This window comes from Pseudacidovorax sp., from assembly GCF_017991995.1.
Lineage (GTDB): Bacteria > Pseudomonadota > Gammaproteobacteria > Burkholderiales > Burkholderiaceae_C > Xenophilus.
This window is the reverse complement of sequence record NZ_JAGOPN010000005.1, coordinates 165,312-326,948: the sequence shown is the minus strand read 5'-3', so window position 1 is coordinate 326,948 and position 161,637 is coordinate 165,312. Positions and strand designations below refer to the sequence as shown.

The 161,637-nt window shown below is 69.5% G+C and carries 143 protein-coding genes and 3 tRNA genes (1 of these 146 cut by a window edge); 81 read left to right on the top strand and 65 right to left on the bottom strand.

Features of this window, described 5'->3' with window-relative positions; genetic code table 11:
• Nucleotides 1-155: 155 nt before the first annotated feature.
• Genes KBC94_RS09600 through KBC94_RS09580 form a run of 5 tightly spaced genes read right to left on the bottom strand, consistent with a single transcriptional unit; the run spans nucleotide 156 to nucleotide 5,994 of the window.
• The gene (locus KBC94_RS09600; protein ID WP_294369190.1) at nucleotides 156-2,534 is read right to left on the bottom strand and encodes an ATPase, T2SS/T4P/T4SS family; all 2,379 of its coding nucleotides are present in this window, start codon (nucleotides 2,532-2,534) and stop codon (nucleotides 156-158) included.
• A 7-nt stretch (nucleotides 2,535-2,541) separates the two neighbouring features.
• Nucleotides 2,542-3,354, bottom strand: a complete 813-nt coding sequence (locus KBC94_RS09595; protein WP_234192733.1) for a PPK2 family polyphosphate kinase — start codon at nucleotides 3,352-3,354, stop codon at nucleotides 2,542-2,544.
• 24 nt (nucleotides 3,355-3,378) lie between these two features.
• Entirely contained in the window at nucleotides 3,379-3,810 is a 432-nt protein-coding gene (locus tag KBC94_RS09590) for an RNA-binding S4 domain-containing protein (RefSeq protein WP_114803393.1), read from the bottom strand.
• 53 nt (nucleotides 3,811-3,863) lie between these two features.
• Complete coding sequence (locus tag KBC94_RS09585) at nucleotides 3,864-5,282, bottom strand: sensor histidine kinase (RefSeq protein ID WP_294369182.1); 1,419 nt, start codon at nucleotides 5,280-5,282, stop codon at nucleotides 3,864-3,866.
• Between the two features lie 28 nt (nucleotides 5,283-5,310).
• Nucleotides 5,311-5,994, bottom strand: a complete 684-nt coding sequence (locus tag KBC94_RS09580) for a response regulator transcription factor (RefSeq protein WP_294369179.1) — start codon at nucleotides 5,992-5,994, stop codon at nucleotides 5,311-5,313.
• Nucleotides 5,995-6,106: 112 nt separating this feature from the next.
• Between KBC94_RS09580 and KBC94_RS09575 the strand changes: the two genes are divergently transcribed.
• From KBC94_RS09575 to KBC94_RS09565, 3 genes are all read left to right on the top strand, one after another.
• The gene (locus tag KBC94_RS09575) at nucleotides 6,107-7,066 is read left to right on the top strand and encodes a tripartite tricarboxylate transporter substrate-binding protein (RefSeq protein ID WP_294369177.1); all 960 of its coding nucleotides are present in this window, start codon (nucleotides 6,107-6,109) and stop codon (nucleotides 7,064-7,066) included.
• 70 nt (nucleotides 7,067-7,136) lie between these two features.
• The gene (locus KBC94_RS09570; RefSeq protein ID WP_294369175.1) at nucleotides 7,137-7,679 is read left to right on the top strand and encodes a tripartite tricarboxylate transporter TctB family protein; all 543 of its coding nucleotides are present in this window, start codon (nucleotides 7,137-7,139) and stop codon (nucleotides 7,677-7,679) included.
• A 2-nt stretch (nucleotides 7,680-7,681) separates the two neighbouring features.
• Nucleotides 7,682-9,196: a tripartite tricarboxylate transporter permease gene (locus KBC94_RS09565; RefSeq protein ID WP_294369171.1), complete on the top strand. Its 1,515-nt coding sequence runs from the start codon at nucleotides 7,682-7,684 to the stop codon at nucleotides 9,194-9,196.
• 76 nt (nucleotides 9,197-9,272) lie between these two features.
• On the opposite strand, the gene KBC94_RS09560 is transcribed toward KBC94_RS09565, so the two are convergent.
• Nucleotides 9,273-9,503 (bottom strand): hypothetical protein, encoded by a 231-nt coding sequence (locus KBC94_RS09560; RefSeq protein ID WP_294369169.1) that lies wholly within the window; start codon nucleotides 9,501-9,503, stop codon nucleotides 9,273-9,275.
• 289 nt (nucleotides 9,504-9,792) lie between these two features.
• Here KBC94_RS09560 and clpS point away from each other — a divergent pair, with 289 nt between their 5' ends.
• The 6 genes from clpS (at nucleotide 9,793) to KBC94_RS09530 (ending at nucleotide 17,942) form a co-directional block, all read left to right on the top strand.
• Nucleotides 9,793-10,149 (top strand): ATP-dependent Clp protease adapter ClpS, encoded by a 357-nt coding sequence (clpS, locus tag KBC94_RS09555; RefSeq protein WP_081682112.1) that lies wholly within the window; start codon nucleotides 9,793-9,795, stop codon nucleotides 10,147-10,149.
• A 60-nt stretch (nucleotides 10,150-10,209) separates the two neighbouring features.
• Nucleotides 10,210-12,531 (top strand): ATP-dependent Clp protease ATP-binding subunit ClpA, encoded by a 2,322-nt coding sequence (gene clpA, locus KBC94_RS09550; RefSeq protein ID WP_017762185.1) that lies wholly within the window; start codon nucleotides 10,210-10,212, stop codon nucleotides 12,529-12,531.
• Nucleotides 12,532-12,655: 124 nt separating this feature from the next.
• Nucleotides 12,656-14,107, top strand: coding sequence for a cardiolipin synthase (cls, locus tag KBC94_RS09545; RefSeq protein WP_294369164.1), 1,452 nt, complete (start codon nucleotides 12,656-12,658; stop codon nucleotides 14,105-14,107).
• A gap of 43 nt (nucleotides 14,108-14,150) precedes the next feature.
• A complete protein-coding gene (gene sbcB, locus KBC94_RS09540) occupies nucleotides 14,151-15,596 on the top strand; it encodes an exodeoxyribonuclease I (protein ID WP_294369163.1) in 1,446 nt (481 codons plus the stop codon).
• 130 nt (nucleotides 15,597-15,726) lie between these two features.
• Nucleotides 15,727-16,779, top strand: a complete 1,053-nt coding sequence (locus KBC94_RS09535) for a GGDEF domain-containing protein (protein WP_294369161.1) — start codon at nucleotides 15,727-15,729, stop codon at nucleotides 16,777-16,779.
• 53 nt (nucleotides 16,780-16,832) lie between these two features.
• Complete coding sequence (locus KBC94_RS09530; RefSeq protein ID WP_294369158.1) at nucleotides 16,833-17,942, top strand: diguanylate cyclase; 1,110 nt, start codon at nucleotides 16,833-16,835, stop codon at nucleotides 17,940-17,942.
• 99 nt (nucleotides 17,943-18,041) lie between these two features.
• On the opposite strand, the gene KBC94_RS09525 is transcribed toward KBC94_RS09530, so the two are convergent.
• Genes KBC94_RS09525 through KBC94_RS09510 form a run of 4 tightly spaced genes read right to left on the bottom strand, consistent with a single transcriptional unit; the run spans nucleotide 18,042 to nucleotide 20,631 of the window.
• Entirely contained in the window at nucleotides 18,042-18,875 is an 834-nt protein-coding gene (locus KBC94_RS09525; RefSeq protein ID WP_294369155.1) for an alpha/beta hydrolase, read from the bottom strand.
• Nucleotides 18,872-19,732: a sterol desaturase family protein gene (locus KBC94_RS09520; RefSeq protein WP_294369153.1), complete on the bottom strand. Its 861-nt coding sequence runs from the start codon at nucleotides 19,730-19,732 to the stop codon at nucleotides 18,872-18,874. Before KBC94_RS09520 ends, KBC94_RS09525 begins: the two co-directional genes overlap by 4 nt.
• Nucleotides 19,733-19,748: 16 nt before the next feature.
• Nucleotides 19,749-20,060 (bottom strand): EF-hand domain-containing protein, encoded by a 312-nt coding sequence (locus tag KBC94_RS09515; RefSeq protein WP_294369151.1) that lies wholly within the window; start codon nucleotides 20,058-20,060, stop codon nucleotides 19,749-19,751.
• Between the two features lie 25 nt (nucleotides 20,061-20,085).
• A complete protein-coding gene (locus KBC94_RS09510; RefSeq protein WP_294369148.1) occupies nucleotides 20,086-20,631 on the bottom strand; it encodes a hypothetical protein in 546 nt (181 codons plus the stop codon).
• A gap of 250 nt (nucleotides 20,632-20,881) precedes the next feature.
• Between KBC94_RS09510 and ompR the strand changes: the two genes are divergently transcribed.
• Both ompR and KBC94_RS09500 read left to right on the top strand, forming a co-directional pair.
• A complete protein-coding gene (ompR, locus tag KBC94_RS09505; protein WP_294369145.1) occupies nucleotides 20,882-21,610 on the top strand; it encodes a two-component system response regulator OmpR in 729 nt (242 codons plus the stop codon).
• On the top strand, nucleotides 21,607-22,974 hold the full coding sequence (locus KBC94_RS09500; protein WP_294369143.1) for an ATP-binding protein: 1,368 nt from the start codon (nucleotides 21,607-21,609) through the stop codon (nucleotides 22,972-22,974). The genes ompR and KBC94_RS09500 overlap by 4 nt, the downstream gene beginning before the upstream one ends.
• A gap of 67 nt (nucleotides 22,975-23,041) precedes the next feature.
• Here KBC94_RS09500 and pbpC read toward each other — a convergent pair whose 3' ends face one another.
• The 7 genes from pbpC to KBC94_RS09465 all read right to left on the bottom strand — a co-directional run bounded on the left by pbpC (nucleotide 23,042) and on the right by KBC94_RS09465 (nucleotide 30,670).
• Nucleotides 23,042-25,255, bottom strand: coding sequence for a penicillin-binding protein 1C (gene pbpC / locus KBC94_RS09495; RefSeq protein ID WP_294369141.1), 2,214 nt, complete (start codon nucleotides 25,253-25,255; stop codon nucleotides 23,042-23,044).
• A complete protein-coding gene (locus tag KBC94_RS09490) occupies nucleotides 25,252-25,647 on the bottom strand; it encodes a type II toxin-antitoxin system VapC family toxin (protein WP_294369220.1) in 396 nt (131 codons plus the stop codon). The genes pbpC and KBC94_RS09490 overlap by 4 nt, the downstream gene beginning before the upstream one ends.
• 16 nt (nucleotides 25,648-25,663) lie before the next feature.
• On the bottom strand, nucleotides 25,664-25,909 hold the full coding sequence (vapB, locus tag KBC94_RS09485; protein WP_294369139.1) for a type II toxin-antitoxin system VapB family antitoxin: 246 nt from the start codon (nucleotides 25,907-25,909) through the stop codon (nucleotides 25,664-25,666).
• Nucleotides 25,910-25,969: 60 nt separating this feature from the next.
• Complete coding sequence (locus KBC94_RS09480; RefSeq protein WP_294369137.1) at nucleotides 25,970-27,424, bottom strand: amidase; 1,455 nt, start codon at nucleotides 27,422-27,424, stop codon at nucleotides 25,970-25,972.
• Between the two features lie 71 nt (nucleotides 27,425-27,495).
• Nucleotides 27,496-28,245: an aspartate/glutamate racemase family protein gene (locus KBC94_RS09475; RefSeq protein ID WP_294369135.1), complete on the bottom strand. Its 750-nt coding sequence runs from the start codon at nucleotides 28,243-28,245 to the stop codon at nucleotides 27,496-27,498.
• Complete coding sequence (locus KBC94_RS09470) at nucleotides 28,242-29,165, bottom strand: polysaccharide deacetylase family protein (protein WP_294369134.1); 924 nt, start codon at nucleotides 29,163-29,165, stop codon at nucleotides 28,242-28,244. The genes KBC94_RS09475 and KBC94_RS09470 overlap by 4 nt, the downstream gene beginning before the upstream one ends.
• Complete coding sequence (locus tag KBC94_RS09465; protein WP_294369132.1) at nucleotides 29,162-30,670, bottom strand: amidohydrolase family protein; 1,509 nt, start codon at nucleotides 30,668-30,670, stop codon at nucleotides 29,162-29,164. The genes KBC94_RS09470 and KBC94_RS09465 overlap by 4 nt, the downstream gene beginning before the upstream one ends.
• Nucleotides 30,671-30,739: 69 nt before the next feature.
• Here KBC94_RS09465 and KBC94_RS09460 point away from each other — a divergent pair, with 69 nt between their 5' ends.
• The gene (locus KBC94_RS09460; RefSeq protein WP_294369130.1) at nucleotides 30,740-31,216 is read left to right on the top strand and encodes a nucleoside deaminase; all 477 of its coding nucleotides are present in this window, start codon (nucleotides 30,740-30,742) and stop codon (nucleotides 31,214-31,216) included.
• 59 nt (nucleotides 31,217-31,275) lie between these two features.
• Here KBC94_RS09460 and KBC94_RS09455 read toward each other — a convergent pair whose 3' ends face one another.
• From KBC94_RS09455 to KBC94_RS09445, 3 genes are read right to left on the bottom strand one after another with little or no spacing between them, the layout of a single operon-like run.
• A complete protein-coding gene (locus KBC94_RS09455; RefSeq protein ID WP_294369127.1) occupies nucleotides 31,276-32,151 on the bottom strand; it encodes an ABC transporter permease in 876 nt (291 codons plus the stop codon).
• On the bottom strand, nucleotides 32,144-33,001 hold the full coding sequence (locus tag KBC94_RS09450; RefSeq protein ID WP_294369125.1) for an ABC transporter permease: 858 nt from the start codon (nucleotides 32,999-33,001) through the stop codon (nucleotides 32,144-32,146). Before KBC94_RS09450 ends, KBC94_RS09455 begins: the two co-directional genes overlap by 8 nt.
• Nucleotides 33,002-33,006: 5 nt before the next feature.
• Nucleotides 33,007-34,098: an ABC transporter ATP-binding protein gene (locus tag KBC94_RS09445; RefSeq protein ID WP_294369123.1), complete on the bottom strand. Its 1,092-nt coding sequence runs from the start codon at nucleotides 34,096-34,098 to the stop codon at nucleotides 33,007-33,009.
• A gap of 279 nt (nucleotides 34,099-34,377) precedes the next feature.
• Between KBC94_RS09445 and KBC94_RS09440 the strand changes: the two genes are divergently transcribed.
• The 3 genes from KBC94_RS09440 to KBC94_RS09430 all read left to right on the top strand — a co-directional run bounded on the left by KBC94_RS09440 (nucleotide 34,378) and on the right by KBC94_RS09430 (nucleotide 37,003).
• Nucleotides 34,378-35,433 (top strand): ABC transporter substrate-binding protein, encoded by a 1,056-nt coding sequence (locus KBC94_RS09440; protein WP_294369120.1) that lies wholly within the window; start codon nucleotides 34,378-34,380, stop codon nucleotides 35,431-35,433.
• 74 nt (nucleotides 35,434-35,507) lie between these two features.
• Nucleotides 35,508-36,209: an aspartate/glutamate racemase family protein gene (locus tag KBC94_RS09435; RefSeq protein ID WP_294369218.1), complete on the top strand. Its 702-nt coding sequence runs from the start codon at nucleotides 35,508-35,510 to the stop codon at nucleotides 36,207-36,209.
• A 71-nt stretch (nucleotides 36,210-36,280) separates the two neighbouring features.
• Nucleotides 36,281-37,003: a GntR family transcriptional regulator gene (locus KBC94_RS09430; protein ID WP_114803412.1), complete on the top strand. Its 723-nt coding sequence runs from the start codon at nucleotides 36,281-36,283 to the stop codon at nucleotides 37,001-37,003.
• A 305-nt stretch (nucleotides 37,004-37,308) separates the two neighbouring features.
• On the opposite strand, the gene KBC94_RS09425 is transcribed toward KBC94_RS09430, so the two are convergent.
• The 4 genes from KBC94_RS09425 to KBC94_RS09410 form a co-directional block, all read right to left on the bottom strand.
• Nucleotides 37,309-38,181 carry a TIGR00730 family Rossman fold protein gene (locus tag KBC94_RS09425; protein WP_114803413.1) on the bottom strand — a complete coding sequence of 291 codons (873 nt, stop codon included), beginning with the start codon at nucleotides 38,179-38,181 and terminating at the stop codon, nucleotides 37,309-37,311.
• Nucleotides 38,182-38,305: 124 nt separating this feature from the next.
• The gene (gene efp / locus KBC94_RS09420) at nucleotides 38,306-38,860 is read right to left on the bottom strand and encodes an elongation factor P (protein WP_043117915.1); all 555 of its coding nucleotides are present in this window, start codon (nucleotides 38,858-38,860) and stop codon (nucleotides 38,306-38,308) included.
• A gap of 166 nt (nucleotides 38,861-39,026) precedes the next feature.
• Nucleotides 39,027-40,103, bottom strand: a complete 1,077-nt coding sequence (gene earP, locus KBC94_RS09415; RefSeq protein ID WP_294369106.1) for an elongation factor P maturation arginine rhamnosyltransferase EarP — start codon at nucleotides 40,101-40,103, stop codon at nucleotides 39,027-39,029.
• Nucleotides 40,100-40,993, bottom strand: coding sequence for a LysR family transcriptional regulator (locus KBC94_RS09410; protein WP_294369103.1), 894 nt, complete (start codon nucleotides 40,991-40,993; stop codon nucleotides 40,100-40,102). The genes earP and KBC94_RS09410 overlap by 4 nt, the downstream gene beginning before the upstream one ends.
• A gap of 130 nt (nucleotides 40,994-41,123) precedes the next feature.
• Here KBC94_RS09410 and KBC94_RS09405 point away from each other — a divergent pair, with 130 nt between their 5' ends.
• The 4 genes from KBC94_RS09405 to KBC94_RS09390 are packed head-to-tail and all read left to right on the top strand — an operon-like array spanning nucleotide 41,124 to nucleotide 45,406.
• A complete protein-coding gene (locus KBC94_RS09405; protein WP_294369098.1) occupies nucleotides 41,124-42,347 on the top strand; it encodes a CaiB/BaiF CoA-transferase family protein in 1,224 nt (407 codons plus the stop codon).
• Nucleotides 42,344-43,327, top strand: coding sequence for a hydroxymethylglutaryl-CoA lyase (locus KBC94_RS09400; RefSeq protein WP_294369094.1), 984 nt, complete (start codon nucleotides 42,344-42,346; stop codon nucleotides 43,325-43,327). Before KBC94_RS09405 ends, KBC94_RS09400 begins: the two co-directional genes overlap by 4 nt.
• A gap of 37 nt (nucleotides 43,328-43,364) precedes the next feature.
• Nucleotides 43,365-44,366, top strand: a complete 1,002-nt coding sequence (locus KBC94_RS09395; RefSeq protein ID WP_294369091.1) for a tripartite tricarboxylate transporter substrate binding protein — start codon at nucleotides 43,365-43,367, stop codon at nucleotides 44,364-44,366.
• Between the two features lie 56 nt (nucleotides 44,367-44,422).
• Complete coding sequence (locus tag KBC94_RS09390) at nucleotides 44,423-45,406, top strand: tripartite tricarboxylate transporter substrate binding protein (RefSeq protein WP_294369089.1); 984 nt, start codon at nucleotides 44,423-44,425, stop codon at nucleotides 45,404-45,406.
• Between the two features lie 115 nt (nucleotides 45,407-45,521).
• Here KBC94_RS09390 and KBC94_RS09385 read toward each other — a convergent pair whose 3' ends face one another.
• Nucleotides 45,522-47,504, bottom strand: coding sequence for a gamma-glutamyltransferase family protein (locus KBC94_RS09385; RefSeq protein ID WP_294369087.1), 1,983 nt, complete (start codon nucleotides 47,502-47,504; stop codon nucleotides 45,522-45,524).
• A gap of 102 nt (nucleotides 47,505-47,606) precedes the next feature.
• Here KBC94_RS09385 and uvrC point away from each other — a divergent pair, with 102 nt between their 5' ends.
• The 6 genes from uvrC to KBC94_RS09355 all read left to right on the top strand — a co-directional run bounded on the left by uvrC (nucleotide 47,607) and on the right by KBC94_RS09355 (nucleotide 53,250).
• Nucleotides 47,607-49,616 carry an excinuclease ABC subunit UvrC gene (gene uvrC, locus KBC94_RS09380; RefSeq protein WP_294369084.1) on the top strand — a complete coding sequence of 670 codons (2,010 nt, stop codon included), beginning with the start codon at nucleotides 47,607-47,609 and terminating at the stop codon, nucleotides 49,614-49,616.
• Between the two features lie 74 nt (nucleotides 49,617-49,690).
• The gene (pgsA, locus tag KBC94_RS09375; RefSeq protein WP_017757575.1) at nucleotides 49,691-50,266 is read left to right on the top strand and encodes a CDP-diacylglycerol--glycerol-3-phosphate 3-phosphatidyltransferase; all 576 of its coding nucleotides are present in this window, start codon (nucleotides 49,691-49,693) and stop codon (nucleotides 50,264-50,266) included.
• A 219-nt stretch (nucleotides 50,267-50,485) separates the two neighbouring features.
• Entirely contained in the window at nucleotides 50,486-50,758 is a 273-nt protein-coding gene (locus tag KBC94_RS09370; protein WP_017757574.1) for an HU family DNA-binding protein, read from the top strand.
• Nucleotides 50,759-50,771: 13 nt separating this feature from the next.
• Nucleotides 50,772-50,847 (top strand) — tRNA-Val (locus KBC94_RS09365).
• A gap of 351 nt (nucleotides 50,848-51,198) precedes the next feature.
• Nucleotides 51,199-53,127, top strand: coding sequence for a SurA N-terminal domain-containing protein (locus KBC94_RS09360; protein ID WP_294369077.1), 1,929 nt, complete (start codon nucleotides 51,199-51,201; stop codon nucleotides 53,125-53,127).
• 47 nt (nucleotides 53,128-53,174) lie between these two features.
• A tRNA-His gene (locus tag KBC94_RS09355) sits at nucleotides 53,175-53,250 on the top strand.
• A 704-nt stretch (nucleotides 53,251-53,954) separates the two neighbouring features.
• Here KBC94_RS09355 and KBC94_RS09350 read toward each other — a convergent pair.
• Nucleotides 53,955-54,590 (bottom strand): recombinase family protein, encoded by a 636-nt coding sequence (locus tag KBC94_RS09350; RefSeq protein ID WP_294369073.1) that lies wholly within the window; start codon nucleotides 54,588-54,590, stop codon nucleotides 53,955-53,957.
• Nucleotides 54,591-54,860: 270 nt separating this feature from the next.
• On the opposite strand from KBC94_RS09350, the gene KBC94_RS09345 reads away from it, so the two are divergent.
• The 8 genes from KBC94_RS09345 to KBC94_RS09310 all read left to right on the top strand — a co-directional run bounded on the left by KBC94_RS09345 (nucleotide 54,861) and on the right by KBC94_RS09310 (nucleotide 62,788).
• Nucleotides 54,861-55,550, top strand: coding sequence for a hypothetical protein (locus tag KBC94_RS09345; RefSeq protein ID WP_294369071.1), 690 nt, complete (start codon nucleotides 54,861-54,863; stop codon nucleotides 55,548-55,550).
• Between the two features lie 92 nt (nucleotides 55,551-55,642).
• Entirely contained in the window at nucleotides 55,643-56,239 is a 597-nt protein-coding gene (locus tag KBC94_RS09340) for a hypothetical protein (RefSeq protein ID WP_294369068.1), read from the top strand.
• Nucleotides 56,240-56,438: 199 nt separating this feature from the next.
• Complete coding sequence (locus KBC94_RS09335; RefSeq protein WP_294369065.1) at nucleotides 56,439-58,478, top strand: hypothetical protein; 2,040 nt, start codon at nucleotides 56,439-56,441, stop codon at nucleotides 58,476-58,478.
• A gap of 188 nt (nucleotides 58,479-58,666) precedes the next feature.
• Complete coding sequence (locus KBC94_RS09330; RefSeq protein WP_294369062.1) at nucleotides 58,667-59,194, top strand: hypothetical protein; 528 nt, start codon at nucleotides 58,667-58,669, stop codon at nucleotides 59,192-59,194.
• Complete coding sequence (locus KBC94_RS09325; RefSeq protein ID WP_294369060.1) at nucleotides 59,191-60,444, top strand: type II secretion system F family protein; 1,254 nt, start codon at nucleotides 59,191-59,193, stop codon at nucleotides 60,442-60,444. The genes KBC94_RS09330 and KBC94_RS09325 overlap by 4 nt, the downstream gene beginning before the upstream one ends.
• A complete protein-coding gene (locus tag KBC94_RS09320) occupies nucleotides 60,441-60,830 on the top strand; it encodes a hypothetical protein (RefSeq protein WP_294369058.1) in 390 nt (129 codons plus the stop codon). Before KBC94_RS09325 ends, KBC94_RS09320 begins: the two co-directional genes overlap by 4 nt.
• Complete coding sequence (locus KBC94_RS09315) at nucleotides 60,821-61,036, top strand: hypothetical protein (RefSeq protein ID WP_294369054.1); 216 nt, start codon at nucleotides 60,821-60,823, stop codon at nucleotides 61,034-61,036. Before KBC94_RS09320 ends, KBC94_RS09315 begins: the two co-directional genes overlap by 10 nt.
• Nucleotides 61,037-61,075: 39 nt before the next feature.
• Nucleotides 61,076-62,788 carry an ion transporter gene (locus KBC94_RS09310; RefSeq protein ID WP_294369051.1) on the top strand — a complete coding sequence of 571 codons (1,713 nt, stop codon included), beginning with the start codon at nucleotides 61,076-61,078 and terminating at the stop codon, nucleotides 62,786-62,788.
• A 28-nt stretch (nucleotides 62,789-62,816) separates the two neighbouring features.
• Here KBC94_RS09310 and KBC94_RS09305 read toward each other — a convergent pair whose 3' ends face one another.
• Nucleotides 62,817-63,206 carry a hypothetical protein gene (locus KBC94_RS09305; RefSeq protein ID WP_294369048.1) on the bottom strand — a complete coding sequence of 130 codons (390 nt, stop codon included), beginning with the start codon at nucleotides 63,204-63,206 and terminating at the stop codon, nucleotides 62,817-62,819.
• Between the two features lie 304 nt (nucleotides 63,207-63,510).
• Nucleotides 63,511-64,245 (bottom strand): DNA/RNA non-specific endonuclease, encoded by a 735-nt coding sequence (locus KBC94_RS09300; RefSeq protein WP_294369045.1) that lies wholly within the window; start codon nucleotides 64,243-64,245, stop codon nucleotides 63,511-63,513.
• 695 nt (nucleotides 64,246-64,940) lie between these two features.
• Between KBC94_RS09300 and KBC94_RS09295 the strand changes: the two genes are divergently transcribed.
• The 10 genes from KBC94_RS09295 to KBC94_RS09250 all read left to right on the top strand — a co-directional run bounded on the left by KBC94_RS09295 (nucleotide 64,941) and on the right by KBC94_RS09250 (nucleotide 76,057).
• Nucleotides 64,941-65,144, top strand: coding sequence for a hypothetical protein (locus KBC94_RS09295; protein ID WP_294369043.1), 204 nt, complete (start codon nucleotides 64,941-64,943; stop codon nucleotides 65,142-65,144).
• A 333-nt stretch (nucleotides 65,145-65,477) separates the two neighbouring features.
• On the top strand, nucleotides 65,478-66,512 hold the full coding sequence (locus tag KBC94_RS09290; protein ID WP_294369041.1) for a LysR family transcriptional regulator: 1,035 nt from the start codon (nucleotides 65,478-65,480) through the stop codon (nucleotides 66,510-66,512).
• Nucleotides 66,513-66,525: 13 nt separating this feature from the next.
• Complete coding sequence (locus KBC94_RS09285; RefSeq protein WP_294369038.1) at nucleotides 66,526-68,034, top strand: NAD(P)/FAD-dependent oxidoreductase; 1,509 nt, start codon at nucleotides 66,526-66,528, stop codon at nucleotides 68,032-68,034.
• Nucleotides 68,031-69,005 carry an ABC transporter permease gene (locus KBC94_RS09280; RefSeq protein WP_294369034.1) on the top strand — a complete coding sequence of 325 codons (975 nt, stop codon included), beginning with the start codon at nucleotides 68,031-68,033 and terminating at the stop codon, nucleotides 69,003-69,005. Before KBC94_RS09285 ends, KBC94_RS09280 begins: the two co-directional genes overlap by 4 nt.
• Complete coding sequence (locus tag KBC94_RS09275) at nucleotides 69,002-69,925, top strand: ABC transporter permease (RefSeq protein WP_294369030.1); 924 nt, start codon at nucleotides 69,002-69,004, stop codon at nucleotides 69,923-69,925. The genes KBC94_RS09280 and KBC94_RS09275 overlap by 4 nt, the downstream gene beginning before the upstream one ends.
• Nucleotides 69,922-70,914: an ABC transporter ATP-binding protein gene (locus KBC94_RS09270; RefSeq protein ID WP_294369028.1), complete on the top strand. Its 993-nt coding sequence runs from the start codon at nucleotides 69,922-69,924 to the stop codon at nucleotides 70,912-70,914. The genes KBC94_RS09275 and KBC94_RS09270 overlap by 4 nt, the downstream gene beginning before the upstream one ends.
• Complete coding sequence (locus KBC94_RS09265) at nucleotides 70,911-71,954, top strand: oligopeptide/dipeptide ABC transporter ATP-binding protein (RefSeq protein ID WP_294369025.1); 1,044 nt, start codon at nucleotides 70,911-70,913, stop codon at nucleotides 71,952-71,954. Before KBC94_RS09270 ends, KBC94_RS09265 begins: the two co-directional genes overlap by 4 nt.
• Nucleotides 71,955-71,993: 39 nt before the next feature.
• Nucleotides 71,994-73,568, top strand: a complete 1,575-nt coding sequence (locus KBC94_RS09260; RefSeq protein ID WP_294369023.1) for an ABC transporter substrate-binding protein — start codon at nucleotides 71,994-71,996, stop codon at nucleotides 73,566-73,568.
• A gap of 3 nt (nucleotides 73,569-73,571) precedes the next feature.
• Entirely contained in the window at nucleotides 73,572-74,882 is a 1,311-nt protein-coding gene (locus KBC94_RS09255; RefSeq protein ID WP_294369021.1) for an acyl-CoA thioester hydrolase/BAAT C-terminal domain-containing protein, read from the top strand.
• Entirely contained in the window at nucleotides 74,879-76,057 is a 1,179-nt protein-coding gene (locus KBC94_RS09250) for a peroxidase-related enzyme (RefSeq protein ID WP_294369019.1), read from the top strand. Before KBC94_RS09255 ends, KBC94_RS09250 begins: the two co-directional genes overlap by 4 nt.
• Nucleotides 76,058-76,073: 16 nt before the next feature.
• Here KBC94_RS09250 and KBC94_RS09245 read toward each other — a convergent pair whose 3' ends face one another.
• The 8 genes from KBC94_RS09245 to KBC94_RS09210 all read right to left on the bottom strand — a co-directional run bounded on the left by KBC94_RS09245 (nucleotide 76,074) and on the right by KBC94_RS09210 (nucleotide 83,451).
• Nucleotides 76,074-77,357, bottom strand: a complete 1,284-nt coding sequence (locus KBC94_RS09245) for an MSMEG_0569 family flavin-dependent oxidoreductase (RefSeq protein ID WP_294369016.1) — start codon at nucleotides 77,355-77,357, stop codon at nucleotides 76,074-76,076.
• 39 nt (nucleotides 77,358-77,396) lie between these two features.
• On the bottom strand, nucleotides 77,397-77,690 hold the full coding sequence (locus tag KBC94_RS09240) for an MSMEG_0570 family nitrogen starvation response protein (protein ID WP_294369014.1): 294 nt from the start codon (nucleotides 77,688-77,690) through the stop codon (nucleotides 77,397-77,399).
• A complete protein-coding gene (locus tag KBC94_RS09235; protein ID WP_294369012.1) occupies nucleotides 77,678-78,928 on the bottom strand; it encodes an MSMEG_0565 family glycosyltransferase in 1,251 nt (416 codons plus the stop codon). Before KBC94_RS09235 ends, KBC94_RS09240 begins: the two co-directional genes overlap by 13 nt.
• The gene (locus KBC94_RS09230) at nucleotides 78,921-80,039 is read right to left on the bottom strand and encodes a sll0787 family AIR synthase-like protein (protein WP_294369216.1); all 1,119 of its coding nucleotides are present in this window, start codon (nucleotides 80,037-80,039) and stop codon (nucleotides 78,921-78,923) included. Before KBC94_RS09230 ends, KBC94_RS09235 begins: the two co-directional genes overlap by 8 nt.
• Nucleotides 80,040-80,158: 119 nt before the next feature.
• Entirely contained in the window at nucleotides 80,159-80,701 is a 543-nt protein-coding gene (locus KBC94_RS09225; protein ID WP_294369214.1) for an MSMEG_0567/Sll0786 family nitrogen starvation N-acetyltransferase, read from the bottom strand.
• A 133-nt stretch (nucleotides 80,702-80,834) separates the two neighbouring features.
• Nucleotides 80,835-81,932, bottom strand: a complete 1,098-nt coding sequence (locus KBC94_RS09220; protein WP_294369010.1) for an MSMEG_0568 family radical SAM protein — start codon at nucleotides 81,930-81,932, stop codon at nucleotides 80,835-80,837.
• A 20-nt stretch (nucleotides 81,933-81,952) separates the two neighbouring features.
• Nucleotides 81,953-82,948 carry a Nit6803 family nitrilase gene (locus KBC94_RS09215; RefSeq protein ID WP_294369008.1) on the bottom strand — a complete coding sequence of 332 codons (996 nt, stop codon included), beginning with the start codon at nucleotides 82,946-82,948 and terminating at the stop codon, nucleotides 81,953-81,955.
• A gap of 20 nt (nucleotides 82,949-82,968) precedes the next feature.
• On the bottom strand, nucleotides 82,969-83,451 hold the full coding sequence (locus tag KBC94_RS09210; protein ID WP_017761953.1) for an MSMEG_0572/Sll0783 family nitrogen starvation response protein: 483 nt from the start codon (nucleotides 83,449-83,451) through the stop codon (nucleotides 82,969-82,971).
• 356 nt (nucleotides 83,452-83,807) lie between these two features.
• Here KBC94_RS09210 and KBC94_RS09205 point away from each other — a divergent pair, with 356 nt between their 5' ends.
• Nucleotides 83,808-85,199, top strand: a complete 1,392-nt coding sequence (locus KBC94_RS09205) for a PLP-dependent aminotransferase family protein (protein ID WP_294369003.1) — start codon at nucleotides 83,808-83,810, stop codon at nucleotides 85,197-85,199.
• Nucleotides 85,200-85,212: 13 nt separating this feature from the next.
• On the opposite strand, the gene KBC94_RS09200 is transcribed toward KBC94_RS09205, so the two are convergent.
• A complete protein-coding gene (locus KBC94_RS09200) occupies nucleotides 85,213-85,446 on the bottom strand; it encodes a hypothetical protein (RefSeq protein ID WP_294369000.1) in 234 nt (77 codons plus the stop codon).
• Nucleotides 85,447-85,645: 199 nt separating this feature from the next.
• Nucleotides 85,646-85,730: transfer RNA gene (locus tag KBC94_RS09195), tRNA-Leu, on the bottom strand.
• A 94-nt stretch (nucleotides 85,731-85,824) separates the two neighbouring features.
• Between KBC94_RS09195 and cysM the strand changes: the two genes are divergently transcribed.
• The 3 genes from cysM to KBC94_RS09180 are packed head-to-tail and all read left to right on the top strand — an operon-like array spanning nucleotide 85,825 to nucleotide 87,600.
• Nucleotides 85,825-86,727: a cysteine synthase CysM gene (gene cysM, locus KBC94_RS09190; protein ID WP_294369212.1), complete on the top strand. Its 903-nt coding sequence runs from the start codon at nucleotides 85,825-85,827 to the stop codon at nucleotides 86,725-86,727.
• Between the two features lie 58 nt (nucleotides 86,728-86,785).
• Entirely contained in the window at nucleotides 86,786-87,340 is a 555-nt protein-coding gene (locus KBC94_RS09185) for an NUDIX domain-containing protein (protein ID WP_076510984.1), read from the top strand.
• A 32-nt stretch (nucleotides 87,341-87,372) separates the two neighbouring features.
• A complete protein-coding gene (locus KBC94_RS09180; RefSeq protein WP_076511107.1) occupies nucleotides 87,373-87,600 on the top strand; it encodes a sulfurtransferase TusA family protein in 228 nt (75 codons plus the stop codon).
• A 72-nt stretch (nucleotides 87,601-87,672) separates the two neighbouring features.
• Here the strand turns inward: KBC94_RS09180 and galU are convergent, their stop codons facing one another.
• Nucleotides 87,673-88,560 (bottom strand): UTP--glucose-1-phosphate uridylyltransferase GalU, encoded by an 888-nt coding sequence (gene galU / locus KBC94_RS09175; protein ID WP_294368993.1) that lies wholly within the window; start codon nucleotides 88,558-88,560, stop codon nucleotides 87,673-87,675.
• Nucleotides 88,561-88,626: 66 nt separating this feature from the next.
• Nucleotides 88,627-91,512 carry a valine--tRNA ligase gene (locus KBC94_RS09170; RefSeq protein ID WP_294368990.1) on the bottom strand — a complete coding sequence of 962 codons (2,886 nt, stop codon included), beginning with the start codon at nucleotides 91,510-91,512 and terminating at the stop codon, nucleotides 88,627-88,629.
• A 117-nt stretch (nucleotides 91,513-91,629) separates the two neighbouring features.
• Between KBC94_RS09170 and yaaA the strand changes: the two genes are divergently transcribed.
• The 6 genes from yaaA (at nucleotide 91,630) to KBC94_RS09140 (ending at nucleotide 96,264) form a co-directional block, all read left to right on the top strand.
• Nucleotides 91,630-92,409: a peroxide stress protein YaaA gene (gene yaaA / locus KBC94_RS09165; RefSeq protein WP_294368988.1), complete on the top strand. Its 780-nt coding sequence runs from the start codon at nucleotides 91,630-91,632 to the stop codon at nucleotides 92,407-92,409.
• A 45-nt stretch (nucleotides 92,410-92,454) separates the two neighbouring features.
• On the top strand, nucleotides 92,455-93,285 hold the full coding sequence (locus KBC94_RS09160) for a 2OG-Fe(II) oxygenase (protein ID WP_294368987.1): 831 nt from the start codon (nucleotides 92,455-92,457) through the stop codon (nucleotides 93,283-93,285).
• 16 nt (nucleotides 93,286-93,301) lie between these two features.
• Nucleotides 93,302-94,219, top strand: a complete 918-nt coding sequence (locus KBC94_RS09155) for an alpha/beta hydrolase (RefSeq protein WP_294368984.1) — start codon at nucleotides 93,302-93,304, stop codon at nucleotides 94,217-94,219.
• Nucleotides 94,216-95,073 carry an NADPH-dependent 7-cyano-7-deazaguanine reductase QueF gene (queF, locus tag KBC94_RS09150; protein WP_294368982.1) on the top strand — a complete coding sequence of 286 codons (858 nt, stop codon included), beginning with the start codon at nucleotides 94,216-94,218 and terminating at the stop codon, nucleotides 95,071-95,073. Before KBC94_RS09155 ends, queF begins: the two co-directional genes overlap by 4 nt.
• A gap of 154 nt (nucleotides 95,074-95,227) precedes the next feature.
• Entirely contained in the window at nucleotides 95,228-95,584 is a 357-nt protein-coding gene (locus tag KBC94_RS09145; protein ID WP_294369207.1) for a response regulator, read from the top strand.
• Complete coding sequence (locus KBC94_RS09140) at nucleotides 95,581-96,264, top strand: hypothetical protein (RefSeq protein ID WP_294368976.1); 684 nt, start codon at nucleotides 95,581-95,583, stop codon at nucleotides 96,262-96,264. Before KBC94_RS09145 ends, KBC94_RS09140 begins: the two co-directional genes overlap by 4 nt.
• Here the strand turns inward: KBC94_RS09140 and KBC94_RS09135 are convergent.
• The 3 genes from KBC94_RS09135 to KBC94_RS09125 form a co-directional block, all read right to left on the bottom strand.
• Complete coding sequence (locus KBC94_RS09135) at nucleotides 96,218-97,291, bottom strand: DNA topoisomerase IB (protein ID WP_294369205.1); 1,074 nt, start codon at nucleotides 97,289-97,291, stop codon at nucleotides 96,218-96,220. The two genes, KBC94_RS09140 and KBC94_RS09135, sit on opposite strands and share 47 nt — an antisense overlap.
• A gap of 198 nt (nucleotides 97,292-97,489) precedes the next feature.
• On the bottom strand, nucleotides 97,490-98,689 hold the full coding sequence (gene dinB, locus KBC94_RS09130) for a DNA polymerase IV (protein ID WP_294369202.1): 1,200 nt from the start codon (nucleotides 98,687-98,689) through the stop codon (nucleotides 97,490-97,492).
• Between the two features lie 207 nt (nucleotides 98,690-98,896).
• Nucleotides 98,897-99,781, bottom strand: coding sequence for a LysR substrate-binding domain-containing protein (locus KBC94_RS09125; protein ID WP_294368975.1), 885 nt, complete (start codon nucleotides 99,779-99,781; stop codon nucleotides 98,897-98,899).
• Between the two features lie 160 nt (nucleotides 99,782-99,941).
• Between KBC94_RS09125 and KBC94_RS09120 the strand changes: the two genes are divergently transcribed.
• From KBC94_RS09120 to KBC94_RS09095, 6 genes are all read left to right on the top strand, one after another.
• Nucleotides 99,942-100,691 carry an SDR family NAD(P)-dependent oxidoreductase gene (locus tag KBC94_RS09120; protein WP_294368972.1) on the top strand — a complete coding sequence of 250 codons (750 nt, stop codon included), beginning with the start codon at nucleotides 99,942-99,944 and terminating at the stop codon, nucleotides 100,689-100,691.
• Nucleotides 100,692-100,737: 46 nt separating this feature from the next.
• Nucleotides 100,738-101,769, top strand: a complete 1,032-nt coding sequence (locus KBC94_RS09115) for a TRAP transporter substrate-binding protein (RefSeq protein ID WP_294368968.1) — start codon at nucleotides 100,738-100,740, stop codon at nucleotides 101,767-101,769.
• The gene (locus tag KBC94_RS09110; RefSeq protein ID WP_294368967.1) at nucleotides 101,766-103,631 is read left to right on the top strand and encodes a TRAP transporter large permease subunit; all 1,866 of its coding nucleotides are present in this window, start codon (nucleotides 101,766-101,768) and stop codon (nucleotides 103,629-103,631) included. The genes KBC94_RS09115 and KBC94_RS09110 overlap by 4 nt, the downstream gene beginning before the upstream one ends.
• A gap of 37 nt (nucleotides 103,632-103,668) precedes the next feature.
• Nucleotides 103,669-104,526, top strand: coding sequence for a transketolase (locus tag KBC94_RS09105; RefSeq protein ID WP_294368965.1), 858 nt, complete (start codon nucleotides 103,669-103,671; stop codon nucleotides 104,524-104,526).
• Nucleotides 104,523-105,533 carry a transketolase C-terminal domain-containing protein gene (locus KBC94_RS09100; protein WP_294368963.1) on the top strand — a complete coding sequence of 337 codons (1,011 nt, stop codon included), beginning with the start codon at nucleotides 104,523-104,525 and terminating at the stop codon, nucleotides 105,531-105,533. The genes KBC94_RS09105 and KBC94_RS09100 overlap by 4 nt, the downstream gene beginning before the upstream one ends.
• Nucleotides 105,534-105,754: 221 nt before the next feature.
• Entirely contained in the window at nucleotides 105,755-106,489 is a 735-nt protein-coding gene (locus KBC94_RS09095; protein ID WP_294368958.1) for an SDR family NAD(P)-dependent oxidoreductase, read from the top strand.
• Here KBC94_RS09095 and KBC94_RS09090 read toward each other — a convergent pair.
• Entirely contained in the window at nucleotides 106,471-107,418 is a 948-nt protein-coding gene (locus tag KBC94_RS09090; protein WP_294368956.1) for a LysR family transcriptional regulator, read from the bottom strand. The genes KBC94_RS09095 and KBC94_RS09090 overlap by 19 nt on opposite strands.
• Before the next feature lie 105 nt (nucleotides 107,419-107,523).
• On the opposite strand from KBC94_RS09090, the gene KBC94_RS09085 reads away from it, so the two are divergent.
• From KBC94_RS09085 to KBC94_RS09075, 3 genes are read left to right on the top strand one after another with little or no spacing between them, the layout of a single operon-like run.
• Nucleotides 107,524-108,129, top strand: coding sequence for an FMN-dependent NADH-azoreductase (locus tag KBC94_RS09085; RefSeq protein ID WP_294368954.1), 606 nt, complete (start codon nucleotides 107,524-107,526; stop codon nucleotides 108,127-108,129).
• Between the two features lie 50 nt (nucleotides 108,130-108,179).
• Nucleotides 108,180-109,058: a pirin family protein gene (locus KBC94_RS09080; RefSeq protein WP_294368952.1), complete on the top strand. Its 879-nt coding sequence runs from the start codon at nucleotides 108,180-108,182 to the stop codon at nucleotides 109,056-109,058.
• Nucleotides 109,059-109,070: 12 nt separating this feature from the next.
• Nucleotides 109,071-109,370 (top strand): 4Fe-4S dicluster domain-containing protein, encoded by a 300-nt coding sequence (locus KBC94_RS09075; protein ID WP_294368948.1) that lies wholly within the window; start codon nucleotides 109,071-109,073, stop codon nucleotides 109,368-109,370.
• Between the two features lie 70 nt (nucleotides 109,371-109,440).
• Here the strand turns inward: KBC94_RS09075 and KBC94_RS09070 are convergent, their stop codons facing one another.
• Nucleotides 109,441-110,445, bottom strand: coding sequence for an AraC family transcriptional regulator (locus tag KBC94_RS09070; protein WP_294368946.1), 1,005 nt, complete (start codon nucleotides 110,443-110,445; stop codon nucleotides 109,441-109,443).
• 280 nt (nucleotides 110,446-110,725) lie between these two features.
• Here KBC94_RS09070 and KBC94_RS09065 point away from each other — a divergent pair, with 280 nt between their 5' ends.
• Nucleotides 110,726-114,013: an autotransporter domain-containing protein gene (locus KBC94_RS09065; RefSeq protein WP_294368944.1), complete on the top strand. Its 3,288-nt coding sequence runs from the start codon at nucleotides 110,726-110,728 to the stop codon at nucleotides 114,011-114,013.
• A gap of 41 nt (nucleotides 114,014-114,054) precedes the next feature.
• Here the strand turns inward: KBC94_RS09065 and KBC94_RS09060 are convergent, their stop codons facing one another.
• The 3 genes from KBC94_RS09060 to KBC94_RS09050 are packed head-to-tail and all read right to left on the bottom strand — an operon-like array spanning nucleotide 114,055 to nucleotide 119,872.
• Nucleotides 114,055-115,512, bottom strand: coding sequence for an efflux transporter outer membrane subunit (locus KBC94_RS09060; RefSeq protein ID WP_294368939.1), 1,458 nt, complete (start codon nucleotides 115,510-115,512; stop codon nucleotides 114,055-114,057).
• Nucleotide 115,513: 1 nt separating this feature from the next.
• Nucleotides 115,514-118,675 carry an efflux RND transporter permease subunit gene (locus KBC94_RS09055; RefSeq protein ID WP_294368937.1) on the bottom strand — a complete coding sequence of 1,054 codons (3,162 nt, stop codon included), beginning with the start codon at nucleotides 118,673-118,675 and terminating at the stop codon, nucleotides 115,514-115,516.
• A 15-nt stretch (nucleotides 118,676-118,690) separates the two neighbouring features.
• Nucleotides 118,691-119,872, bottom strand: a complete 1,182-nt coding sequence (locus tag KBC94_RS09050; protein ID WP_294368935.1) for an efflux RND transporter periplasmic adaptor subunit — start codon at nucleotides 119,870-119,872, stop codon at nucleotides 118,691-118,693.
• A 175-nt stretch (nucleotides 119,873-120,047) separates the two neighbouring features.
• Here KBC94_RS09050 and KBC94_RS09045 point away from each other — a divergent pair, with 175 nt between their 5' ends.
• Entirely contained in the window at nucleotides 120,048-120,728 is a 681-nt protein-coding gene (locus tag KBC94_RS09045; protein ID WP_294368931.1) for a TetR/AcrR family transcriptional regulator, read from the top strand.
• A 30-nt stretch (nucleotides 120,729-120,758) separates the two neighbouring features.
• On the opposite strand, the gene KBC94_RS09040 is transcribed toward KBC94_RS09045, so the two are convergent.
• Nucleotides 120,759-121,832, bottom strand: coding sequence for a tripartite tricarboxylate transporter substrate binding protein (locus KBC94_RS09040; RefSeq protein ID WP_294368929.1), 1,074 nt, complete (start codon nucleotides 121,830-121,832; stop codon nucleotides 120,759-120,761).
• Entirely contained in the window at nucleotides 121,829-122,803 is a 975-nt protein-coding gene (locus tag KBC94_RS09035) for a LysR substrate-binding domain-containing protein (protein ID WP_294368927.1), read from the bottom strand. Before KBC94_RS09035 ends, KBC94_RS09040 begins: the two co-directional genes overlap by 4 nt.
• A gap of 129 nt (nucleotides 122,804-122,932) precedes the next feature.
• On the opposite strand from KBC94_RS09035, the gene KBC94_RS09030 reads away from it, so the two are divergent.
• The 3 genes from KBC94_RS09030 to KBC94_RS09020 are packed head-to-tail and all read left to right on the top strand — an operon-like array spanning nucleotide 122,933 to nucleotide 128,106.
• Complete coding sequence (locus KBC94_RS09030; RefSeq protein WP_294368924.1) at nucleotides 122,933-125,671, top strand: tannase/feruloyl esterase family alpha/beta hydrolase; 2,739 nt, start codon at nucleotides 122,933-122,935, stop codon at nucleotides 125,669-125,671.
• On the top strand, nucleotides 125,671-127,065 hold the full coding sequence (locus tag KBC94_RS09025) for a hypothetical protein (RefSeq protein WP_294368921.1): 1,395 nt from the start codon (nucleotides 125,671-125,673) through the stop codon (nucleotides 127,063-127,065). The genes KBC94_RS09030 and KBC94_RS09025 overlap by 1 nt, the downstream gene beginning before the upstream one ends.
• Before the next feature lie 57 nt (nucleotides 127,066-127,122).
• A complete protein-coding gene (locus tag KBC94_RS09020; protein WP_294368918.1) occupies nucleotides 127,123-128,106 on the top strand; it encodes a tripartite tricarboxylate transporter substrate-binding protein in 984 nt (327 codons plus the stop codon).
• A gap of 79 nt (nucleotides 128,107-128,185) precedes the next feature.
• Here KBC94_RS09020 and KBC94_RS09015 read toward each other — a convergent pair whose 3' ends face one another.
• Nucleotides 128,186-129,526: an MFS family transporter gene (locus KBC94_RS09015; protein WP_294368916.1), complete on the bottom strand. Its 1,341-nt coding sequence runs from the start codon at nucleotides 129,524-129,526 to the stop codon at nucleotides 128,186-128,188.
• Between the two features lie 365 nt (nucleotides 129,527-129,891).
• On the opposite strand from KBC94_RS09015, the gene KBC94_RS09010 reads away from it, so the two are divergent.
• The 3 genes from KBC94_RS09010 to KBC94_RS09000 all read left to right on the top strand — a co-directional run bounded on the left by KBC94_RS09010 (nucleotide 129,892) and on the right by KBC94_RS09000 (nucleotide 135,021).
• Nucleotides 129,892-131,616 (top strand): ABC transporter permease subunit, encoded by a 1,725-nt coding sequence (locus KBC94_RS09010; RefSeq protein ID WP_294368915.1) that lies wholly within the window; start codon nucleotides 129,892-129,894, stop codon nucleotides 131,614-131,616.
• A 142-nt stretch (nucleotides 131,617-131,758) separates the two neighbouring features.
• Complete coding sequence (locus KBC94_RS09005) at nucleotides 131,759-133,075, top strand: nitrate/sulfonate/bicarbonate ABC transporter ATP-binding protein (protein WP_294368913.1); 1,317 nt, start codon at nucleotides 131,759-131,761, stop codon at nucleotides 133,073-133,075.
• A 179-nt stretch (nucleotides 133,076-133,254) separates the two neighbouring features.
• Nucleotides 133,255-135,021, top strand: coding sequence for an Ig-like domain-containing protein (locus tag KBC94_RS09000; protein WP_294368912.1), 1,767 nt, complete (start codon nucleotides 133,255-133,257; stop codon nucleotides 135,019-135,021).
• Nucleotides 135,022-135,028: 7 nt separating this feature from the next.
• Here the strand turns inward: KBC94_RS09000 and KBC94_RS28860 are convergent, their stop codons facing one another.
• Entirely contained in the window at nucleotides 135,029-135,103 is a 75-nt protein-coding gene (locus KBC94_RS28860) for a hypothetical protein (RefSeq protein ID WP_366934671.1), read from the bottom strand.
• Between the two features lie 77 nt (nucleotides 135,104-135,180).
• Between KBC94_RS28860 and KBC94_RS08995 the strand changes: the two genes are divergently transcribed.
• Nucleotides 135,181-135,714, top strand: a complete 534-nt coding sequence (locus KBC94_RS08995; protein ID WP_294368909.1) for a DinB family protein — start codon at nucleotides 135,181-135,183, stop codon at nucleotides 135,712-135,714.
• A 30-nt stretch (nucleotides 135,715-135,744) separates the two neighbouring features.
• On the opposite strand, the gene KBC94_RS08990 is transcribed toward KBC94_RS08995, so the two are convergent.
• The 4 genes from KBC94_RS08990 to KBC94_RS08975 all read right to left on the bottom strand — a co-directional run bounded on the left by KBC94_RS08990 (nucleotide 135,745) and on the right by KBC94_RS08975 (nucleotide 141,169).
• Nucleotides 135,745-136,122 (bottom strand): hypothetical protein, encoded by a 378-nt coding sequence (locus tag KBC94_RS08990; RefSeq protein ID WP_294368907.1) that lies wholly within the window; start codon nucleotides 136,120-136,122, stop codon nucleotides 135,745-135,747.
• Between the two features lie 37 nt (nucleotides 136,123-136,159).
• On the bottom strand, nucleotides 136,160-136,654 hold the full coding sequence (locus KBC94_RS08985) for a hypothetical protein (protein WP_294368903.1): 495 nt from the start codon (nucleotides 136,652-136,654) through the stop codon (nucleotides 136,160-136,162).
• 133 nt (nucleotides 136,655-136,787) lie between these two features.
• Nucleotides 136,788-139,931, bottom strand: coding sequence for an efflux RND transporter permease subunit (locus tag KBC94_RS08980; protein WP_294368901.1), 3,144 nt, complete (start codon nucleotides 139,929-139,931; stop codon nucleotides 136,788-136,790).
• On the bottom strand, nucleotides 139,928-141,169 hold the full coding sequence (locus KBC94_RS08975; protein ID WP_294368899.1) for an efflux RND transporter periplasmic adaptor subunit: 1,242 nt from the start codon (nucleotides 141,167-141,169) through the stop codon (nucleotides 139,928-139,930). Before KBC94_RS08975 ends, KBC94_RS08980 begins: the two co-directional genes overlap by 4 nt.
• Nucleotides 141,170-141,378: 209 nt before the next feature.
• Between KBC94_RS08975 and KBC94_RS08970 the strand changes: the two genes are divergently transcribed.
• On the top strand, nucleotides 141,379-142,488 hold the full coding sequence (locus KBC94_RS08970) for a PA0069 family radical SAM protein (protein WP_294368897.1): 1,110 nt from the start codon (nucleotides 141,379-141,381) through the stop codon (nucleotides 142,486-142,488).
• 24 nt (nucleotides 142,489-142,512) lie between these two features.
• Here KBC94_RS08970 and KBC94_RS08965 read toward each other — a convergent pair whose 3' ends face one another.
• Nucleotides 142,513-142,962 carry a TfoX/Sxy family protein gene (locus KBC94_RS08965; protein ID WP_294368893.1) on the bottom strand — a complete coding sequence of 150 codons (450 nt, stop codon included), beginning with the start codon at nucleotides 142,960-142,962 and terminating at the stop codon, nucleotides 142,513-142,515.
• Entirely contained in the window at nucleotides 142,959-143,549 is a 591-nt protein-coding gene (locus KBC94_RS08960; RefSeq protein WP_294368891.1) for a DM13 domain-containing protein, read from the bottom strand. Before KBC94_RS08960 ends, KBC94_RS08965 begins: the two co-directional genes overlap by 4 nt.
• Before the next feature lie 194 nt (nucleotides 143,550-143,743).
• Between KBC94_RS08960 and KBC94_RS08955 the strand changes: the two genes are divergently transcribed.
• Nucleotides 143,744-144,145, top strand: coding sequence for a PaaI family thioesterase (locus KBC94_RS08955; protein WP_294368888.1), 402 nt, complete (start codon nucleotides 143,744-143,746; stop codon nucleotides 144,143-144,145).
• Between the two features lie 111 nt (nucleotides 144,146-144,256).
• The gene (gene aroQ / locus KBC94_RS08950; protein ID WP_294368886.1) at nucleotides 144,257-144,706 is read left to right on the top strand and encodes a type II 3-dehydroquinate dehydratase; all 450 of its coding nucleotides are present in this window, start codon (nucleotides 144,257-144,259) and stop codon (nucleotides 144,704-144,706) included.
• 49 nt (nucleotides 144,707-144,755) lie between these two features.
• On the opposite strand, the gene KBC94_RS08945 is transcribed toward aroQ, so the two are convergent.
• From KBC94_RS08945 to KBC94_RS08925, 5 genes are all read right to left on the bottom strand, one after another.
• A complete protein-coding gene (locus KBC94_RS08945; protein ID WP_294368883.1) occupies nucleotides 144,756-146,030 on the bottom strand; it encodes a multidrug effflux MFS transporter in 1,275 nt (424 codons plus the stop codon).
• 143 nt (nucleotides 146,031-146,173) lie between these two features.
• On the bottom strand, nucleotides 146,174-148,576 hold the full coding sequence (gene rpoD, locus KBC94_RS08940) for an RNA polymerase sigma factor RpoD (RefSeq protein ID WP_294368881.1): 2,403 nt from the start codon (nucleotides 148,574-148,576) through the stop codon (nucleotides 146,174-146,176).
• Between the two features lie 345 nt (nucleotides 148,577-148,921).
• Nucleotides 148,922-150,838 (bottom strand): DNA primase, encoded by a 1,917-nt coding sequence (dnaG, locus tag KBC94_RS08935; protein ID WP_294368880.1) that lies wholly within the window; start codon nucleotides 150,836-150,838, stop codon nucleotides 148,922-148,924.
• Nucleotides 150,839-150,939: 101 nt separating this feature from the next.
• Nucleotides 150,940-151,698 (bottom strand): 3-hydroxyacyl-CoA dehydrogenase, encoded by a 759-nt coding sequence (locus tag KBC94_RS08930; RefSeq protein ID WP_234192601.1) that lies wholly within the window; start codon nucleotides 151,696-151,698, stop codon nucleotides 150,940-150,942.
• Between the two features lie 134 nt (nucleotides 151,699-151,832).
• Nucleotides 151,833-152,390, bottom strand: coding sequence for a phasin family protein (locus KBC94_RS08925; RefSeq protein WP_017760046.1), 558 nt, complete (start codon nucleotides 152,388-152,390; stop codon nucleotides 151,833-151,835).
• A gap of 162 nt (nucleotides 152,391-152,552) precedes the next feature.
• On the opposite strand from KBC94_RS08925, the gene KBC94_RS08920 reads away from it, so the two are divergent.
• Entirely contained in the window at nucleotides 152,553-152,990 is a 438-nt protein-coding gene (locus KBC94_RS08920; RefSeq protein WP_294368876.1) for a thioesterase family protein, read from the top strand.
• A gap of 107 nt (nucleotides 152,991-153,097) precedes the next feature.
• On the opposite strand, the gene KBC94_RS08915 is transcribed toward KBC94_RS08920, so the two are convergent.
• Together KBC94_RS08915 and KBC94_RS08910 are read right to left on the bottom strand one after the other, a co-directional pair.
• Nucleotides 153,098-153,508 carry a hypothetical protein gene (locus KBC94_RS08915; RefSeq protein ID WP_294368873.1) on the bottom strand — a complete coding sequence of 137 codons (411 nt, stop codon included), beginning with the start codon at nucleotides 153,506-153,508 and terminating at the stop codon, nucleotides 153,098-153,100.
• Between the two features lie 68 nt (nucleotides 153,509-153,576).
• The gene (locus KBC94_RS08910; protein WP_294368870.1) at nucleotides 153,577-153,810 is read right to left on the bottom strand and encodes a CsbD family protein; all 234 of its coding nucleotides are present in this window, start codon (nucleotides 153,808-153,810) and stop codon (nucleotides 153,577-153,579) included.
• Between the two features lie 211 nt (nucleotides 153,811-154,021).
• Between KBC94_RS08910 and pncB the strand changes: the two genes are divergently transcribed.
• The 6 genes from pncB to KBC94_RS08880 all read left to right on the top strand — a co-directional run.
• Nucleotides 154,022-155,239 (top strand): nicotinate phosphoribosyltransferase, encoded by a 1,218-nt coding sequence (gene pncB, locus KBC94_RS08905; RefSeq protein WP_294368867.1) that lies wholly within the window; start codon nucleotides 154,022-154,024, stop codon nucleotides 155,237-155,239.
• A gap of 53 nt (nucleotides 155,240-155,292) precedes the next feature.
• Nucleotides 155,293-156,675, top strand: coding sequence for a sodium:proton antiporter (locus KBC94_RS08900; RefSeq protein WP_294368865.1), 1,383 nt, complete (start codon nucleotides 155,293-155,295; stop codon nucleotides 156,673-156,675).
• Between the two features lie 62 nt (nucleotides 156,676-156,737).
• Complete coding sequence (locus KBC94_RS08895; RefSeq protein WP_294368864.1) at nucleotides 156,738-157,733, top strand: D-glycerate dehydrogenase; 996 nt, start codon at nucleotides 156,738-156,740, stop codon at nucleotides 157,731-157,733.
• Nucleotides 157,734-157,741: 8 nt separating this feature from the next.
• Nucleotides 157,742-159,115, top strand: a complete 1,374-nt coding sequence (rmuC, locus tag KBC94_RS08890) for a DNA recombination protein RmuC (RefSeq protein WP_294368861.1) — start codon at nucleotides 157,742-157,744, stop codon at nucleotides 159,113-159,115.
• Entirely contained in the window at nucleotides 159,112-160,293 is a 1,182-nt protein-coding gene (locus KBC94_RS08885) for an MFS transporter (protein ID WP_294368859.1), read from the top strand. The genes rmuC and KBC94_RS08885 overlap by 4 nt, the downstream gene beginning before the upstream one ends.
• Before the next feature lie 148 nt (nucleotides 160,294-160,441).
• Nucleotides 160,442-161,637: the 5' portion of an amidohydrolase family protein gene (locus KBC94_RS08880; RefSeq protein WP_294368855.1), read on the top strand. Its footprint extends 154 nt past the window's final position; 1,196 of the gene's 1,350 nt are visible here — the first part of the coding sequence; its start codon is at nucleotides 160,442-160,444; its stop codon lies off the right edge, out of view.

Here is a 161,637-nt window from a genome sequence, read left to right as displayed (position 1 = left end):
AACCGAGAGTCCATCAACTCGCCGTCGATATCTTGATCCGAATCGCCGTGGTCTCCCAGCCGTGGGAGCGCAGATGCGCCAGCAGCATCGGCACCATCTGCCGCAGTTTCGCCGCCACCGCACTGCCGACCTGCGCCCTTGGCGGCGGCCTCGACTCAGCTGTTGCTGGTCGCCCTGACTTCCTCGATGGTCGTTTGTCCCGAAAGCACTTTCTCGATGCCGTCCTGGCGAAGGGTGCGCATGTCCTGTCGCACGGCCGTGGCAAGCAGCGCCTCCACGCGAGCACCGCCCTGGATCAGCTCCCGCAGTTCGCGAGAGATCACCATCAATTCATGCAGCCCCACGCGGCCCTTGAAGCCGGTCTTCTCGCAAACCGGACAGCCGGGACTGTGGTGGAACTGGAGTTGGCCCTCGATGCCGTAGCGAGTGCGCCAGCGGGCAAGCAAGGCCTCGCGATCCTCCACGTCTTGCGCAGCGCCATAGGCGTGGAGGTAATCGTGAACCAGTTCGTCGATTTCCGCGGGGGAAGCAGGCCTGCTGGTTCGACAGGATGGGCAGAGGCGCCGGACCAGACGCTGCGCCAGCACGGCCAACAGCGAATCGGCAAAGTTGAAGGGATCCATGCCCATGTCGAGCAGACGCGTCACCGTCTCCGGGGCGCTGTTGGTGTGCAGGGTGGACAGCACCAAGTGCCCCGTGAGCGAGGCCTCGATCGATACCCGGGCCGTTTCTTCGTCGCGGATTTCCCCGACCATGATCACGTCGGGATCTGCTCGAAGAAAGGCGCGCAGCGCCCGTGCAAAAGTCCAATCGATGCGTGCGTTCACCTGCACTTGGCGAAGACCCGTCTGGGTGATTTCGATCGGGTCCTCGGCCGTCCAGATCTTGCGCTCGGGCGTGTTGATGTGGCTGAGCGCCGAGTGCAGCGTTGTGGTCTTGCCCGAGCCTGTCGGACCCACGCACAGCACCATGCCGTAAGGACGTTCGATGGCCGCGCGAAGACGCTGGTAGTTGCCGTCGGTCAGCCCCAGCTTGTCGAGCGGCAGTGGCTTGGCCGAAGCCAGGATCCGCATCACCACGTCTTCGAGGCCATTGTTGGTCGGGATCGTCGCGACACGCAGTTCGAGCCGGTGCTTGGGCGAAAAGCGCGCGAAGTTGATCTTGCCGTCCTGCGGCTTGCGTCGCTCGCTGATGTCCAGGTCGGCCATGATCTTGATGCGGGCGATCACGGCATTGCGGTAGTTGTGCGGCAACTCCAGGTAGGTCCGCAGAAGACCGTCCTTGCGGAAGCGGATGCGGATCTTCTCCTTGCCGGGATAGCTCTCGACGTGGATGTCGGACACCCCGCCGGTGAAGGCCTCCAGGATCATGCGGTTGATCATCCGCACGAGCGAGTTGTCGGACTGCTCGATCGGCCGGTCATCGTCCGATTCGAGGCCCGTCTGGTTCTCCTTTTCCAGCGATTCCAGCAGGCTGCTGGTGTCGGTGGTCTCGAACTCCATCGCCTGTGCCTGGGAGGGCGTCGGCTTCGCCTCCGAGGCCGCGCCGATCTTGTCGTAGGCGGCGAACACGCAGGCCTCGAAGTCCTCGCATTGGCCGAGCACCGGCGCGATCTTCATCTGGGCGATGAACTCCGCCTCGTCCAAGGCGCCGTGTCGGTTGGCGGGGTCGTCCATCGCCACGACCAGACGGCCATCCGCGACGATCAGTGGGAGCAGTTGCAGGCGCCGCGCCACGGCGTGGCTCAGGCGGGTCAGCGCATCGGGCTCGGACTCGAAGGCCTGAAGATCCACAACCGGATACCCCATCTTGCGGGTGAGCGCGACCTTGAGGTCGGCGGCCGACACGGCTCCCATCCGCACCAGGAGTTCGCCCAGCGGCAGGCCGTTGTCCATCTGCCGCTGCGCCGCGAGGGCTTCGTTGAGCTGCTCCTCGTTGATCATGCCCAGCGATATGAGCGCCTCCCCGATACGCACGATCGGGGCGCTGGCCTGGCGCTGCAGCGCCTGAAGCAGTTCACTGCGCCGGGTGGCCACCTGGGACAGCGTGCCGCCCGCAGCGGCGGCGTCCGTCTCGATGCGCTCATAGGCGGCATGGGGCACGAAGAGCCGCCGGACGCGGCCTTCCTCGTCGCCCGGGAAAAGGAACACACCGAATGGCGTCTGCACATGGCCGGCGCTGCGACCGCCCAGTTCGCCGCCATCGCCTTTCCACACGATGCGGTAATCGGCCCACTCGACCGGGGTGTCGTCCAGAGGACGCAGCGGATCCAGCAGCAGCAGTGACCGGAACTGGTCGAAGCGCAGTGGCACAGGCGCACGTGTGCGCAGCAGATGGATGTGGACCAGCTGCGCGGAGGGCGAGAACAGGTTCATCACCCCTTCGCCGTGGCGGCCTGCCAGATTGCTGATCTCGCAGCGGACGGTGCTGGTGTTGGGAACGCGGAAATGGCCTTGGGGCGGCAGAGGCCACGCGAAGGTGTCGGGCGCGACGGCGTCGGCAGTAGGGGAGACGGGGAGAGCGGGATTCGACATGACCGAGTCACTGGACCTTCAAGCCGGCATAGGCCGGGTTGGCAGGCGCAAGGCTGATTTTCATGTCCCGCAGCACCTTGATGAGCAGCCGGGCAATCATCAGATTGCGATGGTTCTTGTGGTTGGCGGGCACGATGTACCAGGGGGCGTGCGCGGTGGAGGTGGCGGCGATCGCGTGTTCGTAGGCCTGCTGGTAGGCGTCCCACTTCTGGCGTGCGGCCAGGTCGCCCATGCTGAATTTCCAGTGCTTGCTCGGATCGTCCAGTCGGGCCTGGAGGCGTTTGCGCTGCTCCTCCTTGTCGATGTGCAGCATGCACTTGACCAGGACGGTGCCGGTCTCGGCCAGCAGTCGCTCGAAGTCATTGATCTGGGCATAGCGCCGGCGCAATTCGGCCTTGCCGATCCAGCCCTCGACCCAGGGGACGAGCACGTCTTCGTAGTGGCTGCGGTTCCACACGGCGATTTCGCCGGCCCGTGGCACGACCGCATGGCAGCGCCACAGGAAGTCGCGCGCGCGTTCCTCATCCGTGGGTGCCTTGAAGGCGGCGACGCGAACGCCCAGTGGAGAGGTGCGCGAGAACACCCAGCGGATGGTGCCGTCCTTTCCGCTCGTGTCCGTGCCCTGCAGCACCAGCAGCAGCTTGCGCCGCCCTTCCGCATGAAGCAGGTTCTGCCAGTGGTCGAGTTCGTCGGCGAGCAGCTCCAGCGACTCGCGCTGGTGATGTTCCTCGGCTGGCAGGAAGGGCGTTTCTCCAGGATCGATGTCGGCCAGACGGAAGGGGGCGTCGGGCTTGACGCGATAGTGCTTGAGCCGGGTCATCCGCCGAGCCTAACGCATGACCTGTCAGCGCCCCGCGCCGTCGTCGTCGACCGAGGCGCTCCAGCGATCCCCCCAGCCCACCTCGCGGGCGGTGTCGAGGTGGCGCCGGTCCCGTTTGGTGGGGCGGCCCTGCACGATCGCATGGGCGGGCTCGCGGGCCAGGCGTCGCTCTTCCCGTGCGGCCGACAGAGCGGCGATGCTTTCTGCTGTTTCTTCGTAGAGCAACTGCGCCACCGGCGCCGGCCCGCGTTGCATCGACAGTCCCCGCACCCGCACCGTGCGCGTGTCCGGCCCCTGGCGCAGCTGCACGAGGTCGCCCGCCCGAACTTCGCGCGCCGGCTTGACCACATCGCCGTTGACCTGCACGCGGTGGCGGTCGACCTCTTCTGCGGCGAGCGAACGGGTCTTGTAGAAGCGAGCGGCCCACAGCCACTTGTCAATGCGCATGCGCTCCATGAATGTCGGAAGAATGAGAGGAGTTTCAAGCAAACAGCGCCTGGCTGGTGCTGTCAATCGGACGTGGCCGGATTCGCGGTGGGCAGCCGCACCCGCGCATCCAGCCCGACGACGCGGCCGTCCGCATCCAGGCGATTGTCCAGGTGGATGCTCCCGCCCAGAGTGAGCACGATCTCGCGGCAGATGGCCAGGCCGAGCCCCGAGCCGCGTGCCGTGTCGCCGGCCGCGAAGGGGGCGAAGAGCCGCTGCCGGAGTTCGGGCGCAATGCCGGGCCCCGCATCGCGCACGCACAGGTTGACAGCGCCCATGCCATCTGGAGAGACCTGCACGGTGAGCATGCCGCCGAGAGGGCTGTGGCGGATCGCGTTGTGGAGCAAGTTGCGGCTGAGTTCGAGCAGCATCCAGGCATGGGCGTCAACCTTGGCCGGGACCACGTCCAGCTCGAAGTCCAGGGCCTTGTCCGCGATCAGCGGCGAGACGTCCAGCGCCACCTGCCGCACCATCTCGGCCAGGTTCAGTTGCTGCAGTTCCGGCCGTTGGCGCAACTGCTCGATCTTGGCCAGGGCGAGCATCTGGTTGGCCAGCTGGGTGGCACGGTCGACGGTGGCATCGATTTCGCGCAGCGCCTGCGCCGCGGGCACGTCGCCCCGGCGCGCGGATTGCACCTGGGCCTTGAGCACGGCCAGCGGCGTGCGCAGCTGGTGGGCGGCATCGCGCACGAAGCGCTTCTGGTGATCGAGCAGGCCGCGCAGACGCGCCATCACCGCCGTGGTGGCATCCACCAGCGGACGCAGCTCGCGGGGCGCATCGGGTGCGTCGATGGGCGAGAGGTCGTCGGGCGCCCGCTCGGCGATGGCCTCGCCCAACCGCCGCACGGGGCGCGTGGCCTGCTGGACGACAAAGACGGTCACGCTGGCCACCACCGCAACCAGCAGCAGCTGCCGCCACAGCATGTCCACGAGCAGGCGGCGCGCCAGCGCCTCGCGCAGCTCCAGCGTCTCTGCCACCTGGACGACGGCCATGCCCAGGCCGCGTGCACTGGCCACCGGCTGCAGCAGCACGGCCATGCGCACCGGCTGGCCGCGGAATTCCGAGTCGTAGAAGTCCACGAGGGCGGCATAGGGCGGCTTGGCCGGGAGCGTGCCGCGCCAGAGAGGCAGCTCGGCGAAGCCCGAGATCATCTCGCCGTGGGTCGTGGAGACGCGGTAGTACATGCGGCTCTGCGCATCGGCCTCGAAGGCCTCGAGTGCCGAGTAGGGCACGGTGGAGCGCAACGAGGCCAGTTCGTCGTAGCCCTCGACGTCGAGCTGTTCGCCGATGGTCTTGGCCGAGGCGAGCAGCGTGCGGTCGTAGGCCGTGGTTGCCGCCGCCAGCGCCTGCCGGTAGACGCTCACGCTGTTGATGAGGATGAACAGCACGACCGGCGCCAGCAGGCCCAGCAGCAGCCGGAAACGCAACGAGCGCGACCTCATGCGGGTGGCGCAGGGCGGTCAAGCACCATCAGCGGGTCTGCTCTTCGCGCAGCAGGTAGCCCAGCCCGCGCAGGGTCATGAGCGTGCAGCCCGTGCCCGCGAGCTTCTTGCGCAGCCGGTACGCCACCACTTCGATGGCCTCGTACTGCACCTGGGTCTCGCCGGGAAAGACCAGTTCGAACAGCCGCTCCTTGGTCACCGCATTGCCCGGGCGGGCGGCCAGTGCGCGCAGCAAGGCGGCTTCGCGGGGGGTGAGTTCCAGGGCCTCGCCACGCAGGTAGAAGGCGCCGCTGGCCGGCTCCAGGCGCAGTGCGCCGATCTCCACCGGCGCGGCGGCGACGGCCGGATCGGCGGGCGAGCGCCGCCGCAAGGCGCGCAGGCGCGCTTCCAGCTCATCGAGGTCGAAAGGCTTGGGCAGGTAATCGTCGGCGCCGGCGTTCAGGCCCAGGATGCGGTCACCCACGGTGCCGCGGGCGGTGAGCATTAGCACGGGGGTGCGCAGGCCGCTGGCCCGTGCACGGGTGAGCACTTCCAGGCCATCCATGCCGGGCAGGCTGAGGTCCAGCGCCACCACGTCGGGCTCGATCGCCTGCCATTGGGCGAGCGCCTCGGCACCATCGTCGCAGACGCGGACATCGATCTGCCGGCGCCCCAGCGTGCGTTGCAGGGTGGACTGCATGGAGGGATCGTCTTCGACCAGCAGCAGCTTCATGAGGCTCCGGAGGCTCGGTGTTTACCCCGAGTGGCGCGACAGCCAACTGACAGCGGGGCCGCGCATCATAAGCCGCACCAAAACATCCATCGGAAGCAAGAAGGAGACCCCCATGCGCAGAGACGAGTTCCTCAAATCCCTGGCGGCACTGGCCGCCGTGGGCGCCTTGCCGCTGTCCGCCCAGGCGGCCACCAACATCAAGATGATGATCCCCGCCAATCCGGGCGGCGGCTGGGACACCACAGGCCGCGCTTTGGGCAAGGCCATGATCGACGCCAAGGCGGCCGACACGGTAAGCTACGACAACAAGGGCGGCGCCGCCGGCGCGCTGGGCCTGGCCCAGTTCGTCAACGGCTCCAAGGGCGATGGCAACGCGCTCATGGTGATGGGCGCCGTGATGCTGGGCGGCATCATCACCGGCAAGCCGCCGGTCAACCTGTCGCAGGCCACGCCCATCGCCCGCATCACCAGCGAATACAACGTGTTCGTGCTGCCGGCCAACTCGCCCTTCAAGACCATGGCCGACGTCGTCGCCCAGCTCAAGAAGGACCCGGGCAGCGTCAAGTGGGGCGGCGGCTCGCGCGGCTCCACCGAGCACATCGCCGCGGCCATGATCGCGCAGAAGGTGGGTGTCGATCCGTCCAAGATCAACTACGTCGCCTTCCGTGGGGGCGGTGAGGCCACGGCGGCCATCCTCGGCGGCAACGTGACCATCGGCGGCAGTGGCTACAGCGAGTTCGCGCCCTACATCGCCGACGGCAAGATGAAGCCGATCGCCGTCACCTCGGCGCAGCGGCTGCAGAGCGTCAACGTGCCCACGCTCAAGGAGTTGGGCATCGACGTCGAGATCGGCAACTGGCGCGGCGTGTACGGCGCGCCCGGCATCTCCGAAGAGCAGCGCAAGGCGCTGACCGAGCGCGTGCTGACGGCCGTCAAGAGCGCCTCGTGGGCCGAAGCCCTCAAGAAGAACGACTGGACGCCTGCCGTGCTCACCGGCCCGGCCTTCGACAAGTTCGTGGACGACGAATTCGCCAGCCTGCGCGCCATCATGACGCGCTCCGGCATGGTCTGAACGCACTTCCTCAGCGCCCCGCGCCGCCGCACTGCTCTCGGTGCCGCGGCGCGGCCGCATGGAGACCCGCATGACTGCTTCTTCCCCTTCCTCGCCGGGCGCGCCAGTGCGCGCCAACATGATGCAGACCCTGGTGGGCCTGGGCGTCGTGTTCGTCGGCCTGGCCATGGCCTTCGGCGCCATCGGCATTTCTTCCGAAGCCGGCTACGGCGGCGTCGGTCCCAACTTCCTGCCCTGGCTGGTCTCCGTCGGCCTGACCATCTGCGGCGCCTGGATCACCTGGGAAGCGCGCACCGGCGGCTTCCGGGCGATGGACGAGGCCGACGGTCCGGCCGAGCCGGCCAACTGGCCCGGCTTTGTCTGGCTGTCGGCCGGTCTTCTGCTCAACGCCGCGCTGATCGAGCACCTGGGCTTCATCCTCAGCTGCGGCCTGTGCTACCTGCTCGCGGTGCAGGGCCTGCGCCGCGCCAGCGGCCAGCCGGCGGCTGGCAAGCCGCGCACCTGGGCCATCGATCTGGTCACCGGGCTCGTCATCGCGGCACCCGTGTACTGGATGTTCACGCAATTCCTGGCGATCAACCTGCCGGGCCTCACCACCACGGGCTGGATCTGACCATGGACATCTTTGGCGCCCTGCTGCAGGGCTTCGCGCAGGCCATCACGGTCAGCAATCTGTTGTGGTGCCTGGTGGGCTGCGCCCTGGGCACGGCCGTGGGCGTTCTGCCCGGTATCGGCCCTGCCGTGGCGGTGGCCATGCTGCTGCCCATCACCGGCAAAGTCGACGTGACGGCCTCGATGATCTTCTTCGCCGGCATCTACTACGGCGCGATGTACGGCGGCTCGACCACGTCGATCCTGCTGAACACGCCGGGCGAGACGGCCAGCATGGTCACCGCCATGGAGGGCAACAAGATGGCCAAGAGCGGCCGTGCCGGCGCGGCACTGGCCACCTCCGCCATCGGCTCTTTCGTCGCCGGCACCATCGCCACCATCGTGGTCACGCTGTTCGCGCCCTATGTGGCCGAGTTCGCCGTCAAGCTCGGTCCCCCCGAGTACTTCATGCTGATGCTGCTGGCCTTCACCACGGTGAGCGCTGTGCTGGGCAAGAGCACGCTTCGGGGCATGACGGCGTTGCTGATCGGCCTGGCGGTCGGCTGCATCGGGCTGGATCAGATCTCGGGCCAGGGCCGCTACACCGGCGGCATCCCCGAGCTGCTGGATGGCATCGAGATCGTGCTGGTGGCCGTGGGCCTGTTCGCGGTGGCCGAGGTCATCTACGCCGTGCTGTACGAAGGCCGGGTGGTCGAGACGCAGAACACCATGAGCCGGGTGCACATGAGCGCGCGCGACTGGAAGCGCTCGATCCCCGCCTGGCTGCGCGGCACCGCCATCGGCGCGCCCTTCGGCTGCATCCCGGCCGGCGGCACCGAGATCCCGACCTTCCTGAGCTATGCCGCCGAGAAGAAGCTGACCAAGAATCCCGAGGACAAGGCCGAGTTCGGCACCACCGGCGCCATCGAAGGCGTGGCCGGCCCGGAGGCCGCCAACAACGCCACGGTGACGGCGGCACTGATCCCGCTGCTCACGCTGGGCATCCCCACGTCGAACACCACGGCCATCCTGCTGGGCGCCTTCCAGAACTACGGCATCCAGCCCGGGCCCCAGCTGTTCTCGACCTCGGCCGCCCTGGTGTGGGCGCTGATCGCCTCGCTCTACATTGGCAACATCATGCTGCTGGTGCTGAACCTGCCGATGGTGGGCCTGTGGGTGAAGCTGCTGAAGATCCCGAAGCCGCAGCTCTATGCCGGCATCCTGATCTTCGCGACCGTGGGTGCCTACGGCATGCGTCAGAGTTCCTTCGACCTGGTTCTGCTCTATGCCATCGGCGTGATCGGCGTGCTGATGCGCCGTTTCGACTTCCCGACGGCCCCGGTGGTGGTCGGCATGATCCTGGGCCCGCTGGCCGAGGCCCAACTGCGCAACGCCATGTCGATCGGCGAGGGCAGTGCGGTGATCTTCCTGCAACGGCCCATGTCGGTGGCGCTGATCATGGTCGTGCTGGCCGTGCTGGTGCTGCCGCGCCTGGCCAAGCGGCTGTCGGCCCGCAAGCTGCGGATGCAGACGGCCTGACACGCCGGCCCCGGCATCCTGGGCCCGCCACCGGGATCGGTGGCGGGCTTTTTTGTGGGCGCCCGCTCAAGGGCGGTCACGACAGCGGATCCACCTCCACCCACCCCTCGATGCCTTCCAGCGTGCACACCTTCTGCGTGTCCAGGCGCACCCCTTCGTAGCGGTGCCAGAACACCGGACGGCCGTGGAGGGTGTGCGTGACGAGCAAGGCGCCATCCGGTGAGTTCTCGATGCGAAAGCCGTCGAAAGGCAGGCGCTGGTCGGTCACCAGAGCGTCGGCCCAGGGAAGGATGGCGTGTGAGGTCATGGCGGGCTCCAGTGGCGCGTGTCGAGGCTTTGGCGGTGGCTTGCGTCATTCCGGTTCGGCGCCTCCGTTGGTTGGGGCGCCGGCCCATTGTTGGGCGGCACGTGGTGGTCTGCCCGGGCCGCGCCGGGAAGCCGGGAGGCGCGCCCCGGCATCACGTTTTCTCCCGGATCGCCTGCTTGGCGGTCCGCAAGCAGGGCGCGGCGGCACCTTTTTTGCGAGCAGGCCCCCTGCGGCGCGCTTGAATTCCGCCCCCACGCCACGAGTTTCAGTGCTCTATAGAATGAATTTCATGGCCACGAAAAATCCCTCGGCACCCCCTCCGGCGCCGGTTCGCCCCCAGAGGGACGACGGTGGCTCCGTGGTGGCAGAGCGGCGTCCGCAGCGGACGGCGCCCCCCCGGATGTACCAGGTCGTCATGCTCAACGACGACTACACCCCGATGGAATTCGTGGTGGTCGTCCTGCAGGAGTTCTTCAACAAGGACCGCGAGACGGCCACCCAGATCATGCTGAAGATTCATCTCGACGGCCGGGGCGTGTGCGGGGTCTACCCGCGCGATGTCGCGGCCACCAAGGTCAATCAAGTGATGGAAGCCGCCGTCCAGGCGGGCCACCCGCTCCAGTGCGTCAGTGAACCGGTTGAATAAACCGCGATCCGACCCATCTGAAGTCTTCAGAAGTATTCACAGCAAGGCAAAGGAAATCACATGATTGCCCAGGAACTGGAAGTCAGCCTGCACATGGCCTTCGTCGAGGCCAGGCAGCAACGCCATGAGTTCATCACCGTCGAGCACCTGCTGCTCGCCTTGCTGGACAACCCGAGCGCCGCCGAAGTGCTGCGAGCCTGCTCGGCCAACATCGACGACCTTCGTTCGTCGCTGACCAATTTCATCAAGGACAACACGCCCCAGGTCGCCGGCACCGACGATGTGGACACCCAGCCCACGCTGGGCTTCCAGCGCGTGATCCAGCGCGCCATCATGCACGTGCAGTCCACGGGCAATGGCAAGAAGGAAGTGACCGGCGCCAACGTGCTGGTCGCCATCTTCGGCGAGAAGGATTCGCACGCCGTCTACTACCTGCACCAGCAGGGCGTGACGCGGCTGGACGTCGTCAACTTCATCGCCCACGGCATCAAGAAGAGCGACCCGCCCGAGCAGCCCAAGAGTGGTGGCGAAGCGCCTTCCAGCGAAGGCGAAGAGGGCGGCGCCGAGAAGAACGAGAAGGCCTCGCCGCTGGAGCAGTTCACCGTCAACCTCAACGCCCAGGCCAAGGACGGCAAGATCGATCCGCTGATCGGCCGCGAATACGAGGTCGAGCGCGTCATCCAGATCCTGTGCCGCCGGCGCAAGAACAACCCGCTGCTGGTGGGCGAGGCGGGCGTGGGCAAGACGGCCATCGCCGAGGGCCTGGCCTGGCGCATCACGCAAGGTGATGTGCCCGAGATCCTGGCCGACTCGCAGGTCTATTCGCTCGACATGGGCGCGCTGCTGGCCGGTACCAAGTACCGCGGCGATTTCGAGCAGCGCCTGAAGGGCGTGCTCAAGTCGCTGAAGGAAAAGCCCAACGCGGTGCTGTTCATCGACGAGATCCACACGCTGATCGGCGCGGGCGCCGCCTCGGGCGGCACGCTGGACGCGTCCAACCTGCTCAAGCCGGCGCTGTCCAGCGGCCAGCTCAAGTGCATCGGCGCGACCACCTTCACCGAGTACCGCGGCATCTTCGAGAAGGACGCGGCCCTGTCCCGGCGTTTCCAGAAGGTGGACGTGGTCGAGCCGACCGTGGCCGAGACGGTGGAGATCCTCAAGGGCCTCAAGAGCCGCTTCGAGGAGCACCACAGCGTCAAGTACGCCACCGCGGCCCTGCAGGCAGCGGCGGAGCTGTCGGCCAAGTACATCAACGACCGGCACCTGCCCGACAAGGCCATCGACGTGATCGACGAGGCCGGCGCGGCCCAGCGCATCCTGGCGGCCAGCAAGCGCAAGAAGACCATCGGCAAGGCCGAGGTCGAGGAGATCGTCGCCAAGATCGCCCGGATTCCCCCGGCGAACGTCAGCAACGACGACCGCAGCAAGCTGCAGACCATCGAGCGCGACCTCAAGAGCGTGGTGTTCGGCCAGGACAAGGCGCTGGAGGTGCTCGCTTCCGCCGTCAAGATGTCCCGCTCGGGCCTGGGCAAGGGCGACAAGCCCATCGGCTCCTTCCTGTTCAGCGGCCCCACCGGCGTCGGCAAGACCGAGGCGGCCAAGCAACTGGCCTACATCCTGGGCATCGAGCTGATCCGCTTCGACATGTCGGAGTACATGGAGCGCCATGCGGTGTCGCGCCTGATCGGTGCGCCTCCGGGCTACGTGGGCTTCGACCAGGGCGGCCTGCTGACCGAAGCCGTCACCAAGAAGCCGCATGCGGTGCTGCTGCTCGACGAGATCGAGAAGGCGCATCCGGACATCTTCAACGTGCTGCTGCAGGTGATGGACCATGGCACGCTGACGGACAACAACGGACGCAAGGCCGACTTCCGCAACATCATCATCATCATGACGACGAACGCGGGCGCCGAGACCATGAACAAGGCCACCATCGGGTTCACCAACCCGCGGCAGGCCGGCGACGAGATGGCCGACATCAAACGCCTGTTCACGCCCGAGTTCCGCAACCGCCTGGACGCCATCGTCAACTTCAAGCCGCTGGACGAGCAGATCATCCTGCGCGTGGTCGACAAGTTCCTGCTCCAGCTGGAGACGCAACTGGCCGAGAAGAAGGTCGAAGTCTCCTTCAGCGACAAGCTGCGCAAGCACCTGGCCAAGAAGGGCTTCGATCCGCTCATGGGCGCCCGCCCGATGCAGCGCCTGATCCAGGACACCATCCGCCGGGCGCTGGCCGACGAACTGCTGTTCGGCCGCCTGACCGACGGTGGTCGCCTCGAGGTCGACCTCGACGACAAGGACGAGGTGCAGCTGGACATCACGCCGCTGCCCAAGAAGGAAGGCAAGTCCAAGCCCGAGGCCGAGGAAGCCGCCGCCGGCTGATCGACCACGCCAGCAAGGCGTCCGCCCCCACGGGCGGTGCCACACAAGGCCGGTAGCATCGCGCTCCCGGCCTTTTTTCTTGGCCGCTTCCCGCTGCATGGCCGGGAGCGTGCCGAGCCCCTGGATGACCCTGCCCGAGTTCCACCTCAGTCCCGCCTGGACCACCGGCCTGTCGCTCGCCTGGAGCGCCTACATCGCCGTGCTCTCGGTGTGGATCGTGATGCAGAAGCGCGCACCGGTTTCCACGATGAGCTGGATCCTGTCGCTGGCGCTGCTGCCCTACCTGGGCTTCTTCGTCTATTACTTCCTGGGGCCGCAGCGGCTGGCCAAGCAGCGGCTCAAGCGCTTGCGCAGCCGGGTGATGGCGCAGGCGCCCGCCGACATGGCGCTGCTGCGCGAAGCGGCCGAGGACGCGCCGCCCGCGCTGCACCAGCTGGCCACGCTCGGCCTGGCCGCCTGCGGCTTGCCGGTGTCCAGCGCCCGTTCGGTGCAATTGCTCTCGGGCGGCGCGGCGACGTTCGACGCCATCTTCGAAACCATCCGCGGCGCGCAGGACCACGTCCACCTCGAGTACTACATCTTCGAGCCCGACCGCATCGGCACCGCGCTGCGCGACCTGCTGATCGAGCGGGCCCGCGCCGGCGTGCAGGTGCGCCTGCTGATCGACGCGCTGGGCGCCAAGCGGGTGGGGCGGCGCTTCCTGGCGCCGCTGCGCGAGGCGGGCGCTCAGGTCGTGTTCTTCCACGACACGCGCATCGGCCGCCGCCTGCGGCCGGTGACCAACTACCGCACCCACCGCAAGATCGTGGTCTGCGATGGGGTCGTGGGCTTCACCGGCGGCGTGAACATCACGGACGAGGAAGACCGGCGCACCCGCCCCGACGCCTACCACGACGTCCATCTGCGCATCGAGGGCAGCGCCGTGCGCTGGCTGCAGACCACCTTCCTGGAGGACTGGGTCTATGCCACCGGCGAGCCCTTGCACGGCATCGGCAGCCTGATGGCGCGGCTCATGCCGCCCGTGGAGGCCGGCCCGGTGGCGGTGCAGATCGTCACCAGCGGCCCCGACACGCCCTTGGAGGCCATCCACCGCATGCATGTGGAGGCCATCCACGCCGCCACCGAGCGGGCCTGGCTCACCACGCCGTATTTCGTGCCGAGCGAGCCGGCGCTGATGGCGTTGACCAACGCGGCCCTGCGCGGCGTGGACGTGCGGGTGCTGGTGCCGCGGCGCAGCGATTCGCTGGTGGTGAGCGCGGCCGCCCGCTCCTACTACGACGAGCTGCTGGCCGCCGGCGTGAAGGTGTGGGAGTACAAGGCCCGCATGCTGCATTCCAAGACGCTGGTGGTGGACGACCACTGCGCCATGATCGGCACGGCCAACTTCGACAACCGCAGCTTCCTGCTCAACTTCGAGGTGATGGCAGTGGTCTATGGCCCCGCGCTGGCCGGGCCGCTCGTGGCGCAGTTCGAGACCGACCTGCAGAGTGCCTCGCCCGTGCGCACGCACCGCCACCGCAGCTTCTGGCTGCGGCTGGGCGAGGCCGTCGCGCGGCTCTTCTCGCCCTTGCTGTGAACCTGCTGGCCGACAATGGCCGGCTGCTTTCCGACCCCGACCCATGGCCGACGCTTCCCACACCTTCCTCTGGCACGACTACGAAACCTTCGGCGCCAACCCGCGCCGCGACCGGCCTTCGCAATTCGCGGCCGTGCGCACCGACGCCGAGCTCAATGAGGTGGGCGAGCCGATCATGCTGTACTGCCAGCCGGCGCCCGACTTCCTGCCCAGCCCCACGGCCTGCCTGCTGACCGGCATCACGCCCCAGCACTGCCTGGCCGAAGGCGTGCCCGAGCACGAATTCGCCGCCCGGATCGAGGCGGCCTTCTCCCAGCCACGCACCATCGGCGTGGGCTACAACACCATCCGCTTCGACGACGAGGTCACGCGTTTCATGTTCTGGCGCAACCTGATCGACCCGTATGCCCGCGAATGGCAGAACGAATGCGGCCGCTGGGACCTGTTGGACGTGGTGCGTCTGACCTACGCCCTGCGCCCCGAGGGCATCGAATGGCCGAAGCATCCCGACGGCAAGCCCAGCTTCAAGCTGGAGGACCTGACCCGCGCCAACGGCCTGGTGCATGAGGCGGCGCACGATGCGCTGTCGGACGTGCGCGCCACCATCGCCATGGCCCGGTTGATCCGCCAGAAGCAGCCGCGCCTCTTCGACTTCGCGCTCGCGCTGCGACGCAAGGAGCGTGTGGCGCAGGAGCTGGGCCTGCCGGCCTCGCCGCAGACGGCGCGGCCCTTCGTGCATGTCTCCGGCATGTTCGGCACCGAGCGCGGCTGTCTGGCCCTGATGTGGCCGCTGGCCAGCCATCCCACCAACCGCAACGAACTGCTGGCCTGGGACCTGTCGCACGACCCGGCCGAACTGGCCGATCTGGACCTGGAGACGATGCGGCTGCGCCTGTTCACCCGCAGCGCCGATCTTCCCGAGGGCGTGGCGCGGCTGCCCATCAAGTCGATCCACCTCAACAAGTCGCCCATGGTGGTGGGCAATCCCAAGATGGTGGAGATGGCCGCCGGCCGCTGGGGCATCGACCTGGCGCAGGCCGAGCGCCATGCCGTCACCGCCGCCGGCCTGCCTGATCTGAGCGAGCGCTGGCGCGAGCTCTTCGATCGGCCTCGCGGCCCGGCGCTGGATGTGGATGAAGACCTGTATGGCGGCTTCATCGGCCCGGCCGACCGCCGGCGCCTCAACCAGTTGCGCGCGCTGCCGCCCCAGGAGTTGGCCCTGGCGCGCGCTGGTTTCGACGATGCGCGGCTGGCCGAGCTCGTGCTGCGCTACCGGGCGCGCAACTTCCCGGCCACGTTGAGCCTGGAAGAAGCCGCCCAGTGGGAGGCGCTGCGCACCGCGCGCCTGGTGGAGGGCGAGGACGGCTGGTTGAACGTGGACCGCTATTTCGCTGAGATCGACGCGCTTGCCGAGAACGCCGACGAGCGTGCAGAGGCGCTGCTGGGCGAGCTCTACGACTACGCCGAGGCGGTTGTTCCCCAAGGATGAAACACCCTGGGGAAGCTGGCTGACACAGCGCGCCCCCGTTCCTGTCTAACTTGCGTCCGGCCATGCTGGAAACAAAGTTTTGACAATCAATGGTTCACATTCCCGGGGGGAGCGCTCGCTGGCGCACGCCTTGGCTGCACGCAGCCAGACCGGCGCGGCCGCGCAAAAGGCGCGCCGCCTGGACGACGACGTGGTGCTGCATCTGCGCAAGCCGGCCCGCGTGCTGGCCTGTGCCGCCGCTTTCGCCTGGCTCGTGTCGCTCTGGGTCTCCTGGCCTGTGCTGTCCGCCTTTGCGCTGCCCCTGTTCTGCTGGACCTTCGTGCAGGCGGTGGGGCTGGCGCTGTGCATGGGCGCGCGCGACGCCGCCGGACATGACAGTGGCGTGGGCCTGATGACCGTGGCGATGGCCGCCGGCTGCCGCTTCCAGCTCGACGTGCTGGGCGGCGGCGAACTCTGGGTGCTTCCGCTGTGCCTGATGCTGTCGCTGGTGCTGGGCCTGGTGCAGGTCCGCCTGCGCAGCTATGTGCTGTGCAGCCTGACGGTCTGGCTGGTGCTGCTGCCGGGCGCGGCCTTCGCCCCGTGGCCCGCGGGCCAGGCACTGCGTGGGGTACTGGTGGTGGGCGGCTTCACGTTGGCGCTGCTGCTCCACCGGGGCGTGGCGCTGGCGCGGCGCCGGCGCGTGGCGGCCGCCGCCTCGCTGGCCGTCCTGGCCTACCAGGACGCCCTGACCGGCGTGGCCAATCGCCGCGGGTTCCTGGAGGTGGCCATGGAGAAGCTACAGGCGTCCGGGCCGCAGGGCCTCATCGCGCTCGACGTGGACGACTTCAAGCGCATCAACGACCGCCATGGCCACGAGGTGGGTGACCGACTCCTGCATGCCGTGGGCCGGCTGCTGCAACGCCTGCCCGGCGAGGCGCTCGCGGGCCGCACCGGCGGCGAGGAGTTCTGCGTGCTGGTGCCCGCGGCCTCGCCAGCGGCGCTGCTGGCCTTTGCCGGCGGTGTGCTGGAGGCGGCGCGGCGCGTGTCGGCCCAGGGGGTGGGTCTCACGCTGAGCGCCGGCGCGGCGCTTGTGCAGCCCGGCGAGGCCCTCGAGCAGGCCATGCGCCGTGCCGACACGGCCCTGGGCGATGCCAAGCGGACGGGCAAGAACCGCGTGGTTCTGGCGCCCGAGGCGGCGGGGTGATGCCGCTGCGGATGCTGCTGTACCGGCGGGCGCGCCGCCTCTGGCGTTGGTTGGTGCCTTCGGTTCCCGCCGCGCAGGCCCAGGCGCTGCGGCGCGCGCTGCGCCAGGAGGTGCGTTCGCTCGCCCTGGCCTGCGAGGCGACGGGCGTGCTGATCTGGCTGATGACGCTGATGGTCTCCGTGCCGGGGGGCGGCGCGCATCTGTCCGCCGAGCTCCTCTGCACCGCCGCGGCGGGCCTGGGCATGCTGCTGTCGCTGCGGCCCCGGCCGGCCTGGCTGCTGAGCCTGGGTGGGCTGATGGTCACGGTGTCGTTGGCCATCGCCTTCCGGTTGAACCTGGAAGGCAGTGCGGCCCAGGCCTTCTGGACGCTGCCGCTGCTGATGCTCTTCGGCATGTGCCTGGCGCTGTGCCATGTGCGACTGCGCGACTTCCTGGCCGGCATCGGGGCGGTGGGCCTGGTCTTCGTCGATGGCGCACTGATGCGCAGCGTCGCGCCGGCCCAGCGGCCGGTGCTGGCCTTCTTCGCGGCGGGCGCTCTGGCGCTGTGCCTGCTGGCCCACCTGGCGTTGTCGCGCGAGCGGCGCAGCGGCCATGTGCTGCAACTGCGGCTGGCGGCGCTGGCCTATGAGGACGCGCTCACCGGCCTGCCCAACCGGCGCGCCTTCCTCGAGCGGACCCAGGCGGCGCTGGCCGCCATGCCGGCGGGCGCGTTCAACGTCGTGCTGCTGGACGTGGACGACTTCAAGCGCATCAACGAGCGCCTGGGCCACGAGGGTGGCGACCGGGCATTGCGCGCGGTGGCGCAGGCGCTGCGTCGCGCCAGTGCGCCGCACCTGTGCGCCCGCCTGGGTGGCGAGGAGTTCTGCATCTGGATCGAGGACGCCTCGGCATCGCCGGCCGACGTGGCAGCGGCCTGCGTGTCGGCAGTGCATCACTTGCGCGTGGGCGGGCTGCGCCTGTCGGTGAGCGCCGGCGTGGCCACCGTCGAGCCGGATGTGCCCTTGCACCGCGCATTGGCCCTGGCCGACGAGGCGCTCTACCAGGCCAAGGCGCGGGGCAAGGACACGCTGGCGGTGGCGCCGCCTTCCGGCCGGATGCCGTTGATCCCTGCCGCGCCCGAACGGCGGACCTGGCGGCCCTGGCGCGCCATGCGGCGCCCCTGAACGGCGCCGCAGCCACCGGGATAGGGCAGCGCAGCCGCTTCAGCCCCCGGCCCGGTGCCTCTCCTGCCGACTCCGCGCCGGCGCCGGTCAACGGTGGCCTCAGCGCACCGGCGCGGCCAACCCGTCGATGAACCGGTCGACCGCCTGCGTGTAGCCGCCCGGCGTTCCGAGCTGCGCATTGATCTCGCCGTGCGACAGCGGCTGGGGCAGCACAGTGGCCTGGCCACCTCCTGTGCGCACCAGGGAGGCGAACCGGGCGCTCTGGCCGCACGAGTCGTCGCGACGTTCGCTGGCGCACACCAGCAGCATCGGCAGGCTGCCAGGGGCCAGACGTGCCGTGGGCGACACGGCGCGCCAGAGGGCCGGGTCGGCGCCGAAGGCCCGGTCGTAGAAGCGCAGATGCCGGCGTTGCATCAGCCCTTCGGTGTCCAGGGCCGCACTGTCGAGCACCACCGTGCCGCGCCAGCGGCGGGCGCCCTGCGCGGTTGCGAGTGATGGGTCGGCGCTCAGCAGCGCCACGAGGTGGGCACCGGCCGAGTGGCCCATCAGCACCAGCCGGTCCGCGTCCGCGTGCCAGCCCGGCGCCAGCCGCTGCACTTCGGCGAGCGCACGGGCCACGTCATGGGCCTGTGCGCGCACATCTACCTGCGGCACCAGCCGGTAGCCCACCGAGACGAAGACGAAGCCGCGCTCGCGCACCCAGTGGGCCACCTTGGCGTCCACCACGTTCGGCGCATCGGGCCGGCCGAACATCCAGGCACCGCCATGCACCATCACCAGGATCGGGGCACCCTGCGGCTGCGCGGGCAGGTAGACGTCCAGCCGCTGGGCGGGATCGGGGCCGTAGGCCAGCTGCCGGTCGGGGGCGGCATGGGCCAGGGCGGCGGTCAGCAGCAGGGCGAAGGCGGGCAGCCAGTGTCGGATCGGGGTCATGGCTGGGCTCCAGGCGCGCCGAAGAGGATGCGCAGCCGCCGCTTCAGGCCGCGGGCCTGGCGCAGGTCCTGCGCCAGCCGCGCCCATTCGTGGAAGGCGATGCGCAGCGGATTGTGGGTGTGCAGCGGCGTGGTCAGGCCGTAGCGGGGCGGCAGGTCTGCGCGCAGGTCGACGAAGGTGCCGAACAGCCGGTCGAAGACGATCAGCACGCCGCCGTAGTTGCAGTCCAGGTATTCCGGGTTGGAGGCGTGGTGCACCTTGTGATGGGTGGGCGTGTTCAGCACCCATTCCAGCGGCCCCAGGCGCGGCAGCCAGGGCGCGTGCAGCCAGAACTGGTAGAGCAGGTTGGCGGCCAGCGTCCCCATCACCGCCGTGGGCGAGAAGCCCAGCCACACCAGCGGGGTGAAGAACAGCGCCGTGCCGGTGAGCTTGCCCGTCCATCCCAGGCGCAGCGCCGTAGCCAGCGTCAACTCGTTGGGCGAATGGTGCACCGCATGCGTGGCCCAGAACCAGCGCACGCGATGGGCGGCGCGGTGATAGGCGTAGTAGCACAGCTCCTGCCCCAGGAAGAGCAGCGCAAAGGCCGTGGGGGTTGAGAGCGGCAGCGTGGTCAGCCGGTGCGTCCAGGCCAGCGCCAGCAGCGGCGCGGCGATGGACAGGCCCAGCGCATCCACGGCCCGGCGGCCTGCCGTGTCGGCCAGCGACGCCGCGTAGGCCCGCCAGTCGTAGGGCTGGCGGCGCACGAAGGTCTGTACCAGCCCTTCGGCCGTGGCCGCGACGAGCACCAGGCCCAGCAGGGCCAGCAGCCAGGGCAGGGCCTCCGGGCCCAGGGCGTGGCGAAGTAGGTCGGACTGCATGGTGCGTGCGACGGCTTCAGGGGGCGCCCGCGCCGCGCTTGCCGCGCTGGCTGGCCAGGTGGGCCTCGATCTGCGCGAGGGTGATGCTGCCGGCATGCGTGCGGTCGATGGCGTCGAAGGCGCGGTAGACGCGCGGCATGCCGGCCTTGGCCTCGTCGCGGCTCAGGCGTCCGTCGCCGTTGGTGTCGGCGGCGGTGAAGCGCTGCGTCAACTCGCTGCGCAGGGCTTCTCGGCGCGAGGCGTCGGGCAGCGCGCTCTGGGCGTGTGCGGCGCCCACGACCAGGCAGGCCAGGGCGGTGGCGAGGCGGCGGGAATTCTGAGGGGTCATGGGATCTCCTTCGGCGTGGCCGGCCTCAGCGGCAGGCGATGGTGGCACCGCTGGCGTCGAAGCAGGTGGCGCTGTGCGTGAGCCCGGTGCTGCTGCTGTACTGGGTGCTGCGCTGCACGCTGTTGCCGGTGGTGGCCTGGGTGGCGCTGCTGCTGCGGCTGGCCTCCACGGTGCCGTCGGCGCTGCAGGTGGCATTGCCGGTGGACTGCAGGCTGCCTCGGGCGTTGCTGGCCGACAGCGTGCCCTGATGCTGGGCGGAGCCGTCGGCATGCACCTGCGTCCTGCCAGCCCGCTGGGCCAGGCCGCCGGCGGGCCCATGCAGGCGGCTGGCGCTGCCGGCCACCACGTTGCCCTGGCCATCGGTCGCCACGCCGCGTGCAGCGCCGAAGCGGCCGCCCTCCGGCCCCTGGCGGCCCGCGAGCCGGGTGGCCGTGGTGCCGCCCGCGGCGTTGGGCCGCACGACGCGGCGGCCCTCGGCATGGGCCGCGGGGACCGCCGCCAGCAGGCTGGATGCGACCAGCAGGGCCGCGAGCGTCGGGGTGTGCGGCCGATGGGGCCGGACGGTGTTCATGGCAGGCATCCTTTCGGTGAGTGGATGCCGCCACTGTCGGGCCAGGTTGTCACGCACTCGTCACGGCGCAGCCCCCGCTCATGACCAGCCATGACGGGCGTCCAGGCCTGTCATCGTTTGTCATGATTTCGGGGGGCCGCCGGGACGCCAGCGCTGTCTACGATGCCGCCATGTCCCTGTTGCCGTGCCCGCTGCTTCCTGCCCTGCCGCCGTCCCGCGTCGCGGCGCGCCCTGCGCCGGTCGCCGTCTCATGACCGAGCCGCTTGCCCGCATCCTGGTGGCCGACGACGAGGCCGACCTGCGTGCGCTGCTGCAGCGCTACCTGGGCGACCAGGGCTACGCCGTGCGCACCGTCGAAGGCGCGGCCGCCCTGGACCGCCTGCTCGCGCGCGAGCGCTTCGACGTGCTGGTGCTCGACGTCATGATGCCGGGCGAGGACGGCCTGTCCGTCTGCCGCCGCCTGCGTGCGCAGGGCGAGACCATCCCCATCCTGATGCTCACGGCGCGGGGTGATCCGGTCGACCGCATCGTCGGCCTGGAGATGGGCGCCGACGACTACCTGCCCAAGCCCTTCAACCCGCGCGAACTGCTGGCCCGCATCCAGGCCATGGTGCGGCGCCAGCGCATGCTGGGCGCGCACACCGGCCCGGCACCCGACGAGGGCGAGTTGCGCTTCGGGGCCGACTTCGTGCTCGACCTCGGCCGCCGCCGCCTCAGCCGCGCGGGCCAGGATCTGCCGATGACCACGGGCGAGTTCACGCTGCTGGCCGCCTTCTGCCACCACCCGGGACGCCCGCTCGGCCGCGACCGCCTCATCGAGCTGGCGCGCGGCCGCGAGCACGAGGCCACCGACCGCAGCATCGACGTGCAGGTGATGCGGCTGCGCAAGCTGATCGAGGCCGACCCGGCGCAGCCGCGCTTCATCCAGACCGTGTGGGGCGTGGGCTACGTCTTCGTGCCGGATGGGGAGGCCCGATGAGCGCTCGCACCGCGGGCGACACCGAGGCAGGCGCGGTCGATGCCCGGGCCGCCATCGCGCGCTGGCCGCGCAGCCTGCTCGGGCGCCATGCCTTGCTGATCGTGCTGCTGATCCTGATCGGCCAGATCGGCAGCGCGCTGCTTCTGCGCGAGATGGTGCTCAAGCCGCGGCTCGCCCAGGCGGCCGATGGCGTGGCCACCAACCTGCTGGCCGTGCGCGCCGGGCTGGCCAGCCTGCCGCCCGCCCAGCGCGCGTCGTTCGTGACGGCCTTCAACCGCCGTCCGGATGGCGGAAACGTGGCCAGCGACGCGGACGCGTCCCCGCGGCTCACGGCCCTGGAACGGCGCTTCATCCGCCGGGTGTCGCAGCGCTTGGGCGAGGCCGGCATGCAGGCCCTGTGGCGCCGCGCAGGCGACGGTGGCCTGGCCCTGCGGGTGGCGCTGGACGGCGATGCCCACTGGCTGGTGCTGCCCGGCGTGCTGCCCGCGCGGGAGTTCACCGGGGCCTGGCTGGCCGTGAGCGCGGGCAGCGGCCTGCTGGCGCTGGCGGGTGCGCTGTGGCTGCAGCGTCGGCTCGATCGGCCGCTGTCCCGTCTGGTGCAGGCAGCGGGCAGCCTGGGCGCCGGCCGCAGGCCGCCGCCGCTGCCGGAGGACGGGCCCAGCGAGATCGCCACCGTCAGCCGCAGCTTCAACCGCATGGCCGACAGCCTGGCCCGCCAGGAGCGCGAGCGGGCGCTGATGCTGGCGGGCATCTCCCATGACCTGCGCACGCCCCTGACCAAGCTGCGCCTGGCCGTGGAGATCGTCGGCGACGCAGCCGACCCCGCCACCCGTGCCAGCATGGTGCGCAGCGTGGAGGAGATGGACGGCATCGTGGGCCAGTTCCTCGACTACGCGCGCGCCGCCGACGAGCCCGGCCTGCGCGAGCCGGTGGACCTGAATGCCCTGTGCGCCCGCGTGTGCGCCGACTTCGCCGACCACGGACAGCCCGTGCAATGGCAGCCGGCCCGTTCCCTGCCGGCCGTCAGCGGCCGGCCGGCTGCCCTGCGGCGCATGCTGGCGAATCTGCTGGAGAACGCCCATCGGCACGGCGCACCGCCGGTGCTGCTGCGCACCTGCGCGCAAGGCGGCCGGGTGTGGCTGGATGTGATCGACCATGGGCCGGGCATCGACCCCGCCCAGGCCGACTGGCTGCGCCAGCCTTTCCACCGTGCGGGCGATGCGCGCGCCGGTGGCTCGGGCGCCGGTCTGGGCCTGGCGATCGTGGAGCGCATCGCGGGCGAGCACGGCGGCGAGCTGGCGCTGCTGCCGGCAGAGCGCGGCGGGTTGTGTGCACGCGTGATGCTGCCGCGTGCCGAGCCCTGACGGCGGCGACTCCGGCGCCAGACACCGCGGCTCGCGACGGGACGCCCGCCGATGCGGCGGCCCTGCCTCAGCGACGCGGCGGCGGTCCCACCACGCCCGCACCGCGGACCTCGATGCGGATGCTGTCCAGCACCTGGCCGCGCGCATCGGCCAACTCCAGCCGGTGGCGGCCGGGCCAGGGCAGCCAGTCGGCCGCCGTGCCGCGCGCCAGCGTGCGGCCATCCAGCCGCCACTGCACGTCGTTCGGCGCGCCGTCGGCGACCAGGCGCACGCGCTGGTGGCGCGGCGGGATGTCCGGGTCCAGCGCGAGGATGGTGCCGTCGGCCGGGGCCGTGATGCGCGCTGTGCGGCCGTTCGCGCTGTCGCCCGCAGTGGCGCGGATGGCCGAGGGCGTGAACAGCGCCTGCTGGGTGCCGGCCAGGAACCATTCGCTGCGGGCGGCTTCGAGCGGCGTACCGCGCTCACTGCCGTCCGCGGCGGCGTAGCGCACGGCCTGCTGCACCACGCCCGGCGGCGGCGCGGGCGCGCGGCTGGGTTCGCGCTGGTGCAGCTGGCGCATCAGCTCGGCCCAGACCGGCGCCGCGCCGCTGGTGCCGCTCACGTCCCACATCGGCGAGCCGTCGGCATTGCCCACCCACACGCCCACGGTGTAGCGCTGCGACCAGCCGATGGCCCAGTTGTCGCGCATGTCCTTGCTGGTGCCGGTCTTTACCGCCGTCCAGAAGCGGGTGGCCAGCAGGCTGTCGGGGCCGAAGGTGCGTACGCGCGCGTTCGGGTCCGACAGGATGTCGCCCACGATGAAGGCGGCGCCGGCATCGAGCACCGGCCTGGGCGGCTCGGCCGCGGCCTCGGGCAGCAGGCGCGTGGGCGTGTAGCGCCCGCCGTTGGCCAGCATGCGGTAGGCATTGGTCAGGGCCAGCAGGTTGACCTCGGCGCTGCCCAGGGCCAGGCTGTAGCCGTAGTAGTCGCCGCTCTCGCGCAGGGCGAGGCCGGCGGCCTGCAGGCGGCGCGCGAAGGCATCGGGCGAGACCATCACCAGCGTGCGCACCGCTGGCACGTTGAGCGAGGCCGCCAACGCGGTGCGGGCCGAGACCAGGCCCTTGAAATGCCGGTCGTAGTTCTGCGGGATGTACAGACCGCCCGGCGTGGCGATCTGCGCGGGCGAATCCTCCAGCAGCGAGGCGGCCGTGAGGCGGCGCTCGGCAATCGCCTGCGCATAGAGCAGCGGCTTGAGTGTGGAGCCCGGCTGGCGCGGCGCCAGCACGGCATCGACCTCGGCCGCGCGGCTGTGCGCGCCCGAGGAGCCGACCCAGGCGAGCACGGCACCGCTGGCGTTGTCCAGCACCACGGCGGCGCCGTCCTGCACGTTGCGGCCGCGCAGTTCGCGCATCTGGCGGTCCAGCGCTTCCACGGCAGCGCGTTGCAGGGGGGCGCGAAGCGTGGTGCGCAGCGTGGGCGCATCGCCGCTGCGCTGGCGCAGCGCCTGGCGGGCGAAGTGCGGCGCGATGCCTTCGCTGGCATCGAAGGCGCGGCGCTGCAAGGCGGCCTGGGTGAAGAAGGCCAGGGATTCGCAGTCCGGCGCTGGCGCCGGCTGCATGGCGCGCAGTACTTCGCAGGCGCGGCGCGCCACCTGCGCGGCCGAGGCGTTGGGCGCGCGCACCAGGGCCGCGGCGATGGCGCCTTCGCGCGAGTCCAGGCCATGCGGGGCCTTGGCGAAGAGCGTGCGCGAGAGGGCGTCGATGCCCACCAGCTCGCCGCGGAAGGGCACAAGGTTGAGGTAGGCCTCCAGGATCTGGTCCTTGCGCCATTCACGCTCCAGCTGGGCGGCGCCGAAGACCTGCTCCACCTTCTGGCCCAGGCTGCGGCCGCTGGCGCCGCGGCGCAGGTCCTCGTCGAGCAGGCCGGCCAGCTGCATGGTCAGCGTGGAGGCGCCGCGGGTGCGCGTGTTCCAGAGGTTGCCCCAGGCGGCGGCCGAGACGGCACGCCAGTCGACGCCGCTGTGTTCGTAGAAGCGCTGGTCCTCGCTGTAGATCAGCGCATGGCGCAGCGCGGGCGAGATGTCCGCCAGGCTGATCCACTGGCCGCGCCGCACGCTGGCATCGGTGCGCACCCGCTGCACCAGCGCGCCGCCCTGGTCCAGCACCTGCACGTCGGAGGGCCGGAAGTCGCGGCGGACGTCGTCGAAGCGGGGCAGGGCGAGGGCGGCGGCGGGCAGCAAGGTCAGCACGAGCACCAGAAGGCCTGTGCGACGTCGGGCACTGCCTGGCTTCACCGACTTCATGGCGCAAGGGTCCAGTTCTCGACCGCCAGGCCCGGATAGCCCATGAAGTCGGCCTCGTTGTTGGTCACCAGCGTCAGGCCCAGGCTGCGCGCATGGGCGGCGATCAGGCGGTCCAGCGCGTTGCGTCGGCGCTCCGGCACGGCTGCGCGCAGTTCGCCGTAGGACGCCGCGGCACGTTCCTCGAAGGGCAGCACGGGAATGCGTTCGGCCAGCAGGCCCAGCACTCGCTCGTCATGGGTGCGCAGGGCCGGCTGCATCTCCAGGCCCGCGCGCAGTTCGGCGAAGGTGATGGCGGACATGACCACGTCGCCCACCCGCTGGGTCCGCATGCGCCGCAGCACCTCGACGGGCTGGCCTTTGATGAGGTAGATGCAGATGTTGGTGTCGAGCATGTAGCGCACGGGCCGCTCACCCCTTCCCGCCCCACGGCCGGTCCTGCTCGGGGGCTTCTTCTCGGCCCCCCGCCATGTAGCCGGGGCTGAACTGGGCCAGCACGTCGCCCAGGTCCGCCAGGGTGGCCTGCTGGACAGGGCGCAGCATCAGGGCATCGCCCACGCGCTCGATCTCCACCTCCTGCACGTCGTCGGCAAAGGCCAACTCGCGCGGAATGCGAACAGCCAGCGAATTGCCGCTCTTGAAGATGCGCGTCTGCATGGCCCGCCTCCGGATGGTTGATGTATATACAGTATATACATCGCACGAGACCGCAAGACTTCAGTCGGTCGTCGTCTCCACCACCGCGGCGAAGCCCAGCACCCGCGCATCCTCGTAGCGTGGCGCCACCACCTGCAGGCCGACCGGCAGGTCGCGGACGGTGCCGGCGGGGACGGAGCAGGCCGGCACGCCGCAGTAGTTGAAGAGTGGCGTGAAGGCCGCATGGCCGCGCGGGCCGGCGGGCTGGCCGCCGATGACGGGTGGGCCCAGCTGTTCCAGCGGCCAGGCGGTGACCGGGGCGGTGGGGCACAGCAGCAGGTCGTAGTGCTCGAAGAAGCCCGCCAGCGCGTGCGCGATGCGCTCGCGCAGGCGCAGGGCGCGTGCGACATCGGCGGGCGCGATGCGGGCACCGGTCTCGATCTGCCCGCCCAGCACCGGATCGATGCGGGACGGGTCGGCGGCCCACGGCTCGCCGTAGAGCGCATGCAGGCCCGCATGCTGAAGGGCGATCAGCGGGTACTCGCGCGCCTCGGGCGGCCAGGGTGGATCGGCATCGGCGATCTGCCAGCCGGCGGCGCACAGGGCGTCGATGCGTGCCTGCAGTTGGGCCAGCACGTCCTCGTCGATGGCGAAGTCGCAGCCCAGGCGCGGGCTCCAGGCGATGCGCAGACCACGGGGCGGCGGCTCGGGTGTCGGCTGCGTGAGGCCACTCGGGATCGGCACGCCCGCCGGATCGCCTGCGTCATAGGCCGCGAGCAGGTCGAAGGCCCAGGCGCAGTCGGCCACGCCACGCGCCAGCACGCCGATGACCGACAGGCCGTAGTTCGGCTCGGCAAAGCCCCACGGATGCGGGATGAGCCCGGGACTGGGCTTGAGCCCCACCAGCCCGCAGTGCGCGGCCGGCCGGCGCGTGGAGCCGCCGGCATCGGTGGCCAGCGCGAGCAGGCCCAAACCGCTGGCCAGCGCCGACACGGCGCCGCCGGAGGAACCGCCGGGCGTCAGCGCCGGATCGAGCGGATGGCGCGTCGCGCCGTAGAGCAGGTTGCTGGTCACGCCCTTGCAGGCGAACTCGGAGCAGTTGGTGATGCCCAGCACCACGCCGCCCAGCGCACGCAGTCGGGCCACGGCCCAGGCATCGCGCGGGGCCACGAAATCCTTGAAGAGCAGCGAGCCCTGGGCGATGCGGTAGCCCTCGACCCAGAGGTTGTCCTTGACGGTGAAGGGCACGCCGGCCAGCGGCAGCGGCTCGCCCGCGGCCAGGCGCCGGTCCACCGCCTCGGCCTCGGCGAGAACGCGCGCCGGATCGAACTGGACGATGGCGTTGAGGGCGGGGTTGAGCGCCTCGACGCGGGCGATGAAATGGCGGGCGACGTCGGTGGCCGTCAGTTCGCGGCGTGCGACGCGGGCGGCCAGTTCGCGGGCGTCCATGTCGTGCAGCGGCGGGATCGACGCGGGTGCGCCCTCCTGCCCTTCGACGGGCTCAGGGCGAACGGAGGAGGCGGCGAGGCGGTTCACGTCCGTTGGACGACCTTGTGCTTCGACGGAGCCTGCGGCAGGCGCGCCTTGCGCAGTGGCAGGGCCGGCGCTCATGCCGCTGTGCCCCGGAAGCTCGCCGCCAGCGCCGGCGTCACGCCCGTCACGTCCCGCCCGCGCAGCGGCGCCAGGCTGCCGGCACGGGCGGCGGGCAGCGCCAGGTCCACGCGGGCCTGGGCCAGGGCGACGGCGCAGGCCACGCCGTCGAGCAGCGGCACGCTGGCGCGCGGCTGCAGCACCGGCGCCATCGAGGCCATGGCCGCGCCGGCCAGCAGCACGGCCTCGGCGCCGTCGCGCTGCACCAGCTGTTCGATGCCGGCGAGCACGGCCTCCTGCACGCGCAGCGGCGCCTCGAAGGTCTGCTGCGGTGTCACCTCCAGCGTCTCGATGCCGGCCAGGCGCGCGGCCATGCTGTGCTGCTCGACCAGCTCGCGGTACAGCGGCGCCATGCGCGCGCCATAGGTCAGCACGCCGATGCGGCCGGCCAGCGTGGCGCCCATCAGCAGGCCGGCCTCGGTCATGCCGAAGACGGGCACATCGAAGAGCTCGCGGCAGGCCCACAGCGCGCTGTCGAGCGAGACGCCAAGCACGATGGCATCCACCTCGGCCGCATGCTGCGCGGCCAGCTCCAGCACCTCTTGCTGGGCCAGCGCGTTCTCGGCGCGTGACGCAATGATGGCCGGGCCCTGCCGGCCGGTGACGGCCAGCAGTTCGGTGCCCGGACGGGCCGCCGTGCGCGCGGCCGCCAGCACCGCGTCGGTCACGGCCTGGGTGCGGTTGGGGTTGATCAGCAGCAGCTTCATGCAGCGTCCTTTGCAGCGGGCGGCGGCACCTCGGCCAGCCAGTGGCGGGCGATCTGCTCGCGCGTGGCGAGCCACACGCCCGAGGCGCCGCGGATGTGATCGACGAGTGTCTTCAGGCCGCCGATGCGCCCCGGCCGGCCGATGATGCGGGTGTGCAGGCCGATGGACATCATGCGCGGTGCCTCGCGCGATTCGGCCCGCAGCCATTCGAAGGCATCGATGGCGTAGCGCGCGAAGTCCTCGCCGGCCACGAAGGCATGGCTGTCGAAGAAGCGCATGTCGTTGGTGTCGAAGGCATAGGGCAGCACCAGGTGCGGCCGGCCGGCCACCTCACGGTAGTAGGGCAGGTCGTCGTTGTAGGCGTCGCTGTCGTAGAGAAAGCCGCCGTGCTCGACCAGCAGCCGGCGCGTGTTCACCGAGGGCGAGGACTTGGTGTGCCAGCCCACCGGCGCACGGCCCGTGAGGCAGGTGACGGTCGCCACCGTGCGGGCGATGCGCGCGCGCTCCTCGTCCTCGGCCAGGTGGGCATGCGATTCCCAGCGCCAGCCGTGGCAGCACAGCTCGAAGCCGCGGCGCATGGCGTCCTCGGCGATCCAGGGTGTGGCCTCCAGCGCGCGGCCGCAGCAGTTGAGCGTGAGCGGCACGCCCGCCTCGGCCAGCAGCCGCACGATGCGCCGGTAGCCCACGCGGCTGCCGTATTCGAAGTGGCTTTCCATGCACAGGTCGGGCACGCCGCGGATCTCGTTGTTGACCTCGTGGCAGCCTTCGTTGCGTTCGTCGCCCGCCGACAGCGCGAACTCCGCGCCTTCCTCGATGTTGAGCACGAAGGAGACGGCCAGCCCGGCGCCGCCGGGCCAGCGCATGGCGGGCGCGTCGTCACCGTAGCCGGCGAAGTCGCGGGGAGGCAGTGAAGGGCTCATGGCAGGCGTGCAGCAAAGGTGTCGGGCGCGATGGGCGTGGCCAGCCCCTCGCGGTGGATGCGTTCCATGGCCGCCAGCACTGGTGCCATGTCGGCTTCGGCGCGGGCGTACTGCGGCATCAACTCGGCGAATTCGTGCTGGATCTCGGCCAGCAGCGCGGCTTCGTCCACGCGCACCAGCCGGCCGTCTTGGATGGCGATCTCGCCATCGACCATCGAGAAGTCCAGCCCCGCGCCGCGTTCGGCATAGACGAGCTGGCGCACCGGGTCGCTCATCGGCGTGAAGGTGACGGTGTCGGTGCGATAGGCGACCAGGTCGGCCATGGCGCCCACGCGCAGGCTGCCCAACTGGTCGCCGAAGCCCAGGGCGCGTGCGCCCGCCACGGTGCCGGCATGCAGCGCTTCCTGCGCGCTGAGCCAGCGGGCATGGTCGTCACCGCGGATCTTGGAGAGCGCCGCGGCGCTGCCCAGCACGTTGAGCATGTTCACGGTGACGGTGGAGCAGGAGCCGTCCGAGCCCAGGCTCACGTTCACGCCCGCGTCGAGCAGCTCGCGCACCGGCTGGATGCCCGAGCCCAGCAGCAGGTTGCTCCAGGGGTTGTGCTGGGCCGTGGCGCCGGTGCGGGCCAGCGCCTCGATCTCGCGCGGGTTGAGCCACACGGCATGGATCAGGCTGGTGGCCGGCTTGAGGAAGCCGATGCGGTCCAGGTACTCGACCATGGGGCAACCGTAGAACAGCTGGCCGGTGACCACCTGAAGCCGCGTCTCCTGCACATGGGTGATGACCGGCAGTGCCAGCTCGTCGGCCAGGGCGCGCACCTGCATCAGGAAGGGCTCGGTGCAGCGCTGCGGTGCCGACGCCGAGACCAGCACACCGACGCGCCGGCTGTGCGGATGGCGGCTCGCGGCCAGTTCGCGCACCAGGGCCAGGCAGTCCTGCGGATCGGGGCGCCGGCCGGCGCGCATCTCCTCGGCCAGCGCGGGCGGCATGTGCTGCGCCAGGAAGGGAAAGTTGTCGACGATGGGCTTGTCCATCATCGCGAAGCCCACCAGCGCGCGGATGCCGGCATCGTCGTAGGCCTGCAGGCAGGCCTCGATGCGGGGGCGGTCGATGGCGGCGCCCAGGGCCATGTCGTCCACCAGCGTGGTGCAGCCGGTGCGCAGCGACTCGATGGCGCCGATCATGGTGCGCAGGTAGGCCTGGCGCGGCGTGAGCGGCACCGGCATGCGCGTGCGCACCAGGTGCATCCAGAGTTCCAGCGGCAGGTTCTCGGTGCGGCCGCGCTGGAAGTGCTCGTGCGAATGCTGGTGGCCGTTGACCAGGCCGGGGGCCAGCAGGTGCCGCGACAGGTCGACCACGCGGTCGGCACCGCCCAGCGTGCCGGCTGGCTCGATGGCGGCGATGCGGCCGTCCTCGACCAGCACATCCAGCGGGCGCGGTTCATGCTGGTGCTGCTCGCCCAGCAAGGCCTGGGCGCCGCGCAGCAGGGTTCGCTTCTTGCTCATGCGTGCGTGTCTCCATCAAGGGAAAGGGGAGTAATGAAAATGCCTGCAGTCACCATGCCGAGTTCGCCAATGACCCAGGAAGCAGCCGATGTCCACTGGATGCGCGCCGCCCTGGCGGAGGCGCTGGACGCCCATGCCCGGGGCGACTGGCCGACCGGTGCCGTGCTGATCAAGCAGGGGCGCGTGCTGGCCTATGGGCAGAACCGGCAGAACACGCGCGGCGATCCCACGGCGCATGCCGAGACCGATGCGCTGCAGTCGGCCTTCCGCGCGCACGGCCCGCAGGCGGCCCAGGGCGCCACGCTGTACTGCACGATGGAGCCGTGCCCCATGTGCGCGGGTGCGCTGCGCATCGCCGGCGTGCAGACGCTGGTGCTGGCGCTGCGCCATGCGCGACTGCGGCGCGTGGACCTGGGCGACTACAGCATCGAGCGCTTCTGCCATCTCACCGACTACCCGCTGGAACTGCGCGACGGCGTGCTGGAAGACGACTACCTCGCCCTGCGCCTGCGCTGGGGCGGCGACCGGGTGGCGCCGGCACCCTGATCGACGCGGCGCTCCACGCGCCGATGGGATGGGGGTCCCGCTTCGCGCATGAGCGCCGCTCATCGCATGTGCCGCGAGATGCCGGCCACGCGCTCCATCACCACCATCAGCACGATGGTCGCGGCGATCAGCACGCCCGACACCGCCGCGGCGCGCACATCCAGGCTCGATTCGATGATGTGCCACATGCGGATCGGCAGCACCTCGCTGCGGGCGTCCGACAGGAAGAGCGACACGGCCACGTTGTCGAAGGAATACATGAAGCCGATGAAGGCGCCCGCCGCCACGCCGGGTGCGATCAGCGGCAGCGTCACGGTGCGGAAGGCGAACACGCCCGAGGCGCCGAGCGAATGCGCGCTCTCCAGCAGCGCGCCGTCCAGTTGTGCCAGGCTGGCCGTGGTGGTGCGCAGGATGTAGGGCGCTGTGATGGCCACATGGCCCAGCACCAGCGTCGTGAACGACAGCCCCGTGCCGGCGAGGTTGAACAGCATCAACAGCGACAGGCCGATGGCCAGTGCCGGCAGCATCAGCGGCGACAGGAATAGCGCCTCGGCCGCGCGTGCCCAGGCCTCGCGTCGGCGGGCGAGCGCCAGCGCCGCCGCCACCGCCAGCACGATGGAGATGGCCGTCGCCGTGGCCGCCAGCTCCAGCGACAGCACGAAGGCCTCGATCAGCTCGGGCGACTGGTCCCACAGCGCCTCGTACCAGCGCGTGGAATACCCGGGCGGCGGGAACTTGAGCGAATAGCCGCTGGTGAAGGAGGTGATGACCACGATCACCGTGGGCGCCAGCAGCAGCACCGCCGCCATCAGCCCCAGCAGCCCGAACACCAGCTTGAAGGACAGGCGCTCGGCCCGGCCGCGCGGGTCGGCCTTGGCCGTGGGCGCCGTCGGAGTGACGGGCACCGGCGTGCCGGAAACGAAAGCCTCAGCCATGGACGAACCCCTTGCTGCGCCGGCCCAGCGCGTTGATGGCGGCCACCACCCCCAGCACGCACACCAGCAGCAGCATGGCCACGGCAGCGGCAAACGGGTAGTTGTTGGCCTGGATGGCCTGCTGGTACATGTAGAAGGGCATGAACATCTGCTGCCCGCCGCCCACCAGCGTCTGCGTGACGAAGGCGCTCACGCTGCTGGCAAAGACCAGCAGGCTGCCCGCCAGCAGGCCCGGCATGGCCAGCGGCAGCGTCACCTGCCAGAAGGTGCGCCAATGGCCCGCGCCCAGGGCCAGCGAGGCCTGGCGCAGGTTGCCGTCGATGTTGGCCAGCGCGGTGATCAGCGGCAGCACCATCAGCGGCAGCTCGATCTGCGCCAGCGCCACGGTCACGGCGCCGGGCGTGTAGAGCAGCTTGAGCGGGGCGGCGATCAGCCCCAGGTCCAGCAGCACCGTGTTGACGATGCCCTGGCGCCCCAGGATCACCACCCAGGCGAAGGTGCGCACGACCGAGCTGGTGAGCAGCGGCAGCAGCACCAGCAGCAGGAGCACGCCTTGCCAGCGCGGTGGCGCCTGGGTGTAGAGGTAGGCCAGCGGAAAGCCCACCACGGCCGCCAGCAGCGTGACCTTGAGGCCCAGCCACAGCGTGCTGCCCAGGATGCCCAGGTTGAAGCCGTCGCCGAGGAACTTGATGTACTGGCCGACGCCGAACTGCGTCATGGCCGTGTCGTTGTGCAGGCTCACCCAGGCCAGCAGCAGCATGGGCGCCAGCACGAAGACGGCGAAGAACAGGCCCAGCGGCAGGCCCAGGGCCAGCGGCGGCGTGAGGCGGGGATTGGCAGCGGCAGCCATGGCGATCACCCCGCGAAGACGCTGGCGGGCGAACCCTGGCGCAGCCGCAGGCCCACGGCCTGGCCGGCCTCGAAACGCGGCTGCTCGGCCGTGCGCGGCTGCGTCACCTTGGCGGTGGTGCCGCCGGGCAGGCGCAGCTCGTAGACCAGCGAGGGGCCGAGCGGCAACACCATCTCCACCGTGGCGGGCAGGGCGTCGGCGGCCGGTGCGCCCAGGGCCAGGTGTTCGGGCCGGGCGGCCAGCACCACGGCGCCCACGCGGGAGCAGGGCTGCGCTTCGGCCAGCGGCAGCCGGCCGCCGCCCTCGCAGTCGACTGCGAAGCCGGCCTCGCCCTCGCGGGCCAGCCGGCCGGGCAGCAGGTTGGCGGTGCCGATGAAGGTGGCGACGAAGAGCGAGGCGGGCCGGTCGTAGATGGCCTCGGGCGTGTCGAACTGCTCGACACGGCCGGCATGCATGACGGCGATGCGGTCGGCCATGGACATGGCTTCTTCCTGGTCGTGGGTGACGAGGATGGTGGTGATGCCCAGCTCGCGCTGGATGCGGCGGATCTCGATCTGCATGTCCAGCCGCAGGTTCTTGTCCAGCGCGGCGAAGGGCTCGTCCAGCAGCAGCACGCGCGGCTGCACGGCCAGCGTGCGGGCCAGGGCCACGCGTTGCTGCTGGCCGCCCGAGAGTTCGCGCGGATGGCGCTGGGCGAAGGCGCTCATCTGCACCATCGCCAGCATGCGCTCGGCGGTGGCGCGGGCCTCTGCCGCGGCCACGCCGCGGGCACGCAGGCCGTAGGCCACGTTGGCCAGCACCGTCATGTGCGGGAAGAGGGCGTAGTTCTGGAACACGATGCCCGCGCCGCGTTCGTTGGTGGGCAGTGCGTCGACCACCTCGCCGCCGATGCGCACCTGGCCGCCGCTCTGGCGCATCAGGCCGGCCACGATGCGCAGCAGCGTGGTCTTGCCGCAGCCGCTGGGGCCCAGCAGCGCCACCAGCTCGCCGGGGCGGATCTGCAGCGAGACCGATTCGACCGCCACCGAGCCCGCATAGCGGTGATGGATCTGGTCCAGCTCGACGGCGGTGGCTGCGGCGGCGGGAGAAGAAGGCATGCGCATGGGTCCTGGTTTCGCGGGAAGGGCCGCGGCTGTCTTCTTCAAGATCCATGCCAATGACCGAGGCACAAAACCCCGATGAATTGGATACAAAACCAATATTGACTGTGCACGAAATGGTGCGCGGCTGACCAAGTTGGCGCAGGCCGCCGCCCGAAATGGGGACGCCGGTATTGGATACGGCGTCTTCCGATGGCGTCGGTCCGTGGCACGGAGCTTGCGCAGGCCAGTCGCATCCGGCCGAGGTGGCCGGCTCCGACTGAAAGGAAAAGATCCATGAGCCTGCATCTGTCCCGCCGCCGTCTTCTGCAGGGTGCCGCCGGCGCCGGCGCCGTCCAACTCGCCGGCCATGCCGGCCTGGCCCTGGCGCAGGGCAAGTCGATCTCGGCCACCACCTATCCCGGCGCCTGGGAGTCGGCGCACCGCGGCATCCTGCTGCCGGCCTTCACCAAGGCCACCGGCGCCTCGGTGAGCCTGGTGCCCTCGCTGGCGGTGGACACCGTCTCCAAGATCGCCGCCTCCAAGGCCAACCCGCCCTACGACGTCATCATCCTGGACGAGGGCCCGTACCTCGCCGCGCTGTCGCAGGACATCTTCGAGAAGATCCCCACCGACAAGATGCCCTACCTCAATGACGTGCCGGCCAAGCTGGTCGATCCGCGCGGCCTGGGTGTCTTCGTGTCGGGCCAGATCATCGGCATCGCCTACAACACCGAGAAGATCAAGACGCCGCCGAAGTCCTGGAACGACCTGCTCAAGCCCGAGTTCAAGGGCCGCGTCGGCTTGGCCGGCATGGGCTCCACGCTGATGTCGGCCTGGATGGTCGAGATGGCGCGTCTCAACGGCGGCAGCGAGGAGAACATGGAGCCCGCCTTCCAGTTCGTGAAGAAGCTGCTGCCCAACGTGAGCGCGGTGGCCAGCAACCCGGGCTCGCTGGCCACGTTGTTCCAGCAGGGCCAGATCGACATCTCGGTGCACTACAACAACAACGTGGGCGACCTGCAGGCCAAGGGCGTGCCGGTGGCGCTGGCCAAGCCGGACACGGGCTGGATCCACATCAAGAGCGTGATGCACATCGTCAAGAACACCAAGAACCCCGACCTGGCCGCCGCCTACATCAATGCCGCGCTCAGCCCCGAGGTGCAGACGAAGATGGCGGCCGAGCCCTACTTCGTGGCGCCCGTGAGCACCAAGGCCCAGTTCAGCCCCGGCCTGCAGGCCTACGCCAAGAACATGGCCGAGATCGAGCAGATGAACGGCGTCGACTGGGCCAAGCTCAACCCGCGCCGCGGCGAGTACATCGACCGCTTCAACCGCGAAATCAAGGTCTGAGCACGGTGAGCGACATCGCTTCGTTCACACCGCCCGCGGCGCCCGGGGCCGCGCCCCGGCGTGTGCTGTTGGGCATGCTCACGCCCTCGTCCAATACCGCGCTGGAGCCCATCACCTCGGCCATGGTGGCCGGCCTGCCCGAGGTGTCGGCGCATTTCGCGCGCTTCCGCGTCACCGAGATCTCGCTCTCCGACCAGGCCCTGGGCCAGTTCGACGAGACGCCGATCCTGGAGGCGGCGCGCCTACTGGCCGACGCGCGGGTGGACGTGATCGCCTGGAACGGCACCTCGTCCGGCTGGCTGGGCTTCGAGCGCGACGAGGCGCTGTGCGCGCGCATCACGGCCGAGACGGGCATTCCTGCCTGCACCTCGGTGCTGGCGCTGAACGAGGCCATGCGCCTGGCCGGACGCACGCGCTTCGGTCTGCTCTCGCCCTACCTGGCGGATGTGCAGCAGCGCATCGTGGCCAACTACGGCGCGAGCGGCTTCGACTGCGTGGCCGAGCAGCACCTGGGGCTGTCGGTCAACTTTGCCTTCTCCGAGGTCACGCCGGACCAGATCGAGGCCATGGCCCGCGCCGCCCTCGCCAGCGGCGACGTGCAATGCCTGACGACCTTCTGCACCAACCTCCGCGCCGCGCACCTGGTGCCGCAGCTGGAGGCGGCGCTGGGCGTGCCGGTCTACGACACCGTGGCCACGGCCGTGTGGAAGTCGCTGCGCATCGCGGGTGTGGACACGCGCCGCCTGACAGGCTGGGGCAGCCTGTTCGCGTTGTGAAGTGCGCCTGTAACGGTGTGCGCCTTGGTGCGCGCCCTTGCCTACACTCGCCGAACGCCCGAACCGACGCCATGCCCATCCCCACGCCCCGCCAGGTCCTGAAGGCCACCGGCAAGTCGGCCTCCAAGGCCGACATCTACCAGCGCATCTACGACGCCATCGTGGAGCACCGCCTCATGCCGGGCACCAAGCTGTCGGAGGAGCGTGTGGCCGAGCTGTTCTCGGTCAGCCGCACGCAGGTGCGTGGCGTGTTGCAGCGTCTGGCGGTGGAGCAGCTGGTGACGCTGATCCCCAACCGCGGCGCCTTCGTCACCACGCCCAGCGTGGACGAGGCGCACGACGTGCTGGAGGTGCGCCGAACGCTGGAGCCGGCCATCGTGCGCCGGGTGATGGACCGGATCGTTGCCGGCAAGGCGCCGCAGGCCATTAAGCAACTGCGGGCGCTGGTCAAGCGCGAGCAGCAGGCCCATGACAACGGCGACCGGCGCTCGGCGGTGCGGCTGTCGGGCGAGTTCCACGTGCTGCTGGCCGAGCTGTCGGGCAGCAGCCTGCTGACGCGGATGATGCGCGAGCTGACGCCGCTCACCTGCCTGGCCATCCTGACCTTCGAGGCGCCCACGGGCGCGGCCTGTCCCAACGACGAGCACACGCTGCTGATCGACGCCATCGAGGCGGGCCGCAGCGACGAGGCCCTGGCGCTGATGGCCGAGCACCTGCACCACATCGAGAAGTCGCTCAACCTGCATCAGGAGGAGGAGCCGGAGATCGACTTGGCGGAGGCGCTGCTGGGTTGAGCTCGTCGGGCAGGCGCTACATTGACCCTTCTCGACGCGGGCGCGTGCGGCGCGCATGTTCTGGCCGGCACGAGTGGTCCGGCCGCTGACCCGGCAGAGGACGCCGGCATGCGCGCTCCCGGTGCACGCTCGCGCTGACCGGCTTGCTGCACGAGACGGGTGCTCGCCTTCCACCGACGCGCCTGGGGCACTGCACGGCGCCGCGAATGGCACCTTCGCACGCATACCGGCATCCTCTGCCTCGACGTTGCGCCCGAGCGCTCCACCCTTGCCCTGGTGGGTGTGCGGCGGGCAGCGCTCCTATTTCATAACTCGTAGAAGCGCTTGATCTCGGTCCACGCGTCTTCCGGCGTGTCGACATAGCGGAACAGGTCGATGTCTTCCGGCGAGATCACGCCTTCGTCCACCAGGAACTCGAAGTCGATCAGCCGCCGCCAGTATTCGGAGCCGAACAGCACGATGGGCACCGGCTTGGCCTTGCGGGTCTGCACCAGCGTGACCACTTCGAACAGCTCGTCCAGCGTGCCGAAGCCGCCGGGAAAGGCCACCAGCGCCTTCGCCCGCATCATGAAGTGCATCTTGCGGATGGCGAAGTAGTGGAACTTGAAGCTCAGCGCGGGCGTGACGTAGACGTTGGCCGCTTCTTCCATCGGCAGCGCGATCGCCAGGCCCACCGACAGGCCGCCGCCCTCGTAGGCGCCGCGGTTGGCCGCCTGCATGATGCCGGGGCCGCCACCGGTGCAGACGAAGAGCTTGTCCTCGGGTTCCTTGTCGTTGCTGTAGTGCGCGACCAGCTTGCCGAAGGCGCGTGCCTGCTCGTAGTAGTGGCTGCCGCGGGCCAGGCGCTTCCAGCGCGCGGCGGCCTTCTCGTCGCCGGCGGCCTCGGCCTGGGCGATGAGGGCCGTCATCTCCTCCTCGCTGCGGAAGCGCGCGCTGCCGAAGACGACCACCGTGTTCTCGATGCCGTGGGCACGCATCTCGATGTCGGGCTTCATCAGCTCGAGCTGCATGCGCAGGCCGCGGGTTTCGCGGCGCAGCAGGAATTCGGGGTCGGCGAAGGCGAGGCGGGAGGGGTCCGGGTCCAGCGGCAGGCCGCGGTCGGAATGGGCCTGGAGCGTGGCCCAGGCGTCGGCCAGGCGCTTGTTGTGAAGGTCGTGCGTGCTGTCTTTGGGGCTCATTCGGCGCTGTGGAAAGTGGCCAGGGGATTCTGCTCGCTGCAATCCTCGGGCCAGCGGCCAAAGAAAAAGGCCCCGGATGGGGCCTCGTGCTGCAGGAGCGATGCGGAGTCTGCTCTCGGCAGACTCAGACGCGCTTGCGGTATTCGCCGGTGCGGGTGTCGATTTCGATCTTGTCGCCCTGGTTCACGAACAGGGGCACGGCCACTTCGAAGCCGGTCGACAGCTTGGCGGGCTTGAGCACCTTGCCGGAGGTGTCGCCCTTGACGGCGGGCTCGGTCCAGGTGATTTCACGCTCGACGCTGGTGGGCAGTTCGACCGAGATGGCCTTGCCTTCGTAGAACACCACTTCGACCGGCATGCCGTCTTCGAGGTAGTTGAGGGCGTCGCCCATGTTCTCGGCTTCGACTTCGTACTGGTTGTATTCGCTGTCCATGCAGACGTACATGGGGTCGGCGAAGTAGGAGTACGTGCACTCCTTCTTGTCCAGGACGATCTGGTCGATCTTGTCGTCGGCCTTGAAGACCACTTCGGTGTTGAAGTTGGCGATCAGGCTCTTCATCTTCATGCGCACGGTGGCGCTGTTGCGGCCACCACGGCTGTATTCGGTCTTGAGGACGACCATCGGGTCCTTGCCGTGCATGATGACGTTGCCGGCGCGGATTTCTTGAGCGATTTTCATAGGTGCTGGAGTTGAGGCCGCTCGGCGTGCCCCGGACCGTCACTGCCGCCCCAGAGGGTGGTCGTGGCGGCGGCAAAAGCAGGTTCCCGCGGCGGGTTGGCGGCTCCGTGGGGGCGCACCGGCTGGTGCACGCGCCGCGGCGGAGATTTCCGCAAAGCCCACGATTTTAGCTTTTTTGGGCAATGAAACGGACGAGCCGGGTCAGCAAATCGTCCTGGGCGAGCAGCCGCGCGCGCGCCGCCTGCACCATGCGGGTCGCGTCGGCCAGCAGCGCGTCGTCCAGAGCCGGCAATGCCTGCGCGCCCGGCCGGTCGTTCCAGCCGGCGTGGAAGGCACGGACCGGGGCGGGCGCGTCCAGCGCATCGAGCCAGGCGCCCAGCTTGTCGTGGTGCACGCCATCGTCCTGCGGGTAGATGTGCCAGACCATCGGCTTGCCGGCCCACAGGGCGCGCACCAGCGAATCCTCGCCGCGCACGGCGTTGAAGTCGGCGGCCCACAGCAGGTGGTCGAAGTCGGGCTGGGGCAGGTGCGGCAGCCAGTCGATGTGCAGAGCGCCCCGGTCTGCGGGCAACTGCGGCAGCACCGCGCGCACGGCCTCGGCCGTTCGGCCGGCCGCCACCAGCACCCGCGTCGGACGGGCGCCCCCGCACAGGCCCGCCAGCCAGTCGGCCAGCGCTGGCGGCTCGTAGCAGAACAGGCTGGCGATGCGCTCGCCCTGCCAGCCGACGCCTTGCGCCGCCAGCCAGGCGCCGCGGTCGAAGGCGGCCTGGCGCTGCGCCAGATCGGCTTCGCGCAGCAGCCCGCCCGTGCGATCCGTGAAGCCGGGATAGAAGAAATGCTTGGTGCAGCCGCGGCCCGGGCCGCTCATCACCGGTGAGGGCAGACCGTGCAGGCCTTCGACGAAGTCCTCGGCCGACAGGTATTCGAGGTTGAGCCAGATGCCGCCGGGCCGCGCGGCGAAGCGGGCGACGAGTTCGGGCGCGGGATCGCAGCCGAAGGCCTCGATCAGCACATCCGGATCCGGGCCGGCGGCCGCAGCGTCGCGTACGGCGGCGGGGTCGGACCAGTCGATCACCTGCACGCCCGGCTGGCCCTGCGGCGCCATCCAGGCGAGCGCGTTGGCGTCGTCCACCCACAGGCGCACCGGCTCGCCGCGCTCGACGGCGATCTGCCGGGCGAGCCGCCAGGTCACGCCCAGGTCGCCGTGGTTGTCGATCACGCGGCAGAAGATGTCCCAGTTCATGCCTGTGCCTCCGCGCGCAGGTGGTCGACCAGCAGTTGCGCCACGCTGGACAGGCCTTCGTCCGCCCGCACGCACAGCGCCAGCCGGCGTCGTGCCCAGGGCTCGGTGAGACCCACGATGCGCAGCGGCAACGCGCCGCGGAAGAGGGCGGCACTGCCGCGCGGCAGCACGCCCACGCCCAGCCCGGCAGCCACCATCTGGCACAGCGCGTCGTAGCTGCTGACCTGCATGCGCAGCCGCAGCGCCCGTCCGCGCTCGGCGGCGGCCCGGGTGAGCTGCTGGTTGATCGCGCTGCCTGGATGCATGCCGACGACGTCGTGGTCCAGCAGGGCACCGATGTCCACCTGGCGGCGCCGCGCCAGCGCATGGCCCTGCGGCACGACCAGCACGAGTTCATCCTCGCGGTAGGGCAGCAGGCGCACGGCATCGCCGTAGTCGCCGTCGTTCAGGATACCCAGGTCGGCCGCGTTCTCGGCCACGCTACGGGCCACGGCGCTGCTGATCTGCTCCTGCAGCCGCACGTCCACCTGCGGATGCCGAGCCAGGAAGGTCTGCAGCTCGCGCGGCAGAAACTGGGTGATGGCCGAGATGTTGGCCACCACCCGCACCTGGCCGCGCGTGCCGCGGCCGTAGTCGCGCATCTGCTGGGCGATGCCTTCCATCTCGTTGATCAGCCCGCGCGCCAGGTCGCGCAGCGCGAAGGCGGCCGGCGTGGGCGCCATGCCCTTGTTGCTGCGGGCGAACAGGGGCACGCGCAGCACGTCTTCCAGCTCGGCCAGGCGGCGGCTCACGGCCGAAGGCGCGATGTGGTGCTGCGCGCCGGCGGCGGCGATGGTGCCGTGCTCCATCACGGCCACGAACACGCGCAGGGAGACGGGGTCGAGGTTCATGGGAGGGGGCGATGCTACCTGCCATGCCGGATTGCGATGGTGGCCTCGCGCACCGGCGCTTTGCGGGCGGATGTCCAGCCGCCATGATCCGCACCCGATCGGCCCGCCGGGCCTTGCCAGGAGACATCACGTGGACAGCGGCCCTCCATCCCTCTCCCTCATCGGCGGCGACGCGCTGCAGGGCGTCCGCATCGTCGAGATGGGCCAGCTCATCGCCGGGCCCTTCTGCGGCAAGACGTTGGGCGAATTCGGCGCAGAGGTCATCAAGATCGAACCGCCGGTCACCGGTGACCCGCTACGCAACTGGCGGCTGCTGCAGAAGGGCACCTCGGTGTGGTGGCAGGTGCAGTCGCGCAACAAGCGTTCGGTGGCGCTCGACCTGCGCGCGCCCGAGGGCCAGGAGGTGGCGCGGCGCCTGATTGCCGAGGCCGACGTGCTGATCGAGAACTTCCGCCCCGGCATGCTGGAGGAATGGGGCCTCGACCCCGAGTCGCTGCAGGCCGCCAACCCGGGACTGATCGTGCTGCGCATCTCCGGCTTCGGGCAGACCGGGCCTTACCGCGACCAGCCGGGCTTCGGCGTGATCGGCGAGGCCATGGGCGGCCTGCGCCACCTGACGGGCGAGCCGGGCCGAGTGCCCGTGCGAGTCGGCGTCTCGCTGGGCGACACGCTGGCGGCGCTGCATGGCGCCATCGGCGTGCTGGCGGCGCTCTACCACCGGCAGGCCCATGGCGGACGCGGGCAGGTGATCGACGTCGCGCTGCACGAGGCGGTCTACAACGTGATGGAAAGCCTGATCCCCGAATACAGCGCCTTCGGCGTGGTGCGCGAGGCCGCCGGCAGCGCACTGCCGGGCATCGCGCCCAGCAATGCCTATCCGTGCACCGACGGCTGGGTGCTGGTGGCCGGCAATGGCGACAGCATCTTCAAGCGGCTGATGCAGGCCATCGGCCGCCCGGACTTGGCCGCCGCGCCCGACCTCGCCAACAACGCCGGCCGCGTGGCCCGCGTGCAGGAGATCGACGCGGCCATCGCGCACTGGACCACGGGCCGCACGGTGCACGAGGTGCAGCAAAGCCTGGCCGCCGCCCGCGTGCCGGCCGGCAAGGTCTACACCGCCCGCGACATTGCCGAAGATCCGCACTACCGCGCCCGCGACATGCTGCTGACCCAGCAGACGCGCGATGGCGACACGCTCACGGTGCCGGGCATCGTGCCCAAGCTTTCGGCCACGCCGGGCCGCGTGCGCAGCAGCGCGCCGCGCCTGGGTGATGACACCGACGCCGTGCTGGCCGAGGTGGGCCTGAGCGCCAGCCAGATCGCACAACTGCGCGAGAAGGGAATCATCCAATGACGGCCGTGCGCAGTGCCTGGCAGGGCGCCGGCCGCCGCATCCACATGCAGGAAGTCGGCCCCCGCGACGGCCTGCAGATGGAAGCCGCTTTCGTGCCCACCGCGGACAAGGTCGCGCTGGTGAACCAGCTGTCGGCCGCGGGGCTGGACAAGATCGAGGTCAGCGCCTTCGTCTCGCCGGCGGCGGTGCCGGCGTTGCGCGACGCCGAGGTGGTGCTGCGCGAGATCGAGCGCCACCCCGGCGTCGTCTATGCCGCGCTGGTGCCCAATGTGCGCGGCGCCGAGCGCGCCATCGAGTCGAAAGTGGACGAACTCAACCTGGTGATGTCCGCCAGCGAAACCCACAACCTGGCCAACCTGCGCATGACGCGGGCGCAGTCCTTCCGCGCGCTGGCCGAGGTGGTGGCGCTGGGCCATTCGGCGCGGGTGGCGGCGAACGTGTCGCTGTCCTGCGTGTTCGGCTGCCCCATGGAGGGCGAGGTGGCGGTCGACGAGGTGTTCGACCTCATCGAGCGTTTCGACCAGTTGGGCGTGCACGGCCTCACGCTGTGCGACACCACGGGGATGGCCCATCCGGCGCAGGTGGTGCGCGTGGTGGCGATGGCGCGGCTCCGCTGGCCCCGCCAGACCTTCACGCTGCACTTCCACAACACACGCGGCATGGGCCTGGCCAATGTGCTGGCCGCCATCGACGCCGGCGCAGACCGCTTCGATGCCTCCATCGGCGGTCTCGGCGGTTGCCCCTATGCGCCGGGTGCCACCGGCAATGTCTGCACCGAGGAGATCGTGCACGCGCTGCAGTGCATGGACTTCCATGTGCCCGTGGATCTTGCGATGGTGATGCACGCTGCAGCCCGCCTGCCCGCCCTGGTCGGCCACGAGGTGCCCAGCCAGCTGCTCAAGGCCGGCCCCCGGCTGCAGTTGCATCCGCCGCCGGCCGATTTCGCGGCCGTGCGCGAGCGCGCCCTTGCCCGCACCTGACGACCTGCCCGACCCTGACGACAACGGAGACAAGACCATGACGACGACCACCTTCCCCGCCATCGCCCGCCGCCGCATCGCGGCCGGCATCGGCACCGCGCTGCTCTGCGGCGCTGCCGTCCCGGCCGCCTGGGCCGAGGACGCCTACCCCAGCAAGCCCATCACGGTGGTCGTGCCCCAGGCCGCGGGTGGCGCCAACGACGTCATTGCCCGGGTGGTGGCGCAGCGCCTGTCCCAGCAGCTGGGCCAGACTGTGCTGGTGGACAACAGGCCCGGCGCAGGTGGCACCGTGGCCACGGCAGCGACGGCCCGTGCCAAGCGCGACGGCTACACGCTGCTGCTCACGGCCGACAGCGCGCAGGTGACGAGCCCGGCGCTCTACCGCAACCCGGGTTTCGATCCGGTCAAGGACTTCGAGCCCATCGCGCCCATTGCCACCGCCGGCTATGTGCTGGTGGCCAACCCATCCTTTCCGGGCCAGAACATGGCCGACCTGATCCGGCTGGCCAAGGCGCAGCCGGGCGCGTATTCGTACGCGTCGGCCGGCAACGGCACGCTCAACCACCTGATCGGCGAGATGGTGCAGAAGGCCGCAGGCATCAAGCTGCAGCATGTGCCCTACAAGGGCTCGGCGGCGGCCGCGACCGACGTGGTCGGCGGGCAGGTTCCGCTGTCGGTGCAGAGCCTGCCCTCGGTCATCGCCTTCATCAAGTCGGGCAAGCTCAAGGTGCTGGGCGTGGTCAACCCGCAGCGCATCAAGGCGCTGCCCGATTCGCCCACCATCGGCGAGACGCTGCCGGGCTTCGGCCAGGCACCGTGGTACGCGCTTTTCGCGCCGGCCGGCACGCCCGTGCCCATCGTCACCCGGCTGCAGGCCGAGGTGAACAAGGCACTGGAAAGCCCGGACGTGCTGGAGAAACTGGCCAGCGTGGGCTGCGAGCCTTTCAAGGGCAGCTCGGCCCAACTGGCCGCGCTGGTGCAGTCGGACCTGCGCAAGTGGGCGCAGATCGTGAAGGACACGGGCGCGACGGTGGATTGACGCCGCGGCCGGGCGTTCCGGCCGCCCAGTAGCCAATCAAGAACATGGAGACACGCATGCACCTTACCCGCCAGCGCTTCCTGGCTGCCGCTGCAGCCGCCTGCCTGCTGCCCTTGCCGCTCGCCAGTCTGGCGCAGGGCGCCTATCCGTCGCGGCCGATCTCGCTCGTGGTGCCCACCGCCACTGGTGGCACCACCGACCTGTCGGCACGCATGCTGGCGCAGCCGCTGGGCGTGGCGCTGGGCCAGTCGCTGGTGGTGGAGAACAAGGGCGGCGGCAACGGCGCCATTGCCGCCGCCTTCGTCAAGCGTGCGGAGCCGGACGGCTACACGCTGCTGATGCAGTACTCCGGCTACCACGTCATCACGCCGGCGGTGAGCAAGACGCCCCTTCCCTGGGCGCAGAAGGACCTGCGGCCGGTGGCCAACGTGCTCTCCGCGCCGCAGATCATCGTGGTGCGGGCCGACCTGCCCGTGAAGACGATGGCCGACTTGGTGGCCTACGCCAAAGCGCATCCGGGCAAGCTGAACTACGCCTCGTCGGGCAACGGCTCGTTGCAGCACGTGACCGGCGCCATGCTGGAGCAGCAGGCCGGCGTGCAGATGGTGCACGTGCCCTACAAGGGCACCGGCCCGGCCCTGCAGGACCTGCTTGGCGGGCAGGTGGACCTGACTTTCGGCACCGCGCCGCCCTTCATGCCGCACATCCAGGCCGGCAAGCTGCGTGTGCTCGCCGTGACCGGCGCCAGCCGCCTGCCCAGCCTGCCGGACGTGCCCAGCACCGCGGAAGCGGGCTTTCCGAAGCTGGATGCCAGCTCATGGTTTGCGGTCTTCGCACCCGCGGCCACGCCGGATGCGGTGGTGCAGAAGCTCGCGGGCGAGATCGGGCGGGTGGTGAACACGCCCGCCTTCAGAAAGCTGGCGCAGGACCAGGGCGCGACGGCGGACTTCCAGGATCCGGCGCAACTGGCCGCGCGGGTGACGGCCGACCTCGCGCGCTGGTCGCAACTGGCGAAGACGGCGCGTATCGAGGTGGACTGAAGCCGAGGGAAGCGCGCAATCGCCGCTGAAGGAAAAAAGGGCGGTGCCATCGGCACCGCCCTTTGTTCTGGGGAGAGGCCCGGCTAGCGCCGGCGCCTCGTGCGCATCCCGCGCATCATGGCGTGAAGGTGTCGCCGAGCACGATGCCTTCGCGGCGGGGGTCTGCGCCGCCGCTGAGCACCGTCTTGCCGTTCACCTGCGTGCGGACCACCGTGCTGATGCCGCTGGACTGGGCGCTGACCGAGACCGTGTGACCCAGGGTGCGCAGGCCGGTCACCAGCGGATCGTTGGCACCGTTGCTGGTGGCGTCGATGTTGGGATGCTCGCCGCCCACGTTGGTGGTGGCGGAATTGGATGCGCCGAAGTCCACCATCGACGTGGCCTGCTGCGCGTCCAGCTTCCAGTCCAGGGCGCCGACCAGCGTCTTGACCACGTACTGGATGATCGTGCCGCCGCCGGGCGAGCCGGTGGCCATCACGAAGTCGCCGGGCGCACTGCCGTTGAACACCATGGTCGGGGCCATCGTGCTGCGCGGGCGCTTGCCCGGTGCGACGCGGTTGGCCACGGGCAGGCCGTTGCTGTCGGTGGGCGAGGCCGAGAAGTCGGTCAACTGGTTGTTCAGCAGGATGCCGCGCGCCATGTGGTACGAGCCCATGGACGACTCCACCGTGGTCGTCATCGTGACCACGTTGCCTTCCTTGTCGACGATGGTCAGGTGCGTGGTGCCGTTCTCGGGCGTCTTGTCGATACCCAGTGGCACGGGGCCCAGGTCGCCGGCCTGCGCCGTGCCCATGCTCTTGGTGAAGTCGATCAGGTTGGCGCGGGTGCGCATGTAGGTCTTGTTGAGCAGCGTGTCCGGGCTGTTGCCGGGCAGGGGCACGAAGTCGGTGTCGGCCACGTACTTGTCGCGGTCGGCATAGGCCAGGCGTTCGGCTTCGGAGACCAGGTGCACGCCCATCACGGTCGGCTTGCCGCCTTCAATGTCGACGGCGGTGGGCGCATGCAGCGCCATGTTGAAGTTCTCGAGGATGCCCAGCGTGGACAGCACGCCGATGCCACCGGAGGAGGGCGGCGACATGCTGCAGATGTAGTAGGTGCGGTAGGTCACGCACACCGGGTCGCGGCGCTTGGGGCGGTAGTTCTTCAGGTCGTCCAGCGTGGTCAGACCCGGGGTGATCACGGAGCCATCGATGCCGGCGGTGATGCCGATCTTGGCGACGATGTCCTGGGCGATCGGGCCGGTGTACATGGCATCGGCACCCTGCGAGGCCATGGCCTTGAGCACGCCGGCATAGGCCGGATTGGTCAGCGTGGCGCCCAGGGGCTTCGGATTGCCGGAGGCGTCGAGAAAGTAGGCGGCTGCCTCGTCGTCGCGCTTGAGGTTGGAGGCCGAACCCGCGATGGCTGCGGCCATGCGTCCACCGATCTTGAAGCCGTTGGTGGCGAGGTTGGTGCCTTCGCCGAACAGGTCCTTCCACGCGAGCTTGCCGTGGTCGCCATGCGCGAGTTCGAGCATCCGCATCACGCCGGGGGTGCCGATGGAACGGCCGCTGGCGCGGGCACTGGGCTTGGGCGTGGTCTTGTCGGCGTCGCTGATGTAGCGCAGGTAGTCGGCCGTGGCTGCGGCCGGGGCCGTCTCGCGGCCGTCATAGGCTTCGACCTTCTTGGTCTTGGCGTCGAAGTGCAGCAGGAAGGCCCCGCCGGCGAGGCTGCTCGACTGCGGCTCCACCAGGCCGAGCACGGCCTGCACGGCCACGGCCGCGTCGACCGCGCTGCCGCCTGCCTTGAGGATGTCGCAGCCGGCCTTGGTGGCCAGCGGGTGGTTGGCGACCACCATGTAGGTCTTGGCATAGATGACCTTCTTGCCCGGCACATAGCCGGACGCCGGCTCCGGCGCGGCCGGGTCGCCCTGCAGGCCCGAGCCGACCACCACCGGCGAACCGCTGGCTGCGGTCTGGCAGCTGGAGTCGTGCGCCTGGGGCGCAGAAAGGCCCCCTTTTCGTTGCAAGGTCGTCTCTCCGCAGGCGGCGGCACAGAGGGCAAGCGTTGCGGCGACCGACGCGGCAAATGCTCGACGGTGGGTTGGATCGACTTTCATGCAGGCTGACCTGTCTCGTTGGTGGGTCAGAAGGATCATGCCCGGTCCGGGGGCGCGATGGCACGCGCCCGCAGGGTGAGGTGCCGGGCCACAATGGTGCCCATGTCCGAGGTGCATTCCGAACAACTATTGGCCGAGGTGGCCGCGCTTCCTTCACTGCCGGGGGTCTATCGCTACTTCGACGCCGCCGGCGCCGTGCTGTACGTGGGCAAGGCGCGCAATCTCAAGCGCCGCGTCTCCAGCTACTTCCAGAAGAACCATGGTGGCACGCGCATCGGCCACATGGTCGGAAAGATCTCTCGCATGGAGACGACGGTGGTGCGCTCCGAGGCCGAGGCGCTGCTGCTCGAGAACAACCTGATCAAGACGCTCAAGCCGCGCTACAACATCCTGTTCCGCGACGACAAGAGCTACCCCTACCTCAAGATCACCGGCGTGCGCGATCGCGATGGCAGCGACGGGCTGACACCGGCCAGCATCCCGCGCCTGGCCTATTACCGTGGCGCGACCGACCGGCGACACCGCTACTACGGCCCGTACCCCAGCGCCTGGGCGGTGAAGGAGTCGATCCAGCTGCTGCAGAAGGTGTTCAAGCTGCGCACCTGCGAGGACACGGTCTACGGCAACCGTACCCGGCCCTGTCTGCTCTATCAGATCAAGCGCTGCAGCGGTCCGTGCGTTGGGCATGTGGCGCCGGCCGACTACGCGCATGACGTGGCCAACGCTGAAGCCTTCCTGCGCGGCGAGACGCAGCAGGTGCTGGCTGAACTGGAGGGCCGCATGATGCAGCACGCCGAGCGGCTGGAGTTCGAACAGGCAGCGGAGCTTCGCAACCGCATGTCGGCCCTGTCGCGCGTGCTGCACCAGCAGTCGGTGGAGATCGTGGACGACAAGGACGTCGACATCCTGGCCGTGAAGGTGCAGGGCGGCAAGGCTTGCGTCAACCTGGCCATGGTGCGCGGCGGCCGGCATCTGGGCGACCGGGCCTATTTCCCCGCGCATGTGGAAGATGCCTCGCTGCTGCAACAGGACGTCGCCGCCGACGACGACGGCGGACCGGCCGAAGGCGTGGACGAAGATGCGCAGGTGCCTTCGGTCGAGCGTCAGGTGCTCGAAGCCTTCATCGCCCAGCACTACATCGAGGCGCCGGCGCCCGCCACGCTGGTGCTGGGCGAGGTGGTCGGGCGCGAGCTGATCGAGGCCATCGCGCAGCAGTCCAGTCAGCGTGTCACGGCCGTCTTCCAGCCCCGGTCGCAGCGGCGCCTGTGGCTGGAGATGGCGCAGAAGAATGCCGACATCCAGCTCGCCCGCCTGCTCGCCGAAGAGGGCTCGCAGCAGGCCCGCACGCGCGCATTGGTCGATGCGCTGGAGCTGGCGCCGGACGACCTGACCCAGTTCCGCATCGAGTGCTTCGACATCTCGCACACGGCGGGCGAGGCGACGCAGGCCTCGTGCGTGGTCTTCGAAGCCCATGCGATGCAGAACCGCGAGTACCGCCGCTACAACATCGAGGGCATCACCCCCGGCGACGACTATGCCGCCATGCGCCAGGTGCTGATGCGGCGCTACGGCAAGATCGCCGAGGCCATGGCTGCCGAGGCCCAGGCGCCTGCGCCGGGCGATGGCGGCGGCGCGGATGCACCGCCCGGCACGGCGGGTGCGCGCATGCCCGACCTGGTCCTGGTCGATGGCGGCAAGGGCCAGGTGTCGATGGCCCGCGAGGTCTTCGTCGAGCTGGGCCTGCCGCTGTCTCTGATCGTCGGCGTGGAGAAGGGCGAAGGCCGCAAGGTGGGCCTCGAGGAACTGGTCTTTGCCGATGGGCGCGAGAAGGTGTACCTGGGACGGGATTCGGCGGCCCTGATGCTCATCGCCCAGATCCGCGACGAGGCGCACCGCTTCGCCATCACCGGCATGCGCGCCAAGCGCGCCAAGGTGCGTGTGGGTGGCAGCCAGTTGGAGGACATCCCGGGCGTGGGCCCGAAGCGGCGGGCCCGGTTGCTGCAGCGCTTCGGCGGCATCCGCGGCGTGGCGGCGGCCAGCGTGGAGGACCTTGCCTCCGTCGACGGCATTGCGCGTGACCTGGCTGAGGAGATCTATCGCGCGCTTCACTGATCCCCGCGCGCACGCGGCCTTATGACTGCATCGGCAGCGTCAAGCGGGTGGTGACCTCATGCCACAATCTCCCGATGTTCTGGACCCTGCCCACCATCATGACCTGGACGCGCATCGTCGCGATTCCCCTGATCGTGGGCGTCTTCTACCTGCCATTGCCCGAAGGCATGCGCAACCTCATCGCCACGGTGATGTTCATCGTCTTCGCAGCCACCGACTGGCTCGACGGCTTCCTCGCACGGCGCCTCAACCAGACCTCGGCCTTCGGCGCCTTTCTCGATCCGGTCGCCGACAAGTTCCTGGTGTGCGCTTCGCTGCTGGTGCTGGTGCACCTCAACCGGGCCGATGTGTTCGTGGCCCTGATCATCATCGGGCGCGAGATCGCCATCTCTGCATTGCGTGAATGGATGGCCCAACTGGGCGCTGGCAAGAGCGTGGCCGTGCACATGATCGGCAAGGTCAAGACCACCGTGCAGATGGTCGCCATTCCCTTCCTGCTCTACCAGGGCATGCTGTTCGGAACCATCGACACGGGCCTGTGGGGACGTTGGCTGATCTGGGCCGCCGCGGTGCTCACCGTGTGGTCGATGGTGTACTACCTGCGCAAGGCGATCCCCGAGATCCGCGCGCGCACCGAGGCCCGTGGCTGAACTACTTTGTGAAGTTGTTGTGCAATCTGTTTGCAGATGATGGCAGCGCGGCCACGGCTTATTGACACTCCTTGACCGCATGGTTGTAATCGGCCGCTCGGCCGCCAGGGCCGATGTCCTCGGAACCGCCTCCCTCCCTGTTCGACGACCACGGCGCATGCCCCCGGAGGGTCTGCTCGCGCTTCCGATTGCTGATCAACCTTCCGCCAAGAGGCCCTTGTGAACAAGACCGAACTGATCGAACACATCGCCAAGAACGCCGACATCTCCAAGGCTGCGGCCACGCGGGCGCTGGAGTCGACGCTGGGTGCGATCCGCACCACGCTGAAGAAGGGCGGCTCGGTGTCGCTGGTCGGCTTCGGCACGTTCGCGGTGGGCAAGCGGGCGGCGCGCACGGGGCGCAATCCGCGGACCGGAACTGCGATTAAGATCAAGGCCGCGAAGGTTCCCAAGTTCCGTCCCGGCAAGGCGCTCAAGGACGCACTGAACTGAATCGAACCATCGGGGGTGCTTAGCTCAGTTGGTAGAGCGGCGCCCTTACAAGGCGTAGGTCGGGGGTTCGAGCCCCTCAGCACCCACCACCCCGATTGATGCGAAGGCCCGGAGCGATCCGGGCCTTTTGCATTGTTAACGCGAAACCGCACTCCCGCTTGGGTTTGCGTGGCACCTCGTCTTCGTGCGGCCTCGTCGCATTGGCGTTTGTCGGCGGCAATGCGCGCAGGCGCCGCAGCTAGAATCCGCCCGCCGGTTCGACCAGCCGGCGTCAGGGCAGGTGCTGCAAGCAGTCGTACAACAACATCTCTTGCCAGCCAAGGTCAGGGATCGTCCCCGAGCATTCACCCCCTCCGTGACCGGTGGCGGACGTCATGTTCGCCTTTGTTTCTCGTCGTCTCCGCGGGCGCTGTGGCGTCCGATCCTAGAGGTGTGCAGGCATGTTTGATTTCTTCCGCAAGTACAACAAGATCGTGATGATCGTCCTGTTCTTGCTGATCATTCCCTCGTTCGTGTTGTTCGGCGTGCAGAACTACACCAACAACGGCGACCGTGGCGACGTGGTCGCCTCCGTCGATGGGCAGTCGATCACTCGTACCGAATGGGAGCAGCAGCATCGCAACGAGACCGACCGGTTGCGCCAGCAGATGCCCAGCCTCGACGCTTCGGTCTTCGATTCCGACGCTGCGCGCTATGCCACGCTGGAACGCATGGTCCGCAATCGTGTGCTCACGGCGGCGGCCCTCAAGACCCACATGACCGTGTCCGACGGCCGCCTCACCCGTGTCTTCACCGAGGATCCTGGGCTTGCCAGCTTCCGCGACGACAAGGGCAACTTCGACCGCCAGCGTTTCATCATGGCCACGGGTCGCACGCCCGAACAATTCGAGGCTGCGGTGCGCGCGGATCTCTCCACGCAGCAACTGCTCGGCGGCGTGACCGGCTCGGCCGCGCCGAACCCTGCGCTGCTCGACGTGCTGAGCAATGCGCTGCGCGAGCGCCGCGAGGTGCAGGTGGCACGTTTCGGGCCCGCCGACTTCGCCGGCAAGGTGTCCGTGTCCGATGCCGACCTGGAGTCCTATTACAAGAGCCACACGAGTCGCTACCAACTGCCCGAGCAGGCGGATGTCGAGTACATCGTGCTGAACATGGATGCCGTCAAGAAGACCATCGCTGTGCCCGAGGCCGACCTCAAGGCCTACTACGACCAGAACAAGGATCGCTTCGGCACCAAGGAAGAACGCAAGGCCTCGCACATCCTGATCGCCGCGGGCAAGGATGCACCGGCCGCCGAACGCGCCAAGGCCAAGGCCCGCGCGGAGGAACTGCTGGCCGAGGTCCGCAAGACGCCGGCTAGCTTCGGTGACCTGGCCAAGAAGAACTCGCAGGATCCGGTGTCTGCCGCGCAAGGCGGTGCACTCGACTTCGTGACCCGCGGTGCGATGGTCAAGCCTTTCGAGGATGCGATGTTCGCGCTCAAGAAGGGCGAGATCAGCAATGTGGTCGAAACCGAATACGGCTACCACATCATTCGCCTGGACGACATCAAGCCGGCCGTGGTGCCGCCCTTCGAGCAGGTGCGTGCCCGTATCGAGGACGAGATTCGCGGCCAGCAGGCCTCGCAGGCCTTTGCCAAGCAGGCCGAGGTCCTGTCCGACTTGGTCTACCAGCAGGCCGACAGCCTGCAGCCCGCGGCGGATGCGCTCAAGCTGCAGATCCAGAAGGCACAGGGTGTGGGTCGCACGCCCGTGCCTGGCGCGCAGGGTCCCCTGGGCAACCGCAACTTCATCAATGCACTGTTCGCGGCGGACACCCTGGAGCGCAAGCACAACACCGAGGCCATCGACCTGGGCGGCAACCAGCTCGCAGTCGGTCGCGTGACGCGCCACGTTCCGGCGCGCACGCAGACCTTCGACGAAGTGAAGGCGCGTGTACGCCAGGAACTGGTCGCCGAGCGCGCGGCAGCGGCCGCCAAGACCGAGGGTGAGGCCAAGCTCAAGGCCTGGGAGGGAGCTGCGGCCGGTGCCGTGCCTGCCGGTCTGGGCCAGCCCATCGCCGTGTCACGCAACGACAACGCCAGCTCGCAGCCGTCGGCTGTGGTCGAGGCGGCCCTGCGTGCCGATCCCGCCAAGCTGCCCGCGTGGGTCGGCGTGGATCTCGGTGCCGAAGGGTATGCCGTGGTGCGCGTCAACAAGACGCTGCCGCCGGCCGAGGTGCCCGCGGACCAGCGTCAGCAAGAGCGGACGCAGCTTTCGCAAGCCATGGCGGGCGCGGAGGCCGAGGCCTACTATGCGATGCTCAAGGACCGCTTCAAGGCCACGATCAAGGTGCCGCATCCCTCCGGCGCTCCTTCAGTGGTCGTGAACTGATTTTCGTGAGAGTCGGGATTTTTCCGCTATACTCCGAAGTTCTCTCGGTGGCTGTAGCTCAGTTGGTAGAGTCCCAGATTGTGATTCTGGTCGTCGTGGGTTCGAGTCCCATCAGCCACCCCATCGAATACGTATAGAACACGGGCACTTAGGTGCCCGTTTCTGTTTTCGGTCAGCATTCCCTGCGCACGGAGGCGTTGCGTTGGATTGCAAGCCGCTCCCCTCCTCATCTCGCGCACCACACGCCGTTTATGCCGTGGCATGGGGCGGTTCCAGCTTCCAGATCAGTGAGCTATGCCGGCGGGTTCGCCTTGCGCGCAATGCGCATCCTTGACGAGCTATTTGAAGCGCTGTCATCCCTCGGGCCAAAGACGTCTTGTCACCAAGCAGTCCAGCGCAATCATTAACTTATTTGATTTAGATCAAGTACAGAACGCGGGCCGTCGGCTACCGGCCCCGTATTACGCTCGACTGAAATTGCCGGTGCTCAAAGAATGCGCCGTCTAATGGGTCGGCGCATTTGCAACGGCAGAGCGTCGGCAGTTACCGATGACTTTCGAGCGCACTGACGTGGCGTGCGCTGTGGCCGTACGCGCAGACTCGGCGAGGTCCAACGTCCGTCATTTGCGGCGTTTTGCCCGGTTCGCACGCGAATCACGCCTGTATCGTCCACGGACCTTCCGGGGCGCGTGGACGGCCATCTTCGAGATGCTCCAATGCCGCAGACCATTGTTCTGCCGTCAAGGCGTACCCCTTCGCCGCATATGACCGGCGCCGGTGGGTAAGTGGTGGATGCTTGGCCTTTACCCCGGTCCCCGGGGACCGCTTCAGCAGTCCGGATAGTCGGGGGGAGGGGGCGCCGGAGTGAGCAGCGGCAGTTCCCCCTTCTTGGCGGCCCCAAGGTCGTCGAAGGATTCCAGGGAGCGCATGTAGCGCCGCAGCGTGCGGATGTGAACGCCGAACCTTTCTGCGAGGGCACCCAAGGGTTCCCGTCCCAGGTAGAGCGTCAGCTCGTCAAGCTGCTCGGCTGTGAGGGCGCGGGGACGCCCGACGTGCCGTCCCAGCCCGCGCGCGGCTTCCATTCCGGCCTTGGTGCGCTCGCTGATGAGCGAGCGCTCGAACTCCGCCAGTGCGCCCATCAGATGAAAGATGAGCACGCCCCCCGCAGTGCCGGTGTCAATGCTCTCGGACAAAGAGGCGAATTGAATCTTTCGTCGCCCGAGGGAGGCGACCACCTGGACCAGCCCGTTGACCGAGCGTCCCAGTCGATCCAGCTTCCAGACGACCAGGGTGTCGCCGGGTTTCAAGCGCCGTAGCGCTCTCGCAAGCCCAGGGCGGTCGAACACCGCGCCGGACACGCCTTGGTCCGTGTAGAGAACATCACAGCCCGCGCGCTCCAGCGCCCGAAGCTGAAGCTCAACACTTTGTTCATCGGTTGAAACGCGTGCGTAGCCAACTTTCATGATCCGGGTGAGGGGTGCGCACCCACCTTTGGGGCATGGGCGCGTCACTTGCCTGAGAAGTAGTTAACGAGTTGGGAGTCTAGGGATTGACAAAAGGGTACCCTTTTGTTTGCTTCATTTACAGCCCCTAAAAGAAAAGAGACAAAGAGTAAGAGACGTCACTGAGGGATGATTCTTAAGTATTAGGGCGTAACGGTACCCTTTTGTCCATCACGACGAATACGTACGCCGATACGGGGCGTCCGCCGCGCCCGGCGCATGGGGGCTGGCATGACGCCCGAGGTCGACCTGCCCCAACGGCTGAAGCCCGGCCGGTTCGACCGTTTCGGCCTTGATCGGCTGGAGCGGGAACTGCGCGAGATGCTCAACACCATCTGCGCTTACCGTGACGCGATCGGCGACTACGGCCTGGTTGGCGGCCGCGCCGACGCCTCGGCGAATGACGCAGCACATCCCCCCCAACGCAACGACGACATCCTCGTCCCCTCGCGCGACCTGCCGCCGCCGTCGGCGTTGCCCGAGCACGCGACCGAGGGCCCTCTGGGCGATACCGGTTGGGTGCTGCTCGGCGATGGGTGGCTGCTTCGCGCCCCGGACGGCTACCGCCTTCGCCTGAACATCTGCGAGCGCGCACTGCTGCTCGCTCTGGCGAACGCCAACGATCACGCGATCTCCTTCGACGCGTTTTTCCAGCTCATGGGCACGACCCGCGCGGTGTATGGGCAGAAGCCGCTTGCCGTCACCAGCAAGCGAATGATCCTCATGCGGCTCATGAAGAAGCTCGCGTGCTCCACCTCACCGGGCCCGCTGATGTCCGTGTACGGCTGGGGCTACCGCCTGCGTGCAAAGGACGAGTTGCTGCCTCAGCCCGAGCCGAGCAACCCGATCCTGGGCCGAGCGCCCTTGCGACAGCCCCATCGCGAGCGCCTTATGGCGGGCGACGGCTCCGCCGCCCGTTGAACGACGTTTGTCGTGTTCCTTCGCTGCGAACGCTCGCGTCTCCCATTTCCCCCCCCCCCGATCCCCCTTCCATTTCCGCGAGGAGAAACCTCATGAAACACCGTCTGACTGCCGCCTTTGTGTTGACGCTTGCGCTTGCCGGGACCGGCTGGGCGCAGTTGGCGCCCTCGGCCCAAGGGGCTGCGCCGGCCCCAGCGGCGCAGGAACAAAAGGCTGTCACTGTCGCGCTGACGCAACAAAAGGTCGTCAAGGACGAGAAGGGTCGCGACAAGCTGGTCGAGGCCGAAACGGTCAAGCCCAACGACGTGCTGGAGTACCGCGCGGTCTACAAGAACGTGAGTACGCGGCCGGTCAAGCAACTGGCCGCCACCATCCCGCTGCCCGAGGGGCTGGAATACCTGCCCACCTCGGCCCAGCCACGCAAGGGCGTGCAGTTCGCACCCGCCTCGGGCGCCTACGCCGCCGAGCCGCTCATGCGCAAGCTGCCCAATGGCCGTAGCGAGCCGCTGGCCTACAGCGACTACCGCAGCGTGCGCTGGTCCATCGACGAGCTCGCGCCGGGCGCCGAAGTCACGGTCGTTGCCCGCGCCAAGGTCGAAGCGGTCGAGCCGCCTGCGGCCACCGCCTCGGCGACCGCAGCCCCCAAACCCGCCGCCACGTCCCCCGCGGCCACCCCCGCCAAACCTTGATGCGTCCGGGGCGACCGACCGGGCGGACCCGGCGTCGTCACCCCTGTCGCGCCCCCAGTGCTGATCGGCAGACGCCCGTGGCCGTCCTGGCTGCTGGCGCCTGCTGATCTCACGGCCATGCACGAGTTCGGGCCCCGGGCTCGGCAGGGCAGCCCTTCGTCATTCCGACTTGCAAGTCAGCTCAGAGAGGAGAAATCACGTGAAATACAACAATCCACGAACCCCGGGGGCCTTCGGGCGCCCGGCGGCGTGGGGCAGCGCGCTGGCGCTGGCAGCCGTCTTCCTGATGGGAAGTTCGTCCGCTCTCGCAGCCGCCCCCGCCGCCAACTCGTCCATATCGAACCAGGCCTCGGCCTCGTACCTGGACACCAACGGCAATGCCCAGGTGGCCGCCTCCAACGTCGTGGTGACGACGGTGCAGCAGGTGGGCTCCTTCACCCTGGACGCCAAGGCGACCACGGGCGGACCGCTGGACATCGTCAACACCAAGAGCGGCGCGGCCGGTGCGGTCATCTACGCCCCGCACGTGCTGATCAACACCGGCAATGGCGCGGACAGCTTCAACATCTCGGTGGCCGGCTCGACCAAGTTCAACAAGGTCGAGATCTACAGCGACACCAACTCCGACGGCCTGCCCGACAGCGCGACGCCGCTGTGCTCGGGCACGACGGGCTGTACCGTTTCGACGGCACAGACGGTCGCAGGCAGCAACGGCAAGCTCAGCTTCGTCGTGGCCTACTCCATTCCGGCGACCGCCACCGGCAGCGGTGCCTATGACGTCGGCGACGTCACGGTCACGCCGATCACGGCCAGCACCTCCATGTACGCGACCTCGAACCAGAGCGTCAGCGTGCAGGACACCGTCTCGTTGACCACGACGGCGGCATTCAACGTGTCCAATGCCATCGGTCAGCCCGGCAGCGGGATCAACCCGCCCTCCGGCGCCTGGCCCACAGCCATCAACAACGGCAAGCGCTCCTCGTCCACATCGTGCGCGACGACCTGGAGCAGCACGCTCGCGTCGTCGGCCACGGGCCCGAGCGCTTTGCCGACCGTCTCCAACGCGAGCGTTCCGGCCGGCTCCTGGACCAAGTTCGACCTGTGGCTGACCAACAACGACAGCGCGGCCAACAGCTATGCGCTGTCGGCCAGCAGCACCACCGGCTTCCCCGGAACCCTGCCCTCGGGCTGGACGGTGAAGTTCGCCGCGGGTGCTGTTCCTGCCGACCAATGTAAGGATGCAACTGCCATCACCAGCACCGCTTCGGTCGCCGTTGGCGGCAACACCGAGGTCACAGCCTGCGTCTACGTGCCCGTCACGCAAGTGAAGGTCACCCAGGCCGTGTACTTCCAGGCCAAGGCGAACTCGGCTGCCTCCGATGGTTCCACGCCCGTGGACATCATCTACGACCAGGTGATCGTGACGTCCGCTGCCGACACCTTCGGCGCCTCGCTCACGCCCAACGGCGAGGGCCAAGTCGCTCCGGGCGGCTCGGTGGTCTATGCCCACCTGGTGCAGGCCACTGGTACGGCGACCTGCAAAGCTGGCGGCAAGGTCAGCGTCACTCTGGACCCGGCGGACGTGACTGCCGGCTGGACCTATGCGGTCTACATCGATACGAACGGCAACGGCCAACTGGACGCCGCCGACACGCTGGTCACCAGCGCCACGACGCTGCCGGACGTGGTACCTGGCACGCCGCAGTACCTGCTGGTCAAGGTGTTTGCACCCGGTGGTGCCGTTGCCGGCGCGACCGACATCGCCACCGTGAAGGTCGACTTCAGCGCAACCACCACCCCTGGCTGCGGCGCACCGACGGCAACTGACACGTCCAAGGTAGTGACTGGCCAGGTTCGTCTGTACGCCAGCCAGGCCAAGAACCCGAACGCCACCTGCGACAAGGCCGGCATCAACACCGCCCTGAACAGCCTGACCGCCAACGCGATCTCGGCCAAGCCCGGCGAGTGCATCGTCTATCAGCTCAAGGCGGTCAATGAAGGCACCTCGGTGCTGACCAACCTGAACCTGACGGACGTCGTGCCCGCGTACACGACGCTCACGACGGTGCAGCCGGACACGACCTGTGCGTCCACCAGCATCGCACCGCAGTTCACCAGCCCCACGGGCTGGACCTCGGCGACCACCTCGGTCACCTGCGGCAACGGCACCACGGCCACCACCGTGAACCCCGGCGGCACGGCGACGCTGACCTTCCAGGTTCAGATCAACAACCAGTAAGCAAGCCTGAGCGCGAACAGCTGCTGCCCGCCTGCCCTGCCGTGAAGCAGGGCAGGGCAGGGCGGCAGCCCGCCTCCAACGAAGGCTAAGCCGCCGGCCCGTCCGGCCGGCTTAGCCCTTCTCTGCGTGCTTTGGCAGCTCTGCCAGAGCCCGCAGAAAAGAAGCAAAACGCCCACCAGAACAAGACCGTGACCACCTCTCGCATGCCCAACGCCAGGATCCAGGACTGCCAGGCCCGTCCCGACAGCCATGCCCGACCCGACCGGCCCCGCCCTGGCTCGCCACGCCTTGCCGCGCTGGCGCTGATGTGGCTGCTGGCCCTCGGGGCCGGCCTGCTGTCGCTGGCACCCGGGTCCGCGCACGCAGCACAGCCCGCCGGCGGCACCGTGCTGCGGGTGATCGCCACGGCCACCTACATCCCCACAGGCCTCACGCAGACCGAGACCGTCTCCTCCAACCTGCTCACCGTGAGCGTCGCCTCGGTCGAATCGCTCACGCTCACGCAGGACCAGGCGCTCACCATGCCGGTGTACGAGATCCTGTCGATCAACGACGAGCTGGCCGACCTGATCGCCAGCGATGCGCGCCGGGCCGAGCTGCGCAAGGCGGCCGAGCGCAACGGCTTCCGCGACATCGAGTTCTGTGCCAGGCGCCGCGTTGCCGACGGCATGACGACGAGCGACGAGATCGTGCGATCCCTGGGAGTTGGACCTTGACCTGGTATTTCTATCGCGTGGTGGACGCGGCTGGCGCCGTGCGCTCGGGCACGCGCGCCTTCGAGCTGGGCGACCCGCAGTCGGTGCGCGAGGCCCTGGAGCAGGAGTACGAAGACGGCGCCGTCCTGTCGGTGCGGCAGATCCCGGCCGTGCTGGTGCAGTCGGTGCGCTCGGCCGGCAGCCTGTTCGGCAAGAAGCTCAAGGACCAGGACCTGGTGGTTCTGCTTCGCGACCTCGCCGTGCTGGCCAAGGCGGGCGTGCCGATCATCGATGCCGTGCGCACGCTCGCCGAAGACGCCGAATCCGTCGGGCCCGCCTGCGCGGCCGTGGCGTCGCGGATGCTCGCCGACCTGCGTGCCGGCGCCACGCTGGGCGAGGCCTTCGACCGCCAGCCCAGCGTGTTTCCGGAGCCGGTGCGCAACCTGATCCGCCTGGGCGATGCGACCGGCGCGATGGACCGCATGCTGCACGAGGCCGCCGATCACGTCGAGCGTCTGACGGCGCTGAAGGCCGACTCCAAGCAGGCGCTGATCTACCCGGCCTTCGTGTTCACAGCCATCTTCGGCGCGGCGGGCTTCTGGCTCTATTACGTGGTGCCCAACCTGGCGTCGCTGTTCAAGCAGTTCAGCATCAAGCTGCCGGCGCTCACGGTGGCGGTGATCGGTACTTCCGAATGGGTGTCGTCCAACGGCCTGCTGGTGTTGCTGGGCCTGGTGGCGGCGGTGGCGCTGGTGATGTTTGCCTGGTACACGAGCCACAAGTTCCGCCTGCAGGTCTACCGGGCGCTTCATGTGCTGCCGGTGGCCAAGCGGCTGATGTCGGCCGCCGGCATGGCCTTCTTCGCCGAGTACTTCTCGCTGCTGCTGAGGGCGGGGGTGGACATCGTGCGCAGCCTGACCGTGCTGGAGAACATCACGGGCGACCTGTACTACCGCGAAAAGCTCACGCTCGTGCGCATGTATGTGGAGCGTGGCGAGCGCGTGTCTGCCGCCATGCGGCGCGTGGGCGGGTTTCCGCCGCTGATGCTGCGGGTGATCGCGGTGGGCGAGGACTCGGGCACGCTGGACGACCAACTGCAGTACCTGGCCGGCGAGTACCGCACGCGCCTGGGCCGCGTGGTGGCCACGCTCTCGGAGATTCTCAAGCCGGTGGTGATCTTCATCGCGGGCGGACTGATGGCGGTGTTCGTGGTGGCGCTGGTGCTGCCGGTGTATGACCTGATCGGGCAGGCAATGGCGGTGCGGCGATGAACCGGGTGCTTCTTTCAGGGCCCCGCGCGGGCGCGCGCCGCCGGCCGACGGCAGGCCGGTGGCGACAGTCGGGCTTTTCGCTGCTGGCGGCCGCGGCGCTGGCGGCGCTGCTGGGCCTGCTGGCCTTCGTGGTGTACAGCCGATGGCAGGTGAACCAACTGGCCGCGGATCGGCTTGCGCAGGACCAGTTGCTCGACAAGGCCGATGCGGTCACCCGCGGCTTTGCAGCGCTGCGGGGCCGGCTGCCTTGCCCGGCCGCCACCTATGGCGGCCCGGAGCAGTGCGACGGGACCTTGGCCAAGGGCTGGTTCCCGGCCGAAGCGGCCACGCTGTTCGCCCCCACCGATGTGGCCGAGCGGCTCAAGGGGCTGCCCCGTTGCAGGTGATCGAGCGATGCCAGCACGGAGCGCACGCCACCTTCGGCCAGATCGTTGTCGGCCGGCGGGTGCCGCCCGCGTCCGACGCCGCAGCCGGCCACGGCACTGCGGCCGGACTGGCGCCGGGTGACGCCCTGACCCATCCCCTGGCGCTGCGGCTGCAGGTCTGCGACAGCGCCGGCTATGCGCTCGACGTGGCGGATCTGGCGCTCTGAGCGTCACTCAACGCGCGACGCCCCGCACGCTCTCCATCCATGTCCGCCATGCCCTCCATGACCGACGAGCCCAAGACGCCCGAGCCGCGTTCCTACCGCCATGCGGGCCGAGGCCCGGTGCCCGCCATCGTGGGCGACCGGGCGCGGCAGGAGGCCTCTGCCCTGAACCCGCGCCAGCGGTTGCGCCGGCTCCTGTGGGCCTGGCTGCTGGACCCGGGCAATGCCCGCAACCATCAGCGCCGCTTCGACCGCGCCATCGCATGGCTCATCGGCGCCAACCTGCTGGTGACCGTGTTCGAAGCGACGGCGGGCGTGCCGGATGCGGCCCGGCGCTGGCTGCACCTGTTCGACGCGATCTCGGTGGCGGTGTTCGCGATCGAGTACGCCCTGCGGCTCTACACGGCGCCGGAGGATCCCGCCTTCGCCGGGGCGGCGCGTCCGCGGCTGGCCTTCATGCGCAACCCCTATGCGGTCCTGGACCTCGTCGCCATCCTGCCCAGCGTGCTGCATGCCGTGGTGCCCATCGACCTGCGTGTCCTGCGGGTCTTCCGGCTCTTGCGCATCCTCAAGCTCTTCCGCTTCCTGGTGCCGGCCGTCCAGGAGTTCCGGCAGTTGAACGCGGGGCGCAGCCTGCGGCAGAAGGCCCACGCCCTGGTGTTTGCCAGCCCCTATGGCGGCCGGTTGCACAGCGCCTTCGATTTCGTCATCGCCGGCTGCGTGCTCGTCTCGGTGGTGGCGGTCATCCTGGAGTCCGTCCAGTGGGTCCATGACCGATTCCACCTCGAACTGGTGGCGGTGGACATCGCGGTGGTGGCGATCTTCACGCTCGAGTTCTGCCTGCGGCTGTATGCCTGCGTCGAGGAGGAAGGCCACGAAGGGCCGCTGCTCGGCCGGCTGCGGCAGGCACGCAGCCCGGGCATGCTGGTCGACCTGCTGGCGATCCTGCCCTTCTTTGCGGAAGCCTTCCTCAACTACGTGCTGGACCTGCGCTTCCTGCGCATCTTCCGGCTGCTGCGCCTGCTGAAGCTGACGCGCTACACCGACGCCACGCGCACGCTGGCCAAGGTGATCGGGCGGGAATGGCCGGTGATGGCGGCGGCGGCCTTCATCATGGTGCTGCTCGTCGTGCTGACGGCGAGCCTGGGCTATGTGTTCGAGCACGACGCGCAGCCCGACAAGTTCGAGAACATTCCGCAGTCCATCTACTGGGCGGTGATCACGCTGGCGTCGGTGGGCTACGGCGACATCACGCCGGTCACGCCAGCGGGCCGTGCCGTGACCATCGTGCTGGCCCTGATCGGCATCGGCATCTTCGCGATCCCGGCGGCGCTGCTGTCGTCGGCCTTCTCCGACCAGCTGCACAAGGAGCGCGATGCCCTGCGCCAGGAACTCTTCGAGATGCTGGGCGACGGCGTGCTTTCGGAGGAGGAGGCGGAAATCCTCAACCGCGAGGCCAAGCGGCTGCACCTGTCGGCCGAAGACGTGGAGGTGCTGATGCAGGAGGCCCGGCGCGCCCGGGAGATGGCCGCCGACCTGTCCAAGCTGCCGCTGCACATCATCGCGGCCGACCCGGCGCATGCGATCGAGCATTTCAAGTCGCTCGTGTGCGACATCCGAAAGCTCGGCCTCATGGCCGACCACGCGCGGTTCGCCGCCCTGGCACGGGCCGATGGCCGGCTCACCGAGGCCGAATGGCGGGCCTGGGCGTGCATCTGCGGCACGCCCGCCGACGGCGGCGGCCCGGCCGCGTAGCCGGCCGGACCACGGCCCGCTCAGGCTCTCAGGCCAGCAGCCCCCGCAGGTAGTCCTTCTCCATGTCCGACAGGCGGGACAGGAGGAAGGGATAGTTGTCCTGGAAGGCGGTGACGAAGAAGTGGGCGTAGTCGGCAAAGCCCGCGTCGTGCACGATCAGCAGCGCGGCCGCTTCGTCGATGCCCAGATCGCTGCGCGTCGCGCCCTCCATGACCGCCGCAACGCCCAGGACGCTGAACAGGTACTGCCGGAGTCGGGCCGGAAGCGGGACCGCCCTGGCGCGTGCATCGTCCAGTGCAATCTGGCCGACCCCCGAGCCCGCGAAGTCGAGCGCCCGGCCGATCGCGGCCTGGAAGCCCTCGAGGTAGTTCGTCGTGGGGGAGAGAAGGCGCCTGACGGCATCGCTGACAAAAAGCATGGGTGCTCCTGGAAGGTGTGGGCGCCCGGCCCCGCCGCGGCAGCTGCCGCCCGTCCCACGGAGCCTGGACTGCACGCCGACCAAGCAGGACACATGCGCGTTGACGCCTGCTTCTTCAGAGGCATCACGGCGCCAATGGCGATACGGATGTCGATGGACGGCACCGCGTTGGTGAGCACCGCGAGGCATTTCGGTGCCGGGCCGGCTCCCGCGCGGTGGCGGCCTTCGCAGGGATGCTCTTCACGAATGCGCGCGCCGTGGGCATCGCAGCGCCCACTTGCCGCTCGATTCGTGAAGAGCATCCCTAGCGGACCTTCACGCCCGGCAGCAGGTCCAGGTTGAGCCACTGCTGGAAGGCGGCATAGCTCAGCGGCTTGTTGACCTTGGCATCGGGCCGGTTCTGCTGCCAATGCGCCCAGGCCCGGCCGGTGGCTGGGTCGTAGACCAGCTTGAACAGGTGCGAGGGCACGCGCACACCATTGCGGCCGATGGCCCGCTGGTCCGCGAACACGGGGCCCGTGATCACATGCACGTCCCCCTGCGCACGCATGACGTACTTGCGCGTGTCTTCTTCCACGCGGGCCCAGGGGCCGCTGTTCTGGCGCGGGTCCTGCGGGACCATGTTGGCCAGGCTGAAGGACTGCGCCATCGCCTGGTCCGTGGGCATGTCCGCGGCGGGTGCCATGTGGCCGCGTGCGAAGCCGGAACCTCGGTAGTCGTCCAGGTCGGCGCGCTCGCCCGAGGGCAGGCGGGCATCTGCGAAGAAGCGGTCGTGGCGCTGCACCGTCTTCGCCTTCATCAGGATCTCCCGGTTCAGCCGCTCGGCCACGTAGACCGGCGTGCGCGTCTCCCCGGAATGAAGGACGGCGAAGTTGTCGAAGCACAGGGCGCGAAGGCGTCCGCCGATGGCCACGGCAGGCGCCCGGCCACCGGCGAAGAACTGGGGGCAGCGGCCGAAATCCTGGTTGAGCGCCGCGGTGGCGGGTGCCGGCCGTGCGGCGGCAGCCGAGGCGCGGGCGCCGCGCGCGTGGGGCTCCAAGGGCCCGCAGCCGAGGAGCAGCACGGCCGCGGCCAGGGTGACGACAGTTTGTGAAAAGGTTGTGAGGACTTGGAAACGTTTGTTCAGATTCGCCATGAAGGCGGCGAGTCTACTGAGCGGCCCCCACCGGCTGCAGTGCCCTGATGTCAGCGCCGGGCGCGTGCGTGTCGATGGGGAAGGACCAGTCGACTCGGCTGCGCTTGGCTGGCACCCCCTCAAGTCTTCAGGACGCTAAGTAGTAACCCTATCGCATCAAACCGCCGCGGCGCCAAGCCAGCCAGTGCCGGCTTGGACGTGCCCGAAGCGCAACCGCCTCTGGCCGCCGCCCGGAGCCGCGAAGCGGCATGGGGGTTGTTTTCACTTCACTGCATCAGCATGGCCGCAACGGCCAACGTGGCCGCCACGAGCCAAAGAGCCAGAACGGTGGCCCGCAGCGAGGCCTTGTGGGCGAAGTCTTCCTTGCGTGCCATGGCCGCCACGTTAGTGGTTGTCACTGACTGTGTACTGAGCGGCACCGCCCTCGTCGCGCCGGGGGCCAACGCGGCGGGCTTCGTTGCGCTTCTGTGCAAAAGCGCACGACTCAGCGTTTTTTCCTATGCCCTTCATAGGGCGTTTTCAAGGGGGTCGGGTCAACGTCAGTTGCGGACCGTACGTTTCGAGGTGTAACGTTTTGACGTAATTTTTCAGGTGCTGCCATGTGGGTTTTCATCGTTGTCTCGCTCATCGCCGTGGAAGTGGCGTGCGGCCTCTTCTTCTTCAGCCTGATCTGGGCCAGCCATCAGGCGGCGGAATGGGAGGAACGCGATCTGAACGGGGCGATGCCCGGCGCCGCCGCCTTCGCGTCCTCCGTCTTCGGCATCCTGGCGCCGGGCGCCGCGGATCGCGCCCGGCACGGCTGATCGGCCGTGCGGCCGAGGCCTCCAGCGGGCGGCCTTGCCGCCTGGGAGCGGCTGCCGCTTCCCAGGACCGGCTGGCGCTGGCCTCGATCCCCGGGGGGCGCCAGGCCCACTTCAATCAATGGACAGGCTCAACAACGTCGCCCCAGCCCTGGGGCTTTTTTTCGCCCCGGCGTCGGCTGGAACAGGAGCCCGTCCCTGCTTCATCCGGGAAAGCCCGCGCCCACGCGAGCTTCCAGCGGTCCCATCCCGGCCGCCGCGGCGGCCCCTGAATAAGCTTTCTCGATAAAAGTATTTGAAGCTTGCATGCTTCATGCTTGATCATCCGAAAATCGGATGATCAAGAACCTCGATATTCGTCAGCTCGAAGCCTTCGCCGCCGTGATGTCCTCCGGGAGCATTACGGGCGCGGCGCGGCTGCTCGACCGCTCCCAGCCGGCTGTCACCCGCCTGATCCATGACTTGGAGGCGGCGTCGGGCTATGCGCTGTTCACCCGCCACGGCCCCCGCGTGGCGCCGACGGCGGAGGGCTTCCAGCTGTTCGAGGAAGTGCAGCAATTGCTGGGCGACTGGCGCCGGCTGCAGCAGCGGGTGGACGAGATCGGCCGTGGCGGCGCCCAGCCGCTGGTGCTGGCGGCCACGTCGGCTGCGGCGCTGGGCCTCGTGCCGGCGGCCCTGCAGGCCCTGGAAGCGGGCGAGGGCACCGGCGCGGTGCGCCTGGTCAGCGGCTCGCCGGAGCGGGTGATGGAGTCGGTGCTGGCCGGTGCCGTCCAGTTGGGCGTTTCCAGCCTGCCGCTGGAGCACCGCGGCCTGCAGGTGCTGTGGATCGGCGAGGCGCCCTGCGTGGCCGTGCTGCCCGATGGCGATCCGCTGGCTGCGCACGACGTCGTGCCGGCCGCCGCGCTCGCCGGGCGCCGGCTGGTCACCCTGAGCAACCCTTTCCGCTTGCGCCACCGCATCGACGCGCTGCTGGGCCGTGCCGCCACCGACGCCGACGCAGCCGGCGAAAGCGCATCGGCAGGCGAGGGCGGCGCGCGCGGCGCGGACGTCATCGACACCAATTCCTCCGTCAACGCCCAGGCCCTGGTGCGCGCGGGGCTGGGCATCGCCCTGCTGGACCCGCTCACGGTGCATGGCGTGCCCATGGCCGGTGTGCAGCTGCGTCCGCTGGACGTGCACATCCCCTTCTTCTTCGGCGCCGTGGTGCCGCAGGGCCGGCCCATCACCCGCCGGGTGCAGGCCCTGGCCGATGCGCTGCAACAGGCGGCGACGCGGCTTCCCGGTTTCGTCGCCCATCCACCCGAGGCCCATGCCCGGCTGCTGCAGGCCGCGCAGGGGGCCGAGCCGACTTCTTCTTCCCCCCGTTCCTGACCGAAAGCGCCCCATGAGTTCGCCCGCTCCCGAAGCCTTCACGCCCCCGGCCGGCCTGCCCCAACTGGAGCAGCGGCTGCGCCAGGACCTCCTCTGGCTCGGTCTGCCGCCCAAGCACTGGGTGCCGCCCAGCGCGCGCGACGGCCAGCCGGTGATCGACGTGGCCGTCATCGGCGGCGGGATGGCGGGGCTCACGCTGTCGGCCTCGCTCAAGCACCTGGGCGTGCAGGCGGTGGTGTTCGACCAGGCGCCGGCCGGCTTCGAGGGGCCCTGGGCCACCACGGCGCGCATGGAGACGCTGCGCTCGCCCAAGGAGCTGACCGGCCCGGCGCTCGGCCTGCCAGCGCTGACCTTCCGCGCCTGGTTCGAATCGCAGTTCGGGCTGGACGCCTGGCGGGCGCTCGACAAGATCCCGCGCCTGCAATGGATGGACTACCTGCGCTGGTACCGCCAGGTGCTGCGCCTGGACGTGCGCAACCACCAGCGCGTGGCGGCGGTGCGTCCGCGCGCCGATGGCGTGGTGCAGCTGGAACTGGTCGACGAAGGCGAGGGCGATCGCGCCCACACCGTGCTGGCGCGCCACGTGGTCATCGCCACCGGCCGCGACGGCCTGGGCGGCCCGTGGGTGCCGGACTGGGCCCATGCCCTGCCACGCGAACGCTGGGTGCATTCCTCGCACGCCTGGGACGGCGCCATGCTGCGCGGCAAGCGCGTGGCCGTGATCGGCGGCGGCGCCTCGGCCATGGACGCCGCGGCCACGGCGCTGGAGAACGGCGCCACCCGCGTCGACCTGCTGATCCGCCGCCGAGAGCTGCCGCGCATCAACAAGGGCAAGGGCTCCGGCAGCCCCGGCATGTCGCACGGCTACTGGATGCTGCCGGACGAATGGAAGTGGCGCTTCCGCCATTACCTCAACGTGCAGCAGGTGCCGCCGCCGCAGGGCAGCACGCTGCGCGTGTCGCGCCATGCCCAGGCGCATTTCCACCTGGGGGCGGGGGCGACCGGTGCTTCGGTGCGGCCCGACGGCGTGATCCGTGTCGAGACGGCCAAGGGGCCCTTGGCGGCGGACTTCGTCATCTTCTGCACCGGCTTTCGCATCGATTGGACCCAGCGGCCCGAGTTCGCCGGGCTGCAGCCGCATGTGCGGCTGTGGCGCGACCGCTTCGCCGCGCCCGAGGGCCAGGACGACGAGGAGCTGTCCGAGTCGCCCGACCTGGGCCCGCTGTTCGAGTTCCAGCCGCGCGAGCCCGGCCGCTGTCCGGGCCTGGAGCGCATTCATTGCTACAACTACGCCGCGGCCCTGTCGCAGGGCGCCGGTGCGGGCGACATCCCGCAGATCACCGACGGCTCGCAGCGCCTGGCCCGTGGCCTGGCCGGCCAGCTGATGGTGGAGGACGCCGACGCGCATTTCGCCGCCATGCAGCGCTATGCGGAGCCCGAGCTCGAAGGCCACGAATGGACCGAGGCGTCGTTTCCCGCCTATGAGGAAGCGGCCGCTGTGCGCGAAGGGGCCGCCCCATGACCGGCTGGCTGCTGCGCCGGCTCGGCCAGGCGCTGCTGGTGGTGTGGGCGATGACGCTGATCGTCTTCGTCGGCTTGCATGCCATCGGCAACCCGGTGGACATCCTGATCGGCGACGACATGAACCAGGCCGAACGGGCCGCCGCGATCGCCCGCCTGGGCCTGGACCAGCCGTTGTGGCGCCAGTACCTGTCCTTCCTCGAAGGCGCAGTGCAGGGCCAGCTGGGCAAGAGCTTCGTCTACCACGACGAGGCCATCCGCATCATCCTGGACCGTCTGCCGGCCACGATGGAGCTGGCCGTGGCCGCACTGCTGCTGGCGGTGCTCATCGGGGTGCCGCTGGGGCTGTTCGCGGGCATGAAGCCGGAGCATCCGGCCTCGCGCGCCATCATGGCCACCAGCATCGTCGGCTTCTCGCTGCCGGCCTTCTGGGTGGCGCTGATGCTGATCATGGTGTTCAGCGTGCAGTTGGGCTGGCTGCCGGCCGGCGGGCGCGGCGAGACGCGCAGCCTGTTCGGCATCGAATGGTCCTGGCTCACGCTCGACGGGCTGCAGCACCTGCTGCTGCCGGCCTTCAACCTGGCGCTGTTCAAGATCTCGCTGGTGCTGCGGCTCACGCGCGCTGGTGTGCGCGAGGTGCTGCCGCAGGACTTCGTGAAGTTCGCGCGGGCCAAGGGCCTGTCGCCGGTGCGGGTGGTGGGCGTGCACGTGCTGCGCAACACGCTGATTCCCCTGGTCACGGTGCTGGGGCTGGAGCTGGGCTCGACCATCGCCTATGCGGTGGTCACCGAGACCATCTTCGCCTGGCCCGGCGCCGGCAAGCTGATCCTGGACAGCATCAATTCGCTGGACCGCCCGGTGGTGGTCGCCTACCTGATGGTGGTGGTCGTGATCTTCGTGACGCTGAACCTGGTGGTGGACGTGCTCTACCGCCTGCTCGATCCGCGCGTGCGGCTGGAGGGCGCCAAGTGAGCGCATTGCCGACCTCTTCTTCGTCCACCGCCGCACCGAAACCAGAGCGCGGCTTCTGGTGGCGCGTGGGCAGCGACTTCCTGCAGTCGCGCGTCGCCGTCGCCGGACTGCTGATGCTCGCGGTGGTCGTGGTGGTGGCCATGGCCGCGCCATGGATCACGCCGCAGAACCCGTATGACCTGCTGCAGCTGGACGTGCTCGACGCGCGCCTTCCGCCTGGCTCGCCGCGTGGCGAGGGGGGCTACACCTACTGGCTGGGCACCGACGGCCAGGGCCGCGACCTGTACTCGGCCATCGTCTACGGCCTGCGAATCAGCCTGGGCGTGGGCGTGGGCTCGGCTCTCATCGCGGCGGTGCTGGGCACGCTGGTCGGCCTGCTGGCCGCCTATGCCGGCGGCCGGGTCGACGCGCTGCTGATGCGGCTGGTGGACCTGCTGCTGTCCTTCCCGACCATCCTGATGGCGCTGATGATCCTGGCCTACCTGGGCAAGGGCATCACCAACGTCGTGCTCACGCTGGTGCTGCTCGAATGGGCCTACTACGCGCGCACCGCCCGCGGGCAGGCGCTGGTGGAGACGCGGCGCGAGTATGTCGATGCCGCGCGCGGGCAGGGCATTCCGCCCTGGCGCATCCTCGTCGGCCATGTGCTGCCCAACTGCCTGCCGCCGCTGCTGGTGATCGGCGCGCTGCAGGTGGCGCGGGCCATCACGCTGGAGGCCACGCTGTCGTTCCTGGGTCTGGGCGTGCCGATCACCGAGCCTTCGCTCGGCCTCTTGATCTCCAACGGCTACCAGTACCTGCTGTCCAACGAATACTGGATCAGCCTGTTCCCCGGCCTGGCCCTGCTGGCCACCATCGTTGCGATCAACCTGGTAGGCGACCAGCTGCGCGACTTACTGAACCCGAGGTTGCAGAAGTGAGCGGCGATACCACTCCCGTGCTGGAGCTGCGCGATCTGCGCACCCGCTTCCACACCCGCGACGGCGTGCTGCCGGTGGTCGACGGCGTCTCCTTCACGCTGGGCCGCGGACAGGTGCTGGGCCTGGTCGGCGAGTCGGGCTCGGGCAAGTCGGTGACCGGCTTTTCGGTCATGGGCCTGGTCGATCCGCCCGGGCGCATCGAAGGCGGCGAGGTGCTGTTTCAGGGCCAGGACCTGCGCACGCTGCCGGCCAAGGCCTTGCGGCAGTTGCGTGGCGACCGCATCGCCATGATCTTCCAGGACCCGATGGCGACGCTGAACCCGGTGCTGCGCATCGACGTGCAGATGGTCGAGGCGGTGCGCGCCCACCGCGACGTGGACAGCGCCACCGCCCGCCGCCATGCGGCCGACACGCTGGCGCTGATGGGCATTCCCAGCCCCGAGGAGCGGCTGCGCGCCTATCCGCACCAGCTCTCGGGCGGCATGCGCCAGCGCGTGGCCATCGCCATCGCGCTGCTGCACAAGCCGGCACTCATCATTGCGGACGAGCCCACCACGGCGCTGGACGTGACCATCCAGGCGCAGATCCTGTCGGAGATGCAGAAGCTGGTGAAGGACAGCGGCACGGCCATGATCTGGATCAGCCACGACCTGTCGGTGGTGGCGGGCCTGGCCGACGCCATCGCCGTGATGTATGCCGGCCGCATCGTCGAGATCGGCGCGGTGGACGACGTGCTCGACCGGCCGCAGCATCCCTACACCCAGGGCCTGATCGGCAGCCTGCCCAGCGCCAACCGGCGCGGCGCGCGGCTGAAGCAGATCCCGGGCATGGCGCCGCACCTGGCGCGGCTGCCGGCCGGCTGCGCCTTCGCGCCGCGGTGCCCGCGTGCGACGGCCGAATGCCAGGCCGCTGTGCCGGCACTGCTCGCGCCGCGCGCCGAGGTGCCCGGTCACCAGGCGCGTTGCATCCACCCGGGAGCTGCCGAATGAATGCTGTGCCTTCTTCTTCCGTCGGCAGGGAGCCCTCGGCCACCGGCACACCGCTGGTCGACCTGCGCGCCATCTCCAAGCGCTTTGGCGAACGCCAGGAAGGCTGGCTGGACCGCCGCCTGCGCGCCCTGGGCCTGGGCGAGGCGCCCGCCATCACCCATGCCGTCGATCACGTCGACCTTCAGGTGCAACCCGGCGAGGTGGTCGGCCTGGTGGGCGAGTCGGGCTGTGGCAAGTCCACGCTCGGCCGCATCGCCGCCGGCCTGCTGCCGCCCAGTGAGGGCCAGGTGCTGGTCGACGGCCAGGACATCGCACACATGGACGACCGCGCCCGCCTGGCCGCGCGGCTGAAGGTGCAGATGGTCTTCCAGGACCCCTTCGGCAGCCTCAACCCGCGGCTGCGCGTGGCGCGTATCGTGGGCGAGGCGGCGCGGCTGCACGGCCTGACCGATGCGGCCGGCGAGGACGACTACGTCTGTGCCCAGCTCGAACGCGCCGGCCTGGACCCCTCGCTGCGCCACCGCTATCCGCACCAGTTCAGCGGCGGCCAGCGCCAGCGCATCGGCATCGCCCGCGCGCTGGCGGTTCAGCCGCGCATGCTGGTCTGCGACGAGGCCGTGGCCGCGCTGGACGTGTCGATCCAGGCGCAGATCCTCAACCTGTTCATGGACCTGCGCGAGCAGCTGGGCCTGGCCTACCTGTTCATCAGCCACGACCTGGGCGTGATCGAGCACCTGTGCGACCGCGTGGTCGTGATGTATCTTGGCCGGGTGGTGGAGTCGGCGCCGGTGGAGGAGCTCTTCGCCAATCCGCGCCATCCCTACACCCGCGCGCTGCTGCAGGAGATTCCGCGCATCGACGCACGGCGCGCCCAGTTCGCACCCATCCGTGGCGAGATCCCCAGTCCGCTCGCGCCGCCCAGCGGCTGCCACTTCCATCCGCGCTGTCCGCAGGTGATGGACCGCTGTCGCACCGAGGTGCCGCAATTGCGCGGCATCGCCATCCGTCACCAGAGCGCGTGCCACCTGGACGCGCTCTGATCCACCGCATTCCCGCTGTTCCCTGACGAAAGGATCGCCATGACTCCCCATTCCCTGCGCACCGCGGCCATCGCCGCCGCCGCCCTGATCGCCGCCGCCGGCGCCGCGGCGCAGAACCTCGCCATCGGCTTCGCCGACCCGGTCTCCTCGGTGGACCCGCAGCTCAACAACCATGCGGGCGACCGGTCGCTGGCGCTGCATTTCTGGGATTCGCTGGTCACTTCGCGCGACGGCGGCAAGCTGGACCCGGGGCTGGCCTCCAGCTGGAAGTCGCTGGACGACAAGACCTGGGAATTCAAGATCAACACCGCCATCAAGTGGCAGGACGGCACGCCCGTGTCGGCCGATGACATCGTGTTCTCCTTCCAGCGCGCGCGCAGCGTGCCGGGCTCGGTGGCCTCGTACTCGGGCGCGCTGCGCTCGGTCGAGTCGGCCACCGCCAAGGACCCGGGCACGCTGATCGTCAAGACCAGCACGCCCAACCCCATGCTGCCGCTGGAGATCGCCTCCATCTACGTGGTGAGCAAGCATGTGGGCGAGAAGGCCCGCACCGAGGACTACAACAGCGGCAAGGCCGTGGTGGGCACCGGCCCCTACAAGTTCATCTCGTACACGCCGGGCGACCGCACGGTGTTCGAGCGCAACCCCAGTTACTGGGGACCCAAGCCGCAGTGGGACAAGGTGACCTACCGCTTCATCAACAACGGCGCGGCCCGCACCGCGGCGCTGCTGGCCGGCGACGTGGACGTGATCGACAAGGTGGCCGTCACCGACGTCGAGAAGCTGCGCAAGGACCCGAAGGTCAGCGTCTACACCTACCCCGGCCTGCGCGTGCTGCTGCTGCAGCCCACGCTGCGCGAAGGCCCCAACGAGTTCATCACCGACAACGCCGGCAAGGTGCTCGACAAGAACCCGCTGACCGACGTTCGCGTGCGCCAGGCGCTGTCGCTGGGCATCAACCGCAAGGCGATCGTGGACCGCGTGCTGCAGGGCACCGTGACCGAGGCCAACCAGTGGATGCCCAAGAACAGCTTCGGCTACAACCCCGAGGTCAAGGACATTCCCTACAACGCCGAGCAGGCGAAGAAGCTGCTGGCCGAGGCCGGCTATCCGCAGGGCTTCCAGATCGCCATCCACGTGCCCGGCGACCGCTATCCGCAGGCGCCCGAGACGGTGCAGGCTGTGGCGCAGTTCTGGTCGCGCATCGGCGTCAAGACCAAGGTGGAGGTGGTGCCCTGGTCGGTGTACTCGGGCCGCGCGTCCAAGAACGAGTACGCCGTCAGCGTGATCGCCTGGGGCAACGGCACCGGCGAAGCCGGCTACGGCCTGCTGCAGACACTGGCCAGCTACGACCCCAAGCGGGGCCGCGGCATCAACAACTGGGGCCGCTACAGCAACGAGAACGTGGACAAGGCGCTGGACGCCGCCACCGTCGAGTTCGACGCCCGTCGGCGCGAAGCGATCTTCCGCCACGCGGCCAAGCTGGTGACCGACGACGTGGGCCACATCCCGCTCTTCCACTACCAGAACATCTGGGCCGCGAAGAAGGGCCTGAAGGTGGTGCCGCTGCTGAGCGACCGCACCACGGCCATGCAGGTCACGCGGACGAACTGATCCATGCTGCAAGTCACGCCAGCCGATGCGCTGATCGACGTGCCACGGCGCATCGTGGCCGACGGGCTCGCACCCGGCGAGCGGGTGCGCGTCGAGAGCCGCACCGTGCGCGGCCCGAGCATCGCCTGGACGGCGCAGGTCGAGCTGATCGCGGATGCCCACGGCACTGTCGACCTGGGCCGCGATGCGCCGCAGCCCGGCGGCAGTTACGAGGGCGCCTTGCCCATGGGCCTGGTCTGGGCGCAGGTGCCCGAGCGGCCCGGCGCGCCGCGCGAGGTCTTTGCCGCCGAACCGGCCGCGCCGCTCACGACGGAACTCGTGCTGACGCGCGCCGACGGTAGCCGCTGGCAGGCCGCCTTCGTGCAGCGGTTGATGGGCGAGGGCGTGACGCGCCGCGAGGTGCGCGACGACGGCCTGTCGGCCACGCTCTTCCTGCCGCCCGGCCCGGGCCCGCATCCGGCGGTGATGGTGCTCAACGGCAGTGGCGGCGGCATCAACGAGCCGCGGGCGGCGCTGTACGCGTCGCACGGCTACGCAGCCCTGGCCGTGGGCTACTTCAAGTCGCCCGGCCGGCCGGACCACATCTCCGACACGCACCTGGAGTACTTCGAGACGGCCCTGCAGTGGATCCATGCGCAGCTCAAGCCGGCGGGCGGCTTCGTCGCCCTGTCGGGCCAGTCGCGCGGCGGCGAGCTGGTGCTGCTGCTCGCCACGCTGATGCCCGAGCTGGTCTCGGCCGTGATCGGCTACGTACCCGGTGCCGTGGTGCACAGCGCGCAGAACGCCTGCAACCCGGCCAACGGGCCCGACAGCCGCAACGGCCCGGCCTGGTGGTGGCGCGGCCAGCCGCTGCTGCACCTGTGGCAGGACAACCGCACCGCCACCTGGGCGCCCTGGGACGAAGGCCCCGAGCCGCGCCGCCATGCCAACGCCTTGCTCACCGCGCTGCAGGATGCCGAGGCCGTGGAGCGCGCCCGCATCCGCGTCGAGCGCATCCATGGTCCGGTGATGCTGCTGTCGGCCACCGACGACGGCTCCTGGCCGTCCAGCCTGTACGGCCGCATGGTGGTCGAGCGCCTGGCGGCGCATCAACATCCATGGCCGGTGGAGCATCTCGACTTCGAGGGCGCCGGCCATTCCATCGTCTTCCCCTTCGTGCCGACCACGCAGCTGGCCTATGCCCATCCGGTGTCGGGACGGCTCAGCACCAGCGGCGGCACGCCCGCCGCCAATGCGCATGCCGACGAGGCCTCCTGGGCCGGCGTGCGCGACTTCCTCCACCAAGCCGCTTCGGCGGCCAAGGCCAAGCCATGACTTCTGCCGTTTCCGCCCCCGTCGTCCCCGACCTGATCGACTCGCTGGTGCCGCTGGCCGATGGCGCGCCGCTGCATGCCGTGCGCCATCAGCGCGACAAGGTGGTCACGGCCACGCAGGGCAGCCATGCGCGGCTCTTCGATCCCGCGCTGCCCGGCCTGAGCCTGGCCGACCGCCTGCTGGCCGCGTACGAGATCGCCCGCCGCGCCGGCGTGACGGTGCTGGCCGACCATTACCGCACGCAGTTGCTGGCGCTGGGCACGCCCACCGCCGCCCAGCAGGCCGCGCTGGATGGTCAGGTCGTGCCGGCGGATGACGCCCGCCTGGCCGAGATCCTGCGCTTCAGCATTGCCCTGGCCGACAAGCCCGTGGAAGGCGACCAGGTCGCGCTGCTGCGCCTGCCCGCCGCCGGCATCGACACGCCGGCCGTCGTGGCGCTCGCCCAGCTCATCGCCTACGTTTCGTACCAGGTGCGCGTGCTGGCCGGCCTGCAGGCCCTGGCTGCCGCCGGCGATGCGCAGGCCGCGGCGCCCACGGCGCAGGAGGACGCGGCGCCCTTCGTGCACCCGGCCAATCTGCCCAAGCCGGGCGAGCCGGTGCGCATCAACGGCTTCACCAGCGAGACGCTGGGCTGGAAGGCCTGGCTGCCGGTGCTGGACCTGGCTAACGCGACACCGGAGCAGACGGCCGTGCTGGAAAGCAGCCATCCCAAGGCCAAGACCAGCGACTACTACCTGCTGCTGGTGCAGCAGCCGGCCATCCTGCAGGAGCGCTCCACCGTCTTCAACGCCATCATGTATGCGCCGGGCGGCCTGTCGCGCGCCGAGCGCGAGCTGGCCAGCGCCGTCGTCTCGCGCATCAACGGCTGCGTGTACTGCGCCTCGGTGCATGCACAGCGCTTCGAGCAGCTGGCCAAGCGCAACGACGTGATCGCCCAGGTCTTCCACGAACCCCAGGGCGCGGGCACCAATGCACGCGAGCGGGCGATCGTGCAGGCCTCGATCACGCTGACGGCGACGCCGGCCGCCTTCGGCGCCGACGACATCGCGCCGCTGCGTGCGGCGGGCCTGTCGGACCTGGAGATCCTGGACCTGATCCACGCCATCGCCATCTTTGCGTGGGCCAACCGGCTGATGCTCAACCTGGGTGAGCCGGTGTACGGCGGCGAGGGCTGAGAAAGCCCGGCTACCGTCAGGCCGCTTCGGCGAGCGGCTCGGGCACGTGGGCCGCGGCGATGCGCTGGCCGATCACCTCGACCAGGTGCCGCGCATCGTCCGCCACGCCCAGGAAGCGGCCCGAGCCCCAGGTGTTGAGCCAGGGCAGCCCGACGAAGTAGAGCCCCGGCTCGGCGGTCACGCCGCGGCGGAAGCGCGGGTGGCCGCGGCCGTCGAAGACCGGCAGGTCGATCCACCGGTAGTCGGCGCGGAAGCCGATGGCCCACACGATGGTGGTGATGCCGGCCGCCTGCAGGTCCAGCAGCGTGGGGTCGGCATCGGGCTCCCAGGCCTTCTGGAAGGGCGGCTCCACCGGCGCGTCGATGCCGGCGCGCGCGATGTAGGCGTCGATGTCGCGGCGGATGTTGCAGTACACCTCGTCGGCCTCGTCCAAGTTGCGCGTGAGGTCGGGGCGGAAGCTCACCTGCGTGCCGTGGATGTCGGCCAGCGTGCCGTACAGCCGCACGCCTTGCAGCGCGAAGCGGCGCAGGTCGATCTCGTGGCCGCCGTCCCGCCCGGTCATGTAGTGGTTGGTCTTGTGGCGGGCCTCGTCGCCGAGCGGATGGCGGTCCACCGTGAGCTTGTAGAAGCCCAGCTCGTGCAGCCATTCGGTGGATTCGCGGCCGCGGTACACGCGCGGCGAGCGCGGGGCCGAGCCCACGGCCAGGTGCACCTTGCGGCCGGCCAGGTGCAGGTCTTCCATGATCTGCACGCCCGACTGCCCGGAACCCACCACCAGCACCTCGCCGGGCGGCAGCTGGGCCGGGTTGCGGTAGTCCACCGAATGCAGCTGGGTGATGGCCGGCGGCAGGCTGTAGGCGCAGGCGGGCACGATGGGGATGTCGTAGCCGCCGGTGGCCACCACCACATGGTCGGCCAGGCAGGTGCCGAGCGAGGTACTCACTTCGAGCATGCCGTCCGCATGACGCCGCACGCCTTGCACCGACACGCCTTCGATGACCGGCGGTCGGGTCTTGCGGGCGAAGGCCTCCAGGTAGGCCACGATCTCGTCGCGCAGCATGAAGCCCTTCGGGTCCGGGCCGTCGTAGGGAAAGTCGGGCAGACGGCATTGCCAGTTGGGCGTGACCAGGCAGAAGCTGTCCCAGCGCTGGTCGCGCCAGGCATGGCCGATGCGGTGCTTTTCGAGCACGACGTGCGCGATGCCGGCCTGCTGAAGGTAGTGGCTGGTCGACAGCCCGGCCTGGCCGCCGCCGATGACGACGACGGGGTAGTGCGGGGCGAGGGAGGTGAAAGCGGTCATGGGGTTCTCCGTGGATGAGGAAGCTCTTCGGTCGGTTGCTCAGTCCGCCGGCCCGAAGGCGACGACCTGCACCTGGGCACCGGGCTGGCCGGCGTGGCGGGCCACGCGGGCCTCGATGTCCGCCAGCTGGTCGCTGGCCCGCGAGCAGGCGAAGCCGAACTTGGCGCGCACCCGGTCGTTGGCGATGCCGGTAGCCTCGCGCAGCTTCTGCATGAAGTCGTCGAGGGCATAGGCCTGGCCGGGCGCGAAGTAGTCCTGGATCACCAGCGAGGGCGAGTAGGCGGTGGTCTCGCTGGCGTCGGGCCAGCGCAGGGTGTAGGTCATGGCAGGCATGGGGTGGGGTCCTGGGAGGCGAGGGAAGAGGGGGGCGATGCCAGGCATTGGCGGTAGACCTGCAGATGGGCGCGGGCACTGCGGGCCCAGCTGTGGGTGTGGCAGACGGCGGGCGGCTGCGGCAGGCGGGGCTGGGTCCAGGCGCGGGCGAGGCCGAGCGCCACGCTGGCCTCGTCCTCCGGCTCGCACCAGCTCACGCCGGGGCTGCCGGTCAGGTGTTCGGTGAAGGGCGCCCGGCGCGAGACCAGCACCGGTGTGCCGCAGGCCAGCGCCTCCAGCGCCACCAGGCCGAAGCCTTCGTAGAGCGAGGGCATGGCCAGGAGTCGGGCGCGGCGCATGAGGGCGGTGATGGCCGCATCAGGCAGGGGGCCGGTGCGCCAGACCGGCCGGCCGGCGCCTTCGTCCAGGCCGCAGTCGGCCAGGGCTGCCTGCCAGCGCTGCTGTTCGGCACCGTGCTGCAGCAGGCTGGCACCGCCGGCCACCAGCAGGCGGGCGTGCGCCGCCTGCGGCACTTCGCGGCGCAGCCGGGCGAAGGCGCCCAGCAGACGCGCGCTGTTCTTGCGCGCCTCCACGCCGCCCAGGGCCAGCAGCAGCGGCGCGTCGTCGAGGCCGGCGTCGGTCAGCGGCGACAGGGCGGCGGCATCCTCCGCCACGGGGCCGGGGCAAAAGCGCTGCAGGTCCACGCCATTGAAGACGCGGTGCACGGGCGGGGCTTCGGACCGGGCACGCAACTGGTCGAACCAGGTGTCGCTGACGCAGCAGACGGCCCGGGCGCGCTGCCAGGCCATGGCCTGCCAGGCATCCAGGCGTGGATCGGTGAAGTCGTCGAGGTGATGCACGGTGCGCAGCCAGGGCATGGCCGGCGGGCTCTGCGCCAGCGCGGCGCCGTTCAGGCTGTCCTGCACATGCAGCACATCGACGCCAGCCCGCGCCGCCGCCGCCGGCAGCGCCGCACGCAGGGCCCCGATGCGCTCGCCGACCTGATCGGCCAGCAGCGTGCCGGTGGGGCGCGGCATGGGGATCGCGTGCAGCCGCAGCGGCAGGCGTCGGTCCAGCGGGCGGAACAGCGACTGGCCAGGTTCCACGGGCGCGAAGACGGTCACGGCGATGCCTTGGTGGGCGAGGGCGGTTGCCAGCTCCAGCGTGTGGGTCACGCCGCCGCGCGGCAGCACGCTGTGCATGGCCAGGCCGACGTGCAGGCCCTCGCGTGCCTGAGCGACCTGCTGGCGCTCAGGCATGGTGGCGCTCCATCGCGGACTCGACCAACGCCGGGGCGCGAGCCGGAGCTGAAGCTGCAACCGTTGCCGCTGTCGCCTGCCCGGCGAGGATGAAGCCCGACTCGGCCAGGTCCCACAGGTAGGCCTGCTCCGCGCCCATCGCCACCTCCAGCCGCGTGCCGGCCTGCACCTCGCCGACGTCGGCGCACGCGATGCCGTGTTCTGCGAAGCGGGCCTGCACCTGGGCGGCCAGCGCGGGCCGAACGGCGAGGACGAAGCCGAAGCTGGGGAAGGCGCTGAGCCAGCGCAGCCGCGCGGCATGGGCGGCGACGCTGTCTTCGTGCCAGTCCGGCCCGCCCTGGGCGGGCAGGGGGCAGGGCAGCCGTTCCAGTTGCACCTGTGCGCCGCAGCCCGAGCACTCCAGCAGCATCAGCAGCGTGCCCAGCACGCCGGCCATGCTGATGTCCTTTCCGGCATCGACCAGCCCGGTCTCGGCCAGTTGCGGCAGCAACGCCAGGTCGGCCTGCAGGCGTGCCGCGGGCGCGGCGGTGCTGGCGTTCCAGAAGGGCGCGTCGCCCTGCCAGGCGCCGCGCAGGTCGGTGGCGACCAGCAGGCGGTCGCCGGGCCGGGCCGCGAAGCTGGAGATGAGCCGCTCGGCCCGGCCCAGCACCGCCACGGCCAGTTGCGCGCTGGCGCTGCGCAGGTTGGTATGACCGCCGACCAGCGGCACGCCGTACTGCGCGCTGGCGGCACGCATGCCGCGCAGCAGTTCGGCCGTGGTGGCCTCGTCGGCGCTCCAGAGTGCGTCGACGACGGCGGTGGGCCGGCCGCCCATGGCGGCCACGTCGCTCAGGTTGACCATCACCGCGCTGTAGCCGGCGAACCACGGCTGCTGCTGCACGAAGTCGGGCATCAGCCCTTCGATGGCCAGCAGCTGGTGGCCGCCGCCCGGCAGCGGCAGCACGGCGCAGTCGTCGCCGTTGGGGACGGTGGTCGGTGCGTGGGTCGGCGTGACCGCCGGGCCGCTCATGGCGTGGGGCGCGTCGTCGTTCAGCGAGTGCATCACGCGAGCGATGTCGCGCTTGTGCGCAAAGCCGCGGCCGGCGCGCAGGGCGGTGAGCAGCGGGGGCAGAAGCCGGGCGGGCTGATCGCCCCCAACCCGTTCGGGCTGAGCCCGTCGAAGCCCAGGCCGCGCGCCGTCCTGCCCTTCGACAGGCTCAGGGCGAACGGATTTGGAAATGTGGCGCGCGCTCATCCGCGGCTCCCTGCCAGCACGAAGCCAGCCTCCGGCGTGTGACAGGGCGGGTACTGCCGCAGGTCGGCGCGCATCAGTGCATGGGGCAGTCCATGCACCGCCACCACGCCGTCCTGCCGCCAGTGCAGGCGCTCGAACAGCGGCACGTTCTGCATCTGCACATGGGCGAGGAATTCGCGGCAGCCGCGGGCATGGGCGCTGCTCACCGCCAGGCGGATCAGGCCGGTGCCCAGCTGCGCATGCCGCCGCCAGGGCGCCGCAACGGCCAGGCGCGAGCCCCACCAGGTGCCGGGCGATTCCTCGTGGATGCGCACCGTGCCGACCACCTCGTCCGGCAGGCCGGCCAGCGTGGAGCAGGCGACCAGCGTGCGCGTGCCGGGCAGCGCGTCGATGGCGTCGTGGTCGTCTCGGTCGAACACGCGCTGCTCCGCGCAGAACACCCGCCGGCGCAGCGCCAGGGCCTCGCGCTGCATCCACGGAAGGCTGGCCCACTGGATGCGGAAGGCGTGGTCGGCCCGCGACGCAGGGGGCGCCGGCATGAGCCAGGGTTGGGCATCGATGAGGATCATGAGATGGGCTCAGCGGAGGACTCGGGCAGGGACTGGCTTTGGCGCTGTCGGCGTGTTCGGGCGGTCAGGAGGTCTGGGGGCTGGAGATCAGGCGACCCGGCGCTCAGGCGGCCTCGGCCAGGGGCGCCGCCGCGTCCTCGAACACCGACAGCGTCGAGCAGGCGGCGCACTTGCCGCATCCCGCCTTGATGTCCGCCGCGCGCAGGCCGGCCTGGCGCACCATGGCACCCAGCGGCTCCAGCACGGAGCGCATGAAGTCGGCGCCGGGCGGAGCATGGTCTTCCAGCGGCGTGCCGCTGATGGGCACGAAGGGCACGACGAAGGGATACACGCCCAGCGCCAGCAGCCGCTCGCTGGTGGCCAGCAGGGTCTGCGCGCTGTCGCCCAGGCCGGCCAGCAGGTAGGTGCTGACCTGGCCGCGACCGAAGACGGCCACGGCCGCCTCGAAGGCCTCCCAGTAGCGGGCCATGGGCACCTCGGCCTTGCCGGGCAGGATCTGCTGGCGCAGGTCCTCGCCCACCACCTCGATGTGCATGCCCAGTGTGTCGACGCCCGCGTCCTTCAGGCGCTGGAACCAGGCGTCGGTGTCGGGCGGCTCGCACTGGGCCTGGATGGGCAGGTCGACCGCCGCCTTCACGGCCGCGGCGCTGTCGCACAGCACCTGCGCGCCGCGATCGCGGGTGGGCGGCGTGCCGGTGGTCATCACCATGTGGCGCACGCCGTCGAGCTCGACGGCGGCCTGGGCCACCTCAGCCAGTTGCGCGGGCGTCTTGTGGGCGATGGTGCGGCCGGCCGCCAGCGATTGGCCGATGGCGCAGAAGCGGCAGGCCTTGCGCCGGCTCTCGTAGCGGATGCAGGTCTGCAGCACGGTGGTGGCCAGCACGTCGGTGCCGTGCAGCGTGGCGATCTGCTGGTAGGGAATGCCGTCGGCCGTCTGCCGGCCGTAGAAGCGCGGCGCCTTCGGAAAGCTAAGCTGCGCGATCGGGATGGTGCCGTGGCGCAGGGTGGCGCGGCCCTGCGCATCGGGCGTGCCGGCGACGAAGGGCGAGTCGAAGGCGCCGTGCGTGTGCACCGGCACCATCAGCGTCACGCCGTCCACCGTCACGGCCTTGTGGTCCGAGGGGCCAGCCCCACCGCGGCGGCTGGCGGCGCCGGCCTGCGGGGCTTCGAGCCGCAGGCCGCGGGTCTGCAGTTCGGTCATCAGCTGTCTTGTCTGCGGATTCATGCGGCCTCCGGGGGCAGGGGAATGTCGTCGGACAGAAGAGCCGGCTCGGGCGCAGCCAGCGGCCGTGTGGTCGATGCGGCGTCGCGGCGGATGGCCAGCGACAGCAGTTCGGGCCGCGCGTAGTGGCCCACCGAATCCATCATTCGCTTGCGCTTGTCGATCAGCGCCAGGTCCAGGTCGGCCACCACCAGGCCCTCGCCTTCGGTCAGCGGTTCGGCCAGGTACTTGCCTTCGGGCGAGACGATGGCGCTGTGGCAGCCGCCGCGCAGTGCGCCCTGCAGCGTCTCGTCGGGCATCAGCCGGCGCACCTGCGCGTCGTGCAGCCAGCCGGTGGCGTTGATCACGAAGCAGCCCGACTCCAGTGCGTGGTGGCGGATGGTCACGCCCATCTGCTCGGCAAAGATCGGCCCGACCAGCGAGCCCGGGAACTGGGCGCAGTGGATCTGTTCGTGGTCCGCCATCAGCGCATAGCGGGCCAGCGGGTTGTAGTGCTCCCAGCAGGCCAGGGCGCCGACGCGGCCGACGGCCGTGTCCACGGCCTTCAGGCCGCTGCCGTCGCCCTGGCCCCACACCATGCGCTCGTGGTAGGTGGGCGTGATCTTGCGGCGCTTGAGCACCAGGCGGCCGTCGGCATCGAAGACCAGCTGCGTGTTGTAGAGGCTGCCGTGGTCGCGCTCGTTCACCCCCAGCACCACCACCATGCCGGCCTGCCGCGCGGCGGCGGCCACGGCCTCGGTCATGGGGCCGGGCACGGTGGGCGCGCGCTGCATCAGCAGCAGGTGGTCGGCGCCCTGGCGCGCCGGCGGCTGCACGAAGGAGAAGTAGGGGTAGTAGGGCACGAAGGTCTCGGGAAAGACGATCAGCTCCACGCCCCGTCGGGCCGCCTCGTGCACCGTCTCCAGCACGCGCGCCAGGGTGCCGCCTTCGCTGTCCAGGTCGGGCGCGATCTGCGCGGCGGCGGCGCGCACGGTCTTCTTCTTCGGCAGGGCCATCGGCTGCTCCGGGGCGACGCTCAGAGCGTCCAGGTGTCGAGGATGAAGGCGCCCTGCTTGCGGTGCAGCAGCACGACGTCGAGCACGTCCAGGGGGTTGATGGGGCGAATGCCTTCGATCAGCGCACCTTCGCCGTGGCCGTACAGGGCCTGCAGCGCGAAGCGGCAGGCGTAGACCTTGCCGCCTTCGGCGATGAACTTGGTGATCTGCTCGTTGAAGTTCTGGTGGCCCGGAAAGGCCGAATCGCCCAGCTTGGGAAAGCCGCGCTTGACGCCCAGCGTCACGCCCGGGCCGTAGAGCAGGATCGAGGTCTCGAAGCCCTTGCGCTGCAGCCGCGTGGCCTGCAGCAGGTTCACGAAGCCGATGGAGCCTTCGAAGGCCACGGTGTGGAAGGTCACCAGGGCCTTCTCGCCGGGCTCGGCCTTGACGTCTTCGAAGACCTTCTCTTCGTAGTCGACCAGGAAGTCGCCCTTCTGGGCTGCGGGATGGGTCACTTGGGGCATGGGCACCTCGGTTGCGGTTGGCGGTGGATCGGGTGGGGCCGCGGCGCGGGGCCTTTCGAGAAAGCGGCGCATCGCACTGCGGTGCCAGCCTCTTTGCGAGGAACGGGCCGCTGGCCGGGTGGCCTGGCCGATCAATGGCCGATCAAGCCAATGGGCATGCGCGCATGCGCCCGACGGCGGCCTGGCATGGCGCCGCGAACCCGCCAGACCCGATGCACCAGCGCGCCGCAGACCGATGCAATCAATGCATCCGATCAATGGCATGACGCACCAAAACAAGCACGCGCCGCGGCCGCACGGCGGGGGCGTATTGCGCTCTACTTGGAGCTTTCCGAGCGCCTGAAAGCCATTCCTCCATGCCCTTCTCGCACTGGGCCGCGCGGCTGAGACACAGCGAACTTCCGGCCTATCAGCTCATTCCCGACCTGCTCGCGGAGGACCTCCAGCGCGGTCGCCTGGCACCGCGTGACCGGCTGCCGCCGCTGCGCGATCTGGCCCAACAGCTGGGGCTGAACTACACGACGGTGGTGCGTGGCTTCGCGCAGGCGCGCGAGCGTGGGCTCATCGCCTCGCGGCCGGGGCTGGGCTCGTATGTGCGCGGCTCCTTCATCGGCCTGCCGCTGCGCGGCGGCACCGGCGCCGAGATGACGATGAACATGCCGCCGGAGCTGAACGACCATCCCGTGGGTCAGCAGCTGCAGGAAGAGGCCGCCGCCTTCGTCGCCGCCACGCCGGTGGCCGAGCTGATGCGCTACCAGGACTTCGGTGGCACTCCGCGCGACCGCGAGGCCGCGGCGCATTGGCTGCGCCAGTGGGTGGGCCATGCCCGCGCCGAGCACACGCTGGTGGCGCCGGGCATCCACAGCGTGCTGCTGGCGCTGCTGAGCCTTCTGGTGCGGCCCGGTCAGAGCCTGGCGGTGGAGTCGCTGCTGTACCCGGGACTCAAGGCCATCGCCGCGCAGTTGGGCACGCAGCTGCAGCCGCTGCAGTGCGACGAGGAAGGCATCGTGCCGCAGTCCTTCGAAACGCTGTGCAAGAGCGCGTCCATCGGCGCGCTGTACCTGTGCCCCAACCTGCACAACCCGACGACGGCCACGCTGTCGCTCGGCCGGCGCGAGGCGCTGGCGGACATCGCCGCCCACCACAGCGTGCCCATCATCGAAGACGATGCCTACGGCATGCTGGCGCCCGCCGTGCCACCGCCGCTGGCGGACTTCGCACCGGCGCTCACCTACTACGTGAGCGGCACTTCCAAGTGGCTGGGCGCGGGCCTGCGCAACGCCTTCGTGCTGGCGCCCACCGATGCCGCCACGCAGCGCCTGGCGGGTGCGCTGCGAGCCACCACGGTGATGGCCTCGCCGCTGACCACTGGCCTGGTCACGCACTGGCTCGGCTCGGGGCTGGCGGCGCAGGCGCTCGATGCCATGCGCGCCGAATGCAGCTGGCGCAGCGCCCTGGCGCGCGAGCTGTTGGGTGACCTCGGCCTGCGCACGCATCCGCAGGGCTTCCATGCCTGGCTGCCGCTGGAGGGCGATGAGGGAGACAGGGGAGGCCGCTGCGTGAGTGCCGAGCTGGCGCAGCAGTTGCAGCAGATGGGTGTCGCGGCCGTGGCCAGCCAGGCCTTCTCGACCGACCGCATGCCGCCCGAGGCCCTGCGCCTGTGCCTTGGCGGCCCGCTCACACGCGACGACTGCGGCCGGGCGCTGCGGGCGGTGCGCGACGCGGTGCTCGGCTGCCGCGCGGGCTGATCAGGGGGGCAGCTCAACGCCGGCGCAGCCAGCGCGACCACCAGGGCGTGGGGCGGTTGCGCTCGTCGAAGGGGCGGGTGTCGAGCTTGCCGAACATCGACGCGGCCTCGCCGAAACGCTGGCGCAGCGAGGCGGGACTGTCGGATTCGACGGCCGGGTCCGGCGTGTTGCCGGCGGGAGACATGCGTGACCCGTCGGTCTCGTCGGTGGGGCGAGCACCCATCGGCGCGGTCGGGCGGTCGCTCATGCCGGAAGCTGGGGGAAGGGAATCGGGCGTATCGGTCAATGCGGCGCAGTACGAGGGGAGGCGGGCTCCCTGGAAAGCCGGGCCGGCATGTGCCCTCGGACGAGGACCAGCCCGCAGGCCGCGGATGCCGGAAGGCGGGAACGCGCAACGCTGGTTGGAACGACGGGCGCGGGCCGTAAAGGCCATGACGCGCAATCGTTGGTGCCGGAGGCCGGAATCGAACCGGCACGCCTTGCGGCGGGGGATTTTGAGTCCCCTGCGTCTACCAATTTCACCACTCCGGCACGGAGCGTCGAGACAGCCCAAAATTATGGCACAGTGCCCTGGACGAGTGCGCCGTTCCGGCGCCGCCCGGCCTTTCATCCAAGAACCATGACCATTTCCTATCCGACGATCGAAGACGCGGTCGGCAAGACGCCGCTGGTGGCCCTGCAACGCATCGAGGCCGCTGCCAATGCCGCCCGCGGCAACGTGGTGCTGGGCAAGCTCGAAGGCAACAACCCGGCCGGCTCGGTCAAGGACCGGCCGGCCCTGTCGATGATCCGCCGCGCCGAGGAGCGCGGCGAGATCAAGCCCGGCGACACGCTGATCGAAGCCACCTCGGGCAACACGGGCATCGCGCTGGCCATGGCCGCCGCCATCAAGGGCTACCGCATGGTGCTGATCATGCCGGAGGACCTCTCCATCGAACGCGCGCAGACCATGAAGGCCTACGGCGCCGAACTGGTGCTCACGCCCAAGAGCGGCGGCATGGAATACGCCCGCGACTTGGCCGAACAGATGGTGGCGCAGGGCAAAGGCCGCGTGCTCGACCAGTTCGCCAACGCCGACAACCCCCGCATCCACTACGAGACCACGGGCCCCGAGCTCTGGGAGCAGACGGGCGGGCGCATCACCCATTTCGTGAGTGCCATGGGCACCACGGGCACCATCACCGGCGTGTCGCGCTTCCTCAAGGAGAAGAACCCGGCGATCCAGATCGTCGGTGCCCAGCCGGCGGAGGGTTCGCGCATCCCGGGCATCCGCAAGTGGCCGCAGGAATACCTGCCCAAGATCTTCGACCCCGCGCGCGTGGACCAGGTCGTCAACGTCAGCCAGGACAGCGCCGAGGAAATGGCCCGCCGCTTGGCGCGCGAGGAAGGCATCTTCGGCGGCATCTCGGCCGCCGGCGCGCTGTGGGTGGCCCTGGAGATCGCCCGCACGGTGGAGAACTCGACCATCGTCTTCATCGTCTGCGACCGCGGCGACCGTTATCTTTCCACCGGCGTGTTCCCGGCCTGAGCACCGCCCTCGCCCCGTCCCCACGACCACCATAACGACGACATCGGAGACCCCGTCCTTGAACAACCTGCCCAAGTTCTGCCAGGCCTGTGCCACGCCGCTCGAATGGATCGAGATGATGGAAGACGGCGGCCCCAAGGCCCGCCTGCGCTGCCCGGCCTGTGGCCACACCCACTGGAACAACCCGACGCCGGTGCTGGCCGCCATCGTCGAATACAACGGGCAGGTGCTGCTGGCGCGCAACGCGGCCTGGCCACCCAAGATGTTTGCGCTGATCACCGGCTTCATGGAGGCCGGCGAAACGCCCATCGAAGGCATCGCCCGCGAGGTCAAGGAAGAGACCAACCTCGACGTGATCAGCTGCGGCATCGTAGGCGCCTACGACTTCCAGCGCATGAACCAGGTCATCATTGCCTACCACGTGGTGGCCGAGGGCGAGGTGAAGCTCTCGCCCGAGCTGGTGGACTGGCGCCTCTACGACCTGGCCGACCTCAAGTGCTGGCCCGCCGGCACCGGCTATGCGCTGGCCGACTGGCTGCGCACGCGCGGTCACGAGCCGGTGTTCTTCACCGCCGAAGAGAACGAGGAGCGGCGCCGCGGCCTGTCCACCTGAACCGCGCCACGGAATAAAGACCCATGACCGACATCGCCATCGACAAGGAAATCGACACCCGCGGGCTGAACTGCCCGCTGCCCATCCTCAAGGCCAAGAAGGCGCTGAACGACATGGCCAGCGGCCAGTTGCTCAAGGTGGTGGCCACCGATCCGGGCTCCACCCGTGACTTCCAGGCCTTCGCGCGCCAGACCGGCCACGGGCTGGTGTCGCAGGAGACCGTGGGCGCGGAGTTCATCCACGTACTCCGGCGCCGCTGAGACGGCGCACGCCACCAGAAACAGAAAGGGGCCGCGAGGCCCCTTTCGTTCATCACCAGCGGATGAGACCGCTCAGAGCGGCAGGCTCTTGAGGTAGTCCTTGAAGAAGCCGCCCACCTCGGGGTGCGCCAGCGCCAGTTCGACGGTGGCCTGCAGGAAGCCTTCCTTGCTGCCGCAGTCGTAGCGCACGCCCTTGTACGAATAGGCGTAGACGCTTTCCTTCTTCATCAGCGAGGCAATGCCGTCGGTCAGCTGGATCTCGCCGCCGGCGCCCTTGGGCTGGCGACGGATCTCCTCGAACACACCGGGGGTCAGCACATAGCGGCCCGCGACGCCCAGGCGCGACGGTGCGTTCTCGGGCGAGGGCTTCTCGACCATGGCGCGCACCTGGGTCAGGCCGTCGCCCATCGCGTCGCCGGCCACGATGCCGTAGCGCTTGACCTGATCCAGCGGCACTTCCTGGACGGCCAGCACGGAGCCGCCGAGGTTGTTGTAGGTGCGCACCATCTGCGACAGCACGCCCTCGCCACCTTCGGGGCCGACCATCAGGTCGTCCGCCAGCAGCACGGCGAAGGGCTCGTCGCCCACCAGATGCTCGGCGCACAGCACCGCATGGCCCAGGCCCAGCATGCGCGGCTGGCGCACGTAGGAGCAGGTCATGTCCTCGGGCGCCACCGAGCGGGCGATGCGCAGCAGGGCGTTCTTGCCGCTGGCTTCGAGCTGGCTTTCCAGCTCGTAGGCCGTGTCGTAGTGGTCCTCGATGGCCCGCTTGTTGCGGCCGGTCACGAAGATCATGTCGCGGATGCCCGCGGCATAAGCCTCTTCCACGGCGTACTGGATCAGCGGCTTGTCCACCACGGGCAGCATTTCCTTGGGCTGCGCCTTGGTGGCAGGCAGAAAGCGGGTGCCGAAGCCGGCCACTGGGAAAACGGCCTTGCGGATGCGTCTGGAAGTGGGCATGCGTGTGTGCAGGAGAGTTGAAATTCGTGAATCGTTCAATGCTACTGCACGCATTTGACTGCGCTGTCAGCCAAGTCGCACGAGTTGTTCCTGCAAACGTGTCAGCGCGGCGCCAAAGTCGGTCAATCTCTGCTTTTCCTGAGCGATGACAGCCGGCGGCGCCTTGGCCACGAAAGCCTCGTTGCCCAGTTTGCCCTGGGCCTTGGCCATCTCGCCCTGGATGCGGGCGACTTCCTTGCCCAGGCGCACGCGCTCGGCGGCCACGTCGATCTCGACGTGCAGCGCCAGCCGCGCCTCGCCGACGACGGCCACCGGCGCGGCCTGCGCCGCGGCCGTCCAGGCCGCCTCATCGTCAAAAACCTTGACTTCGCTCAACTTCGCCAGGGCCTGGAGCACCGGTGCGGCCTGCCGCACGAAGTCGGCGTCGCCCACCACGTACAGCGGCAGGCGCTGGGCCGGCGACACGTTCATCTCGCCGCGCAGCGTGCGGCACGACGCCACCAGCGCCTTGAGCTTGGCCACGTGGGCCTCGGCGGCCTCGTCGATCTTCCCGGGCTGGGCGACGGGGTAGGCGGCGACCATGATCGACGCGCCCTCGCGGCCAGCGACGGGCGCCACCTTCTGCCACAGCTCCTCGGTGATGAAGGGAATGATCGGATGCGCCAGGCGCAGCAGGGTCTCCAGCGTGCGGATCAGCGTGCGGCGGGTGGCGCGCTGCTCGGCATCGTTGCCGGTCTGGATCTGCACCTTGGCGATCTCCAGGTACCAGTCGCAGAACTCGTCCCAGGCGAACTGGTAGATGGCGTTGGCCACGTTGTCCAGGCGGTACTCGGCGAAGCCCTGCGCCACCTCCTGCTCCACGCGCTGCAGGCGCGAGGCGATCCAGCGGTCGGCCTGGCTGAAGCGCATGTAGCCGTGGGCCTGGCCACCCGGCGCGCAGTCGGCCTTGGTGTGCTCCATCAGGCCGCAGTCCTGGCCCTCGCAGTTCATGAGCACGAAGCGGGTGGCGTTCCACAGCTTGTTGCAGAAGTTGCGGTATCCCTCGCAGCGCTTGCTGTCGAAGTTGATGCTGCGCCCCAGCGAGGCCAGCGCCGCGAAGGTGAAGCGCAGCGCGTCGGCGCCGTAGGCCGGAATGCCCTCGGGGAATTCCTTCTGCGTGTTCTTGCGGACCTGCGGCGCGGTCTCGGGCTTGCGCAGGCCCTGGGTGCGCTTGTCCAGCAGCGGCTCCAGCGCGATGCCGTCGATCAGGTCGACCGGGTCGAGCACGTTGCCTTCGGACTTGCTCATCTTCTTGCCCTGCGCATCGCGCACCAGGCCGTGGATGTAGACATGCTTGAAGGGCACGCGACCGGTGAAGTGCGTGGTCATCATGATCATCCGGGCGACCCAGAAGAAGATGATGTCGTAGCCGGTCACCAGCACGGTGGAGGGCAGGTACAGGTCGTAGTCCTTGAGGGCGTCCCTGTCGTCCAGCGCCTCGGGCCAGCCGAGGGAGGAGAAGGGGACCAGCGCGGACGAATACCAGGTGTCCAGCACGTCCTCGTCGCGCTTGAGCGTCTTGCCGGGCGCCTGCTTCTGCGCCTCCTCCTCGTTACGGGCGACGTAGACGCGGCCGTCCTCGTCGTACCAGGCGGGGATCTGGTGGCCCCACCAGAGCTGGCGGCTGATGCACCAGTCCTGGATGTTGTTCATCCACTGGTTGTAGGTGTTGACCCAGTTCTCGGGCACGAAGCGCACCTGGCCGGACTGCACAGCGTCGATGGCCTTCTGGGCGATGCTCTTGCCGGTCGGGTCCTGCTCGCTAACCTTGGTCATCGCCACGAACCATTGGTCCGTCAGCATGGGCTCCACGACTTGGCCGGTGCGGGCGCAGCGCGGCACCATCAGCTTGTGCTTCTTGGTCTCGACCAGGGCACCGGCGGCTTCGAGGTCGGCCACGATCTTCTTGCGGGCGACGAAGCGGTCCAGGCCGCGGTAGGCCTCGGGCGCGTTGTCGTTGATCCTGGCGTCCAGCGTCAGCACGCCGATGATGGCCAGGCCATGACGCTGGCCCACCGCATAGTCGTTGTGGTCGTGCGCGGGCGTGACCTTGACCACGCCGGTACCGAACTCGCGGTCGACGTAGTCGTCGGCAATGATGGGGATCAGCTTGTCCACCAGCGGCAGGCGCACCTTCTTGCCGATGAGGGCGGTGTAGCGTTCGTCCTCGGGGTGGACCATCACGGCCACGTCGCCCAGCATGGTCTCGGGCCGGGTGGTGGCCACGGTGAGGCTGCCGCTGCCGTCTTCGAGCGGGTAGGCGATGTGCCACAGCGCGCCTTCTTCCTCCTCGCTCTCCACCTCCAGGTCGGAGACGGCGGACATCAGCACCGGGTCCCAGTTCACGAGCCGCTTGCCGCGGTAGATCAGGCCCTGCTCGTACAGCCGCACGAAGGTGTCGGTCACCACCTTGGACAGCTTGTCGTCCATGGTGAAGTACTCGCGGCTCCAGTCCACCGTGTCGCCCATGCGGCGCATCTGCTCGGTGATGGTGTTGCCGGATTGCTGCTTCCACTCCCACACGCGGGCGACGAAGTTCTTGCGGCCCAGGTCGTGGCGGCTCTGGCCCTGGCCCTGCAGCTGGCGCTCCACCACGATCTGCGTGGCGATGCCGGCATGGTCGGTGCCCGGCACCCACAGCGTGTTCGCGCCCGCCATGCGGTGGTAGCGCGTCAGGCTGTCCATGATGGTCTGGTTGAAGGCATGGCCCATGTGCAGCGTGCCCGTGACGTTGGGCGGCGGCAGCTGGATGGCGAAGGAGGGCGCGCCGGCCTGGGGCGCCTGCGTGCCGCGGAAGCCCGCCCTCGCATAGCCGCGGCGCTCCCACTCGGGGCCCCACTGGGCCTCGATGGCGGCGGGTTCGAAGGACTTGGCGAGGCTCTGGAGACCGGGTTGCAGGGGGGTGTCGCTCATGGGCGGATGGAGTCAGGGCCAGCCGGCAGGGGCCGGCAGGCCGTGGGGGTTCGAAGACGGGAAACGCGCAATTTTACGGGGCGGCCTCTGCGGCTCCGGGTCTTCCATAATTCCCCGATGCTCTTCCTGCTCTCGCCCGCCAAGTCGCTCGATTACGAAGCGCCCGTTCCCGAAGACCTTCCCGCCACCCAGCCCGTGTTCGAAGGCGCCCGCGGCCCCGCCGCCGAGCTGATCGGCCTGCTGCGCCAGAAGTCGCCGCTGCAGGTGGCCGAACTGATGCACCTGTCGGACAAGCTGGCTGCCCTCAATGCCGCGCGCTACGAGGCCTGGGCCCCCAAGGGCACCGCCAAGAACGCCCGACAGGCCGCGCTGGCCTTCGACGGCGACGTCTACGGCGGCCTGGACGCGCGCAGCCTGAGCGCCGCGCAGCTCGATTGGGCGCAGGAGCATGTGGTGATCCTCAGCGGCCTGTACGGCGTGCTGCGTCCGCTGGACCGGCTGCAGCCCTACCGCCTGGAGATGGGCACGGCCCTGGCCAATCCGAAGGGCAAGGACCTGTATGCCTTCTGGGGCGATCGCATCGCGCTGTGGCTCAACGAGCGCCTGGCCGCGGACCGTACGCCTGTGGTGATCAACCTGGCCTCGCAGGAATACTTCAAGGCCGTCGACCAGAAGGCGCTCAAGGCCCGCGTCGTCGAATGCGTGTTCCAGGAGCGCAAGGGCGCCGACTACAAGATCGTGAGCTTCTATGCCAAGCGCGCCCGCGGCCTGATGGCGCGCTGGGCCATCCTGCACAAGGCGGGCACGCCCCGCCGGCTGGAAGCCTTCGACCTCGAAGGCTATGCCTTCGCGCCCGAGGTTTCGCAGCCGGACCGGCTGGTGTTCCGTCGCGGCTGAAAGGTATCCTGACGCATTCGGCCCAAGCCCAGGGAGTCCCAGCGCATGCAAGCCCTCACCCCCGAACTCCGGCAGTGGATCCAGTCCCAGCTCGCTGCCGGCCATTCCGTCGCCACGCTGCGCGCGTCGATGCATGCCGCCGGCTGGCGCGACGATGCGACCGACATGGCGCTGGCCGAACTGGAGCGCGGCGCACCCGCCGAGCCGCCGCCCCGGCGCACCGAGATGCCCGAGCCCCGGCTCGACGGTGACCCGCTCTACCTCGATGCCGGCGACCGCCGCGTGCAGGTGATGCAGACGCTGGCCCAGCCGCGCGTGGTCGTTTTCGGCCAGTTGCTCAGCGACGAGGAGTGCGAGGGCCTGATCGAGGCGGCCCGTGCCCGGCTGGCCCGCTCGCTCACCGTCGAGACCAAGACCGGCGGCGAGGCCGTCAATGCCGACCGCACCAGCGACGGGATGTTCTTCCAGCGCGGCGAGAGCGAGCTGGTCAGCCGCATCGAGGCCCGCATCGCCCGGCTGCTGAACTGGCCGGTGGAGCGGGGGGAGGGGCTGCAGATCCTGCGCTACTCGGCCGGCGCCCAGTACAGGCCGCACTACGACTACTTCGACCCCGGCGAGCCCGGCACGCCCACCATCCTGCGCCGCGGCGGCCAGCGCGTGGGCACGCTGGTGATGTACCTGCAGGAGCCCGAGCGCGGCGGCGCCACCACCTTTCCGGACGTGGGCCTGGCCGTGGCGCCGGTGCGGGGCACGGGCGTCTTCTTCTCCTACGACCGGCCGCATCCCACCACCAAGACGCTGCATGGCGGCGCGCCGGTGGAGGCAGGCGAGAAATGGGTGGCCACCAAGTGGCTGCGCGAAGGCGAATTCAAGTGAGCGGGACCGCGTCGCGATGACCTCCGGCACGGCCCACGCCAACGGCATCGACATCGCCTTCGAAGACAGCGGCGGCACCGGGCCCGTCGTGCTGCTCGTCATGGGCCTGGGCATGCAGCTCATTGCCTGGCCGGCCTCGCTGGTCGATGCGCTCACCAGCGCTGGCTACCGCGTGCTGCGCCACGACAACCGGGATGCGGGCCTCTCCACCCACCTGCACGATGCCGCGCGCAGCAACCTGATGTGGCAGGCGCTGCGCATGCGCATGGGTCTGGCGCTGGATGTGCCCTACGGCCTGCAGGACATGGCGGGCGATGCGCTGGGCCTGCTCGACGCGCTGGGCATCGCCCAGGCGCATGTGCTGGGCGTCTCCATGGGCGGGATGATCGTCCAGCGCATGGCGGCCACGGCTCCGGATCGCGTGCTCAGCCTGACCAGCGTCATGAGCAGCAGCGGGGCCCGCCACCTGCCCGGTCCCCGGACCGAGGTGGCTGCCGCGATGTTGCGCCGGCCGCCGCGCCGCAGTGCCGGCGAGGACGCGCTGGTGGACCACAGCGTCGGCCTGCTGCGCCTGATCCAGAGCCCCGCCTGGCCGCTGGACGACGCCGTGCTGCGCGAGCAGGTGCGCACGGCGCTGCGCCGCAACTACGACCCCGCAGGCACCCAGCGCCAGTTGCTGGCCATCTGGGCCGACAGCGAACGGCCCGCGCTTCTTTCGCGGATCGTCTGCCCGGCGCTGGTGCTGCACGGCGAGGCCGACCCGCTGCTGCCCGTCGAATGCGGCCGCGACACCGCACGCCGCATTCCGGGCGCGCGCTTCGTCGGCGTCCCCGGCATGGGTCACGACTGGCCACCGGCCGTCGCGGCGCAGCTGGCGGGGCATGTCCTTCCCTTTCTTCAGGACGCCGAGCCCCGCCGACAATCGGCGGCATGAGTCTGGACAACACCCCCGAGCAGTCGCAGCTGGGCCGGGCCTCGGCCTACGTCGACCGCTACGACCCCTCGCTGCTCTTCCCCCTGCCGCGCGCCCTGCAGCGCGAGGAGATGGGCATCGACACGCAGCGGCTGCCCTTCTTCGGCGCCGACCTGTGGACCGCCTTCGAGCTGTCGTGGCTCAATCCGCGCGGCAAGCCGCAACTGGCCATCGCGCACTTCACAGTGCCCTGCGAGACGCCCAACATCATCGAGAGCAAGTCCTTCAAGCTCTACCTCAACAGCTTCAACAGCAGCACCTTCGCCGATGCCGAGGCCGTGCGAGAGCGCCTGCGCGCCGACCTGGGCGAGGCCGTCTGGCGCGGCAGCGAGCGCAGTGGCAGCGTGGGCGTCAGGCTGCTGGCACCTTCCCAGTTCGATGCCGAGCGGGTGGAGGAGCTGTCAGGCCTGGACCTCGACCGCCTCGACGTGGACTGCACCGACTACGAACCCAGGCCCGAACTGCTGCGCACCGTGCCGGGCGAGCCTGCGGTCAACGAGACGCTGACGAGCCGCCTGCTCAAGAGCAACTGCCGCGTCACCGGCCAGCCCGACTGGGGCAGCGTGCAGATCAGCTACAGCGGCCCGCCCATCGACCAGGAAGGGCTGCTGCGCTACATCGTGAGCTTTCGCAACCACAACGAATTCCACGAGCCCTGCGCCGAGCGCATCTTCACGGACATCTGGCGCCGCTGCGCCCCGACGCGCCTGGCCGTCTACTGCCGCTACACCCGGCGCGGCGGGCTCGACATCAATCCCTTGCGCACCAGCTCGCCGCAGGCGCTGCCGCCGAACATCCGCACCGCCCGGCAATGACCGGGGCGCCGGCCGGGCCGGCGTGGCCGTGGAACGCGCCGTCGGCATGTTCCTACAGCCTGGGCGGACGGCGGCGCGCATACTGCCCCACCGGCTGCCGACCCCGGAGCGGCCTTCCATCCAGACACAACGCAAGAGGACCTTCCGCTTGAACGTGCTCATCGTCGACGACAACGTCTCCGCGGCCGAACTGCTGCAGGAGCTGATCGTCCTGCAGGACCATCAGGCCCGCTGTGCGCACACCGCGCAGGAGGCCATCGATGCCTTCTCGCAGGACAGCTACGACGTCGCGCTTGTCGACCTCACGCTGCCTGACCGTCCTGGCACCGAGGTGGCGCAACATCTGCGCAGCAATGCCGGCGACCGGCCGCTGCTGCTGGTGGCGATCTCCGGCTACGGTGCCGGTGACGCGACGGGCGCACACGCCGTGCCCTATTTCGACCATTACCTGCAGAAGCCGATCGACTTCGACGCGCTGGACCGGCTGCTGGCCCCACCGGCTTCCGCATGAAGTCCTCCCCCAGCGCCCGCAGCTGGATCGCCGCCGGCGTCCGGCATGAACTTCTCATGCGGGCGTTGCCCGCCCTCCGGCACGAGATGGCGGGTCCCGTCTCCCTGCTGCGCATGACGCTGCTGATGCTCAAACGCCATGCCGGCGCCAACCCGGTCGATGGCGCCGCCTGCATGCAGCGCGTGGACCAGGCCAGCGACCAGCTGGCGCTGCTGGTCGATTCGGTGCGTGCGCTGCGCGACTGGGAGCTGGCGACCAATGACGAGGGCCTCGCCCGCAGCGAGCTGGTGCGTCAGTGCGCCGGCCTCATGCGCGCCGCTTTCGACCTCAATGGCCTGTCCTTGGAGATCGACGAGCGCCTCGACGCCTCGGCGCCGGACGAGGTGCGCTGGCCCGACGGTGCCGCCTTGCGTTACCTGCTGCTGGGGGCGCTGGGCCACCTTCACGACCAGACCGAGGAGCCGGTGCTGGTGCGCATCGAGCCCGGGGACGAGCCCCATCTGGTGCGGGTGCGCGTCGCGCCCAAGCCTGACGGCCGCGAGGATGTGGAGTTGATGCCGCACCGTGCCCCACGCAGCCTGGCCATCGATGCCGTGTGCCTGCAGAACCTGGCCGATGACCTCGGCCGCACCATCACGATCGAGCGCGACGAGGTCGTGCTGTCGATGAAACCCGCTTGAGCTGACGCGCCTCGCGCGCCACCGCGAGCCGGTGGTGGCGGAGGAAGTCCATCAGCCGCCCCTCCGCCGCCAGAAGGCCGCGCCGCGTGCGCGCTGTCCCCAGTCCGTCCCACACCTTCGACATCGCCTCGGCATCGGCCGAGAGCTTGCCGCCCAGCTCCAGCACGGCGGGGTGGATGTAGGCCTTGCGGCAGACCGCGGGTGTGTTGCCCAACTGCCTGGCCACCGCCGCCAGGATCTCCTTGGCGCGGACCCGCAGGCCGGTTGATTCCTCCACCTGGCGGTCGCAGGCCAGCCGCGTGAGTTCCAGCGCCTGCACCGAGCCGTGCCAGGTGCGGAAGTCCTTGGCAGTGAACTCGCCGCCGGTCGCCTCGCGCAGGTAGTCGTTGACGTCGCCGGAACTCACATGGCGCTGCTCGCCGTCCTCGTCCAGGTACTGGAAAAGGGCCTGGCCCGGCAGCTGCTGGCACTGGCGCACCACGCGCGCGACGCGTTGGTCGCCCACCTCGGCCTCGTGCATCACGCCGCTCTTGCCGCGAAAGCGCAGCGTGAGCCGGCCGCGGGTCGACTGCAGATGCCGGTTGCGCAGCGTCGTCAGGCCGAAGGACTTGTTGGTCCGCGCATATTCCTCGTTGCCGACCCGCAGGTAGGTGGTGTCGAGCAGCCGCACGATGGCGGCCAGCACCGCCGACCGCGAGGGCTTGCCGCGCGCCTTGTTCAGGTCGCGCTGTACTCGTGCGCGGATGCGGGGCAGGGCCTGACCGAACTGCTCCAGCCGCTCGAACTTGGCTTCGTCCTTCAGCAGCCGCCAGTCCGCGTGGTAGCGGTACTGCCGCCGGCCGCGTGCATCCAGCCCCGTGGCCTGCAGATGGCCGTTGGCCAGCGGGCAGATCCAGACCTGCTCGTAGGCGGGCGGGATCGCCAGCTTGCGGATGCGTGCGATCTCGTCCTCGTCGCGGATCCAGCGGCCGTCCGCATCGCGGTAGCGAAAATTCTGGCCGTCGCGCACGCGCTCGATGCCGGGCATCTCGCTGGAGACATAGACGAGACCGTTGCCGATGGGGGTGGGCGCCGGCACTGCAGCCGTTTCTGGGGGGGATGAGGCGGTGGCGTCGAGCATGGTGCAGGCTGTTTGCCTGCAAGCTGCCATGGCGAACGGTGCCCCGTTGTAGGACGCCCGGCGGGGCCTCGGTGCGCCGAGTCGTCGGCCCGCGGTCGGCCGAGGTCAGAACAGCGAGGCGGTGACCGGTCCTGGGGGCGCGGCCGGCTTGCTGGCGCCGCCGCTTCGACGCACGGGCGCCTGGGCCTCGGCGCTGCCCGCCTTCACCAATGCCCCCACCCGCACGCCGATCAGGCGCAGGGGCTTCTCCAGCGGTACGCGCTTGAGGGCCAGGCCGGCCGTGCGGCGGATCAGCCTCGCATCGGCGGTGTACATCTCCAGCGACTGGTCGCGGGTGGCGATCTTGAAGTCCGCATAGCGCAGCTTGACGCCGATGGTGCGGCCCACATAGCCCTTGCGCTGCAGGTCCTCGGCCACCTTCTCGCACAGGCGGGTGAAGATGGCGCCGAGCTCGGCCCGGTCGCGCACGGCATGCAGGTCGCGCTCGAAGGTGGTCTCGCGGCTCATGGAGACGGGCTCGCTCTCGGTCTCCACCGGCCGGTCGTCGCGGCCCCAGGCCACCTCGTGCAGCCAGGCGCCGTAGGCCTTGCCGAAGTGCTGCACCAGCCAGTCGCGCTCGCACTTGGCCAGGTCGCCGATGGTGTGCAGGCCCAGCCGCGTCATCTTGGCCTCTGCCTTGGGCCCGATGCCGTTGACCTTGCGCACGGGCAGCGGCCAGATGCGGTCGGCCAGTTCGTGTTCGTAGAGCACGGTGATGCCGTTGGGCTTGTCGAACTCGCTGGCCATCTTGGCCAGCAGCTTGTTGGGCGCCACGCCGATCGAGCATGTGAGGCCTGTGGCGTCGAAGATCGACTTCTGGATCAGCCGCGCCAGCACCCGCCCGCCCTCCCGCTGGCCCCCAGGCACGTCGGTGAAGTCGATGTAGACCTCGTCCACGCCGCGGTCCTGCATCACGGGGGCGATGTCGGTCACGATCTTCTTGAAGGCGCGCGAATAGCGGCGGTACTCGTCGAAGTCGGTGGGCAGCATCAGCGCCTGCGGGCACAGTTTGGCGGCCTTCATCATGCCCATGGCGGAGCCGATGCCGAACTGCCGCGCCGGGTAGGTGGCGGTGGTGATGACGCCGCGGCCCACGTAGTCGGCCAGGCGCGGAAAGGCGGAGACGGGGATGCGGTCCAGCGGCGTGTCGGGCGGCAGGCCGCCGATGACCTCTTCCAGCCGCCGCCGACCGCCGCCCACCACCACCGGCAGGCCCTTGAGCTGCGGATAGCGCAGCAGCTCGACGGAGGCGAAGAAGGCGTCCATGTCGAGGTGGGCGATGCGGCGGATGGGGGAGGAACTCACCCTTGGATTGTCCGCAAGGCGGGGCGCCTTCGCCGACCGAGGCGAGCTCAACCCCCAGGGTCCGAAGGCGGCCAGGCTTCGCCGCACCGTCGGCCGCCTTCTTCGGGCTGCATCGGAGGCCGCGGGGCCGCTCGGGCGGCCGGCTGCATCGAGGGCGGCTTGCCCGCCTCAGGCGCGTGCCGCCTCGCCGTGGATCCAGGAGAGGAAGGCCTCGACGGCCGGCCGGTTGGCGTGCCGTGCGGGATAGACCAGGAAATGGGCCTTGACCTTGATCGCCATGTCGAGCCCGAAGATGGGCTTGAGACGGCCCTCGGCCAGATGGCCGGCGGCATTGGTGGCGCTTTCCAGGGCCACGCCCAGGCCCTGCGTGGCCGCGTCGAGCGACATCTGCGCACGGTCGAAGCGCAGCGCGAAACGGTCGGGCGGACGCTGGTCCGAGAAGGCCTGGAGCCAGTCGGACCACTGCACCACGCTCACGTTGCTCTGGATCAGCGGCACCTCCAGCAACTGCGCGACGCGTCGCAGCCGGTGCTCGCGGATGAAGGCCGGGCTGGCCAGGGGCACGATCCGCTCCTCGAACAGGGGCTCGACCACCAGGTCGCCCCATTGCGGCACGCCGTAGCGCAGGTCGATGTCCGCCTGGCCGAGCGCAAAGTCGCTGTGCGTGTGGGCGGCCGACAGGTTCAGCGAGATGTCCGGATGGGCCTGCGCGAATCCCCGCAGCCGGGGCATCAGCCAGAGGCTGGCGATGCTGGGTGCCGAGTGCACGTACAGGCTGTTGTCCATGCCCTGGCGAAGGTCGTCGGTCGCCGTGGCGATGGCGGTGAGCGCGCCGCCCACGCGTTCGATGTAGCGCCCCCCGGCCTCGCTCAGGCGCACGCCATGTGCACTGCGCTCGAACAGTCGTACGCCCAGGTCGGCCTCCAGGCGTGCCACCTGGTGGCTGATGGCCGACGGCGTGAGATGCAGTTCGGCGGCGGCCAGCGCAAAGCTGCGGCGGCGGGCGACTGCTTCGAAGGCCAGCAGGCTGGCGACGGCAGGCAGGGCGGCCATAGGGTTCCCCCGGTCATTGGATGAATGAGTGTCATCTTAGCCTGAGGAAATATCGTTTGCCTTCATCTTTGGGCAGCGGGAACATGCGCGCCATCCCAACCCCAGGCCGTCTTCACGGCCCCCACGGGCCCGCGGGCCCACCTCGAAGGAGACGAGAAACATGCTGCTCAAGGACAAGGTCGCGCTCATCACCGGTGGTGCCGGCATCAATGGACTGGGCTTTGCCACCGCGCGCGAAATGGCCGCCCAGGGCGCCCGCGTCGTCATCATGGACCTGGCGCGCGCCGAGCCCGGGTCCGCCGCGGCCCGGCTGGGTGGCGCCCATGTCGGCGTGGTCGGCGACGTGACCGACAAGGCGGACTGCGAGGCCGCTGCCGCCGCCGCGCTCCAGGCCTTCGGCCGCATCGACATCCTCGTCAACAACGCCGGTATCACCCAGCCCGTCAAGACGCTGGACATCACCGGCACGGACTACGACCGCATCCTGGACGTGAGCCTGCGCGGCACGATGTATATGTCCCAGGCCGTGCTGCCGGCCATGCGCCAGCAGAGGAGCGGCTCCATCGTGTGCATCTCCTCCGTGTCGGCTCAGCGCGGCGGCGGCATCTTCGGCGGGCCTCACTACTCGGCCGCCAAGGCCGGCGTGCTCGGCCTGGCCCGCGCCATGGCGCGCGAGTTCGGCATCGAGGGCATCCGCGTCAACTGCATCACCCCGGGCCTCATCGAGACCGACATCACCCAGGGCAAGCTCAGCCCCGAGCGGAAGAAGGAGATCGAGGACACGATTCCGCTCGCGCGCCTGGGCCGTGCGATGGACGTGGCCGGCGCCTGCGTCTTCCTCGGCAGCGATCTGTCGGCCTATTGCACTGGCATCACGCTCGACGTCAACGGCGGCATGCTCATTCACTGAGCCCGCCGGCTTCGCGTCACATCTTTCCAAAACCCAGGAGACATCCATGACAACGTCTAACAAAGGATTTCCTCGAATCGCCCGCCGGCGATTGCTCGGCGCCTCGGCAGCGCTGCCGCTGTTCTCCATCGCGAGTCGGCCGGCCCATGCGGCCGAGTTCAACTACAAGTTCGCGACAGGCCAGGACCCGTCGCATCCGGTCAACAAGCGCGCCCAGGAGGCGATCGACCGCATCCGCAACGCGACGGGTGGGCGTCTGGACATCAAGCTGTTCCCGGCCAACCAGCTGGGCTCCGACACCGACCTGCTGTCGCAGGTGCGCTCGGGCGGCGTCGAGTTCTTCAATCAGGCCAGCGTGGTGCTGTCCACGCTGGTGCCCGCCGCGGGTATCGTCAATACCGGCTTCGCCTTCCACAGCTACGACGAGGTCTGGAAGGCGATGGACGGCCCGCTGGGCACCTATGTCCGCGCGCAGATCGAGAAGGTCGGTCTGCTGACCATGTCCCGCGCCTGGGACAACGGCTTCCGCAACGTGACGACCTCCACCCGGCCCGTGAAGGCGCCCGAGGACCTCAAGGGCATGAAGCTGCGCGTGCCGGCGGCGCCCATGCTGTCCTCGCTTTTCACCGCCCTGGGTGCCAGCCCGACGCCGATCAACTTCAACGAGGTCTATTCGGCCTTGCAGACGAAGCTGGTGGAAGGCCAGGAGAACCCGCTGGCCATCATCGCGACGGCGCGTCTGTACGAAGTGCAGAAGTACTGCAGCATGACCGGCCACGTCTGGGATGCCTACTGGATCCTCGGCAACCGCCGTGCCATGGAGCGCCTGCCCAAGGACATTCAGGAAGTCGTGCGCCGCGAACTCGACAAGGCCGCGCTGGACGAGCGCGCCGATATCGCTGCGCTCAACGGCTCGCTGCGCGATGAGCTGGCGGGCAAGGGCGTGCAGGTCATCGAGCCGGACAAGAACGCATTCAAGGCCGCGCTGGCCAAAGGCACCTTCTACAAGGATCTGCGCGCCAAGTTCGGCGATGAAGCCTGGAAGCTGCTGGACGGCAGCGTCGGGGGACTGGGATGAGCGCGATGCTGCTGGACGTCACGCCCGTTCGGGTGTCGGACGGCGGATGGCTGGCACGTGCGGACGCCTGGCTCGGCCACCTGGTCGAGGCGCCGGCCGCCGTGCTCGTGGTGGCGGAGGTGCTGGTCCTGCTGGCGGGTGTGATCTCGCGCTTCGTCTTCGACAGCCCCATTCCGTGGACCGACGAGCTCGCGTCGATCCTTTTCCTCTGGCTGGCCAACCTCGGGGCCGCCGTGGCACTGCGGCGCGGCACGCACATGCGCACCACTGCACTCGTCTCGCGCTGGAGCGAACGGGCCCAGGCCCGCGCCGAGGTGCTGGCCATCGCGCTGCCCTGCCTGTGGCTGCTGATGCTCATCGTGCCGATGGCCGAATACGCCCAGGACGAATGGGTGGTGCAGACGCCGGCGCTGTCCTGGCCCAACACCGTGCGTGCCGCGGCGGTGCCGGTGGGCTGCGTCTTCATGATCGGCATGTGCGTGCTGCGGCTGGCGCGCCGAAGTCTGGCGGACGTGCTGGCCGTCTCGGCCGCCATCGCTGCGATGGCCGTCGCGCTGTGGCTGGGGGCCGACTGGCTGCAGTCCATCGGCAACTGGAACCTGGTGATCTTCTTCGCCGTGCTGCTCGGCGGCGGGGTTCTGCTGGGCGTGCCTATCGCCTTCTGCTTCGGCATGGCCACGGTGGCCTTCCTGCTGACCGTCACGTCCACGCCGCTGTCGGTGGTGGCCGGACGCATCGACGAGGGCATGAGTTCGCTCATCCTGCTGGCGGTGCCGCTGTTCATCCTGCTGGGGCACCTGGTCGAGATGACGGGCATGGCCAAGGCGATGGTGGACTTTCTCGCCTCGCTGCTGGGGCATGTGCGCGGGGGGCTCAACTACGTGCTGCTGGGCGCCATGCTGCTGGTGTCGGGCATCTCGGGTGCCAAGACGGCCGACATGGCCGCCGTTGCACCGGTGCTGCTGCCCGAGATGAAGAAGCGCGGCAACCACGAAGGCGAGCTGATCTCGCTGCTGGCCGCCTCCGGCGCGATGGCCGAGACCATCCCGCCTTCGCTGGTGCTGATCACCATCGGCTCGGTAGCCGGCATTTCGATCAGCGCGCTGTTCACGGGCGGCATCCTGCCCGGCGTGGTGCTGGCCGTGCTGCTGGCCCTGCTGGCGCGCCTGCGCAGCGCCGAGATTGCCCACGGTCTCCAGCGGGCGCCCATCGGCGTGGTTGGCCGCACGCTGTTGGTGGCGCTTCCAGCGCTGCTGCTGCCTGTGCTCATTCGCACGGCAGTCGTGGAGGGTGTGGCGACGGCCACCGAGGTGTCGACCATCGGCATCGCCTATGCGGTGGTGGCCGGCCTTCTGATCTACCGCCGCTTCGACTGGCGTCGGCTCTATCCGATGCTGGTCGATACCGCCGCGCTGTCAGGCGCCATCCTGTTCATCATCGGCACGGCCACGGGCATGTCCTGGGCGCTCACGCAGTCCGGCTTCTCGCACGGCCTGGCGGCCATGATGAGCAGCGTGCCGGGCGGCAAGTACGGCTTCCTGCTGGTTTCTATCGCGGCCTTCGTGGTGCTCGGCAGCGTGCTGGAGGGCATCCCGGCCATGGTGCTGTTCGCGCCGCTGTTGTTCCCGGTGGCCAAGGCCATCGGCGTGCACGAGGTGCACTACGCCATGGTGATCATCCTGGCCATGGGCATCGGCCTTTTCGCCCCGCCTTTTGGCCTGGGCTACTACGCGGCCTGCACCATCGGCCGCGTGAACCCCGATGTGGCGGTGCGCCGCATCTGGCCCTACCTGGGGGCTCTGCTTGCCGGTCTGCTGATCGTCGCCTTCGTGCCCTGGTTTTCCATCGGGCTGCTGGGCTGATTGCCCGCAGCCGTCCTCTTCATCCTTGAGAACTCTCATGTCTGACCTGACGAACAACTTGCGCGAGCGGGCCTACCGCATCCGCCGCTACGCCCTGCGCATGGGCGAGGTGCAGGGCCAGGGCTACATCGGCCAGGCCCTGGGCTGGGCCGATGTGCTGGCCGTGGCCTACTGCCATGCCATGAAGCAGCGCCCCGGCGAGCCCGAGTGGGAGGGCCGCGACCGCTTCCTGCTCTCGCATGGCCACTACGCCATCGCCCACTACGCCGCCCTCATCGAGGCCGGCGTCATCGACGAGGCCGAACTCGAGACCTACGGCAGCGACGACAGCCGCCTGCCCATGTCCGGCATGGCCACGTACACGCCCGGCATGGAGATCTCCGGCGGCTCGCTCGGCCAGGGCTTGGTCATCGGCGTGGGCATGGCCCTGGGCCTCAAGCACAAGCGCAACCCCGCCTTCGTCTACAACAGCATGAGCGACGGCGAACTCGACGAGGGCTCCACCTGGGAGGCCGCCATGGCCGCCGCCCACCACCGCCTGGACAACCTCATCTGCCTGGTCGACATCAACAACCAGCAGGCCGACGGCCCCTCCAGCAAGGTCCTGGGCTTCGAGCCCCTGGCCGACAAGTGGGCCGCCTTCGGCTGGCATGTGCAGCGCGTCAACGGCAACGACCTGCCTGCCGTGCTCGCCGCCTTCGACGCCGCGCGGGACCTGGCCGAGGCCAAGCCGCGCGTCATCCTCTTCGACACCCTCATGGGCAAGGGCGTGCCCTTCCTGGAGCAGCGCGAGAAGAACCACTTCATCCGCGTCGATCCCCCCGAATGGCAACAGGCGCTGTCCATCCTGGACGCCGGCCGTCCCACCCAAGCCACCCAAGGAGCCGCAGCATGAGCCAGGCCGTCGCAGAAAAGAAGCCCCGGCTGACCACGTCGGCCATGATCGCCTCCATCGCCTCGGAGGGGCAGCGCACCAAGGCGGCGCCCTTCGGCAAGGCGCTGGTCGAGTACGCCGCCAGCCGACCCGAGGTGGTGGGCCTGACGGCCGATCTGGCCAAGTACACCGACCTGCATCTGTTCGCCCAGGCCTACCCGGAGCGCTTCTTCCAGATGGGCATGGCCGAGCAGCTGCTGATGGGTGCGGCCGGCGGCATGGCCAAGGAGGGCTGCGTGCCCTTCGCCACCACCTATGCGGTGTTCGGCACGCGCCGGGCCTACGACTTCATCCATCAGGTGATCGCCGAGGAGAACCTGAACGTCAAGATCTGCTGCGCGCTGCCGGGCCTGACCACCGGCTACGGCCCGAGCCACCAGGCCACCGAGGACCTGGCGATGATGCGCGGCGTGCCCGGGCTGACCATCGTGGATCCGTGCGACGCGCTGGACATCGAGCAGGCGGTGCCGCAGATCGCCGAGCACGCGGGGCCGGTGTACATGCGGCTGCTGCGCGGGCAGGTGCCGCTGGTGCTGGACGAGATCGAGGGCTACCGCTTCGAGCTGGGCAAGGCCAGGATGCTGCGCGAGGGGGCGGACGTGCTGGTGATCTCGAGCGGCATCATGACCATGCGCGCCCTGGAAGTGGCGGTCGATCTGCAGCGCGACAACGTGGGGGTGGCGGTGCTGCACAGCCCGACGATCAAGCCGCTGGACGAGGCGAGCATCGTGGCGGCGGTGGGTGCGAAGCCGCGGCTGGTGGTGGTGGCCGAGAACCACTCGGTGGTCGGCGGGCTGGGCGAGGCGGTGGCCTCGGCGCTGCTGCGGCACCGGGTGCAGCCGGCGGGCTTCCAGCTGGCGGGTCTGCCCGATGCCTTCCTGGACGCCGGCGCGCTGCCCACGCTGCATGACCGCTACGGCATCAGCCGCGAGGCCCTGGGCGCGCGCATCAAGGGCTGGCTCGGCTGAGCTTCCTGCGCCGCCGCGCGGCCTGGTGCCGCGTGCGATTGCGCGGTCGACAGGGGCCGTCCGGGGCACTGGACGGCCCCTTCCATCTTCCAGGCCGATGGTCGCCATCGAAAGATATGGGCTGCCGCAGCGCCCGCCTTCTTCCTACATTCTTGCCGCCGCCCCGCCCGCGAAAGGCGTTGCCTGTCGCCAGCGGGGCCGGCTGACCAAAGGCAAACACCATGAATGAATCGAAGCAATGCGTGGCCATCCTGGGTGCAGGACCCGGCCTCGGCCAGGCGCTGGCCCGCGAATACGGAATAAGAGGCCATGCCGTCGCGCTCGTCGCACGCCGGATCGAGCCGCTGCAGGCGCTCTGTGCGGATCTCGCCCAGGAAGGCATCGAGGCGGCCGCGTTTTCGGCGGACTTCCGCCCCTCGGCTGACAACATGCAGCGCCTGTTCGCGGCGATCCGCGGACGCTTCGGCGAGGTCCATGCGCTGTACTACGGCCCCAACGCGCCCGAGGCCTTCACCGCCGCGGCCACGCTGACCGTGGCCGACGTGCAGGACAAGATGGACCTGTTCCTCTACGGGCTGATGGATGCCGTGGCCCAGGTGCTGCCGGACATGCGCCGACGGCAGGCGGGCAGCATCCTGGTGGGCCTGGGCGGCTCGGCCATCCACGGCATGCCGTACATGAGCGGGCCCGGTCGCGCGCTGGCCGCGGCGCGCAACTACCTGCACTCGCTGCATGGCGAAATGGCGCGCGAAGGCATCCATGTCGGCATGCTGGTGCTTTCTGCCGTGATCCGCCAGAGTGGCTGGCATACCGCCATGGCGTCGGGTGCCGTCCGCTTCGACCTGCCGCCGGGTTTCTCGATTCCCGAGATCGAACCCCACGAACTCGCCGCGCGGTTGCTGGCCTTCGCCGACGCACGGCAGGCGGCCGAACTGATCTACCCGCCCATGCCCTGAGGAGTGGCTCCGGGCGCTGCCGGGTCCGCATCCACCGCCTTGGCGCTGCGCTTGAATTCGTCCAGCAGCCAGCGGCCCGCCGGGCCCGGCGGCGAGTCGGTGCGGTAGAAGGCGGCCAGCGACATGCTGACGTTGGCGCGCGATTCCTCGAACTCCAGCGCGACCAGACGCCCGGCCTGCAGGTCAGCCTGGATCACCGGCAGCGGCATGCCGCCCCAGCCCAGGCCGGCCTTCAGGAAGGCATGCTTGGCGCCAAGGTCCGAGGTGCGCCAGGTCAGGGGCGAGATGACGCCTGCATCCACCTGGTTCGGGAGGCGCGAGCGGTCGCTCAGCACCAGTTGCACATGTTCCTGGAGCAGCCGCGTAGGCAGTGGCTGTGGGTGCTGCGCCAGCGGATGCGAGGGGGCAGCCACCATCAGGTAGGGCACGGCCATCAGGTGCTCGCTCGTCAACTCCGGATGCGGCGACAGCAGTGGCGCGCGGATGCCGAAGGAACTGCGCCCCTCGATCACCGGTTCGATCACGGCGCCCATGCCTTCCACCGAGATGGTCAGCGGCGTGCGCGGGAACTGCCGGTGGAATGCGGCCACGGCCCGGGTCAGCACTTCGGTGGGCAGAAAGACATGCGCCACGATGTTCAGCGCCGGCTCCAGCCCGGCCTCCATCTCCTTGGCCCGAGCCTTGAGTCGGTCCATGTCGCTGGCCACCAGCCGTGCATCCACCAGCAGCGCGCGCCCGGCGAGCGTCAGGGTGGGGCGGCGGTGCGTGCGGTCGAAGAGCCGGACGTTCAATTGGCCCTCCAGGTTGGCCAGGGTCTGGCTGACCACCGACTGGGCGCGTCCCAACTGACGGCCGGCGGCCGAGAAGCTGCCGGTGTCGGCCGCCGCAATGAAGGTGCGCAGTTGGTCAAGGGTGACGGCGTCCAACATATCGTTCGATGCGATGGTATTTATCGAAAAATATAGTCTACACAGATCAATCGGCGTTTCTTATCGTCCAGCTCATCCTCAACTCCCACCAGCTTGGACCCCGACATGAATCTGCTGCACATCGACTCCAGCATCCTTGGCGACCACTCGGTCAGTCGTGAGCTTTCCGCCAAGGTCGTGGCGCATCTCAAGGCCGCCAACCAGGACATCCAGGTCACGCGTCTGGATCTGGGCGAGACGCCTTTGGCCCACCTGGGCAAGGCCCACATCGCTGCCCAGCACGGCGGCCCGGTCTCCGCCGAGCTGCAGGCCGACCTGGCCGCTGGCACGCGCGCGCTCGACGCCTTCCTCGACGCCGACCTCGTGGTCATCGGCGTGCCCATGTACAACCTGGGCATCCCCTCGCAGCTGAAGGCCTGGTTCGACCGCATCTGCGTGGCGGGCAAGACCTTCCAGTACAGCGACAAGGGTCCCGCCGGCCTCTGTGGCGGCAAGAAGGTGATCATTGCCTCGGCCCGCGGCGGCATCTTCAGCGAAGGCACGCCGATGGCGTCGTTCGATCACCAGGAAACCTACCTGCGCACGATCTTTGGCTTCCTGGGCGTGCAGGACATCCGCTTTGTCCGCGCCGAAGGCGTGGCCATGGGCGAAGCGTTCAAGAGCCAGGCGTTCGACAGCGCCGGACAGGACATCGCGCGGCTGGCAGCCTGAGCGCGCGACCGCCGCCCGAGACCCCCCTTACTTGCCCCAAGGACGTGTCCATGACCACGGAAATCCTGTTCCTGGGGGAGGGCCGCCGCATGGCCTCCCCAGGTTTCTCGGTGCAGAGCTTCGTCTTGCACGAACGCGGACTCGCTTCGTCGCCGATCCTGAACTTCGACGACTTCCGTGTCGGTGAGCGCGCCTTCGGTCCGCATCCGCACGCGGGCTTCTCGGCGGTGACCTACCTGTTCGAGGACTCCGAGGGCGCGGCGCGCTCCCGGGACTCGCTGGGCAACGACATCGTGGTCGGACCGGGCGGCATCGTCTGGACCCAGGCAGGCCGCGGCGTGATGCACCACGAGCTGCCGGCCGATCCGGCCCGGTCGCTGCATGGCGCGCAGATCTTCGTGAACCTGAGCGCCGCCCGCAAGACCATCGTGCCGTCCGTGATGTGGCTCGACGGCAAGGACGTGCCCAGGTGGCAGAACGGCCGGGGCGACCAGATCCGGGTGGTGGTCGGCCGCTACGGCGAGGTGGCCTCCGCGCTAGTGCCTGCCGAGCCGTTCACGCTGCTCGACGTGGCGCTTCGCAAGGGCGTGGACATTCCGCTGATGGCCGGGCAGTTCGGCCTGTTCTATGCGCAGTCGGGCGAGGTAGGCCTGCGTGCCGACGGCGGCGATGCCGTCGTCGAACTGCAGGCGGGCGAGGCTGCGGCCGTGCGTGGCGGCGGCATCGTGCAGCTGCAGGGCCGTCCCGGTGGTCGGGTGCTGGTGCTGGCCGCCAAGGAGATCCACGAGCCGGTTGTGGCCCGCGGCCCCTTCATCATGAACAACGCCGATCAGATCGTTGCCGCGGTCCGGCGCTTCGAGGCGGGCGAGATGGGCCGGCTCGCCTCGCCCGTGCCGCTCCAGGCGGATGTCCCACCATTGATTCTTTGAGGAGAAGCCGTCATGCCACGCCAGAAAGAAGCCGCCGATTGCAAGGCCAGTCCCGGGACGATCGTGCCGGTCGTCGATGCCCGCCGATGCGAAGGCAAGGGCGACTGCGTCACCGTGTGCCCCTTCGACGTGTTCGAGGTCGGGCGCCTGCCGGACGACGTGTTTGCCCAGATGCCGGCGCTCATCAAGTTCAAGCTCTGGGCGCATGGGCGGCGCACCGCGTTCACGCCCAATGCCGACGCCTGCCAGGCCTGTGGGGCCTGCGTGGCCGCCTGCCCGGAAAAGGCCATCACGCTCAAGCGCGCAGCCTAGGGATGCGCTTCGCGAAGCGATCGACAACCTTCGCAGATGCCCAGGGTGTCCGCATTCGCGAGGAGCATCCCTAGGACTGGCCGGACTGGCCCCGGCCCCGCGCCCGGCAATCGCCTGGCGAGCAATCGAAATGCGCCTTGAAGCGGGTTGAGAAGTTGCAGGCGTGCCTGTAGCCGACGGCCGTGGCGATGCTGGAGATCGACATGTCGGTGTCGACGAGAAGGCGGTGGGCCTCGTCCATGCGTTGCCCGTGCATGAACGCGGTGACGGACATGCCGTACATCTGCTTGAAGCCGTAGAAAAGCTTGGTCCGATTGATGCCCACGCGCCGGCTGAGCCTGGGGATGTCGGGTGCAGCGGCGATGGATCGGGTCAGTATTTCCCTGGCCGACCGGATGGCTGCGCGATCGCGTTCGCTCATGCGGCCAGGACGCTGCTGTGGGGCACTGACCAGATCGCCCAGGGCGAGAATGAGCATCTCCTGGGCCTTGATGGCGACGAATGCGGATCGCAACTCCCAGGGGAGCCGTCGAGCGATCAATTCGCTGGCCGTCTGTCGCAATTCGGGCCCATACCGGACGGGATGATGGTGTGCGCCCGGTGTGTGCGCCGCCTCCTCCCATCGAAGCTGATCCGGCAGCTGAACCCCGAACTGAGCGGGGAGCCATTCCGGCCGAACGGCAATGCTGATGAAGCTCTGGCGCTTCTGCGCCGCGATGCACTCCTGCATCACCTGATCCGGGCGTGCGATCAACACACCAGCGGGGCTGTCCGCGATGTCACCGAACGGATCATCTCGCAGCCAGGTCTGAACGGACAGCTCGCTTCCGAAATGAAAGCGGATGAACCCGTCGTCGGCGATCTCATAACGCCTGCCCGTTCCGAATGTGCAGTGGGAGACGACGACGCGCATGTCGGGCGTGTGCAGGTATTCGAGGGTGCCCTGGCCTGCGTCGGCCCCCAGATCCAGCGTGCCGAACTCGGCATTGCGCCGGCGATCCACGACTACGCCGGTTTCGTTCAGACCGAGCACCTCGGCCAACTGCGAGAAGCGTCCCCAGGTGAAGCGGGCCATGTTGCCTGGTCTCGCGTTTCCTGCCGCGTGACCTGGGGCCGTGGCCCCCGCCTTGCGTTGCGATGTGGGAGGCGCTGTCAGTGGTTCCGTCATAAATGTCAAAGACAAAGTTTTCCCTGCGGATGCAAAAGAAAGTGCTTCCGCGGCGTGCGTATTCTGCGGGCCACTCATCTTCGGACGTGTGGTTTCGGACAGCCGCAACAAGACAGCACAGCCGGGCTTCCATCCCGAGTCCACGCCACGCTTCCGGACTCTTCAGCATCGAGAACAGGAAGCGGGCATGTCGAACAGGATCATCGTCAAGAGGTCGAATTTCCAGCGCGGCGGTCGCCCGCCATTTCAGGCATCGGCCAGTTGCATTGCATTGGCTGTCTGGGGTGCGCTGCTGGGGCAGGCCGCGCATGCGGACAGCGTCTACTGGAATGGTCCCGCCAGCGGCAATTGGTTTCTCGACAGCAACTGGGTGTGGGACAACCATCACCCCGGGTCCGCCGATTCGGCGCGTATCGATTCGGCTGGCCCGCAGATCCAGTCCGGTGAAACGGGGACGGTCGACGCGCTCCTGATCGGCATTGTCAACACCGGCAACCTGAACGTCGCTGGCACCTTGAACTCCGGGTCCGTCACGCTGGGCTACAACGCCGGTGCTTCGGGGTCGATCCGGGTCTCCGGCGGAAGCTGGACGAACACCGGCGCACTTTTCATCGGCGAAGGCGGAACCGGCCTCGTGAACATCACGGCGGCAGGAACCGTGACCAGCGCGTCGGCGCAAGTCGGCCATGCCAGCGGCAGTTCGGGCACCGTCGTCGTCGATGGCCCCGGATCCCGCTGGCAACTGGGTTCGGGCAATCTGAACATCGGCGTCGGCGGCACCGGGTCGCTGTCGATCCTCAACGGTGGTTCGGTGACATCGGGCAATACGACGATCGGCACCGACGCCACCGGCACTGGCCAGGCGCTGGTTTCCGGAGCCGGCAGCAGTTGGGCCAGCACAGGCAACCTCTATGTCGGCAATGCCGGACAGGGCACGCTCACGATCAAGGATGGCGGCAGCGTCAGCGCCGTCGGCGGCTATGTGGCGACATTGGACGGATCCAATTCGCGTCTCGAAGTCACGGGCGCGGGATCTGCGCTGGCTCTGTCCGGCTCGTTCATCGCCGGCTATGAAGCGGGCTCGACCGCCACCGTCGATCTCGGCGAGGGCGGCCGTATCCGGGCGCTGCAGGGGACGCTGGGCGACCTGGCCGGCTCCACTGGATCGATGAGCGTTTCCGGAGCAGGCTCGGACTGGTCGGCGGTCGTCGACGACAGCATCGCCTATTCCGGCTACATGAATGTCGGTCGACTCGGCCGCGGCACCCTCAGCGTGACCGACGGCGGCTCCGTGACCGGCTATCGGCTTTACATCGGCAACGAAGCCGGATCCGAGGGCAAGGTGACGCTCAGCGGCAGCGGCTCGCAGATCCGGATGGACAGCAATCTCTACGTCGGGGCAGAAGGCAAGGGCGAACTGACGCTGTCCGACGGCGCGCAGATCCATGCCGCGGCGGTGAAGGTGGGCTACCTGGCGGGTTCGACGGGCGTGCTCAACATCGGCGCGGCCGCGGGCGAGGCCGCTGCGGCCGCCGGCACCATCGACGCCGCCCAGATCGTGCTCGGTGACGGCGACAGCCGGCTGGTGCTGAATCACACCACGGCCGGCTACGTCCTTGCGCCGGACATCGTCGGCAATGGGCAGGTGATCGTGTCGAGCGGCGAGAACACCTTCACCGGCAACAACACCTACGCCGGCGGCACCACCCTCTCGGGTGGAACGCTGACCGGGACGGCGACCAGCTTCGGCACCGGGGCCATCGTCGACAACGCCGCGCTGGTGCTCGACCAGGCGGCGAATGCGACCTTCGGCAATGTCATCTCCGGCAACGGCACGCTGACGAAGACAGGGGCCGGCACATTGGACCTGACCAGCGACTCGTCCTCCTTCAGCGGTGCGACGATCATTGCCGCCGGCGAGCTCAAGGTGAACGGGTCGATCGCGGCTTCGGCCGTGCAGGTGCAGCCGGGTGCCAGGCTCTCGGGTTCCGGCACCGTGGGGAGCCTGACAGCGCTTTCCGGCTCGACCATCGCCCCGGGCAACAGCCCTGGAACCCTCTCGGTTGCAGGCAACTACCACCAGGCCGGCGGCGCGACGTACGACGCCGAGGTGATCCCCGGCAGCGCGACGTCCGACCGCATCGCGATCAACGGCACGGCTGCAATCGACAACGGGGCGATCCTCAACGTGCGGAAATACGGGTCGTCCGGCGCCTACGCGCTCGATGATCGATACACGGTGCTGACCGCCAACGGCGGGGTGACCGGCACCTACACGCTGACCGGCGACACGGCGATTTCCGCCTTCTACGCACTGGCGGCCGACTACGACGCCAATCACGTCTATCTCGAAGCGAAGCAGACCCGCACCTTCGCAAGCGCCGCTGCGACTGCAAACCAGGCAGCAACCGCGGCGGGTCTGCAGAGCCTGCCGACGCACGGCGCCCTTCGAGCGGCCATCGGGAATCTCCAGACCGACGCGGAAGCGCGCGTGGCCTTCGATCAGCTTTCTGGCGATCTCTATTCGACCATCAAGGGCGCGATGATCGAGGACAGCCGACTGGTGCGGCTCGCGGCCATCGAGCGTTTGTCCTCGGCTTTCGGCGGCGTCGCCCCACAGGCGGGACCGACCGCCGCCACCGGGGGCGCCAACGGGCTCACCGTGTGGGCGAACAGCCATGGCAGCTGGGGTCATGCCGACGGCAATGGCAATGCGGCATCGCTCACCCATGACACCAGTGGCTTCGTCATCGGCGGGGATGTGCGCATCCTGGATGGCGCCCGCTTCGGTCTGCTGGCGGGTTACAGCCGCGCCACCTACGACACGGACGGTCGCAATGCCACCGGCTCATCCGACAACTACACCCTGGGCAGCTACGGCGGCACGCAGCTCGGCGCGCTCGGCATCCGCGTCGGGACCACGTACACCTGGAGCGACGTCAGCACCCAGCGGAACGTTGCCTTCACCGGCTTCGCCGATCGGCTCTCGGGCGCGTACCACGCCGGTGTCTTGCAGGCCTTTGGCGATGTGGGCTATCGCATCGATGTCGGTTCGGCCCAGGTGGAGCCCTTCGCCGGCCTTGCCTATATGAGGGTACATAGCGAAGGTTTTACCGAAAGGGGCGGACTTTCCGCGCTGACGGCGAGCAGCGGCCATGATGATGTGACCTACTCGACCCTGGGCCTGCGTGGCGCGAACGACTTCACCCTCGGCAATCGCACGCTGACGGTCAGCGGCTCGGTCGCGTGGCGGCATGCGTGGGGCGATACCGACCTGGGAAGCACGTTGAACTTCGCGGGTTCCAACGCATTCGGCATCTCCGGCCTGCCGATCGTCAAGGATGCTGCAGTGATCGAGGCGGGACTGTCCACGAAGGTCCAGACAAATGTCTCGCTCCGCCTCGCCTACACCGGTCAGCTTGCCAGCCGCGCCAGGAGCAATGGCGTGCGCGCGACCCTCAACGTGGCGTTCTGAGGCGAGCGGCACGCCACGGGCCGGGGCGACGGCACCCGGCTTCAGCGCGGCGCCTGCGCCACCACGGGCTCGGAGCGCTCCGACCAGCCACCCCCCAGCGTGCGGTAGAAGGTCACCAGGTTCGTCATCTGCGACAGCTGCGTGCCGATGAGGTTCTGCTGTGCGGCGTAGAGCGACAGCTGCGAGCTCAGCACGGTCAGGTGGCTGTCCACGCCGGCCTTGAACCTGGCCTGCGAGAGGCGGTAGCTGTCGGCGTTGGCCTCCACCAGCGCGCGCTGGGCGTCGAGTTGACGCGACAACGCGCCGCGTTGCACGAGTGCATCCGACACCTCGCGGAAGGCGGTCTGGATCGCCTTCTCGTACTGGGCCTGGGCGATGTCGCGGCTTGCCTTGGCCGCGGCCAGATTGGCGCGGTTGGTGCCCGCATCGAAGATGGGCACGCTGATCTGGGGCGCGAAGGTCCAGGCGCCCGAGCCGGCCTTGAACAGGTGCGACAGTTCGCTGCTGGCCGTGCCGGCCGAGGCCGTCAGGCTGATGCGCGGGTAGAAGGCCGCACGGGCGGCGCCGATGTACGCATTGGCGGCCTTGAGGTCGTGCTCGGCCTCCACGATGTCGGGCCGGCGCTGCAGCAACTGCGAGGGCAGGCCGGGCGGGATGGTCGCGAGCTGCCCTTCGGTCAGGTCGGCCGCAGCCAGGAGCGAATCGGGCAGCAGCGCGTCGGGCACCGGCGCGCCGATCAGCAACACCAGCGCGTTGCGGTCCTGCGCCACCTGCGAGGTGTAGCTTTCGACGTCGACGCGGGCGGTTTCCACGCTGGTGCGTGCCTGGCTGACGGTGAGCGCGGAGGCCTGGCCGAGGTCCTGCAGGCGCCGTTGCAGGGCGAGCGCCTCGCTCTGGTCCGCCAGGGTCTGGCGTGCCAGGGTCAGCCGGTCCTGGTCGGCGGCGAGCGTCAGATAGGCGGTGGCCACCTCGGACACCAGCGTCACCTGCGTGGCACGCCGGGCCTCGCTGGTCGACAGGAACTCCTGCAGCGCCTGTGCGCTCAGGCTGCGCACGCGGCCGAACAGGTCCAGCTCGTAGGCGCTGATGCCCAGCGACACGCTGGACTGGTGGGCGATCAGCGCATCGCCCGTCGAGGACAGGTCGGCCGGCGTGCGGCTGCCGGTGCCGCTGGCCGTCGCGCTGACCGTGGGCAGACGCGCCGCATCCTGCACCTGGTACTGGGCGCGGGCCTTCTCGATGTTGAGCACCGCGACGCGCAGGTCGCGGTTGTTGGCCAGGCTCATGGCGATGAGCTGCTGCAATTGCGGCGAGCGGAACACGTCGCGCCAGCCGATGTCGGCCACGGCCTGCTCGGCAGCGGTGCCGGCGGCGCCGGCGTCCCCGGCGTAGGCGTCCTGCACGGGAAGGGCGGGCCGCTCGTAGGCCGGCATCAGGCTGCAGCCGGCCAGGGCCGCGGCCAACGCCACGGGGGCGAGGGTGAAGGCGATGCGGCGCATCTCAGGTTCCTTCGGCCGGCAGGGCACCGGCAACGGGTTGAGGGGATGGATGGCGTGGGCCACGGCGTTCCACCGTGCCCAGCACCACCACGAAGAACAGCGGCACGAAGAGGATCGCGAGCACGGTGCCCGAGACCATGCCGCCCACCACTGCCGTGCCCAGCGCGTTCTGCGCGCCGGCGCCGGCACCGTGGCCGAACACCAGCGGCAGCACGCCCAGGATGAAGGCCAGCGAGGTCATCAGGATCGGCCGCAGGCGCAGCCGTGCGCCTTCGAGGGCGGCGTCGACCAGACTGGCGCCACGGGCATGCAGGTCCTTGGCGAATTCCACGATCAGGATGGCGTTCTTCGACGCCAGGCCGATGGTGGTGAGCAGGCCGACCTGGAAGTACACGTCGTTCATCTTCCAGGTGAGCAGGGCGGCCGCCAGCGTTCCCAGCAGCCCCAGCGGCACCACCATGATCACGGACAGCGGGATCGCCCAGCTCTCGTACAGCGCTGCCAGGCACAGGAAGACGAAGAGGATCGACAGCCCGTACAGCAGCCCGGTCTGGCCGCTCGACGCCTTCTCCTGGCGTGAGATGCCGGTCCATTCGAAGCCGAAGCCCGGCGGCAGTTTGGCCACGGCCTGCTCGACGATGGCCAGCGCCTCGCCGCTGGACGCGGTGCCCGGCAGCGCCATGCCCAGGATCTCGCTCGACGGGAAGCCGTTGTAGCGCTCCAGCCGTGGCGAGCCGCTGGTCCAGCGTGCCGTGGCGAAGGCAGAGAAGGGCACCATGGCGCCGCTGGCGTTGCGCACGTACCAGCGGTCGATGTCGCCGGGCTGCATGCGGTAGGGGGCATCGGCCTGCAGCATCACCTTCTTCACACGGCCACGGTCGAGGAAGTCGTTGACGTAGCTGCTGCCCCAGGCGGTGGACAGCGTGCTGTTGATGTCGGCGATGGACAGGCCCAGGGCCTGGGCCTTGTGCGGATCGATGTCGAGCCGCAGCTCCGGCGCGTCCTCCTGCCCGTTGGGCCGCACCGCCACCAGGCGCTTGTCGGCGGACAGTTCGCCCAGCAACTGGTTGCGCGCCTTCATCAGGGCGTCGTGGCCGAGGTTGGCTCGGTCCTGCAGCATCAGGTCGAAGCCGGTGGCGTTGCCCAGCTCGGCCACGGCGGGCGGCGAGAAGGCGAAGACCCGTGCGCCACGCAGCGTGTTGAAGTACATCGTCGCCTTGGTCGTCACGGCCGAGACGCTCAGCGCCTCGCCCTGGCGTTCGTCCCACGGCTTGAGCTTGACGAAGGCCATGCCGGTGCTCTGGCCGCTGCCGGCAAAGCTGAAGCCGTTGACCGAGAACACGCCGTCGACCGCATCCTTCTGGTCGACGAGCAGGTGATGTTCCACCTTGCGCAGCACCTCGTCGGTCCGCGCGCTGGTGGCGCCGGGCGGCAACTGCACCAGGATGAAGGCCGAGCCTTGGTCCTCGTCCGGCAGGAAGCCCGCCGGCACCTTCAGGAACACGGCCACCACGGCCGCCGTCATCACGGCGTACAGCACCATGTAGCGCCAGCCCTTGCGCAGCACATGGCGCACCACGCCCTGATAGCCGCGCTGGCCGCGATCGAAGGTGCGGTTGAACCAGCCGAAGAAGCCCTTGGTGGCCAGCGCATGATCGCCCGCCACGGGCTTGAGCAGCGTGGCGCACAGCGCGGGCGTGAGCACCATGGCCACCAGCACCGACAGCGTCATGGCCGACACGATGGTGATGGAGAACTGGCGGTAGATCACGCCGACCGAGCCGCCGAAGAAGGCCATGGGCACGAACACCGCCGCCAGCACCAGCGCCACGCCCACCAGGGCGCCGGTGATCTGCCCCATGGACTTGCGCGCGGCCTCCTTGGGCGACAGGTGCTCCTCGCTCATGACCCGCTCGACGTTCTCGACCACCACGATGGCGTCGTCCACCAGCAGGCCGATGGCCAGCACCATCGCGAACATGGTCAGCGTGTTGATCGTGAAGCCGAAGACGGCCAGCACGCCGAAGGTGCCCAGCAGCACCACCGGCACCGCGATCGTGGGAATCAGCGTGGCCCGGAAGTTCTGCAGGAACAGGTACATGACCAGGAACACCAGCACCACGGCCTCGGCCAGCGTCTTGACCACCTCCTCGATGGAGATGCGCACGAAGGGCGTGGTGTCGTAGGGCTTCTGCACCTTCATGCCCGCCGGGAAGAACTTGGACAGCTCCGCCATGCGCGTGTCGATGGCCCGGATGGTGTCGAGTGCGTTGGCGCCGGTGGCCAGCTTGATCGCCAGGCCGGCCGCCGGCTTGCCGTTGTAGCGGGCGGTGGAGGCGTAGGACTCGCTGCCCAGTTCGATGCGGGCGACGTCGCGCAGGCGCACCTGGGCGCCGTTGGTCAGCGTGCGCAGCAGCACATCCTCGAACTCGGCGGCCGTCTTCAGGCGGGTCTGCGAGGTGATGGTGGCATTGATCTGCTGGTTGCCCGAGGCCGGCAGGCCGCCGATCTGGCCGGAGGACACCTGGGCGTTCTGCGCCTGGATGGCGGTCTGCACGTCCAGGGGCGTGAGGCCGAAGCTGGCCAGCTTGTCCGGGTTCAGCCAGACGCGCATGGCGTACTGCGAGCCGAACAGCGTGATGTCGCCCACGCCTTCCACGCGGCTGATGGCGTCCTGCACGTTGGCGGCGACATAGTCCGAGAGGTCGGAGCCGGTCATGCTGCCGTCCTCCGAGGTGAAGGCCAGCACGGTCAGGAAGTTGGTGACGGCCTTGGACACCGTCACGCCCTGCTGCTGCACTTCCTGCGGCAGCAGGGCCGTGGCCAGCGAGAGCTTGTTCTGGACCTGCACCTGGGCGGTGTCCGGGTCGGTGCCGTTCTCGAAGGTCAGCGTGATGGTGACGGCGCCCGTGGACTCGCTGGTCGAGCTCATGTAGCTCAAGCGGTCCAGGCCCTTCATCTTCTGCTCGATGACCTGGGTGACGGTGTCTTCCACCGTCTTGGCGGAGGCGCCCGGATAGTTGGCGGAAATGGAGATCGCGGGCGGCGCGATGCTCGGGTACTGCGCGATGGGCAGCGTGAAGACGGACAGCAGCCCGCCCAGCATGACCAGGATCGCCAGCACCCACGCGAAGATGGGGCGGTCGATGAAGAAGCGTGACATGGTGCTCCCCGGGGATCAGCGGGCCGAGGCCGCCTTGGCGGCGGGCGCGGGCGCAGCCGTCCACGGCGTGGTCTTGACCTCCACGCCGGGCGCGGCGCGCTGCAGCCCGTCGACCACCAGCACGTCGCCGGCCTGCAGGCCCGAGCGGACCACCCACTGGTCGCCCATCTCACGGCCGGTCTCGATCATGCGGCGCTGCAGCTTGTGCTGCTCGCCGACCACATAGACCATCGGCCGGCCGCCCCCGTCGCGCACCACCGCCTGCTGCGGCACCATCAGCGCGTCGCTCTTTACCCCCTGCTGGAGCACGGCACGCACGTACATGCCGGGCAACAGCACGCCCTGCGGGTTGGGGAAGAGGGCGCGCAGCGTGATGGCACCCGTCGAGGTGTCGACCGTGATGTCGGAGAACTCCAGCTTGCCTTCCAGCGGATAGTCGCTGCCGTCCTCCAGCAGCAGCCGCACGCGCGCGGCGCCGGCGGCGCCGGTCTGCAGGTCGCCGCGGGCCATGGCCTGGCGCAGTTGAAGCAGGTCGGCGCTGGACTGGGTGACATCCACGTAGATCGGATCGAGCTGCTGGATGGTGGCCAGCGCCGTCGACTGGTTGGCGGTGACCAGGGCGCCGGGCGTCACGGAAGACTTGCCGATGCGGCCGGAGATCGGTGCCTCGATGCGCGCATAGGCCAGGTTGATGCGGCTGGTCTCGACATTGGCCTTGGCGGAGGCCACGTCGGCCTCGCCCTGTTCCAGCGCCGCGGCCGCATCGTCGTAGTCCTGCTGGCTCACCGCCTTGATGGCCACCAGTTCCTTGTAGCGCTGGGCTTTGAGCCGGGTGGTGGTCAGGCTGGCGCGCGCCTTGGCCAGCGCCGCGACGTTGGCGTCGTACTGCGCCTGGTAGGTGGCGGGGTCGATCTGGTAGAGCGTCTCGCCGGCCTTGACGTCGCCGCCCTCGCGGAACTTGCGTGCCTTGACGATGCCGGTCACCTGCGGGCGGACGTCCGCCACCAGCGAGGCGGACGTGCGGCCCGGAAGCTCGGTGGTGACGGCCAGCCGCTGCGGCTGCAGCGTGATGACGCCCACCTCCGGCATGCCGGCCGCGGGCGGTGGTCCGCCCGGCGGCTTGCCGCAGGCGACCAGGACGCAGGCGGACGCCAGCGCGACCGCGATGGTCGAGACGAATGTGAGAGAGGGACGCATTGTTTTTCCTCCATGGAAGCGCGGCACCGGCCGTGAGTTCAGTTTTCAATACCGTACCGTACGGTACCGTTAAGACCGCAATGTAGTTTGACGACCCTCGCTCGTCAACCAATAATGAACGGGTGAGTTCGGAAAAGGAATCGAATTGAGGGTCAAGACCAAAGCCAAACGAGACATGCTGCTGCTGGCTGCATCGCAGGTGTTCCGCGAGAAGGGGTTCGAGGGCGCCTCGATGGGGGACATCGCGGCGCGGGCCGCGAGTTCGAAGGCCACGCTGTACGGCTACTTCAGCTCCAAGGACGAGCTCTTCGTGGCCGTGACCATCGCCGCGGCGGAGTCGCACTTCGAGCCGATCTTCGACGCGCTCGGCAAGGAAGACGACGAGTTCGAGCCGGCGCTGCGCCGCTATGGAGAGAAGTTCCTCATCGCCGCCTGCTCGCCCGAGGCCGTCCAGGCGCTGCGCGCCGTGATTGCCGAGGCGGGCCGCAGCGATGTGGGCCGGCAGTTCTACGAGCAAGGACCGAGGAAGGGCGGGCAGGAACTGGCGGCCTTCCTGGAGCTGCACATGCAGCGCGGCAGCCTGCGCCGGTCCGATCCGCACACCGCCGCACAGCACCTGAGCGCACTGCTCGACGCGGAGACGATGCTGCCCCGGATGCTGGGCTTCGAGCAGAAGTGGACCCGGACCCAGTTGCGGACCTGTGCACGGCGCGCCATCGATGCGTTCCTCAACGGCTATGGAAATCCCGCGCCGGGAACTCCGTCAACGCCGGCACCAGCGGCACCGGCGCCACAGGCAACGCCAGCCGAACCGCCCCCTCCACCGCGCACCACCGCCCCGGCCCGGCGCCGCTGACCGGGCGTCGCGCCCGGGTCGCTCACCTTCTTAGTCGAAGGCGGCAGGCCGTGCGGCCACCAGCGCCCGGTTGCGGCGCCGGTCGGCGGCGATCTCGCGCAAGAAGTCCTCGGCGCTGCCGCCGGCCGGCAGGTTGTGGGCCTCGCGCAGGCGGCGGCGCAGGGTGTCGTCCTGCCGCAGCAGGCGCTCGACTTCCCGGTTGATCCGCTGCACCACCGGCGCAGGCGTGTCTGCGGGCGCGAAGAGCCCGAAGAGCGAGTCGCGGTTGGCGTCCGGGTAGCCCAGCTCGGCCAGCGTGGGCACACCGGGCAGGGCGTCGATGCGCCGCGGCGCGCCCACGGCCAGCGCCTGCAGCCGGCCGTCCGCGATGTACTGCAACTGCTGCGCCGCCACGTTGGTCGACAGCACCTCGAACTGGCCGCCCAGGGCATCGGTGAGCTGCGGCCCGCCGCCGTGGTAGGGCACATGCACGATGGCCGTGCCGCTGACGGCGCGCACCTGGGCTAGCACCAGGTGGCCGAGGGTGGCGACGCCCGAGGTGGCCCAGCGCAGCCGGCCGGGGGACTGGCGGGCCTGGGCGATCAGGGCCTCGAAGCCCCGGCCCGCGAAGGCCGGCGTGCCCACCACCAGCACGGGCGTGTGCATCACGCCGATCACCGGCGCGAAGGCACGCAGCGGCTCGTAGGGCACAGGGCCGATCAGGGGCTGCAGCGTCAGCGGGCTGATAGCGGAGAAGGCCAGCGTGTGGCCGTCGGCCGGCGCGCGGGACAGCAGGGCCAGGCCCACGCTGCCGCCGGCACCGGCCCGGTTGTCGACCACCACCGGCACACCCAGCGCCTGCGACAGCGGCTCGGCCAGGGCACGCGCCATGCCGTCGCTCACGCCGCCGGGTGGGTAGACGACGATCAGCCGCAGCGGACGGCGCGGCCAGTCGGGCATTTCGTCGGCGAAGGCAGCGTGACGCGGGCCGACGAGGCCCAGCGCGCAGGCGGCCAGGCCGGCGGCGACGGTGCGGCGAGGCAGGGGGTCGCTCGCGCCCGGCGAGCCGCCTTCGGCGTCGTCCGCGTTGCGCCTGCTGTGCGCAGTGGCGTGCCGGGCCCTCATGGCAGCGCCTTCTTCGTGCGGCGCGGCGACGTGCGTGCCGGGGGCGTGGTCGTTGCGGGCGGGGCCTCCTGCGCGGCCAGCGCCCGCACCAGTGCCGTGAAGCGCTGCGCGGGCAGGTTGTCCTGGTCCGCGCGGGAGACCAGGGTCAGCGGCGCGTCGAGCGCCTCGGCATCGGCCAGGGGCAGGTAGGCGATGGCATGGGCATGCACGCCTTCCATCGAGGCCGGTACCACCGACAGGCCCACGCCCGCGGCGACCAGGTTCAGGTTGCTCATCATGCGTTCCACCTCGGCCACCACCTGCGGCCGCAGCCCGCGCGCATGCGCCAGCGAGAGCAGTTCGGCATAGAGGCCGGGCGCCCCGGCCCGGCGCACCAGGATCAGCGGCTGCGCACACAGTTCGGCCAGCGACAGCGCGCGACCCGCCGTCCGCCCTGCAGCCAGCGGATGTTCGATGGGCAGGGCGGCCAGCACCGGCTCGCGCAGAAGGGTCTCGAAGACCAGCCCCGGCGGTGCCGCCACCGGCACACGCAGCAGGCCGCCATGCAGCCGGCCGGCGGCCAGCGCCTCGGTCAGCTCGGCCGCGTTGTTCTCGCTGATCTGCAGTTCGACATCAGGGTATTGCCGGCGGAATTCGCGCAGCGCCTGCGGCACGAAGCGGTGGGCCGCGGCCGAGCTGGTGAAGCCCACCGACAGCACGCCGGCCTCGCCGCGCGCCAGCCGTGCCATGCGGGCCTCCATGGCCGCCATGTCCTGCATCAGCCGCTCAGCCTCGGCCTGGAAGGCGCGGCCGGCATCGGTCAGCGCCACGCCGCGCGGATGGCGGCGGAACAGGGGCATGCCCAGCTGCCGCTCCAGCGCCTTGATCTGCACGGAAAGCGGCGGTTGCTGGATGCCCAACTGCTCGGCCGCCCGCGTCATGTGGCCGGTCTGGGCGACGGCCAGGAAGTAGCGCAGTGCGCGTGTCTCCATATCTTTTTGGTATCGAAAGTGCCGTTTTATTTTATTTGACCCTAGGTCGGAGCCTGCCTATCGTGCGCCGCGCATTCCCTTCAACCAGAGCGGCCCTCGCGTTCGAGCCGCCACAGGAGACCGATCACCATGCAGCCCCCGGGCCCCCGCACCGCTTCCACGCTTCCGTCGCGCTCCCGCACCCGGGCTGCCGCCTTCAGTCTTGTCCTGACGCTCGCCGCCTGCGGGGGCGGCGGTGGAGGGGGTGCCGGCTTCGCCTTTCTGCCGTCCTCACCGCCGGCCGCCGCACCGGCGCCGGACGAAACGCCCCCGCCGGCCAGCCCGCCACCCGCCGCGCCCACCGTCGACTGTGCAGCGCTGGCCGGCCGCAGCCTGCCTGCCAGCGCCATCTCGCTGCCCACGGGCGGCGCCACGGTCACCACGGCCGTGGCCATCTCCGCCACCGATCCCGCCAACACCCTGGGCGACTATTGCCAGGTGCGCGGCAGCATCCAGCCGGTCGACGCCTCCGCCCAGGCCATCCAGTTCGCGGTCAACCTGCCGCTGGCCTGGAACGGCAAGACCATCCAGTTCGGCGGCGGTGGCTTCAACGGCCGGCTGATCGACGGCACCGAGCCCGTGCGCTTCGGCCCGACAGACCAGGCCGCGCCGCTGGCCATGGGCTATGCCACCTATGGCGATGACTCCGGCCACCAGTCCAGCAGCATCACCGACGGCCGCTTCGCCACCAACGACGAGCAGCTCGCCAACTACGGCGGCCTCACGCTCAAGAAGACGCGCGACGTGGCCCAGGCGCTGGTGCTGGCCTACTACGGCCGCAAGCCGACGAAGGCCTACTTCCTCGGCACCTCGACCGGCGGGCGCGATGCGCTGGCCTACATCCAGCGCTGGCCGGCCGACTACGACGGCGTGATCGCCAACGAGCCGGCGCTCAACTACAGCGGCACGCGGCTGTCGAACGTGGCCGTGGGTCGTGCGCTCTACGCCAACGGCGGCGCGGGCTGGATGAACGTGGCCAAGACGCTGCTGGTGCAGCGCACCGTGCTGCAGGCCTGCGACCGGCTGGACGGTGCGGCCGACAGCATCGTGAGCAACGTGGAGAGCTGCCGCCAGCTCAACAGCGCCATCCTGGCCTCGCTGCGCTGCCCCGGCGGCACGGACGCGGGCGACAGCTGCCTGTCGGACGCCCAACTGGCCACGGTGCGCACGATCGAGTCGCCGCTGGACTTCAGCAGCTACGCGCTGGCCAATGGCGTGACGCGGGCCGGCGGCTACAACCTGCTCGAAGGCGCGCTGGTGGCGGGCCCGTACACCACCCGCGACCTGGGCACGCGCCCCGTGCCCGGCAACCCGGCCACCTCGGCCGACGCCAACATGTACGTCACGGGCGACCAGTGGGTGAAGTACTTCGTCACCCGCGACGCGGCCTTCGATTCGCTGACCTTCGATCCGCTGGCGCCGGGCGCATTCACCTCGCGCGTGACCACCGTGTCGGCCCTGACCGATGCGACCGACCCGAACCTGGCGCCCTTCTTCGCGCGCGGCGGCAAGCTCATCAGGCTGCACGGCCTGGCCGACGAGGTGATCAGCCCCAACTCCACCATCGATTACTACAACCGCGTGGTGGCTACCGTGGGCGCGGCCTCCGCGGCGCAAAGCCTGCGCTTCTACACCGTGCCCGGCATGGGCCATGGCACGGGCGTCTTCATTCCGGGCTGGGATTCGCTCAGCGCGCTGGAGGCCTGGGTGGAGAAGGGCCTGGCGCCGGCCACGCCCGTGGCCATGGACACCGTGGCCGGCAGCTACGGGCGCACCCGGCCGCTGTGCCAGTTCCCGGCCTGGCCCAAGTACCGCGGCAGCGGCAGCCTGGACGCCGCCGTCAACTACAGCTGCGTGACCGAGGTTGGCGACCCGCTCGCATGCCAGTACCTGCCGGCCTCGGCCACCACCTACAAGGGCGGCAACATGGCCGGTGAAGAGCTGCGGGTGCAGATCGACCCGGCCACGCTGGCCTACACCGTCACCATCGACGCCAGCAGCCAGCGCGCCGCCGGCACGCAGCGCAGCGGCACGCTGGTGCCGCAGGGCCAGTGCAGTTACACGAGCGGTGAGGGCGGGGCGCTGTTCACCTTCGCGCCGGGCGGGGTGCTGTCGGGCGGTGTCACGCGAGCAGTGGGCGGTGGCTTCGCGTCGCTCGTGGCCTTCCAGACCACCTTCGACAACCGCAGCACGCCCACCGTGTTCAACCCGGTGGCCGCCATCTCCAACGCGGCGGGCGTGCAGCAGGCAGGCACCGGCGCGGCGACGGGCTATGCGGGTGCGGTGCGGCTGCGCAATGCGGGCACCTTCCAGTACTGCCGCGACGCCACCACCGGCGGCTTCATGGTCTACGACGCCAACTGCACGCAGACCGAGAAGGGCTACCTCAGCTTCAACGGCACGCGCGGCGCCTTCGACGTCTACACCACCGCGCCGACCGGCGGTGCCACCACCACGGGCGGCACCCTGTCGGGCTCGATGGTGATCGGCCTGGTGGGTGGTGCCGCGGTGCCGCTGCACTTGGTGCGCGATGGGTCGGGCAATGTCGGCATGCGTGTGCATGCCACGCAGCAGAGTCTGATTGCCGGCACGGCCGACGGCAGCTACATCGCGGCCAGCAGCAACGGCGACAACCGCGACGCCGCCATCGCCGGCACCAGTCTGCAGCTGGGAAGCGCGAGCGCCACGCTGGTCTTCGACACGCCGGTGCCCGGCGTGGCCACGGCGGGCACGGGCCGGCCGGGCAAGCTGATCTACAACAGCGGCGTCTTCGCCTTTGTCGCCGATCCGGGCGCGAATGCGGCGCTCGAACTTGGAGTCCGTCACTGATGCACTGCTCATCCATCTTCCGACCGGCCTTGCTGCTGGCGGTACTCGGCACCGCCAGCCTGCTGTCCATCGCCGCTCCTGCCTCCGCCAGGGCGGATGCGGACGAAGCCATCCGCCCGGCCGCCGCCACAGGCCCGTCGCCCGCCGCGTGCCCCCAGGCCGTGCCGCAGGACGCGCGCTGCTACACCGGCGCCGACGGCGCAGGCGCCTTCTACTGGATCGCCATTCCCAGGGATTGGAACCGCGTGCTCGTGATGCATGCACACGGCGGCCCCGAGACCGGCCCGCCGAAGCTCTCGCGCAGCGAGGAGGACCTGACGCGCTGGGCCATCACGGTGAAGGCCGGCTATGCCTGGGCCGGCTCCACCTACCGCCGCGGCGGCTACGGCGTGACCATGGCCGCCGAGGACACCGAACGCCTGCGCCGCATCTTCGTGGCCCGCTTCGGCCAACCCCGCCGCACGCTGCTGCACGGCCAGAGCTATGGCGGCGGCGTGGCCTCGAAGGCGGCCGAACTCTATGCGCCGACCGGCGGGCTCAAGAGCCCCTACGACGGCCTGGTGCTGACCAGCGGCGTGCTGGGCGGCGGCAACACGGCCTACGACTTCCGCCTGGACCTGCGGGTGGTCTACCAGTACGTGTGCCGCAACCATCCCCTGCCTTCGGAGCCGCAGTACCCGCTGTGGCAGGGGCTGCCGCTGGATTCGACGCTGACGCGCCAGGACCTCGCACAGCGCGTGCGCGACTGCGCGGGCGTCGGCCTGCCCGCGGCGCAGCGCTCGCCCGCGCAGGCGGCCCATCTCAAGACCATCCTGACGGCCGTGAAGATTCCCGAGCGGACGCTGGTGGCCCACCTCAACTGGGCCACCTGGCTGTTCCAGGACCTCACGCAGAAGCGGCTGGGTGGACGCAACCCTTTCGGCAACGTCGGTGTGCGCTACGACGCGCCGCCCGGCGAGGCCGAGGCGCTCAACGCCGGCGTGCTGCGCTACGCGGCCGACCCGCAGGCCCAGGGCGCCCTGGCGGCGGACAGCCTGCCCACCGGCCGCACCTCGCTGCCCACGGTGACGATGCATGCCATCCACGACCCGACAGCCTTCGTCGAGCTGGAGGATGCCTACCGCCGCATCCGCACCGCCGCAGGCACCGAAGGGAACCTGGTGCAGACCTTCGCCGACGAGCGCGAGCACAGCTACCTGAGCGACCCGGAATACCCGGCCCTGTTCGATGCGCTGCTCGCCTGGATCGACCGCGGCGACAAGCCCACGCCCGCCGGGCTGGCCGAGGCCTGCCGCCGGCTGGAGCCGCGCTATGGCACGGCCGGCAAGCCGGGCTGCCACCTGCAGCTCGACTGGCGGCCCCAGCCCGTCGAGGCGCGCGTGCCGCCGCGCTGAGGTGCGCATGGCCTGCCGCCGCTCACAGCATCCGCATTCACATCAGGAGACTCGACCATGACCCCCATCTTCCGCCTGGCCGCCGCGGCAGCGGCCGCCTCATTCGCCCTCGGCACACAGGCCGCCGACTTCCCCGATGGCAAGACCATCACCTTCGTCGTGCCCTTCGCGGCCGGCGGCCCGACCGACAAGGTGGCGCGCGACCTGGCCGAGGCCATGCAGAAGGCCCTGGGCGCCACCATCGTGGTGGACAACACCGCCGGCGCCGGCAGCACCATCGGCAACGCCAAGGTGGCGCGCGCCAAGAACGACGGCCTGACCCTGCTGGTCACCCACGTCGGCATGGCCACCACGCCGGTGCTCTACCGCAAGCTCAGCTACAACTGGGAAACCGACTTCGAATACCTGGGCATGATCAACGACGTGCCCATGACGCTGATCGGCAAGCCGCAGCTCGAAGCCAACAACTTCAAGGAGCTGCAGGCCTGGATCGCCAGCAACAAGGGCAAGGTCAACCTCGGCAATGCCGGCATCGGCTCGGCCTCGCACCTGTGCGGCCTGCTGTTCCAGAGTGCGCTGAAGGCCGAGATGACGACCGTGCCCTACAAGGGCACCGCGCCGGCCATCGCCGACCTGATGGGCGGGCAGATCGACCTGCTGTGCGACCAGACCACGAACACCACCGGCCAGATCGAGGCCAAGAAGGTGAAGGCCTATGGCGTGACCACGCTCAAGCGGGTGAACACCCCGGCGCTGAAGGACATCCCGACGCTGGACGAGCAGGGCCTGAAGAACTTCCAGGTGACGATCTGGCATGGCCTGTACGCGCCCAAGGGCACGCCGGCACCGGTGCTCAAGAAGCTCAACGACGCGCTCAAGACCGCGCTGAAGGACCCGGACTTCATCCGCCGCGAGGAAGCGCTGGGCGCCGTGGTGGTGAGCGACAAGCGCAGCGACCCGGCAGAGCACAAGAAGTTCGTGCAGTCCGAAGTCGCCCGCTTCGGCCCCGTGATCAAGGAAGCCGGCGTGTACGCCGACTGATCACGACAGGCCCGCACCAACGACAAGGCCCGCCAGCGATGGCGGGCCTTTTTCGTCATGGCGCGGGGCGCCGTCCTGCTCAATGGTCGTGGTGCAGGTAGCTCGCCTGCCGCGGCAGCCGCAGGCTGACCAGGAAGGCGATGACCATCATCACGGTCACGTACCAGAAGAAGCTCGATTCGATGCCCGCCGACTTGGCCCACAGCGCGGCGTATTCGGCCGAGCCGCCGAAGACGGCATTGCCCACCGCATAGGCCAGACCCACACCCAGCGCGCGCACCTCGGGCGGGAACATCTCGGCCTTCACGATGCCGCTGATCGAGGTGTAGAAGCTCACGATGGCCAACGCCACCACGATCAGCACGAAGGCCACGTAGGGGCTGCTCGTGTGCTGCAGCGCCGTGAGGATGGGCACCGTGAACAGCGTGCCCAGCGCGCCGAACAGCAGCATGTTGTTGCGCCGGCCGATGCGGTCCGACAGCATGCCGAACAGCGGCTGCATGCACATGTAGAGGAAGAGGGCGCCCGTCATCACGTAGCTGGTCGTCTTGATGGGCAGGCCCACCGTGTTGACCAGGTACTTCTGCATGTAGGTGGTGAAGGTGTAGAAGATCAGCGAGCCGCCGGCCGTGTAGCCCAGCACGGTGAAGAAGGCGGCCTTGTGGTGGCGGAACAGCCCGGCCAGCGTGCCGGCCTCCTGGTTCGTGCGCGTCTGAGCGCCTTGCGTCTCGGTCAGCGAGCGGCGCAGCAACATGGCCACCACCGCGGCGATCGCCCCGACGACGAAGGGGATGCGCCAGGCCCAGGCGCGCAGCTCGGCCTCGGTGAAGATCGTCTCCAGGATCACGATGGTGAGCACCGCCAGCAGCTGACCGCCGATCAGCGTGACGTACTGGAAGGACGAGAAGAAGCCGCGCTGGCCGCGCAGCGCCACCTCGCTCATGTAGGTGGCTGTGGTGCCGTACTCGCCGCCTACCGACAGCCCCTGGAACAAGCGCGCGGCCAGCAGCAGCGCCGGTGCCCAGGCCCCGATCTGCGCATAGGTGGGCAGGAAGGCGATCACCAGCGAGCCGGCGCACATCATGGTGACCGAGATCAGCATCGAGGTCTTGCGCCCGCGCCGGTCGGCAATGCGGCCGAACAGCCAGCCACCGATGGGCCGCATCAGGAAGCCCGCGGCGAACACCCCGGCCGTGTTGAGCAGCTGGACGGTTGGGTCGGACTTGGGGAAGAAGGCGCCAGCGAAGTACAGCGCCGAGAAGGCATAGACGTAGAAGTCGAACCATTCCACCAGGTTGCCCGAGGAGGCGCCGACGATGGCGAAGATGCGGCGGCGCTTTTCTTCGGCGGTGTACGCGGGCTGGAGCGGGGTGGCGGAGGCGGGCGCAGTGCGGCCGGCCGGGTCGATGGAAGCGTTCATGGCAGGCGGTCCAGCTGTTCTGGGGTGTTGTTGTGACCAGGCACAAGCCTGACACCGCCGCGGGCGCCGCGCTGTCAGCCGGGGGCGCGGCGGGGCGCAGGCGTGCTGCGGCGTTGCCGGCCTTGCCCCTTCAGCGGCGCCGTCATGTTCCAGTCAAGGTCGGCGCCTAGACTGCCGGCCGCGCCCGCTGCCCTTGTCGGCCACGGCCGCCCGGCAGCCTTCGGCTGCCAACGCCGACCCGGCCTCGTGCGTTGTCGGCATGGAGGTGCACCGCGCCTTCGCCTTCATCACTGCCTTGGCCCATCGCGTGGCCGCAGGCGCCGTCCGTCCAACCTGCCGCCTGCCCGCCCACGCACCGATCCGCCATGCGCCGCCGACTCCTGCCGCTCGAAGTCTCCAGCGCCGTGGGCAACCGCTGGGACTGGGCCCTGCTGCCCCTGATCCTGGCCGTGCTCTTCGGCCTGGCCTTTGCCGCCTCGCAGATGGCGCGCCCTTATTCCGTGGGCGAGCCGCTGCCGCTGAGTCTGGATCCGGCCGTGCTGCCGTACTACCTTCTTCGCACCACGCTGCGCATGTTCATCGCGCTGGGCGCCTCGCTCGTCTTCGCCTGTACTTTCGCCGTGCTGGCCGCCAAGTACCGGCTGGCCGAGCGGCTGCTGGTGCCGTTGCTGGACGTGCTGCAGTCCATCCCCATCCTCGGCTTCCTGTCGATCACCGTCACCGGCTTCATCGCGCTCTTCCCGGGCAACCTGCTGGGCGTGGAGTTCGCGGCCATCTTCGCCATCTTCACCTCGCAGGCCTGGAACATGGCCTTCAGCCTCTACCAGTCGCTGCGCACGGTGCCGGCCGAACTGGGCGAGGCGGCGGCGGTGTTCCAGCTCTCGGGCTGGCAGCGCTTCTGGCGGCTGGAGCTGCCCTTCGCCATGCCGGGCCTGCTGTGGAACATGATGATGTCCATGTCCGGCGGCTGGTTCTTCGTGGTGGCCTCCGAGGCCATTTCGGTGTCGGGCCAGAACATCAAGCTGCCGGGCGTAGGCTCGTACATCGCCATGGCCATCGAGGCGCGCGACCTGCCCGCCATCGGCTGGGCCATCCTGTGCATGCTGATCGGCATCCTGCTGTACGACCAGCTCTTCTTCCGGCCGCTGGTGGCCTGGGCCGACAAGTTCCGCTTCGACGAAAGCGGCAGCGGCGAGGCCAGCCGCTCGTGGCTGCTGGACTGGCTGCGCCGCACTCACCTGACCCGCGCCACCGGGGAGTGGCTGGCGCACCGCGCGGTGCGCACGCTGGCGTGGTTTCCGCGGCGCTTCGACGGCACCTCGGTGCGCGCCCGGCCGCGGCCGGCCAATCCGCTGGCCCAGCGCGCGGGCGACGCGCTGCTGTCGGGCGCGGTGCTGCTGGCCATCGTCTGGCTGCTGCGATTCATCCACAGCGAGGTGGGCTGGGGCGAGGTGGGGCATGTGTTCCTCCTGGGTCTGTACACGCTGGTTCGCGTGCTGGTGCTGATCGCCATCGCCGCGGTGGTGTGGGTGCCGGTGGGGGTGTGGATCGGCATGAACCCGCGCTGGTCCGACCGACTGCAGGCCGTGGCGCAGTTTTTGGCGGCCTTTCCGGCCAACCTGATGTTCCCGGTGGCGGTGCTGCTGATCGTGCACTGGAAGCTCAACCCCGACGTGTGGCTGTCGCCGCTGATGGTGTTGGGCACGCAGTGGTACCTGCTCTTCAACGTGATCGCCGGGGCGTCGAGCGTGCCCACCGAACTGCGCCATGCGGCGCGCAACCTGGGCCTCACCGGCTGGCTGCGCTGGAAGCGCTACCTGCTGCCGGCCGTGTTCCCCAGCTTCGTGACAGGCGCCATCACCGCCAGCGGCGGATCTTGGAACGCCAGCATCGTGGCCGAGTACGTGAGCTGGGGCGACACCACGCTGCAGGCCCATGGCCTGGGCAGCTACATCGCGCAGATGACGGCGACGGGCGACTTCCCACGCATCGCGCTCGGCATCGGCGTGATGTGCGTGTTCGTCATGGGGCTCAACCACTTCGTTTGGCGGCGCCTGTACCAGCTCGCCGAACAAAGAATGCATTTCTGAGATCTCAGGCTCCACCCCCGTTGCTTGCTCACTTCGTGTAGCCGCCTCCCCCCTCCGGGGGCGACACCAGCGGCCCGGCGAAGCCGGTTCCGCGGTGTCTCCCGCCAACGTCGTCCAATCTGCCAGCGAAGGACCTCACCAGATGATTCAGGAACGCGACACCATCATCGACCTCCACGCCGTCGGCAAGGGCTTCCGGGCGGCGGACGGCACGGCGCGGCCCGTGCTGCAGGACGTGGACCTGCGCCTGGCCGCGGGCGAGATCGTGGCCCTGCTGGGCCCCTCGGGCTCGGGCAAGTCCACGCTGCTGCGCATCCTGGCCGGCCTGGTGCCGGCCGACCGGGGCGAGGTGCGCTACCGCGGCCAGCCGCTGCACGGGCCAGCGCGCGGCATCGCGATGGTGTTCCAGTCCTTCGCGCTCTTTCCCTGGCTGACGGTGCAGCAGAACGTGGAACTGGGGCTGGAAGCGCGAGGCGTGCCGCAGACCGAGCGGGCCCGGCGCGCGGCGGCAGCCATCGCGCTGATCGGCCTGGGCGGCTTCGAAGGCGCGCTGCCGCGCGAGCTCTCGGGCGGCATGCGCCAGCGCGTGGGCATCGCCCGCGCCCTGGTGGTCGAGCCCGACGTGCTGCTGATGGACGAGGCCTTCTCGGCCCTGGACGTGCTCACCGGCGAGCGCCTGCGCGACGACATCCTGGCGCTGTGGGAGGGCGGTCAGATGCCCACGCAGGCCATGCTGGTCGTCTCGCACAACATCGAGGAAGCAGTGCTGATGGCCGACCGCGTGCTGGTCTTCGCCGCCGACCCGGGCCGGGTGCGCGCCGAGCTGCGCATTGCGTTGCCGCGCCCGCGGGACCGTGACTCGGTGGAGGTGCGCATGCTGATCGACCAGGTTTATGCGCTGATGACGGCCGGCGGCTCGGGCACGGCCCACGGCCCCAAGCATGCGGTGCTGGCCGAGCGCCTGCCCTCGGCCGACGTGGCCCGCATGGAAGGCCTGCTGGAGCTGCTGGTGGAAGACGACTTCCAGGGCCGTGCCGACCTTCCGCGCCTGGCCGACGAGGCCGAGCTGACCGACCACGACCTGCTGCCGCTCACGCAGGGCCTGTCGCTGCTGGGCCTGGCCCGGCTGGCCGAAGGCGACCTGCTGGTCACGCCGCTGGGCCGCCATTACGCGGGCAGCGCGCGGGCAGGGCGCCAGCGCATGTTCGGCCAGCAATTGCTGGAGCGCGTGCCGCTGGCGGCGCACATCCGCCACAGCCTGGAGCAGGATCCGCAGGGGCATATCTCCGAAGAGCATTTCCTCGACCTGCTGCGAGAGAGCCTCGAAGACTCCGAGGCCCTGCGCGTGCTGCGCCAGGCCATCGAATGGGGCCGCTATGGCGAGGTGTTCGAGTACGACTTCCGCACCGGGATGATCCATCTGCCGGCGCCGGATCCGGTGGTGGCCGCCGACGGTTGAGCGCGGCTTGCCCCAGTCGGGCGTCGATGCTTCGACCCAACGCGGTGAGGCGCGCGCGCCGTCCGTTCAGGGGAATAAACAACATCAAATTCGATAGCGCGCTTCATTAACATTCCTTGGACTCCGGGCCATTCGGCCCGAGAGCAATCCAATCAATGAGGGGAATGTGGATGAGGGTGTTGGGTTACGCGATTTCCTTGGCGCTGGCTGGCGTCGTGACGGCCTGTGGAGGGGGCGGAGGCGGCGGCGGAGGAGGGGGCTTCTTTCCGGTCGTGCCTTCCGCACCCGCGCCCGCGCCCGCACCATCGCCCTCGGCGCCGCCTGTCGCCGACACGACGCGGCCGACCGTCCTGGCCTTTGTGCCCGCGGCCGGCAATGACGTACCTCGCACCACGGAGATCTCGGCGACTTTCAGCGAAGGCTTGCGCGCGTCGACGGTGACGGACAGCAATGTTCAGATTTCTCGCTCGGGCGCCGCCGTGGACGGGGTCCTGAGCTACGACGCCACGCTTCATAAAGTCTCTTTTGCGCCAGCGCAGACGCTCGACCTCTTGGCCACCTACACGGTGACGGCGGGAACCGGCCTGCAGGATCTGGCCGGCAACGGCCTGGCCGCGGAGCGATCCTGGTCGTTCCGCACGGCCGATGGGGTGTGGGAAACGCCTCGCCAACTGGATGCCGAGAGGACGGCCGTTTCTGGCAACCCGGTCACGGCGCAGGACAGCCAAGGCAACATCGTGGTCGTCTGGTCCAGCCAGGCATCCAGCGGCTGGTATGAGATTCGCAGCGCGACGCGGACGGAGAGCGGCGCGTGGGGCGGGTTCCGAACGCTCAGCGTGCCGGGGAACCGCAATGCCTTGCTTCCGCAGGTGGGTTTCGACCGCCAAGGCGGCGGTTTGGCGATCTGGTCCCAATTTGACGGGTCCGGGGTCGAAATATGGTCATCGCGCTTCCTGAAGGACGGTGGATGGCAAACGCCCGTGCGCCTCGACAGCGGCCTGGATGTCGGGGACGCCTCGCTGGCGGTTGGTGCCGACGGCAATGGTTTTGCTGTGTGGGCCAAGCAGGTCGCACCCTATGGCAATCCGGATGCCTGGGCGGCGCGATTCACGGTCGAGGGTGGCTGGCAGGCTCCGGTGCGGCTGGGCAGTTCGGCCAACAGCAGCTTTTACGACAAGGTCGAACAGCCGCAGGTGGCGATCGATGCGGCAGGCAACGCGTATGCGCTGTGGGTGCAGCGGACCAGCGACGCGCCGGTGTGGGCTGCACGCTACGAGCTGGGCACTGGCTGGCAGCCCGCTGTTTCGCTGGGCGCCACCCGGCTGGGCGATCCGTTCGCGCCCCGACTGGCGATTTCCGGCTCCGGCCAGGTCATGGCGTTGTGGAACTCCTTCGTCTATGCAGGAGGGCCCTACCGCTTCGATCTGTGGTGGAGCACGCTGGGTGGGACTGGCGGTACATGGACCACGCCTGCGCTGCTCGAAACGGACGATTCCGGCAATGCGTTGAGGCAGGTCCTGGTGGCGGACAGCACAGGCAGCTTCCATGCCGTCTGGCAGCAGTACCTTTCCGACTATCGCAGCGATCTCCTGTATCGCCGGTATACGCCAGGCTCAGGCTGGAGCACGGCCACCACGGTCAGCACGACGAACGGGACGTATTGGCAGAACCGCATGCCCAGCCTCGTGGCGGACCGCAATGGCCACCTGATGCTGATGTGGGGAGCCTACCAGTCGGGCTATGGTGGAGATCAGGAGGGCACCTTCGCCAGACGCTATGTATCTGGCGAAGGTTGGCAAGCCACCCGCCGCGTCGGGGCAGCCGGTGCCTCTGCAGCGATGTTCACCTCGCTGGCGATGCGGCCGAATGGCACCATCGCGGCGAGCTGGATGGAGCCATCGGAGCTCCGAAGCGACGGACCGGTCTCGGCCTCCGTTTTCAGGTAGCGCGGCGTCAAGAGGGGCCGTGCAGGTGGACCACGTCCTCGGTGCCGGCGTGCTCGTGGAGGTCGCACATGTTCTGCGTCACGACGCTGGGCCGCTCCACGCCGGGCCGGCGCGCCAGTTGTGCCAGGGGCGGCGGTGTTCATGGCTACAGTCTGCGCCATGACCCCTGCGCTCTGCACCCTGATGGCGGACTACAACCGCTGGATGAACGAACGGCTCTACGACGCGGCCGCCACGCTGCCGGAGGCGGCGCTGTTCGAGGACCGTGGGGCCTTCTTCGGCTCGCTGTTCGCCACGCTCGGCCACATCGTGGCGGCTGACTTGATCTGGCTGAACCGCTTCGTCCAGTTGCCGGCGCTGGCCGAACTGCGCGGACCGCTTTCGGCGCTGCCGGCGCCAACGGGCCTGCGCGACCGCCTCGCTGACAGCCTGCCGATGCTCCGGGAGCGCAGGGTGCAGAACGACGCCCTGATCTGTGACATGGTTCGGCGGCTGGAGCCCGTTCATTTCGATGAGGTGGTCCGCTACGGCAACACCGCCGGTGCCCGCCAAGCCAAGCGCTTCGGTCCGCTGCTGCAGCACTTCTTCAACCACCAGACGCACCACCGCGGCCAGGCCAGCACGCTGCTGTTCCAGGCGGGCGTGGATGTGGGCGTGACCGACCTGAATGCGTTGATCCCCAACGAAGTCTGAAAAGCGCAGAAAGGGGCTGGCCGCTCTCACTCAACCCGGCACGAACAGCAACTGCCCGTCCTTCGAGGGCCGGTAGCTGAACTTGCCGCTCATCACGACCTTGCCGGCGATGCGGGCGGTCCAGCTGTAGTCGCCCACATGCATGCCGGCGTTGCCGAAGTCGCTGGGGTAGTGCACGGTACCCGCGCGTTCGCCGCCCATCTGGGGAGCGGCCGTGGCGGTGGTGGTCTTGCCGCCGGGCATGGTGACGATGAACTCGACGGGCGACTGACGGCTGGCGGCCCGGTCGCTGACGCTCAGCGCGATGGCCGGGCGCGCGACGTACAGGACCGACTGGGCCATGACATGGGTGCTGGCGGCCGTGGCAAGTCCGAGACTGATAGCGAGGGCGAAGCGTCGAAGGGTCATGGAAGTTCCTCGGGTGCAGTGCCTGACGGTCGACGCATCAATCTCCGCATCGGACCGTTCGCTGGTTGGGCATCCCCGGCCCTTCCCATGGCGCCGGGCCGATGACGGTGCCGACGCCCCAGCCGTATTCGAAGCGCTCGCCGCTCGGGAGCGTGCCGAAGGCGCTGATGCGGCCCTTGCCGGAGTCGAAACCCCAGCGTTGCGTCAGCCGATCGATGGTCACGCGGGTGCCCGGCGGCACCGTGCGCAGAAGGCTCCGGCGATGGAAGGCGTCGTTGCGCGTGTCGCGCGGATGGTCCGACAGCACAGGCGTCTCGGCGTCGCCCACGCGGTAGAGGCCGGTCTCGCGCTGCAGCATCACCGCGGCGGGCACGCGCAGCGGCAGGCAGCCGGAGCGGCTGAGGTCGTCGGTGCCCTGGCAGCCCGCGAGCCAGACGGTGCCCGCGGACAGCGTCCATGCAAGACGTCGCAGGCCTGCCGCGCCGGGGCCTGGGCGCGGAGGGCAGGTGCGCGAAAAAGGGTCGGCCGGCATGGGCGCGTTCTGACCCGGTCGAAGGCTTCCGTGCGTAGGACGCGGGCGATTTGTTCGACAGCTCAGCCGCTGCGCCGCACGGGCTCCCGTGCGCCGCCCAGAACAGCGCAGATGAGGCAAGCAGGCAGGCGGCTCAGGCCGCCGCGTCCTGCACCCGCTGCGCCTCGCGCCGCCTGCGCCCGATGGACCGCACCAGCAGATAGAACAGCGGCACATAGAAGATCGCCAGCACGGTGCCGGTGATCATGCCGCCGATCACGCCGGTGCCGATGGCGTTCTGGCTGCCGGAGCCCGCGCCGGTGGCGATGGCCAGGGGCACCACGCCGGCCACGAAGGCCAGCGAGGTCATCAGGATGGGCCGCAGGCGCAGCTTGGCGCCCTGGATCACCGCGTCCCAGGTCGAGAGGCCGCGCCGCTCGCCCTCGGCCGCGAACTCCACGATCAGGATCGCGTTCTTGGCCGCCAGGCCCATGGTGGTCAGCAGGCCCACCTGGAAGAAGATGTCGTTGTCCATGCCCCGCAGGTTGGCCGCCACCAGCGCGCCCACGATGCCCAGCGGCACCACCAGCAGCACCGACACCGGGATGGTCCAGCTCTCGTACAGCGCCGCCAGCGCCAAAAACACCACCAGCAGCGAGATCAGGTACAGCGACAGCGCCTGACCCGAGGCCAGCTTCTCCTGGTACGACAGGCCCGTCCACGCATAGCCCACGCCCGGCGGCAGCTCGGCCACCAGCTGCTCCATGCGCGTGAGCGCCGCGCCCGAGCTTTCGCCGCGCACGGCCTGACCCTGGATGTTGAAGGAGGGCAGGCCGTTGTAACGGGTGAGCGCCATCGGGCCATAGCTCCAGCGCGGCGTGGCGACGCTGGCGAAGGGCGCCATGGCGCCGGTGCTGGTGCGCAGGCTCCAGATGCCGATGTCCTCGGGCGTCATGCGGAAGGGCGCATCGGCCTGCAGGTACACGCGCTTGACGCGGTTGCGGTCGATGAAGTCGTTGACGTAGGCGCCGCCGAAGGTGATGGACAGCAGCGAGTTCACGTCGGTCTGCGTGATGCCCAGCGAGCCGGCCTTGGCGCGGTCGATGTCCACCTGCAGCGTGGTCTGGTCCTCCTGGCCCTGGAAGCGCACCTGCGTGAGCAGCGGGTCTTGTCGCGCCTTGGCCAGCAGCTGGTCGCGGATGCCCCGGAAGCGCTCGTAGTCCATGGCGCTGGTGTTCTGCAGCTGCAGGTCGAAGCCGGCCGAGTTGCCCAGTCCCGAGACGGCGGGCGGCGCGCTCATGAAGATGCGTGCCTGCCGGTCGCCGGCGAAGGCCTTGCCGGCGCGCTCCAGCACCGCGAAGGCGGTGTTCTCGCGGCCGGGGCGCTGCTCCCAGTCCTTGAGGGCGATGAAGCCCTGGCCCTGGTTCTGACCGGCGCCGGCGCTGGTGAAGCCGGGCGACACGAACACGCCGTCGACCGTGTCCTTCTCGTTCTCGGTGAAGTAGCGGCTCACCCGCTCGGCCACCTCGCGGGTCTGATCCAGCGTAGCCCCACCGGGCAGGTTGTACTGCACGAACAGGCGCCCCTGATCCTCGTCGGGCAGGAAGCCGGTGGGCGTGCGCATGAACATCACGGCCATGCCGGCGCAGATCACCGCATAGATCGCCATGAACAGCCAGCGCCGGGGCAGCCGCTTGCGCAGGCTGCCTTCGTAGGTGTCCATGCTGCGGTCGAAGAAGCGGTTGAAGGCGCCGAAGAAGCCGGTGGTGCGCTTGGGCTTGGGCGCATCGCCGGCATGCTGCTTGAGCAGCGTGGCGCACAGTGCGGGCGTGAGCACCAGCGCTACCAGCACCGACAGCACCATGGCCGAGACGATGGTGATCGAGAACTGCCGGTAGATGATGCCGGTGGCGCCGCCGAAGAAGGCCATGGGCAGGAACACCGCCGACAGCACCACGCCGATGCCGATCAGCGCGCCGGTGATCTCGCCCATGGACTTGCGCGTGGCCTCCTTGGGCGAGAGGTGCTCCTCTTCCATGATGCGTTCGACGTTCTCCACCACCACGATGGCGTCGTCCACCAGCAGGCCGATGGCCAGCACCATGCCGAACATCGTGAGCATGTTGATGGTGAAGCCCGCCACCGCAAGCACGCCGAAGGTGCCCAGCAGCACCACCGGCACCGCAATGGCCGGGATCAGCGTGGCGCGCCAGTTCTGCAGGAACAGGAACATCACCAGCACCACCAGCACGATGCCCTCGACCAGCGTCTTGACCACGTCCTTGATGGCGCGCTCGACGAAGGGCGTGGTGTCCAGCGGATAGGACACGTCCACGCCGGGCGGGAACTGGTCGCGCATCTTGTCGACGGCGGTCTTCACGCCGGCGATGGCCTCCAGCGCATTGGCCGTGGGCGCCAGGCGCACCACCACGCCCGAGGCCGGGTAGCCGTTGTAGCGGCCGGTGAAGTTGTAGTTCTCCGAGCCGATCTCCACCCGCGCCACGTCCGACAGGCGCACCAGCGAGCCGTCGCGGTTGGTGCGCAGCAGGATGTTGCGGAACTCGTCGGGCGTGCGAAAGCGCGATTGCGCCGTGAGCACGGCGCTGAAGTTCTGGCCCTCCACCGCGGGCGCCGCGCCCACCGAGCCGGCGGCCAGTTGCACGTTCTGCTGCACGATGGCCGTCTGCACGTCGCCCGGCGTCATCGAGAAGCCGCGCAGCTTGTGCGGGTCCAGCCAGATGCGCATGGCGTACTGGCCGCCGATCACCGACACCTCGCCGATGCCGTCGATGCGGCTGATCGGGTCCTGCAGGTCGCTGACCAGGAAGTCGGCGATGTCGCCGGGCGAGAGCTGCCCGGTCTTGTCGTAGAGCGTGACGATCAGGTCGGGCGCCACGCCGGCCTTGCGCACCGTGACACCCTGGTCCTGCACCTGCTGCGGCAGCCGGGGCAGGGCCTGCTGCACGCGGTTCTGCACCTGCACCTGCGCGGTGTCGGGATTGGTGCCGGGCTCGAAGCTCACGAAGATGGACACGCGGCCCGTCGAGTCGCTGCGGGCCGACATGTACAGGTAGCCGTCCAGGCCGGTGAGCTGCTGCTCGATGACCTGGGTGACGCTGTTCTCCACCGTCTGCGCGCTGGCGCCGGGGTAGAAGGCGTTGATGCTCACGGCCGGCGGCGCCACCACCGGGTAGCGCGTGACGGGCAGCAGGTGGATCGCCAGCGCGCCCGCCAGCATGATCGTGATGGCGATGACCCACGCGAAGATGGGCCGGTCGATGAAGAAGCGCGAGATCATGGGTTGCTGCGCGGTGCGGCATTGGCGGCATTTGCCGCGGGCGCGCCGTTGGCAGCGTTGGCCGTGCTCGGGCTGGCGCCCGCGGCCGGCGCCATCTTGACGCGCACCGCCGCACCGGCCTGCGCGTTCTGCGCGCCCTCCAGCACCAGCCGGTCGCCGGCCTTCAGGCCCTCGGCCACCAGCCAGCCGGTGCCCACCGGGCGGCCGGTGACGACGGGCCGCACCTCCAGCTTGTCGCCATCACCGACCACGCGCACCGTCGGGTTGCCGCGCCGGTCGCGCTGGATGGCCGAGGCCGGCACCACGATGCCCTGGGGCGTGGTGCCCTCATCGACCACCGCGCGTACGTACATTCCGGGCAACAGCAGGCCGTCCGGGTTGGGGAACTCGGCCCGCAGCGTCACCGAGGCACTGCTTGGGTCCACCGTCACCTCGGCCAGCTTGATGCGGCCTTCCTGGGCATAGCGGCTGCCGTCCTCCAGCATCAGCGCCACCTTGCGGCTTTCGCCCTCGCGGCTGATGCGGCCGGCGGCCAGTGCCTGGCGCAGCCGCAGGATCTCGGCGCTGGACTGCGCGATGTCCACATAGATGGGGTTGAGTTGCGAGATGGTCAGCAGCGGCGTGGCCTGCGCGGCCGACACCAGCGCGCCGGGCGTGACCGCGCTGCGGCTGGTGCGTCCGCCGATGGGCGCGGTCACCCGGGTGAACTGCAGGTTGATGCGCGCGGTGTTGAGCGCGGCCGACTGCACCTTCACGTTCGCCTGCGCCTGTTCGTAGGCCGCGATGGCGTTGTCGTGCTCCTGCCGGCTCACGGCGTTCTGCGGCAGCAGCTGGCGGTAGCGCTCGGCCAGCGCCCGCGTCGAGGCGACCGTGGCCTGCGCATTGGCCAGCGCGCCTTCGGCCCGCTGCACCTCGGCCTCGAAGGGACGGGCGTCGATCTCGTAGAGCACCTGGCCGGCCTTGACCGTGCTGCCCTCGACGAAGGGTCGGGCGCGGATGATGCCGCCGACCTGGGGCCGCACCTCGGCCACCATGGAGGCGGCCGTGCGCCCGGGCAGTTCCGTGCGCAGCGGCACGGTGGTCGGCTGCACGGCCTGCACCAGCACTTCGGGCGGCGGCGGTGGCGCGGCGGCCTTCTTCTGGGCGTCGCCGTTGCGGCAGCCCACCAACAGCATGAGCGAGACGGCACAAAAGCAGGTCAGGGCGCGGCGTGCGCCCGGCGAGGGAATGCGGCTCAAGATGGGGTCCTGGCGGAGGGAGGCGGGGCGCCACCAGCGCCCGCGAAGCGCGCAAGCGTAAGCGGCTTCTGTATAGGGGATGCAAAGTTCTCACATGTCCCACGGCGGTCGAGGGAAAACCCCAGCAGGACCTGACTTTCAAAATAACTGTATAAAAATACAGTATTGATCCAGAATGATGGGCTCCTGCCGTTACCAGGCCTTGCCGCATGCCCGACGCATTGATCCCCGTTCACGCCATCAAGGGCCGCGGCGCCGCCACGCGCCTGGCCCATCGCTTCTCGCGCGACGAGCGCAGCGCCTTCGACGACGGATGGGCGGACGAGTCTCCGCCCGCCGCGGAGGGCGAGGCGGGTGCCGAAGGCGAGCGCCTCGCACCTGCCACCGAGGTCCGCTTCGAGGACGCCCGCTCCGCCCTCAGCGAGAACGATTCGCCCGACATCTCCTTCGACCGGTCGCTCAATCCCTACCGCGGCTGCGAGCACGGCTGCATCTATTGCTTCGCCCGGCCCACGCACAGCTACCTCGACCTGTCGCCGGGCCTGGATTTCGAGACCCGGCTGATCGCCAAGCGCAACATCGCGCAGGTGCTGCGCGGCGAACTGGGGCGGCGCGGCTACCGGCCCTCGCACGTCGCCATCGGTACCGCGACCGATTGCTACCAGCCCATCGAGCGTGAGCTGCGTCTGACCCGATCGGTCATCGAGGTGCTGCAGGCGGCGCGGCATCCCTTTGCGTTGGTCACCAAGTCCAGTGGCGTCGAGCGCGACCTGGACCTGATCGCCCCCATGGCGGCCCAGCGGTTGGCCGCGGTGTACGTCACCGTCACCACGCTCGATGCCGACCTGGCCCGGCGGCTGGAGCCGCGCGCCGCCTCGCCCGCGCGCCGGCTGCGCACCATCCGCACCCTGGCCGAGGCCGGCGTGCCGGTGGGGGTGAGCGTGGCGCCGCAGATCCCCTTCCTCAACGAAGACCTGGAGCAGGTGCTGGAGGCCGCCTGGGAGGCCGGCGCCCGCAGCGCCTTCTACACCGTCATCCGCCTGCCCTGGGAGGTGGCGCCGCTCTTCAAGGAATGGCTGTCGCTGCACTACCCACAGCGCGCCGCACGGGTGATGGCGCGCATCCAGGATATGCGTGGCGGCAAGGACTACGACGCCGACTTCGCCAGCCGCATGAAGGGCAGCGGCCTGTGGGCCGAACTGGTGGCGCAGCGCTTTGCCAAGGCCACGGCGCGGCTGGGCTTCAACCGCGAGCGCATCGGGATGGACACCTCGCTGTTCCGGCCGCCGGGGGCCGAGGGGCAGGGCAGCCTGTTCTGAGGGGCCGCGGGCGTCGGCGCCGCGTCAGCGCCGGGTCTTGCGGGGTGGCGGCGGCGAGGTGGGGGCCGTCACCGTCCGACGTGCGCGGGCCGGCTTGGCCTGATGGGCGCGCAGCGCCGCCTCGTAGGCGAGCCGGCCCCAGTGCAGGGCCTGTTCCGGATCGTCGAAGATCGATTCCGGCGCCTGCCGGAAGGAGGTGGGGGTGGCGGGCCGCCCCTCGCGCTGGTAGCTGAAGGCGGGCAGGCCCAGCGCGTCGAACTGGGCCTGGCTGATCGCGTCGGCCTTGAGGTAGAGCGTGTCCCGCAGCACCAGCGCCAGCATCACGCCTTCGTGGTAGAGGCCGTGGCCGCCGAACATCCGGCGGGCCTCGATGCGACCCAGCGGCGCCAGCACCTCGTGCAGGCTCTGCACGAACAGGCTGGGCGCGCGGCCCGGCGCGCCCGGTTGGCGGGAGCGGGCCGGGCGGTCGGTCATGGGGTCTGCCGGGCCGCTGGCGCGGCCGTGGCACCCGTGGCCGCAGCGGGGACAGCGGGGACAGCGTCCGGGTCGCGGTAGCGGGCGGCGCCGATGAACTTGCCGAAGGCCTCGCACCAGATCACCACCGTCGTGTGGCTGCCGATGTCCACGGTGGCCGGCAGCGTGACGATGAAGTTGTCGAAGGTGCGCACCTGGCCGACCTGCACCATCTCGCTGCGGTGCTGTTCGAATTCCTCCGCGCTCTGCACGAAGGTCGGCGACAGGTAGAGCCGGTAGTCCGGGCCCGGCGCCACCGAGCCGCGAAGGGCGATGGCCCAGGGGCCCACCGTCAGTTCGCCGTGGGCCCAGTGCAGCAGATCGTTGCCCTTCAGGTCGCCGCGCATCTCCACCTTGTAGGCGGCCTGCGCGGCCACCATGCCGACTTGCGCATCGCTGGGCGCGGGCGGTGCGATCAGGATGGGCAGCCAGTAGATGCCCAGGCCCGTGCCGAGCACCAGGCCCACAAGCAGGGCAAGGCCATGGGTCAGGAGGCGGACGGACAGGCGGCGCGCGCCGGTACGCGGCGGCGGGACGGGAGGAATCATGCAGGGAAGGCGAAGCGCGGGCGGGACGCGGCGTGGCGCCGCGCGCGGATGGCGGGCGATTCTATGCAACGCCTCCTGCGGAGCCCTGACCATCCGGCTGCGCACCCGCTCCGGCCCGCCAGGCAAGCGGGCGACATGCGGGGTCGCAGGCGGCGGCTATGCTGCGCCGCGCGCCGTTGCACTCCCTGCGATCCATGACCGACATCGAAATCCACACCCAACCGCTGCTTCGTGCCATCGGCTTCGAGCGCCTGCTCACCAGCGACCCGCAAGGCCGCGCACGGGTGCGCTTCGCGCCGCGCGCCGAGTTTGCCCACACCGAGGGCACCGTGGTTCAGGGCGGCTTCGTCACCGCCTGGCTGGACAACGCCATGGCCTTCGCCGTGTTCTCGCGCGAGCGGGGCGTGGGCCTGGCCTCGCTGGAGATCAAGACCAGCTTCCTGGAGGCCGTGCGCGTGGCGCCCGTGGAGGCCGAAGCCCGGGTGATCCGTTGGGGCGGCAGCGTGGTCTTCCTGGAGGCCGAGCTGTTCGACGAGGCCGGGCGCCTGCTGGCGCGTGCGTCGTCCACCGGCAAGCTGTTGCGGCCCCGGCACTGAGACTGCGTGGCGCAGGTGGCGTCGAGGCGGGGTGCTTGCCAAGGGGCTGGTCAGCCGTCTTATTTAAGATGCCGCACCCTTTTCCCGCGGCGCAAAGCCCAGAGACCTCGCATGAAGAAGATCCTCGTCCTCAACGGCCCCAACCTCAACCTGCTGGGCACGCGCGAACCCGCGCAGTACGGCCATGAAACCCTGGCCGACGTGGAGCGCATGTGCGCCGAGGCGGGCGCCGCGCTGGGCGTGGAGATCGAATGCCGCCAGTCCAACCACGAAGGCGTGTTGCTGGACTGGATCCACGAAGCCGGCCGCGAAGTGGCCGCGGGCCGCATGCTCGGCGTGGTGATGAACCCGGGCGCCTACACTCACACCTCCATCGCGCTGCATGACGCCATCAAGGGCGCCAGCGTGCCGCTGATCGAGCTGCACATCTCCAACGTGCATGCGCGCGAATCCTTCCGCCACCACTCGTACATCTCGCCCGCGGCGCGCGGCATCATCGTCGGGCTGGGCGTGAAGGGCTATCCGCTGGCCATCGAAGCCCTGGTGCGCGTCAGCAGCTGATGGACTGACGGACGGGGGCGCCGGCGGCCGCCGCGCCAGTCTGCCGTCCTCAGGATTCCAGCTTCGTCGTCGCGTCGACCGGCAGCGGCGCTGCCGCGGCGGTACTGTCGCGGCCGATCTCGGGCCAACGTCGGTGCAGCCAGGTCCAGGCGACCAGCCCCACGCCCATCATCAGCAGCGACGACAGCGCCATCGCCATCGGCGAATGCATGACCAGCGGCGCGACCAGGCCCGCCACCACGCCGTTGGCGGTGGAGCCGATCACCGCCTGCAGCGACGAGGCCATGCCGCGGCGCGTGGGATGCAGATCCAGCACCAGCAGCGTCACCACCGGCACCATCAGCGCCCATCCGAAGCCGAACACCGCCAGCGGCCACAGCGCCCACCAGGCCTGCGGCACCAGCAGCGCATTGGCCACCACATTGACCACCGAGGTCAGCAGCATCACCACGAAGCCATCGCGAATCTGGCGCTTGGGCCTGGCCTTGCCCGCCATGCGACCGCTGGCCCATGCGCCGAGCATGATGCCGCCGATGTTGAGCACGAAGAACCAGAAGAACTGCGTGGGCGCCAGACCCAGGTGGTCGCCCAGGAAGGCCGGCGCCGCCAGCACGTAGAGGAAGAGCCCGTTGAAGGGCACGCCACTGGCCAGCGCCAGCAGCAGGAAGCGCGGATCGGAGCACAGCTGCCAGTAGCCGCGCATCAGGTCGCGCACGGCGAAGGGCTGGCGCTGGCTGGTGTGCAGCGTCTCCGGCAGGAGTTTCCAGTTGGCCACCAGCAGCACGATCCCCACCGCCACCAGGAACCAGAAGATGCTGTGCCAGCCCGCATGGACCAGCAGGAAGCCGCCGATGATCGGCGCGATGGCCGGCGCCAGGCCGAAGTAGATGGTGATCTGCGCCATCACCTTCTGCGCGTCGGCCGGGGGGAACATGTCGCGCACCACGGCGCGCGACACCACGATGCCCGCGCCCGTCGACAGCCCTTGCAGTGCCCGGAAGAACACCAGTTGCCCGATGGTCTGCGACAGCGCGCAGCCCAGCGAGGCCAGCGTGAAGACCAGCAGGCCCCACAGCACCACCGGCCGGCGGCCGAAGCTGTCCGACAGCGCACCGTGGAACAGGTTCATGAAGGCAAAGCCGAACAGGTAGGCCGACAGCGTCTGCTGCATCTCGGTGGGCGTCGCGCCGATGGAGCGCGCGATGCCCGAGAAGGCCGGGATGTAGGTGTCGATGGAGAAGGGCCCGAGCATGCCCAGCACCGCCAGCAGGATGGCCAGGGCCCAGCGCGGCGCGCGCCAGAGTTGATTGGCGTCAGGATTCATGCGTGTCTCTTTCCTTGGGTCTGCCTGCGGGGGGGGGGGGCAGGCGGGCGCCGTTCGCGCAACGCGAGAGCATCCAATGAAAACGGCGCCCCGGCCCTGGTGGGCCGCGGGCGCCGCTTCGGCGGAGCGCTCAGGGCGCGTGCTTACAGCGTGTCGATGAAAGAACGCAGCTTGTCCGAGCGGCTCGGGTGCTTGAGCTTGCGCAGCGCCTTGGCCTCGATCTGGCGGATGCGCTCGCGCGTCACGTCGAACTGCTTGCCCACTTCCTCCAGCGTGTGGTCGGTGGACATCTCGATGCCGAAGCGCATGCGCAGCACCTTGGCCTCGCGCGGGGTGAGCGAGTCGAGGATGTCCTTGACCACGTCGCGCAGGCCGGCCTGCATGGCGGCTTCGATCGGCGCGGTGTTGTTGGTGTCCTCGATGAAATCGCCCAGGTGCGAATCGTCGTCGTCGCCGATCGGCGTCTCCATGGAGATCGGCTCCTTGGCGATCTTCATGATCTTGCGGATCTTGTCCTCGGGAATCTCCATGCGCTCGGCCAGGATGGACGCATCGGGCTCGAAGCCGAACTCCTGCAAGTGCTGGCGCGAGATGCGGTTCATCTTGTTGATCGTCTCGATCATGTGAACCGGGATGCGGATGGTCCGCGCCTGGTCGGCGATCGAGCGGGTGATGGCCTGACGGATCCACCACGTCGCGTAGGTCGAGAACTTGTAGCCCCGGCGGTATTCGAACTTGTCGACCGCCTTCATCAGTCCGATGTTGCCTTCCTGGATCAGGTCCAGGAACTGCAGGCCGCGGTTGGTGTACTTCTTCGCGATGGAGATCACCAGGCGCAGGTTGGCCTCGATCATCTCCTTCTTGGCGTCGCGCGAGGACTTCTCGCCAGCATTCATGCGGCGGTTGATTTCCTTGAGCTCGGTCAGCGGCACCACCACGCGCGACTGGATGTCGGTCAGCTGCTGCTGCAGCTCCTGCACCGGCGGGATGTTGCGCTGCATGACGGCGCTCCAGGGCTTGCCGGCGGCCGACTGCTTCTCGATCCACTGCAGGTTCAGCAGGTTCGACTGCACGCGGTTGCCGTTCTTGTCGATGCCGCCGAAGTCGCGGATGAAGTCTTCCTGCGGATAGCCGCACTTCTCCACGATGATGCGGCGCAGCTCGCGCTCCTTCTTGCGCACGTCTTCCACCGTGCCGCGCAGCATGTCGCACAGCTTCTCGATGGTCCGCGCGGTGAAGCGGATGGTCATCAGCTGTTCCGACAGGGACTGCTGGGCCTTCTGGTAGGCCGGCGTGCCGTAGCCTTCCTTGTCGTAGATCTTGTGGATCTTTTCGAACAGCGAGGCGATGCTGTCGAAGCGCGACAGCGCCTCGTTCTTCATCTCCTCGAGCTTCTTGGTCAGCGCCTTGGAGCCGCCGTTGCCGTCGTCGTCGTCCTCGGCGTCGAACTCGTCGAAATCTTCCTCGGCCACATAGTCGTCGGCTTCGTTCGGGTTGGAGAAGCCGTCCACCACGGTGGAGATGACGACCTTGCCCTCACGGATGTCGGCGGCCATGCGCAGGATCTCGGCGATGGTGGCCGGCGAGGCGCTGATGGCGGCCATCATGTCCTGCAGGCCGCCTTCGATGCGCTTGGCGATCTCGATCTCACCCTCGCGCGTCAGCAGCTCCACGGTGCCCATCTCGCGCATGTACATGCGCACCGGGTCGGTGGTGCGGCCGAATTCGCTGTCCACGGTGGACAGGGCGGCTTCGGCTTCTTCCTCGGCCTCTTCGACGGTGGCGGCGGTGGGGGTGACGTTGTTCTGGAACAGCGTCTCGGCGTCGGGCGTCGTCTCGTACACCGCCACGCCCAGGTCGTTGAGCATGGTGACCACGACTTCCATGGTCTCGGCGTCGACCAGCTTGTCGGGCAGGTGGTCGGAGATCTCGCCTTGCGTCAGGTAGCCGCGGGTCTTGCCCAGCGTGATCAGCGTCTTCAGGCGCTGGCGGCGCTTGGCCATGTCCTCTTCGGACAGGACGGTCTCGTCCAGGCCGAATTCCTTCATCAAGGCGCGTTCCTTCGCCTTGCTGATCTTCATGCGCAGCGGCTTGGCCTTCTCGACCGTGGCCGTGGTGGTGGCCTCGGGCTCGGGCGTCTCTTCCTCGGCGAACTCGGCTTCGACGTCGGAGAAGTCCTCCTCGACGTCCTTGGCCTCGGCCGCGGCGGCCTTGGGCTTGCGGCCGCGCTTGGCGCCGGTGGTGGCGCCTTCCTTGTCGGCGGCGGCCTTGGGCGGGCGGCCCGGCTTCTTCTTGGCGGGCACGGCGATCTCGTCGGCCGTGGCGGCAGCTGCGGCCTTGGCGGTCGTCTTCTTCAGTTCTTCGGTGGCCTTCTCGGCTTTGGCAGGGGACTTCGTGGCGGGCACTGACTGGGCTTTCGTGGCGGACTTGCCGGCCGCGGTGGTGGTCGCCTTCACAGGCGCGACCACGGCGGCCGAGGTTTTGGTCTTGGCGGCGGGCTTGGCGGCGGCGGTTGTCGTCGTCTTTCCGGACTTTTGAGCAGGCATAGGACCCCAGGGCCCATGAGGACCCACAGAAAGAAAATTGAATCAACAGGCGCCGTCAGGCCGGCGCGGCGAGAGAGTGCCGGTGAGGACGCGGGGACCGCGCTACCGGCACGCCAGGCAAGATGGGGGGCGAACATTTGGAATGCAAGCCCTTGCGGAAGAAAGGAGGCCGGTCGTGCACGGGGGCATCGGTAGGCCAGGGTCCGGAGGTGCTGCTGTCGCTCTTGCCGAGACGAGCCGTGGATTATACCTTTGTCAATCAATTCCTACGCGCACTGCGGGGGATTGACTGCTGGAGTGGCGTGGCTTTCGGGACCGCTGGCGGAAATCGGACCGGTGGGCGGCTCAGCTGCCGGCGCGCTGCTTCTTCTCGAGCGCGAGGCGCCGCGTCAGCAATTCGCGGTAGCGCGCCAGCGCCTGCGGATCGCGGCCGGCGGCGGCAATGGCCTCGGTCTCCTGCGTCTTGAGGTGCTCGATCAGCATGCGGTCGAGCAGATCGCGTAGTTCGGCGTCCCACTCGGCATCGGTGGCGGTGCCGGCCGGACCGGCCATCAGGCGCACCGCCATGTCCTCGAAGGCCTGGCCGGCCATGTCGGCGCGCAGTTGCGGCCATTCCAGGGGACCGTATTCGTGCAGGCAGCTTTCCAGCCAGGCGAACAGCGGGCCGTGGGGCGGCGGCAGGCCGCAGAGCAGGGCGTGCTCCTCGCCCGAAAGATGCTCCCAGGCGCCCAGGCGTTCGAGCATCAGGCGCGCGGCATGGTCGGCGCGGCTGGCTGGCTTGGGCCGCGGGCCCGCGGGGCGGGGCGGCGCCGGAGGAAAGGGCCGCTTGCCGCGGCGCTGTGACGACCAGCGCGGCTGCGAGGGCGTGCCGTCACCCCAGGCTGGAGGCATGGATTCGCCATGGAAGTCGGGCGGCTCGTGCTCGTCGCGGGAGGCGGCGGGTGAGGGCGGTGGCGTCTGCCCGGCCCACAGCGCCTGAAGCCCGGCCGGCTCCAGATGCGCGGCCTGGGCGATCTCCGCCAGCAACTGCTGGCGCAGCGCGCCTTCGGGCAGCGCCTGCCACAGGGGCCGCGCCTGGCTCGCCATGCGGGCGCGGCCTTCGGCGCTGCCCAGCTCGCAGCCTTCGCGCGCCGCTTCGAGCAGAAAGCGGCTGAGCGGCACGGCCTGCGCCACGGCGCGGGCGAAGCCTTCCTCGCCGTTCTCGCGGATGAAGCTGTCGGGGTCGTGCTTCTCGGGCAGGAAGAGGAACTTGACGCTGCGCACATCGGTGGCGTGGGGCAGGGCCGCCTCCAGCGCCTTGCGGGCCGCGCGGCGGCCGGCGGCGTCGCCGTCGAAGCTGAACACCACCGAATCGGTGAAGCGGAACAGCTTGTGCACATGGTCGTCCGTGCAGGCCGTGCCCAGCGTCGCCACGGCATTCGGAAAGCCGAGCTGGGCCAGCGCCACCACGTCCATGTAGCCCTCGGTGACCAGCGCGTAGCCCTGGTCGCGCAGGGCGGTGCGGGCCTCGAACAGGCCGTAGAGCTCGCGGCCCTTGCTGAAGACCGGCGTCTCCGGCGAATTGAGGTACTTGGGCTTTTCGTCGCCCAGCACACGGCCGCCGAAGCCGATGCATTCGCCCTTGACGTTGCGGATCGGGAACATCACCCGGTCGCGGAAGCGGTCGTAGCGCTTGCCATCCTCGCCTTCGTCGCTGGCGATCACCAGGCCGCTTTCGACCAGCAGCGCGTCGGCATAGTCGGGAAAGACGCTGGCCAGCGCCCGCCAGCCCTCGGGCGCGTAGCCCAGCCCGAAGCGCTTGGCGATGGCGCCCGAGACGCCGCGGCGCTTGAGGTAGTCCACGGCGCGCGGCGAATCGCGCAGCAGCCGGCGGTAGGCGTCGCCGGCCTTCTCCAGCACGTCGGTGAGCGTGGCCTGGCGCTCGCGCCGCGCGGCCACCTGGGCCTTCTGCTCGGGCGAGAGCGGGTCGTCGTCGGGCACCTGCAGGCCGTACTGGCCGGCCAGGTCCTGCACGGCGTCGCGAAAGCCCACGCCTGTGTGCTCCATCAGGAAGCGGATCGCGTCGCCATGGGCCCCGCAGCCGAAGCAGTGATAGAACTGCTTGGTCGGGCTGACCGAGAAGGACGGCGACTTTTCCCCGTGGAAGGGACACAGCCCCATGAAGTTGGCGCCGCCCTTCTTGAGCTGCACATGGCGCCCGACGATCTCGACGATGTCGGTGCGGGCGAGCAATTCCTGGATGAAGGATTCGGGGATGGCCATGGGACGAGAACCAACGAAAAAGGGGCGCCTCCCTGCGGATGGCGCCCCCTCGGGCGAGACGGAAGTATCGGTGAAAAGCCGTCAGCCCGGCTTGGGCAGGGTCAGCGCGGCGCCAGGCGGATGGCGCCGTCCAAGCGGATCACCTCGCCGTTGAGCATGTCGTTCTCGATGATGTGCCTGGCCAGCTTCGCGTAATCGGCCGGCGTGCCCAGGCGCGAGGGGAAGGGCACGCTGGCGGCCAGCGCGTCCTGCACCTCCTGCGGCATGCCGAAGAGCATGGGCGTGCCGAAGATGCCGGGCGCGATGGTCATGTTACGGATGCCGCTGCGCGCCAGGTCGCGGGCGATGGGCAGCGTCATGCCGACGACGCCGCCCTTGCTGGCGCTGTACGCGGCCTGGCCGATCTGGCCGTCGTAGGCTGCCACGCTGGCGGTGGAGATGAGCACGCCGCGCTCGCCGGTGGCCTCGGGCTCGTTCTTCGCCATGGCGTCGGCCGCCAGGCGGATCATGTTGAAACTGCCCAGCAGGTTGACGCGCAGCGTCTTCTCGAAGACGGCCAGAGCGTGCGGGCCGTTCTTGCCCACGGTCTTCTCGGCTGGTGCGATGCCGGCGCAGTTGACCAGGCCCACGAGCTTGCCGAGTTCCAGCGCCGCGGCCACCACAGCCTGGCCGTCGGCCTCCTGGCTCACGTCGCAGCGCACGAAGCGCCCGCCGATCTCGGCGGCGACGGCCTCGCCCTTGTCCGCCTGCATGTCGGCGATGACGACCTTGGCGCCGTGCTCGGCCAGCATGCGCGCCGTGCCTTCGCCGAGGCCCGAGGCGCCGCCGGTGACGATGAAAACCCTGTCCTTGATCTGCATGGATGCTGTCTCCTTGTTGCGGGCAAAACCGCCATGATAGGAGTGGGCCGCTGGCACGCGCGGACGAAAAAAAGCCCCGCCGAGGCGGGGCCGAATGGATCCCGTGAGGACCCAAGGAGACAACCAGCAAGAAATCAGCGCTTGGCGGTGGCCGTCTTCGTGGCGGTCTTGGCGGCGTTCATGGCCTGCGTCGAGACGGCGTTGAAGTTGGCTTCGGCCACGTCGGAGGCCTGCTTGACGGCCTTCTGCACGGATTCGAAGGCGTTGTTGGCGGCGGCCACGGCGCTCTTCATCATGGCGACGGCGGTTTCGGAACCGGCCGGGGCGTTCTTGGCGGCGCTGTCGATCAGGCCGACCATGGCCTGCTGCGCTTCCACAGCCTTGCTCTCGAAGGCCTTGGTGAATTCGGCGCTGGTGCCCTGGGCGATGTCGTACAGGTGGCGGCTGTAGGCGGCGGTCTTCTCGGCCATCGGCTGCATCATGCTGGCTTGCAGGGCCAGCAGTTCCTGCGCGTCTTTGGCGCCCAGCACGGCGTGGGCGGTGCCGGCGGCTTCGCTCAGGGCGGCCTTGGAGGCGGTCACGTTCAGCTCGATGAGCTTTTCCATGCCTTCAAAGGCCTTGGTCGTCAGACCGAACAGCGTGTCGATGTTGGCCTTCTGGGCGGCGATGATCTGGTCGGCGGTGAGTGCCATGGTGAGCTCCTGGAGGTGGTGGAAGTGGGGTTGCGGCGTTTGCTGCGCTGCAACATGGGATGAAGTATGGCAGCGGCCCGTGGCGATCTCAAGGGGTTTTGCTGCGATGCAGCATTTTTAGGTGACAGCCCCTATTCGGGGCGCCCGGCAGAATCGCCGCCCATGAGCAGCGCCCGCCCCACGCCCCAGCCGCGCGACCATTACCGCGCCTTCCGTCCGATCACCACCCGCTGGATGGACAACGACATCTACGGGCATGTCAACAACGTCGTCTACTACAGCTGGTTCGACACGGCGGTGAACGCGCTGCTGATCGAGCGCGGCGCCCTGGATATCCACCAGGGCAGCACCATCGGCTTCGTCGTCGAGACGCAGTGCAACTATTTCGCGCCGCTGGCCTTCCCTCAGACCATCGAGGCCGGCGTGCGCGTGGCGCATGTGGGCAGCAGCAGCGTGCGCTACGAGGTCGGACTGTTCGCCGAAGAGGCGCCGACCGCTGCGGCCCAGGGCCACTTCGTGCATGTCTATGTCGACCGGGCCACGCAGCGGCCGGTGGCTTTGCGCCCGGCCTTGCTCGCGGTGCTCGACACCCTGCGCTGACGGGGGCGTCTTCAAGACGGAAAAGGCAGCCCCGTCCGGGACCGCCCATAAAAAAGCGGCACCCGAAGGTGCCGCCAAAGCGCTTCCGTCAAACGCGAGGAGACAAATTACTTCTTGGCGACCATGGCCTTGATGTCGGCCTTGGCCTTCTCATGGTCGGCCTTGGCCTGCGACTGGCAGGCGTTCTTGGCATCGCCGCTCATGTCGTCGCACTTTTCCTTGGCCACGTCGTAGGCAGCATCGGCCTTGGCCTCGGCAACCTTCTTGGCGTGGCTGTTGCTGGGCTTGTAGGACTGCTCCAGTTCGGCCTTGGCGATGTTTTCCTTGCCCTTGGCTTCCTTCTCGCACACGTCCTTGGCGTTGTCCTTCAGCGTGTCGCACTGGGCCTTGTCGGCCTTGTACTGGGCGGAGATCTTGTCCTTCTCGGCCTTGTACTCGTCCTTGGTCATGGCGCTGGCCTGGACGGCGCCGAACAGGCAGCCGGTGGCAATGGCGAGGGTAAGTGCGGTCTTTTTCATGGTGTGGTGCTCCTTGGGCAACGATTGAAATTCGGTTGTTCGGGTTCGGAGGAAGTGGCGCAGCGCGCTCAGTACTTTTCCATCCACAGGGCGGCGGGGGTGCGGCCTTCGGCGCTTTCCCAGGCCTTGACTTGCGCTTCGGCCTCGTCGCGGCTGATGCCATGACGTTCCTGGATCTTGCCCAGCAGCTGGTCGCGCTTGCCGGCCACGACGTCGAAGTCGTCGTCGGTCAGCTTGCCCCATTGCTCCTTGACCTTGCCCTTCAACTGCTTCCAGTTGCCTTCGATGATGTCCTTGTTCATGGGATCTCCTTTGGGTTGCTTGCGGGGCCCTGTCGGTGCCGCCGTGCTATGCACTGTGGTGGGGGTACGGTGCCGCCCCGGTAGGACGCCCAAAGGATGGCTCGTAGGCGCAGGCGCACCATGACCGTGATAATCCGTCTCACCATTTCCGGTGCCGGAAAGCCAGCCTTTCCGGGGAGACAACCGCGCCGCCCCGCGCCGAGCCGTTTTCATGATCATCCAGAGCCTTCTCGACACCGACCTGTACAAGTTCACGATGATGCAGGTGGTGCTCCACCACTTCCCGGGCGCCAAGGTCGAGTACCGCTTCAAGTGCCGCAACCCGGGTGTGAACCTGGCGCGCTTCGCGGCCGAGATCCGCGAGGAGGTACGGGCCCTGTGCAGCGTGCAGTTCAAGGACGCCGAGCTGGCCTACCTGCGCTCCATGCGCTTCATCAAGAGCGACTTCGTCGACTTCCTGGGCCTGTTCAAGCTCAACGAGAAGTACATCGAGATCGTGCCCGATGCCGCCACCGGCGAGATCGACATCCACATCAAGGGCCCCTGGCTGCACACGATCCTGTTCGAGATCCCGGTGCTGGCCATCGTCAACGAGGTGTACTTCCGCAACACGCAGCGGCAGCCCGACCTGGAGGAAGGCCGCCGGCGCCTGCAGGCCAAGATCGGGCAGTTGAAGGAAGCGGGCCTGGAAGACCTCAAGATCGCCGACTACGGCACCCGCCGGCGCTTCTCCAAGACCTGGCATGAGGAGGTGCTGCGGACGCTGACGGCCGAACTGGGCGCCGTGAGCCCGCAGCCGCGCGCTGCGGAGCGGCTGCCGCAGTTCGCCGGCACCAGCAACGTGCTGTTCGCGATGAAGCTCGGCCTGCTTCCGCTGGGCACCATGGCCCACGAGTACCTGCAGGCCTGCCAGGCCCTGGGCCCGCGGCTGCGCGACAGCCAGATCTACGGCTTCGAGATGTGGGCGCGCGAATACCGCGGCGACCTGGGCATCGCGCTGTCCGACGTCTACGGCATGAGTGCCTTCCTGCGCGACTTCGACCTGTACTTCTGCAAGCTCTTCGACGGCGCCCGGCACGACAGCGGCGACCCCTTCGAATGGGGCGAGCGCATGATTGCCCACTACGTGGCCAACCGGGTCGATCCGCACACCAAGACGCTGATCTTCAGCGACGGCCTGACGGTGCCGCGCACCATCGAGCTCTATCGCCAGTTCCGCGGCCGCTGCCAGCTGGCCTTCGGCATCGGCACCAACCTCACCAACGACCTGGGCTACGAGCCGCTGCAGATCGTCATCAAGATGATCCGCTGCAACGGCCAGCCTGTCGCCAAGCTGTCGGACACGCCGGGCAAGGGCATGTGCGACGACGAGAAGTACCTGGCCTACCTGCGTCAGGTGTTCGAGATCCCCCAGCCCGCCACGCCTTGACCAACGCCAACGTGACTTCGCTTCTTCGCCGGATCCGCCCCTCGCGGGCTTTCATGGGGGCTGCACTGGCAGCCCCCGCGCTTTCGCAGGCGGCCACCTTCGACGGTGCCGCGCTGTCGCCGCTGTGGGGCCTGCCCTTCGCGGGCATCCTGCTGTCGATCGCACTGATGCCGCTGCTGGTGCCCACCTTCTGGCACCACCATTTCGGCAAGGTGGCGGCAGCCTGGGCGCTGGCCTTCCTGCTGCCCTTCGCGGCCGTCTTCGGGCCAGGCCTCGCCGGCGCGCAGGTGGTGCACGCGCTGCTGGCCGAGTACATCCCCTTCATCGTACTGCTGACGGCGCTGTTCACGGTGTCGGGCGGCATCTACATCCGCGGCAACCTGCACGGCTCTCCGGGGCTCAACACCGGGCTGCTGGCCATCGGAGGCCTGCTGGCCAGCATCATGGGCACCACGGGTGCGTCGATGCTGCTGATCCGTCCGCTCATCCGTGCCAACGACAACCGCAGGCACAAGGCGCATGTGGTGGTGTTCTTCATCTTCATCGTCTCCAACGTGGGCGGTTCGCTCACGCCGCTGGGCGATCCGCCGCTGTTCCTGGGCTTCCTCAAGGGCGTGGATTTCTTCTGGACGACCTGGCACCTGCTGCCGGACACGGCCTTCGTCCTGCTGTGCCTGCTCGGCATCTTCTTCGCGCTCGACCGCTTCTACTACCGCAACGAAGGCGTGATGCCCGTCGACCCCACGCCCGACACGCGCGGCGTGCGCTTCGAGGGCCAGGTCAACTTCGCCCTGCTGGCGGTGGTGCTGGGCCTGGTGCTGCTGAGCGGCCTGTGGAAGAGCCCGGTGGTGTTCGACATCGCCGGCACGCCCGTGGGCCTGCCGGGGCTGGTGCGCGACGTGGGCCTGGTCGGCGTGACGCTGCTGTCGCTGGCGCTGACGAAGCGCGAGGTGCACGACGCCAACCAGTTCGGCTGGGGGCCGATGCTCGAGGTGGCCAAGCTCTTCGCCGGCATCTTCCTGACCATCGTGCCGGTGATCGCCATGCTGCGTGCCGGCACGGCCGGCCCCTTCGGCGCCGTGGTGTCGGCCGTGACCCGGCCCGACGGCCAGCCCGAGCCCGCCATGTACTTCTGGGCCACGGGGCTGCTGAGCTCCTTCCTGGACAACGCGCCGACCTACCTGGTGTTCTTCAACACCGCGGGTGGCGACCCCGCCACCCTCATGACCACCCATGCCGCGACCCTGGCCGCCATCTCGGCCGGTGCCGTGTTCATGGGCGCCAACAGCTACATCGGCAACGCGCCCAACCTGATGGTCAAGGCCATCGCCGAGGACCGCGGCGTGCGCATGCCCAGCTTCTTCGGCTACATGGCGTGGTCGGGCGCGGTGCTGCTGCCGCTGTTCGTGCTCGTCACCTTCATCTTCTTCCGCTGAGCGGGGCGCGGCCGTTGGCGGCCGACCCGCATCGGCGGCTCTTTCGAAAAACGGAAACATCCATGAGCAAGCCCGCCGTCCTCGTCGCCCGCGCCGTCTTTCCCGAAGCCGTGGCGCGGCTCGCCGAGCATTTCGAGGTCGAGGCCAATCCCGCCGACGATCTCTGGTCCAAGGCCGAACTGATCCGCCGCCTGCAGGGCAAGGTGGGCGTGTTCACCACCGGCAGCGAGCGCATCGACGCCGAGGTGCTCGACGCCTGCCCGCAGCTGCGCATCTGCGCCAACATGGCGGTGGGCTTCAACAACTTCGACGTGGACGCCATGACGGCCCGCGGCGTGCTGGGCACCAATGCGCCCGACGTGCTGACCGAGACCACGGCCGACTTCGGCTTCGCGCTGCTGATGGCCACGGCCCGCCGCATCACCGAGAGCGAGCATTTCCTGCGCGCCGGCCAGTGGACCAAGTGGTCCTTCGACATGTTCGCCGGGGCTGAGGTGCACGGCAGCACGCTGGGCATCCTGGGCATGGGCCGCATCGGGCAGGGCATTGCCCGGCGGGGCGCGCACGGCTTCGGCATGAAGGTGGTCTACCACAACCGATCACGCCTCTCGCCCGAGCTGGAGGCCGAATGCAAGGCGACGTATGTCGCCAAGGACGAGCTGCTGCGCACCGCCGACCACCTGGTGCTGGTGCTGCCCTACACGCCCGCCAACCACCACAGCATCGGCGCGGCCGAGCTGGCGCAGATGAAGCCGACGGCCACGCTGGTCAACATCGCCCGCGGCGGCATCGTGGACGACGCGGCCCTTGCCCAGGCGCTGAAGGACCGGCGCATCGCCGCCGCCGGCCTCGACGTGTTCGAGGGCGAGCCCAAGGTGCACCCCGACCTGCTCGCCGTGCCCAACGTGGTGCTCACGCCCCACATCGCCAGTTCCACGACCGCCACCCGCCGTGCCATGGCCGATCTGGCCGTGGACAACCTGATCGCCTTCCTCACCACCGGCCAGCCGCGCACACCCGTCAATCCGCAGGTGCTGGGCCGGGTGCGCGGTCAATGACGGAGGCGATGACGCTGCAGGACTGGCTGCTGCTGGGTCTTGGGCTGCTGAACCTCCTACTGCTGGCCGTGCTGCTGCTGCGCCGGCCCGCCGAGCCCGACGTAGGGCAACTGGTGGCCCCGATCCAGGCGCTGCTGGAGCGCAACGAACGCGCACTGCGCCGCGAGATCGCCGACAACGCCCGCGTCGGCCGCCAGGAAAGCGCCGCCGCGCTGGCCACCTTCCAGCAGACCCTGCTGGCGCAGGGCGCCGAGGCCACGCGGACGCAGAACGCGCAGCTCGACGCCTTCGCGCAGCAGATCGGCACGCTCCGCCAGTCGCTGGCCGAGACGCTCACCAGCCAGCTGCAGGGCCTGAGCGAATCCAATGCCCGCCGCATCGCCGAGGTGCGCGCGACCATGGAGACGCAACTCGCCCAGCTGCAGGCCAGCAACAGCGCCAAGCTGGAAGAGATGCGCCAGACGGTCGACGAAAAGCTGCAGAGCACGCTCGAAGCCCGACTGGGCGAGAGCTTCCGCCAGGTGGCCGAGCGGCTGGAGCAGGTCTACAAGGGCCTGGGCGAGATGCAGACGCTGGCCCAGGGCGTGGGCGACCTCAAGCACCTGCTGACCAACGTCAAGACCCGCGGCATGTTCGGCGAGGCCCAACTGGCCGCGCTGCTGGAGCAGGTGCTGGCGCCCGAGCAGTACGCGGCCCAGGTCGCCACCCATCCGGAGTCGCGCCAGGTGGTGGACTTCGCCATCCGACTGCCGGGCCGAAGCGCCGACGGCACGCCGGTGTGGCTGCCCATCGACGCGAAGTTTCCCAACGAGGACTACGAGCGCCTGCTCGATGCCCAGCAGCGCGCCGACGCCCTGGCGGTGGAGGTGGCGGCCAAGGCGCTGGAGACGCGCATCCGCCTGGAGGCGCGCGGCATCCACGAGAAGTACGTGTGCCCGCCGCACACCACCGACTTCGCCATCCTCTTCCTGCCCACCGAGGGCCTGTATGCCGAGGTGCTGCGCCGGCCGGGCCTGATGGAAGCGCTGCAGCGCGACCACCGTGTGACGCTGGCGGGCCCCACGACGCTGCTGGCCATGCTCAATTCGCTGCAGATGGGCTTTCGCACCCTGGCGCTCGAAAAGCGCAGCAGCGAGGTCTGGCAGGTGCTGGGCGCCGTGAAGACCGAGTTCATGAAGTTCGGCGAGGTGCTGGACAAGGTCAAGCGCCAGACGCAGACCGTGCTCAACACGCTGGACCAGACGCAGACCCGCACCAATGTGCTGACGCGCAAGCTGCGCAGCGTCGAGGCCCTGCCCGATGCCCAGGCGCAGCAGCTGCTGCCCACGGTGGCCGAGGCGGCGGCCGACGCAGAAGAGTCCGAGGAGGGCGGCGCGCCGTGAGCGGCGCCGAACTCGCGCGATTGATCGCGGCGCAGGTCTGCCTGCACGCCACCATGGCCGGCATCCGGCTGGCGGCGCCGCTGCTGGCGCTGCAGCAAGGGCACGGTGCCGCCTCGGTGGGCGTGCTGATCGCGCTGTTCGCGCTGACGCAGGTCTTCCTGGCCTTGCCAGCCGGCCGCTACGTGGACCGGCACGGCCTCAAGCGGCCGATGGCGATGGCGGTGACCGCCGCCTTCGTCGGCGCGCTGCTGCCGCTGCTGTGGCCTGCCTTTCCGGCCATGTGCGTGTCGGCCCTGCTCACCGGCGGTGCCACCGGCGCCACGGTCATCGCGCTGCAACGGCATGTGGGCCGGGCGGCGCAGGGCACGGCGCAATTGCGGCAGGTGTTCAGCTGGCTGGCCATCGCGCCGGCCGGTGCCAACTTCTTCGGACCCTTCGCGGCCGGCCTGCTGATCGACCATGCCGGCAGCACGGCCGGCGATGCGCGGGCCTACGCGATCTGCTTCGCTTTCCTGGCGACGCTGCCGCTGGCGTGCTGGATGCTGGTGCGGCCCACGCGGGAAGCGCCTTCGGCCGCGCCCGCCGTGCATGCGCCCGGCACCCGCGCCTGGGACCTGCTGCGCGAGCCCATGTTCCGGCGCCTGCTGTTCGTCAACTGGATGCAGTCCTGCAGCTGGGACGTGCATGCCTTCGTGCTGCCGCTGCTGGGCCACGAACGGGGGCTGGGCGCCTCGGTCATCGGCACGCTGCTGGGCGGCTTTGCCATTGCGGCGGCGCTGGTGCGCATGCTGCTGCCGGTGCTGGCCGCCCGGGCCACCGAGCGGCAGGTGATCCTGACCTCCAACCTGGTGGTGCTGGCCGTGTTCGCGCTCTATCCGCTGCTGCGCGATCCGTGGGCGATGGGGGCCTGCTCCGTGCTGCTGGGCTTCGCGCTCGGCGCCGTGCAGCCCATGGTGATGAGCATGCTGCACCAGATCACGCCGCATCACCGCCAGGGTGAGGCGCTGGGGCTGCGGCTCATGACCATCAATGCGTCGAGCGTGGTGATGCCGCTGCTCTTCGGCTCGCTGGGCGCGCTGATCGGCGTGGCCGGCGTGTTCTGGGTGGTGGGCGCGGTGATGGCGGTGGGCACGCCGGCCGTGCGGGGGCTGCAGGCGCCCGACGACCACCGCGGCTGAGCGCCAGCGCGGCCGGCAAGGGGAAGAGCTGGGCCGCCGCGGCCTGAGTGTCCACAAACTGGACATGGATTGGATACAAAATGGCACGTCGATTGCTTGCGCTTCGGCATCCCTCCCGCCGGTGCACCAAACCGGCCCGAAAGTGCCCATGACCGAACCCCTCCACTTCGACCTGCTGCTGCTTGATGCCATCGCGCTGACGGCCGATCCTGCCCGCCCCGAGATCCGCGGCGCCGTCCTTGGCGTGCGGGATGGCCGCATCGCCTGGCTGGACGCGCAACCGCCCGCGCAGTACACCGCCGACCGCACGCTGCACCTGGCCGACCATTTCGTCACGCCCGGCTTCGTCAACGTCCACACCCACAGCATTCTCAGCATGGTGCGCGGCGTGGCGGCCGACCTGGGCTTTGCGCCTTCGTACACGCCGGGCATTCCCAAGGGCACGCAGGTCGACGAGGCGCAGGCCCGCGCCCTGGCCCGTCTGGGCGCGCTGGAGGCGCTGCTGGCCGGCTCCACCCTGGTGGGCGACAACTTCGTGCATGCCGACATCTGCACCGAGGCGATGGCCGAACTGGGCCTTCGCCTGGCGCCGAGCTGGCGCATCCACGATGTGGACTTCGCGCGCGTGGCCCATGGCGACTGGCACCACAGCGCCGCCATCGGCCAGGCCACGCTGGGGGCCGGGCTGGCGCTGCACGATCGCTGGCAAGGCCATCCGCGGGTGCACGTCAACCTGGCGGCGCATGCGGTGGACACCTGCTCCGACGCCTTCCTGCGCGAGGTGGGCGAGGCCGCCGCCGCACGCGGGCTGCGCGTCAGCACCCACCTGGGCCAGAGCAAGGTGGAGGTCGAGCGCGTGCGCGCGCGCACCGGCCGCAGCTCCACCGAGGTGCTGGCCGACACCGGCCTGCTCAACGAGCGGCTGATGGGCGGGCACTGCATCTACGTGAGCGAGGCCGATGCCGCCCGCATGGCCGAGGCCGGCGCGCATGCGGTGCACATCCCCAAGTGCAACGCCGCCTCGGGCCGGCTGGCGCCCACCCCCATGCTCCAGCGCGCGGGCGTGAACATGGCACTGGCCACCGACACGCAGCATGGCGACATGGTCGAGCTGATGCGCTGGGCGCTGGCCACGGCCCGGGTGCAGGAAGGCGGCGTCGACGACGGCTGGCAGCCGCACCATGTCTTCGACATGGCCACGATGGGCGGTGCCCGGGCGCTGGGCCTGGAGGCCGAGATCGGCAGCCTGGCCGTGGGCAAGTCGGCCGACTTCGTGGTCGTCGACGGCCGCCGGCCGCACCTGCGGCCGCACGTGAATCCGCTGGGCGCCCTGGTGCACTGCGG

Coding starts and splice junctions, on each gene's coding strand:
- KBC94_RS09600 (WP_294369190.1), bottom strand. CDS start 2,534: ATGTCGAATCCCGCTCTCCCCGTCTCCCCTACTGCCGACGCCGTCGCG.
- KBC94_RS09595 (WP_234192733.1), bottom strand. CDS start 3,354: ATGACCCGGCTCAAGCACTATCGCGTCAAGCCCGACGCCCCCTTCCGT.
- KBC94_RS09590 (WP_114803393.1), bottom strand. CDS start 3,810: ATGGAGCGCATGCGCATTGACAAGTGGCTGTGGGCCGCTCGCTTCTAC.
- KBC94_RS09585 (WP_294369182.1), bottom strand. CDS start 5,282: ATGAGGTCGCGCTCGTTGCGTTTCCGGCTGCTGCTGGGCCTGCTGGCG.
- KBC94_RS09580 (WP_294369179.1), bottom strand. CDS start 5,994: ATGAAGCTGCTGCTGGTCGAAGACGATCCCTCCATGCAGTCCACCCTG.
- KBC94_RS09575 (WP_294369177.1), top strand. CDS start 6,107: ATGCGCAGAGACGAGTTCCTCAAATCCCTGGCGGCACTGGCCGCCGTG.
- KBC94_RS09570 (WP_294369175.1), top strand. CDS start 7,137: ATGACTGCTTCTTCCCCTTCCTCGCCGGGCGCGCCAGTGCGCGCCAAC.
- KBC94_RS09565 (WP_294369171.1), top strand. CDS start 7,682: ATGGACATCTTTGGCGCCCTGCTGCAGGGCTTCGCGCAGGCCATCACG.
- KBC94_RS09560 (WP_294369169.1), bottom strand. CDS start 9,503: ATGACCTCACACGCCATCCTTCCCTGGGCCGACGCTCTGGTGACCGAC.
- clpS (WP_081682112.1), top strand. CDS start 9,793: ATGGCCACGAAAAATCCCTCGGCACCCCCTCCGGCGCCGGTTCGCCCC.
- clpA (WP_017762185.1), top strand. CDS start 10,210: ATGATTGCCCAGGAACTGGAAGTCAGCCTGCACATGGCCTTCGTCGAG.
- cls (WP_294369164.1), top strand. CDS start 12,656: ATGACCCTGCCCGAGTTCCACCTCAGTCCCGCCTGGACCACCGGCCTG.
- sbcB (WP_294369163.1), top strand. CDS start 14,151: ATGGCCGACGCTTCCCACACCTTCCTCTGGCACGACTACGAAACCTTC.
- KBC94_RS09525 (WP_294369155.1), bottom strand. CDS start 18,875: ATGACCCCGATCCGACACTGGCTGCCCGCCTTCGCCCTGCTGCTGACC.
- KBC94_RS09520 (WP_294369153.1), bottom strand. CDS start 19,732: ATGCAGTCCGACCTACTTCGCCACGCCCTGGGCCCGGAGGCCCTGCCC.
- KBC94_RS09515 (WP_294369151.1), bottom strand. CDS start 20,060: ATGACCCCTCAGAATTCCCGCCGCCTCGCCACCGCCCTGGCCTGCCTG.
- KBC94_RS09510 (WP_294369148.1), bottom strand. CDS start 20,631: ATGAACACCGTCCGGCCCCATCGGCCGCACACCCCGACGCTCGCGGCC.
- ompR (WP_294369145.1), top strand. CDS start 20,882: ATGACCGAGCCGCTTGCCCGCATCCTGGTGGCCGACGACGAGGCCGAC.
- KBC94_RS09500 (WP_294369143.1), top strand. CDS start 21,607: ATGAGCGCTCGCACCGCGGGCGACACCGAGGCAGGCGCGGTCGATGCC.
- pbpC (WP_294369141.1), bottom strand. CDS start 25,255: ATGAAGTCGGTGAAGCCAGGCAGTGCCCGACGTCGCACAGGCCTTCTG.
- KBC94_RS09490 (WP_294369220.1), bottom strand. CDS start 25,647: ATGCTCGACACCAACATCTGCATCTACCTCATCAAAGGCCAGCCCGTC.
- vapB (WP_294369139.1), bottom strand. CDS start 25,909: ATGCAGACGCGCATCTTCAAGAGCGGCAATTCGCTGGCTGTTCGCATT.
- KBC94_RS09475 (WP_294369135.1), bottom strand. CDS start 28,245: ATGAAGCTGCTGCTGATCAACCCCAACCGCACCCAGGCCGTGACCGAC.
- KBC94_RS09470 (WP_294369134.1), bottom strand. CDS start 29,165: ATGAGCCCTTCACTGCCTCCCCGCGACTTCGCCGGCTACGGTGACGAC.
- KBC94_RS09465 (WP_294369132.1), bottom strand. CDS start 30,670: ATGAGCAAGAAGCGAACCCTGCTGCGCGGCGCCCAGGCCTTGCTGGGC.
- KBC94_RS09460 (WP_294369130.1), top strand. CDS start 30,740: ATGACCCAGGAAGCAGCCGATGTCCACTGGATGCGCGCCGCCCTGGCG.
- KBC94_RS09455 (WP_294369127.1), bottom strand. CDS start 32,151: ATGGCTGAGGCTTTCGTTTCCGGCACGCCGGTGCCCGTCACTCCGACG.
- KBC94_RS09450 (WP_294369125.1), bottom strand. CDS start 33,001: ATGGCTGCCGCTGCCAATCCCCGCCTCACGCCGCCGCTGGCCCTGGGC.
- KBC94_RS09445 (WP_294369123.1), bottom strand. CDS start 34,098: ATGCCTTCTTCTCCCGCCGCCGCAGCCACCGCCGTCGAGCTGGACCAG.
- KBC94_RS09440 (WP_294369120.1), top strand. CDS start 34,378: ATGAGCCTGCATCTGTCCCGCCGCCGTCTTCTGCAGGGTGCCGCCGGC.
- KBC94_RS09435 (WP_294369218.1), top strand. CDS start 35,508: ATGCTCACGCCCTCGTCCAATACCGCGCTGGAGCCCATCACCTCGGCC.
- KBC94_RS09430 (WP_114803412.1), top strand. CDS start 36,281: ATGCCCATCCCCACGCCCCGCCAGGTCCTGAAGGCCACCGGCAAGTCG.
- KBC94_RS09425 (WP_114803413.1), bottom strand. CDS start 38,181: ATGAGCCCCAAAGACAGCACGCACGACCTTCACAACAAGCGCCTGGCC.
- efp (WP_043117915.1), bottom strand. CDS start 38,860: ATGAAAATCGCTCAAGAAATCCGCGCCGGCAACGTCATCATGCACGGC.
- earP (WP_294369106.1), bottom strand. CDS start 40,103: ATGAACTGGGACATCTTCTGCCGCGTGATCGACAACCACGGCGACCTG.
- KBC94_RS09410 (WP_294369103.1), bottom strand. CDS start 40,993: ATGAACCTCGACCCCGTCTCCCTGCGCGTGTTCGTGGCCGTGATGGAG.
- KBC94_RS09400 (WP_294369094.1), top strand. CDS start 42,344: ATGACGGCCGTGCGCAGTGCCTGGCAGGGCGCCGGCCGCCGCATCCAC.
- KBC94_RS09395 (WP_294369091.1), top strand. CDS start 43,365: ATGACGACGACCACCTTCCCCGCCATCGCCCGCCGCCGCATCGCGGCC.
- KBC94_RS09390 (WP_294369089.1), top strand. CDS start 44,423: ATGCACCTTACCCGCCAGCGCTTCCTGGCTGCCGCTGCAGCCGCCTGC.
- KBC94_RS09385 (WP_294369087.1), bottom strand. CDS start 47,504: ATGAAAGTCGATCCAACCCACCGTCGAGCATTTGCCGCGTCGGTCGCC.
- uvrC (WP_294369084.1), top strand. CDS start 47,607: ATGTCCGAGGTGCATTCCGAACAACTATTGGCCGAGGTGGCCGCGCTT.
- pgsA (WP_017757575.1), top strand. CDS start 49,691: ATGTTCTGGACCCTGCCCACCATCATGACCTGGACGCGCATCGTCGCG.
- KBC94_RS09360 (WP_294369077.1), top strand. CDS start 51,199: ATGTTTGATTTCTTCCGCAAGTACAACAAGATCGTGATGATCGTCCTG.
- KBC94_RS09350 (WP_294369073.1), bottom strand. CDS start 54,590: ATGAAAGTTGGCTACGCACGCGTTTCAACCGATGAACAAAGTGTTGAG.
- KBC94_RS09345 (WP_294369071.1), top strand. CDS start 54,861: ATGACGCCCGAGGTCGACCTGCCCCAACGGCTGAAGCCCGGCCGGTTC.
- KBC94_RS09340 (WP_294369068.1), top strand. CDS start 55,643: ATGAAACACCGTCTGACTGCCGCCTTTGTGTTGACGCTTGCGCTTGCC.
- KBC94_RS09320 (WP_294369058.1), top strand. CDS start 60,441: ATGAACCGGGTGCTTCTTTCAGGGCCCCGCGCGGGCGCGCGCCGCCGG.
- KBC94_RS09310 (WP_294369051.1), top strand. CDS start 61,076: ATGTCCGCCATGCCCTCCATGACCGACGAGCCCAAGACGCCCGAGCCG.
- KBC94_RS09305 (WP_294369048.1), bottom strand. CDS start 63,206: ATGCTTTTTGTCAGCGATGCCGTCAGGCGCCTTCTCTCCCCCACGACG.
- KBC94_RS09295 (WP_294369043.1), top strand. CDS start 64,941: ATGTGGGTTTTCATCGTTGTCTCGCTCATCGCCGTGGAAGTGGCGTGC.
- KBC94_RS09290 (WP_294369041.1), top strand. CDS start 65,478: ATGATCAAGAACCTCGATATTCGTCAGCTCGAAGCCTTCGCCGCCGTG.
- KBC94_RS09285 (WP_294369038.1), top strand. CDS start 66,526: ATGAGTTCGCCCGCTCCCGAAGCCTTCACGCCCCCGGCCGGCCTGCCC.
- KBC94_RS09280 (WP_294369034.1), top strand. CDS start 68,031: ATGACCGGCTGGCTGCTGCGCCGGCTCGGCCAGGCGCTGCTGGTGGTG.
- KBC94_RS09265 (WP_294369025.1), top strand. CDS start 70,911: ATGAATGCTGTGCCTTCTTCTTCCGTCGGCAGGGAGCCCTCGGCCACC.
- KBC94_RS09260 (WP_294369023.1), top strand. CDS start 71,994: ATGACTCCCCATTCCCTGCGCACCGCGGCCATCGCCGCCGCCGCCCTG.
- KBC94_RS09255 (WP_294369021.1), top strand. CDS start 73,572: ATGCTGCAAGTCACGCCAGCCGATGCGCTGATCGACGTGCCACGGCGC.
- KBC94_RS09250 (WP_294369019.1), top strand. CDS start 74,879: ATGACTTCTGCCGTTTCCGCCCCCGTCGTCCCCGACCTGATCGACTCG.
- KBC94_RS09245 (WP_294369016.1), bottom strand. CDS start 77,357: ATGACCGCTTTCACCTCCCTCGCCCCGCACTACCCCGTCGTCGTCATC.
- KBC94_RS09240 (WP_294369014.1), bottom strand. CDS start 77,690: ATGCCTGCCATGACCTACACCCTGCGCTGGCCCGACGCCAGCGAGACC.
- KBC94_RS09235 (WP_294369012.1), bottom strand. CDS start 78,928: ATGCCTGAGCGCCAGCAGGTCGCTCAGGCACGCGAGGGCCTGCACGTC.
- KBC94_RS09225 (WP_294369214.1), bottom strand. CDS start 80,701: ATGCCGGCGCCCCCTGCGTCGCGGGCCGACCACGCCTTCCGCATCCAG.
- KBC94_RS09220 (WP_294369010.1), bottom strand. CDS start 81,932: ATGACCGAACTGCAGACCCGCGGCCTGCGGCTCGAAGCCCCGCAGGCC.
- KBC94_RS09215 (WP_294369008.1), bottom strand. CDS start 82,948: ATGGCCCTGCCGAAGAAGAAGACCGTGCGCGCCGCCGCCGCGCAGATC.
- KBC94_RS09210 (WP_017761953.1), bottom strand. CDS start 83,451: ATGCCCCAAGTGACCCATCCCGCAGCCCAGAAGGGCGACTTCCTGGTC.
- KBC94_RS09205 (WP_294369003.1), top strand. CDS start 83,808: ATGCCCTTCTCGCACTGGGCCGCGCGGCTGAGACACAGCGAACTTCCG.
- KBC94_RS09200 (WP_294369000.1), bottom strand. CDS start 85,446: ATGAGCGACCGCCCGACCGCGCCGATGGGTGCTCGCCCCACCGACGAG.
- galU (WP_294368993.1), bottom strand. CDS start 88,560: ATGCCCACTTCCAGACGCATCCGCAAGGCCGTTTTCCCAGTGGCCGGC.
- KBC94_RS09170 (WP_294368990.1), bottom strand. CDS start 91,512: ATGAGCGACACCCCCCTGCAACCCGGTCTCCAGAGCCTCGCCAAGTCC.
- yaaA (WP_294368988.1), top strand. CDS start 91,630: ATGCTCTTCCTGCTCTCGCCCGCCAAGTCGCTCGATTACGAAGCGCCC.
- KBC94_RS09160 (WP_294368987.1), top strand. CDS start 92,455: ATGCAAGCCCTCACCCCCGAACTCCGGCAGTGGATCCAGTCCCAGCTC.
- KBC94_RS09155 (WP_294368984.1), top strand. CDS start 93,302: ATGACCTCCGGCACGGCCCACGCCAACGGCATCGACATCGCCTTCGAA.
- queF (WP_294368982.1), top strand. CDS start 94,216: ATGAGTCTGGACAACACCCCCGAGCAGTCGCAGCTGGGCCGGGCCTCG.
- KBC94_RS09140 (WP_294368976.1), top strand. CDS start 95,581: ATGAAGTCCTCCCCCAGCGCCCGCAGCTGGATCGCCGCCGGCGTCCGG.
- KBC94_RS09135 (WP_294369205.1), bottom strand. CDS start 97,291: ATGCCCGGCATCGAGCGCGTGCGCGACGGCCAGAATTTTCGCTACCGC.
- dinB (WP_294369202.1), bottom strand. CDS start 98,689: ATGGACGCCTTCTTCGCCTCCGTCGAGCTGCTGCGCTATCCGCAGCTC.
- KBC94_RS09125 (WP_294368975.1), bottom strand. CDS start 99,781: ATGGCCGCCCTGCCTGCCGTCGCCAGCCTGCTGGCCTTCGAAGCAGTC.
- KBC94_RS09120 (WP_294368972.1), top strand. CDS start 99,942: ATGCTGCTCAAGGACAAGGTCGCGCTCATCACCGGTGGTGCCGGCATC.
- KBC94_RS09115 (WP_294368968.1), top strand. CDS start 100,738: ATGACAACGTCTAACAAAGGATTTCCTCGAATCGCCCGCCGGCGATTG.
- KBC94_RS09110 (WP_294368967.1), top strand. CDS start 101,766: ATGAGCGCGATGCTGCTGGACGTCACGCCCGTTCGGGTGTCGGACGGC.
- KBC94_RS09105 (WP_294368965.1), top strand. CDS start 103,669: ATGTCTGACCTGACGAACAACTTGCGCGAGCGGGCCTACCGCATCCGC.
- KBC94_RS09100 (WP_294368963.1), top strand. CDS start 104,523: ATGAGCCAGGCCGTCGCAGAAAAGAAGCCCCGGCTGACCACGTCGGCC.
- KBC94_RS09095 (WP_294368958.1), top strand. CDS start 105,755: ATGAATGAATCGAAGCAATGCGTGGCCATCCTGGGTGCAGGACCCGGC.
- KBC94_RS09090 (WP_294368956.1), bottom strand. CDS start 107,418: ATGTTGGACGCCGTCACCCTTGACCAACTGCGCACCTTCATTGCGGCG.
- KBC94_RS09085 (WP_294368954.1), top strand. CDS start 107,524: ATGAATCTGCTGCACATCGACTCCAGCATCCTTGGCGACCACTCGGTC.
- KBC94_RS09080 (WP_294368952.1), top strand. CDS start 108,180: ATGACCACGGAAATCCTGTTCCTGGGGGAGGGCCGCCGCATGGCCTCC.
- KBC94_RS09075 (WP_294368948.1), top strand. CDS start 109,071: ATGCCACGCCAGAAAGAAGCCGCCGATTGCAAGGCCAGTCCCGGGACG.
- KBC94_RS09070 (WP_294368946.1), bottom strand. CDS start 110,445: ATGGCCCGCTTCACCTGGGGACGCTTCTCGCAGTTGGCCGAGGTGCTC.
- KBC94_RS09065 (WP_294368944.1), top strand. CDS start 110,726: ATGTCGAACAGGATCATCGTCAAGAGGTCGAATTTCCAGCGCGGCGGT.
- KBC94_RS09060 (WP_294368939.1), bottom strand. CDS start 115,512: ATGCGCCGCATCGCCTTCACCCTCGCCCCCGTGGCGTTGGCCGCGGCC.
- KBC94_RS09055 (WP_294368937.1), bottom strand. CDS start 118,675: ATGTCACGCTTCTTCATCGACCGCCCCATCTTCGCGTGGGTGCTGGCG.
- KBC94_RS09050 (WP_294368935.1), bottom strand. CDS start 119,872: ATGCGTCCCTCTCTCACATTCGTCTCGACCATCGCGGTCGCGCTGGCG.
- KBC94_RS09045 (WP_294368931.1), top strand. CDS start 120,048: ATGCTGCTGCTGGCTGCATCGCAGGTGTTCCGCGAGAAGGGGTTCGAG.
- KBC94_RS09040 (WP_294368929.1), bottom strand. CDS start 121,832: ATGAGGGCCCGGCACGCCACTGCGCACAGCAGGCGCAACGCGGACGAC.
- KBC94_RS09035 (WP_294368927.1), bottom strand. CDS start 122,803: ATGGAGACACGCGCACTGCGCTACTTCCTGGCCGTCGCCCAGACCGGC.
- KBC94_RS09030 (WP_294368924.1), top strand. CDS start 122,933: ATGCAGCCCCCGGGCCCCCGCACCGCTTCCACGCTTCCGTCGCGCTCC.
- KBC94_RS09025 (WP_294368921.1), top strand. CDS start 125,671: ATGCACTGCTCATCCATCTTCCGACCGGCCTTGCTGCTGGCGGTACTC.
- KBC94_RS09020 (WP_294368918.1), top strand. CDS start 127,123: ATGACCCCCATCTTCCGCCTGGCCGCCGCGGCAGCGGCCGCCTCATTC.
- KBC94_RS09015 (WP_294368916.1), bottom strand. CDS start 129,526: ATGAACGCTTCCATCGACCCGGCCGGCCGCACTGCGCCCGCCTCCGCC.
- KBC94_RS09010 (WP_294368915.1), top strand. CDS start 129,892: ATGCGCCGCCGACTCCTGCCGCTCGAAGTCTCCAGCGCCGTGGGCAAC.
- KBC94_RS09005 (WP_294368913.1), top strand. CDS start 131,759: ATGATTCAGGAACGCGACACCATCATCGACCTCCACGCCGTCGGCAAG.
- KBC94_RS08995 (WP_294368909.1), top strand. CDS start 135,181: ATGACCCCTGCGCTCTGCACCCTGATGGCGGACTACAACCGCTGGATG.
- KBC94_RS08990 (WP_294368907.1), bottom strand. CDS start 136,122: ATGACCCTTCGACGCTTCGCCCTCGCTATCAGTCTCGGACTTGCCACG.
- KBC94_RS08985 (WP_294368903.1), bottom strand. CDS start 136,654: ATGCCGGCCGACCCTTTTTCGCGCACCTGCCCTCCGCGCCCAGGCCCC.
- KBC94_RS08980 (WP_294368901.1), bottom strand. CDS start 139,931: ATGATCTCGCGCTTCTTCATCGACCGGCCCATCTTCGCGTGGGTCATC.
- KBC94_RS08970 (WP_294368897.1), top strand. CDS start 141,379: ATGCCCGACGCATTGATCCCCGTTCACGCCATCAAGGGCCGCGGCGCC.
- KBC94_RS08965 (WP_294368893.1), bottom strand. CDS start 142,962: ATGACCGACCGCCCGGCCCGCTCCCGCCAACCGGGCGCGCCGGGCCGC.
- KBC94_RS08960 (WP_294368891.1), bottom strand. CDS start 143,549: ATGATTCCTCCCGTCCCGCCGCCGCGTACCGGCGCGCGCCGCCTGTCC.
- KBC94_RS08955 (WP_294368888.1), top strand. CDS start 143,744: ATGACCGACATCGAAATCCACACCCAACCGCTGCTTCGTGCCATCGGC.
- aroQ (WP_294368886.1), top strand. CDS start 144,257: ATGAAGAAGATCCTCGTCCTCAACGGCCCCAACCTCAACCTGCTGGGC.
- KBC94_RS08945 (WP_294368883.1), bottom strand. CDS start 146,030: ATGAATCCTGACGCCAATCAACTCTGGCGCGCGCCGCGCTGGGCCCTG.
- rpoD (WP_294368881.1), bottom strand. CDS start 148,576: ATGCCTGCTCAAAAGTCCGGAAAGACGACGACAACCGCCGCCGCCAAG.
- dnaG (WP_294368880.1), bottom strand. CDS start 150,838: ATGGCCATCCCCGAATCCTTCATCCAGGAATTGCTCGCCCGCACCGAC.
- KBC94_RS08930 (WP_234192601.1), bottom strand. CDS start 151,698: ATGCAGATCAAGGACAGGGTTTTCATCGTCACCGGCGGCGCCTCGGGC.
- KBC94_RS08925 (WP_017760046.1), bottom strand. CDS start 152,390: ATGGCACTCACCGCCGACCAGATCATCGCCGCCCAGAAGGCCAACATC.
- KBC94_RS08920 (WP_294368876.1), top strand. CDS start 152,553: ATGAGCAGCGCCCGCCCCACGCCCCAGCCGCGCGACCATTACCGCGCC.
- KBC94_RS08915 (WP_294368873.1), bottom strand. CDS start 153,508: ATGAAAAAGACCGCACTTACCCTCGCCATTGCCACCGGCTGCCTGTTC.
- KBC94_RS08910 (WP_294368870.1), bottom strand. CDS start 153,810: ATGAACAAGGACATCATCGAAGGCAACTGGAAGCAGTTGAAGGGCAAG.
- pncB (WP_294368867.1), top strand. CDS start 154,022: ATGATCATCCAGAGCCTTCTCGACACCGACCTGTACAAGTTCACGATG.
- KBC94_RS08900 (WP_294368865.1), top strand. CDS start 155,293: ATGGGGGCTGCACTGGCAGCCCCCGCGCTTTCGCAGGCGGCCACCTTC.
- KBC94_RS08895 (WP_294368864.1), top strand. CDS start 156,738: ATGAGCAAGCCCGCCGTCCTCGTCGCCCGCGCCGTCTTTCCCGAAGCC.
- rmuC (WP_294368861.1), top strand. CDS start 157,742: ATGACGCTGCAGGACTGGCTGCTGCTGGGTCTTGGGCTGCTGAACCTC.